Source organism: Streptomyces flavochromogenes (genome assembly GCF_000717595.1).
Lineage (GTDB): Bacteria > Actinomycetota > Actinomycetes > Streptomycetales > Streptomycetaceae > Streptomyces > Streptomyces flavochromogenes.
Genome location: NZ_JNZO01000004.1, coordinates 111989 through 290868, shown reverse-complemented (window position 1 = coordinate 290868; position 178880 = coordinate 111989). Strand labels below are relative to the sequence as shown.

Annotated in this window: 135 protein-coding genes and 6 pseudogenes (1 of these 141 cut by a window edge); 69 read left to right on the top strand and 72 right to left on the bottom strand. The window is 72.1% G+C overall.

Annotated elements, in window-relative coordinates; all coding sequences use genetic code 11:
• The coding region (locus IF00_RS0106385) for an ROK family protein (protein ID WP_030315150.1) at window positions 1-561 on the bottom strand (561 nt) is incomplete at its 3' end.
• Window positions 562-731: 170 nt separating this feature from the next.
• On the opposite strand from IF00_RS0106385, the gene IF00_RS0106380 reads away from it, so the two are divergent.
• From IF00_RS0106380 to IF00_RS0106360, 5 genes are all read left to right on the top strand, one after another.
• Window positions 732-2036 carry an extracellular solute-binding protein gene (locus IF00_RS0106380; protein ID WP_030315148.1) on the top strand — a complete coding sequence of 435 codons (1305 nt, stop codon included), beginning with the start codon at window positions 732-734 and terminating at the stop codon, window positions 2034-2036.
• Window positions 2037-2047: 11 nt separating this feature from the next.
• The gene (locus IF00_RS0106375) at window positions 2048-3040 is read left to right on the top strand and encodes a carbohydrate ABC transporter permease (protein WP_030315146.1); all 993 of its coding nucleotides are present in this window, start codon (window positions 2048-2050) and stop codon (window positions 3038-3040) included.
• Between the two features lie 34 nt (window positions 3041-3074).
• Window positions 3075-3914, top strand: a complete 840-nt coding sequence (locus IF00_RS0106370; RefSeq protein ID WP_030315145.1) for a carbohydrate ABC transporter permease — start codon at window positions 3075-3077, stop codon at window positions 3912-3914.
• 35 nt (window positions 3915-3949) lie between these two features.
• Window positions 3950-5341, top strand: a complete 1392-nt coding sequence (locus IF00_RS0106365) for a GH1 family beta-glucosidase (protein ID WP_030315141.1) — start codon at window positions 3950-3952, stop codon at window positions 5339-5341.
• Window positions 5342-5462: 121 nt separating this feature from the next.
• A complete protein-coding gene (locus tag IF00_RS0106360) occupies window positions 5463-6494 on the top strand; it encodes a phosphotransferase family protein (protein WP_078944567.1) in 1032 nt (343 codons plus the stop codon).
• Window positions 6495-6560: 66 nt separating this feature from the next.
• Here the strand turns inward: IF00_RS0106360 and IF00_RS0106355 are convergent, their stop codons facing one another.
• Window positions 6561-7580 (bottom strand): LacI family DNA-binding transcriptional regulator, encoded by a 1020-nt coding sequence (locus IF00_RS0106355; RefSeq protein ID WP_030315137.1) that lies wholly within the window; start codon window positions 7578-7580, stop codon window positions 6561-6563.
• A gap of 191 nt (window positions 7581-7771) precedes the next feature.
• Here IF00_RS0106355 and IF00_RS0106350 point away from each other — a divergent pair, with 191 nt between their 5' ends.
• The 4 genes from IF00_RS0106350 (at window position 7772) to IF00_RS0106335 (ending at window position 14910) form a co-directional block, all read left to right on the top strand.
• A complete protein-coding gene (locus IF00_RS0106350) occupies window positions 7772-9967 on the top strand; it encodes a discoidin domain-containing protein (RefSeq protein ID WP_030315135.1) in 2196 nt (731 codons plus the stop codon).
• A 123-nt stretch (window positions 9968-10090) separates the two neighbouring features.
• Complete coding sequence (locus IF00_RS0106345; RefSeq protein ID WP_030315133.1) at window positions 10091-12274, top strand: discoidin domain-containing protein; 2184 nt, start codon at window positions 10091-10093, stop codon at window positions 12272-12274.
• 27 nt (window positions 12275-12301) lie between these two features.
• The gene (locus IF00_RS0106340) at window positions 12302-13408 is read left to right on the top strand and encodes a DUF1996 domain-containing protein (RefSeq protein ID WP_030315131.1); all 1107 of its coding nucleotides are present in this window, start codon (window positions 12302-12304) and stop codon (window positions 13406-13408) included.
• An 83-nt stretch (window positions 13409-13491) separates the two neighbouring features.
• Complete coding sequence (locus IF00_RS0106335; protein ID WP_030315130.1) at window positions 13492-14910, top strand: GH1 family beta-glucosidase; 1419 nt, start codon at window positions 13492-13494, stop codon at window positions 14908-14910.
• Window positions 14911-14941: 31 nt separating this feature from the next.
• Here IF00_RS0106335 and IF00_RS0106330 read toward each other — a convergent pair whose 3' ends face one another.
• The 8 genes and pseudogenes from IF00_RS0106330 to IF00_RS0106300 form a co-directional block, all read right to left on the bottom strand.
• Complete coding sequence (locus IF00_RS0106330; RefSeq protein ID WP_158710436.1) at window positions 14942-15187, bottom strand: hypothetical protein; 246 nt, start codon at window positions 15185-15187, stop codon at window positions 14942-14944.
• A gap of 35 nt (window positions 15188-15222) precedes the next feature.
• Window positions 15223-15447, bottom strand: coding sequence for a DUF6479 family protein (locus IF00_RS0106325; protein ID WP_030315125.1), 225 nt, complete (start codon window positions 15445-15447; stop codon window positions 15223-15225).
• A gap of 66 nt (window positions 15448-15513) precedes the next feature.
• Window positions 15514-16626: an aldose epimerase family protein gene (locus tag IF00_RS0106320; RefSeq protein WP_030315123.1), complete on the bottom strand. Its 1113-nt coding sequence runs from the start codon at window positions 16624-16626 to the stop codon at window positions 15514-15516.
• Between the two features lie 34 nt (window positions 16627-16660).
• Complete coding sequence (locus tag IF00_RS0106315) at window positions 16661-17743, bottom strand: LacI family DNA-binding transcriptional regulator (protein ID WP_078944566.1); 1083 nt, start codon at window positions 17741-17743, stop codon at window positions 16661-16663.
• An 89-nt stretch (window positions 17744-17832) separates the two neighbouring features.
• On the bottom strand, window positions 17833-18888 hold the full coding sequence (locus tag IF00_RS0106310; protein ID WP_030315118.1) for an ABC transporter permease: 1056 nt from the start codon (window positions 18886-18888) through the stop codon (window positions 17833-17835).
• Entirely contained in the window at window positions 18885-19859 is a 975-nt protein-coding gene (locus tag IF00_RS46045; protein ID WP_106975774.1) for an ABC transporter permease, read from the bottom strand. Before IF00_RS46045 ends, IF00_RS0106310 begins: the two co-directional genes overlap by 4 nt.
• A gap of 507 nt (window positions 19860-20366) precedes the next feature.
• Window positions 20367-21653, bottom strand: a pseudogene (locus tag IF00_RS46040) (sugar ABC transporter ATP-binding protein); the annotation flags it as partial.
• A 182-nt stretch (window positions 21654-21835) separates the two neighbouring features.
• Window positions 21836-22927, bottom strand: a complete 1092-nt coding sequence (locus IF00_RS0106300; protein ID WP_030315114.1) for an ABC transporter substrate-binding protein — start codon at window positions 22925-22927, stop codon at window positions 21836-21838.
• A gap of 752 nt (window positions 22928-23679) precedes the next feature.
• On the opposite strand from IF00_RS0106300, the gene IF00_RS0106295 reads away from it, so the two are divergent.
• Window positions 23680-26970 carry a glycoside hydrolase family 2 gene (locus IF00_RS0106295; RefSeq protein WP_030315112.1) on the top strand — a complete coding sequence of 1097 codons (3291 nt, stop codon included), beginning with the start codon at window positions 23680-23682 and terminating at the stop codon, window positions 26968-26970.
• A 124-nt stretch (window positions 26971-27094) separates the two neighbouring features.
• Here the strand turns inward: IF00_RS0106295 and IF00_RS0106290 are convergent, their stop codons facing one another.
• The gene (locus IF00_RS0106290; protein ID WP_030315111.1) at window positions 27095-30778 is read right to left on the bottom strand and encodes a S8 family peptidase; all 3684 of its coding nucleotides are present in this window, start codon (window positions 30776-30778) and stop codon (window positions 27095-27097) included.
• Between the two features lie 268 nt (window positions 30779-31046).
• Between IF00_RS0106290 and IF00_RS0106285 the strand changes: the two genes are divergently transcribed.
• Together IF00_RS0106285 and IF00_RS0106280 are read left to right on the top strand one after the other, a co-directional pair.
• Window positions 31047-32105, top strand: a complete 1059-nt coding sequence (locus tag IF00_RS0106285) for a helix-turn-helix domain-containing protein (RefSeq protein ID WP_030315108.1) — start codon at window positions 31047-31049, stop codon at window positions 32103-32105.
• A gap of 608 nt (window positions 32106-32713) precedes the next feature.
• Window positions 32714-33085 (top strand): DoxX family protein, encoded by a 372-nt coding sequence (locus IF00_RS0106280; protein ID WP_030315107.1) that lies wholly within the window; start codon window positions 32714-32716, stop codon window positions 33083-33085.
• Between the two features lie 54 nt (window positions 33086-33139).
• Here IF00_RS0106280 and IF00_RS0106275 read toward each other — a convergent pair whose 3' ends face one another.
• A complete protein-coding gene (locus IF00_RS0106275; RefSeq protein ID WP_051819895.1) occupies window positions 33140-33664 on the bottom strand; it encodes a MarR family winged helix-turn-helix transcriptional regulator in 525 nt (174 codons plus the stop codon).
• A gap of 83 nt (window positions 33665-33747) precedes the next feature.
• On the opposite strand from IF00_RS0106275, the gene IF00_RS0106270 reads away from it, so the two are divergent.
• The 3 genes from IF00_RS0106270 (at window position 33748) to IF00_RS0106260 (ending at window position 36886) form a co-directional block, all read left to right on the top strand.
• Window positions 33748-34872: an amidohydrolase family protein gene (locus IF00_RS0106270; RefSeq protein WP_051819893.1), complete on the top strand. Its 1125-nt coding sequence runs from the start codon at window positions 33748-33750 to the stop codon at window positions 34870-34872.
• A gap of 92 nt (window positions 34873-34964) precedes the next feature.
• A complete protein-coding gene (locus IF00_RS0106265; protein ID WP_051819891.1) occupies window positions 34965-35393 on the top strand; it encodes a hypothetical protein in 429 nt (142 codons plus the stop codon).
• Entirely contained in the window at window positions 35390-36886 is a 1497-nt protein-coding gene (locus IF00_RS0106260) for a multicopper oxidase family protein (protein WP_030315099.1), read from the top strand. The genes IF00_RS0106265 and IF00_RS0106260 overlap by 4 nt, the downstream gene beginning before the upstream one ends.
• 9 nt (window positions 36887-36895) lie before the next feature.
• On the opposite strand, the gene IF00_RS0106255 is transcribed toward IF00_RS0106260, so the two are convergent.
• Entirely contained in the window at window positions 36896-37237 is a 342-nt protein-coding gene (locus IF00_RS0106255; RefSeq protein WP_030315097.1) for a DUF5713 family protein, read from the bottom strand.
• Window positions 37238-37707: 470 nt separating this feature from the next.
• Between IF00_RS0106255 and IF00_RS0106250 the strand changes: the two genes are divergently transcribed.
• The 3 genes from IF00_RS0106250 to IF00_RS0106240 all read left to right on the top strand — a co-directional run bounded on the left by IF00_RS0106250 (window position 37708) and on the right by IF00_RS0106240 (window position 42135).
• The gene (locus IF00_RS0106250) at window positions 37708-39726 is read left to right on the top strand and encodes an ABC transporter ATP-binding protein (protein ID WP_078944564.1); all 2019 of its coding nucleotides are present in this window, start codon (window positions 37708-37710) and stop codon (window positions 39724-39726) included.
• A gap of 142 nt (window positions 39727-39868) precedes the next feature.
• Window positions 39869-41356, top strand: a complete 1488-nt coding sequence (locus IF00_RS0106245) for an NUDIX domain-containing protein (RefSeq protein WP_030315093.1) — start codon at window positions 39869-39871, stop codon at window positions 41354-41356.
• Window positions 41344-42135 (top strand): class I SAM-dependent methyltransferase, encoded by a 792-nt coding sequence (locus IF00_RS0106240; protein ID WP_063740633.1) that lies wholly within the window; start codon window positions 41344-41346, stop codon window positions 42133-42135. The genes IF00_RS0106245 and IF00_RS0106240 overlap by 13 nt, the downstream gene beginning before the upstream one ends.
• 68 nt (window positions 42136-42203) lie before the next feature.
• Here IF00_RS0106240 and IF00_RS0106235 read toward each other — a convergent pair whose 3' ends face one another.
• Window positions 42204-43037 (bottom strand): SDR family NAD(P)-dependent oxidoreductase, encoded by an 834-nt coding sequence (locus IF00_RS0106235; protein WP_030315089.1) that lies wholly within the window; start codon window positions 43035-43037, stop codon window positions 42204-42206.
• Window positions 43038-43180: 143 nt separating this feature from the next.
• Between IF00_RS0106235 and IF00_RS0106230 the strand changes: the two genes are divergently transcribed.
• The 4 genes from IF00_RS0106230 to IF00_RS0106215 all read left to right on the top strand — a co-directional run bounded on the left by IF00_RS0106230 (window position 43181) and on the right by IF00_RS0106215 (window position 46548).
• On the top strand, window positions 43181-43624 hold the full coding sequence (locus tag IF00_RS0106230; protein WP_030315086.1) for a MarR family winged helix-turn-helix transcriptional regulator: 444 nt from the start codon (window positions 43181-43183) through the stop codon (window positions 43622-43624).
• 198 nt (window positions 43625-43822) lie between these two features.
• On the top strand, window positions 43823-44350 hold the full coding sequence (locus tag IF00_RS0106225) for an NUDIX hydrolase family protein (protein WP_030315085.1): 528 nt from the start codon (window positions 43823-43825) through the stop codon (window positions 44348-44350).
• A 199-nt stretch (window positions 44351-44549) separates the two neighbouring features.
• A complete protein-coding gene (locus IF00_RS0106220) occupies window positions 44550-45590 on the top strand; it encodes a vWA domain-containing protein (RefSeq protein WP_030315081.1) in 1041 nt (346 codons plus the stop codon).
• 142 nt (window positions 45591-45732) lie between these two features.
• Window positions 45733-46548 carry an alpha/beta fold hydrolase gene (locus IF00_RS0106215; RefSeq protein ID WP_051819888.1) on the top strand — a complete coding sequence of 272 codons (816 nt, stop codon included), beginning with the start codon at window positions 45733-45735 and terminating at the stop codon, window positions 46546-46548.
• 114 nt (window positions 46549-46662) lie between these two features.
• Here the strand turns inward: IF00_RS0106215 and IF00_RS0106210 are convergent, their stop codons facing one another.
• The 4 genes and pseudogenes from IF00_RS0106210 to IF00_RS40990 form a co-directional block, all read right to left on the bottom strand.
• The gene (locus tag IF00_RS0106210; protein ID WP_030315079.1) at window positions 46663-46884 is read right to left on the bottom strand and encodes a hypothetical protein; all 222 of its coding nucleotides are present in this window, start codon (window positions 46882-46884) and stop codon (window positions 46663-46665) included.
• 53 nt (window positions 46885-46937) lie between these two features.
• Window positions 46938-47324, bottom strand: a complete 387-nt coding sequence (locus IF00_RS0106205; RefSeq protein WP_030315078.1) for a hypothetical protein — start codon at window positions 47322-47324, stop codon at window positions 46938-46940.
• 64 nt (window positions 47325-47388) lie between these two features.
• The gene (locus IF00_RS0106200; RefSeq protein ID WP_030315076.1) at window positions 47389-48042 is read right to left on the bottom strand and encodes a class I SAM-dependent DNA methyltransferase; all 654 of its coding nucleotides are present in this window, start codon (window positions 48040-48042) and stop codon (window positions 47389-47391) included.
• 159 nt (window positions 48043-48201) lie between these two features.
• A pseudogene (locus IF00_RS40990) lies at window positions 48202-49012 on the bottom strand (metallophosphoesterase family protein); the annotation flags it as partial.
• Here IF00_RS40990 and IF00_RS46380 point away from each other — a divergent pair.
• Window positions 48929-49285, top strand: coding sequence for a hypothetical protein (locus IF00_RS46380; RefSeq protein WP_209439735.1), 357 nt, complete (start codon window positions 48929-48931; stop codon window positions 49283-49285). The pseudogene IF00_RS40990 and the gene IF00_RS46380 sit on opposite strands and share 84 nt — an antisense overlap.
• A 265-nt stretch (window positions 49286-49550) precedes the next feature.
• Window positions 49551-51611 carry a PE-PGRS family protein gene (locus IF00_RS0106190; RefSeq protein ID WP_245234440.1) on the top strand — a complete coding sequence of 687 codons (2061 nt, stop codon included), beginning with the start codon at window positions 49551-49553 and terminating at the stop codon, window positions 51609-51611.
• A gap of 30 nt (window positions 51612-51641) precedes the next feature.
• Here the strand turns inward: IF00_RS0106190 and IF00_RS0106185 are convergent, their stop codons facing one another.
• A complete protein-coding gene (locus IF00_RS0106185) occupies window positions 51642-52679 on the bottom strand; it encodes a hypothetical protein (RefSeq protein WP_030315072.1) in 1038 nt (345 codons plus the stop codon).
• Between the two features lie 255 nt (window positions 52680-52934).
• On the opposite strand from IF00_RS0106185, the gene IF00_RS0106180 reads away from it, so the two are divergent.
• The 3 genes from IF00_RS0106180 to IF00_RS0106170 all read left to right on the top strand — a co-directional run bounded on the left by IF00_RS0106180 (window position 52935) and on the right by IF00_RS0106170 (window position 55491).
• Window positions 52935-53213, top strand: a complete 279-nt coding sequence (locus IF00_RS0106180) for a hypothetical protein (RefSeq protein ID WP_030315070.1) — start codon at window positions 52935-52937, stop codon at window positions 53211-53213.
• On the top strand, window positions 53206-54258 hold the full coding sequence (locus IF00_RS0106175) for a polyprenyl synthetase family protein (RefSeq protein ID WP_030315067.1): 1053 nt from the start codon (window positions 53206-53208) through the stop codon (window positions 54256-54258). Before IF00_RS0106180 ends, IF00_RS0106175 begins: the two co-directional genes overlap by 8 nt.
• A 69-nt stretch (window positions 54259-54327) precedes the next feature.
• The gene (locus tag IF00_RS0106170) at window positions 54328-55491 is read left to right on the top strand and encodes an oxygenase MpaB family protein (RefSeq protein ID WP_030315064.1); all 1164 of its coding nucleotides are present in this window, start codon (window positions 54328-54330) and stop codon (window positions 55489-55491) included.
• On the opposite strand, the gene IF00_RS0106165 is transcribed toward IF00_RS0106170, so the two are convergent.
• Window positions 55412-56233 (bottom strand): hypothetical protein, encoded by an 822-nt coding sequence (locus IF00_RS0106165; protein WP_030315062.1) that lies wholly within the window; start codon window positions 56231-56233, stop codon window positions 55412-55414. The two genes, IF00_RS0106170 and IF00_RS0106165, sit on opposite strands and share 80 nt — an antisense overlap.
• Window positions 56234-56252: 19 nt before the next feature.
• Here IF00_RS0106165 and IF00_RS0106160 point away from each other — a divergent pair, with 19 nt between their 5' ends.
• The 3 genes from IF00_RS0106160 (at window position 56253) to IF00_RS0106150 (ending at window position 57762) form a co-directional block, all read left to right on the top strand.
• Complete coding sequence (locus IF00_RS0106160) at window positions 56253-56558, top strand: hypothetical protein (protein ID WP_030315060.1); 306 nt, start codon at window positions 56253-56255, stop codon at window positions 56556-56558.
• Between the two features lie 172 nt (window positions 56559-56730).
• Window positions 56731-56946 carry a hypothetical protein gene (locus IF00_RS0106155; RefSeq protein ID WP_030315058.1) on the top strand — a complete coding sequence of 72 codons (216 nt, stop codon included), beginning with the start codon at window positions 56731-56733 and terminating at the stop codon, window positions 56944-56946.
• 12 nt (window positions 56947-56958) lie between these two features.
• Window positions 56959-57762, top strand: coding sequence for a GNAT family N-acetyltransferase (locus IF00_RS0106150; protein WP_245234439.1), 804 nt, complete (start codon window positions 56959-56961; stop codon window positions 57760-57762).
• A 31-nt stretch (window positions 57763-57793) separates the two neighbouring features.
• Here IF00_RS0106150 and IF00_RS0106145 read toward each other — a convergent pair whose 3' ends face one another.
• Together IF00_RS0106145 and IF00_RS0106140 are read right to left on the bottom strand one after the other, a co-directional pair.
• Window positions 57794-58222, bottom strand: a complete 429-nt coding sequence (locus IF00_RS0106145) for an SSI family serine proteinase inhibitor (protein WP_030315054.1) — start codon at window positions 58220-58222, stop codon at window positions 57794-57796.
• Between the two features lie 297 nt (window positions 58223-58519).
• Window positions 58520-59080 (bottom strand): hypothetical protein, encoded by a 561-nt coding sequence (locus IF00_RS0106140; RefSeq protein WP_030315052.1) that lies wholly within the window; start codon window positions 59078-59080, stop codon window positions 58520-58522.
• A gap of 79 nt (window positions 59081-59159) precedes the next feature.
• Between IF00_RS0106140 and IF00_RS0106135 the strand changes: the two genes are divergently transcribed.
• The 3 genes from IF00_RS0106135 (at window position 59160) to IF00_RS0106125 (ending at window position 73036) form a co-directional block, all read left to right on the top strand.
• Window positions 59160-59636 (top strand): MarR family winged helix-turn-helix transcriptional regulator, encoded by a 477-nt coding sequence (locus IF00_RS0106135; protein WP_030315050.1) that lies wholly within the window; start codon window positions 59160-59162, stop codon window positions 59634-59636.
• A 93-nt stretch (window positions 59637-59729) separates the two neighbouring features.
• Window positions 59730-59969, top strand: a complete 240-nt coding sequence (locus IF00_RS0106130) for a hypothetical protein (protein WP_158710435.1) — start codon at window positions 59730-59732, stop codon at window positions 59967-59969.
• Window positions 59970-60229: 260 nt separating this feature from the next.
• On the top strand, window positions 60230-73036 hold the full coding sequence (locus tag IF00_RS0106125; protein WP_051819884.1) for a hybrid non-ribosomal peptide synthetase/type I polyketide synthase: 12807 nt from the start codon (window positions 60230-60232) through the stop codon (window positions 73034-73036).
• 61 nt (window positions 73037-73097) lie between these two features.
• Here IF00_RS0106125 and IF00_RS45540 read toward each other — a convergent pair whose 3' ends face one another.
• Window positions 73098-73583, bottom strand: coding sequence for a hypothetical protein (locus IF00_RS45540; RefSeq protein ID WP_158710434.1), 486 nt, complete (start codon window positions 73581-73583; stop codon window positions 73098-73100).
• Between the two features lie 133 nt (window positions 73584-73716).
• On the opposite strand from IF00_RS45540, the gene IF00_RS42555 reads away from it, so the two are divergent.
• On the top strand, window positions 73717-74715 hold the full coding sequence (locus tag IF00_RS42555) for a hypothetical protein (RefSeq protein ID WP_158710433.1): 999 nt from the start codon (window positions 73717-73719) through the stop codon (window positions 74713-74715).
• Between the two features lie 105 nt (window positions 74716-74820).
• Window positions 74821-75564 (top strand): Lsr2 family DNA-binding protein, encoded by a 744-nt coding sequence (locus tag IF00_RS0106110; protein WP_245234438.1) that lies wholly within the window; start codon window positions 74821-74823, stop codon window positions 75562-75564.
• Here IF00_RS0106110 and IF00_RS0106105 read toward each other — a convergent pair.
• A complete protein-coding gene (locus IF00_RS0106105) occupies window positions 75557-76174 on the bottom strand; it encodes a hypothetical protein (RefSeq protein WP_030315035.1) in 618 nt (205 codons plus the stop codon). The genes IF00_RS0106110 and IF00_RS0106105 overlap by 8 nt on opposite strands.
• A gap of 242 nt (window positions 76175-76416) precedes the next feature.
• Here IF00_RS0106105 and IF00_RS0106100 point away from each other — a divergent pair, with 242 nt between their 5' ends.
• On the top strand, window positions 76417-77616 hold the full coding sequence (locus IF00_RS0106100) for a S8 family peptidase (protein ID WP_030315034.1): 1200 nt from the start codon (window positions 76417-76419) through the stop codon (window positions 77614-77616).
• 115 nt (window positions 77617-77731) lie between these two features.
• Window positions 77732-78526: a YqjF family protein gene (locus tag IF00_RS0106095; RefSeq protein ID WP_030315032.1), complete on the top strand. Its 795-nt coding sequence runs from the start codon at window positions 77732-77734 to the stop codon at window positions 78524-78526.
• A gap of 17 nt (window positions 78527-78543) precedes the next feature.
• Here the strand turns inward: IF00_RS0106095 and IF00_RS0106090 are convergent, their stop codons facing one another.
• The 18 genes from IF00_RS0106090 to IF00_RS0106005 form a co-directional block, all read right to left on the bottom strand.
• Window positions 78544-79002, bottom strand: a complete 459-nt coding sequence (locus tag IF00_RS0106090) for an SRPBCC family protein (protein WP_030315030.1) — start codon at window positions 79000-79002, stop codon at window positions 78544-78546.
• Window positions 79003-79103: 101 nt separating this feature from the next.
• Complete coding sequence (locus IF00_RS0106085) at window positions 79104-80015, bottom strand: amidohydrolase family protein (protein ID WP_388309825.1); 912 nt, start codon at window positions 80013-80015, stop codon at window positions 79104-79106.
• Window positions 80003-80314 carry an L-rhamnose mutarotase gene (locus tag IF00_RS0106080; RefSeq protein WP_030315026.1) on the bottom strand — a complete coding sequence of 104 codons (312 nt, stop codon included), beginning with the start codon at window positions 80312-80314 and terminating at the stop codon, window positions 80003-80005. The genes IF00_RS0106085 and IF00_RS0106080 overlap by 13 nt, the downstream gene beginning before the upstream one ends.
• Window positions 80311-81054 carry a LutC/YkgG family protein gene (locus IF00_RS0106075; RefSeq protein ID WP_078944562.1) on the bottom strand — a complete coding sequence of 248 codons (744 nt, stop codon included), beginning with the start codon at window positions 81052-81054 and terminating at the stop codon, window positions 80311-80313. The genes IF00_RS0106080 and IF00_RS0106075 overlap by 4 nt, the downstream gene beginning before the upstream one ends.
• Window positions 81051-82535: a LutB/LldF family L-lactate oxidation iron-sulfur protein gene (locus tag IF00_RS0106070; protein ID WP_030315022.1), complete on the bottom strand. Its 1485-nt coding sequence runs from the start codon at window positions 82533-82535 to the stop codon at window positions 81051-81053. The genes IF00_RS0106075 and IF00_RS0106070 overlap by 4 nt, the downstream gene beginning before the upstream one ends.
• Before the next feature lie 5 nt (window positions 82536-82540).
• Window positions 82541-83278 (bottom strand): (Fe-S)-binding protein, encoded by a 738-nt coding sequence (locus IF00_RS0106065; RefSeq protein WP_030315019.1) that lies wholly within the window; start codon window positions 83276-83278, stop codon window positions 82541-82543.
• Window positions 83279-83285: 7 nt separating this feature from the next.
• Window positions 83286-84401, bottom strand: coding sequence for an aldo/keto reductase (locus IF00_RS0106060; protein ID WP_078944561.1), 1116 nt, complete (start codon window positions 84399-84401; stop codon window positions 83286-83288).
• Entirely contained in the window at window positions 84398-85159 is a 762-nt protein-coding gene (locus IF00_RS0106055) for an SDR family NAD(P)-dependent oxidoreductase (protein ID WP_030315016.1), read from the bottom strand. Before IF00_RS0106055 ends, IF00_RS0106060 begins: the two co-directional genes overlap by 4 nt.
• Window positions 85156-86484, bottom strand: a complete 1329-nt coding sequence (locus IF00_RS0106050) for an enolase C-terminal domain-like protein (RefSeq protein ID WP_037637596.1) — start codon at window positions 86482-86484, stop codon at window positions 85156-85158. The genes IF00_RS0106055 and IF00_RS0106050 overlap by 4 nt, the downstream gene beginning before the upstream one ends.
• Window positions 86485-86806: 322 nt before the next feature.
• A complete protein-coding gene (locus tag IF00_RS0106045; RefSeq protein WP_030315013.1) occupies window positions 86807-87478 on the bottom strand; it encodes a FadR/GntR family transcriptional regulator in 672 nt (223 codons plus the stop codon).
• 170 nt (window positions 87479-87648) lie between these two features.
• Window positions 87649-89109 carry a polysaccharide lyase 6 family protein gene (locus IF00_RS0106040; RefSeq protein ID WP_030315011.1) on the bottom strand — a complete coding sequence of 487 codons (1461 nt, stop codon included), beginning with the start codon at window positions 89107-89109 and terminating at the stop codon, window positions 87649-87651.
• Window positions 89110-89153: 44 nt separating this feature from the next.
• Window positions 89154-90485 (bottom strand): alpha-L-fucosidase, encoded by a 1332-nt coding sequence (locus tag IF00_RS0106035; RefSeq protein WP_030315010.1) that lies wholly within the window; start codon window positions 90483-90485, stop codon window positions 89154-89156.
• A gap of 51 nt (window positions 90486-90536) precedes the next feature.
• Window positions 90537-91805: an enolase C-terminal domain-like protein gene (locus tag IF00_RS0106030; protein ID WP_030315009.1), complete on the bottom strand. Its 1269-nt coding sequence runs from the start codon at window positions 91803-91805 to the stop codon at window positions 90537-90539.
• Window positions 91802-92806 carry a 5-dehydro-4-deoxyglucarate dehydratase gene (locus tag IF00_RS0106025; protein WP_245234437.1) on the bottom strand — a complete coding sequence of 335 codons (1005 nt, stop codon included), beginning with the start codon at window positions 92804-92806 and terminating at the stop codon, window positions 91802-91804. Before IF00_RS0106025 ends, IF00_RS0106030 begins: the two co-directional genes overlap by 4 nt.
• Window positions 92807-92842: 36 nt before the next feature.
• Complete coding sequence (locus IF00_RS0106020; protein ID WP_030315007.1) at window positions 92843-93709, bottom strand: carbohydrate ABC transporter permease; 867 nt, start codon at window positions 93707-93709, stop codon at window positions 92843-92845.
• Window positions 93706-94701 (bottom strand): carbohydrate ABC transporter permease, encoded by a 996-nt coding sequence (locus tag IF00_RS0106015; RefSeq protein ID WP_030315005.1) that lies wholly within the window; start codon window positions 94699-94701, stop codon window positions 93706-93708. Before IF00_RS0106015 ends, IF00_RS0106020 begins: the two co-directional genes overlap by 4 nt.
• Window positions 94698-96023, bottom strand: a complete 1326-nt coding sequence (locus tag IF00_RS0106010; protein ID WP_030315003.1) for a sugar ABC transporter substrate-binding protein — start codon at window positions 96021-96023, stop codon at window positions 94698-94700. Before IF00_RS0106010 ends, IF00_RS0106015 begins: the two co-directional genes overlap by 4 nt.
• A 302-nt stretch (window positions 96024-96325) precedes the next feature.
• Complete coding sequence (locus IF00_RS0106005) at window positions 96326-97336, bottom strand: hydroxyacid dehydrogenase (protein WP_030315002.1); 1011 nt, start codon at window positions 97334-97336, stop codon at window positions 96326-96328.
• Between the two features lie 152 nt (window positions 97337-97488).
• On the opposite strand from IF00_RS0106005, the gene IF00_RS0106000 reads away from it, so the two are divergent.
• The 3 genes from IF00_RS0106000 to IF00_RS42550 are packed head-to-tail and all read left to right on the top strand — an operon-like array spanning window position 97489 to window position 99560.
• Window positions 97489-98349, top strand: coding sequence for a fumarylacetoacetate hydrolase family protein (locus IF00_RS0106000; protein ID WP_030315001.1), 861 nt, complete (start codon window positions 97489-97491; stop codon window positions 98347-98349).
• 12 nt (window positions 98350-98361) lie between these two features.
• Window positions 98362-99000, top strand: coding sequence for a GDSL-type esterase/lipase family protein (locus IF00_RS0105995; RefSeq protein WP_030315000.1), 639 nt, complete (start codon window positions 98362-98364; stop codon window positions 98998-99000).
• 2 nt (window positions 99001-99002) lie between these two features.
• Window positions 99003-99560 carry a hypothetical protein gene (locus IF00_RS42550; protein ID WP_051819882.1) on the top strand — a complete coding sequence of 186 codons (558 nt, stop codon included), beginning with the start codon at window positions 99003-99005 and terminating at the stop codon, window positions 99558-99560.
• A gap of 81 nt (window positions 99561-99641) precedes the next feature.
• Here the strand turns inward: IF00_RS42550 and IF00_RS0105985 are convergent, their stop codons facing one another.
• Window positions 99642-101675 (bottom strand): DUF11 domain-containing protein, encoded by a 2034-nt coding sequence (locus tag IF00_RS0105985; protein WP_030314997.1) that lies wholly within the window; start codon window positions 101673-101675, stop codon window positions 99642-99644.
• A 391-nt stretch (window positions 101676-102066) separates the two neighbouring features.
• Here IF00_RS0105985 and IF00_RS0105980 point away from each other — a divergent pair, with 391 nt between their 5' ends.
• The 7 genes from IF00_RS0105980 (at window position 102067) to IF00_RS0105950 (ending at window position 107810) form a co-directional block, all read left to right on the top strand.
• Complete coding sequence (locus IF00_RS0105980; protein WP_030314996.1) at window positions 102067-103305, top strand: serine hydrolase domain-containing protein; 1239 nt, start codon at window positions 102067-102069, stop codon at window positions 103303-103305.
• A gap of 111 nt (window positions 103306-103416) precedes the next feature.
• On the top strand, window positions 103417-104040 hold the full coding sequence (thpR, locus tag IF00_RS0105975; RefSeq protein ID WP_030314994.1) for an RNA 2',3'-cyclic phosphodiesterase: 624 nt from the start codon (window positions 103417-103419) through the stop codon (window positions 104038-104040).
• Window positions 104041-104167: 127 nt separating this feature from the next.
• A complete protein-coding gene (locus tag IF00_RS0105970; protein ID WP_030314993.1) occupies window positions 104168-104860 on the top strand; it encodes a VOC family protein in 693 nt (230 codons plus the stop codon).
• A 149-nt stretch (window positions 104861-105009) separates the two neighbouring features.
• Window positions 105010-105927, top strand: a complete 918-nt coding sequence (bla, locus tag IF00_RS0105965; RefSeq protein ID WP_106975771.1) for a class A beta-lactamase — start codon at window positions 105010-105012, stop codon at window positions 105925-105927.
• Between the two features lie 425 nt (window positions 105928-106352).
• Window positions 106353-106796: a DUF3995 domain-containing protein gene (locus IF00_RS0105960; protein ID WP_051819875.1), complete on the top strand. Its 444-nt coding sequence runs from the start codon at window positions 106353-106355 to the stop codon at window positions 106794-106796.
• Window positions 106783-107322 carry an RNA polymerase sigma factor gene (locus IF00_RS0105955; RefSeq protein ID WP_078944559.1) on the top strand — a complete coding sequence of 180 codons (540 nt, stop codon included), beginning with the start codon at window positions 106783-106785 and terminating at the stop codon, window positions 107320-107322. The genes IF00_RS0105960 and IF00_RS0105955 overlap by 14 nt, the downstream gene beginning before the upstream one ends.
• A complete protein-coding gene (locus IF00_RS0105950; RefSeq protein ID WP_245234436.1) occupies window positions 107319-107810 on the top strand; it encodes a hypothetical protein in 492 nt (163 codons plus the stop codon). The genes IF00_RS0105955 and IF00_RS0105950 overlap by 4 nt, the downstream gene beginning before the upstream one ends.
• A gap of 38 nt (window positions 107811-107848) precedes the next feature.
• Here the strand turns inward: IF00_RS0105950 and IF00_RS0105945 are convergent, their stop codons facing one another.
• From IF00_RS0105945 to IF00_RS0105935, 3 genes are read right to left on the bottom strand one after another with little or no spacing between them, the layout of a single operon-like run.
• A complete protein-coding gene (locus IF00_RS0105945) occupies window positions 107849-108679 on the bottom strand; it encodes an ABC transporter permease (RefSeq protein WP_030314980.1) in 831 nt (276 codons plus the stop codon).
• Window positions 108676-109824 carry an ABC transporter ATP-binding protein gene (locus IF00_RS40980; protein ID WP_245234435.1) on the bottom strand — a complete coding sequence of 383 codons (1149 nt, stop codon included), beginning with the start codon at window positions 109822-109824 and terminating at the stop codon, window positions 108676-108678. Before IF00_RS40980 ends, IF00_RS0105945 begins: the two co-directional genes overlap by 4 nt.
• Complete coding sequence (locus IF00_RS0105935) at window positions 109824-110627, bottom strand: ABC transporter permease (RefSeq protein ID WP_030314975.1); 804 nt, start codon at window positions 110625-110627, stop codon at window positions 109824-109826. The genes IF00_RS40980 and IF00_RS0105935 overlap by 1 nt, the downstream gene beginning before the upstream one ends.
• Before the next feature lie 223 nt (window positions 110628-110850).
• Between IF00_RS0105935 and IF00_RS0105930 the strand changes: the two genes are divergently transcribed.
• The 3 genes from IF00_RS0105930 to IF00_RS0105920 all read left to right on the top strand — a co-directional run bounded on the left by IF00_RS0105930 (window position 110851) and on the right by IF00_RS0105920 (window position 115713).
• Complete coding sequence (locus IF00_RS0105930) at window positions 110851-111732, top strand: winged helix-turn-helix transcriptional regulator (protein ID WP_030314974.1); 882 nt, start codon at window positions 110851-110853, stop codon at window positions 111730-111732.
• Window positions 111733-112014: 282 nt separating this feature from the next.
• Window positions 112015-113973: an NAD-binding protein gene (locus IF00_RS0105925; RefSeq protein WP_030314972.1), complete on the top strand. Its 1959-nt coding sequence runs from the start codon at window positions 112015-112017 to the stop codon at window positions 113971-113973.
• A gap of 411 nt (window positions 113974-114384) precedes the next feature.
• Window positions 114385-115713 carry a phytase gene (locus IF00_RS0105920; protein WP_030314970.1) on the top strand — a complete coding sequence of 443 codons (1329 nt, stop codon included), beginning with the start codon at window positions 114385-114387 and terminating at the stop codon, window positions 115711-115713.
• A 64-nt stretch (window positions 115714-115777) separates the two neighbouring features.
• Here IF00_RS0105920 and IF00_RS0105915 read toward each other — a convergent pair whose 3' ends face one another.
• The 6 genes and pseudogenes from IF00_RS0105915 to IF00_RS47775 all read right to left on the bottom strand — a co-directional run.
• Window positions 115778-118750 (bottom strand): DUF5682 family protein, encoded by a 2973-nt coding sequence (locus IF00_RS0105915; RefSeq protein ID WP_030314968.1) that lies wholly within the window; start codon window positions 118748-118750, stop codon window positions 115778-115780.
• Window positions 118747-119868 (bottom strand): ATP-binding protein, encoded by a 1122-nt coding sequence (locus IF00_RS0105910; protein ID WP_030314967.1) that lies wholly within the window; start codon window positions 119866-119868, stop codon window positions 118747-118749. Before IF00_RS0105910 ends, IF00_RS0105915 begins: the two co-directional genes overlap by 4 nt.
• A 23-nt stretch (window positions 119869-119891) precedes the next feature.
• Window positions 119892-121238 carry a VWA domain-containing protein gene (locus IF00_RS0105905; protein WP_030314965.1) on the bottom strand — a complete coding sequence of 449 codons (1347 nt, stop codon included), beginning with the start codon at window positions 121236-121238 and terminating at the stop codon, window positions 119892-119894.
• Between the two features lie 143 nt (window positions 121239-121381).
• Window positions 121382-122776, bottom strand: a complete 1395-nt coding sequence (locus IF00_RS0105900; protein ID WP_037637626.1) for a hypothetical protein — start codon at window positions 122774-122776, stop codon at window positions 121382-121384.
• Window positions 122776-123288 carry a hypothetical protein gene (locus IF00_RS0105895; RefSeq protein ID WP_063740630.1) on the bottom strand — a complete coding sequence of 171 codons (513 nt, stop codon included), beginning with the start codon at window positions 123286-123288 and terminating at the stop codon, window positions 122776-122778. The genes IF00_RS0105900 and IF00_RS0105895 overlap by 1 nt, the downstream gene beginning before the upstream one ends.
• 253 nt (window positions 123289-123541) lie before the next feature.
• Window positions 123542-124359 (bottom strand): annotated as a pseudogene (locus IF00_RS47775) (FAD-dependent monooxygenase); the annotation flags it as partial.
• Window positions 124360-124684: 325 nt separating this feature from the next.
• On the opposite strand from IF00_RS47775, the gene glsA reads away from it, so the two are divergent.
• Complete coding sequence (gene glsA / locus IF00_RS0105875; protein ID WP_051819873.1) at window positions 124685-126016, top strand: glutaminase A; 1332 nt, start codon at window positions 124685-124687, stop codon at window positions 126014-126016.
• Between the two features lie 48 nt (window positions 126017-126064).
• Here the strand turns inward: glsA and IF00_RS0105870 are convergent, their stop codons facing one another.
• Together IF00_RS0105870 and IF00_RS0105865 are read right to left on the bottom strand one after the other, a co-directional pair.
• Complete coding sequence (locus tag IF00_RS0105870; protein ID WP_030314955.1) at window positions 126065-126499, bottom strand: DUF7144 family membrane protein; 435 nt, start codon at window positions 126497-126499, stop codon at window positions 126065-126067.
• A gap of 149 nt (window positions 126500-126648) precedes the next feature.
• On the bottom strand, window positions 126649-129138 hold the full coding sequence (locus tag IF00_RS0105865) for an RICIN domain-containing protein (RefSeq protein ID WP_030314953.1): 2490 nt from the start codon (window positions 129136-129138) through the stop codon (window positions 126649-126651).
• Window positions 129139-129559: 421 nt separating this feature from the next.
• Here IF00_RS0105865 and IF00_RS43430 point away from each other — a divergent pair.
• Window positions 129560-129730: pseudogene (locus IF00_RS43430) on the top strand (IS5/IS1182 family transposase); the annotation flags it as partial.
• A 72-nt stretch (window positions 129731-129802) separates the two neighbouring features.
• Here IF00_RS43430 and IF00_RS43425 read toward each other — a convergent pair.
• The 4 genes and pseudogenes from IF00_RS43425 to IF00_RS0105845 form a co-directional block, all read right to left on the bottom strand.
• Window positions 129803-130327 (bottom strand): hypothetical protein, encoded by a 525-nt coding sequence (locus tag IF00_RS43425; protein ID WP_158710432.1) that lies wholly within the window; start codon window positions 130325-130327, stop codon window positions 129803-129805.
• The gene (locus tag IF00_RS0105855) at window positions 130324-140733 is read right to left on the bottom strand and encodes a LamG-like jellyroll fold domain-containing protein (protein WP_078944558.1); all 10410 of its coding nucleotides are present in this window, start codon (window positions 140731-140733) and stop codon (window positions 130324-130326) included. Before IF00_RS0105855 ends, IF00_RS43425 begins: the two co-directional genes overlap by 4 nt.
• Window positions 140734-141260: 527 nt before the next feature.
• A pseudogene (locus IF00_RS46780) lies at window positions 141261-141359 on the bottom strand (carbohydrate ABC transporter permease); the annotation flags it as partial.
• A 104-nt stretch (window positions 141360-141463) separates the two neighbouring features.
• The gene (locus IF00_RS0105845; RefSeq protein WP_030314947.1) at window positions 141464-142390 is read right to left on the bottom strand and encodes a hypothetical protein; all 927 of its coding nucleotides are present in this window, start codon (window positions 142388-142390) and stop codon (window positions 141464-141466) included.
• A gap of 685 nt (window positions 142391-143075) precedes the next feature.
• Here IF00_RS0105845 and IF00_RS0105840 point away from each other — a divergent pair.
• The 4 genes from IF00_RS0105840 (at window position 143076) to IF00_RS40960 (ending at window position 146806) form a co-directional block, all read left to right on the top strand.
• Window positions 143076-144296, top strand: coding sequence for an MFS transporter (locus IF00_RS0105840; RefSeq protein WP_030314945.1), 1221 nt, complete (start codon window positions 143076-143078; stop codon window positions 144294-144296).
• Window positions 144297-144337: 41 nt separating this feature from the next.
• The gene (locus tag IF00_RS0105835; RefSeq protein WP_030314943.1) at window positions 144338-144757 is read left to right on the top strand and encodes a GlcG/HbpS family heme-binding protein; all 420 of its coding nucleotides are present in this window, start codon (window positions 144338-144340) and stop codon (window positions 144755-144757) included.
• Window positions 144758-144874: 117 nt separating this feature from the next.
• Window positions 144875-145699, top strand: a complete 825-nt coding sequence (locus IF00_RS0105830) for an aldo/keto reductase (RefSeq protein ID WP_030314942.1) — start codon at window positions 144875-144877, stop codon at window positions 145697-145699.
• 111 nt (window positions 145700-145810) lie between these two features.
• A complete protein-coding gene (locus tag IF00_RS40960) occupies window positions 145811-146806 on the top strand; it encodes an LLM class flavin-dependent oxidoreductase (RefSeq protein ID WP_245234434.1) in 996 nt (331 codons plus the stop codon).
• 56 nt (window positions 146807-146862) lie between these two features.
• Here IF00_RS40960 and IF00_RS0105820 read toward each other — a convergent pair whose 3' ends face one another.
• The 5 genes from IF00_RS0105820 to IF00_RS0105800 form a co-directional block, all read right to left on the bottom strand.
• The gene (locus IF00_RS0105820; RefSeq protein WP_030314939.1) at window positions 146863-147459 is read right to left on the bottom strand and encodes an HD domain-containing protein; all 597 of its coding nucleotides are present in this window, start codon (window positions 147457-147459) and stop codon (window positions 146863-146865) included.
• Between the two features lie 75 nt (window positions 147460-147534).
• Complete coding sequence (locus IF00_RS0105815) at window positions 147535-148707, bottom strand: alpha-hydroxy-acid oxidizing protein (RefSeq protein WP_030314936.1); 1173 nt, start codon at window positions 148705-148707, stop codon at window positions 147535-147537.
• A gap of 176 nt (window positions 148708-148883) precedes the next feature.
• Window positions 148884-149990: a hypothetical protein gene (locus IF00_RS0105810; RefSeq protein ID WP_030314934.1), complete on the bottom strand. Its 1107-nt coding sequence runs from the start codon at window positions 149988-149990 to the stop codon at window positions 148884-148886.
• Window positions 149991-150200: 210 nt separating this feature from the next.
• The gene (locus tag IF00_RS0105805) at window positions 150201-152300 is read right to left on the bottom strand and encodes a pectinesterase family protein (RefSeq protein WP_030314932.1); all 2100 of its coding nucleotides are present in this window, start codon (window positions 152298-152300) and stop codon (window positions 150201-150203) included.
• Between the two features lie 222 nt (window positions 152301-152522).
• The gene (locus IF00_RS0105800; protein WP_245234445.1) at window positions 152523-153233 is read right to left on the bottom strand and encodes an NPP1 family protein; all 711 of its coding nucleotides are present in this window, start codon (window positions 153231-153233) and stop codon (window positions 152523-152525) included.
• 266 nt (window positions 153234-153499) lie between these two features.
• Between IF00_RS0105800 and mgt the strand changes: the two are divergent.
• Window positions 153500-154748 (top strand): annotated as a pseudogene (gene mgt / locus IF00_RS0105795) (macrolide-inactivating glycosyltransferase); the annotation flags it as partial.
• Window positions 154749-154880: 132 nt separating this feature from the next.
• Here the strand turns inward: mgt and secD are convergent.
• Together secD and IF00_RS0105785 are read right to left on the bottom strand one after the other, a co-directional pair.
• Window positions 154881-157217 (bottom strand): protein translocase subunit SecD, encoded by a 2337-nt coding sequence (gene secD / locus IF00_RS0105790; RefSeq protein ID WP_030314927.1) that lies wholly within the window; start codon window positions 157215-157217, stop codon window positions 154881-154883.
• Window positions 157218-157364: 147 nt separating this feature from the next.
• Entirely contained in the window at window positions 157365-157772 is a 408-nt protein-coding gene (locus IF00_RS0105785; RefSeq protein WP_158710431.1) for a hypothetical protein, read from the bottom strand.
• Between the two features lie 204 nt (window positions 157773-157976).
• On the opposite strand from IF00_RS0105785, the gene IF00_RS0105780 reads away from it, so the two are divergent.
• From IF00_RS0105780 to IF00_RS0105730, 11 genes are all read left to right on the top strand, one after another.
• Complete coding sequence (locus IF00_RS0105780; RefSeq protein WP_030314922.1) at window positions 157977-158651, top strand: lysophospholipid acyltransferase family protein; 675 nt, start codon at window positions 157977-157979, stop codon at window positions 158649-158651.
• Window positions 158652-158879: 228 nt separating this feature from the next.
• Entirely contained in the window at window positions 158880-159620 is a 741-nt protein-coding gene (locus IF00_RS0105775) for a cupin domain-containing protein (RefSeq protein WP_030314920.1), read from the top strand.
• Window positions 159617-160675, top strand: coding sequence for a hypothetical protein (locus IF00_RS0105770; protein ID WP_030314919.1), 1059 nt, complete (start codon window positions 159617-159619; stop codon window positions 160673-160675). The genes IF00_RS0105775 and IF00_RS0105770 overlap by 4 nt, the downstream gene beginning before the upstream one ends.
• Window positions 160672-161775 (top strand): hypothetical protein, encoded by a 1104-nt coding sequence (locus tag IF00_RS0105765; RefSeq protein WP_030314917.1) that lies wholly within the window; start codon window positions 160672-160674, stop codon window positions 161773-161775. The genes IF00_RS0105770 and IF00_RS0105765 overlap by 4 nt, the downstream gene beginning before the upstream one ends.
• Window positions 161772-162779 carry a hypothetical protein gene (locus IF00_RS0105760; RefSeq protein ID WP_051819868.1) on the top strand — a complete coding sequence of 336 codons (1008 nt, stop codon included), beginning with the start codon at window positions 161772-161774 and terminating at the stop codon, window positions 162777-162779. The genes IF00_RS0105765 and IF00_RS0105760 overlap by 4 nt, the downstream gene beginning before the upstream one ends.
• A gap of 43 nt (window positions 162780-162822) precedes the next feature.
• Window positions 162823-163392: a hypothetical protein gene (locus IF00_RS0105755; protein ID WP_030314914.1), complete on the top strand. Its 570-nt coding sequence runs from the start codon at window positions 162823-162825 to the stop codon at window positions 163390-163392.
• Between the two features lie 185 nt (window positions 163393-163577).
• Complete coding sequence (locus IF00_RS0105750; protein WP_030314912.1) at window positions 163578-165353, top strand: asparagine synthetase B family protein; 1776 nt, start codon at window positions 163578-163580, stop codon at window positions 165351-165353.
• 34 nt (window positions 165354-165387) lie between these two features.
• Window positions 165388-166767: an aldehyde dehydrogenase family protein gene (locus IF00_RS0105745; RefSeq protein ID WP_030314910.1), complete on the top strand. Its 1380-nt coding sequence runs from the start codon at window positions 165388-165390 to the stop codon at window positions 166765-166767.
• 173 nt (window positions 166768-166940) lie between these two features.
• Window positions 166941-167804 (top strand): bis(hydroxyethyl) terephthalate hydrolase, encoded by an 864-nt coding sequence (gene bdeA / locus IF00_RS0105740; RefSeq protein WP_245234444.1) that lies wholly within the window; start codon window positions 166941-166943, stop codon window positions 167802-167804.
• Window positions 167805-167903: 99 nt separating this feature from the next.
• Window positions 167904-170585: a helix-turn-helix transcriptional regulator gene (locus IF00_RS0105735; protein ID WP_030314906.1), complete on the top strand. Its 2682-nt coding sequence runs from the start codon at window positions 167904-167906 to the stop codon at window positions 170583-170585.
• A 32-nt stretch (window positions 170586-170617) separates the two neighbouring features.
• On the top strand, window positions 170618-171382 hold the full coding sequence (locus IF00_RS0105730) for a class I SAM-dependent methyltransferase (RefSeq protein WP_030314905.1): 765 nt from the start codon (window positions 170618-170620) through the stop codon (window positions 171380-171382).
• Here IF00_RS0105730 and IF00_RS0105725 read toward each other — a convergent pair.
• The 7 genes from IF00_RS0105725 to IF00_RS0105695 form a co-directional block, all read right to left on the bottom strand.
• Complete coding sequence (locus tag IF00_RS0105725; RefSeq protein WP_051819865.1) at window positions 171379-171852, bottom strand: NUDIX domain-containing protein; 474 nt, start codon at window positions 171850-171852, stop codon at window positions 171379-171381. The genes IF00_RS0105730 and IF00_RS0105725 overlap by 4 nt on opposite strands.
• A gap of 146 nt (window positions 171853-171998) precedes the next feature.
• Window positions 171999-172928 (bottom strand): glutaminase, encoded by a 930-nt coding sequence (locus IF00_RS0105720; RefSeq protein WP_030314903.1) that lies wholly within the window; start codon window positions 172926-172928, stop codon window positions 171999-172001.
• A complete protein-coding gene (locus IF00_RS0105715) occupies window positions 172925-174079 on the bottom strand; it encodes an enoyl-CoA hydratase/isomerase family protein (protein WP_078944556.1) in 1155 nt (384 codons plus the stop codon). The genes IF00_RS0105720 and IF00_RS0105715 overlap by 4 nt, the downstream gene beginning before the upstream one ends.
• 448 nt (window positions 174080-174527) lie before the next feature.
• Window positions 174528-175211, bottom strand: coding sequence for a GNAT family N-acetyltransferase (locus tag IF00_RS0105710; RefSeq protein ID WP_030314899.1), 684 nt, complete (start codon window positions 175209-175211; stop codon window positions 174528-174530).
• A gap of 297 nt (window positions 175212-175508) precedes the next feature.
• On the bottom strand, window positions 175509-176225 hold the full coding sequence (locus IF00_RS0105705) for a ribonuclease H family protein (RefSeq protein WP_030314897.1): 717 nt from the start codon (window positions 176223-176225) through the stop codon (window positions 175509-175511).
• A 64-nt stretch (window positions 176226-176289) separates the two neighbouring features.
• Window positions 176290-177207 carry a phosphatase domain-containing protein gene (locus tag IF00_RS0105700; protein WP_078944555.1) on the bottom strand — a complete coding sequence of 306 codons (918 nt, stop codon included), beginning with the start codon at window positions 177205-177207 and terminating at the stop codon, window positions 176290-176292.
• A gap of 2 nt (window positions 177208-177209) precedes the next feature.
• Window positions 177210-178418 carry an RNA ligase gene (locus tag IF00_RS0105695; protein WP_030314894.1) on the bottom strand — a complete coding sequence of 403 codons (1209 nt, stop codon included), beginning with the start codon at window positions 178416-178418 and terminating at the stop codon, window positions 177210-177212.
• A 191-nt stretch (window positions 178419-178609) separates the two neighbouring features.
• On the opposite strand from IF00_RS0105695, the gene IF00_RS0105690 reads away from it, so the two are divergent.
• Window positions 178610-178880: the 5' portion of a hypothetical protein gene (locus IF00_RS0105690; protein WP_030314891.1), read on the top strand. It continues 50 nt past the right edge of the window; 271 of the gene's 321 nt are visible here — the first part of the coding sequence; its start codon is at window positions 178610-178612; the stop codon falls past the right edge of the window.

Below are 178880 nucleotides of genomic sequence, written 5' to 3'. Positions count from 1 at the left end.
GAGGCGTTCGAAGGGCACCGCGTCCCAGCCGACGGTCTGGCCGTGCACCACCGCCCCGTCCTCCGCGGTGCGGGCGACGATGCCGGGCACGCCGACACCGACCCCGATGAGGCGGTCGGCGGGTACGTCCGCGAGGCGCAGCACCTCGGCGATGCCCTCGCGGAGATGGTCGACGACGAGGTCGACGTCGTAGCGGGCCGTGCGCGGCCCTGAGCAGGCCAATGGCCTCTCGGTGCGGGCGAGTTCGGTGAGGGTGAGATCGAACAGCTCGATCCTGACCCGGGTCTCGCCGATGTCCACGCCGATCATGAAGCCACTGCCGGGAGTGATCCTGACGAGGGTACGGGGGCGCCCGCCGGCGGAGTCGACGCTGCCGGCCTCCTCGACGAGGCCGTCGGCGACGAGTTCGGCGACGACGTTGCTGACGGAGCCCGAGCTGAGTCCGGTCGCCGGGCCGAGCATGAGGCGGCTCATCGGCCCGTCGAAGTACAGCCTGCGCAGAACGGCGGTGCGGTTCTCGCGCCGCAGGTCACGCACGGTGCGGCCAGTTCTCGCGTGCACTTTGGTCCCCGTCTCTGAAGTCGTTCGTTGCAACATACCCGCAGTCCAAGCCTTGACGCGACCTTCTCATGGGGTTTAACTCACATCCTAAATTAAGCCGATGTCACGGCGAGGCCTCCAGCCGCCCACCACATCGGCGATCCCCTCGTCCCCGAAAGGGCCCAGGAGCCATGCGCAGAGTCAGAGCCGCTGTCACCGGTGTCGTCACCCTCTCCCTCGCCTTCACCGCCACCGCCTGTGGCGGGGGTGAGGGAAGCTCGTCGTCGCCGAAGACCCTCACCTACTGGGCTTCCAACCAGGGCGCCAGCCTGGAGATCGACAAGAAGGTCCTGCAGCCCGAGCTCGACCAGTTCGAGAAGGAGACCGGGATCAAGGTCAAGCTGGAGGTGATCCCGTGGTCCGACCTGCTCAACCGGATCCTCACCGCGACCACCTCCGGTCAGGGGCCCGACATCCTCAACATCGGCAACACCTGGAGCGCCTCGCTCCAGTCCACCGGCGCCCTCCTGCCCTGGGACGCGAAGAACCTGGAGGCCATCGGCGGCAAGGACCGCTTCGTCGACTCCGCGCTCGGCTCCACCGGCGTCCCCGGCAAGGAGCCGGCCGCCGTCCCGCTCTACTCCATGGCCTACGCGCTCTACTACAACAAGCAGATGTTCAAGGACGCGGGCATAGCCAAGCCGCCGACCACCTGGGACGAGGTGATCGCGGCCGGCAAGAAGCTCAGCAAGGACGGCAAGGCGGGCATCGGGGTCGAGGGCTCCAACCTGTCCAACAACATCCACCAGGTGTTCGTCCTCGGCAAGCAGCACGGCGCCGACTTCTTCACCGCCGACGGCAAGCCCGACTTCACCTCCGACGGCGCCGTCGCCGCCGTCAAGCAGTACATCGACCTGATGGCCGTGCAGAAGATCGTCGCCCCCGGCAACGCCGAGTACGCCCAGAACCAGTCCCTCAGCGACTTCGCCAAGAACAAGACCGGCATGGTCCTGTGGCAGACCCCGTCGCAGACCTTCTCCTCGCAGGGCATGGGCCCGGACGAGTGGGGCGTGGCCCCCGCCCCGGTCCCGTCGGGCAAGCCCGGTCAGGGCGCCCAGACCAACTCGATGGTCGCCGGCATCAACCTGGCCGTCTTCAAGAACACCAAGAACCTCGACGGCGCCCTGAAGTTCGTGAAGTACATGACGAGCGACGAGGAGCAGATCGCCCTCAACAAGGCGTACGGCTCCGTTCCGCCGGTCAAGAGCGCCCAGAAGGACGCCGCCTTCGCCGACCCGTCGCTCACCGTCATCCGTGACACCCTCGCCACCAGCGCCGCGGCCCTGCCGCAGGTGCCCGAGGAGTCGCAGTTCGAGACGGTCGTGGGCACCGCGGTCAAGGAGCTGTTCGCCGACGCCGCCGCCGGCCGACCGGTCACCACCGAGTCCGTGAAGGCCAAGCTCGAAAAGGCCCAGCAGCAGATGCCCAAGAAGTAGGCCGCCGCACCATGACCGAAACCGCCGTCGCTCACCCGACCGAGCCGGCGGTGCGCAAGGCCACACCCGGAGAGGCACGCGCACCACGCCGCTCCGGGCGTCGCCGCATCGCACTGCCCTACCTGCTGCTCCTGCCCGCCCTGCTCCTCGAACTCCTCGTCCACCTCGTACCGATGCTCATGGGCATCGTCATGAGCTTCAAGGAGCTCACCCAGTTCTACATCCGCAACTGGGGCGAGGCTCCCTGGTCGGGCCTGGACAACTACACCGTCGCGATCGACTTCGACGCCCCCGTCGGACAGGCGCTCCTGAAGTCCTTCCTGACGACGTGTCTGTTCACCCTCCTCTCCGTGGGGCTGTGCTGGTTCCTCGGAACGGCAGCCGCGATCTTCCTCCAGGAGAACTTCCGGGGCCGCGGCTTCCTGCGGACCCTGTTCCTCGTCCCGTACGCCCTGCCCGTCTACGCCGCCGTCATCACCTGGGCGTTCATGTTCCAGCGGGACAACGGCCTCATCAACCACGTCCTCCACGACCAGCTCGGCATCGGCGACAGCCCCGCCTTCTGGCTCATCGGCGACAACGCCTTCTACACGCTGCTCGTCGTCTCGGTCTGGAAGGGCTGGCCCTTCGCCTTCCTCACCGTCATGGCCGGACTGCAGAACATCCCCCGGGACATGTACGAGGCGGCGGCGCTCGACGGCGCCGGCGTCTGGAAGCAGATCCGGCACATCACCCTGCCGTCGCTGCGCTCCGTCAACCAGGTCCTCGTGCTCGTCCTGTTCCTCTGGACGTTCAACGACTTCAACACGCCGTTCGTGCTCTTCGGCAAGGCGGCCCCCGAATCCGCCGACCTGATCTCGCTCCACATCTACCAGTCGTCCTTCCAGACCTGGAACTTCGGCACCGGCTCGGCCATGTCCGTGCTGCTGCTGCTCTTCCTCCTCGTCGTCACGGGCGTCTACCTCCTGCTCACCAGCCGCGGAAGGAAGACCTCCGATGTCTGAGCACGCATCCCGGCGCGCGGCTCCGCGCTCCCCCATGGCGGCGCCCCGCTCGTTCCTCTGGACCCGGCGGATCTTCCTCACCCTGCTCACCGCCTTCGTGGTGCTGCCGGTGTACGTCATGGTCTCCAGCTCCCTGAAGCCGCTGGAGGACGTCTCGGGCAAGTTCGAGTGGATCCCCTCCGGGCTCACGCTCCGTCCGTACGTCGACATCTGGGAGACCGTCCCGCTCGCCGACTACTTCGTGAACTCGATCGTCGTCGCGGGCGCGGCCACGGTGTTCTCGGTGGCGGTCGCGATCTTCGCCGCGTACGCCGTCAGCCGCTACACCTTCCGCGGCAAGCGGGTCTTCACCGTGACGGTGCTGTCCACGCAGATGTTCCCCGGCATCCTCTTCCTGCTGCCGCTGTTCCTCATCTACGTCAACATCGGCAACGCCACCGGCATCGCCCTCTTCGGCTCCCGGGAAGGCCTGATCCTCACCTATCTGACCTTCTCGCTGCCGTTCTCCATCTGGATGCTGACCGGCTACTTCGACTCGATCCCGCGCGAGCTCGACGAGGCCGCCAAGGTCGACGGCTGCGGGCCGATCAGCGCGCTGTTCCGCGTCATCGTCCCGGCGGCGTCCCCCGGCATCATCGCCGTCGCCGTCTACGCCTTCATGACCGCCTGGGGCGAGGTCCTCTTCGCCTCCGTCATGACCAACGACACCACCCGCACCCTCGCCGTCGGTCTCCAGGGATACGCCACCCAGAACGACGTGTACTGGAACCAGGTGATGGCCGCCTCCCTCGTGGTCAGCGTCCCTGTCGTCGTCGGCTTCCTGCTCCTCCAGCGCTATCTCGTCGCCGGCCTCACCGCAGGTGCGGTCAAGTGACCTCCCTCTCCACACCCATCACGAAGAGGTTCCCCGTGTCCGAATCCACCGACTCCCGCACCACGCTCGACCTGGAGGCCTTCCCGCCGGACTTCGCCTGGGGCACCGCGACCTCCGCCTACCAGATCGAGGGCGCCGTCGCCGAAGACGGCCGGGCTCCGTCCATCTGGGACACCTTCTCCCGCGTGCCCGGCGCGATCGACAACGGCGACCACGGCGACACCGCCTGCGACCACTACCACCGCTGGCCCGAGGACATCGCCCTGATGAAGGGCCTCGGCACCGACGCCTACCGGCTCTCCATCGCCTGGCCGCGTGTCCTCCCCGGCGGCGACGGGCCCGTCAACGCGGCCGGACTCGACTTCTACGACCGGCTCGTCGACGGACTCCTCGACGCCGGCATCACCCCCTCCGTCACCCTCTACCACTGGGACCTCCCGCAGGCCCTCCAGGACCGGGTGACGGACAGCCGCGGGGGCTGGACCGAGCGGGCCACCGCCGAGCACCTCGCCGCCTACGCCTCCGTCGTCGCCGAACGCCTCGGCGACCGGGTCACCCAGTGGGCCACCCTCAACGAACCGCTCTGCTCCGGCTGGATCGGCCACCTGGAGGGCCGGATGGCCCCGGGCCTCACCGATCTCACCGCCGCCGTCCGCGCCTCGTACCACCTCCTCCTCGCCCACGGCCTCGCCACCCAGGCCGTCCGCGCCGCCGCCCCCGGCGCCCAGGTCGGTCTGGTCACCAACCACTCGACCGTCGCGCCCGCCTCGACCCGGCCCGAGGACATCGCCGCCGCCGCCCGCGCGGACGGCCACACCAACCGCTGGTGGCTCGACCCGGTGTACGGCCGGGGCTTCCCCACCGACATGCGCGAGCTGTACGGAGTCGAACTGCCGGAGAAGCCCGGGGACCTGGAGACCATCGCCACCCCTCTCGACTGGCACGGCCTCAACTACTACTTCCCGGTCACCGTCGCCGACGACCCGACGGGACCCGCCCCGTACGCCCGCGAGGTGCGCCTCCCCGACGTCCCCCGCACCGGCATGGACTGGCAGATCGACGCCGGCGGCCTGGAGGCCTTCCTCCTGCGGCTCACCGAGGACTACGGCATACGCAAGCTGTACGTCACCGAGAACGGCTCGGCCTTCCCCGACACCGTCGGCCCCGACGGAGCGGTCCACGACCCCGAGCGCACCCGCTACCTGGAGCAGCACCTCGCGGCCTGCGCGAGCGCCCTGCGCAAGGGCGCCCCGCTCGCCGGGTACTACGCCTGGTCCCTCCTGGACAACTTCGAATGGGCCTACGGCTACGACAAGCGCTTCGGCCTCGTCCACGTCGACTACGCCACGCAGCGCAGGACCGTGAAGACGAGCGGACGCCGGTACGCGGACATCGTCCGCGCCCACCGCGCGGCGAACGCGGGCTGACCGGAAGCTCCGTCGCGATCCTCCGGAAGGCCGCCCCGGCACCGCCGGGGCGGCCTTCCGGAGTCTCCCCTCCCTCCTCCCCCTCCCCCTCGGACGGCATCCCCCTTGAAGGAGTGCCCCCATGGCCGCCGACACCGCGCCGTCCCCTCCACCGGGGTCCGGCAATGGCGACGAGCTCGCCGCCGAACGGCTCCGTCGCCTCCTCGGTCCTGCGACGGTCGTCCGGGGCACCGCCCTCAGCGGCGGTCTCCACAACTCCGTCCGGCTGCTCGAACTCTCCGACGGGCGGCACCTGGTGCTCAAGACCGCGCCTCCGGAGAACGCCCCCGCCCTCACCCACGAGCGGGGGCTCCTCGGCACCGAGGCTCTCTTCCACCGGCTCGCGGCCCGGACGGGCGCCCGGGTGCCCGCCGTCCTGCACCATGAGCCCGCGGGTCCCGGCACCCCCGCCGAGTGGCTGCTCCTCTCGTACCTCCACGGCACCACCTGGGACGCCGTACGCGACCGGATCGCGCCGGCCGATCGCGCGGCGCTGCGCCGTGAGCTGGGAGAGACCCTGGCCCGGACCGCCACCGTCACCGGTCCGGCGTACGGATACCCGCAGCCCGCGGCGGGACTCTCGGCGCCCGACTGGCCCGCCGCGTTCACCGCCATGCTGCACGCCGTCCTCGCCGACGCGAGCCGGTTCGACGTCGCCCTGCCCGCACCCGCCGGGTTCCTCGCCGGGCTGCCCGTACGCTTCGGCGACCGGCTCGCCGAGGTACGCCGTCCCGCACTCGTCCACTTCGACGCCTGGGAGGGCAACGCCGTCCTCGTCCGTACCGGGACCGGGCCGTGGCGGCTGAGCGGGCTGATCGACGGCGAACGCGCCTTCTTCGGGGATCCATTGGCCGAGCTCGTCGGTCTCGACCCGCTCGGGACGGCCGAGGACGACGCCGACCTCCTGGCCGGCTACCGCTCCGTCACCCCCACCCTGACCCTGGACGTCGGCGCCCGCGTCCGCCTCGCCCTCTACCGGGTCTATCTCGCCCTCGTGATGCGCGTGGAATCCGCCCCCCGCGCCTACGGCGGAGACTTCGCGACCTGGCTCGACACCTGGTCCGCCGACCGCGTCATGGAGCAGCTCGCCGTACTGGACGCGCTGGAGGCGTGACGCGCGGGGGTCGATCGGCGGGAACGGCCTTTCGTGCTCGCCACGAACCCCTGCCGGGAGGGTCGGTCAGGTCGACTCGCGTACGACCAGCACCGGTTCGAACACCTTCGCGGCCGTCCCGGACCGGGCGCCGTCGAGCTGCTCGACCAGCAGCGTGGCCATCGCGGCCGCCATGCGCTCCACCGGCTGGCGCACGGTGGTCAGCTGCGGGCGTGCCTTGCGCGCCGCCACCGAGTCGTCGAAGCCCACGACGGCCACCTCGCCGGGGACGGAAACCCCCTGCTCACGCAGGTACTGGCAGGCGCCCTGGGCCATCAGGTCGTTGGCGGCGAACACGGCGTCGATCCCCGGGTGGTCCTTCAGCAGTCTGGCCATGGCGCGCCTGCCGCTGTCCACCGTGAACCGGCCCCGTACGACGGGAACCGATGTCACCCCGTGCGCCGCGAACGCCTCCCGGAATCCGTCGAGGCGTTCCTCCGCCGTGGGCGCGGTGACCGGTGCGGCGATGGTGGCCGGGCGGCGCCGGCCGGTGGCCCACAGGTGCTCTGCCGCCAGACGCGCACCGGCGGGGTTGTCGAGGTCGACGTAGCCGCACCGCTCCCCGTCCCGGGGGCGGCCGAACAGCACCGTGGGAAGGCCCGCCGCCACCAGCATCGACGGCAGCGGGTCGTTCTCGTCCAGCGGCACCACCAGGGCTCCGTCGGCGCCGCCCTGGCGCAGGTACTCGACGAGTTGCGCCCTGGCCTGCTCGGACTCGGCGACGAGCAGCACGGGCTGGATCGCGCGGCGGCGCAGGACCGGCAGGACACCGTCCACCACGCGTCCGAAGAACGGGTCGGAGAACACCCGGGCGGTGAAGGACCTGCCCGTGGCGGAGAGCACCAGGGCCACGGTCCCGGTGCGCCGTGTGACCAGGGAACGGGCGGCCTGGTTGGGGGTGTAGCCGATGCGGGCGATCGCTTCGCGCACGCTCTCCTGGATGTCGGGAGCCACGTTGCGCACGCCGTTGACGACGCGGGACACCGTCGCGCGCGATACCCCCGCCTCGCGTGCGACGTCTTCCAGAGTCGGTCCTCGATTCCCCACCTGCGCACCTTAACGGTGTCGTGTGTCCGGTGGGAGGACGGTCCACGGCCGGCCGGAACCGATTGGCGTCGACACTTAATGAAAGCCAAAAGAAAAGTCGTGTCATACGCCTTGACCGTCAACTCGCCCTGCAGGCAAGGTTTCGGGAGAGCGCTCTCCCACGTTTCCCCCATGTATCCAGAGGAGACCCCATGTCTTCCGTCGGGTCCCCGCCGGTCTTCCGGCGACCCGCCTCACGCGTCCGCCGGGCCACCGTCGGCGCGCTTGTCACCTCCCTGGCCGGCAGCCTGCTCGCCCTCGCCCCCGCCACGACGGCACAGGCGGCCCCCACCCTGCTCTCCCAGGGGAGGACCGCGACCGCCTCCTCCACCGAGGGCGGCGCCTTCTCCGCCTCCGCCGCCGTCGACGGCGACCTCACCGGCACCCGCTGGGCCAGCGCCTGGCAGGACGCCCAGTGGATCCAGGTCGACCTCGGCAGCAGCGCCACGCTCAGCCACGCCGTCCTCACCTGGGAAGCGGCCTACGGCAAGAGCTACGACATCCAGGCCTCCGAGAACGGCACCGACTGGCGGACCGTCACCACCGTCAGCGCCGGCGACGGTGGCACCGACAACGTCACGCTCTCCGGCACCGGCCGCTACATCCGGATGAACGGCCTCACCCGGGCCACCGGATACGGCTTCTCCCTCTGGGAGTTCCAGGTCTACGGCACCACCGGCGGCACCGGCCCGACGCTCCCCGGCGGCGGCGACCTCGGCCCCAACGTCCATGTCGTCGACCCGTCCACACCCGGCATCCAGGCCAAGCTGGACCAGGTCTTCCAGCAGCAGGAGTCGGCCCAGTTCGGCAGCGGCCGGCACGCCTTCCTCTTCAAGCCCGGCACGTACAACGGCCTCAACGCCCAGATCGGCTTCTACACCCAGATCGCCGGCCTCGGTCTGCGGCCCGGCGACACCACCATCAACGGTGACGTGACCGTCGACGCCGGCTGGTTCAACGGCAACGCCACCCAGAACTTCTGGCGCGGTGCGGAGGGCCTGACCCTCAACCCGGTCAACGGCACCGACCGGTGGGCCGTCTCGCAGGCCTCCTCCTTCCGTCGCATGCACGTCAAGGGCGGCCTCAACCTGGCGCCGAACGGCTACGGCTGGGCCAGCGGCGGCTACATCGCCGACTCCAAGATCGACGGCCAGATCGGCAACTACTCCCAGCAGCAGTGGTACACCCGGGAGAGCTCCATCGGCGGCTGGTCCAACAGCGTCTGGAACCAGACCTTCTCAGGTGTCGAGGGCGCCCCGGCCACCTCCTTCCCGGAGCCCCGCTACACCACGCTCGACACCACGCCGATCTCCCGCGAGAAGCCCTACCTCTACCTCGACGGCAACGAGTACAAGGTCTTCGCCCCCGCCAAGCGCGTCAACGCCCGCGGCACCAGCTGGGCCAACGGCGCCCCGCAGGGCGAGTCGATCCCGCTGAACCAGTTCTACGTGGTCAAGCCGGGCGCCACCGCCGCCACGATCAACCAGGCGCTGGCCCAGGGCCTGCACCTGCTGTTCACCCCGGGCATCTACCACGTCGACCAGACCATCAACGTGAACCGGGCGAACACCATCGTGCTCGGCCTGGGTCTCGCCACCGTCATCCCGGACAACGGCGTCACCGCGATGAAGGTCGCCGACGTCGACGGCGTCCGGCTCGCCGGCTTCCTGATCGACGCCGGCCCGGTCAACTCCCCGACCCTGCTGGAGCTCGGGCCGCAGAACTCCTCCGCGGACCACGCCGCCAACCCCACCACCGTGCAGGACGTGTACATCCGCATCGGCGGCGCGGGCGCGGGCAAGGCCACCACCAGCGTGGTCGTGAACAGCGACGACGCCATCATCGACCACACCTGGGTGTGGCGCGCCGACCACGGCGAGGGCTGGGGCTGGGAGACCAACCGCGCGGACTACGGCGTCCGGGTCAACGGTGACGACGTGCTCGCCACCGGCCTGTTCGTCGAGCACTTCAACAAGTACGACGTCGAGTGGTACGGCGAGCGCGGCCGCACGATCTTCTACCAGAACGAGAAGGCGTACGACGCCCCCAACCAGGCCGCCATCCAGAACGGCTCGACCAAGGGGTACGCCGCCTACCGCGTCGACGACTCCGTGAACACCCATGAGGCCTGGGGCCTCGGCAGCTACTGCAACTACAACGTGGACCCGACCATCGTCCAGGACCACGGCTTCAAGGCCCCCGTCAAGCCGGGGGTGAAGTTCCACAGCCTCCTGGTGGTGTCCCTCGGCGGCATGGGCCACTACAACCACGTCATCAACGACACCGGGGCGTCGACCATCCCCGCCGGCACCTCGACCGTGCCGTCCACCGTCGTCTCCTTCCCCTGACGGTCCCGCCGGGACGCACCACCCATCCGGTGCGTCCCGGCTCCTCACCCCTTCCGGGCGGCGCCCAGTCCCCGCCGCGCCGCCCGGAAGGCGATCCCCCTCCCCCTCCGTCCAGGAGCCCCCATGACCTCGACCCACGCCCCCACGACACCAAGGCGCACCCGCGACCGCGCCCGCACGACAGGCTCACTCATCTCCCTGGGTGCCCTGCTCGCCACCTCGGCGACGGCACTGACCGCCGCCCCCGCCACCGCCGCGGAGACCCTCCTCTCCCAGGGGAGGACCGCCACCGCCTCCTCCGCCGAGGGAGACGCATGGAAGGCGTCCGCCGCGTTCGACGGAGACCTCACCGGAACCCGCTGGGCGAGCCAGTGGAGCGACGCCCAGTGGATCCAGGTCGACCTGGGCAGCAGCGCCGACATCAGCCGCGTCGTCCTGAACTGGGAGGGCGCCTACGGCAAGGCCTACGACATCCAGCTCTCCGACAACGGAAGCGACTGGCGCACCGTCAAGTCCGTGACGGCGGGCGACGGTGGCACCGACGAACTCGCGGTCACCGGCAAGGGCCGCTACGTACGCCTCCAGGGGATCACCCGGGGCACCGGCTACGGCTACTCCCTGTGGGAGTTCCGGGTGTACGGCGGCGGGTCCACCCAGCCCGAGCCCGGCGGCGCCGTCCGTGTCAGCGGCACGCAGGGCAACTGGCGGCTGACGGTGGGCGGGCAGCCGTACACCGTGAAGGGCGTCACCTGGGGCCCCGCGATGGCCGACGCCCCCCGCTACATGCCGGACGTGAAGTCCATGGGCGTCAACACCGTCCGCACCTGGGGAACGGACGCCGGCACCAAGCCGCTGCTCGACGCGGCGGCCGCCAACGGCGTCAAGGTGATCAACGGCTTCTGGCTCCAGCCGGGCGGCGGCCCCGGCTCCGGCGGCTGCGTCAACTACGTGACGGACAGCGCGTACAAGAGCACCATGCTCACCGAGTTCGCGAAGTGGGTCGACACCTACAAGTCCCACCCCGCCACCCTCATGTGGAACGTCGGCAACGAGTCCGTCCTCGGTCTGCAGAACTGCTACAGCGGCACCGAGCTGGAGGCCCAGCGCAACGCGTACACGACCTTCGTCAACGACGTCGCCAAGCGGATCCACTCCATCGACCCCGACCACCCCGTGACCTCCACGGACGCGTGGACCGGCGCCTGGCCGTACTACAAGCGCAACGCGCCCGACCTCGACCTCTACTCGATGAACGCCTACGGCGACATGTGCGGGGTCCGCGAGGACTGGGTGGAGGGCGGCTACACCAAGCCGTACATCATCACCGAGACCGGGCCCGCCGGCGAGTGGGAGGTCCCCGACGACGCCAACGGCGTCCCCGACGAGCCCACCGACGTGCAGAAGGCCGACGGGTACACCAAGGCGTGGAACTGCGTCACCGGCCACCAGGGCGTCGCCCTCGGCGCGACCGTCTTCCACTACGGCACCGAGCACGACTTCGGCGGCGTCTGGTTCAACCTGCTCCCCGACGGCCTGAAGCGCCTCTCCTACTACGCCCTCAAGAAGGCGTACACCGGCTCCGTCGCGGGCGACAACACCCCGCCGGTCATCAGCGGCATGACCGTCACCCCCGCCGGATCCGCCCCGGCCGGCGGCGAGTTCACGGTCCGCGCCGACGTCCGCGACCCGGACGGCGACCCCGTCACCACCAAGATCCTCCTGAGCGGCAACTACGCCAACGGCGACAAGCGCCTCGTCGACGCGCAGTACCGATCCCTCGGCAACGGCACCTTCGCGGTCACCGCGCCCGAGAAGCTCGGCGTGTGGAAGGTGTACGTGCAGGCCGAGGACGGCCGCGGCAACGCCGGCATCGAGACGAAGTCCGTCAAGGTCGTCGCCCCGCCGGTCGCCGGCACCAACATCGCCCTGAACCGGCCCGCCACGGCCTCCTCCGCGCAGGCCTCGTACGGCGACTGCCCCTGCCCGGCGACCAACGCGACCGACGGCAACACCACCACCCGCTGGGCCAGCGACTGGAGCGACCCGCAGTGGATCCGGGTCGACCTCGGCTCGGTCCGCTCCTTCAACCGGCTCCAGCTGGTCTGGGACCCGGCCTACGCCCGCGCCTACGAGGTCCAGGTCTCCGACGACGGCGACACCTGGCGCACCATCCACGCCACCACCACCGGCAACGGCGACATCGACACCATCGAGACCGCTGCCACCGCACGGTACGTCCGGCTCCAGCTCACCGCACGCGGCACCGGCTGGGGCTACTCGCTCCACGAGTTCGGCATCTACAGCTGACCCCCTGAGGAGAACGAGGAGATCACGATGAGAATCCGCGGCCGGACCCTGTCCGCCCTCCTGCTCAGCGCAGCCCTGGGCGTCTCCGCCCTGACGGTGAACACGTACACGGCGGCCACCGCCCACGGGGAGACCACCGCCCCGGCCGCCCGCGCCCACGGGGCGCACGCGGCGGGCGCCGCCAACGGCCACGTCATGGCGGCCTCCGCGCTCCCCTCTGCGGACGACGCCGACGGCGACGGCTACATCCCGGCCGTGCCCCAGGTCACCGGGGTGACCCCGTCCACGGCCACCCCGCCCCCGGCCTACCATCACGAGTTCCAGGCCGGCTGTTCCGTCACCCACACCGCGCCGGACGACCCGATCGTCTACCCGGGCCAGTTCGGCAAGTCCCACGACCACACGTTCATGGGCAACACGTCCACCAACGCCGCCAGCACCACCGGCTCGCTCTACGGAGGCAGCACCACCTGCAAGGCGCCCGCGGACGCCTCCGCGTACTGGATGCCCTCGCTGTACAAGGGCGACCAGAAGATCCTGCCCGTCGGCCCGCAGGTCATCTACTACAAGGCGGGCGTGACCGACTACCGGAGCGTGCGGCCCTTCCCCAAGGGGCTGCGATTCGTCGTCGGCAACCCGATGCAGACCGCCCAGGAGTTCCGCAGCCACAAGGGCTTCGTCGAGGGCTGGGAATGCGGTGACAGCTTCTTCAACACCGACATCCCGGCGAGCTGTCCGAGCCGGCCCGACGTACAGCTCAACCTGCGCATGCAGGCCCCCAGCTGCTGGGACGGCCTGTACCTCGACACCCCCGACCACAAGAGCCACATGGCGTACCCGGTGGTCAAGCCCGGCACCAACGACAACATGTGCCCGGCCTCCCACCCGGTCGCCCTGCCGATGATCGAGTTCAAGATGGCGTGGCCGGTCAACGGCGACATGAGCCAGGTCCGCCTGGCCAGTGGTCGCGGCTACTCCTTCCACTACGACTTCTTCAACGCGTGGGAGGAGCGCACCCTCAAGGCCCTCGTCGACCACTGCATCGTCGGCGGCCTGCAGTGCGACACACGGGGCTTCGACCTGTACCGCCCCGAACGCGGTGTCGTGCTGAACGAGGACCACCGCCTGCCCTGATCCGTCTCCCGCACACGGCCCGGACGCCCCGCGAGGGCGCCCGGGCCGCTTTCCCGTCCGCCTCTCGGCACCAGGAGGATCCCGTGACCGCCCCCGCCCCGTCCGCCACCGCCCACCACGACGCGCTCATCGACCTCCTCCCCCCGCACTTCCGCTTCGGCGCCGCCACCTCCGCCTTCCAGATCGAGGGGGCCACCGCCGAGGACGGCCGCACCCCGTCCATCTGGGACACCTTCTGCCGCGTCCCCGGGGCCGTCGACAACGGCGACACCGGAGACGTGGCCTGTGACCACTACCACCGCATGCCCGAGGACGTGGCCCTGCTCGCCGCCCTCGGCCTCGACACGTACCGCTTCTCCGTCTCCTGGTCCCGCGTCCAGCCGCACGGGCGCGGCCCGGCCAACCCGGCGGGGATCGGTTTCTACGACCGCCTCGTCGACGAACTCCTCGCGCACGGCGTCACCCCCTGGCTCACCCTGTACCACTGGGACCTGCCCCAGGAGCTCCAGGACGCCGGCGGCTGGCCCGCCCGCGACACCGCCCACCGGTTCGCCGACTACGCGGAACTCGTCCACGAGCGCCTCGGCGACCGCGTCACCCACTGGACCACCCTGAACGAACCGTTCTGCTCGGCCGTCCTCGGCCACGTCGAGGGCGTCCACGCACCCGGAGGCCGCTCCTTCGCCGACGGGGTGCGTGCCGTGCACCATCTGCACCTCGGCCACGGGCTCGCGGTCCAGCGCCTGCGCTCCGCCGCCCGCCGGCCCCTCGACCTGGCCGTCACCCACCTCCTCGGCACCAGCCGGCCCGCCACCGGCTCGGCGGCCGACCGCGAGGCCGCGCGCCGGGCCGACGCCCTCGGATTCCGCTTCTATCTCGACCCGGTCCTGCGCGGCCGGTACCCGCAGGACCTCGTCGACGACCTGGCCGCCCGGTCCGTCGAGATCCCCGTCAGGGACGGCGACCTGGAGATCATCAGCAGCCCCATCGACACCCTGGGCGTCAACTACTACCGCTCGATGCAGACATCGGGGGTCGACGAGAACGGCTCCTCCACCGACGCACGCGGCATCCCTGTCACCCGGAACCTGCCGCACGGCGGCCTGCCGGTCACCGGCCTCGGCTGGGAGGTGATGCCGCACGACCTCACCGACCTGCTGCTGCGCATCTCCCGCGACTATCCCGGCATGCCGATGGTGGTCACCGAGAGCGGCGCCGCGTACGAGGACGTCCCCGACGCCCACGGTTTCGTCGAGGACGCCGACCGCACCGCCTACCTCGCGTCCCACCTCGCCGCCGTGGCCGGGGCCCGCAGCCGGGGCGCCGACGTCCGCGGCTACTTCGCGTGGTCGCTCCTGGACAACTTCGAGTGGGCGTACGGCTACGACAAGCGCTTCGGGCTCGTCCGCGTCGACTACCCCACCCAGAGCCGTACGCCCAAGCGCAGCGCCCTGTGGCTGCGCGACACGGCCCACCGCGTCCGCGGCGGTGCCCCCGGGTGACGCCCGCTCGGCGATCCGGAACAGCCGGGCGTCAGGCCCCCTGGTCCCGGGTCTGCTCCTCGCGGCCGAGGCCGGGGCGCTGACGCTTGGCCCGGTGGCCGTCGGCGCCCGCCCGGTCGGTGTCGCCGGCGCGGTCGGTGTCCCCGGCGCGTCGCGTCACGGCCTCCTCGGCATCCTCTCGCGCCTCCCTGTCACCGCTCTCGCCCTCGGCGTCCGCCGGAGTGGTGGGGGCGGTGCGGCGGTCCCGCCGCTCGTTGTCGTCGCCCTTTCCCTTCACGGGGTCCTCCTTCCGCTGCGGCCCCACGGGCCTGCTCATCGGTCAGGTCGCTCGTCCGGCGCGGTCCATGAGTCCCGCCTCGCCTCGGCCGCCTGCGGCTGCGCGACACCGGCGGAGGCCCTTCTGCGAGCCGCGCGCCGGGAACCCCACCAGAAGGCGGCGATCAGCAGGACGGCGATCACCACTCCTACCAGGATCAGCAGCAGGGCGGGTGAGCCGGAAGCGGCGAGCTCGGAGGCGGTGGCAGTCGAGAAAGGCATGGGTGCCCTTTCTGTCGAGAACGGATCAGACCGTCTGAGTTCCGCGGCTACCCCCCGGCACCGGAATCAATCACACGCTTCCTCCAGGAGACCGGTCGAGTGCTCCGCCCCGCCGCCGAGGTGCGGGAAGCGGAACTCCGTACGACGGTGAGCGGTCGTGCCGGGGCGCAGCACCGCGCTGGGGTATTCGGGCCGGTTGGGGGCGTCGGGGAAGTGCTGCGTCTCCAGACAGACCGCGCCATGGCGTTCGTGGGAGCGGCCCGTCCCGTCGGCGAGGGATCCGTCCAGGTGGTTGGCGGTGTAGACCTGCACGCCCGGCGCCGTCGTCCACACCTCCATGACCCGGGTCTCCGCCGGAGCCGTCAGCCGGGCCGCGTACCGCAGCGGGCCCGGCTCCCGTCCGGCCAGTGCCCAGCAGTGGTCGTACCCGCCGGCGCGGCTGATCTGCTCGTCGGCCGAACCGACGCAGTCTCCGAGCAGCCGGGGGGACGTCAGATCGAAGGGCGTGCCGGTCACGTCCTGGAGCGGGCCCAGCGGGATGCCGTCCCCGTCGACCGGAAGGTAGGCCGTGGAGTCGATCTGGAGGGTGTGGCCCAGGACGTCTCCGGCGCCCGCCAGGTTGAAGTAGGCGTGGTTGGTGAGGCTGACCACGGTCGGGCGGTCGGTGGTCGCCGTGCAGTCGACGGACAGGGTGCCGGCCGAGTCGAGGGAGTACGTGACGGCGACGTCGAGAGCGCCGGGAAACCCCATGTCGCCGTCGGGGCTGTGCAGCGTCAGACGGAGTGCGGCCGTGTCGCCGTCCGTGAGGGGGTGGGCGTCCCACACCCTGGTGTCGAATCCTTCGGGACCGCCGTGCAGGGCGTGGCCTCGGTCGTTGAGGGGGATGTGGTGCGTGGTGCCGTCGAGGGTGAAGCGGCCGTGGGCGATGCGGTTGGCGTACCGGCCGATCAGCGCACCGAGGTACGGGCCCTTCTCGGCGTACTGGTCCACCGACGTCAGCGAGAGGATCACATCGGCCGTCCCGCCTTCGGTGTCGGGCACGCCGAGGGAGTGCAGGACACCCCCGTACGTGAGGATCTCGGCGTAGACGCCGGAGGTGGATTCCAGCCGCCAGAGGCCGACCTCCTCTCCGCTCGGGGCAGTGCCGAACGGCCGGTGGCGGACGGTGGATCGGAGCATGGCGAGTCCTCAGGGCGAGCGGATGGTCGGGCAGTCAGGCGGGGGGTGGGGTCGGGCTGTCGTCGCCGGGTCGTGGGCCGGGGTCGCGGCCGTGGCCGGGGGCCGTGCGGCCGCCGCCGGTGGACTCCCGGACGACGAGCTCGTACCCGGGGCTGATCCTGCGCGGCTCGGAGTCCGACCGGCCGCTGAGACGCTCGACGAGGCGGTCCACGGCGAGGCGGGCGATGGCGTGCTTGTCGGGGGCGACGGTGGTGAGGCTGATCGCGCCGAAGCGGCTTTCCTCGATGTCGTCGAAGCCGACCACGGCGATGTCGTCGGGGACACGCAGGCCCCGTTCGATGAGGGTCCGCATCGCACCGAGGGCGATGAGGTCGTTGTACGCGAAGACCGCGTCCGGCCGCTCCCCCCGGTCCAGGAGCGCGGACATGGCCGCCGCGCCGTCGGCGCGGCCGTAACCGTCCGTGGCGACGACGAGCGTCTCGGCCGGCTCCAGGCCCGAGGCGACGAGCTCCTCCCGCCAGCCGCGCAGCCGCAGGTGCGCGGGCTGCCGCTCGCGGTCGGTGCGGGAGCCGAGGAACGCGATGCGGCGGCGGCCCAGGCCCACGAGGTGGCGGACCGCCTCGCGGGCCGCCGCCACGTTGTCGATGGCGATCTGGTCGTAGGGCGCCTCGTACTCGCGCTCGCCGAGCAGCACCAGGGGCGAGGTCTCCTGCCGGGCGACCAGATCGGCCGTCTCCAGATGGATGGGGCTCAGGATCAGCCCGTCGATGACATGGGAGCGGAACTCCTGGCAGACCAGCAGTTCCCGCTCGCGCAGCCCAGCGGTGTGGTCGACGAGGACGGTGTAGTCGTGCTGGGCGGCGGCGTCGATGATGGCGCCGGCCAGCTCCGCGAAGTACGGGTTGCCGAGCTCGGGTACGGCGAAGGCGATGATGCCGGTACGCCCCTTGCGCAGATGCCGGGCGGTGAGGTTCGGCCGGTAACCGAGCTCGTCGATGGCCTGCTGCACCTTGGCGCGCATCTGAGGCGTGACGTGGGGGTAGTTGTTCACGACGTTGGACACGGTCTTGATCGACACGCCTGCCCGCTGCGCGACGTCCTTGAGGCTGACGCCCACGGCACTCCTCTGTTTCAGCTCTCGTCGGTTCTGGATCGGCTCTGGAACGGCTGTGGGACGGCTCTGGTTCGAGCATGATCCGTCCCCCGTCAGACGGTACTTCGGCTCCGTGAGAGGTAGCGCTGCGCTACCACGACGAGGATGAGGAATCCGCCGCTGACCACCGACTGGTACGAGGAGTTGAGCGTGCCGATCTGGTTGATGAGGTTCTGGATGACGGCGAGCAGCAACACCCCCCAGAGGGTGCCGCTCACCGAACCGGCGCCGCCGACCAGCAGGGTTCCGCCGATGACGACGGCGGCGATCGCGTCGAGCTCCATGCCGGCCCCGATGATCGTGACGCCGGAGGACAGCCGGGCCGCGTTGACGGCTCCCGCGAGTCCCGCGAGGAGTCCGCTCAGCAGGTACACCGTCACCTTCGCGCGGGCCACGGGCAGGCCCATCAGCGTCGCCGCGTCGCTGCTGCCGCCGACGGCGAACAGCGTCTGGCCGAACGACGTGCGCTGGAGGACGACCCCGCCGACGGCGAAGAGGACGAGTGCGACGAGGATCGGATACCCGAAGCCTCCGATGCTGCCTTGGCCGAGCTCCGCGAACGCCGAGCCCTTGGGCACCAGGTACGTGGTGGCGCCTTCGTCGGTGAGGGCGAGCAGCAGCCCGCGCGCCCCTAGGAGGGAGGCGAGCGTGACGATGAAGGGTGCCATGCCGGCCCGGGCGATCAGCAGACCGTTGATCAGGCCGATCGTCCCGCAGGCCACGAGCGGTACGAGGAGGGCGGGCAGGATGCCCCACTGGGAGGCCCAGGCGGCGAGTACTCCGCCCAGTGCGAAGACCGAGCCGACGGACAGGTCGATGCCACCGGTGATGATGACCAGGGTCATGCCGAGTGCGACGACGGCCAGGAACGACGCCTGCACCGTCACCCCCCGCGCGTTGTCCAGCGTGGCGAAGGTGGGGTAGACGAAGGAGGCGATCACGACGACGAGGAGCAGGACGGCGAGCACGCCCTGGCGCTGCACGAGCGCGGCGAGCCGTTCCCGTCCGGAGACGTCGGCCCGCCCGCGGTCGGCGGCGGGGCCGCTCCCGGTGGGCGCGGAGGGCGTGGTGCCCGTCCCCGGTGCGGTGAGCGAGGAGGTGGGGTTCATCGGGATCGGCGCTCCCGTGCGACGTAGACGGCGGCGATGATGATGGCCGCCTGGGCTATCTGGGCGGTGGAGTCGGGCAGGTCGTGCTTGACGAGCGTGGCGCGCAGCAGCTGCATCAGGAGCGCACCCGCGACGGTGCCGAGCACCCGGATGGATCCGCCGCTCAGGGGGGTTCCGCCGACGACCACCGCGGTGATCGCGGACAGTTCCATGAGGGTGCCCAGGGATGACGGGTCGCTCGCGGTGAGGCGTGCGGTGGCCAGGATTCCCGCGAGGGCGGCGAACACCCCGCACAGGATGTACACCCCGGTCAGCACCCGCTTGACGGGCAGTCCGGAGAGGGCGGCCGCGGACCGGTTGCCACCGATCGCGACGACCTGGCGGCCGAAGGTGGTCCGGTGGACGAGGAAGGCCACCGCGAGCGCCAGTACGGCCGCGATCAGGACGACCAGCGGGACGCCGAGGAGACTGCCGGTGCCCAGCGACAGGAGGTCGGGGTTGACGATCTGCTTGAGCTGACCGTCCGCCATCACGAGCGCGATGCCGCGTCCGCCGACGAACAGGGCCAGGGTGGCGACGATGGGCTGCAGTCCGACGACGGACACGAGGGCGCCGTTCACCGCTCCGACGACGGCGCCGGCGAGCAGCGCGATCAGCAGGGCGGGCACGAGGCCGTAGCCCAGGTACAGCGGCAGGAGTGCCGCTGCCAGGGCCATGGCCGACCCCACGGAGAGGTCGACTCCTTCGGTCCCGATGACCAGGGCCATGCCGAGGGCCACGATGACGATCGGGGCGACCTGGATCAGCTGGGTTCGGAGGTTGTCGGCGGTGAGGAAGTGCTCGGTGAAGAAAGCGTTGAACAGCAGGAGCGCGGCCACCGCCGCGTAGACGCCGTACTCCTGGAACCAGGCCGGGGCGCTGCGCCGTACGGAGCTGCCGACCGGCGGCGCCGCGGTCACCTGGGTGGTCATCGGGGGTCCTCCTCGGCGTCCTCGGCCCTGCCTGCGGCCGCGACTGTGGCTGGGGCCGTGGCTGGGGCTGGGGCCGCGGTCGTGGCTGGGGCTGGGGGCGTGGCCGAGGCAGAAGCCGGGGCCGTATGCGTGGCTGGGGCGGGGGGCGTGGCCGGGGCAGAAGCCGGGGCCGTATGCGTGGCCGGGGCGGGGGGGCGTGGCCGGGGCGGTGGTCGTGGTCGTCGCCGCCGGGGAGTGGTCCGCGAGTACGGCGAGCAGCTCGCTCTCCGACACCTGCTCCCCGGTCAGTTCACCGGCCGTTGCCCCGTTCCGGAGGACGACGATCCGGTCGGAGCCCTCGACCAGCTCCTCGATGTCGGACGAGATCAGGAGGACGGCGAGGCCTTCCTGGGCGAGCTCGTCGATCAGGGCCTGGACCTCCGCCTTGGCACCGACGTCGATGCCACGCGTGGGCTCGTCGAGCAGCAGCACCTTGGGTTCGAGGCACAGCCACCGGGCCAGGAGTACCTTCTGCTGGTTCCCGCCGGACAGTTCGCCGACCTTCTGCTCGGGGCTGGACGCCTTGATCCGCAGCCGCTTCACGAAGATGTCGACGACACGGTCCTGCCGCGCGCGGGAGACGATGCCCGCGCGCGAGAGGCGGGGCAGCGCCGCGAGCACGATGTTCTCGCGCACCGAGAGGCCGGGCACGATCCCCTCGGCCTTGCGGTCCTCCGGCAGCAGGCTGATCCCGGCCCGAATGGCGCGCGCCGAGGACATCCGGTCGAGCGGATCACCATCGACGGTGATCCGCCCCGTGTCCAGCGGAAGGGCGCCGGCGAGCGCCTTCGCGGTCTCGCTGCGGCCGGAGCCCAGCAGGCCTCCGAGGCCCAGCACCTCCCCCGGGTGGAGTTCCAGGGAGATGTCGTCCAGTCGGTGCTTCCTGACCATTCCGGTCGCCGTGAGGACGGGCTTGCGCGCGATGGCGTGCCCCTCGCCCGCGAAGCTCGTCGTGCCGTGCCGACGGACCTCGGACAGCTCCCGGCCCAGCATCATGGAGACCAGCTGCATCCGGTCGAGAGCGGACAGATCGCCGGTGTGGATGTGCCGTCCGTCCCGGAGCACCGTGACGCGGTCGCAGATCCGGTAGAGCTCGTCCATGCGGTGGCTCACGTAGACGACGGCGATGTTCTGCCGGCGCAGATCGCCGATCACCCGGAACAGGGTCTCGACCTCACGCGGCTCAAGGGAGGAGGTGGGCTCGTCCATGACGACCACATGAGCCCGGACCGACACCGCGCGGGCGAGCGCCACCATCTGCTGCGCGCCGATGCCCAGGGTGTGCAGCGGGCGGCGGGGGTCGACGCCGACGCCGAACCCGTCGAGGAGGGCAGCGGCCTCGGCGTGCATCCGCGAGAAGTCGATCAACCGGAGACGGGTCCGGGGCTCGCGGCCGAGGAAGATGTTGCGCGCCACGCTCATCAGCGGAACCAGGTTCACCTCCTGGTAGATCGTGGAGATACCGGCCTGCTGCGCCTCGAACGGGCGCGAGAAGTGGACGGGGCGGTCCGAGAGCAGCAACTCGCCGCTGTCCGGCCGGTGCACGCCCGTGAGCACCTTGATCAGGGTGGACTTGCCCGCGCCGTTCTCGCCGACGAGCGCATGGGTCTCGCCGGCGCGGAGCGTGAACGACACGTCGTCGAGGGCCACGACGCCGGGGAATCGTTTCCCTACGCCGCGCGCCTCCAGCACCGTCGGCGCGACCGACGGCTCGGTGCCGTTCGTCGCGGACGGGGCCGCTTCGGGGGGTGCCATGAGCGTGGCCTTCCGGAGATGTTTCGTGTGGGTGAGTGGTGGCGGGTGGTGGGGTGTCCACGCGGGGAGCGGCCACCACGGGCAGGGAGGTCCCGTGGTGGCCCGTGCGGCCCCCGGTTCCGCGCTCGGCTCCGGTCACCGTTCCCGCGGGCGTGGTGACCGGAGGCGTCGGAGGCGCGGCGTCAGTACGCTCCGCCGAGGGACGCCTTGGCATTGGACGCGTCGTAGGCGCGGTCCGCGATGATGACGTCCTCGGGAATCCCCTCTCCGGCGTAGAACTTCTGGGCGGTGGCGAACGCGAGGGGTCCGAAGCGGGGGTTGGACTCGATGACGGCGTTGAGTTCGCCGTTGGCCAGGGCCTGGACGGCGTTGCGCGTGCCGTCGATGGATACGACCTTGACGTCCTTGCCGGGGGCCTTGCCCGCGGCCTTGAGCGCGGTCACGGCGCCCAGGGCCATCTCGTCGTTCTCCGCGTAGACCGCCGTGATGTCGGGCTTCGACTGGATGAGCTGCTCCATGACCTGCTGGCCCTTGTCGCGGGCGAACTCACCGGTCTGCTGGGCGACGATCTCGATCCCCGGCGCCTGGGCAGCGACCTGGTCGACGAAGCCCTTGGTGCGGTCGGTCGTCACGCTGTTGCCGGAGGAGCCGAGGAGGATGGCGACCTTCCCCGTGCCGCCCGTCGCCTTGATCATCGCGTCGGCGGCGCGCTTGCCCTGCTCGACGAAGTCCGAGCCGAGGAAGGCCAGGTAGTCCTTGCAGGCCGTCGCGTTGACCTTGCGGTCGATCGTGAGGACCGGCACCTTCTTCGCGGCCGCCGCCTGGAGGGCCGGCTCCAGGCCGTCGGAGTTGAGCGGCGCGACGATCAGGAACTGGGCGCCCTGGGCCAGCATGTCCTGGATGTCGCTGATCTGCTTGGAGAGCTGCGACTGCGCGTTCGTGGTGAGCAGCTTCTTCACGCCGATCTTCGCGGCCTCATCCTTGATCGACTGTGTTTCGGCGATACGGAACGGATTGGCCTCCTTCTCCGACTGGGAGAAGCCGACGACCGCGTTCTTGAGGTCCAGCTTCGGAGCGCCGTACGCGGTCAGCGAGCAGCCGGAACCGGTGGCCGCCGATGCCGTGGGGGTCTGGACGACCTGGGCGCCCTGGCTGCTGTCGCCGCCTGCCTGGTCGGAGGTCTCGGACTTGGCGCAGCCGCTCAGCGCCAGCGCGGCGGTGGCGACCACGAGACAGGCGACGGAGAGCGCGCGGGATCTCTTCGGAAGGGTCATGTCAAGACACTCCTTGGCGGGGGACAGCACCGCCGAGTGGCGTGCGGTCGCGCGGGGATGGGGAAACGTTGTCGGCCTGCCAGGAAGGTCGCGCCCACCTGGCCGATATGAGCCTGAACTGCGGAAACTCGACCCCGACGCCCTTGGGGCGACGGGGCGGCGTCTGCGGCTTTACAACGTTATAACTGCGCCGCGGAGTACTCGGCAAGAGTTCGGCGCGACGTTTTCTGAACGCGCTCTCAAGAGACAACCCCCCTCCGGCACAAGGGTGGTGAAGCACGGTCAGCAGAAGGTTGCGAGGGGTCTGGACAGGCGCCGGGCGGCGTGCTGTCATTCCGCTGCACGCCGATTTCCAACGTTGGAATGACGGCCGGTCCACCCGGCCGTCGGCCATCCGTGCCCGCACCGCGCCGGGCTCGGCCACCACCGGCCCGACGCCGCCCGAGCGACCGCGCGTCGGCCGTACGACCCCCGTACGGCCGGCGCATGAATCCCGTACGGCTCCCGTACGGCCTCCGCACGACCAGTAGCACGACCCGTACGAACCCCGTACGACCCGGTACGGCTCCGTACGACCGCCCTACGTCGACCGCGCGGGCGGACTCCGGTCGCCGAGACGTCACCACCACCTCGACACCACGACATCTCGACACCACGTCACCCCGCCGGCCCACGAGCCGCGCACGGCGGTTCAGCGGTCACGCCCTCCCCCGATCCGGCTCCGACTCCCCTCTGCCCCGAGGAAAGATTCGATGACACGACGACACACCCGCCCCCGCACCAGAATGTGGGCCCTCCTGACAGCGGCCGCCCTCGTGCTGCCCACGAGCGCCCTGCTCCCCACCGCGTCGGCCGCGGAACAGCCCCGCGGCACGAGCGCCGCCCCCACCGAGAACGCGAACTCCGAGAACGCCGCCATCGAGGTACACGGCCTGAAGGGCGAGTACTTCAGCATGTCCGCACCCGGTGCGCGGGACTTCGCCACGCTCGGCGGCACGTCCCTCGACCCGCAAGTCAACTTCTCCGGCCTTACGGGCACCTTCCAGAACCTCACCGGCCGGACCGAACACACCACGGCCCGCTGGACGGGCCGGATCGAGGCGCCGGCCACCGGCGACTACACGTTCTACGGCATCGGCGACAACGGGTTCCGTCTCTTCATCGACGGGAAGCCGGTCATCGACCACTGGATCCCCGACTGGGACAAGGAGCAGACCAGCGCCTCGATCCGGCTCACCGCCGGCGAGAAGCACGACTTCCGCCTGGAGATGTTCCAGGACGTCGGCGGCGCCAACATGTTCCTGCGCTGGTCGACTCCGACGATGGCCAGGCAACTCGTACCGGAGTCGGCGTTCACCCCGCCCGCCGACTTCGAGGTCTACCCCGTCGAGCTGACCGTGGACGAGAGCGGCCGCCGACTGCGCGCGAGGTTCGACGGCAAGGTCTCCGATCTCACCGCCGTGAAGGACCACCTCACGGTCGAGGCCGACACCACGCCCATGCCGATCCAGTCGGTCACGGTCGCGCCGGACGACAGCGATTCCGTCCTCGTCACCCTCGCCGAGCCGATTCAGAAGGACCAGCAGGTCAGGGTCGACTACGACGGGAAGGGGGGCCTGAAGAACGGCGGGGAGACGGTTCCGCAGATCCTCCGCCCCGCGAAGAACGCCTCCACCCACCGGCTCACCACCGAGTGGGGCGACCGGCTGGACGAGAAGAACCCGCTGCCCGAGTACCCGCGCCCTCAGCAGGTGCGCGGCAAGTGGAAGAACCTCAACGGCCCCTGGCAGTTCGCCGGCGCCGACACGGGCGAGCAGCCGGTCTTCGGCAAGGACCTCGACGAGAAGATCATCGTGCCTTTCCCGGTCGAGTCGCAGCTCTCCGGCGTCGAACGGCACGAGGACCACATGTTCTACCGCAAGCTCGTGAACGTGCCGAAGGACTGGAAGGTCGGCGCCGGCGGCAAGGACAACCGCCTGAAGCTCAATTTCGGCGCCGTCGACTACCAGGCCCGGGTCTGGGTCAACGGCAAGCAGGTCGCCGAGCACACCGGCGGCTACAACGCCTTCAGCGCCGACGTCACGGACGCGATCAAGGGGACCGGACCGCAGGAGGTCGTCGTCGCGGTCACCGACACCGGTGGCCGGAACCAGCCCACCGGCAAGCAGTCCACCAACCCGGGCGGCATCTTCTACACGCAGTCGTCGGGAATCTGGCAGACGGTCTGGATGGAACCGGTCGCCCCCGTCTCCATCGACGACGTCGTCACCACCCCCGACATAGACACGGGCAGCCTCGCGGTGACCGTCGCGTCCGACGACGCCACGTCCGCCGCACGCGTCGAAGCCGTCGCCCGGGACGCCCGGGGCAAGGTCGTCGGCCGGGTCAGCGGACCGGCCAACAAGCAGCTTCGGCTGGCCGTGGCGAACCAGCGGCTCTGGAGTCCGGACGACCCGTACCTCTACGACCTCGACGTGAAGCTGATCCAGGGACGGTCGACCGACACCGTCGAGAGCTACTTCGGCATGCGGAAGATCGGGATCGAGAAGGTCGGCGGCTTCCAGAAGCTGGTGCTCAACGGCAAGCCCGTCTACTCCCTCGCCACCCTCGACCAGGGGTTCTGGCCGGACGGCCTCTACACCCAGCCCAGCGACAAGGCCCTCGCCTTCGACCTCGAAGCACACAAGAAGCTCGGCTTCAACGCCGTGCGCAAGCACATCAAGGTGGAGTCGCCGCGCTGGTTCTACCACGCGGACCGGCTCGGCCTGCTGGTCTGGCAGGACTTCGTCTCGGGCGACCTCACCGACGAGACGGGCCACAAGGCCTTCGTCGACCAGGGCCGCGAGATGATGCGCCAGCACCACAGCTCCCCCTCCGTCATCGGCTGGATCGTCTTCAACGAGGGCTGGGGCGAGTGGAACCGCGAGGAGACCGGACGTATCGCCGAGTCCGTCAAGGCCGCTGACCCGTCCCGTGTCGTCAACGCCCACAGCGGCGTCAACTGCTGCAACTCCAAGGGGGATTCGGGCAAGGGCGACATCATCGACCATCACGACTACAACAACACCGACCCCGCCTTCCCCGACGCCGAGCGCGCGGCCATGGACGGCGAGCACGGCGGCTTCACCCTCCGCGCCCCCGGACACATGTGGCCCGGCGCGCCGACCGTGATCTACAGCGGCGTCGCCGACAAGGAGGCGCTCACCCGCAAGTACGTCGAGAACACGGAGAAGTACTACCTCGAGGCGGCCGGGGCGGAGCTCTCCGGCTCCATCTACACCCAGATCTCCGATCTGGAGAACGAGCTCAACGGCCTCTACACATACGACCGCAGGGAGATCAAGGTCGACCCGGTGCGCGTCCGCGAGATCAACCGGAAGGTCATCGCGGCCGGCGCCGCGGCGGGCGAGCGCGATCAGCTCCAGGGCGGCGGGTCCTGGGCCCTCGACGAGGGCACCGGGACGACGGCACGGGACGCGGGTCCGAACGCCGAGGACCTGAAGCTCTCCGAGGGCACCACCTGGGCCCCGGGAGTGAGCGGCAGCGCCCTGAAGTTCGACGGTCAGGGCCAGTACGCCGAGACCGGAGGCCCCGTGATCGACACCACCGCCGACTACTCGGTGTCGGCCTGGGCGACGCTCGACTCCCTGCCCGGCAACTACGCGACCGTGGTCAGCCAGGACGGCCGGCGCCAGGAGAACCCCTTCTACCTGCAGTACGGGCAGGGCGCCTTCGCCTTCAGCACACCCGGCGGCAACCGCGCCCGCTACGTCACCACGCCCGAGACGGGCCGCTGGTACCACCTCGTCGGTGTCCGCGACGCCGCGAGGAACGAGATCAGGCTGTACGTCGACGGTGCCCTCGTGTCGACGGCCACCGCCGGACCGGCGGACGTCGGCACCGGGCCGCTGTCCGTGGGCCGGGCCAAGTGGAGCGGCGGCAACGTCGACTTCTGGAAGGGCTCGGTCGACCAGGTCCGCGCCTTCGACAAGGCCCTGAGCTCCGAGGAGGTGACCGCCCTCCACGCACAGCAGAAGCCATAGCTCGACGGCGCGACCGCACGTCCCCGCCTCCGAACGCCGGCCTCTTCGGCAGGCGTTCGGGGGCGGGGACGCGGAGGGCCGGGGTACCCGCGCGCGGGTGCCCCGGCCCTCCGGCTGTGGTCCGTCAGCGGCGGACCTGGTAGGCGCGCGTCACCGTCTGGTCGACGGAGTTGCCGTCGGCGTCGGTGGCGGTGACCCTCAGCGAGACGAAGCCGGCGGCCGCCGGGTTGTCGATGGTGCCGTTCAGACGGCCGTCCAGACGGACCTGCCGCCAGGAGACACCGTCGTCGTACGAGGCCCACAGCCTGACCCCGGTGACGGCCGGGCCGACGAGGCCCTTGGGGTGCCGTACGCCGAGGCCGACGGCCGTGCGGGACCCGGTCCGGGCGCTGTTGGCCAGGTCGGTGCCGAGGCGGTAGTCGACCGACAGGACGGGCAGCAGCGTCCGCCCCTCACTCTGCGCGGAGTGGAAGCGCCAGTCGGTGCGCACCTTCGTGGAGGTGTTCCAGCCGGCCTCCGCCCGCTGGACGTCGGTGACCACGCGGTACTCGGCGCGTTCCGGGATCATCGGGAAGGCGACGGTGGTGGCCGGCGCGGTGCCGAGGAGCACACCGTCCCGGTAGACCGTGGCCAGCTCCTTGTCGGTGCCGTTGCGCACGAAGGCCCACTGCGCGGATCCGCTGTCGAGCAGCCCCGCGGCGGCGACCGTACCCACTCCGCCGACGCGGGCGGCCGCGTAGTCCAGTTCGATCGGCAGCGCGGTGCGGACCACGGCCTTGTTCCAGTCGCGGCGCACCTGCTGGCCGGGGGTGAACTTCGTGGCGGCCGTCACCTGCCAGGTGCCGCCCGCCGACCACACGGGGCCGAGCTTCATGGCCTCGTAGGTGCGCAGGCCCGTGGTGACGTACTCGGTCAGGGTGCGCTGGAGCGGCATCCGCCCGAAGGAGAAGTTCGCCACCGCCTGCATCGGCGAGTGCATCAGACGGCTGTATCCGGCCTCGGCTCCGGCGGTGGTGCCGTGGAACCGGCTGTCGACCGTGGCCAGTTCACCGGGCCGGACGCGGTAGCGCTGGTCGGCGGGGATGCCGCCGGCGCGGTACTTGAGCAGTTCGTAGGCGTACGGGCTGACCGCCGTACCGGAGAAGGCGATCCGGGCGCCGGACAGGGCCAGCAGACGCTCGCCCTCGGTGCCGGAGACCGTCATCGCGGGGATGCGGGTCTCCTTCGGGCTCCAGTTGCCCGCCAGCCAGCCGCCGGGGGTGTCGTTGTAGACGAGCACGGCCAGTGCGCCGGCGTCGGCCGCCGCGTCGACCTGCGCGTACGTGGTGGTGCCGGGGTCCCGCTTCACCAGCGCGAGCTTGCCCCGGACGTCCTCCCCGGGCTTGGCCACCCGGAGGGTGCGGCTGCCGTCGAAGCGCGCCGAGCCGGTCCAGCCCTGGAAGTAGGAGACGTCCAGGGCACGGCTGCCGTGTCCGGCGAGCCGCGCCGAGAGCGCCGGAGCGCTGAGCGACCAGCCGACGCGCGACTCGAAGAGGGTGGGGTCGGTGGTGGCCGACGGCACGGAGTAGACAGCCGTCTCACCGCCGAGCCAGACCTCACGGTTGTGGACCAGGACCCGCGAGGTGGGGCTGGACGCGATGCCGACCCGGAGACGGTTCGTCTCCGACGGGCGGGGCGTGGTCATGGTGACCCTGCCCGCCTTGGAGGCGTCGAAGGTGAAGGTCCGGTCCGAGTCGATGAGCGTGCCGGGCCGGGCCGCGTAGGTGTACTCGTGGAGCAGGCTCCAGTCGGGGCTGTAGTGGAAGATCTCCGCGATGAAGGAGTGCTCGCCACGCGGCACCCGCAGCACGACGGTCCCGTCCTCGCCGACCGGGTACGTCTCCGGGATCATCCCCTGGTCCAGGGTGGTGTCGGTGACCGCGGCGATGCCGCCGGTCGGCTTGCCGTCGCGGTCGAGGACCTTCAGCGTGACGTCGTAGCGCTGGACGTCCCGTCCGAAGCCGACCGCGGTCACCGCCGCCGTCCCGTCGGTGGCACGCGCGGTGACGTGCGCGCCGTGCGAGCCGGTGGTGACGCCGCGGCTGTCGAGGGTGACGGCTACCTCGGCGGTGCCGTGCGCGGGGACGGTCACCGAGTCGGTGCCCAGGGCGAGCGTTCCGGCGGGCAGCGTCTCGCCGGCGTTCTTCAGCGAGAGCGCCAGCGTGATCGGGGTGTCGCCGTCGTTGACGTACTCGATCCTCTTCTCGACCGTGGACGAGTCGTCCCAGCCGCGCAGGCCGAAGTCGACCGTGCCGGCGGCCGTCACCGGCTGGCGGAGGGCGCGCGCCACGTCGACACGGCCCGCGCCCTGGGCGTACACGGAGGCGTCGGCGGTGGTCTTCGCGGTGCTGATGAGCGCGTTCTTCAGCCGGGCGGGCGACCAGTCGGGGTGACGCTGAGCGAGGATCGCCGCCGCTCCCGCCACGTGCGGCGTCGCCATGGAGGTGCCGCTCGCGGTGGTGTAGAGGTCGCCGACCGGAGAGCCCATCGTGGTGCCCGCCGCGCGGGCCGCGACGATCCGGACGCCCGGTGCGGTGATCTCCGGCTTGAGGCCGCCGTCGCCGCGCGGGCCCCTGCTGGAGAAGTCCGCGACGGTGTCGGCGGAGTCCACGGCGCCGACCGTGAGGGCCGCGGCGGCGGCGCCGGGCGAGCCGACGGTCTTCGCGCCGGGGCCGCTGTTGCCCGCCGCGATGGTGAACAGGACGCCTGTCCTGGCGGTGAGTTCGTTGACCGCGAGCGACATGGGGTCGGTGCCGTCGGCGCCCTCCTGGCCGCCCAGGCTCATGGAGACGACCTTCGCGCCGGAGAGCGCGGCCCATTCCATGCCCTCGATGATGCCGGACTCCGAACCGGAGCCGCCGTCGTCGAGGACCTTGCCCACGACCAGCTTGGCGCCGGGCGCGACGCCCCGGTACGTGCCGGAGGAGCCTGCGCCGCTGCCGAGGATCGTGGAGGCGACGTGGGTGCCGTGGCCGTGGCCGTCGCGCGCGGTCTCGCCGGGAACGAAGCTGCGGCTCTCGACGATGCGGTCGGCGAGGTCGGGGTGGGTGGCGTCGACGCCGGTGTCGAGCACCGCGACCTTGACGCCGGTGCCGTCGTATCCGGCGGCCCAGGCCTCCGGTGCGCCGATCTGCGGCACGCTCTTCTCCAGGAGCGCGTCGACCTTGCCGTCCAGCCAGAGGCGCTGGACGCCGCCCGACAGACGGGCCTTGGGTGTTCCGGCCCGGGCGCTGTCGTCGTCGACGGCCTCCCAGAAGGTGTCGCCCTCGGCCTTGTCGGCGGTGACGGCGGCGCCGCGCATGCCGGGGAGCTCGCGGGTGAGACGGGCCCCGCCGGGGGTGGCGGTTCCGGTGGAGTCGTAGCGCACGATCAGCGGGGTCGACGCGTGGTGGGCGTCGTCGAAGCCCTGGGCGACGAGCTGGGTGACGTTGAACAGTCGCTTGTCGACCCGGCCGTTGTGGACCAGGGCCTCGACGTCCCGGGGGATGACGTACACGTCGGTGCCGACCGTGTACGTCCGCAGTCCGGTGGCGCTGCCCCGGTACGGGGTGACGTTGACGGCGACGGTCTTGCCCGCCCGGGTGGCCACCGTCACCTTGTCGCCGGTCACCAGGGTGACCGTGGAGGTGCGGACAGCGTCCTGGGGTGCGGCGGTCACCGCGTCCTCCCCGGTCGCCGGAGGAGGCGTGGCGCCGTACGCCATGCCGCCTGCGGTCATGGTGGCTGCCAGGGCGAAGCCGAGCAGTGCGGTTCTCCGTCTGCTGCGCATGCTGAGGGCACTCCTTCCGCCGGCGGAGGGGGATCCGTGTCCGGCGGAACCAAGAGTCAACAGGAACGATCACCTTCGCTACAGCCCGCGACTGGCGAAGAGGCGACATGTCCACTCGCCGCCAATGTGCTTGCAGCGCAGGTCGTTTACGGGGCCGCGTGGTATTGCGGGCTCTCGTTTCCGGCGGCCCTGATGTGATTTGATCACTCCGGGTACGGGGGTGATCACGTCAACCGGGGTGGGGGAAGGCTTCGTGGGCGAAGGACACATGCTGGAGGCGGCAGGGGTCGGGGCCGCGGAGGAAAGGGTGTACCGCTTCCTCCTCGGGGTACGGGAAGCCGACATCGCGGGAATCGCCGCGCAGTTGGGCCTCGACACGGCACGGGTCCAGGGACTGCTGGCGTCCCTCCACGACAAGGGCCTGGTGGGCCGGGCCGCCGAACCACCGGAGGGCGGCCCCGAGCGGTACGTGCCGATGGCGCCCGACGCGGCGCTGCGCCCGCTGCTGCTGCGCGGGCACGAGGCGCTCGAATGGGCCCGGCGGGGTGTGGAACAGCTCGCCGAGGAGTACCGGGCCGGCGGCCGGCGGCACGACGCCGGGCAGCTCGTCGAGGTGATCACCGGCGCGAGCGTGATCCGGCAGCGGCTGCGGCAGATGGCGTACGGGGCCGGCGAGATGCGCTGGCTCTGCAAGGCCCGTCCGGTCGCCCTGGCGGCGGCGGAGAACGACGAGGAGTGGGAGCTGCTCGCCCGGGGGGTGCGCTACAGGACGATCTACGAGCGCGAACTCCTGGAGGGCCCCGGGATGGTTGACAACGTTGCCCGGAGCATCCGCGCGGGCGAGCAGGCGCGAGCCGTCGGAACGCTTCCGGTGCGACTGGTGATCGCGGACAGCTCGATGGCCATCTGCCCTCTGGTGTACGAGAGCGGGGACGGCCCCGACGGTGCGGAACCGGCGGCGGGTCCTGCCGACCGGGCGGGCGAGCCGACGGCCGCCGTGATCCACAGCAGCAGTCTGCTCGACGCGCTGATCGCCCTGTTCGAGAGCCAGTGGGCGGCGGCGACCCCGCTGCACGTCACGGACTCCGGCGAACTGGCCGACTTCGACGGCGGCCCGAATCCGGCGGTGCACCTCGCCGACGACGAGAGGTATCTGCTCTCCCTGATCGTCGCCGGCGTCGCGGACAAGGCCATCGCGTCCCAGCTGTGGGTCAGTCAGCGCACGGTGCAGCGCCGGATCCAGACCCTGATGCAGCGCGCCGGGGCCCTGACCAGGACGCAGTTGGTGTGGCAGGCGGCGCAGCGGGGGTGGCTGACGAACGGCTGACCAGACGCCCGTCGAGGACGACCTCCAGCCAGGTGTAGCAGTCGCCGATCCACAGACCGACCTCCGCACCGCACCCCGCGCAGGCCAGGTTCGGCCCGTCCTGGCCGGCCGGCCCGCAACAGCCGCCCCAGCGGCTCGGAATCCTCGTGGTACCGACCACGTCAGCCGGGCTCAGCAGCGGGTCCACGCCTGGCGCGTGTCCCGCCCGCGACTTCCCGAAGCCCTTGGGCGGCGGGCCCCAGGTGATGCGTCCCGGCTCCGGGTCGTAGGCGAAGGTACCGGCCGCCATCCTGGGCGGGCAGGGGTCCACGGGAGTGCTGAGCGGTGTCCAGGCCTCGCCCTCCGCCGGCGGCTGCACCTCGCGCACCGGAGCGGACAACCGGGCCCGGCACACGGCACAGGAGAAGACCTCGGCACCAGCGATCCGCACGCCGACTCCCTTCCCCGCGATGCCCCGAAGGTACCCCAGCTTGCCGGCGGCCGGTTCTGCGGCACCGTCCACCGCGAGCGCGACACGGAGCACGAACCCCACACATACCTACCGGCCGGTAAGGTGTGCTCCGCCCTCCCTCGCCGCCGCCACTCCGGCCCCCGTCCGAAGGAATCCGATGTCCCGGTCCGCACGCTCCGCCTTCCTGCTCGCCGGCCTGCTCGCCACCGCGGGCGTCGCCCATTTCGCCTCCCCGAAGCAGTTCGACGCCACGGTGCCGGAGTTCCTTCCGGGCAGCCCCCGGACCTGGACCCAGGCCAGTGGTGTCGCGGAACTCGCCCTCGCCGCCGGGCTCGCCCTTCCGGCGACCCGCAAAGCGAGCGCCCGCGCCACGGCCCTCTTCTTCGCCGGAGTCTTCCCGGCCAACGTCAAGATGGCCTACGACTGGCGAGGCCGCTCGCCGAAGGCGCGGGCGATCGCCTACGGCCGGCTCCCCCTCCAGATCCCCCTGATCCTGTGGGCGCGCGGTATCGGTCGCGCCGACTCCTGACCCCCTCCGGCCGACGGGGCGGATCCCCGCCCCACGGCCCCCGCTTCCGGCCGTTCAGCGCCCGCGTGCGCGCAGCAGCGTGCGCAGGGCGCCGTCGAGGCGACGCCGCTCGTCCTGGTCGAGGTCCGCGACAAGCTCCCCCAGGGACTCCACGAGGCTGGTGAGCGCGGCGTCGACCACGGCGAGCCCCTCGTCGGTGAGAGTGACACGGAAGCTGCGCCGGTCGTCGGCGTCCAGCGTGCGCCGTACGAGACCGGCCCCCTCCAAGCGGTCGAGCCGTTTGGTCATACCGGCGCGGGACATCATCAGCTCCGACGACAGCACCGACGGGATCACGCTGTAGGGCGCGCCACGTCGGCGCAGTGTGGCGAGCACGTCGAAGTCGCCCTTGTTGATGCCGTGTTGTTCCACGGCCCGCTCACCCGCCGGCCCGATGAGCGTCTCGGCGACGAGCGCGATCCGCCCCACGAAGGCCAGCGGGGTCACATCGAGGTCGGGTCGTTCCCGGCGCCAGTCGGCCGCGATCCGGTCGACCGCGTCCACATCCTCGATCCCACGTCCGCGCTCGTCTCCGTTCATGGTCGCAATTCTATTCACTCGAAGATAGTTAGCTGGAGTACTATCAACGAGCGAACCAACTGCTGACCCTTCCGGAGGCTGTTGTGCCCCACCCTGCCCGGACGCTCATTCGCGACGTACGCGTCTTCGACGGCGCCCGCGTCCTCGACGAACGCGTCGACGTCCTCGTCGACGGCGACAGGATCGCCGCCCACGACCCCGCGACACCCGCGGACGTGGAGATCGACGGATCCGGACGCACGCTGCTGCCGGGGCTGATCGACGCCCATACCCACACCTTCGACGGCAGCCTCGCCGCGGCCCTGCGCCACGGCGTGACGACGGAGCTGGACATGTTCTGCCTGCCCGCCAACCTCCGGCGCCAGCGCGCCCTGGCCGCCGAGCGCGATGACGTCGCCGACCTGCGCAGCTCCGGTGTGCTCGCGACCGCGCCCGGCGGGCACCCGTCCCAGCTCATGACCCTCATGGCCGACGGATTCGGGGATGCCGCCGGGCCGTTCGACACCATCGCCCGGCCCGAGGACGCCGCCGCCTTCGTCGCCGCCCGCCTCCGCGAAGGCAGCGACTACCTCAAGATCGTCATCGACGACGGGTCCACGGCGGGAACCAGGCTGCCCGTCCTCGGAGCCCGGACAGCGGCGGCACTTGTGGCGGCGGCCCATGACTCCGGGCTACGGACCATCGCGCACGCGGCCACGGCGACCGAGGCCGCCACGGCTCTCGCCGCCGGAGTCGACGGCCTCGCGCACGCCTGGTGGGAGGGCGGAGCCGGCGCGCCGCCCACCGAGGAACTGGCCGCGCGGGCCGCAGCCCAAGGCGTGTTCGTGGTCAGCACCCTCGCCTATGCCGAAGCCTCCGGCGCCGGACGCCCCGACCGCCGCGCGTACTCCACGGCGGTCGTCGCCGCCCTCGCCGCGGCCGGTGCGCCCCTGCTGGCCGGAACCGACGCCACCCCCTTCGCCCCGCTCCACGGTGAGGCGATGCACCGCGAACTCGAACTCCTGACGGCAGCCGGCCTGACGCCGCCGCAGGCCCTGCACGCGGCCACCGCCGCCCCTGCCCTGCACTTCGGTCTCCATGACCGCGGCCGCGTCGCCCCGGGGCTGCGGGCAGACCTGCTCCTCGTCAACGGCGACCCCATCCGTGACATCACCGCCGTCCGCGACATCGCCCACGTCTGGCGGCGCGGCGTGCGCCAGGTCCGCTGACCCCGGCCGCCTCTCCCCTCGCGCGCCCCACACCTCGCGCCCCGTAGCTCTCGCGTCCGTCGCCTCATCCGTCCAGAACACGAAGTGAGCCCATGCCGGAACAGCATGCTTCACCACGCCCGCCCCGCGCCGTGCGGATCCTGCGGACCACCGCCGCCGCCCAGACCGCGGTTCTCCTCGCCCAGGCGGTGTCGGCAGGCCTGCTGCTGGCCTCCGTCCCCCTCGGCCGTACGGCGCACGGCGCGATGGCGGGGGCCGTCCTCTCAGCAGTGGTGCTGCATCTCCTGGCCGCCGTCGCGGCCTGGCGCAAGGGCGCCGTCGGGGGACGTACGGTCCTGCACGGCCTGCCCCTGCTGCTGTTCACGTTCGCGCAGGCGGCACTCGGCTTCGCGCATGTCCGCGAGCTCCACGTACCGCTCGGAGTCCTCATGTTCGGCGCGTCCGTCATGACGCTGATGCGGATACGTACACAGCCACCGTCGCCGTCGCCGTCGCCGCAGAACGAGGGGGCGGCGGCATGAGCATCCCCCGACGCACCCTGATCCGCGTCCTCGGCGGATCCGCACTCGCCCTGCCCGTCCTGGGCGGCGCCGCCTCCTGGGCCGGGCATCGCGTCGACACCTGGGGCAAGGTGTCCTTCGACCGACCGCTCGACGTCCCGCCCCTCGCCCCCTCCCGCGTCGACGGGCAGGGCCAACGCGTCTTCGACCTCACGATCGCCGCCGGCCGTACGGAGTTCACGCCCGGCCGCCCCTCCGCCACCTGGGGAGTCAACGGCGGTCACCTCGGTCCGACCCTGCGCGCCAGGCGCGGCGAGAAAGTACGGATCAACGTCGACAACAGGCTGCCGGAAGCCACCTCGCTCCACTGGCACGGAATGCACCTCCCGCCCTCCATGGACGGCGGACCCCACCAGATGATCGAGCCGGGCACCACCTGGTCACCCTTCTGGACGGTCCGTCAGCAGGCCGCCACCCTCTGGTACCACCCGCATCCCCACGGCCGCACCGCGCAGCACGTCTACCGGGGCGTGGCCGGCATGTTCCTGATCGACGACGACGCGGCCCCGCACGAGCTGCCCCACGCCTACGGCATCGACGACATCCCGCTGATCGTGCAGGATCGCCGGCTGCCGGGCGGCGTACTCGATCCCGACGAGCCGATGGCCGGGACAACGGGGTTCCTCGGCGACCGGATCCTCGTCAACGGCACGCTCGGCCCCTATCTCGACGTCCGTAGCCAACGCGTCCGCCTGCGCCTGCTCAACGGCTCCAACGCCCGCGTCTTCCGGTTCCACCTCGCCGACCACCGCGCCTTCGAACTGGTCGCCACCGACGGCGGACTGCTCCCCGCGCCCCACACCACCGACCACGTCCAGCTATCACCGGGGGAACGCGCCGAGATCGTCGTCACCCTCACACCGGGCGAGCGCGCCGTCCTGCGCAGCTCCGATCCCGACACCGGCGCGGGTTTCGTCCAACGCGACGGAGGCGAGGACCGGTTCGACGTACTCCAGCTGCGGGCCGCCGCCACCCTGGCGTCCTCTGCGCGTCTTCCCGCACGGCTGGCGGACGTACCGCGCATCCCGGCGCACACGGCCGACGACCGACGGGTGTTCGAACTCGCCGAGCACACGATCAACGGGCGGCGCATGTCGCCGGACCGCATCGACCTGACCGTCCGCAAGGACACCACCGAGATATGGGAGGTCCACAGCGGCGACGGCACCCTCCACAGTTTCCACGTGCACGACGTGCAGTTCCAGGTGCTCACGGTCGACGGCCGCACACCACCGGCGCACCTGGCCGGATGGAAGGACACGGTCCTGCTGCCCCCGGGCACCTCGATGCGGCTCATCATGCGCTTCGCCGACTACGCGGATCCGGGCAGCCCGTACATGTACCACTGCCACATGCTGTACCACGAAGACCGGGGAATGATGGGCCGGTTCATGGTCGTGGAAGCGGGCGGGCGGCCCGACCCGCCCGCCGCCCACCACTCGGGCCACCACTGACCGGGCCGATCACCAGTCCCGCGTGGCGATCAGTTCCTCCACGTCCGCGTCAGCGAACCCGTAGGCCGACGCGACACACCAGAAGTCCTCAGCGATCACCTCCCGCGCAACCGTCTCGATCTCGCTCCCCGCAGCCTCGAACTCCGCCTCCAGGAGGTTGAACTCGTCCGTCGCGGCCTGTGTCAGCCCGTACAGGGCCGCCAGGTCGGCCGGCCGCTCGGCCTCGATCCGTTCGCACAGCCGCAGCAGGATCGCCCTGCCCTTGTCGACGACGTGGTCGGGGAAGTACGCGTCCGCGTACAGCTGCCGGAGAAACACGTGTCCGGTCATCTGCCGGTTCGTGAGGGGCATGACGCCTCCGTCTGGGGAGCGGGGATGAAGAAGGAAAGACGGGCCCATCCTGAACGGGACCACTGACAACGCACCGCGTCCGGCACCCCGGTGGTCCCTGTGCGCCTCGTCCCACGCCGCCCTGCCCGCGCTCAGGGCGGCATCGGCGTTTCGGCCACCGGCGCGTCGGCGCCCGGGCCAGCCCCGGCAAGGGTCGGTGTACCCGGAACGAACGCACATTCGCCTGGAGTCGGGGTTCACAGCACGTCCAAAAGTCATGTGTTCGAGAGGGCGGGGGTCGTCGTTGAGCCTGGCAACCCCTCACCGCACCCCTTCCCGGAGGCTGACATGCACCCCCGCCCTCATCCCCGGACCGCCCTTCCACCCGCCGCTGAGCCTGCGCCCGCCCGGCTCTGGACCGCGGCGGTACGGCCCCGGCGTGCCGCCGGCGCACGCCCCGCGGCGGCACGACCGCGTACGAGGTGGTGGGGATGACCGACGACCACGCCACCGCCCCGTCGTCGGTGGACGGGCCCTCACCCTCCGAGCAGCTGCTGTTCGGCGGCGAGCTCACCTACGACTACGGCTGGGGCAGCCACGACGGGGCCTGGCTGAAGCTCGGACTGCGTCAGATGGGCGTCGCACTGCCACGGCAGGTCGCGGTCGCGATCCGGCTGGCGCGCGAGGCGGACCAGCGGGCGTTCGTCACGGTCGCGGTCTGCGAGATCGCCCGCGGAATCGCGCAGGCCGTCTCCCTGATCGCGGTCAACTCCCTCCTGGTCGAACTGCTCGCGTCCGGCGACATCACCGGAAGGCTCCGCGCCGCGCTGCCGTCTGTCGCCCTGGTCGCCGTGCTGGCGGTGATCGGCTCGGCGTGCAAGTCGGCCTCGGCCGCCGCGACCGGGATCCTGGAGCCGAAGGCCCAGAGGGTGGCGACCGAGCGCTATCTCGGGCTCGTGGCGAAGGTGGAGCTGGAGGCGATCGAGGACGACGCCTTCCACAAGCTGATGGACTCGGCACAGTGGGGCGCCGACGCGGCCCGGCGGATGGTCGGCTACTGCACCGCCGTGGTCACCTCCGCGATCTCCCTGATCGCCGCCGCCGGCGTTCTCGCGGTGCTGCACTGGACGCTCCTGCCGCTGCTGGCGTTCATGGCGCTCCCCAGCGCGTGGGGCTCGCTCACCATGGCCAGGCATCGGTACGTCAGCTGGCACCGCTTCGTCCAGCACGTCCGGGCCGCCAAACTGATCAGCCAGCTCCTGATCAACCCGCAGGCCGCGGCCGAGATCCGAGTCCACGACGTGGCTCCCTTCCTCCTCACGCACTTCCGGGAGATGGCGCTGACGAGCGAGCGTGAGCAGACCCGGCTCGCGTGGACCGGCGCGCGCACGCATGTGCTGGCGGACTCGGCCCGCGGGCTCGCGACCGTCGCCACCTACGGAGTCCTCGGACTGCTGCTGTGGAACGGACGCATGGACCTCGCGGTGGCCGGCACGGCGGTACTGGCGATCCGCACCGGCTCGGCCAGCATCACCGACCTCGTCCTCCGTGTCACGGACGTGCAGGAGGAGGCGCTGTTCGTCGCCGATCTGGAGACCCTGTGCACGGAGGCCGTCCGGCGCGCCATCCCCGACGGCGGGCGCGACCTGCCCGAGGAGGTGGACGAGATTCGCTTCGAGCGGGTCACCTTCACCTATCCCGGCAAGGACAAGCCGTCTCTGTCCGAGGTCGACCTGGTCATCCCCCGCGGCAGGACCGTCGCCCTCGTCGGGAGCAACGGCGCCGGCAAGTCGACGCTGATCAGCCTGCTCAGCGGCGCCCGGCTCCCCGACAGCGGACGAGTCCTGTGGGGCGGGGTGAGCACGGCGGAGGCCGACCGGGCACAGGTCTTCGCGCGCGTGGCGATGGTCGCCCAGGACTTCTTCCGGTGGCCGTTCACCGCCCGCGTCAACATCGGCATCGGGCGCACGTCCGGTTCGATGGACGACACGGCCGTCGAGCCGGCCGCCGCGTACTCGGGGGCCGACCAGGTCGTCACGGGACTCCCGCGTCGCTGGGACTCCCTCCTCTCCCGCGGCTACAAGGGCGGGCAGGAGATCTCCGGCGGCCAGTGGCAGAAGTTCGGCCTCGCCCGGGCCCGGCACCGCGACGGCGCCGTACTGATCGTCGATGAGCCCACCAGCGCCCTGGACGCGGCCGCCGAGCAGCGGGTCTTCGACCAGATCCACCAGCTGGCCGACAAAGGGCAGACCACCGTGCTGATCACCCACCGCCTGGCCAGCGCCCGCCAGGCCGACCTGATCTACGTGCTCGACGAGGGCCGGGTCGCCGAGCAGGGCACCTTCGCCGAGCTGATGGACCCGGCCACCGGAACCGGGGCGTTCAGAGAGGCGTACGAGCTGCAGGCCCGCCAGTTCGTACAGCCGGCCGTTCCGGCGCAGCCCGTGCGGTCCACGGCGACGCCGGGCGCTCCGGGCGCCCAGGCGAGCGGCGGGGAGGCCACGTCATGACGCGCGTCGCCGTGACGGCGAAGGGCCGCCCGCCCGGGTGTCGCGTGAGCGACCCGTCCAGAGCGCGCGCCCGCAGCACGAGCATGGGCCTTCCGGCCACCCCCGCTTCTGTCCTTGCCACAGGTTCTACGTGAGGTCCGACATGCCGCCTTCCCTCTCCCACGTACGTCATCCGATCACCGCCTATCTGGCCGAGCACCCCGATGAGCGACCGGCCCTGTCCGGACTGCTGAACTCCCTGGACGCCGACGCGGATCCCACCAGCCGCTCCACGCTGCCCGGGCACATCACCTGCAGCGCGGTCGTCATCGACCGCGCCCGGCGCGTCCTCCACGTACGGCACAACGCCTCCGGGCTCCTCCTTCCCCCCGGGGGCCACATCGAGGCCTCCGACACGTCGCTGCTCGCGGCCGCGCTGCGGGAAGTGGAGGAGGAGACGGGACTCCCCGCCTCCTCTCTCGCGCTGACACCCGAGTTCCGCGACCGCCCCATCGACATCGGCGTCCACGCCATCGACGCCCGTCCGTCCAAGGCCGAACCCGCCCACCGGCACTACGACGTGTGCTTCGTCTTCACCCTCGCCGACGACGCACCCGCACCCGTCCTTCAGACCGAGGAAGTCACCGAAGCCGTATGGCTGTCCTTCGGTGAGGTCCACTCACCCGCACTGCGCGCCACACTGGCACGCTCAGGGTTGGACGGCGCGATCGCGCCGGTGAACGCCAGCGCGGTCGTGCACGACGGACGGGGCCACTACCTGGTGCACCTGCGCGACGCCAACAAGCCCGAGATCTGGCAGCCGGGAGCCTGGTCGCTGCTCGGGGGCGGGCGGGAGCCTCAGGATGCCACCCTGCTGGACACGGTCCGCCGCGAACTCCGGGAAGAAGCAGGCCTGGAGATCGCCGACTTGAGGCCGTACGCGGTCGAGCACGCCATCGGGACGGAAGGCATGATCGTGCCGATCCAGGTCTTCACCGGCCGCTGGGCCGGCGACCCGTCCGCCCTGCGGCTGACCGAAGGCGTGATGCTCGCCTGGCTGGATCCGGGCAGACTCCCGTTCCTGACGATGGCGGCGTCGACCAGGGAACTCCTCCAACGGCACGCGGCCGAGCACTCCGTGCCCGCTCCGCGCCTCACGGCGAGCCCCGGGACGGACGCCCTGGCGGCGCCGTCCGGCACCGTCCCGCACATCGTCGGCGTCCACCTCTACCTGGAGCGCGACGGCCAGGTCCTGCTGGGCCGACGCCACCCGGACTCGGCGTACGCGGGCGGGTCGTGGCACGCGCTCGCGGGTCATTGCGAGGCGGAGTCGGCGACCGCGTGCCTGGTCCGGGAGGCGTACGAAGAGGCGGGTCTCGTAATCGACCGCGAAGACCTCGAACTGGTCCACACCGTGCATCTGGCCGACCGGCCCGGGGAGGGAGCCGCAGGGCGGCCACCGAGGATCCAGCTCTTCTTCCGGGCACGCCGCTGGGAGGGCGACCCCGAGCTGCGGGAGCCGGACAAGTGCCTTGCGTGGCAATGGTGGAATCCCAAGGACCTGCCCGAGCCGATCGTCCCCTACACGCGCGCGGCGATCGAAGGAGTCCGGGCCGGCCGGACCTATACGGAAACGGGGTGGACGCGTTGACCGACTTCGCCACCGTGGGCTCCGCGTACTCCGCCCACTCCGTCAGCGCCCGGGGCCGCCTGCGTCACGACCTCGTCGCCCGCCGGCTCCTCGCCGAACTGCCCACCGCCCACGCACGGGTCCTTGACGTCGGCTGCGGGGACGGTGAGATGACGCTTCGGCTCGCGGCGGCCGGACACCGTGTGACGGGCGTCGACCCGTCCGCGGAGATGCTGGGGGCAGCGGCCCGCCGCGTGGGCGCCCGGCCCGACCTCGCCCCGCGGATCCGGCTCCTCGAAGCAGGCATCGACGGCCTTCCCTTCGGACGGGAGCGATTCGACGCCGTGTGCTGTCACGGGGTGCTGATGTACCTGGACGACGCGGCCGGCGCGATCGCCCGCCTCGCGGGGCTGGTAGCCCGTGGCGGGGTGCTGAGCATCCTGACCAAGAACCGGGCTGCGATCGGCTTCCGTGAGGCCCTGCGCGGCGAGTACCGGGAGGCGCGTGACCTCATCGAGCACGGTGCGGCGGCGAGCGTGGGGAATCTCGGCCTCGAGACGCGTGGGGATACGGCCGAGGCACTCGACGAGCTCACGACCGGGCACGGGTTTGCTCCGCTCCCCTGGCAGGGTGTGCGCATCTTCCACGATCACCACGTGGACTGGGCCCCTGGCCCCGAGGAGTACGCGCAGGCGCTGCAGACGGAGTGGGCCGCCTCTACGCGGGACCCGTACCGGCAGCTCGGTCGTCTCGTCCACACGTTGGCCCGCCGTGGGACGGAACGACGGAGGACTCCATGACGGGGCCGGGTCCGCCCGCCCGCGCGTCGGCCCGCACCCGTACCGGTCCGCCATGCCCGGGCCGTTGCTCAGGCCACCCAGGCCGAGGTGGCCGTCTGGACCAGTGAGCCGTCCAGGTCCGCCAGCTTCGCGCCGACGAAGGTGCGGGCCGCGTCCGACGTCTGAATCCGGAAGGCAGGTCGGCCGGTGGTGAGCGCCCCGGTGATCGCCTCCCCCACCGCTTCCGACGTCTGGGCGGCGGCGAAGGCGCCCCGGGTGCGGTCGAGGTAGTTCGCCAGCGCCGGACCGTAGACGCCGGCCTCGGCCGCCGCGCTCTCCTCGATGCCCACGTTCGCGACGAACTCACTGGCCACCGCGCCGGGTTCGATCACCGCGACCGTGACACCGACCGTGGCGGCGACCGGGGCCAGGCTCTCCATGAAGCCCTCGGCCGCGAACTTCGCAGCGCAGTAGGCCTCGTTGAACGGCTGTCCGATCACACCGCCGACGCTGGTGACGGTGAGCAGCCGCCCTCCGGTCGCACGCAGGTGCGGCATGACGGCCTTGGTGACGGTGACGACGCCGAAGAAGTTGACCTCCATCACCGCGCGAACCGCGTCCACCGACTCGTTCTCGATGGTGCCGACGTGGCCCGCGCCCGCGTTGTTGACCACGGCGTCCAGCCGGCCGTGGTCGGCGATCACTCCGGCGACGCACTCCTCGACCGAGGCGGCGTCGGTGACGTCCAGGCGGCGGATGTCCAGCTCGACCCCGGCCGTCTCGGCCGCCTTCCGCAATGCTCCGGCTCGGGCCGGGTCGCGCAGCGTGGCGACCGTGGTGAAGCCGGCTCGGGCGGCGGCGACGGCTGCGGCAAGGCCGATGCCGGAGGAGGTGCCGGTGATCAGAACGACCTTGTCGGACATGGAGAACCCTTCTGGGGTGGTGTCGAGTGGCGCCCGGTGTCCTCAGCGGCACTCGGCAATTACTTATGAGCCATAACTACAATGCTTCATAACTATGAGCTCCGATATTTGCTACTGTCAAGCACCTGGCTACAGTGGACGGCATGACCTCTCCCGCAGACGAGCTCGACGCGCGGGTGGTCGGCCTGTTCGCCGTCGTCAACCGCCGGTACGCGCGCGAGGCAGAGGCCGCCGCCACCGCGCAGGACCTGACCCCGCTCCAGGCCAAAGCCCTGCTGTACAGCGCCGACCCGGTGCCGATGAGGGCGCTCGCCGAGCGGCTGCACGCCGAACCGTCCAACCTCACGGCACTGGTCGACCGGCTGGAGGAACGCGGCTTGGCCGAACGGAGGTCGGGGGCCACGGACCGCCGGGTCAAGCTGGTCGCCGCCACCGAAGCGGGCCATCGGGCGATCGCCGAGCTGCGTACGGCCATGCCGTTCGCCACCGACCCGCTCGGTGCGCTCGACCGGGACCAGCGCGAGACGCTCGGCCGGCTGCTGGCGCTGATCGCCGACGAACCGTGGCCGGCCGACGCCACCCCGTAGGCTCCCGAGCCGCGGCGGACCGACCGGGGGACCATGCCGCCACCCCTCGACCGAGAACGGCGCACAGCGCCGCCCGCCCCCGAGCGCATCGGCGCGGGCATCGACGCCTCACGGGGCCGCGTGCACTCCCACCCGCCTGGCAGACACGCGACCTAGGCCGAGGCCCGGTCGGGAAAGTATGATCAAGCGATGTCCGACATGACAGAGACCACGCCCGGCTGGCTGAGCACGGACGAGCTGAACACGGCTCGGACCCAGATGCCGATCCTGTACGTCGAGGCCGTACCCGTGCGTGTGGACGACAGCGGCGAAGTCACCAGCATCGGCCTGCTCCTGCGGATCGGCGCGGACGGAACCATCAGCCGCACCCTGGTCTCCGGCCGGGTCATGCACCACGAGCGAGTCCGCGACGCACTCCTACGCCACCTGGAGAAAGACCTCGGCCCCGTGGCCCTGCCACGCGTCCCTCCTTCACTGCAGCCCTTCACCGTCGCCGAGTACTTCCCCACGGCCGGCATCACGCCGTACCACGACCCACGCCAGCACGCGGTCTCGCTGGCGTACATCGTCCCGGTGAGCGGCGACTGCCGCCCACGGCAGGACGCACTGGACCTCGTCTGGTTCAGCCCGCAGGAAGCGGCCTCCCCCGCCGTGCAGAACGAGATGCCGGACGGCCGCGGGGCACTGCTGAAGCAGGCCATCGCACACGTGGGGCACGCGTACTGAGAGCCGGTTCGACGACGTAGGACGCCACGGTGCTGCCGCCCGGGAACAGGCAGCAGCACCGCGCGCCCCCTCCCCGCACCGGAAGTGACACCGCCTCAGACCACCCGCACGCGCCAGGCCCCCCACCTCGAAGGCACGTTCGATTGTCAGTGGTGGGTGAGACGGTAGGTGCATCGAGTCGGAACGAGGGGGAGCTGTCATGACCCGAAGCCAGAACTACATCAACCACGTCGCCCTGGTGCTGGACGCCAGTTCGTCCATGTCGCACCTGAGCCGCAAGGTCATCGAGGTCGCCGACCAGCAGATCGCGTACCTGGCCCGCCGATCGAAGGACCTGGACCAGGAGACCCGCGTCACGGTGTACGTCTTCGCCGACAAGGTGGAGTGCGTCATCTACGACAAGGACGTGCTGCGGATGCCTTCGCTGAAGCAGCTGTACCGGGTGGGCGGGATGACGGCTCTGCTGGCCGCCGCGCTGAAATCTCAGCGGGAGCTCGCGCAGACGGCGCAACTGTACGGCGACCACAGCTTCCTGACGTTCGTCCTGACCGACGGCCAGGAGAACGCGAGCCATCGCTGCCCGGACGCTCCGTCCAAGGATCCGCGTGAACTGGTGAAGGCCGTGGCGGAGATGATCCGGACGCAGGAGGACAACTGGACGCTGGCCGTCCTCGTACCGGACCAGATGGGCAGGCACGAGGCCATGCAGGGCGGCTTCCCCAAGGACAACATCGCCATCTGGGACGCCACGAGCACGCAGGGGCTCGAGGAGGCCGGGCAGGTCATCCAGGAGGCCACCGAGAAGTTCATGGTGGGGCGCAGCAAGGGCATCCGGGGATCGCGGGCCGTGTTCTCCGTGGGGGCGGAGGCCGTGAACAGGGACACCGTCGAAGCGGCGGGCCTGTCCCCCGTGGATCCGTCGGAGTACGACCTGATCGCGGTGGCGCGCGACGCGGCGATCAGGGACTGGGTCGTCGAAAGCGGGCACACCTACCGAACCGGTGGCGCGTTCTACCAGCTGAGCAAGTCGGAGAAGATCCAGGCGCGGAAGCAGATCGCGGTGCTGGAGAAGAAGACGGACCGGGTGTACACGGGGCCCGAGGCCCGGTCGCTGCTGGGTCTGCCGGACGTCGAGGTGCGCGTCAAGCCTGATCACAACGACGACTTCACGATCTTCGTGCAGAGCACCAGCGTGAACCGGAAACTCGTACCGAACACCCGGCTGCTGCTGATGCACTGACGCCTTGCCAGGGGACCGGATTCGGATCCCCTGGCCCTTTCCGGGCCCGGCCCCCACCGGGGGACAGTGGGGAACAGCCGTACGGCAGACCGCCGATCAGTTCGGGATCCGGTCCGATCGCGCACTCTGCGATGATCACTTCATGAGATCGAACACCGGCGGCCCGGACCCGCTCGGCACGCTCGACGTCGATGTTCCTGCCCCTGGCGGTGGCCGGCTGCGGGCCGAACGCAGTGGCAGCGGCAGCCCGGTCGTCCTGCTGCACGGCGCGGGAATGGACGCCCGCCTGTGGGACGCGGTGGTTCCGGCCCTGGCCCGCCACCACGACGTCATCCGCTACGACGCCCGCGGTCTGGGGCGCTCCAGCCTGCCGGAGCACCCCTTCGACGATGTCGAGGACCTGTGCGCCGTACTCGACCACTTCGGCCTGGACCGTGCCGCGCTGGTCGGGCTGAGCATGGGCGGGGAGACGGTGCTGGACTTCGCGCTCGCCCACCCCGGGCGGGTCAGAGCGCTGGCACTCGTCGGTGCGTCGGTCAGCGGACACGACTGGCCCGAGGACCCGCAGTCCTCGGCCTACGCCACCGCCCGCCGACAGCGGGACGCGGCAGCCCTGGCCGCGCTGGAGCTTTCGGTGTGGGCTTCGCTGGGCCGTTCGGCCGCCGGCGGAGCGCTCATCGAGACGATGGTGGCGGACAACGCCGAACGCCGCATCGCCGGTGAACCGTTCTTCGCCCACTTCCCGGACCGTGACGCGGAGTCACGCCTGCGCGAGATCGCCGTCCCCGTCCTGGTCGTCCACGGCGAACAGGACCACCCGGAGATCGCGGCCATCGCCGAACGACTCGTCGCCGACATACCCGACGCCCATGGCGTGGCCGTCCCGGAGGCCGACCACTACCTGCCGCTCCGCAGTCCCGAGCGGCTCGTCGAACTGCTGCTCGGACATCTGGCCTGACCAGCCTCCTGTACGCGGTCCATCCGGCTGAGCGCGCGTGCGCGGCCGCCGGATCGACGACGACGAAGGACAGGGCTGCCGCGGATCATCCGGCGGGCCGGAGCGCGGGGAACATCAGCTCCACCTGCCGGGCACGTGTTCCGGGTCGAACCGCCGCGGTTCGGTGAGCGCGGTGCGGCCGCATTGCCCGGCGCAGGCGACGAAGGCGTGGGCAAGGACCTGAGGGTCGAGCTCGGAGCGGCCCCGGCCGGCGAGGAAGGCGGTGATCCAGTCGGCGACCCGGCGGCGCAACCGCTCCCGGTCCGCCTCGACGCGGTCACGGACGCCCGCGGGCATGTCCCCCGGTGTGACCGCCAGGTGCCGGGGGCGGCACGGAGCACCGTGGCCGGTCAGGTCGTGGCGCGGGCGATGCGGATCGCCACCGCTGCCACCATGCCGCGCTGGATGCGCGAGCTGGCCGGTTCCGGCAGTCGCGCGCCCTCGACGTGCTCATCGTGCCCGTCATGAAGGCCTGGTTCGCGCTCGCGCACCTCGGCCCCGGAATCGAGCCGCTCCTGCCGGCGCGGCAGTCCCGTCCAGGGTGGCGGTGGTCGCCCCCATGAAGCTCGGGATTCCGCCCCGCCGCGGGAGAAGTCCTGACCCCCGCCGAGGCCCGCGCCCGCCACGGCTTCGCCAAGCCCGCCGAGGCCCCTCTCGATCTGAGGGCCCGACAGATCACGCGGGTGCTCGGCGACGGCCGGGCCCCACGCGAACAGGGGCTCATCGAGTCGCAGCACACCCTGGGACCGCTCGCCCGGGTCCGTCCCGGAGCGTCTTCCGGGGATCGTGCGGCTCGTCGGGTCACGCCTTGCGGGCGAGGAGCTGGACCTCCTGGAACTGCCGTCGGTCCGTGGGCAGTGGCTCGATCGTCGTGCGGCCCACCTCGGCCAGTCCGTGGTCGCGCAGGAGTGCGGCAAGACGGTCGGGGTGCCAGCGGTAGGCCGTCACCACAGCGTGGTCGTAGCTCTGCGTCTCGACGTGCGGGCCGTCCGTGGCGGGGAAGGCGATCAAGAGGTGCCCGCCGGGTGCCAGGACCCGGGCGAACTCGGCCACGACGGCCGGGACGTCCTGCGGCGGGGTGTGGATGACGGACCACCGCGAGAGTACGCCGCCCAGGGCGCCGTCCTCGATGTCGAGGGCGGCCATCGAGCCGACCTCGAACCGCAGCCCGGGGTGGGACGCGTGCGCGAGCTCGACCATCACCGGCGAGGCGTCGACGCCGAACGCCTTCAGGCCCAGTCCGTGCAGGTGTGCGGTGACGTAGCCCGGCCCGCAGCCGAGGTCCGCGACCTCGCCGGGGCCGTCACCGTTCGTCCGCACCAGTTCCGCGAAGGCGCCCAGCAGGGCGCGCTCCAGAGGGCGGTCCCGCAGGGAGTCCTGGAACGTCTGCGCGTAGACGGTCGCGATGGCGTCGTAGGCGTCGCGGGTCGCGCCCAAGGTGTGGGGTTCGGTCACCCGGAGACCGTAGCCGGAGACTGGGGCGTACGCCGAGTGGGGGGCCGCCCGTTTTCGCGTCCGAGGTGCCGAGCGGCGGCCGAGCGGTCAGGTGCTCGTGGTCCGTCGGTGCCGCTCAGCGGCGCACTCGCTTCCGGGCACGACCGCCCGACCCGGTCGTCACATGCGGGTCGAGAGGGGAACCGTGATCTGCTTCAGCCAGGTGCCGGTCGCGAAGTCGCGGGCCTTGACCACCACGCGGTCGCGGAACACCTCGACATGGAGGCCCTGGTTGAACGTGCCGGGGACCGTGACCTCCCCGCCCTTGCCGTCGTCCGTGTATCCCGTCTGGACCGCACCGGTGTCGACCACCGAGAAGCCGTCCAGGTTGGCCGTGCCGGGGGACGACCCTGCGGACGTACCAGTCCGACAGTGCGAGGTCCCAGTGCGTATGTCCACAGAAGAGGAAGACGTCCTTGTGGCGGCCGAGGACGCCGAGGAGACGGTCCGCCTGGAGGTAGTCGCGCGAATGGAGGCGGTTGTGGCTGCCTGAGACCGTGTTGGGGAGCGGGTGGTGGGTGACGACCATGACGGGCTTCCGGCGGCGCGCCCAGTACACGAGGCGATCCTCCAGCCAGGTGAGCTGCGCCTCGCTCAGCCAGACCTCGTCCCACAGCTTCGGGTCGTGGTAGTGCATGTACTTCTCGGTGCCGAGGCTCAGCACCGGAATGCCGCCGAACGAATGCTCCGCGTAGACCGTGTTGCGGCCTGCGAAGTGGTAGAAGCTCCGGAACAGCGAGTCCTCGGTGGTGCCGTTGGGCCAGGTGTCCTGCGCAAGGGTCGAAGGGTCGCGCCACTTGGGGACGTAGAACTCGTGGTTGCCGATGGCCCAGGCGACCGTGCCCGCGTGGGTGTGGCGCGCGACTTCGGAGCCGACCGCCGCGTACTCGGCGTCGTACCCGCGTGGTGTGATGTCGCCGGCGGCACGGAGCTGACCACGGCGGACGTCGACCAGGGGTGGCTGAAGGAGCGGCTCCGGGAGGTACCGGCCACGGCCACGCCCCTGTCCCAGTTCGAGTTCGGGCTGAGCCTGCCCGTCTCCGTCGCTGCCGGGGCGACGACCGCGGAGGTGCGCGTGCCCACGGTCAAGGACGACGTGAGGGAGCCGGAGGAGTCGATGCGGGCTCAGCTGACCACGTACGACGCCGCCTGGGAGCCCGTTCCGGGGCCCGAGTTCGTGGGGACGGTCCGGGACGCGTCGTAGGGTGCTCGTCGCGCTGCGCGCGGCTGTCCCGCGGCGCAACGACCAGGACGTGTGGTGTTCCGCCGTGTCGCGGCAGGACGCGATGCGGCACGAGTGATCCGATGCGGCACGACGTGATCCCGGCCGCTCCGGCGTGACGTAGGCGGACACCGATCCCTTCATGCGTCGGTGTCCGCCCTTCGTCGCGCTCCCCGCGGGCACGACGAAGCGGCCGGTGGGGAGCCGCCTGGGGGGCACCGAAGCGCCTCGGGCAGGATGAGTGACCATGACAGGTGGGCGAGAGAAGCTCGTGGAGCGGCTGCGGCAGGCCGGGCTGGACGTCGTGGAGGGACATCGGGTCGAGGAGGTCATGAGGCCTTGGGCCGCTTGGCGACCGGTCATCTCGGCCAACACCACGCCGACCGTGGCCGTACGGCTCGACGCTCCGGAACTGGTCGCCGAGCTCAACACGCAGTGGCACCGGCTGGCGGTCGAGCTGGGGATCATCGGCGCGGACGGCACCTTCCTCATCGACGTCGCCGGCACCTGGTCGGACCGCGCAGCCCGGCGCTGGACACGGGTGCGGCTCACCGAGCGGTGGGACCTCGCCGGGGTCCTCGGTGAGCGGCCCGGCCGGCCCGAATTCGTCACGCTCTCCACGGACGGCGACACCCTGATCGGGGCGACCACCGAGGAGTACGACGTCTGGCTCGTGGCGCTGGGCCGCCTCAAGGAGCGGCAGGAAGCGGAGGCGCGCGCCGCGGCCGACGAGACGGCCGAGCAACGGGCGGCCGCCTGGGAGTGGATGTTCCGCGGGCCGAGATCCACGGTGCGCGTGCGTGACGAGTGGGCGCACGGGCTGGCGCGCAACCCAGCCACCCCCGAAGGGCTTCGTGCGGATCTCCTGGGCCTGACCCACCACCTTCTGTGGCGTGCCCTCCCGGCGTCGGTCGTCGAGGCCGCGATGGTCCACCCGGACTGGCAGGTGCGCGCGTTGCTCGCCGAGGTCCAGCCGAACATCACGGCTGAGCAGTGGACACGCCTGATCCTGGGTGAGCCGGATGCCCGGAGGCGGTGGATCCTCACGCTGCTCGCGGCAGACCGGCGCGTCGAGCTCACCGGCACCGGGTACGCGCGACTCACGGCGGATCCGTCCGCCAGGACGCGGCATGAGGCGGCGCGGCTGACCGGACTGCACGCCCACCTGCTCGCGGTGCTGGCCCGCGACGTCGACCCCTCCGTGCGCGCGTCGGCGTGCCGTGGGACGGCCTGGTCGCAGCTGGACGGCTCTCTCCGGCTCGCGCTGCTCGACGACCCCGACGGCGCGGTCCGCGTCGCAGCACGCCTCCGGTACCACCAGGAGCATCCCCTGTCCCGGGCCTCCTACGACGCCGAGGGACTCGAGACGACCGACGCCGTGAGGACCTGCCGGCTCGAGCGCGACCTCGCCGAACATCTGGCCCACCACGGCGATCCCAGCCGGCGCCGTGACCTCGCGGGCAACCTGTGGCTGGACGGTGACCTGGTCGCCGTTCTCGCCCGGGACCCCGACGAGAGCGTCCGGTTCTCGGTCTCCACGCGCTCCGATCTCACCGAGGAGCAGCGGGCGGGCATCGCCGTCGCCTTCGATCCGAGTACGCGCTCCCAGGCGCTCGACTGGGTCGTGGCGCTGCACGCGGACCCCGATGCCATGCGGCGCCTGGGCGCCTCGTCGCACCCCCTCGTACGCAGAAGCGTCGCGCGGGCCAGGCGCCTCCCCCCGGACGTCGTCGAGTCGCTCGCGCGCGACGAGGACCGTGTCGTGCAGCTCTTCCTCGCCGAGTCGTGCGACGACGCGCCCGCCGAGATGCTGCTGCGGGTGTGGCAGTGGTGGAACGGGAGTCTCAGCGCACCCGACCGTCCTCACGGCCATCCGAATTTCCCCCGCCGCGACCTGGTCCGTCACGCCGACGACCCGAACCCGCGCATGCGACAACTCGCCCTGGACGACCCGGAGTCGACCGTCGAGCTGGTCGAGCGCTTCAGCCGGGACAGCAACGAGGAGGTCCGGCTGCGGGCCGCGATCGACGCCCGGCTGACGCCCGCGTCGGCGGTGCGGCTGCTCGACGATCCGTACGACCGGGTACGGGGCGCGGCCACCCGGCACCCGCGGCTGCCGGCGCGGACCCTGGTGCCGTTGCTGCACAACAAGGACAGCGCGTACGCGGCCGCACAGAACCCGGGACTGCCCGAGCCGGTCATCGCGCGGATGATCCAGCTGATGTGGCAGGCCGAGGCCGGAGCCGGGGCGGGAGACGCCGTCGGGCCCGTTGCCGAGGCCGCGGCCGGAGCGCGTACCGAGTGGTGATCATCGCGTGGTCCGGTGAGGTCTCCGGCGTCACCCCTGTTTCCGGGCCCAGTACGCGACGCGCACCTCCCCCTCCGTGAAGTCCCGGCGCGGCAGGCGCAGGCCGAGGGACTCCTCCAAGGCGTGGAAGTACAGCTCGAACGTGTTCGTCACTTCGGGGTGGTCCAGCTCGGCACGGCGTACGGCACGGTTGAGGAAGTCCAGTTCGCCGCCCCGCAGATAGGGGGCGAGGCCGCGTTCGTACCAGATCAGCTCCAGCACGCCCCACTCGTCGTCGACGCGACGGCCGTCCCGCACGTAGTCGAAGGTGTAGATGGCCTTGGCCGAGGTGGCGGACAGCCGCACGCTCTCCTCGATCCCGAGCGCCGCGTACGCCTCCTTGTCCGCGAACGCCCCCGGCGGCGTGTCGTGGTACAGCAGGAACGTCCACCCGCCCGCCTGGCCGAAACAGCAGCTCTCCCCTTGGCGGTCCCAGTGGGCCCGGCCGCCGTCCACGGCCTGCAGGTCCTTCAGGCGCGTGCCGGCCGCGACCTGCTCGGGATCGGCCCCGTACAGCAGGGCCAGCCGCTCGGCGTCGACGGTGCGCCCGGGCGCCGCCCGGTAGAAGACAAGGTTCGTGTACGGGGCCTGTTCACGCCAGGTCCTGGCTATCCAGGCCAGCCCCTCCAGCGGGTCGCCCCCGCACGCTTCGACCGTCTCCGTGTCGTCGAGGCCGCCGCTACGGAACCGTCTGCCCCACGCCGGATCGATCCGCCCCAGCGCGTCGGCCGCCTCCTCGGGGCTGCCGACGCGCCGACACACCGCGGCCTCGGCGATCAGGTAGAGCGCCTGTTCAAGATCACGGGTGGCGAAGACCTCCCGGTAGGGGCCGTGGTGGCCGCGCACGGTCCCGCCCTCGTCCAGCAGCAGGCACAGACCGTCCTCCCCCGCCTCCTCCAGGCGCTCGGCGCACGTCTCCAGCTCGTCGTCCGAGAGGGCCACGGGCGGCAGCCCGACCCCGTGCAGGAGGGATTGCCCGGCGGCCGTCCGCTGCCAGGCCTCCGTGAGTGCCCGCTTGGTGATCTCCATGGCGTCAGCATAGGAAGGGCCACTGACAACCGGCCGATCCTCTCGACCGGTCGACTCTCGGCCGCTGTCCGTTCCTCGGTGCCTCCCGCAGGAACGGACTCCGCCTCCACCCCCTCGTCCATGATCCGCACGCTCCATCGGGGTGATCACTCGTTCGTGAGTTTCGGCTCGTTCGCGCCCACCGCCCCGCGACGCTGGCATCCGCGGCGCGTGACCCGCGTCGCCGTATCGGTGCACCGTGGAGGGGAAGTCGTCATGAAGCAGGGAGCGAGGCGCCGCGAGGGTCCCGGTGAGCAGGCGGTGCTCCTGGTCGCCGGGCTTGCCGATGTGGCCGTGGGCACGCTGGGGTCCGCACTCGGAGTCCTACGGGGGCTGGCCCGGCGCTCGGACGCGGCGGAGCTGGTCTCGGAGGCCGAGCGGGATCTGACCGCACGTGGGCGCCTCGTCCTGGATCGCTACGCGGCCGCGCCCCCGGCACATCTGGAGATTCTCGCCCGGCACGCCCTCGCCAGGCGGGCGGGCGAGAGTGGCTGAGGGGTGGGGGTCGGCCGCGTTCAAGGCGCGTGTCGACGAGGTCCTGCACCGTTTCGTCGCCGCCGAGGCCGACCTGCTGGCGGCGGTCGACCCGACGCTCGGTCCGGTGGCCGAGCAGCTTGAGGCGGCGGTCGCGTTCGGGAAGAGGTTACGGGCGGCGTTCTGCTACTGGGGCTGGCGGGCGGCTCGGCAGCCCGACAGCGACGCGTTGGTGCGGGCGGCGGCCTCCATGGAGCTGGTGCACGCGGCCGCCGTCGTACACGACGACCTCATCGACGACAGTCCCCTGCGGCACGGGCTGCCCACCGCCCACGTGGCCCTCGGGGGCGCCGTACGGCATCACCCGCGGGCCGCGGACGCCGCCCGGTCCCTCGCGATGCTCGTCGGGGATCTGCTCATGTCGCTCGCCGGGCAGCTGTTCGCCACCAGCGGCCTGCCCGCCGCCTACCTCGGCCGGGCCCGGCCGCTGTGGGCGACGCTGGCCCGCGATCTCGTCGCCGGCGAGTGTCTCGAGATCCTCCACACCGGGGTCACCCCGGACACGACGGCGTCGCTGAAGGTGATCCGCTACAAGACCGCCAAGTACACCGTGGAACAGCCCCTGTTGATCGGCGGCGTACTGGCCGGGGCCGACGACCGGCTGCGCGCGGGATTCAGCTCGTACGGGCTGCCGCTGGGCGAGGCCTTCCAGCTCAGGGACGATCTGCTCGGCCTGTTCGGCGAGACGCGGCACACCGGCAAGGCCAACGCCGATGACGTACACGGCCATCGGCCCACCGCGCTCCTCGCCGAGACATGGCGCATCGCAGGCGCCGACGAGCGTGAGCAGCTGCGCGCCCTGCTGGGGCGGCCCGATCTCGACGCCGACGATGTGGAGGCCGTACGCGAGGTGATGCGGCGGCTCAAGGCGCCCGACCGGGTCGAGAGCATGATCGCCTCCAGGGTCGAGGAGGCGCTCGGCGCGCTCCATGAACTGGACGTACCCGCGCCTGCGGCGCATGCCCTGACCGGCTTGGCGCATTCGGCCGCGGTCCGCCTGTCCTGACCCTGGTCAGGGAGCTGGACCTGCCACCGACTCTCCTCTCCTCTCCCACACAGATACGAAGGGATCCCCATGCTCCACACCGAGACATCGATGAACGCCCTCCGACAGAGCGGCGACGAGCTCGCCGACGCCACCGTCGCCGCTCTCTTCGAGCGCGGCGAGATGGGCACCTTCAACACCTTGATGCGGTTCTTCTCCACGGCCGGCGCGCCCGTTCCGGACGGGTTGCCCGATGTCGCCAGGGAGTACCTGGAGGCCACGAGCACCCCGCCGGCCTGGGTGGACTGGGACGAGATGGAACGGTCCCGGCTGTTCTTCATCGACAACAACGTGCACATCGCCACCGCCCTGTCCTTCGCCTCCATGCCCGCCTGCTATCTCGTCCCCCACGTGGCGAAGCTGCTGTCGACGACCCACGGTCTGAACTACCCCTCGACGCGCATGGCGGCGACCGGCCAGTTCACCGTCTATCTGATGCAGCCCGACGCCTTCGAGGCAGGCAGCCGTTTCATCCCCGCCGCGCAGAAGGTCCGTCTGCTCCACGCCTCCATCCGCCACCACCTCACGCAAGAGGACCGCTGGGACTCCGGGTCGCTGGGGGTGCCGATCTGCCAGGAGGACATGATCGGCGGGCAGATGTTCTTCTCGATGCTCGTCCTCGACAGCCTGCACCGCCTCGGCATCCACATGTCGCAGGAGGGAGCGGAGGCGTACTTCTACGCCTGGCGTGTGGTCGGCGCGATGCTCGGCGTGGACCAGGAGGCCGTACCCGAGTCCCTCGACGAGGCACGCCGGTTCCTCGACCAGTACATGATCCGGTACATGGGGCCGTCCCCGGAGGGCGCGCACCTGACCCGGCAGCTCATCGAGCTCTACGAGGACATCGTGCCCGGGACAATGCTCGACCCGGTCGTGGCGGCCCTCGTCCGGTACCTCATCGGCGACACGAGCGCCGACTGGCTCGAGGTCCCCACCACGCCCTGGGACACGGTGGTCAAGGCCGTTCCCCACCTCCTGAGCGTACTGGAGACCATCGAGGACCGCTCACCGCTCGGCGCCTGGGCCCTCGACCGGCTCGGGCACCTCACGACGATCTTCGAGCTGTCCTCGCTCACCCGGGGGCGCGTCATGCATTACGCCGTCCCCGAACATCTCAGGAAGGAGTACGGCGTCCCCGACGCACCGTCCCGCACTCGTCGCTGGACCCCACCGGCGGCCACACTCGCTCCGTGAGGCGGGGGCCCACCGCGGTCACTCCCCTCGCCTGCTCGTCAGCCGTTCCGTCGATCGGCAGCACACCTTCCGCTCTCGGGCCGGGAACGTGGCCGCCGTCGGCTCGAACCCTCGCGACGAGCCGTCCGAGTGCGGCCAGGGTGTCCTCGCCCAGCAGCGAAGGGGCTGCCTCCAGCATCAACGCGACGTACTCCCCGATGCGCTGAGGCGTGAGATCGTCCGTCGCCTCCGGCTCCACCGGACCGTCCTCCCCCTCGTCCACGACCCGTGCGTTGCGCAGCAGCCGTAGCTGCCCCTCGCCGTACACCCTGGCCATCACCGCCGCAGCGAACCGCTTCCGCGCCTCCGCGCCGGTCATGGTCGTCCGCTGATCGCCCGCAGCGGTGACGACCTCCCGCGGTTCCTCGGTGACCTCAGTCCGGCGGTCACTCGTGCGGCTTCGTGGCACGTTGCTCCACTTCGCCATCACGTACGGGAGCGCCTGGTCGTTCCACTTGGCCTTCACCGCGGGAAGCGCGTGTTCGTTCCACCCCTTCCCGACGTGCGGCGCGGCCTTCTCCGCCAGTCCGAGGCCGATCTGGACGAGCACCTCAGCGAGGAACTCCGCGTCCCGGCGCTCCTGCGCTCGGGCCTCCGACTCGTACCGGTCGGAGTCGCGCCAGTCCTGCGGGTCCGCCGCAACCGGAACCGGAAGTGGCCCCATGGCCGGGGTGGGAAGCAGCCGCGGCGTCCCGTGGAACACCGCATGAGGTAATGGGCTGATGAGCTACTTCATGTACGACGTCATGGGCGGGACGGTCGACGAGCCTGATCCGGAGACGATGAGGCGAGTGCTCGACGGTCTGGCGCAGGCCGATGACGAGCACCCCGAGGTGTCGCTCACCCATGAGAGCGGGTGGTGCCTCAGCGCCTTCGACGGCGGTCTGCTGGTCTGGGAGAACCCGGACGAGGACTCGGTGGCGCCGGGCGAGATGCGCGACGTCGCCCGCGAGGAGACTCTCCGGCTGTTCGCTGTGCTGGCGGCGGGCGACATCGCATCGGTGGAGGCGCTCTCCTGGCAGAGGTGACCGGACTCACCGTCAGTTCCGTGCCCCCGAGGAAGATCGAGAGCGCTGACGCCGGTTCTCCGACTGGAGTCCCTTTCGCGCGAGCACCGGCGGGTCACTGCCGAGTTGCGGCGTCTGTCTCCCGCTCCTCCTCGGAGAGCGGGTCCGGCAACGGGAGCGTGTCGCCGGACCGGTGGCCCTACAGCTCATCGCCCGTCCGACCGCCGTCGCCTCACCCGCGCCTCACCCGGCGAGGACCGGCGGCAGCGAGCTGCCGTCGACGTCCGAGTTCATCCTGCACTCGCTGCCCGACAGCGCGGTCGGCGCCTTCGCCGAGAACTCACTGCTCCCCTGGCCCCCGGCGCGGCCCGATTCTCCTGAGCCGGCCCGCCCCTCCCCCTGCCGGTGAAAGGATCACGGCATGGCTGCTGACATGTCCGATGACACGGCTGACGATCTGTTGCTGGTCCGCGCACGTGGACTGTGGGAGGAGCTGGCCGAAGCGCCGGTGTCTTTTGCGTCGACCGATGGTCCTGCCGGTCACACCGGTCCCGCCGTGGTCGTCTCACCGAACTCCGCACTGTGCCCGCCCTCCTGGGCCGGAATCGTGGTCCTGGGGGATGCGGCGATCGCCACCGCGCCCACGGAGAGCGCCGCTCTGGTACTGCGCCGCGCGCTCGCTTCGGTGCCGGTCGACTCGCTCACCCGGCCGGAAGCGGTTCGGGCCGTACTGCCCGTGTCCGACGTGCTCGGTCCGGCGAGCTTGGCGTACCTGTCGAGCGCCGACTTCCGGCCCGCTCACCGGGACGGCGTGGTCGAGCCCCTGGCCTCCGGCCATCCCGACTTTCAGGGGCTGCTGCGAGCGGCCGGACCGGAGGACGTTGCGGAGAGCGGTATGGAGGAGATCACCTCTCCCGCGTTCGTCGTACGAGAAGGGACGGACGTGGTGGCCGCGGCAGGATACCGTGCCTGGCCCGCCGCGACCGCGCACATCTGCGTGCTGACCCATCCGCAGTGGCGAGGCCGCCGGCTCGCCCGTCACGCCAGCTCCGCCGCGGTGGCGCACGCCCTGGCGGCGGGGTTGCTCCCCCAGTGGCGGGCCCGTCCGCCGGCCTCTCGAAGGGTCGCCCGGTCGCTCGGGTTCCGGGAGCTGGGCGGTCAGCTGAGCGTCCGATGGGAGGCGGAGGCGCTCGCCCCCGTGTCGACCCATCCGGTGGGTCGGTGAGTCGGCGCGGGCGGGCTCGATGGGAGCGAGGTCAGGCGCCGGTCGTCGTGGGCAGCACAGGCGCGAAGTCGTCCCAGCGTGCGATCTCGCAGCCGTCGGTCCGCCGGAAGCTCGCGTCCACCGGCCGGCCTGCCCAGGTGCCCGTGACGTGGGCCGTGGCCGGTCCCCCGTACTGCATCGTGCACATGGAGTCCGGCGGCACCGGCGCGAAGGGGTCGGTTCCCCACGTGGTCAGCTCGTCGAGCCGGTCACAGGCCGCCTGCGGCGCGGGATGAGTGCCGCCCGCCGGGTGGCAGGTGAGCACGAACGTGCCGTCGGCGGCCGGGTCGCCGCTGTCGGTCACCGTCAGGGTGAGGTGGTCCGGAGGGGCCGATGCGGCTGCGGCGGCGACCGAGGCGGTGGAACAGGTGGAGAGGGCGGCCAGGGCCAGGGCGAGCGCAAGGCGCGGGAAACGCGGCATGAACTACTCCGGGTCGTGGGGATCGACGCGGCCCGGGATGGCCGGGAGCAGCGCCGACCAGAGGTGTCGGTGGGCGGGGTGCTGTGCGGAAGCACCTCCTCCGCCCCAACCCCGGCACGCCCGAAGAGGTCACGCCTCGCGGGCTGCCGCGCCGCCCCTCGGGCCCTGATCAACCCCGATGGCCCCCCTCCCGTTCACCGAACCCGATCGGCCGGCTTCAGGGGCGCTCGGACTCGCCTGCGCGTGTCCGGCTCGGTTGATCCGCAGCAGGCGACCCGGGTCGCCGCTTCCTCCGGATCAATCCTCCAGCAGCTGTCGCAACCGGCAGGCGTACCACGTGGTCGACGCGCACACCGCCACGTAGATGGTGACGCCTTGGAGGGCGAAGTTGGCGTAGTGGAACTCCCACAGCGCCGCCCCCGGTTCGGTGCCGTACCGGGGATTCTCCCAGATGTAGGGACGGATCTGGGCGACGAGCCCTCCCAGGAGCTGGGCGGCGGTGTAGAGGGCGGCCAACTCCCCGAGGCGCCGCAGCCAGGCCCGCCGGTCGCCGCGGATCAGGGCACGGACTCCGGCGAGCGCGTTCCCGGGCTGCCACCGCGGACCCGCCGGGGCGACCCGGGCGCAGACCGCGGGCACCAGGACCACGGCCGCGATCACGAGCCCGACCAGGAGCGCGTTCAGCAGTCCCGCCGTGCTTTCCGAGCTGATCCGGCTGCGGCCCTGGGGCGCGAGGAGCACGGCCAGGATCGGCAGGTGGGTGATCACGGCGGCGAGGTACACCCGGCCGAACAGCGCGGCCGAGGGCGGACCGAGGCGATGCGGACGCGAACGGGTCGGTGCCTGGTTTGCGGTCATGCCGCCGATCCCACCACATCCTTTCACTTTGGTGAAGTAGTTTTCTTCACCAAAGTGAAAGACTTGTACGCTGGCCCGTATGAGTACCGAACGGGACGGCTCCGCGCTGGGCCACGAGCTCAGCCTGTGGGTGGTGCTCTACCACGAGCAGCTCGCGGCTCGCCTCCACGTCAACGCCACCGAGCACAAGGTGCTCGGAATCATCGCCCGCGCCCCCGGCACCACTCCCGGCCGACTCGTCGGCGAAACCGGTCTCAGCAACGCCGCCATCACCAAGATCATCGACCGGCTGGCCGCTCTCGGATACGTCGAACGCGCCAGAGATCCCGGTGACCGCCGCCGGTTCACCCTGACCGCCACAGCCGCGCACCGTCGCGCCCTGGGTGCGGCCATGGCCCCCATGACGGCCGGGATGGCCGAAGTCGTGGAAGGCCTCGACGAGTCCGAACTGGCCGCCGTCGGCCGCTGGCTCGCCGGGACGGTCGCCGTCATGCGCGAGTCCGCGCTCGCCCTGGCCGAGGAGAACCGCAGCCGCGAACCGAATGAGACCGCCTAGTCCGCTTCCTCCGGAACACCGGACGGGAGGGCGGTACGGCCGTACGTCACAATCCTCACGTAACAATCCTCGGGGACAGGGGAGGCGCACGACATGGGAATGTTCCGCAGGAGACGCGCTGAGCGGCGGGAACCTCCGCACCAGTTGGTCGACGAGGCCAAGGCCCACCCCGGTGGTTGGGTGTACGAGATCGACCGCGACATGGTCGGCGACCCGAACGGGGCCGTGCCCCCTGAGGCCATCATCGGGGCCTGGCAGGTCGACGCGTGCGGGACGCTCTCCGGCGACTACCAGGCGAATCCGAACTACCGGCCTCGGGCGACGGGTCGGTAGTCCTTCTGGGCCGGGACCGAGGGTGACCGCGGCAGGTACCCGGCCGGCGCTGCGCGGGATCTGTGATCAGTCATGATGACCGGAGACTGAAACAGACCAGTCCAGATCAGTCCGGTCCAGGCGAGTCCGGTCCAGGCCCGGCCAGGGCAGGGCAGGGCAGGGCAGGGCAGTCGTAGATCAGAACAGAGCAGACCGGGGGCGGTCCTCTCGCACGGACTGCGGGGGAGGGTCGACCTTCGGGCAGATGCACGGGGGCGTTGATGCGGGGATACGGCGGGACAGTGCTGCTGGACGTGTTGGCCGGTGCGGCCGAGGCCGCGCCCGGTCAGTCCATCGTCCATGTCGACGGGGACGGTGCGGAGACGACCGTCAGCCATCGCTCGCTGTTCGCCGATGCCCTCCGCGTTGCCGGAGGATTCCTCGACGTGGGGCTGGCGCCGGGAAGCCATGTGGTGCTGCCCGCCGAGCGGAGCGAGGAATTCCTGCCGCTCTTCTGGGGCGCCGTCGCCGCCGGGCTCGTACCGGTGCCGCTCGCCCCGGACGTACGGCGCGTGCTGCCCGTATGGGAGCTCCTCGGCCGGCCGCCGGTCGTCGTCGGCGGATCCACCGAGTCGCTGCTCGACGCCCTGCCCGGCTTCGTACCTTCCCTGACGCTCGACGGTCTCCGCGAGCACCCCGCCGCTCCGACGCTGCCGAAGCGGGCGCCCGACGACGTGGCGTTCCTGCAGTTCTCCTCCGGCAGCACGGGGGCGCCGAAGGGGGTCGAGCTGACCCACGCGGCCGTTCTCGCCAATCTGGCGCAGATCCGTGCGGCGGCCGGAATCGGCTCCGCTGACGTGCTCGTCACCTGGATGCCGTACTTCCACGACATGGGACTGATCGGCACCCACCTCGTGCCGCTGTCGGCACGGATCAAGCAAGTGCGGCTCGAACCGATGACGTTCGCCAAGCGGCCCCTTCGGTGGCTGGAGGCGGCCTCACGGCACCGGGCGACGCTGCTCTCGGCCGCCAACTTCGCCCTGGCGCTCGTCGAGCGACGTGCCCCGTCGGACGCTCTCGCGCGTCTGGACCTGGCGTGTGTACGGATGATCCTGGTCGGCGCCGAGCCGATCTCGCCGGCCGTGTGGCGGGCCTTCGTCGGGCGGCTGCGGCCGACGGGCCTCCCGGCCTGCGCGCCCACACCGGTGTACGGCCTCGCGGAGTCCACCCTCGCTGTCACCTTCCCTCCGCCGGGGGAAGTCGCCCGGCCGCTGGCCCTGGACAGGGCCGCACTCGGGCGTGGCCACGCCGTGGACAGCGCGCCCGGACCGCACGCGGTGGAACTGATGGACGTGGGCGGCCCCGTGCACGGGTGCGCCGTACGGATCACCGACGACACGGGCCATCCCGTCGACGAACGCCGGGTCGGTCACATCGAGGTCAGCGGCCCCCAGGTGGCCCGCGGCTACCACGGCGCCCCGGAGGCGACGGCGGAGGCGTTTCGTGGTCCGTGGCTGCGCACGGGTGACCTGGGATTCCTGCGCGAGGGGCGCCTCTGTGTGACCGGCCGGTCCAAGGACGTCGTCTTCGTCGACGGGCGCACACTGCACGCGTCGGACCTGGAGGAGGTCGCGGCGAACACACCTGGGCTCGGTCTGTGCCCGGTCGCGGTCGTGGGATCGACCGATCCTGCGGGCGGCGGCGAGCGGGTCGTCGTCTTCCTCGCGCCCGCGCCTCCCCTGTCCGCCGTGGCCCCCGAGCTCCTGCACACGGTCCGCGGACGGGTACGCGAGGCCCTGGGGCACGACGACGTACGGGTGTTGGCGCTGCCTGTACGCGGCTTCCCGCGTACGACGAGCGGGAAGGTCCGTCGCGGAGTGCTGCGCGATCGCTTCGAGGGCGGAGACTATCCGGAGATCGCGGGGCGGGCGGCCGTGGGGGTGGTGGGGAAGGGGGCCGGCTCTCTGCCGGAGCAGCCGGCTCGGGGCGACCAGCGCGGCCGCGCGGTGGGCTCCGCCGGAGTGGCCGTCTCCGTTCGCACCGGATCAGGCGTCCTTCCGGACGCGCCTGTCGACCGCGCGGTGGAAGAAGTCGCCCCTCGCCGTGACGGCGCGAAGGACGCCTCCGGTGCCGCCGACGGTCCATCCGGAGCCCTTCCGTCGGCGTCCGCGCCCCGATCCCGGCCTGACGTCGAGGCCGTCGTGCGCGGAATATGGGCGCGGGCGCTCGGGCTGCCGGGCAGCGCCATCGGTCTGGACGACGACTTCCGGGCGCTAGGGGGCTCATCGCTCAAGGCCATGGAGGTTCTGGCCGGGCTCGAGGACGAGTTCGCCGTGGCGTTGCGTCCGTCCGACGCTCGTGACCACACCACTGTGGCTGCCCTCGCCGGGCTGATTCTCGCCGGCGGCGGCTCTGAAGGGCCCGGAGGGGGTGATTCCCAACGGCACGGATCGGCGCACCCCATTCCACACGGATCGGCGCAGACCATCCCGCACGGATCGGCGCCGGCCACTCCGCACGAGTCCGCGCCGGCCACTCCGCACGAGTCCGCGCCGGCCACCTCGTACGAGTCCGCGCGGGCCGACGAGCCGTTGGTCGCCGTCTCCGCGCTCGCCTGTCGATTTCCCGGGGCCGATACTCCCGAGGCCTTCTGGGACCGGCTCCTCGACGGCTACGACGCCGTCACCCCCGTACCGGACGGGCGGTGGGCCGATCCGGCCCACCGACACGCGCGGTGGGGTGCGTTCCTCGACGAACCCGACGGTTTCGACGCGGACTTCTTCGGGATCGGAGCGGAGGAGGCGCGGGCGACCGACCCTCAGGCGCGGATTCTGCTGGAGCTCGCCCACGAGGCCCTGGAACGGGCCGGCCTCGCCGGGCCGCTGCGGCGCGGGCGCCGGGTGGGGGTCTTCGTCGCCGCCGGTGACAGCGGGTACAGGCACGTTCTCGAACATGCCTACGGTGAGAGCGAGTTGCCCGCTGCCGCCCTCACGGGGAACCTTCCCAACATGCTCGCCGCGCGTGTGGCGCACTGCCTCGACCTGACCGGGCCCGCGCTCGCGGTCGACACCGCCTGCTCCTCGGCCCTCGTCGCCCTCCACCTGGCGCGCCGCAGCCTTCAGTCAGGGGAGTGCGACACCGCCGTGGTCGCCGGTGTGCACCTCGATCTCACGCCGGACGGGTACGCGCTCCTGGAGAAGGCGGGGGCACTGTCCCCGACCGGACGGTGCCACGCGTTCGGCGCGGCGGCCGACGGGTTCGTCCCCGGGGAGGGCGGCGCGGCGCTGGTTCTGACCCGTCTCGACGAGGCGGAGCGCGCCGGGGATCCCGTCCTCGCCGTGCTGCGCGGCACCGCCGTGAACAACGACGGCCGTTCGCTCAGTCTGATGGCGCCCAATCCCCTGACCCAGCGTGAGGTCATCACTCGGGCCTACCGAGACGCGGGCATCGCCCCGGAGAGTGTGTCCTACGTGGAGGCCCACGGCACCGGCACGCCGATCGGCGACCCCGTCGAGGTGCGCTCGCTCGCCCACGCCTTTCCGCCCCTTCCCGACGGACGGCTCCGGCTGCTCGGCTCGGTCAAGACGAACATCGGCCATCTGCTCAACGCCGCCGGAATGCCGAGCCTGGTGAAGGTGGTCCTCGCGCTCGGTGCGCGGCGCCTGCCGCCGTCACCACTCCGGACCGCTCCGTCGACCGCATCGGATCCCGTGCGCGCGGCCTCGGCCTCCCGTTCGCCCTCTCCCTCGTCCTCGCTCGACCTGGCCGGTTCCGGGTTCGCCCTGGTCGATGCCGTACGCGACTGGGAGGCGCCCGGACCGCTCGTCGCGGGGATCAACGCCTTCGGCTTCGGCGGCACCAACGCCCATGCCGTACTGGAGGAGGCGCCCGCCCGGCGTCGGCCGGAGCGGGTGCCGTCGCGCGCGCCCCGGCTGCTCACCCTGTCGGCTCACGGGGAGGACGGGCTGCGTGCCGCTGCCGCCGGACTCGCCGCCCATCTTCGTGACCACCCCCTTCTCGACGAGGGGGATGTCTGTGCCACCGTCGCCGCCGCCCGCGACGAGGGGCCCGATCGTCTCTCCCTCGTCACCGACGGCGATCTCGCCGCCCGGCTGGAAGCCGTACGCGACGGGGTGACGCCGACCAGTGCGCCGGTGCGGTCCCGTGCTCGCCTCGTCCTGCTCCTTCCCGGGCAGGGTGTACGGCCACACGGTGAGGCCCGCTCCCTGTACGCCGGCGCACCGGTCTTCCGCGAGGCGCTCGACGAGGCCTCCGGCCACGCCGGGATGATCGACGGCCGCAGTCTCGCAGCCTGGTGCCTCGATGACGACGTGGCGGCCGACGCGCTCTCCCGTACCGACATCGCCCAGCCGCTCCTCGTCGCCTACGGGGTCGCGCTCGCCCGTCAGGTGCGGGCCTGGGGCATCGCCCCGGACGCCGTCGCCGGGCACAGCGTCGGCGAGATCGCCGCCGCGTGCGTCGCGGGGACGCTCTCGCCGGCCGACGCCGTGCGGTTCGCCGCCGAACGCGGCCGCCTGATGGCCGATTTGTGCGCCCCGGGGGCCATGGCGGCCGTGCGCTGCGGTGAGGGTTCGGTCGCCGAGGTGGTGGCCGGGGCGCGGGGCGCGCTGAGTGTCGCCGCAGTCAACGGTCCCGACCAGGTCGTCCTCGCCGGGACCGAGGCCGCCGTCGAGCGCGCGGTCGTCACACTGTCCGCTCGGGGCATCACCGCACGTCGGCTCGGTGTGTCCCGTGCCTTCCACTCGTCCCTGATGGATCCGGCCCTGGACGCGCTCACCGACGCCGCGCGGGCTCTCGTGTTCCGGCCGTCGGTGATGTCGACACCGCTGATCAGTACGGTCACCGCCGGTTGGCAGCCCGTCCTGGACCCGGCCTATCTGCGTGGCCATGCCCGGCAGCCGGTGCGTTTCGGTGCCGCGGTGGAGCGGTTGATCGATGACGGGTACGACACGTTCGTCGAGCTCGGCGCCGGGGCGCTCGGCGGCTCCGTGCGTGCCGTCGCGGCCGCACACCCGCGCGGAGGCGGGACGGTCACCTTTGCGGCCGGGCACCGGGGCGGTGCGCGGGGACTCCTTGAGACCGTGGGTCGGCTCTGGGAGCGGGGTGCGCCGCTGGACCGTGCCGGGCTGGACGCCGGACGGGCCCGGATCTCCGACGTACCCACGTATCCCTTCCAGCGGCGCCGATATTGGCCGGCGGCCGCTCCACTGCCCCGGCCGCGTCTGCCTCTGTCTCCGCCTGCACCTCTGCTGCACCGGTTCGGGTGGGACGACGCCCCGTCGACCGTCGGATCCAGGCCGCGTTCCGTCCTTCTGGCGGGGCCGGATTCGCCGCTGGCCCGTGCGTTCGCGGAGCGGCTCAGAGCGCGGGGTGTCACGGTCGAACGGGCGGCCGGAGACGCGCCGCTCGGACGCGCGGCCGGCGACGCGCTCGTGGGACGGACGACCGGCGGCGCGCCGGGCGGCTGTGGGCCGGTGGCCGAGGGTGAGGCGCCCCCCGAGGTCGTCGTGCTGCTCGCCGGTCCCGCCGCGGAGCCGGACTCCGCCGACGCGCTCGACGCCGCCCACCGCGCCATGGTCACCGGGCTCCAGAACCTCCTGCCGGAGCTCGCCCTCCACCGCCCGCGCGTGCTCGTCGTCACCGAGGACGTCCATGTCACCGGTGCCGGACCCGAGCGCCCCCGTCCCGCGCAGGCGGTTTTGACCGGGCTCACCCTGGCGCTGCCGGAGGAGTTTCCCGGTGTCGTCGCCCACAGCGTCGACCTGTCGTCCCTCGACGAGGTGGGAGCACAGCTCGACGCGCTCGACCACGAGCTCGCCGCTCGGTCCGCCGTGCCGGACGACGATGCGGTCCTTCGCCCGGCGCCCGCCGTCGCCTGGCGGGCGGGGCGACGCCTCGGCCGGACGACCGAGCGCGTCGCCACGAGGCCCGGCGCAGGATCCGGCGCGGGACCCGGCGTCGATGCTGCGGCGTTGCCGCCCCACGGCACGTATCTGATCACCGGTGGAGCCGGCGGTGTCGGCGCCGCGCTGGCCCGCGATCTCGCGGGGCGGGGCCGGCCGACCCTGCTGCTGACCGGCCGCTCGGCCGAGCCGCCCGCCGGGCTGCTCACCGAACTCCGGGCGCTCGGCGCCACCGTGGACTACCGCGCCGCCGACGTCTCCCGCGAGGGGGACGTCGACGCGCTGCTCGCCGGTCTGCCGCGCATCGACGTGCTGATCCACGCCGCCGGCGTCGTGCGTCCCGGCACGCTGCGAGCCAAGACGCCCGACGAGACGGCCGAAGTCCTGGCCGCCAAGACGCGGGGCACCGAGCTGCTCGCCCGTGGACTCGCCCGGCACGACCTGCGCCCCTCCCTCTGCGTGGCGTTCTCCTCCGTCGCCTCGGTGCTGCCGGGCCTGGCAGGCGCGATCGGCGACTACGCCGCCGCCAACGCCTACCTCGACGCCTTCGCCGCCGCCGAACGCGCGGCCGGTCGGCCGTGGCTCGCGGTCAACTTCGCCGCGTTCGCGGACACGGGACTCGTCGCCGGTACGAGCGCGTTCGCCCGCGGTGCCGATGCTCGTCCCACGGCGGCCTCCCGTGCCGCGGCCGGTGCCGCGCGCGGGCCCCTGCCGTTGGCGAGCGGTGAGGCGGTGGAGGCCCTGCGCACGGCCTGCGGCATCGGCGCGGCCCAGCTCATGGTCGCCGACCTCGACCGGAGGGTCACCGCACCTCGTACCGCGGCCGGCTTCGGCGTACCCCCGCGCCCCTCCACTGCTCCCCCGATGACTCCCACGCGCTCGGAGCAGGTCCCGCACTCGGGGCCAGGCGGTGTGCCGGACGTCCTGCGGCAGCTGCTGTCCGACGCGCTCCACGTCTCCCCCGACGCCCTCGGCGCCGACGTACCGCTCCTCGGCCTCGGGCTCGACTCGCTCATGGCCGTCGATCTCGTCAAGCGGCTGGAGCGGGAGCTGGACCGCTCCCTGCCCATCACTCTGTTCTTCGAGCACCGGACGCTGGGCGAACTCGCCCGGGAGCTCGGCGGCGAACCCACCCTGGAACACGGCCCCGCCCGGGATCTCGGCCCCGCCCGCGAACCCGGCAAGTCCGAGGGGACGCTCTCCCCCGCCTTCCAGGAGTCCGCGGCGGCGCCGCCGACCGACGACGGCGCCCCCTTCTCGCTGACGCCGGTCCAGCTCGCCTTCCACACCCAGGGCGGGCTGTACCCGGACGTCCCCGCATACGGGTACGTGACGCAGGACGTCCGCGGCCCCCTCGACCCCGATCTCCTCGGCAGGGCACTCGGCCTGCTCGCCGACCGTCACGCGATGCTTCGCGTCCGGATCCTCCCCGGGGAGTCGGCACCCACTCAGTTCGCCGTGGCGTCGGCGTCGCCCGGCGACGCGAGGATTCCCCCCTGGTACGAGGTTCGTGAGCTGCCCGGAGTCCGTGCCTCCGAGGAGGAGTTCAGGGAGCTCGAAGAGGCTCTGTGCAACCGGCCGTTCGACCTCACCGTCGAGGCTCCGATCCGCGCCGTGCTCGCCCGTGCCGCCGGTGGGGACGGTTCCGCGGAGTTCGTCCGTCTCGTGCTCGTCGTGCATCACGCCGCAGCCGACGGCTTCAGCCTGAACATCCTCGGCGAGGAACTCTGGGCCCTCTACACCTCCCTGTCCATCGATCGCGTCCCGGAACTCCCGCCGCTCGCAACCGACTTCGCCGCCTTCGTCGCCCACGAGCAGTCCGAGCGTGCGGACTCCGCCCTCGCCGAGGAGCGGGCGTACTGGCGTGACGTACTCGGCCGGCAGAACGAGCCGCTCACGCTCCCGTACGACGGTGATCCACTGGGCCTCCCCGAACCCCCGCTCCTCGCCCACCAGGTGACCCCCGGCCCCGGCCTGTCCGCCGCACTCCGGGCGACGGCCGCGGCCCACGGCGTATCCCTCTTCCACCTGCTCCTCGCGGCGTACGCGCGCTGCCTGTCACGGTGGAGCGGTGGGCGCGAGGACGTGTCCGTGAACGTCGCCAGGGCCCGTCGCGAGACGCGGCTGCCCGGCATCGACCGGCTGGTGGGACCGCTGGCCGACACCCTCCCGGTCCCCCTGCGCGTCGGAGCGGACGACGCGGTGCACGCGCTCGCGATACGGCTCCGCGAGGCGTGGCCCGAGAGTGAACGGCACAGCCTGCTCACGAGCCTGGACCTCGCCCGGCTCCTGCCGGCGGACGGGGCGGGACCTCGTACCGCCGCGCCCGCGTCCTTCAGCTTCGCCCGGTTCCCGGTGTCCCTCGACCCCGACTGCCCGGTGGAGGTCCGTCCGACCTCGGCCGGAACGGCCTCCGCCGCCACCCGGCTCAGCCTGCTGTGCTGGGAGTCGGACGGGGAGCTGGCCTTCTCGTGGAACTTCCCGGCGAGGCTCTTCGACCGGTCCACGATCGCGCGCCTCGCCGCCGAGCACCTGGCCGAACTCACCGGGACGGCCGGGCTCGACGGGACGACCGCGCCCGGCAGGACGGCGGTCGAGCTCCCCGCCACGACGGCCGAGCCCGGCGAGACAGCGGCCGGCGACGCACCCCCGGCCGCCGCGCCGCCCGGTCCGCCGACGACCGTCCCCGCCCCCCGTCCGGCCGGCGACATCGTCGCCCGCCTGCGCGCCCGGTTCCGGGCGACGCCGGACGCGGTCGCCGTCGACACGGACGGGGCCACCCTCACCTACGCCGAACTGGACCGGGCGTCGGGCGCACTCGCCGCCCGCCTGCGGGCCCGCGGCGTGGTCCCGGGTGACCTCGTGGGCCTTCTGGCCGAGCCTGGCGCCGACGCCGTCACCGGCGTGGTCGGCATCCTGCGCGCCGGTGCGGGCTGGGTACCGCTGGACGCCGCCCATCCCCCCGCACGCCTTGCCGATCAGCTGGAGCGGTCCCGCGCCGGCGCGCTCGTCTGCCATGCGGCGACACGGCACGCGGCGACGGAGCTGGCCTCGTCAGCGAACATCACGCTGGTCACGACCGACGGTCCCTCCCCCGAGCCGCACGCCCCCTCGGCGGAGAACGCGTCCCTCGCCCCGGATCCCGACTCCCTCGCCTACGTCATCTTCACCTCCGGCTCCACCGGGCGCCCCAAGGCAGTGCCCATCACCCGCCGTTCGATGACCCACTACCTCGACTGGGCGCTCGCCACCTTCGGTTACGGCGAGGGTGACCGGCTCGCCCAGACGGCGTCGCTGTGCTTCGACGCGTCCGTACGCCAGCTCCTCGCGCCCCTCCTCGTCGGGGCCACGGTCGTCACCCTGCCGCGGCAGCTCCTCCGGGACCCCGAGGCGCTGCTCGACCGGGTCGAGCACGCCCGGATATCGGTGTGGAGTTCGGTTCCGAGCCTGTGGTCCCGGCTGCTCGAAGCCGCGGAGACGCGGGTACGGGAGGGCGGGCCGGCCCCCGACCTCTCCGCCCTGCGCTGGATCCACGTCGGCGGCGAGGCGCTCCCGCCCGCTCATGTACGGCGCTGGTACGACCTGTTCGGGACCGGGCACCGGATCGCCAACCTCTACGGGCCCACCGAAGCCACCGTCAACGCCACCTTCCACATCATCGAGGCCCGCCCCGCCGACGACGTGCGGACGCTCCCCATCGGAACCCCCCTCACCGGCACGGAGGTCGAGGTCGTCACAGCCGACGGCCGACGGCGCTGCGCACCTGGCGAGCCCGGCGAGCTGCTCATCACGGGCGTGGGACTCACCCCCGGCTATCTGCACGCCCCGGAACTGACCGCCGCCGCGTTCACCGAACGCGACGGGCGTCGCTGGTACCGCAGTGGCGACCGCGTCCGGCGCGGCAGGGACGGCGTCCTCGAGTTCCTCGGACGCCTCGACGACCAGGTGAAGATCCGGGGTCACCGGGTGGAGCTCGGCGAGATCGAGTCGGCGCTCCTGGCACATCCGGCGGTCGCCCGCGCCGCGGTGGTCCATCGTGAGGAACGGCTGAGCGCCTTCGTGCAGTGTCTGCCGGGCGTCACGGCACCGGACTCCACGACCCTGCGCGCCCACCTGGCGCGGACGCTTCCCGAGTACATGCTCCCGACCCGGATCCACCTCGTCGACGAGCTCCCCATGACGGGAACCGGCAAGATCGACCGCGCCGGTCTCAAGCCCCCGCTGGCGGAACCACGGAATCCCGAGGGGGGATCATCAGGATCGCTCCCCGCGACCTCGACCGAGGTCCTGCTGTCCCGTGTCTGGTCCGAACTCCTCGACGCGGACGCGGACACGATCCGGCGCGAGGACGACTTCTTCGCCCTCGGCGGCGACTCCCTGCTCGTCCTCCAGGTCTTCGCCCGACTGCGGGAGACGATCCCGGCCCTGCCCCGGCCCACTGTGGTGTACACCCACCGCACACTGGCCGCGCTCGCGGCCGCCATCGACCGCGGCCCGACGGACGGGCGAGCCGAGAGCGACCGGACGGCCTCGTGCACCGGCGAGTACGGGACCGGGCGTGAACACGGTGGCCGATACGGCACCGCGTCGCCGTTCCCCCTCTCCCCCTCCCAGCGCGGGTTCCTGCTCGCGGAGGCGATGGCGCCCGGCTCGCCCACCGCGTGGCTCGCCTGTCTGCGGGTCGAGGGGCCCCTGCGGCCCGACGCGTTCCAGCAGGCCGTGGATGCCTGCGTCGTACGCCATCCGATGCTGCGGACCGTGTTCCCCGCCGGCATGCGTCCGCCCATCCAGCAGGAACTCCCGCCCAGTCTCCGGCTCCCGGTCGACTTCGAGACCCTCGCCGAGCCGGGCCTCCTCGCGTCGCGGATCGCCGAGGAACGCGAACGCCGCTTCGAGTCCTGGGCCTGGCCGCTGCTCCGCCTGCGCGTGCTCACGCTCGGGCCCGACGAGCACGCACTCGTCGTCCATGCCCACCACCTGATCGGCGACGGCTACAGCGTCGCGCTGCTCGGCCGGGAGTTGCTTGCCGCCTACGACCGTGCCGTACGGGGCGAGTCCGCCGAACTTCCGCCGCTGCGGGGCACGTTCCGCGAGCACGTCGTTCTTCAGGAGCTCACGGCCGCCTCCGCCGACGCCCCACGGGCCGCCCGACTGGACGAGCCGTATCGGCGCCCGGTCCTCGGAGGCAGTGCGGGGGAACGGACGTCCGCCATGAACCCCGAGGCGGCTCCGTACCGCACCACCGGATTCACACTGGCCGCGCACGAGGTCGCGGTGCTCCGCCGGATCGCCACCGAGGCGGGTACGACGCTCTTCGCCCCGGTCCTGACCGCGTACTACCGGACGCTTGCGGCCACGACCGGGCAGGACGACCTGATCCTCGGTCTTGCCGTGTCCGGCCGCGACGACACGCATCCGGACGCCCACCTGGTCTTCGGTCCCTACGCCGCCGCCGTGCCCCTGCGGCCGGGCCTCCCGTCCGCTGAGAGGGCGGCCGGCCGCACGTTCGGCGACGATCTCCGGGCGGTCGTGGAGGAGGTCGAGGCGGCCCGTACCGAGGGGGTCCGGCCTCCTCGGCGCGGCGGCGGGCTACCGCCGACGGCCCAGTTCTTCTTCACCTTCCTGGACTTCTCCGCCCTCGGGCCGATGAGCGGCGACACCCTGAGGGTGCGATGGGACGACGCCGACGCCGAGCTCGCGCCTCCGCCGGTGGGTACGGACACGTTCCTGGCGGTACGGCCGGTCGGCGAGGGAGGGCTACGGGTCACGCTGCGCGCGGCCACCACGGCGTTCCCCGACGGGGCGGCGTTCGTCTCGTTCACCGATGCGTTGCGGCAGGGGATGACCGAAGGCGGCGTGCTCGGGCGGGCGGACGGCCTACCGCGTCGCTCGGTCGCGCCCCCGGCTCCCGGTGTCCTGGACTCCGCGCTCGTCGGGTACCTTCCGCCGCCGGGTCAGCTTGCCGCGCTCGCGGCGTTCGGCGGGCGCAGCGGCCCGGGCAGGCTCGGCGCGCCGACGGCCGAGGCGGCAGCGTCGCGTGAGCAGCTCCGGGAGCTGCTCTTCCCGGGCGGGCGCCCCCGGCTCGTGGAGGAGATCGACACGCCTCTGGGGCGCTCGGGGTTCGTGTGCCTGCCGCTGTTCGCGGACGAGCTCGCTTCGACGCCCGACCTCGCCGTCCGGACGGCCCGGGCCGTCGAGCTCGCGGCGTCTTCGGGCGCCCGCTCCGTCTCGCTCGCGGGGATGATCCCGTCCCTGACGGCGTACGGCTTCGGTGTTCTGCGGGAGACGGGGGGACCGACGGCGCTGACGACCGGGCACGCGGCGACCGCGGTGTCCGTGGTCAAGACGGTCCATGCCGCGCTGATCCGGACGGGGCGAGGCCTCGCCGGTCGACGTGATCTCGGGGATCTCGGGGATCTCGCCGTCGCCGCGGTCGGCCTGGGTTCCATCGGCAGTGCGTCGCTCGAACTGCTCCTGACCCTGGCACCCGAGCCGCCGGCCCGGCTGCTCCTGTGCGACGTCGCCGGCAGTACGGCACGGCTGCGCACCCTCGCCGACGGTCTGATCGCCCGCGGTCTGGCCCGGACCGTGGAGATCCACGAATCCGGCCCGTCCGGCCTCCCGGCCGAGGTCCACGAGGCCGATCTCCTCGTCACGGCTGTGAGCGGGGGCGGGGCGATCCTCGACGTCTCACGCATCCGACCGGGCACGATCGTCGTCGACGACTCCTTCCCCCACTGCTTCGACACGACGAAGGCGCTGGCCCGGATGCGGGAGCGACGGGACGTCCTCATCGTCGGCGGCGGCCTGCTCTCGGTCGGCGCGGGTGGATCGGGCGGATCGGGTGGACCCGCCGGCGCCGGTGGATCCGTAGCACGCCGTACGGCTCCGGGACTGCCGCCCGCCGCAGCCGCGGGATACGCCGCGCTCACGTGGCTCCCCGGCACGATCGCCTCCTGCCGCCTGGAATCGCTGCTGCACGCCGCCGACCCGGAACTCCCCCTGGTGCACGGTCTGGTGGACGCGCAGCTCGCGCTTGCCTACTGGCGGGGGATGGAGGCGGCGGGCATCACAGCGGGCCCGCTGCACCTCCTGGGACACATGGTCGCAGCCGAGGAGGACGACCTCGACGGCTTCCCGCGCCGACCGTCCGGAGAGGGCTAGGGCCTGTCGTCACATTCCCGTCGTCGCCCGGATCGCGGGGCAGACGGCCGGATCCGCACCTCTACGGATGCCGCTCGGACAGCGCTTCTCCGCCGGTGCCGAATCGGAGCAGCGCGGCACGGACCAGAGCAACGTCCGCAGCGGGGACGGCAAGTTCCCAGTAGCGATCAGCGGCCTGCAGGGACAGCAGACGGAACGCTCCCCTGTCGACCACCGCACTTCCCGGACCGGCGACCGGGCCCGCCCCGTGAACATGGAACGGGGCGACCAGAGCGACGTCCTCGCCGGATCCGCCGAACACTCGGAACGGCCGCCACACCACTGACCGCGCTGCCGCGGGATCCAGAATCAGCGCCCCCTGGCGGAAGCGGTTGCCGTCGCGGACGAACGCGGAGACCTCACGAGCCTCACCGGTGTCCACGGCGGCGACGTCCGCCTCGGCGCGCTGCCGCGCGTCTCCTGCGAGCTGCTCGATGAGGCGACCCGGGTGCCGGAGCAGATCCGTGAAGGACTGTGTCCCCGCGGCCCGTCGGGCTTTTCGTCCCACCCTCGCCCCCCTGCGTCGTGGTCTTGGCAAGAGTAGCTACACGGGAGTGCGGGTTGCCACGCCCGCCCGCACGAGAATGAGTTGCAGGTCCCCGACCAGGAGGGACTTCTCGGTCGAAGAGGTGGGAACCACCGTGGTCTACGAAGCCGTCCGAGCCGAGCTCGCCGCCGCCGGGGAGGTGCCGGGCCTCGGATCGGCCCTCGGGCGACTCGACTCGCTGCAGGTCAGGGACGGGGCTCACTGGATCGTGGCCCGCGACGGAGCGCGCGTCGAGGCGGGCCGTGTCTCCGACGACCCGGGGGCGGTCTTCGGCCTCCGGCAGGGGTGGCTGCTGCCCGGGGAGGAGCGCGTGTACGCCACCCCCGTACCGGGCGGCGGTCTCGCGGTGAGCGGTGGGGACTCCGTCACCGTCCACGAGGCGGACGGAGCTGTCCGGTGGACGTTCCCGCACCGGCCGTGGCCGGGCGGAGCCCATGGGGCCTGCGCCTCCGATCCCTCCGGCACCGCGCTCCTGGCGGTCGTCCCGCACGCCCTCGAAACCGTCCGGACCGAGGTACTCCTGAACCTGGACCTCGCCACCGGCACGGTGCTGGCCGCGTCGGAGGTCCCGACGTGCTGGGGGACCTACGCGTTCCAGCAGCCGCTCGGCCCGGCCCGGGGAGTCTTCCTCGACGCGGCGCAGGGGCAGGACGAGGCGCACGCGCTGCTCGCGACCGCCACGCGGGAGGGCCTGGCGGTCGAACCGGTCGGTGGGTACGACGAGCCCTTCACGGGCAGCAGCCTGCGCTCCGGCGCCTTCCTGACGCTCTCCGTGGCCGGGGAGCGGCTGACCCGGTACGACTCGCCGGTCCGGGCCCGGACGGTGGCGGAGGCGGCCGAGGTGCTGTCGGACGGGCTGGTCTTCATGGGGCAGCCGGGCTTCCTCGACGAGGAGCGGGTGCTTGCGGCGGTGGGTGAGGACCCCTGGGAGGAGGAGTGCCGTCACCTCCTGCTCGGCGCCGCCGATCTGCGTCCGCGGGCCGAGGTGACGTATCCGCCGGGCATCGAGGTGACGGCCCGCGCCGTGGCCCTAGGCGACGGCACCTGGCTCACGTTCGACGGCGACACGGTCCGTCGCTGGCGCATCGGCTGACGCCGGGTCGCCGTCGGGTGCCGACGTCCGGTCGGCCTCGGGCGCCGACGTCCCGGCGTCAGGGGTGGGTGACCGGGGGCGGCGCGTTCGCGATGTACTGGTCCGGTGACCGCTCTCCCCGGCCTCGCCGCGCTGACCTCCCTGTGCCCGCCTCCTCCCGTCGCTCCGCCGGCGCCCGACTGGCCCCTCGCCGAGGGCGCGTTGGGCATGAGCCTGCCCCGGGACTACAAGGAACTCGTCGCCGCCTACGGGCCCGGCGAGTTCTGCGACTTCCTCACCCTGTACCGACCCGGTGCCCTCAGCGAATGGGTCGACCTGACCGGCCCCATGCCGGCGCGTCTGCGTGCGCAGCTCGACGCGGTGCGGTCCGCCGGCACGGGCCGGAGCGCCGGCGCGCGTAGCCCCGGGGAGCCTCGGTGCGCGACCGAGGATCTCCTCGTCGTGGGCGTCACCGGAAACGGGCACTACCTGTTCTGGGACACCCGGCCCCGCAACGCCCCCGACCGGTGGACCGTCGCCGTCACCGAGCGGCTGGGCGCCCCCTGGTTCACGTACAGCGGGTCGGTGACGGCGTTTCTCGTCGACGTCCTCGGCGGGACGCTGCACGTCCCGCTGTTCCCCCGAGACCTGCTCGACGACGGGCCCTCTTTCACCCCGTCCCGTCTCCGCGGTCGCGTACCGGTCACCGCCCCGAGCACCTGGTCACAGGTCAGCACGAGCACCATCCGTACATGGGCCAGGGCCAACGGCCACGACGTACCGGACCGGGGACGCGTCCCGGTCGCGATCCTCGAGGCCTGGGAGGCGGCGACGCACTCCGACCGCCCCCGTGGCACGGATCTCAGGTGAGGTGCACGGACAGCCCGCACAGGCCCATGTCCGTGCGGGCGGCGGTGCGCCAGACACGGAGGGGGCCGTCGAGGACGCTCTCCTCGCCGGTCGAGTAGTCCAGCCAGTCCCGGGCTTCGGCCGTGGCGCGTTCGTCCGGGGTGAAGGTGAAGGCTCGCTCGACGTACGGGAGACTCGCCGCGACCTGTGCCGGGGTGAGCAGGAAGGTGCCGCACCAGCCGGGCAGGAGCGCCGCCCGTGTCGGTCCGAGAGCGTGGAGGAGCGACGAGACGGCGTACTCCTTGCTGTGGACCGTGAGGAACATGCTGTCCTCGCTCTGTCCGTCCCACACGTCGTCCACGACGTAGAACGCCGGGTCCGTTCTTCCTCCGCACATGTCGTCGACGTGCGTGCCGGGGGCGGTGAGTTCGCGGAACGATTCGATCGCCGGGCCGTAGTCCGTGTACCAGGTCCGGTGGTCGGGGAGCGGAGCCCGCTGCCAGTCCTGCCAGCGGCGGGCGGCATCAGGGGCGTCGCGGTCCGCGCGCATCGCGGGAAGCAGTCGCGGGGCGAGGTTCGCGATGTCTTCGTCGGTGTGGCCCGAGATGGCCCACGCGCTCGTGAATCCCATGCGACCGACGTTATCGCCGGGCACTGACGTCGTTCCCCGCAGGGTGGCGGAACGTGACCATTTCAGGGAGGAGTTGGCCAGGGCGCGTGTGCGAGATGGAGGCGGTGCGGAGAGCTGTTTAAGAAACCTTGTTGAAAAAGCCTTTACCCCTGGTTCGCTCTTGATTTGCTCCTGCCAATCCGAACAGGGTTCTCTCGAACGTTTGACGCCCCACACGTCAACACGAGGAGAGATCCACTTTCATGGCAACTCACAAGCGATCCCACGGACTTCGCAACGCGGCCATAGCCACAGGTACCGCGGCCGCGGCCGCCGCAGCGCTGTTCGCGGGCAATCTCGCCGGGGCAGCCACCCCGGCCGAGGGAACCGTCCACGGACTCGGTGCCCCGGGCGCCGTCGACGGCAGCTTCATCGTCATCCTCGACGCATCCGCGAACAAGGGAGACCTCGCCAAGAAGTACGGCGGCAAGCTCGTCCGCTCCTACGGCTCCGAGGTCAACGGCTTCTCGGCGTCCGGACTGTCCGTCGACGAGGCCAAGCGCCTCGCCGCCGACCCCGCGGTCGGCACCGTCGTGCAGAACAAGCGGTTCAGCATCAAGGAGACGCAGGAACAGCCCCCGTCCTGGGGTCTGGACCGGATCGACCAGGCCGACACGGCCGGCGACCAGAAGTACACGTACCCCGACACCGGCGGGGAGGGCGTGACCGCGTACGTCATCGACACCGGCGTCCGGATCTCGCACAAGGACTTCGGCGGCCGCGCGGCCCACGGCTTCGACGCCGTGGACAACGACGACAGCGCCGACGACGGCAACGGCCACGGCACCCACGTGGCGGGCACCATCGCCGGCACCTCCCACGGCGTCGCGAAGAAGGCCAAGGTCGTGGCGGTCCGCGTCCTCGACGACAACGGCTCCGGCACCACGGAGCAGGTCGTGGCCGGCATCGACTGGGTGACCCAGAACCACTCCGGGCCCTCGGTCGCGAACATGAGCCTCGGCGGCGGCGCCGACGAGGCCCTGGACGCGGCGGTCCAGCGCGCCATCGCCTCCGGTGTGACCTTCGCGGTGGCGGCCGGCAACGAGTCCTCCGACGCCGGCCAGGGCTCGCCCTCCCGGGTGCCGGAGGCGCTCACCGTGGCGTCCAGCACCAAGGACGACGAGCAGTCGGACTTCTCGAACTTCGGCTCCGTGGTGGACCTGTACGCGCCCGGCTCGGAGATCACCTCGGCCTGGAACGACAGCGACACCGGCGTCAAGACGATCTCCGGCACGTCGATGGCCAGCCCGCACGTGGCGGGTGCCGCGGCCCTCTACCTGGCGGCCAACCCGTCGGCGACGCCGGCCGACACGGCCGCCGCGCTGACCGGGGCGGCCACCGCGGACGCCATCAAGAACCCGTCCTCCGGCACCGCGAACAAGCTCCTCAAGGTGACGCCGTAACAGCACGTCCACGACTCGCCGGGGCCGGGCCCGACCCCGATGAGCTGTGAAGAGGTGGCCCTCCACACACCCGTGGAGGGCCACCTCCTTCGGTTCGGTGCCCGATACTGCTGGGATGCCGCAGACGCCGCCCGCCGTGCTCCCCGAGCCGATATCGGCCGACCCCCCGCACCGCGAGGACCTCACGCTGCTCACCCAGTCCTGGCTCGACCTGGCGTTCCTGCACTGGGCCGTGGACCCGGCCGACGTGGCCCCGCTCCTGCCCGCGGGCACCGTGCCCGACACTCACGACGGCGTCACCTATGTGGGCCTGGTCGCCTTCCGGATGCACCGGGTCGGCTGGCTCCGGCTCCCCGGGATCCCGTATCTCGGGACCTTCCCCGAGACCAACGTCAGGCTCTACTCCGTGGACGCCCACGGGCGCCGCGGTGTCGTCTTCCGCTCCCTCGACGCGTCCCGGCTGATCCCGGTGACCGTCGGACGGTGGGCGTTCCGGATCCCGTACGTCTGGTCCCGGATGAGCATCCGCACCGAAGGTTCCACCGTGACGTACACCAGCAGCCGTCGCTGGCCCGGCCCCCGCGGGGCCCGCAGCGCGATCAGCCTGGAGGTCGGCGAGCCCGTGGAGGAGCCCACCGCGCTCGAACACTTCCTGACCGCCCGCTGGGGCATGCACAGCTCGTTCCGCGGGCGGCCGCTCTATCTCCCGAACACCCACCCGCGCTGGCCGCTCCACCGCGCCCGGCTGCTCGGCTGCGACGAGACCCTGCTCACCGCTGCCGGTCTCGCGCAGCCGCCCGGTCCGCCCGTGAGCGTGCTCTACTCGCCGGGCGTGCCGGTCCGCTTCAGCGCCCCTCCGCGGGTCCCGCGGGTCGTGTCGGTCCCGCGTCCGAGGGACGGGAACAGGTAGGCGGCTCGCTCGCTGTCTCAGCGCGGGGCGATCCCCGCCTCCGCCGCCGCCTTGATCCGGGCGCCGAAACCGGGTGCGTCCTTGCGGGCTGCCGCGAGCGCGAGGCCGGCGAGGAGTCGGCCCACGCCGTGGCCTTCGAGGACGTTGTAGATCCGGACCCGGGTCCGGCCGTCGGTGAGCGGTTCCAGGTCGTAGCCCCCCTCACTCGCCGTGATGAGGTTCTTCGACACCTCGGCCCAGCGGATCTTCACGGGCGCTTCGAGGGCGGTGACGCGGAACTCCCTCGCGGTCTTCATCCCGGCGTCCTTGACGGTGCTCCGGAAGACGGTGCCCACGGCGGTCGGGGCGTCCGGCACCCGCTCGATCCTGAGGACCCGGGGGCTGAACTCCGGATCGTTGCGCCCGTCGGCGAGAAAGGCGAACACCTCCTCCACCGGCCGGTCGACCTCGAACGTCGCTTCGAACTGTCCTGTCATGGGCACCCCAGATCGGTCGAGCGGCGCCCCCGCCCGCGCCTGCGGCGACGAGGCGTACCTCCTCGTCGCTGCACCGCGACGGTCGTAGCGGCATCACGACCCTACGTGACCGCCGGTCGACCCGCCCGGCGAGCGACGTGCTCCCCCAGTCGGTACGTCTCCACCGCCGTGCCGCCGAAGACCGCCGCCCGCTCGCCGGGGCTCAGCGCCTCCGTGAGCTCTCCCGCGGTCGCGAGCGTCCGTCCGTACGACGCCGCCAGGGTGCACACCGGCCAGTCCGAACCGAACATGAGGCGACTCGGGCCGAACGCGTCGAGCAGGGTGTCGGCGTACGGCCGCAGGTCCCGCACCGTCCAGGTGCGCCAGTCGGCCTCGGTGTGCAGGCCGGAGAGCTTGCCGACGGTGTTGGGCAGGGTGGCGAAGGCGCGCAGGTCGGCCGCCCAGGGCTCGAGGTCTCCGCTCGCCACGGGCGGTTTAGCGGCGTGGTCGAGGACGAAGGTCAGCCGCGGCAGTTCTCTCGCGGCCTTCGTCGCGGCCGGCAGCTGGTGCGGGAGGATCACCAGGTCGTACGCGAGCCCGGCGTCGGCCACCGCCGTGAGACCGTGCCGGACGTCGGGGCGGAGCAGCCAGGCGGGATCGGGTTCCGACTGGACCTGGTGGCGGATGCCCACGAGGCGGTCGCCGCCCGGCTGGGCGAGCAGCGTGGCCACGGTGTCGGCGACGTCGGGCGCCGTCAGGTCCGTCCAGCCGACGACGCCGGCGATCAGGTCGCTGTCGCGGGCGGTGGCCAGCATCTCGGGTGTCTCGTCGGCGACGGTGACCGTCTGGACGAGGACGGTGGCCGTCACCCCCGCGGCGGCGGTCTCGGCCCTCAGCTCGCGCTGTGTGAAGGTGCGGCGCAGGGGCGCGAGGGCGGGGCCGGTGATCCAGTCCTGGTCGCGTACGGACAGGTCCCAGAGGTGGTGGTGGGCGTCGACGACGAGGGGGCCGCGGGGAGTGCTCACAGCTGCCACACCACGGGCAGCCCCGCGTCCGCGCCGTCGCCGGAGTAGTCGTGGACGACATCGAGGAGCTCGGCCATCCGGGCCTGCCACTCCACGTTGACCGGCAGTGTCTCGAGTTCGGCCAGGAGGCGGGCGTAGTCCTCGCAGTCGAGCAGATGGAACAGGTCGGTGCCGCTGCGCCAGATCGTCCAGGACGTGCAGCCGGCGGCCCGGATCGCGCGGGTCAGCTCGGCGGGGACTTCGCGGTGTGCCTCCTCGTACGCGGCGATGCGGTCCGCGCGGACCCGGGTGTGCAGGGCGACTCTCATGGGTGGGCTCCAGAGGGGGCGGTGACGACCAGGACGACGTCGAGGGTGCGGGGTCCGTGGACGCCTTCGACGCGTTGCAGTTCGATGTCGGAGGTGGCCGAAGGGCCCGAGACGAAGGTGAGAGGCCGGTGCGGATCCAGGCCGGCCAGTGCTCCCGGTACGTCCGGGGCGATCTGTTCCGCGCGCACCACGCAGAGGTGGTGGTCCGGGATCAGGGACAGGGCCCGGCGTCCTTGGCCCGGTCCCGTGTCGAGCACGATCGTCCCCGTCTCCGCGATGGCGACGGCCGCCGTGGTCAACGTGCAGTCGAGAGAATCCAGTTGACGCACGGACAGGGGTGGGGAGTCGCCGACGAGATCCGCGTCGGTGCGCGTCAGGAACTCGGGCGGGAACCCGTCGGGCACGACGACCCGCCGCACACCTCGGCGTTCGAGGAGGACGGCCACGGTCCGTGCCACGTCCTCCGGCGAGGTACGCACCACGGTGGCGCGGTAGTCGGCGACGCGCGCGGCGAAGAGCGCGACGGTGTCGCCCGGCAGGACGGTACGGCGGTAGGTGCGCGGAACGGACACGTCCTCGGGCGACTCGTCGGCCGGCACGTCCCTCAACGCTGCCCTGATGCGGGCGAGTACGACGGCGCGACTGTCGGCCGTGGCGCCGCCGGCCGCGCGGTCGCCCGCTGGGCAGTCGGCCTCGGACCTGTCGGCCGCAGGGCTGTTCTCCTTGCTGCCGCTCTTCATCGCTCCTCCCGGTTCTCGCGCCACCACGCGCGGAACGACTCCCGTGGCGGTGGCGGTGTGTCCCTCGTGGCGGACCAGCCGCCGAGCGGTCCGGGCAGGCGCCGGATCCGCCCGCCGCGACCGCTCGTCAACCGGCCGCCGGCCGCCGCCGCCCGCTGGGCGACGCCCAGGAGCCCTGGCGAGTCGAGGACCGTCGACGCCGCCTTCATGGCGAGAGCCTCCGGGGTCGGCAGCGCCCGGTCGTCGCGCTTCGCCTCGACGACCTTCGCCCGCAGGTGGACCAGGATCTCCGGGATGTCGATCTTCACCGGGCAGGCGTCGTAGCAGGCGCCGCAGAGGGTCGAGGCGAAAGGCAGGGACGCGGCCCGCCGGACCCCTGCCAGCTGTGGGGTGAGCACCGCTCCGATCGGGCCGGGGTAGACCGAGCCGTAGGCATGGCCGCCGGTCCGCTCGTACACCGGACAGACGTTGAGACAGGCCGAGCAGCGGATGCACGCGAGGGCCTGGCGACCGACGGTGTCCTTGAGGACGTCGGTGCGGCCGTTGTCCAGGAGGATCAGATGGAAGTCCTGGGGGCCGTCGCCGGGCGTCACTCCCGTCCAGAGGGAGGTGTACGGGTTCATGCGCTCGCCTGTCGAACTGCGGGGCAGCAGCTGCAGGAAGAGCTCCAGGTCGGCGAAGCTCGGTACGACCTTCTCGATGCCCATGACCGTGATCAGGGTCTCCGGCAGGGTCAGGCACATCCGTCCGTTGCCCTCGGACTCGACGACCGCGATGGTGCCGGTGTCGGCCGCGGCGAAGTTCGCCCCCGAGATCGCCACCCGGGCGGTGAGGAACTTCTCCCGCAGGTGGAGCCTCGCCGCCTCGGCGAGCGCCTTCGGGTCGTCGGTGAGGTCGGCGGGTGCCGCCCGGCCCCGCTCCCCCATCCGCTCCGCGAAGATCTCCCGGATCTCGGCCCGGTTGCGGTGGATCGCCGGGACGAGGATGTGGGAGGGCCGGTCCTGGCCGAGCTGCACGATGAGTTCCGCCAGGTCGGTCTCGTACGCGGTGATTCCGGCGGCGGCGAGGGCCTCGTTGAGTCCGATCTCCTGGGTTGCCATCGATTTGACCTTGACGACCTCGTGCCGCTCGGCTTCCCCGCCGCCCCCGGCGCGGACGAGGCGCTCGACGATGCGGTTCGCCTCGGCGGCGTCGGTCGCCCAGTGGACCGTGCCGCCGGCGGCGGTGACGTTCGCCTCCAACTGCTCCAGGTAGTGGGCGAGATGGCGTGTCGTACGGCGTTTGATGGCGGCGCCGGCCTCCCTGAGCTCCTCCCAGTGCGGCACCTCGCCGGTCGCGTCGAGGCGCTTGGCACGGATGGTGGTCGTGGCGTGCCGGAGGTTGTGGCGCAGCCGGGTGTCGGCCAGGGCGCTGCGGGCGGCCTCGGGGAAGGCGGGGGTGCCGAGCCAGACCCGCCCGTCGTGGTCGGAGTCGTCCGTCATGCCGGTCACCTCGTTCCTTCCGTCGCTGCCAGGATCTCCGCGAGATGCAGGGTGCGTACGCCGCTGTTCAAGCGGACGAGACCGCCGCCGATGTGCATGAGGCAGGAGTTGTCGGCGGCGCACAGGACCTCGGCTCCGGTGCTCATGACGGTGGTCATCTTGTCGGCGAGGATGGCGGTGGAGGTGTCGGCGTTCTTGACGGCGAAGGTCCCGCCGAAACCGCAGCACGCGTCGGCCGCCGCCAGGTCGACGAGGTCGATTCCCTTGACTGCGCGCAGCAGTCGCAGGGGCCTGTCTCCCAGGCGTACACCGCGCAGGGAGTGACAGGTGGGGTGGTAGGTCACACGGTGCGGGAACACGGCGCCCACGTCGGTGACGCCGAGGACGTCGACGAGGAACTCGGTCAGCTCGTGGACGGCGGGGACGACGTCGGCGACAGCCTCGCGCAGTGCGGCGTCGCCGAGCTGTTCGGCGAGGACGGGGTGGTTGTCGCGGATCATGGCCGCGCAGGAGGCGGAGGGCGTCACGATCGCGTCGTATCCGGCGAAGACGCGGGCGAAGCGGGCCACCATGGGAACGGATTCCGGGCGGTAGCCGGTGTTGAAGTGCATCTGCGCGCAGCAGGTCTGGTCGCGGGGGAACTCAACGGTGTGGCCTAGCCGTTCGAGGACGGTCACGACCGCCCGGCCGGTGCCGGGGAAGAGGGTGTCGTTGAGGCAGGTGACGAACAGTCCGATCCTCATCGGCGCCTCACCCGCGGTCCGGGGTGGGAACGGAACCGGGGGTGCGGTGCTCGCGGCGCAGCTCTTCCCAGAGGGCCTCGGGTATCGCACGGGCCAGCATGTCGGCGGCGTCCGTGGCCTCCGCCGCGCTGCGCAGGCCGAGGAGGACGCCCGCCACCGCGGGGTGGCCCAGCGGGAAGCGGGCCGCCGCGGCCCTCAGGGGCACTCCGTGGCGCTCACATATCTCCCGCAGCCGGAGCGCCCTGGCCAGGGTCTCCGGCGGGGCGGCCGCGTAGTCGTACGTGGCGCCCGGGCGTGGATCCGCGAGGAGGCCCGAGTTGAACACCCCTCCGGCGACGATCGACACGCCACGGCGCTGCGCGGCGGGCAGCAGGTCGGCGAGGCCGCTCCGGTCGAGCAGGGTGTAGCGGCCGGCGAGCAGGACGACGTCGACGTCGGTCTCGGTGACGAAGCGGGTGGGGATCGCGGTCTGGTTCATACCCACGCCGATGGCACGGACGACCCCTTCGGCCCTGAGGCGTTCCAGGGCGGGGTACGCCTCGCGCAGCGCCTGGTCGGCGTGGTCGTCGGGGTCGTGCAGGTACACGGTGTCGACGCGGTCGAGCCCGAGCCGCTCCAGGCTCGCCTCCAGGCCGCGCCGGATGCCGTCCGCCCCGAAGTCCCAGACCCTGCGGTACGCGGAGGGTACGGCGAAGCCGTTGGCGAGGTCGTCGCCGGTCGCGCCGGGGTCGGGCACGAGGAGGCGGCCGACCTTCGTCGAGACGGTGTACGTGTCACGGGGCCGGTCCCGCAGGAAGGCGCCGAGCCGGCGCTCGGACAGGCCGAGGCCGTAGTGTGGTGCGGTGTCGAAGGAGCGGATGCCACGGTCCCAGGCGGTCGCGAGGGTCCGGTTCGCGTCCTCGTCGGTGACGGCGCTGTAGAGGTTGCCGATGCCGGCCGCGCCGAAGGCGAGGCGGGTCGTCCAGGCGGTGGTCCGGCCGAGGGGGACGCGGGTGGGTCCCGCGGGGTCGGCGGCGGGTCCGCCCCCGGTCGGTCCGTCCGTGGCCTGTTCGTCCGCAGCGCGTTCGTGTGCGGCCCGTTCGTCGGCTGCCCACTCGCCGGCTGCCTTCTCGTACGCGCTCATGTGCCCGCCGGCCGGAGTCGGAGTCCCGCCATGCCGCCGTCGACGGCGAGGGCCGTGCCCGTCACCGAGGCCGCCGCCGGGGAGGCGAGGTAGACGACGGCCGCCGCGACCTCGTCGGCGCCGACGAGCCGCCCGGTGGGCTGGCGGGCGCTGAGTGCCGCGCGTTCGGCCTCCGGGTCCGTCGCGGCGTCGAGCAGACGCGCGACCCACGGGGTGTCCACGGTCCCGGGGTTGACGCAGTTGACCCGGATGCCCTCCCGGACGTGGTCGGCGGCCATGGCGAGGGTCAGGGAGAGGACGGCTCCCTTGCTCGCCGCGTACAGGGCCCGCTGCGGCAGGCCCGCGGTGGCGGCGATGGAGCAGATGTTGACGACGGCGGCGTGTTCCGAGCGGCGCAGGTGGGGCAGGGCGGCGCGGGTGGTGCGGACGACGCCGAGGAGGTTGACGTCGAGGACGCCGTGCCACTGGTCGTCGGGGTTGTCCTCGACGGTGCCGGCGGCTCCGATGCCCGCGTTGTTGACGAGGATGTCGATTCCGCCGAGTGTGGCGGCCGCCGCCGCGACGGCTTCGCGCACCGAGGTGTCGTCGGCCACGTCCGCGCGGAGGGCGGTGAACGTGTCGGGTGTGGCAGCCGGGTCGAGGTCGAGGACGGCGACGGCGGCGCCCTGCGCGTCGAGCAGGCGGGCGACGGCGAGTCCGATGCCGGAGGCGCCGCCGGTGACGACGGCGCGGAGGCCGGCGAGCGGGTACGAGGTCATGCGGTCACCTCCACGGTGGCTTCGTCGGCGAGCGCTCCGGCCAGGTCCGCGGCCCAGAACGTGCCGTGGGGGTAGGCGAACGTGGCGAGGGAGGCCTCGTGCATGTCGGCGGAGAAGCCGGGGGCGAGGGGCGCCGTGTAGGCGCCCTCGCGTATGACGGCCGGGTGGGCGAAGTGCTCGTGCAGATGGTCGACGAACTCGATGACCCGGTCCTCGGTGGTTCCGCTGAGCGCCACGAAGTCGAACATCGCGAGGTGCTGGACCAGTTCGCACAGGCCGACCCCGCCGGCGTGCGGGCAGACGGGTACGCCGAACTTGGCGGCGAGGAGCAGTATGGCGAGGTTCTCGTTCACACCGCCGACCCGGGCCGCGTCGAGCTGGACGATGTCGACGGCGCCCGCCTGGAGGAGCTGCTTGAACACGATGCGGTTCTGTACGTGCTCGCCCGTCGCCACCTTGACCGGGGCGACGGCGGCCCGCACGCGCGCGTGCCCGAGGATGTCGTCCGGGCTGGTCGGCTCCTCGATCCAGTAGGGGTCGAACTCGGCGAGCGCACGTGTCCATTCGATGGCCTCGCCGACGTTCCACCGCTGGTTGGCGTCGACGGCCAGGCGGACGTCCGCGCCGACGGCGGCGCGGGCGGCGCGGCAGCGGCGGACGTCGTCCGCGAGGTCGGCGCCGACCTTCAGCTTGATCTGGGTGAAGCCCGCCGCCACCGCTTCCTTGGCGAGTCGGGTCAGCTTCTCGTCGGAGTAGCCGAGCCAGCCGGGCGAGGTGGTGTACGCGGGGTAGCCCTGGGCCCGCAGGACGCTCTCGCGCCGGGCGCGCCCGTCCTTGCCGCGCCGGAGGAGGTCGAGGGCCTCCTCGGGGGTGAGGGCGTCGGTGATGTAGCGGAAGTCGACCTGCGAGACGAGCCACTCGGGGTCGGCGTCGGCGAGCAGCTTCCACAGCGGCTTCCGCTGCCGCTTGGCGGCCAGGTCCCATACGGCGTTGACCACGGCCCCGACGGCCATGTGCATGACGCCCTTCTCGGGCCCGAGCCAGCGGAGCTGGCTGTCGCCGATCAGTGCGCGGCTGACGAGGCCGGGGTCGGCGCAGAGGTCCTCCACGGACCGGCCGACGATGTGGGCGCGCAGTGCTTCGATCGCGGCGACCTGGACATCGTTGCCACGCCCGATGGTGAAGGTGAAGCCGTGTCCCGTGGGGCCGTCGGGCTCGTTCGTGCGCAGGACGAGGTAGGCCGCGGAGTAGTCGGGGTCCGGGTTCATCGCGTCGGACCCGTCGAGTTGGCGGGAGGTCGGGAAACGGATGTCGTAGGTGTCCATCGCAATGACCCGCGTGATGTCAGTGGACAACGGGGTTCCTTTCACACCTGGGCTGCTTGCTCGGTGTTCGGCTTCATCTGCCCGACCGACACGGAGCAGCCCCAACCATCAGCACAGATCGGGTGATTGGCCTATTGAGCGAGAACGATACGGCGCTCGCGAGAGGTGAGGCAAGTAGACATCGGATGTTTCTCGGACCTTGAGAACGGCGGCACGAAGGGCATCACGCACGACACGACGAGGGCGGGCGCTCCCCGGGGAGCGCCCGCCCTCGTCGTGCAGCCATGGCGGTGGAGGCGGAGAAAGGAGTCCGAACAGCAGGTCACAGCACGCTGTCGAGCCAGCGGACGACGTTGGAGATGTGGATCGTCGCCCAGGCCTCCGCCGTTCTCGCGTCCCGTGCGGCGAGTGCGTCCAGGATCGCCCGGTGCTCCGACAGGGTGCGGGCCACGGCCGTCTCCTCGGTGATCCCCCGCCACAGCCGCGCCCGCACGGTGGCCCCGGAGATGCTGTCGAGGAGCGAGCACAGCAGGGGAATCCCGGAGGCCGCCGCGATGCGCCGGTGGAACTCCAGGTCGCTGGCGACGAGTTCGTCCAGGCTCGGGGCGTCACCGAGACGGTCGAGGAGCTCCCCGAGCTCCCTGATCTCGTGCTCGGGAATGCGCTCCGCCGCCAGCGCGGTGGCCGCCGGCTCCAGGATGCCCCGGACCTTCAGGGCCTGGAGCGCCTGGTCGTCCTGGTGGAAGTCCAGGACGAACGACACCGCTTCGAGCAGCAGCGGCGGTTCGAGGCTGGAGACGTACGTCCCGTCGCCCTGCCGCACGTCGAGGATGTTCAGCAGGGACAGGGCCTTCACCGCCTCGCGCAGCGAATTGCGCGACAGGCCCAGTTCGGCGGCGAGGTCGGCCTCCTTGGGCAGCCGGTCCCCCGGGCGCAGCGCGCCGGAGACGATCATCTCCTTGATCTTGCCGATCGCCTCGTCCGTAACTGCCAAGGCGTCCTCCTGTGCAAGGCCAAATACATCGGATGTGTCTGCTGGGCGCCACCTTACTGCAGGGTGGCGCGGGGCCGACCGGCTCGGCCCACGAGGGGGAGGTCCAGGGAGCGACAGCCGGCCCCGCGCGGACGTGCGACGGGCCGGCTGTCCTCCCCCCCGGTTCTTCGTCAGCGGGCGTTGGGGCCCACGTCCGCCGGGGTCAGCGGCCTGCGGATCGGCGTCGCCGTCGCGTACTCGTCGGCGCCGACGTCACGCACACCGCCACGCGCGTCGCCGTCGATGTCATGGGTGACGGGCGCCGGGGACAGTGTGGCCGCGCCGATCGCCCGGCTCGTGCTCGACAGGCGGTACACCCCGTCGGAGCCCTTCACCAGGCGGGGATCGGCCCGCAGGAATCCGCCGGCGGGGATGTTCCCGTCGGCCGCCGCGCCGAACAGGATGTTGCTCTGCCAGGTGAAGCGGACCGTGGTCGCCATCTCCACCAGACTGCCGGTCTGGCCGACCAGCAGGTTGTCGGCGACGGTGACGTCACGGGGTTCGTGCGGGCGGTGGCTCTCGCCCGAGAGGGCGCCGCCCGCGTTGTCGAGGAGGGTGTTGTGGGCGATGAGGATGCGGTCGGGTGCGTCGTTGCCCCGGCGGGCCTCGGCCGATTCTCCGGGGACGTGGTCGCGTTCCGTTCCGCTGCCGATGACCATCGCACGACCGGTGAGGCCGGCCAGGTAGTTGTTGACGATGACGTGGTCGTTGCCGTAGATCCGCACGCCCTCCTCGCCGCCGATGAGGTAGTTGCTGTCGACGAGGGTGCCGTTGCCGTGGCGCAGGACGATACCGCCGAGGCTGTCGCGGATCGTGTTGTAGCGGATGACGTTGTCGGAGCTCTTGACGGAGATGGCCTCGGGGTCGCCGTTGGCCCGCTCGAACAGGTTGTACTCGACGAGCGCGTGCGCGCTCGACAGGGCACGGGGACTGACGCCGAGACGGATCGGCTCGCCGCCGTTGGAGCCCGCGAAGGTGTGGTCGGAGAAGTGGTTGCGGTGGACGTGCACGCCCTGGGCCATGGCCTCGCTGCCCGAACCCTCGATGCCGAGGAAGATGCCGAGCGTGGTCTTGCCGTGGAAGTGGTTGCGGTCGATCACCGCCTCGTCGCCACGCACCATGACCCAGTGCAGGCCCTCGATGTCCGCGAGCTGGAAGTCGTTGCGGGTGAGCCGGATGTACGTGCAGGTCGCCGGGATCTCCAGGGTGGTGCTCTGCCGGAAGGAGAAGCCGCTCACGGTCACGTTGCTGGACGCGTCGAAGACGAAGCTCCGCTCGCCGCGCAGCACGGCGCCGCCCCGTGACGCGGCGACGATGGTGATCGGCGCGGTGCGGGAGCCGTTCTTGCCGGTGATGGTGAGGGGCTTGGCGGCGGGAACGGTGTAGGTGCCGTTCGCGACGACGATGCGGGTGCCCGGCACCGCCGCGTCGATGGCGTCCTGGAGGTCGTCCAGGGAGCCGACGTCGACGGTGGGGCCCAGCGGGCGCGCGGGCTTGCGCCGGGCGGCGTTCGCGTACGCCGGGGCGGAGAAGGGCAGGGCGGCCGCTGCCGCCCCTACCGCGGTGCCGGTGAGGAACGTGCGTCGTTGCATGGTGCCTCCGTAATCGGTCGAATGGGTGGTACGCGTACGGCCCTTCACATCGAGACGCCGGGCCCGGACGGGTCCGCCAGGTGCAGCTCGATGACGGGCACGGGTGTGTCGGGCCGCTGCACCGGGAGCCGGAGCGTGAGGGTGCCGGCCGGCTGGCCGCCCATCTGGGTGTTCATCGCCGGGCGGTCGGGGTCGAGCGGCTCCTGGACGATCTCCGAGGCGTCGTTCAGGAGCTGGGCGTACCGCACCCGGCCAGCGAGACCGGGCAGGTGCAGATGGCGCAGCGGCCAGGAGAACAGGTGGACGTAGAGCCGGTCGCCGCGCTGGGTGTAACGGCAGTCGGCGGGCGGGGTGTACGGGGAGGGGCCGCAGCCGCGTACGGACCGTTCGTGCAGATCGGTCCAGCGGCCGATCTCGGCGAGGGCGGCGGTGTCGCGCGGGTCGAGGTCTCCCCGGCCGGTGGGGCCGACGTTCAGCAGGAGGTTGCCGCCCTTGGAGACGCCGTCGACGAGCATCCGGATGAGCAGGTCGGGGCTCTTGTGGTCGAGGTTGTCGCGGTCGTATCCCCAGCTTCCGTTGAGGGTCTGGCACGCCTCCCACAGGACGGGACGGCCCTCGACGGTCATCGGGGCGGACGGCTGGTACTGCTCGGGCGTGACGAAGTCTCCGGGGAGGCCCGCCCGGTCGTTGACCAGGATGTGCGGCTGGAGTTCGCGGACCATCGCCATGAGCCGCGGGGCGTCCCAGTCGTCGGGGCCCTTGCCGCCCCACCATTCGCGGCCGGCGTAGGAGAAGTCGAAGAAGAGGTAGTCGACGCGTCCGTACTCCGTGAGCAGTTCGCGGACCTGGCCGTGCAGGTATTCCTGGTACTCCCGGATGTCCCGGTCGGCCGCCTCGGCCTTGAACTCCTCGTCGTCGCGCCGCGGGTGCGTTCCGTCGACGGGGAACGAGGGGTGGTGCCAGTCGATCAGGGAGTGGTAGAAGCCGACCTTGAGGCCTTCGGCACGGCACGCGTCGACGAAGGGTCCGACCAGGTCGCGGCCGTGGGGTGTCTTCGTCACCTTGTAGTCGGTGAGCCGGCTGTCCCAGAGGCAGAAGCCGTCGTGGTGCTTGGTGGTCAGGACGACGTACCGCATGCCGGCGGCCTTCGCCGTCCGCGCCCACTTGACCGGGTCGTAGCGGTCGGGGTCGAAGTGGTCGAAGTACACCTGGTACTGCTCGTCCGTCATCTTCTCCCGGGTCTTCACCCACTCGTGGCGTGCGGCGAGGGAGTAGAGGCCCCAGTGGACGAACATGCCGAAGCGGTCGTGGGTGAACCAGCTCGTGTCGGGCGAAGAAGTCGACGGGAGTTCGGTGTCGGCGCTGGTAGAGGTCATGGGGCATCGTTCCTGTGCGGTCGGGAGGGGGCGGGCGGTCCGGCGGCGCCGTCAGGCCGGTTCGTGGACGTCTTCGCGGAGCCGTACGTCGGGGGCGACGCGGGCCAGGTAGCCGGTGTCGTCCCGGCGGGTCAGGCCGCACTCCAGGTACTGCCGGTGCAGCCGGTCCAGTGCGTCGCGGTCGAGGTCGACGCCGAGTCCGGGCGTGCGCGGGACGGTGATCGCGCCGTCGACGAAGCTCCACGGTGTGGTGACGACGTCGTCCTCGGGCCGCTTCCAGGGCCAGTGGGTGTCCAGGTCGTGGGTGAGGGCGGGGGTGGCGGCGGCGAGGTGGACCATCGCGGCGAGGCTGATGCCGAGGTGGGAATTGGAGTGCATGGACATCCCGATGCCGAAGTGGTGGCAGGCGGTCGCCAGGTGCTGGGTGGCTTTGAGGCCGCCCCAGAAGTGGTGGTCGCCGAGCAGGACGCCGACGGCCCGGGCGGGGATCGCCTCGGTCAGGTGCTCCCAGGTGACCACGCACATGTTGGTGGCGAGGGGCATGGGGGCGATGCGGGCGAGGTCCGCCATGGCGGGGATGCCGGCGACCGGGTCCTCCAGGTACTCCAGTACTCCCGTCAGCTCGTCGGCCACCCGGGCGGCGGTCTCCGGGGTCCAGCTCGCGTTGGGGTCGAGGCGGAGCGGGTGGCCCGGGAAGGCCTCGCGGAGAGCATGGATCGCGGCGATCTCGTCGTCAGGCGGGAGTACGCCGCCCTTGAGCTTGAACGAGCGGAAGCCGAAGCGGTCCGCCAGGAGCCGGGCCTGCGCCACGAGTCCGGCCGGATCGAGGGCCGGTCCCCACTCGTCCGGCTCGTGGCCGGGGTGCGCGGCCCATTTCGCGAACAGGTAGCCGCAGAAGTCGATCCGGTCGCGGGTGGCGCCGCCGAGGAGGTCGGACACGGGCCTGCCGAGGTGTTTGCCCTGGAGGTCGTGGCAGGCCACCTCGAACGGCGAGGTGACGCTCGCGACCGTCTTGGCCGCCCCGCCCTCACCGATGAGGCCGTGGGCGTCGCGCGCCACCCGGCCGCCGACGATCGCGTGGACCCTCCGGGACAGTTCGTTGAGGTCGAAGGGGTCGAGGCCGGGCAGGTCGTCGGCGACGGCCCGGAGCAGTTCGAGGTGGGCGGAGTCGCCGTAGCTCTCGCCCAGGCCGTACGCGCCGGTGTCGGTCCTGACCTCCACCACCGCGCGCAGGGCGTACGGCTCGTGGACGCCGACGGCGTTGAGCAGCGGCGGGTCGGCGAAGGCGACGGGGGTGACGACGACGGAGGTGACCTTCACGAGGCGACCGCCACGGCGGGAGCGCCCTGTTCCGGCGTGAGGCCGGTACCTGCGCCGTCCGTCACGGCGGGCTCCGCACCGCCGCCCGTTTCGGCCAGTGCGCGCCGGCCCCGGGCCAGGAGGTCCTTCAGCTGCTCGACGTGGTCCGGTGCCGCGTCCACCAGGGGTGCCCGGACGTGGCCGACGTCGAGCCCGCGCAGGCGGGCTCCGGCCTTGACGAGGGAGACGGCGTAGCCGGGGACCTGGTCGCGCAGGGCGGTCAGCGGCAGGTAGAAGTCGGTGAGGAGCCGGCTGGTGACGGCGGTGTCGCCGGTCGTCAGGGCCGTGTGGAAGGCGCGGGCGATGTCGGGGGCGAAGCACAGGACGGCGGAGGAGTAGTCGCGGATGCCGATGGCCCGGCAGGCGGTCGCGCTGACCTCGGCGGTGGGCAGTCCGTTGAGGAAGGCGAAGGTCTCGGCGCGGGGGTGGCCGCTGGTGCGCACGGCGGTGACCATGCGGGCCATCGAGTCCAGGTCGCCGTCGCCCTCCTTGATCCCGGCGACCCGGGGCACGGAGAGGAGCCGGAGGGCGGTGGACACGCCGATTCTGGCGAGGCCGCGCCGGTAGACGAGGACGGGGAGGCGCCCGGCGCCGGCGACGGACTCCACGTACGCGAGATAGCCGTCCTCGGTCCCGCCGACGAGGTACGGGGGCAGCAGCAGGATCCCGTCGGCGCCCGCGTCCGAGGCGGCGCCGACGGCTGCCCGGGCGTTGCCGAGGCCGCCCCCGGCGCCGGCGAGGACGGGCACGCGGCCGGCGACGACGCGTACGGCGTGCCGGACGACCTCGGCGTACTCGGGGGCGCTGAGCGAGGAGTACTCCCCCGTGCCGCAGGCGACGAAGAGCGCGGCGGGGCCGTGGGCGAGCTGGTCCTCGATGTGGTCGGCGAACACGCTCGTGTTCACCTCGTCGGCGGGGGTGAACGGCGTGAGCGGGAAGGACATCAGGCCGGACGGGATCACGGGAGGTGGTCCTTTCGGAGGGGTCGGCCGTTCGGGTCAGCCCTTGAGGGCGCCGCTGGACAGGCCGTGGACGAAGGAGCGCTGGAAGAAGAGGAAGACGATGACGGAGGGCAGCAGGGCGAGCAGCGACGCTGCCATCACCACGCCGGGGGTGACGAGGGGGTCGACCCGGAGCGTGCGCAGGGCGAGCGGCAGGGTGTACGAGGAGGAGTCGGTGGCCACGAGCAGGGGCAGCAGGTACTGGTCCCAGATCATCGTGAAGCCGAAGACTCCGATGACGCCGAGCGCGGGCTTGCACATGGGGAGGATGATCTGCGCGAAGATGCGCAGATCTCCTGCGCCGTCGATGCGCGCCGCCTCCTCCAGCTCCTTCGGTACCTCCTTCATGAACTCGGTCATGACGAGGATGGAGAACGCCCAGGCGCCGACGGGCACGATCATGCCGGCGAGGGAGCCGATCAGATTGATGTGGACGACGGGAAGGTCGGCGAGGATCACGGAGAGCGGGATGGCCAGGATCTCCTCCGGCAGCATCAGCGTCGCCAGGATCGCGACGAACGCGAGGGTCATGCCCCGGAACCGCTTCCTGGCGAGGGCGTAGCCCGCGAGGACGGAGACGGCGACCTGGAGCAGCAGCCCGAAGCCGACGACGAAGAAGGAGTTGAGGAGGTACTTCAGGACGCCCTGGTCGAAGGCGACGGTGAAGTTGTCGACGGTGGGGTCGGAGGGGACGACGCTGAGCTGGGTGGGGTCCTTGACGTGGTTGAACGCGCTGACGAGCAGGGCGAGCAGCGGTCCCGCGAACACCACGAGGACGAGGAGGTACGTGAGGACCTTCAGGGCGCGGCCGGCGGCGCTGCGGCTCTCGGTCAGCCCGAGGGCGGTCTCGGTCGGCGCGCTCATTCGTTACCCCTCCGTCGGAACAGGTGGACGCCGACGGTCAGGAGCAGCGTCGCCAGGAACAGCAGGACCGCTCCGGCCGCGCCGACGCCGAGCCGGTTCTGTTCGAGGCCCAGTTTGTAGATCACGGTCATGACGACCTCGGTCGAGCCGTCGGGGCCGCCGTTGGTGAGCAGGAAGACCTCGGTGAAGACGCGCAGGCCCCGGATGGCGGCGAGGATGAAGAGGATGGTGAGGACGGCGCGCAGGCCGGGGAGCGTCACGTGGCGGATGCGCTGGAACCGGGACGCGCCGTCGACCTTGGCGGCTTCGTACAGGCCGCGGTCCACACCCGCGAGACCGGCGAGGAAGATCATCATGTCGTAGGGGGCGCCCCGCCAGATGCCGGTGAGCATGATGGAGACCATCGAGGTGTCCGGGTCGTTGATGAATCCCGACGGGCCGAACCCCACCAGGCCGAGGAGGGAGTTGAGCATGCCGTCCTCGGTGGGGTGGTACATGATCCGCCAGAGTTCGGCGACGACCGCGATCGGCACGACGACGGGGAGGAAGGCCGCCGAGCGGACGAAGCCGAGTCTGCGGCCCTGTCCTTCCATGAGGAGGGCGAGGGTGAGGCCGAGCAGCATCGAGCCTGCGGTCTGGCCGACGGCGAGGACGACGGTGTGCCAGGCGGCCTCGCGGAAGCCGTCCGAGGAGAGCACGGTGGCGTAGTTCTCGCCGCCGACCCACCGGTTGCCGAGGTAGGGCTGGACTTCCTGGAAGGACATGGTCAGCGCGCTGGCCATGGGGATGAACTTGAAGTAGAGGAAGAGGATCAGGGCGGGGGCGAGGAAGAGCCAGGGCGTCCACCATCTGCCGCCGCGCCGGTTCCTCACCCGGCGGGGGACGGGCGGCCCGGCTCCTCGCGGCGCGGTCGGCGCCGGCCCGCGCCGGGCGGGCGGGGTGGAGCCGGCCGCCGGGCCGGCGGCCGCCTTCACCTGGTCGAGGCTCGTCATCCGGCGATTCCCTGCTCCTGGAGGATCCCGGCGAGCTTCGTGTCGAGTTCACGCAGCTTCTCGCCCAGGTCGAGGGAGCAGTCGGCCATCAGCGCGTTGACCGTCTCGGCGGTGGTCTGCCGTACGGGGGTCCAGTTGGGGATGGAGGGGGCGTAGCGCCCGGAGGAACGGTAGACGTCGGCGTACGTCTTCCAGCGGGGGTCGGGGCGTACCTCGGTGACGTCGACCGTCTTGTTCACGGGAAGCTGGACGGTGGAGCCGTCGACCCCCTCCATGCCGAGTCTCTGACCCTCGGCGGAGATGGCGTACCCGGCGAAGGCGTCCTGTCCGGCGCGGTTCTCCGAACCGGCCATCAGATAGACGGAGCCGCCCTCGGCGAGCACGGTGGCGTCCTTCGGTCCCTTGGGCATGGGGACGACCTCGTACTTGTCCTTGCCGAGGGACTTGTCGAAGCGGGACATGAGGTAGGGGCCGACGACGAACATGCCGGTCCTGCCCGCCTCGAACGTCTCGTTCGTCGGCGGGGTGTCCATGGTGACGGCGCCGGGCTGGACGACCTTGTCGTCGCAGCCGAGGGCGCGGAACCAGCGCATGGCCTCCGTCGACTCCTTGCTCGTCATCGACGGCTTGTACGTGCCCTGGCCCGCCTCGGTGATGAAGTCACCGCCCGCGGCCCAGAGGAAGTTGGAGAAGTACCAGGAGGCGTAACCGCGCTTGGTCGACAGCGGGGCGGCGAGGCCGTAGGTGTCCTGCTTGCCGTTGCCGTCGGGGTCGCGGGTGGTGAAGGCGGTGGCGAGCGCGGCGAGTTCGTCCCAGGTCCGCGGGGCCTCCAGCTTCAGCTTCTCGCGCCAGTCCTTGCGGACGAGGAGGGCGCCGGCCTGGGCGGAGTACGGGATGCCGTACTGCTTGCCGTCGACGCTCTTGCCGGAGTTCAGGCCCTGCTCGACGAGGTCCTGACTGTTCTTGATCTTGCTGAGGTCGATCTCCCTGAGGAGCCCCTGGCTGTTCATCGCGCCGAGCTGGGTGACGTCGTTCATCACGATGTCGGGCAACTGCCGCTGGGCGGCGCGCTGCTGGAGCTTCGTCTCGAAGTCGTCGAAGATCGCCGTGACCTTGACCTTGTGTCCGGTGGCCTTCTCGAAGCCTTCGACGAGCCTCAGGGTGGCCTTCTCACCTGGGCCGCCGGGCGTGGTCCTGGTCCACAGCTCCAGCTCCGCCTTGGAGTCCTGCTTGGCGTCCGCCCCGGCAGGGCCGGACGTACAGCTCGTCAGGGCCAACGCCGAGGCGAGGAAACCCGCACCGATCCATCGCGTTCTCTGCATGACAACTCCTGTTCGCCGCCGTCGGCAGCTGGCCTGTAAGCGCTTGCCGGGGACGCTAACGCGCGGCCGAACGAGGGTCAATAGTCCGATGACTGAAAAGAGTTGAAACGATTGAGGGCTCGTGATGACGTACACCTGTCGAAGCCCTCATCACCCGCTTGAGCAGTCAAGGAACCGGGTCAGGAGGCGAAGCGCTTCACCTCGACCCCCGGGAGCGCTCCCGGGGGTCATCGCTCAGACATCGATCAAAGCTCCGATGTCTGAGCGGACGCGAGGAGTCGGGGCGCGGGAAACAGGCCAGGTTACGCCCGGGTCGACGCCCGGGCCGGCACGACGGCGTGCCGCAGGGGCTCGCCGCGCACCAGCCGCCCCAGTTCGTCGCGTACGAGTTCACCCAGGCGGGCTCGTTCGCGGCCCATGGCGCCTGCGAGGTGCGGTGTGAGCAGGACGTTCGGCAGCGTGAAGAGCGGCGAGTCGGGAGCGGGCGGTTCGGGCCAGGTCACATCGAGCACGGCGGTGAGGTCGGGCCGGTCGCGGAGGACTCCGATCACCTCCGGCTCGTTCAGCACGGCACCGCGGGCCGTGTTGATCAGGGTCGCGCCCTCGGGAAGCAGGGCCACGAGCCGCTCGCCCACGAGGCCTTCGGTCTCGGGCAGGAGAGGGGCGTGGACGCTCACGACATCACAGGAGGCGAACAGCTCGTCGAGGCCCGCCAGTCGGACACCCAGCTCCCCCGCGGCGGCCGGGTCGATCACCGGGTCACAGGCGAGCACCTCGACGCCGAGGGGCTGCAGGTGCCGGGCGACGAGTCGGCCGATCTCACCCAGTCCGAGCAGGCCCACTCGGGAGCCGTACCCTCCGGACACCCGCGGGTCGTGCGGGAAGCGGCGGCTGACCGTCACCTCGCGCGCGAGGCGGTGAACCTGCTTGAGGCCGAGCAGGATCTGGGCGAGGCTGAACTCGGCGACCGGGACCGCGTTGGCCGCGGCCGCGGAGACGATGGGGATGCCGCGTGCCCAGAACTCCGGCGGCGTCAGGTGCCGTACCGAACCGGCCGCCACCATGACCGCGTTCAGTCTCGGGGCACGCGAGAGCAGCGCCGCGTCGAGCACGGGTGCTCCCCAGCCGGTGAGCAGGACGTGGACCTCTTCCAGCACGCCGGGGTCCCGGAGGAGGCCGTCACGGGTGAGGGCGGGGGCGTGCCAGCGCGCCATGCGTCCGATGTCCTCCAGGACGTGCGCCGGATAGACATCGGCTCTGCGCTCCTCCTCCATGACCAGTAGGACGTTGGGCGTTGTTGTCGCAGCTGCCATCGGCTCGGCCTCCTGGGGCGTGGCGGTATCGGCGGGCCACACGATACATCGGAGGACAAACCTGATCCGGTCGAAGGGCTGGACAAAACTGCGGGCGATTGCTTGCATTCCCGGGTCGATACATCCGATGTCTATCGTGAAGGATGGCTGGCATGCGCGTGCTGAGGGTCGGGGAAGCAGGGGCGGAGCGCCTCGCCGTCCTGGACGGAGCCGGCGGGCTGCTCGATGCCTCCGGCATCGCCGACGACATCGACCACCGCTCGCTCGCCGACGGCGTGCTCGACCGGCTCGCCGAGGCCGTGGCGGCGGGAGCCCTGCCCGCCATGGATGTGCCGGTCGACCGCGTACGCGTCGGGGCGCCGGTCGCACGACCCGGGAAGGTCGTCTGCATCGGCCTCAACTACCGTGACCACGCGGAGGAGACGGGAGCCGAACTCCCCGCCGAGCCCGTGGTCTTCATGAAGGACCCGTGGACGGTCTCGGGGCCGTACGACGAGGTGCTGATTCCGCGGGGCAGCGTCAAGACCGACTACGAGGTCGAGTTGGCCGTGGTGATCGGCAGGACCGCCCGGTACCTGGAGAGCGACGAGGACGCCCTCGCGTGCGTCGCCGGGTACGCGGTCTCGCACGACGTCTCCGAGCGCGCGTTCCAGCTGGAGCGGGGCGGTCAGTGGGACAAGGGGAAGAGCTGCGAGACGTTCAACCCGCTCGGCCCGTGGCTCGTCACTCCGGACGAGATCCCCGACCCGCAGAAGCTCTCGCTCCGGCTGACGGTGAACGGCGTCGAGCGTCAGCACGGCTCGACCGCGGACATGGTGTTCCCCGTCGCCGGCATCATCCGCTACCTGAGCCGGTTCATGGTCCTGTACCCCGGGGACGTCATCAACACCGGCACCCCGGCCGGTGTGGCCCTCGGCCGGCCCGAGCCCCGTCCGTACCTGCGGCACGGCGATGTCGTCGAGTGCGGGATCGACGGTCTCGGCACCATGCGTCAGACCTTCCGACAGGCCTGAGAGGAGACGCGCATGCGGTTCACCCGGGACGACCGGCTGCTCTTCATCGGTGACTCCGTCACGGACACCGGCCGCGACCGTCGCGACCCCACCTCCCTCGGCGACGGCTACGTACGGATGATCGCCGAGGCCCTGCCCTCTCCCGCGACCGTCGTCAACAAGGGTTGCGACGGCGATCGGGTCCACGACCTGGAGGCACGCTGGGCCACCGACGTCCTCGCCCTCACCCCCTCGGTCGTCACCGTACTGATCGGCATCAACGACACCTGGCGCCGCTACGACCGCGGACTCCTCAGCCCGGTACCGGAGTTCGAGGCGTCCCTCGCCCGCGTCCTCATCGTCACCGAGGAGAGGTGCGGCGCCCCGCTGTTCGTCATGACGCCGTTCCTGCTCCCGGCCGGCCCCGGGCAGGAGACCTGGTTCGAGGACCTCGCGCCCCGTATCGACGCCGTTGTGCGCACGGCGACCGCTCACGGCGCGACGGTGGTCCGCACGGACCTGGCGCTGGCGCGCGCCGCCGAGGTGTACGGTGCTGCGGCCATCGCCCCGGACGGGGTCCATCCGAGCCCGCTCGGCCACCGCGTCGTCGCGCGCACGTGGCTGGCGGCGGCCGCGACGGTGAGGGGGCGCACCTCGTCTGAGAGGCTGTGAGCATGACTGACATGCCTCTCTGGCGTCGGCCCACCCGTAGTGGTTGGCGCATCGACGTCGACGACGCCCGCACCCGCGCCGACGTGATCGACGCCGTCGGGAGCGTACGGGCGTCCGTCCCCATCGAGCCCGTGCAGCACTTCACGGGATGGTTCGCCAAGCGCCAGAACGCGGTCATGGGCCGCGCGTTCGAGGCCGACGGGCCGTCGCTGCCGTCCCGTGGGCCGAGCGCGATCTCGCTCAGTCCGCACGACCCCGCCGCCTTCGTCAGCGACGGTGCGGCCGACGGACGGCGCCGGGAGAAGACCGGGCGGGCCGCCGTCCACGGCCGGAGCTACACGTTCCTGCACACCGACGGCCGGAGTGCGGACGCTATACGGGACGGCGCCCGCATCGCGTCGTTCGTCGCACACGGCTTCCGCCCCCGGGACGGGCACGTCAGCCGCGACGATCACCTTCCCCTGGACGAGACCGACGAACTGGTCCTCACCGTCTTCGAGAAGCTCCTGAGGCCCGGACGCCCCGGCGCGGTGTCCGACGTGCTCACCGACCTCAGCTGATCGGGAGCTCGTGCGAGGCCCGTACGGGGCGCTTGCGGGCCTCGTACGGGCTCGGAGCCCGGGCGGTGTTCCCGTGCTTCGTCAGGGGCAGCTGATGCGGATGTCGCCCGGGTCGGTGGTGCAGGTGTCCGTGCCGACGCCGCCGTTGGCCGTGTCGTTGCCCGAGGTGCCGTCGGTGGTGGTCAGGCGGTCGTTGCCGTAGTAGCCGGTCAGGGTGTCGTTGCCCGGGCCGCCGTTCAGGGTGTCGTCGCCGAAGCCGCCGTCGATGGTGTCGTTCCCGAAGCCGCCGTGGACGGTGTCGTTGCCGTAACTCGCCCGGATGGTGTCATTGCCGCCGAGGCCGCAGATCACGTCGTTGCCGAAGCCGCCGTTGATGGTCTCCGCGGCACTGGTGCCGATGACGGTGCACCCGCGCGCGTTGTTCACCGAAGTGGTCGCGGTGGCCGTGTTGTTGGAGGTCACCGGGTCCTGCGGCGAGCCGGTGACGCCGACCGAGTCGGTGAGGGTGCCGACGGCGCGGGGTTCGGCCGTGACCGTGACCGTCGCACTCGTGCCCGGGGCCAGGGAGCCCAGGGCGCAGGTGGCAGCGGTCGTGGTCGTCGTACAGGCGCCCTGCGAGGGAACGGCCGAGATGAGCGTCCCCCCGGCTCCGGAGAGCGTGTCGGAGAGCGACACGCCGGTCGCGGTGGCCGTGGACGTCGAGGCGTTGCTGACCGTCACCGTGTAGGTGGCGCGGTCGCCGATGCTCACCGTGGTCGTCCCGGTCTTCGTCACCGACAGGTCCGCGCTCGGCGGAGGCGTACCGTCACCGCCCTGGTAGCGGGCGAGGGCGAAGGCGAAGCCCGCTCCGTACCCGGCCGCGACGATCTTGCCGTCGGGCTGGACGAGCACACCACGCGCCTCGTCGAAGTCGTTGAAGCCGGTCACGACGAAGCCGTCGCCGCCGAAGCCGGTGTCCACCGCGCCGTTGACGTGGAGACGGGCCAGACCGAAGTCGTTGGCCTCGGAGCTGTTCGGGTCGTCCGCGCGTCCGGCGAGCACGATCTTGCCGTTCTGCTGGAGCGCCAGACCGTACGCGATGCCTCCGTCGCCGGGGGCGTTGACCGACGTACGGCCGCCCGTGCCGAAGCCGACGTCCGGGGTGCCGTTGGCGTTGTAGCGGAGGACGGCGAAGCCGAGGCCGCCCGAACCGGCGGCGACGATCCTGCCGTCGGGCTGGACGGCCACGGCGTTGCCGAACTCGGTGCCGCCGAAGTCCGCGGTCACCATGCCGTCGCCGCTGAAGGTGGTGTCGAGGGTTCCGTTGGTGTTGTACCGGGCCACGCCGATGTCGAAGGCGGTGTTGCCCACGTAGCCGACGGACACGATCTTGCCGTCCGGCTGGAGCGCCATGCCCCGTGCGATGCCGCCGCCGTCCTGCGGAGAGGTGGGGGTGAAGCCCGCGACGACCGCCCCGTCGCCGCCGAGGCCAGGGTCGAGGGTGCCGTCGGCTGCGAGGCGGACGAGCGCGAAGCCTCCGCCGCCGCCCTTGCCCACGGCGACGATCCTGCCGTCGGGCTGGACGGCCACGTCCGCGCCGTCCGCGGACCCGCCGAACTCCTCGACGCGCACCAGGCCGCCGTCGCCGAAGCCCGTGTCGAGACTGCCGTCGGTGTTGTACCGGGCCACGGAGAAGAAGCAGCAGCCGCCGCCCTCCTCGGCGATCACCTCGGTGGTGCCCGCCACGACGATCTTCCCGTCGGACGGCTGGATCGCGACGGCGTTGGCGGTGTGACCGCCACCGCCGAAGTCGCTGGTCACCGTGCCGTCCCCGCCGAAGCCGGGGTCGAGGCTGCCGTCGGTGTCGTACCGGGCGAGCGCGAAGCCGGCCTCGCTCACACCGACCACGACCAGTCTGCCGTCGGCCTGCCGCGCGATGTCGTGGCCTTCCGCGTACCCGGTGATCGGGGTCGTCACCCGGCCGTCGGGACCGAACGTCGGATCCAGATCGCCGGGTGCGGCGAGCGCGGTGCCGGGCAGGGCGAGGACGAGCGCCATGGAGAGCGCGACCGGCACCCCGGCCCTCCCGCCGGGCCTGCGCCGCCGAACCGCCGGTCTCAGCTGTACGTGGGTCATCTGCGTAGGAACCTCCGTCTTCGTGGTGTACGGGGAGCAGCGCACAGCTTCGTCCTGGAGCGGGCACCGTTCCCGCGGGCCGTGCCGGACTACGCTCACCGGCCCCCGGGAACCACCCCCGCGAGGGAGCGCACGGGGCGCGATTCCCGTGCCGGAGCGCAACGGGCGCGATACCCGTGCCGGAGCGTCGTGCCGGAGGGTCGTCGGGTGCTCCCGCCCTCGACGGGCGTGCTGTGTCACTCCCGACTCGGCCATGTGGTGGCGGGAACCGACCCCCTGATGTGAGGTCAGGGATGGTTCAGGGTGCGGCCGGGGGCGGTCCCTGACGCGGTGGGCCGGCCGGGTGGGCAGACTCGAAGAAGTTGATCACCGTCTTCCCGAGGGAGTCCCGATGCGTCACTCCTCACCGATGCCGCTCCGCCTGTCGCTGGCCCTGGCCGCCGCGTTGACGTTCGGTGCCGCCGCCCCCGCGCTCGCCGCGACCGGGGACGGCGGGCACGGCCCCGGTCCGGGCCGTGCCGCCCCCGGCCTGGACCGTGCCGCCCTCCGCGAGGCGATCACCGTGCGCCCGGAGGACGGGACCGCGGGTGTCCTGGCGCGGGTGTACAGGGACGGAGAGACCTGGCGGGGAACCTCGGGCGACGTCGTGACCGGGCAGCGGCTCAGCCGTGACGCCCACTTCCGGATCGGCAGCATCAGCAAGCCGATGGAGGCCGTGATCCTGCTCCAGCTCTCCGCCGAGGGCCGCGTCGATCTGGACCGGAGTGTTCAGGACCATCTCCCCGGGCTGCTGGCGGAGAACCTGTTCAAGGAGCCGGTCACCGTACGGCAGCTGCTCGACCACACGAGCGGCCTGCCCCAGGAGTTCGAGGGTGCCCCTGCCTCGACGTCCCCGGACGAGGACATCCGGCGCCGCCTCGACTACGTCACCTTCGACGAGGTGATCCGGCTGACGCTCCACCCGGAGGGCAGGCGGACTCCCGGCCCGAGGTTCAGCCCCGGCACCCGGCAGGAGTACAACTCCTTCGGTTACCGCGTGGCCGGAAAGCTCATCGAGGAGATCACGGGGCACTCGTTCCAGCACGAGGTGAGGACCCGCATCCTCGACCCGCTGAAGATGCGGGAGACACGGGCCTCCGTGACCGGCGGCAGTACGCCCGTGCCCCGCCCCTACCTGCCCGGCTACCAGCCGCGGAGCGACGGCCGGCTGGTCGACGTCAACGTGCAGGGCGGACTGCCGGCGAGCATGACCTCCACCACGGGCGACCTGGACCGCTTCATCAGGGGCCTGTTCGACGGCCGACTGCTGGGACCGGCCCAGACCGCGGAGCTCTTCGCGATACCGAAGGGACCCGACGGCAAGCCCCTGCCCTACGTCGGCAGCTCCCACTGCACCACCGGACCCGCCAGGGGCACGGCCTGCTTCAGCGTCGGCCTGATGTACGCGCCACTCCCCGACGGATCGGTCCTGTGGGGCAAGACGGGCTCGGACATGGGCTACCGGAGCGCCGTCTTCGCCACCCGGGACCTGAACCTGCGCGCGGTCTACGCGACGGGCACCTCGGGCCCGCCCGGGGACGGCGCCCCGGCGGTCGCCCAGCGTCTCATCGGCTCCCTGTTCGCGCGCTGAAAGGTCGGGGTCCCCAGCAGCGGGGGCCGCTCGGGCACCGCGTACCCTCGCATCGGAAACCGCCACGGCCTCGCCGGGTGCAGGACAAGCAGGGCGAGCAGGGAACGGGACATGACTCAGGCGCGCGGGCAGGGGACGGAGCCCGGTGAGGGCGAGCGGGAGCGGGAGCGGGCGTCGACGGTTCGCGTCTTCATCGCCCTCGCCCCGCCCGACGAGGCGAAGGACGAGCTGGAGCGGGAGCTCCGCCCCGCCTACGACGCGTACCCGCAGATGCGCTGGAACCGCATCGAGGACTGGCACATCACCCTTGCGTTCCTCGGAGAGCTGCCGGTCGGGACGGTGCCGCTGCTTGGTCCGCCGCTCGCGGACCTCGCGGCGTCGCGGGGGCCGGTGGAACTGGCACTGCGGGGCGGCGGGCACTTCGACGAGCGGGTGCTGTGGAGCGGGATCGACGGGGACGTCGACGGACTGCACCGCCTCGCCGCCGACGTGCGCGGTGTGGTCAAGGAGTGCGGCGTCCCCTTCGAGGACCGGCCGCTGCGCCCCCATCTGACGCTGGCCCGCGCCCGCCGCGACGACCGGTCGAGCGTGGCGGACGTGGCCGCCGGTCTCGCCGGCTTCGCCGGTCGCCCCTGGCGGGCCGAACGGCTCCACCTGGTGGGCAGCAACTTCGGCCGGGGCCCGGGGCCGATCCGGTACCGCGACATCGAGGCCTGGACGTTCGACGGGCGCTGATCTCCCCCTGTCGGTGCGGCACCCCGGACTCCCTGTCGTCAGCACCCCCGGGCTCCCTGACGCCGCATCACCCCGGATTCCCTGACGGCGCATCACCCTGGTGTCCGTGGCTGCGAGGATGACCGCTATGGAGACGACACTGAACGGCTCGCGCGCCTCGGCCGCGGTCGGTGATTCGGGGTGGCGCTATCTGCTGGGCGGCCTCCGCACGGCGGTCCCGGTCCGGTCCCTGGCGCAGGCGGCCGAGGTCGCGGCGCTCGCGGTCGCCGCGTGCGCTGACGACGCCGACCGGCACCTGGCCCTCGACATCCGGCGCGGGCGGGTCCTTCTGACCCTGCAGTCCGCGGAGCACGCGGGCGTCACCACCTTGGACGTCGAACTCGCACACCGGGTGTCCACCGCCGTCGGCGGGCTCGGGCTGCGCACCGAGCCCGAGGTCGCGACCGGGGCACCGCGGTCGCTCCAGCTGCTGGAGATCGCGATCGACGCGCTCGACATCGCCGCCATCCGGCCGTTCTGGAAGGCACTCCTCGGGTACGCGGACGAACCGGGCCCCGACGTGCTCGTCGCCCCACTCGTCGATCCCCTCGGGCAGGGCCCGGCGGTGTGGTTCCAGCGGATGGACGTTCCGCGCCCGCAGCGCAATCGCATCCACTTCGACCTCTGCGTTCCGCACGACGAGGCGCTGCGGAGGCTCGACGCCGCCCTCGCGGCGGGCGGCCGTCTCGTGTCCGGGGATCGGGCCCCGGCCTTCTGGGTCCTCGCCGACGGCGAGGGCAACGAGGCCTGCATCACGACGTGGCAGGGGCGGGACGGCTGACAGCGGCGCCGCTGCGGGAAGGTGTCGTCCGGCCGTCCCCGGAGCCGCCGCCGGCCACGACGGAGCCGCGGCGTCCGTGCCGTCGAAACCGGTCGGGGGCGTCTCTGCGTGTTTCCCTGTGCAGTGATCGCTCCGGAAAGGGAATCACCTTGTCCATCACAGGTTTCAGCCCGTCCCGTCGCAGTGTGCTCGGCCTCGGTGCCGGTGCCGCGCTCGCCGCCGCGTTACCGCTCGGCGGGACGGCGTACGCCTCCGCACCCGGCGGGGAGGACCTCGTCGCACGGCTCCGGGAGCTGGAGGAGCGGCACTCCGCACGGCTCGGGGTGTTCGCCCACGACGTGCGGACCGGGCGCTCGGTGGCGTACCGCGCCGACGAGCGCTTCCCGATGTGCTCCGTCTTCAAGACCTTCGCCGTCGCGGCCGTGCTGCGCGACCTCGACCACGACGGATCCTTCCTCGCACGGCGCATCCGGTACACGGCGGCGGACGTCAAGCGGTCCGGCTGGTCACCCAGGACGGAGCTGCCCGAGAACCTCGCCCACGGGATGACCGTCGCCGAGCTCTGCGACGCCACGCTGCGCTTCAGCGACAACACCGCCGCCAATCTGCTCCTCCGCGAGCTGGGCGGTCCGACGGCCGTCACCCGGTTCGCCCGGTCGATCGGCGACCGTACGACCCGGCTCGACCGCTGGGAGCCCGAGCTGAACTCGGCGGAGCCGTGGCGCGAGACCGACACCTCGACGCCCCGCGCCGTCGGGCGGAGCTACGGACGCCTCGTCCTCGGCGACGCGCTGCCGCGCCGGGACCGGGAGCGGCTCACGGGGTGGATGCTCGCCAACACGACCAGCGGTGAGCGGTTCCGCAAGGGGCTGCCCGCCGACTGGGTCCTCGCCGACAAGACCGGCGGCGGTCGCTACGGCGGCAACAACGACGCGGGCGTCACCTGGCCGCCGGACGGCGGCCCGATCGTCCTCACCGTGCTGTCCACGCGGTTCGTGGAGGACGCGGCGCCCGTCGATGCGCTGGTGGCCGACGCGGCCGCCCTGGTGGCGGCGGAACTCGGCTGATCGAGAAAGAGCTGATCGAGAAAGAGCTCGAAATAAATGGCTTGAGCGTCGCCGCGGACTTTCCTAGGCTGTGGTCACACGCTGAAAGGAGGTGATCCGAGAACATGGTTTCTTTTCGGATTCGTGAGGTGACTGCGGGCTAACGGCCTGCCGTCGCACTCTGTGCACCTCGGCAGGTCATCTGCCGAAAACCACGCAGTCACCCGACCCGTGGGCCGCCGGTAATCCGGCCGGCTCCCGTCCGAACTCGAGCGGACGGGACCAAGGCCCACGGGTCGTCCGCGTTCCCGGCCCCCGCACCCCTCCCTCCCGTCCCCCGACACCTGCCGACTGTGAGCCGTATCACAGGGAACGTTCGGGCGGGGCCTCTCCTCCTCGGGGTGTCGGCGCGCTGCGGCGCCGGCCTCGGAACGGAGGGGAACCCCATGGCGGTCATCGACATCGAGCGGCCTCGCACGATCATCGGCGGACACGGCGTCGCCGCGCTGCTCGCCGTGCTCGCGCTCGTGCATCTCTACTGGGCCACCGGCCTGACGTGGCCCGCCGCCGACGAGCGGGCCCTGTCGCTCGCCGTCCTCGGCAGCGTCGTGTCGTTCGGGCCGGCCGTGGTCCTGCCGCTCGCGGCCCTCGAAGGGGGCGCCGCGTTCGCCGTCTCGCTCCACGCGCGGGGTGGTGGCCGCCGCCCCGGAATCCCGCGCCTGATCACGGCCGCCGTGGCCGCCGGGATACTGCTCCGCGGGGCCGTCGGACTGGTGTGGATCGTCGTCGGCAAGGACGGCTCGGGAGCGGCGTTCCCGTGGCTGAACGCCCTGGTGTACACGCCGCTGTGCCTGGTCTTCGGAGGGGCGGCCCTGCGTGCCGCCCGCTGACCCCGTCCACGCCGCCGGCACCGCCGACCGCGTCGACCGGGGCGTCGGGCTGGTCCGGGCCGCCCGGCGCGGCGACACTCTGGCCCTGCACGACCTGCTCGATCACCTCACCCCGTACATCGCCCGGATCTGCCGTCCCATCGCGCTGGACGACGGCCCGGACGCCACACAGGAGGCTCTGGTGGCGGTCTTCACCTCTCTGCGTTCGCTGCGCGAGCCGGAGGCGCTCTACGGGTGGGTGCGGGCGATCTCCGTACGGGAGGCCGTGCGGGTGGCGAAGCGGGCGGGGCGGGCGCGGCCGGCCGAGCTCGCCGACGTACCGGAGCGGGGAGATCCGCAACTGGCCGCCGACATCGACGACGTCCTGGCACGGCTGTCGCCCGCGCACCGGGCCGTCCTTGTCCTGCGGGACGTCGAGGGGATGGACGAGGAGTCCGCGGCGGCGCTCCTCGGCGTACCGACCGGCACGGCGAAGTCCCGGCTGCACCGGGCCCGGCAGAGCTTCCGAAAGGCGTGGTCCGCGTGAACGCGAGCAACGAGAGCGATGGAGGCGTCGAGGGCAGGGGCGGTCTGCTGCTCGACGACGTACGGCGGATGCACGTCATGGTCGCGGGTGTCCGGGGCGCCCGGCTCGTCGAGCGGGTGCTCCCCGCGCCGCTCCCCCGGGTCTGGCAGGTGATGGGTGATCTGGAGGGCGGCTTCGGAGAGTTCCAGCCCGACATGCGGTCGGTCCGGATCCTGCGGCGCGACGGCGACCGGGTGGAAGCCCTCGCCCGCAGCCGCTACGGGCTGCGCGCGCACTTCCACGGCGTGCTGCGCCCCGGCTGGTGCTGGCTGCAGAGCCGGTTCCTGGTGATCGGGATGGCGGCCGTGGAGGCCGGGGAGGGGACCGGGCACACGCGGGTCGCGCTCACCGGTGGCGTACGGGTCCCCGGACACGCGGCGCTGGTGCCGTTCGGCGCGCGGCACGAGCTGGAGGAGGCGATGACGCGGCTGGCCGCGCGGGTCGGGTGAGGCCGGGTGAGCGTGCCTGGTCCCGGCGACCCGCCTTGTCAGACCAGGCTCAGCGCGCCCGTCCGGCGGGCACGTGCCTCGCCCACCCGCAGGATCAGCGCGGCGGCCACCAGGAGCAGGGCGCTCAGTGCTCCGAGGCCGAGCAGCGTCGGGGCGAGTTCGCTCGCCGTGCGGTGTTCGAGCAGGGCGCCACGGACGGCGAGCAGGCTGCCGGTGAGGGGGAAGACCGCGCCGACGACCTGGACCGCGGCCGGGAGTGCGAAGTGCGGCAGGCGGACGCCCGACACGAACCAGAGGGGCTCGTCGAGGATGGTGTACAGGAAGGCCGAGTCCCGGGAGAAGACCAGAAGGCTGTTGAGGAACGCTCCCCACGCCACCGCCGGGATCAGCAGGGCCAGGAGGACGATCCCGTACATCCACCAGGCGGACACCGACAGCGTGCCGAAGCCGGTCAGGGCCGCGACGGTGAAGCAGGTGAGCAGCCAGGCGTTCTGGAGGAGCGCGCCCGCGCCGTTGGCGATCATCAGGGTGAGCCGGCCGGCCGGGGAGAGGAAGAGCAGTTCGAGGGTGCCGGTGGTCCGCTCGAAGGAGAGGTGCCAGGCGCTCTGGACGAGGGAGAAGAAGAAGGCGTACGCGAGGGTGCCGGTGGCCAGGAAGGCGAGCAGGCGGTCGGGGTCGGCGGCGAGGGGCCAGTTCTCGGCAGCCCGCGAGGCCGTGGCGACGGGGCGCAGGGTGTAGTAGGTGGTGGCCAGTTGGAGGACGGGCCAGACGAGCATCGAGAAGACCACGAGCGGCTGGCCGAAGAGCCGGCGGTGCTGCTTGAGCGTTTCCGCGGCGAAGACCCGCAGGGAGTGCCGGAGAGGGTTCACGGGGTGCCGCCCTTCACTCCGGCCGCGGCTGCCTCCGACGGGGCGGTCCCGGCGCCGGGCGGAACGGTCGCGGCCTCGGGCGGGGCGGTCGCGGCCTCGGGCGGGGCGGTCGCGGCGCCGGGGCGGATGGTCGTGGCGTCGGGCCGACCGGACCCCGGCCCCGCGAGGCCCGCCTCGCCCCGCTCCGCGAGGGTCAGGATCGCGTCCTCCAGGCTCGCCTCGGCGATCTCCAGGCCGCCGATGGAGCCGCCCGCCTCGAACACCGCCGCCGTCAGCGGTCCCGCCATGTCGCCGGGGTGGCGCAGCGTGATCAGCTCTCCCCCGTCGGGGAGGGTTTCGCGGGTGGCACCGAAGGCGTCCGCGGCGGCCCGGGTGCGCTCCGTCGGGTCGGTGACGGTCAGACGGACGGTCCGGTGGCTGCCGGTCGCGGCCTTCAGCTCGGCCGGGCTGCCCTGGGCGAGGTGGCGGCCTGCGGAGATCACGTACACATGGCCGCAGAGTTCCTCGACCTCGGCCAGGTAGTGCGAGGTCAGCAGCACCCCGGTGCCGTCGTGCGCGGCGAGGTCGGCGACGACTCGGCGCAGGTCGCGGGCGATGGGGGCGTCGAGGCCGAGGGTCGGCTCGTCGAGGAGGAGGTAGTCCGGGCGGTTGACGAGGCCGCGGGCGATGGCGAGCCGCTGGGTCATGCCGCGCGAGTACCGCTCGACCATGGTGTCGGCGGCTCCGGACAGGCCGACGAGGTCGAGCAGTTCGCCGGTCCTGCGGCGCAGGTCGGCCTTCGGGACGTCGTAGAGCTGGCCGAAGTACCAGAGGTTCTCGCGGCCGGTCATGCGGGTGTAGACCATGCGCTCGCCGCCCGCGATGAGGTTGATGCGGCGGCGTACGGCGCGGGCGTCGGCGACCGCGTCCAGGCCGTCGATGCGGACGGTTCCGGCGCTGGGCCGCAGGAGCGTGGCGAGGATCTTGATCGTGGTGGTCTTCCCGGCGCCGTTGAGGCCGAGGAGTCCGGTGACGCGGCCGCGGGGGATGTCGAGGTCGAGGCCGTCGACGGCGCGTTTGAGGGTGCGGGGGCCGAGAATCCCCTTCTCCCTCACGGGAAAGTCCTTGCGAAGGCCGCGTACTTCGATCGCCGTGGTCATGGTCATCAGTACGTCCTTTCGACGGCACGGGCCTCGGCCCGCGGCAGACACGTCAGCCCCAGGAAGAGGTGGGCGCAGGTGAGGGCGGCGCAGACGGCGAGCCTCGGGAGGAGTTCGGGGAGGGACTGGCCGCCGGTGAAGCTGCCGTGCAGGACGTCCATGGCCGAGGTGGTGGGGAGGAGTTCGGCGAACCAGCGGACCGGTTCCGGCAGGTAGTCGCGCGGGAAGGTGAAGCCGCCGACCAGGCCGAGCATGATGAAGACGGTGTTCTGCGAGATGTGCGCCTCGCCCGCCGCGATCATCAGTCCGCCGAGGCCGACCGAGAGCGCGAAGACGGCCGCGATCAGCGCGAGGGCGCCGAGCAGGGCGCCGGGCACGGAGGAGACCGGCACGGTGATGCCGAGGGCGGCGACGACCAGGCCGAGGGTCAGGAACTCGAGGACGCTGCTGAGCACCGCGAAGCCGGTGAAGCCCAGCAGGTACGGCAGACGGCCGGCGGGGGCGATGAGCAGGGCGCCGAGGGTGCCCTGCCGCTGTTCGGTGATGAGGGCCTTCGCGGACCAGAGGATCAGTCGGACGGCGAAGTGGAAGGCGGTGGTGCCGACGACGATGTAGGCGAGGTAGGCGGTGGTGCCGCTGCCGGCGGCGAAGTCGTCGCCGACGGCACCGCCGCCGATGACGTGGAAGCCGAGATGGGCCAGCGCGATGGTGAGCGCGGCGGGCAGGACGGTGCCGACGGCGTACGTCCATGGGTAGGCGCGGCGGGTCATCTGCCAGGTGCGCCAGGCGGTTGCCCAGGCTATGGGCATGAAAAGGATCCCTCCCCCGTAGAACACTGGAATCGAGTGAGTTCCCATGGGGAACTTACAATGAGTTTCTATCGGGAACTCATTCGATGGCGCAAGATGGATCACTCACGAACCGGATACGGGCCGGACCGGGCGGGCCGAGGCCGGACCACCCCGGACCGGTGCCGGGTGGTCCGGGACCGGACCACCCCGGACCGGTGACCCGCAACGAGGAGGACACGTCATGGCACGAGCCGTTCCCGACCGCGACGCCGCCTGCGCCATCGCCCAGGCCGCGGCCGTCGTCGGCGACTGGTGGAGCCTGCTCCTCGTCCGCGAGACGGCGCGGGGGCGGCACCGCTTCGACGAGCTCCAGCGCGAGCTGGACATCTCCCGCAAGGTGCTCACCGAGCGGCTCAACCACCTCGTCGACAGCGGGGTGCTCGACAAGGTCCCGTACCAGGAGGGACCGGTCCGGTTCGAGTACCGGCTGAGCGACGCGGGGCGCGCGCTGCTGCCCGTCCTGGTCTCGATGCAGGACTGGGCCGACCGCTGGCTGCTCGGCGACGGCTCGCTCACCGCTTCCGCGGACGAGCGGAGCGCCGAGGCGCACCGCGTCCACGACCTGCCCGGCACCCGGCTGCCCCGGCTGACGCTGCCCGCGCACACCGGCGGCGCACTCGATCCGGTCGACGCCGGGGCGGGCGCCACCGTCCTGTTCTGCTTCCCCGCGACCGCCCGCCCCGCCCCGCTGCCGGACGACTGGACGGACATCCCGGGCGCGGCGGGGTGCACCCTGGAGAACCGACTCTTCCGGGAGGCGTACGAGCGGTTCACGGCGGCGGGCGTCGCGGTGCACGGCATCAGCACCCAACGCCCGGACGAGCAGAGGGCGTTCGCGGTGGCCGAGGAGATCCCCTTCCCGCTCCTCTCCGACATGGACAACGGGCTCTCGGCGGCGCTCCGGCTCCCGACGTTCCGGGCCGGCCAGGCCCTCCGGCTGAAGCGCGCGATCCTGGTCGTGGACCGCGAACGGACCGTGCGGCACGTGCAGTTCCCCGTCACGGACATCCCGACGGCCGTGGAGACGGCGTTTCACGAGGGGGCGTCGGTCGCCGAGGGGTGATCGAGCCGCCGCGTCGAACGGCGGCACCACGTCGTGAAGTTGGGTGTCAGCACCCATGCCGGGGCGCCCGTCCTGCTGGAAGGCTGGGGGGGCGGCTCCGCCGACGCGGGCCGGCAGCAGCGGATCTCGGATCAGGACCGGTCGGCATCCACGACCGGGCCCACGACCGGGTCGGCATCCGGACGAGAGGCGACCATGACCGCCGTACCGCGTCAGGTCACTCGCCGCGAGACCGGCGCGCGCGCACGGCCCGCCGGGCCGCCCGCACCGCAGGACGGGCACATGGTCGTGTGCGGGGACGACGCCCTCGCGCACCGCATCGCCGGTGAACTGGCCGAGGTCTACCGGCAGGACGTCGTCCTCGTCGCGCCCACCGGGGCCGGACCGGACACCGACGAGCCACGCGTGCGCGCCCGGCAGGCCGACCGGACACCGCCCGACGAGCCGACCCTGGTCGAGGCGGGCGTACGCCGGGCCCAGGCATTGGCGCTGCTCTACGAGGACGACGAGGTCAACATGCGGGCCGCGTTCCTGGCCCGCCGGCTCAACCCGCACATCCGCCTGGTCCTGCGGATGTACAACCGCAACCTCGGCCGGCGGATGGCCGAGCTCCTCGACCAGGCCCGCTGCCAGGCCGAGGACCCGGCGGCGGCCGACGACGGGCCCGACCAGGGGAACGAAACCAGGTACAGGCACGGCGACGGGCGCGGCCACGGGCATGACGCCACGACGATCGTCCTGTCCGACGCGGACACCGCCGCGCCGGCGCTCGCCGCCACGGCCGTCACCGGTACCCGCAAGATCGTCCAGGCCGACGGGCTGCTGCTGCGCGCCGCCGAGCGGATCCCCACCGCACAGAGCTCCGCCTCGGCACAGGCCCCCGCCGAGGCCGGCGACGCGGCCGACCCCGGCCTCGTCACCCTCGCCCTGCTGTCGTCGACGACGCGCGACCCGGCGGGCGCGGACGGGTCCGACCGCAGCGGGCGGCTCGCGCCCCGGCTGCTGCCCGACGACGCCGAGGTACAGGCGGCCGCGGGGCACGGCACGGTCGTCCTGGAGGCCGTCACCCACGAACCGGTCCTCCCCCGGCGCCGGGAGAGCCGGGGCGCCTCGCCCCGCGAGCTCCTGTCTCCCCGGGTGCGCTGGGCGCTCGCCGGTGTCTGCGCCGCGGTCGTGGCGCTCGCCGTCACGTCCTCGGTGACCACCGGGGACCACCTGCTGCACGCCGCGTACCTCACGCTGCTCGACCTCTTCGCGATCGGCGACCCCGCCGTCGGCGAGCCCACCGCCCGCCAGGTCCTCCAGATCCTCGCCGGTCTGCTCGGCCTCGTCCTGCTGCCGCTGCTGATCGCGGGGTCCCTCGAAGCTCTCGGCGCGTACCGCAGCGCCGCCGCCCTGCGACGCCCGCCCCGCGGCCTCGCCGGCCATGTCGTCCTCCTGGGCCTGGGGCGCGTCGGCACCCGCGTCCTGGTCCAGCTCCACGAACTGGGCGTGCCCGTGGTGTGCGTGGAGGACGACCCCGAGGCCCGGGGTGTCGCGCATGCCCGCACCCTGCGCGTGCCGGTCGTCCTGGGTGACGTCACGCAGGAGGGGGTCCTGGAAGCGGCGAAGATCCACCGGGCCCGCGCGCTGCTCGCCCTCACCAGCGCCGACACCACCAACCTGGAAGCCGCGCTCTACGCGCGCACACTCAACCCGGACCTGCTCGTGGCCCTGCGCCTGTACGACGACGACTTCGCGTCCACCGTCTACCGCACGCTGCGCGCGGCCCACCCCGACGCGCTCACCCGCAGCCGCAGCGTGTCGACGCTCGCCGCGCCCGCCTTCGCCACGGCGATGATGGGCCGTCAGATCCTCGGGGCGATCGCCGTCGAACGCCGGGTGCTCGTCTTCGCCGCACTCGACATCGCGGGCCAGCCCCAGTGGGAGGGGAGAACGGTCGCGGAGGCGTTCCGCCCGGGTGCGTGGCGTGTCCTCGCCCTGGACACCAGCGCTCCGGAGCCGACCGATCCGTCGGACGCCCAGGACGCCCAGGACGCTCCGGAAGGGAGGCCGCGATCGTCCGCCGGCGACGAACCGTCCGGGCTGCTCTGGGACCTTCACCCCGGCTACGTGCTCCACCCGGGCGACCGCGTCGTCGTCGCGGCCACCCGCGCCGGCCTGGCGGAACTGCTCGGGCGGGCGGACGTACCGGCGACGGGACGGACGCCCGCCGGGACGCCGCCGCCCCCCGTCGACTGAACGACGCGAACCATCCACCCGCCCACTGCCCGCTCGCCCGCTCGCCCGGAGCGAACGGATCGCGCAACTTTGGCCGGAATCTTGCCCTTTGTGTCGTCGCCATGGGGTTCATCGACATGTCGACGGCCACCGGGGCGACCGGTTCCTCCGCTGGACCGGGGCCGTCGCGCCGCGCTACGAGATGCGCGACCGCCTCATCGGTGCGAGCTACCTGGCGAACGTGAAGAACCCCGCCTGATTCCTGCCGCAGCAGACGCACGCGGGCCGCGGCACACTGCCGCGGCCCGCGGCGCGGTTCATCGTGCGTACACCTGGACTTCGGACACCCGGTCGGGCAGAGGCCGCCGGGCCGACACGGAAGGGCACCACGCTCACGCAGGACGTACAAGCCACCCTCCTGAGGAGACTTGCGTGACTCGCCCCCGTACCGCCCGGTCGCTCGTGCTCGCCGTCACCACGGCGCTCGCCGCGGCCGCCCTCGCCGTGCCCGCCCAAGCCGACGCCGATGCCCAGGGCCGCCACCGTGGTCCGGCCGGTTCGCTGCCGGTCGTGACCCCCCGCGCGGAGACGCCGGTGCTGCACGACGACGACGCGGGCGGCAACGCCGACGCGGACGACCCCGCCATCTGGCGCAACGCCGCCGCCCCCGGCCGCAGCCTCGTCATCGCGACCGCCAAGGAGGGCGGGCTCCGCGTCTACGACCTGGACGCGCGCCCGGTGCAGTCGATAGCCGCGCCTCCGGCGGACGGACCGGACGACGCCCCCGGCCGGTTCAACAACGTGGACCTCGTCCAGGGCCTCCGGCTCTCCTCGGGGCGGGCCGACCTCGCCGTCACCAGCGACCGCGGCCACGACCGGCTGCGGTTCTACCGCATCGACCGCGACCGCGCCGGCGGCCCCCTGACCGACGTCACCGATGCCGCCGCCCCGGCCGTCTTCTCACGGGACCAGGCCGAGATCAACGACCAGCGGACCGCGTACGGTCTGGCGACCTGGACGGACCCGGCGTCCGGGAAGTCCTTCGCGCTCGTCAGCCGCCGCGAGCGGACCAGCATCGCCCTGCTCGAACTGCTCCCCACCGCCGGCGGCAAGGTCACGTACCGCACGGTCCGCACCCTGGACCTCCCGGCCACGTTCCGGCTGCCGAACGGCACCTCGTGGGCCCCGTGCGGGGAGCCCGGCGAACTGCCGCAGGTCGAGGGCATGGTCGTCGATCCCGCCGACGGCACCCTGTACGCCGGCCAGGAGGACATCGGCATCTGGCGGCTGCGCGCCGACCTCACCGGCACGCCGGAGCTGCTCGACAAGGTCCGCGAGTACGGCGTCCCCGGCGTCTACGACGAGGAGACCGAGGAGTGCACGCCGGGCGCCGACCCCGGCTACGGCGGGACCAGGATCTCCTCGGACGTCGAGGGTCTGACGCTGGTCACCGAGTCCGACGGCGACGGGTACCTGCTCGCCTCCAGTCAGGGCGACAACACCTTCGCGGCCTACGACCGGGAGATCGCGGACCGCAACGAGTACGAGGGCGGCTTCCGGGTCGCGCCCGCGAACGGCGCCCTCGACGGCTCCGAGGAGTGCGACGGCGCCGCCGCCCTGAACGCTCCCCTCGGTTCGAAGTACCCGAACGGCCTCCTCGTCGTGCAGGACGGCCACGACGCCCCCGGCGACGGTGACCGCCCCGCGACCAACTTCAAGTTCGTCGACCTCGGCCCCGTCCTGGACGCCGTCGACGACTGATCCGCCTCACGTCCCTCGCCCCCACCGGCCGCCGGGGTCCGACGACCCGGCGGCCGGTCCGCCGTCACGGCGTCGCGAGGAGCGCCGCGACCGCGTGGGCCGTGGCGGGGTGCCTCGTCGTCAGGGACGACGCGGGGAGCGCCGGAACCAGGGGCGTCCAGGGATCGCCACAGCCCAGGAGGTCCGCGACGGCGTCGCAGGTGGCGCGGTGGCCGAACAGGAGTGCCGCGCCCGTCGGGCCCGTCGGCCCGTCTGCCGGGGCCCACCCGTCCGTGCGGCCCAGGAGGTCCGCGACGGCGTCGCATGTCTCCGGGTGCCGGGGCAGCAGCGCCGCTCCGCGTGGCGCGGGCACGGCCGGCGACGCCTGAGCCACCGGCTGCGCGTGCCACGGCGGGACCCAGGTGTCCAGGGCCGCGAGCCGTGCCGGGAAGATCCGGCCCGCCTCTCTGATGAGCAGCGGGGCGAGATCGGCGGCGTTCGACCGCAGGGTGGTGATGAGGGTGGGCAGCCACGGCAGCAGGACGGGGTCGGGGAGCCGTCCGAAGGCGTTCGACACGGCCTCCACGACGACGTCCGCGAGGCCCGGGACCGGTTCGAGCGCGTGCACGAAACCACTGAGGTAGCGGGGGTACGAGGGCACCACCAGGGGGTTGCCGAGGAGTTCGTCGCAGCGGCCGCGCAGCTCGCCCCGGGAGAGCGTGCCGAGCTGGACCTGCGCGGCCCACAACAGGGCTGTCTTGGCCGGGTCGTTCGGGTGGGACTGCGCGACCGCGAGCTCCAGCTGGGTCCGGTCACAGCCGAGCGAAAGGGCCAGGCTCTCCATGCTGAACAGGAAGCCCAGCATCGCCGCCACCTGCCCCACGGTCGCGTCCTCGTCCCGGAACGCCGTCGGCAGCAGCGTGCAGTAGTGCGCGTACCCGGCTCTGACGAAGGACTCGATCCACGGCGGGAGGACCGGTTCGCTGGTGCGGTAGTAGGCCAGGAGGCCGCGCACCCGGCGCAGTACCGCCGGCGCGCCGTCCACCGTGCGCTCGCCGGCGAGGACCTCCAGGGCCCGGGCACCGAGCTCGTCGGCGAGGCGTCGACCGCCGAGGTGGAGCGTCGCGTCCTCGACGGCCGCGAGGACCTCGGCCGTGGTGGCCTGCGGTCCGTACGCGGTGCGGCGCAGCCGCTGCTCCAGCACCTGCTCCAGGCTCACGCCCTCGTACCCGAGCTCGATGAGCGCGCGCTGGTGGGTGCCGAGCGACAGGTCCCAGGACTCCTGGATCGACCGCTCACCGAGCCGCCGCTCCCCCATCACCGTGCGGGCCGCGCCGGGCGGCAACAGCCGGCGCAGCATCCACAGGACGTCCGAGCAGGCACGCAGCTCCGGCCGGGACGCCATGTCGAGCAGGGCCCGGCGTACGCCGCGCTGCTGGAGGTTCAGTTCCAGGGGCGCCAGCCGGTCGTGCACATCACGGGCGAGGGGTGGCAGCGCGTCGTAGCCGACCTGGCCGACCCGGTCGCCGCCCATCATGATCTCGACGAGCCGCCGCACGTCCCGTCGGCCGGGGACCGTGTCCTTCTCGATGCAGGTGACCGCCGCGTCCTGGAAGTCGTACGGCGTCGGCTTGGCCCGGTCCCGCAGGGCCGCGAGGAGGATCGAGGTCTCGAACACGGCGATGGCGTCGGCCGTGGAGGCCAGATAGCCACTGCGGCGTGCGGCGCGCACGATGTCCACGGACCAGCCGAGCAGTTCGGCCTCGTCGAGGGTGTTCAGGACGGGTGGCTGCTGGAGGAAGCCGGTGAGCCGGTCCTCGGCCGGAGCGGAGGCGGGACCGGCCGCGAGGTCGGACGCGGGTACGGGCGTGGGCGTGGCCACCGGAGCCTTCGCCGCCGTCTTCCTCGCGCTCGGCTTCTTCGTACCGGACTGCCCCTCCAGGCGGTACGGCTTCACGCGGGTGCGCTTGAGGTTCTTGGCCCATTCCGTCGAGGCGATCGACACCGAGCCGGACGCGAGGCCGAACTGTGCCTCGATCGCCGCGTTGCTGGAGGGGATCAGCCCGTACTGCCAGGTCGTGGCGGTCCGTGGGGAGATGGCGAAGCCGCCCGTGCCGTGGACGCCGAACTCGTCCACGCGGCTGGCCGCGTGGAAGGCGCCGCACACGTACAGGCAGTCCGCGGGGTCGGTGCCGGTCGCGGCGAGATGCTCGCGCATACGGGTCCACATGTAGCGCTCGCGGTCCTCGTCGACCCGCACGCGCTCGCCCCGGCCGGGCGCGAGCCGCCGGAACAGGCTGCCGATCAGGAACATGACCTGGCGATAGGTGTCGTGGTCGCTGTCGCCGAGCGGGACCTCGACGTACTGGTGCCACCATTCGGACCAGTGCCGCACCTTGCCGTGCCGCAGCAGGTGCTCCTCCAGTTCGGCGAAGCGCGGACGGAGGTCGCCGATCTCCACCCCGACGGCCTCGCCGTGGAGGGCCGCCTCGGGCTCGGCCGTTCCCGCGGCCGTCGGCTCGGCCTCGGTGTCGGCGGTGTGGGTCGCGCCGTCGGCAGGCTGTCGGGTGTCCCATTGGAAGACGTGGTCGGAGGAGCGGTCGACGAGGACGAGTTCCACGCCGGGGGTGTCGAGGGCGTACGCGACGGCCTGGTACTCGGCGGAGGCCTCCGTGATCGGGGCGACGACCGAGAGCGGGGCCCAGTCCGGCGGGAAGCCGTCGATCTCGCTCGCGAAGGCCTGCACGGCGACGGGCAGCCGGCAGTTGCGGAGCTCGGTGAGGAGCGGGGCCATGTCCTCGCACAGCTCCAGGTACACGACCCTGGGCTGCTTCTCGCGCAGCCGTCGGGCCATGGCGAGGGCGGAGGCGGGTGAGTGGTGGCAGACGGGGAAGATCTCCAGCGGTTCTGCGACCGCCCGGTCGACATCGTCGACCATGCCGAGCAGGATGCCTTCCAGAGCGTCCTGTCCGCCGGCGAACTCGGCTGCCGCTTCGTGGAGTTGCCCCCGCAGGGCGGTGAAGGAGGCGCTTGTCGGCTTCTCGGAGGTGGTGCTCATGCCAGCTTCGCGATCGCCTCGCGGCCGCCCTCGAGGAACTCGGGCCAGGAGCCGCCCTGCTCCTTGCCGCGCGGCTCGACGACGCCGTGCAGGTACTTGTTGAGGATGGCCAGGTCCTCGGGCTCGCGGCGGGCGAGCGTACCGACCAGGGAGGCGGCGAGGGCGCGGGCCGTGAGCGCGCGCTCGCCGAAGAAGTCGCTGTGCAGGACGGCGTCCTCCAGGACGCCGATCTGCTCGGCGGTGGACAGGGCGGACTCCAGCTTCTCGTCGTCGCTCCCGGCCGCGGCCGCGGAGGCACGCAGGTCGGCGAAGCTCTGGAGGAGGACGTCGAGGAGGGTCGGCGGCACGTCCAGCTCGATCGAGTGCCGGCGAAGGAGTTCCTCGGTGCGGAAGCGGACGATCTCGGCCTCGCTCTTCTTGTTCGTGACGACCGGGATGCGGACGAAGTTGAACCGGCGCTTGAGCGCGGAGGACAGGTCGTTGACGCCGCGGTCACGGCTGTTGGCGGTGGCGATGACGGAGAAGCCCGGCTGCGCGAACACGATGTTCTCGCCACCGGCACTGTCGAGTTCGGGGACCGAGATGTACTTCTCGGAGAGGATCGAGATGAGCGCGTCCTGGACGTCGCTGGTGGAGCGGGTCAGTTCCTCGAAGCGGCCGATGGTGCCGGTCTCCATCGCGGTCATGATCGGCGAGGGGATCATCGACTCGCGGGACTGGCCCTTGGCGATGACCATCGAGACGTTCCAGGAGTACTTGATGTGGTCCTCGGTGGTGCCCGCGGTGCCCTGGACGACCTGGGTGGAGTTGCGGCTGATCGCGGCGGAGAGGAGCTCGGCGAGCCAGCTCTTGCCGGTGCCGGGGTCTCCGATCAGGAGCAGGCCCCTGTCGGAGGCGAGGGTGACGATGGAGCGCTCGACGAAGCTGCGGTCGCCGAACCACTTCTGCGTCACCTCCCGGTCCAGGCCGTCGGCCCGCTCGGAGCCGAGGATGAAGAGGCGGACCATCTTCGGGGAGAGACGCCACGAGAACGGCTTGGGGTTGTCGTCGATCGACTCGAGCCAGTCGAGTTCCTCGGCGTACTTGATCTCGGCGGGGGCGCGGAGCAGGTCGGACATGCGAGGGGCCTTTCTGGGCAGGCTCAGGTGAGGAAGGTCTTGAGTTCGTGCACGAGCTTGTTGATGTGGCCGGAGACCACCGGGGTGCCGAGCGCCTTGAAGCGCTCCCGGAACCAGGGGTTGACCTCCTGCCGTCCCGAGCTGGTCACCGAGCCGACGGGGATGAACCGCACTCCGGACCGGTGGACCGCCTCGATGCCCTCGAACAGGGGCTGTGAGCGGTCGAACTCGTAGAAGTCGGAGATCCACACCATGACGGTGTTCTTCGGCTCTGCGATCTTCGGTCTGGCCATGGCCATCGCGACCGGGCCGTCGTTGCCGCCGCCGAGGTTGGTGCGCAGGAGCACGTCGAACGGGTCGTGCACCCAGGGGGTGAGGTCGATCGCGCGGGTGTCGTACGCGATGAGGTGGACGTCCACCTTCGGCAGTCCGGCGAAGATCGAGGCGAGGATGGTGCAGTTGACCATCGAGTCGACCATGGAGCCGGACTGGTCCACGACGACGACGAGCCTCTGCGGTGTGGTCCGGCGAACGGTGTGCCGGTAGTAGAGGCGGTCGACGTAGAGCCGCTCCTCCTCCGGGCTCCAGTTGGTGAGGTTCTTCCAGATGGTGCGGTCGAGGTCGAGATTGCGGAAGACCCGCTTGGGCGGGACCGAACGGTCCAGCTCCCCGACGGTGGCCTTCTCCACCTGGGTGCGGAGTACCTGGGCGACCTCGTCGACGTAGCGCCGGATGAGGGACTTGGCATTGGCGAGCGCGATGCCCGACAGGTTTCCCTTGTCGCGCAGGAGCTGCTCGATGAGGGACATGCTGGGGGTGAGCCGGGCGGCGAGTGCGGGGTCGGCCAGTACTTCGCGCAGGTGCATCCGGCGGACGAGGTCGGCCTCGACGGCGCCGAGTTCGAGACCCGCGCCGCCGCCGTCGACGACGGCCCCGGCGCCCCGGCCGCCGCGCAGCCCGCCGGGCCGGCAGCCGAGCGAACGCTCCAGCCAGCCGGCGTCCGACTGCCAGCGGGCCAGCTGCCCGGCGGAGACCGTTCCCTGTCCGGTGGAGAAGACGTTGAGCAGCAGCTTCGACGCGAGGGCGGCGCGCCGCACCTCGGCGGCCCGGTCGCGGGCGCCGTCCGGATCGGGCTCCGGGGTCATCAACCCGTCGAACTCGTCCGCCAGTTCCGGATGGCGCTGGACGACGGAGTCGACGGAGGCACCCGGGTCGAGCAACGCGGACGGCAGGCCGATGTCCTCGACGACGGCGAGGCTCGCCGCTTCCAGGGCGGCCTGCTCCTCGGGGTCGAAGAGCCGGGCGAGGAGCCGCCAGTAGAGGACCTGTCGACGGTTGTCGTCGGGGTCGGGGGTGGCGGGGGAGGACACGGCCGGGGAGGGGCCGGCAGGGGAAGGGCCGGCCGACGACGGGTCGGTCGACGGGAGATCCGCGGACGACGAATCGGCCGACGGGAGGTCCGTGGGCGGAAGGCCGGCCGGTGAGAGGCCGGCGGAAGGGGCGTCGGAGTCGCTCATGCGCGCAGCAGCTTCCCGGCTCGTTCGCGCAGCACGGCGACGGAGTCCGTGGCCGCCTTCTCCGCCCTGACACCCACCTTGTCGGTGGTGCCGCCGGCCCACGCGCCGGCGTGGACGGCGACGGCCTTCTTCCGGACGGTCGTCTCGACGGCCAGCGGCTGGAGGACGAACTCCCCCGCGTCCCACCGGAGCAGCCCCAGGCACGCACCGGACGCGGCGACCGCCTCCGGGGTGAGCGGACCGGCGGTCGGGATGCGGTCGGTGTCGACGGCCAGCCGGTGCCCGGCGAGCGCGAACGACAGCCGGCCGCCGTCCTCGTCCTCCACCGTGTACCCCTCCAGGAGGACGGGGACGGCGATCCGCGCCGGGTGGCGGTCCAGCGGCGCGGTCACCGGGTCGGTGGCCGTGGAGAGGATGATCCGGGCCGTGCCGAACGGCTCGACGGGCTCTCCCGTACGCGCCTGTGCGTCGTCCCAGAGGAGGTCGCCCTCCTCCGTGACCGGCATGCCGTCGAGCTCCATGGTGCGACACTCCCCCGCGGCGGCGAGCAACGACATCCGCGGCCGGAGCAGCTGCCACAGGCCGGCGCCCACGACCGTGTCCGGCTTGGGCGCGGAGACGGCCGCCTGGACCAGACGCGGCTCCGTGCCGTCGGCGGGTTCGAACACCGCGTGGACCTGCGCCTGTACGGCTGTCGCGTGTTCCTGTACGTCCACGCCGAGCGGCAGCAGACGGCCGGTCGCGGTGGAGAGCGCCTGGGTCCGGACGGCGCCCGGCAGGGTGAGGAGCATGGCACGCGTCCACAGGTCGGCCCAGCGGCGGACCGGGACACGGTCCAGGGTGGCACCGGGGCAGGAGGCCGCGAGTTCGGCGGCGAAACCGTCCAGGAGCGTGGCCTGCCGGCGCAGCCGCGGGTCCGGCAGCATCGCGGAGACGACGGGCGCGGCGCCGGCGACCAGATCGTGGTCGATGCCCTGCCAGCCCGCTCGGGCGAGGTCGCACAGCCAGGCACGTGCGGCGGCGAGCACATTGGCGCCGGGTTCGTCCGCTGCGGCGTCCGGGGTGTTCCGTTCGGCGCGCCGCCGGCCGGTGATGTCCGCGACGCGTTCGGTCAGGGCGTCGTGGACGGAGCCCATGAGGGCGGTGCGGGCGGCGGCGAGCGCCACCAGGTGGTCCTCGCCCGCGGCACCGGCGGCGGCCTTGTCGGCCGCCTCGGCGACCAGCGCGGCCAGCGGCGTTCCGGCGACGGCGGTGGCGAGTGCCGTCAGACCCGCGGCCTGGTCGGGCCGGGGGCGGAGCAGCCCGGAGACGAGTACCCGGTCGAACGCGTCGACGGCGGACAGTGCCTCGTCGAGCCCGTCGACGGGATCGGTGAACAGGTCCGTACGCATCAGGCGACCGTCCTCGTCGGCGGGAACCACTGCATCTCGGGCAACGGCGCGGTGGTCGGCTCCAGTTCCAGATAGGCGAGGTGCCGCAGGAAGCGGCTGAACACCGGCGCCGCCGCCGAGGTGTCGCCCTGCTCGGGCCGCGTGGCGGTCATCAGCGCGACGAGCATGTGCGCGTCGGGCACGGTGTCCGACGTGTCGCCCGTGTCGGCCTTCAGGTAGCGGGCGACGCGTTCGGCGCCGTACTGCAGGACGGCCTCGCCGACGAGCGCCCGGATGTGGTTGCAGAAGCCGCCCCGAGCGCCGCCGCAGGGACGGTTGTTGTTCGTGCTGCAGGCGAACGCGTACGTCCCGGTCGCGAGGGAGGACACGTACACGCGTCCTGCGTCGGACCCGCTGGACACGACTCCCTGCAACCGTCCGTCGGCCAGTTCGACGAACGGCACCTTGGCGAGTTTCCGCGGTCGCGCGGGCGGTACCACCCGCGCCGTACTCGACAGCTCCCAGACCGGCAACGTACCTCTCCCATGCACGTCAGAGGGAATGTTCTCGCCGTCGCGGCGGAACAGGAACGAACTTATCCCCGGCCACTGACAACGCCCGTGGACCGTGCCCCGAAGTGCCTCCCGGAGGCCCGGAACCGCCTCCGCGCGCAGCGCGACGGCCGGTCGCCTCCGGCCTCTCCGTGACATGGAGAGCCCGGAGGCGACCGGCCGTCGGGTGCTCCGCCGAGTGGCGCTGCCCTCGGTGGTCGCGCGTGTCCTCGCAGGGGTTCGCCAGGACGTGGGCGGCGCCCGGGATGCCGACCTCCAGGAGGGCGTCCTCCTCGGGGGTCGTCCGCTCGCCCGTCTCCTGCCTGAGGACCGCGCGCGACATGGCCTGCACCCACATGGCCCGGGGCCTGCGGCGGGCCTCCCAGGCTCCAGGGCCGCCGGCACCGTGGCCTCCGTGTCCAGGGACCCGGCGAGGACGAGGGCGTCCTCGACGGCCATGGCCGCGCCCTGGGCGAGGTGCGGGGTGGAGGCGTGGGCCGCGTCACCGGCCAGGACCACCCGGCCCACGCGCCAGGGCTCCTCGACGCCCACCTGGGAGATGCGGGAGTAGACCACGGCCGAGGGTCGGTGACGGCGGAGAGCGCCTCGGCGACGGGGCCGGAGAACATGCCGAGGCGCTTCGCGAGCTCCTCGTGCGCGTGCTCCGGGTCGGGCCGGAAGTCCTCGGGCCTCGGCGAACACGGCGCCCGGATACATCAGTTCGTCCGCGATCGGGGGGTGAGCAGCGCCTTCGCCTCCTTGCCCGCGGTGGACATCACCACGCTCCGGACGTCGGCGGGGCGGGGCAGGGTGACCCGCCAGTTGGCGAAGCCGGTACGCGGGCGCGTACCGATCGCCGTAGAGCCGGGTACGGAGCGGTGAACCGGTCCCGTCGAAGCCGACCACCAGGTCCCAGCGGCCGGTGGAACCGTCGGAGAGCGTCACGCCGACGCCCGTGCCGTCGCCGTCGAGTTCGGTGGTCGTCACGCCGGAACGCACCTTCGTGCCGGCGGCGACGGCGGCGTCTCCGAGTACCTCGGCGAGCGCGGGCCGACCGAACGTCTCATGCTCCGCTCGTGGAGGGATTCCGACCGCGAGCCGTGAGCCGCCACGAACGCCGACCCCGACGTCCGGAAACACCTGGGGGACTGCTCACGCGGGAGCAGAGCGACGCCGTGCCGTCCGCCATGCGTGCCGACTTCCACGAGCGAGGCTTCAGGTGTCGCTCGAAGCACGCGAGACCGGTGAGTTCATCGGCCGCGCCGGCTTGGACGTGGTGGGCCCGGACATGCCGTTCGCGGGGGTGGACGTCGGGTGACGGCTGACCCGTTCGACGTGGGGGCGCGGTTTCCGGCGAGATCTGGACGAAGATGGCCGCATGGTGATGCGTGTCGTGTCCGATGCGGTGAACGCCGAGCTGGCGAATCTGTGCCACACGTTCCGTGAGCTGAACAGTGGGCACCTCGCCACGTACATTCCGCCTCTCGCGCAGGCGGATCCCGCGGACTTCGGCCTCGCGCTGGCGAGTGCGGACGGCCATCGCTACCAGGCCGGCGAGGCGGACAGGCTCTTCACGATCCAGTCGGTGTCCAAGCCGTTCGTCCTCGCGCTCGCGCTGAGCGAACTCGGCGCGGCCGAGGTCTTCCGCCGTGTGGGGGCCGAGCCGAGCGGTGAGCCGTTCAATGCGATCAGTCTGGACCCGGAGTCGGGCCGACCGGCGAACCCCATGATCAACGCAGGGGCCATCGCGACCACGGCCCTGGTGCCGGCCGCGGGCGCGGAGCGGCGGTTCTCGCGCATCCTGGAGACGCTGGGCCGCTTCGCCGGGCGGGCCCTGGACGTCGACGAGGAGGTCTACCGCGCCGAAGCCGCCACGGGCGACCGGAACATCGCCCTCGCGCACCTGATGCGCGCGGCAGGATCCCTCACCGGTGACCCGTCCGACGCACTGGACGTCTACTTCAGGCAGTGCGCGATCCGGGTCGATGCCGTCGACCTGGCGGTGATGGCCGCGACGCTCGCGAACGGCGGCGTCAACCCCGTCACCGGCGAGAGGGTCGTCCCGGAGCCGGTGACGGTTCAGGTCCTGGCCGTCATGGCGACGTGCGGGATGTACGACGGCTCGGGCGACTGGCTGCTCCGCGTGGGACTTCCCGCGAAGAGCGGCGTCTCCGGGGGCCTGGTGGCCATCAGTCCGGGGCGATCCGGACTCGGCTCCTACAGCCCGCTGCTGGACGCCGCCGGGAACCCCGTCCGCGCGGTCGCGGCGCTGGCTGCGCTGTCGCAGGAACTCGGGCTCCATCTGATGCGCAGGCCTCCCCCCGGCCCCCCTTCGGTCGTCGAGCCCGGCGCGGGCGACGGCCCCGGTGGGGCCGCGTGGTGCCGGGCCGAGGGCGAGACGTCGCCCGGTGATCTGCCCACCTGGGTCGCGGCGCGGGGAGAACTCGACTTCACAGCCGCCGAACGACTGGCCTACGCCCTGGCGGAGCGCCTGACCGAGGTCGACCACGGACCCGCCGTCGTCGACCTCGTGCAGGTCACCGCCGTCGACGCGGCCGCGGAACGGCTCATCGGCGGAGTCCTTGAACGCCTCACGGCCATGGGGCACCGCATCGGCTTCGTGGGCGACGCCGCAGCGCCCTTCCGCAGCCGCGGAGTCGTGCTCGGCTCGCGGTCCGCCGCCGTCGAGTGGTCGCGGCTGCCCTCGTGAGCCGTACCTGCGGACGGAGACGGTGAGGAGTGCGGCCGCGGTGGTCGATCACGCCGTGCCGTGCTTGCGGAAGGAGGTGTCGTCGGTGGCCAGTGCCCAGATCACGACGATCGAGATGGCCATCGAGAAGAGTGCCCACCAGGGGTGATACGGCAGGAAGAGGAACTGGGCGACCGTGTTCAGGACGGCCAGCGTGATGCCGCCCATCCGCCCCCACTCAGAGCCCATGAGGATTCCGGTTCCGGCGAGGCCGACGAGGATGCCGAGGACGACGTGGGTCCAGCCCCAGCTGGTCAGATTGAACTCGAAGACGTAGTCGCCGACGCGGGCGTAGACATCGTCCTTGGCGATGGCGGCGATGCCCTGGAGGATGTCCAGGATACCGATGACCACCATGAGGACACCGGCGAACAGGGTTCCGCCTGCGGCCCCTCTGGCGCTTGCGTCGGCGCGGGGCGGGCGGGGTGCGGTGTTCTGGCTCATGGGGTCATCGTCCGGCCGTCGCTCCGGGAGCGATCGTTCAACTACTCCGAACGGGTGAACAGGTCGTTGCGGTGAAAACCTGCCGGGCCCCGGCTGCTGTGCAAGGGCCCGGCGGGTCGGTCACCGCCGCGGTGGCGTCGGCGTCACCGTCAGTTGACGGTCCACCGCTGAAGCGACGTACCGGTGTCCGGCTGCTGGGTGACGAGGGCTCCGTCGGCGGCGGAGGCGGTGGTCAGCAGCAGCCCGCTCGCCGCGGAGGCGACGGTGTAGGTGCCGGCGGCCTGACGGACGATGTTCCAGCGCTGGTTGGCGCCCTTGGTGCAGGTCCACTGGATGATGCGGGCACCGGCGCCGGTCGAGCCGCTCTCGACGTCGGCGCACAGCCCGGACTCGCTGTTCTTGAGTTCGTAGGTCCCGTCCGTCTGCCGGGTGAAGCTCCATTTCTGGTTGAGACCGCCGGTCGGCGCCCAGGTGATGAGCCGGGTGCCGGCGGTGGTGCTGTGGTCGGGGTTGTCGAGTGCCTTGCCCGCTGCGGTGAGGGTGTGGACCCCGTCGAGGGAGGCCGTGACGGTCCAGGTGAACGTGGTCGTGCCGGTGGCGCTGCCGGAGGACGCGGTGACGGTGACCGTGGACGTGCCCGCCGCGGTGGGAGTGCCGGTGATCAGTCCGCCGGTGCTGATGCTCAGACCGGCGGGAAGGCCGGTGGCGGTGAAGGTCAGGGGCTTGCCCGCGGAGTCGGCGGCTTCCAGCTGGAGGGAGACGGGCTGGTTCGGAGTGGTCGTCCGGTCGCCCGGATGGGTGACCGTCACCGTCTCGGGGACCTGAGCGGTCGGGGTCAGGGTGAGGGTCTGCTCACCCGCCGTCCGGGTGCCGCCGACCGCGTTGCCCGTGGTGTTGCTCCAACTGCGGGTGGGCGTGGTCTCGGCGAGGCGGCCGGAGTCGGCGGAGAGGCCGATGACGAGGCCGCTGTAGCGGTTGACGATCTTGTACGTGCCGGTGGCGGTGCCGTCGGCCGGCGAGGTGCCCCGTACGACGAACCACTGCTGTCCGACGGTGGGACCGCCGGTCGGGGCGGCCGTGACGGTCGGCCTGGTGCCCCAGGCCCGTGTGGCCGTGGAGGTGGCGCTCACGCCGAGGAGCCCGCCGGAGGCGGAGTTGGCGATGCGGTACGAGCCGTCCCCGTTCGGGGTGAAGGTCCACGACTCGAGACCGGAACCGGTGGCGGCGGCGAGGGAGGTGGTGGCCGAACCGCCGGAGACCTGGGCCAGGACGCGGCCACCGGCGCTGGTGATGCGGTACGCCCTGGTCGTGTCGACGGGGGCCGCGGGCTCGGTGGTGCCGATCGTCAGGTTGACGTACTCGCTGCTGGTTCCGTTGGAACAGCCGAAGGAGCAGTAAGAGCGGAAGTCCTTGCCGACGATCCCGGAGCTGGTCTTGTTGCCGCTGTCGAGGAACCAGCGGTACCAGGACGCGTTCTTGTAGCTGCCGGTGTCGCCGAGGCGGAACCACTTCTGGGTGGCCAGGTTGTCGGTGGCGTAGATCTCCTGGGAGGCGTTGCCGCTCTGGTCGACCGCCTGGGGCTGTCCGATGTACAGACCGAGATGGGCGTTGTACGTGATGTCCATGACGAACAACGGGGACGTCGGGGGCGTCAGGCCGGCGGCCACCTGCTGGCTCACGGTGCCGCTGCTGGCCGGGTTGTACTCCTTCGACGGCGGGGTGTAGCCCGTCGTGCTGCCGGAGCCGACCGGGACCATGGTGCTCTCGCGGCCTCCCACGCCGGGCTCGGACCAGGCGCCGTCGTACCACTTCTGCCAGGAGCCGGGCGCCATCTTCGACGCGATCGGAGCTCGGGCGACGTGCCCGTAGAACGCGGCCCAGCCACCGCCCTTGTTCACGATCCGGGAGCCGTAGAAGGCGTAGAAGTAGCCGGACGCCGTGTCGACGAACAGGCGCTGGTCACCGGTGCCGTAGTGGTAGGTCTGCTGCGGGAAGGCGGCGGTGTCGCCGCGCCTGGTGCTGTAGTGCGAGGTGATGACGTGGTCCTTGATGGTCCACGTACGTCCCTGGTCCCTGGAGACCGCGTAGTCGATGCCGTCGTAGTGGACGCCGTCGCCGAAGGGCTGCGGGGTGAACTCGTTGTGCACGAGTCCGTACCAGTCGCCGGTGTCCGGGTCGACCCACACACCGGCGAGGTCGCAGTAGTTGCGGTGCGCGTACGAACCGGTGGAGGGCGCCTGGGTGGACTCCACGCCTGTCGGGCTGTTGTTGCAGCGCCACGTGGTGTCGTTGTTGCGGTCGTTGGAGTTGGCCGGGTTCACCGCGTCACTGATGGCGCCGGACCGGGTGGCGGTGTCGAGGTTCGTCCCGGTGTAGAAGGTCCACTTGCGGGGGTCGCTCGCGCCGTACAGGGCGTGCGCCTGCTGGAAGTAGAAGGTCCCGTCCTTGTCGATGTACGTGCCGGCGGGGGTGTCGTCGGGGTGGGTCCACGAGCCCCTGGCACCGACGGTGACGGTGTAGGCGGCGGCGCCGGGTTCCGCGGCCGCCGACGCCATGGGCGTCGCCAGCGTGCTGCCGCCGGTGACGACCAGTGCGGCGGCGACGAGTGCCGCGGCCAGTCTGCTGCGAGGAGTGCGCATGGTTCTCCCTGATCGGAGGAGCCGCGAGGGGGAGGGCTCCTTGACGGTCCGGCGTCCTCGGGGACGGCGGACGAACTGACGGGCGGCGGCACGGCCGGCTGTTCGGGGTGGGGGTGGGATGCCGGGACCGTCGGACCGCGCCGAGGTACATGCCGCTCCCGGCGTGAACGTGCGGGGCGGCACTCAGAGTGCTCGCACCCGCGTCACGGCTCATAGGGACGAATCACCACGGCGCTTGGACTTTCCGTCGGGACGCCGAGTTGCCGCCTGGTGCGTCATCGCGCCGGCATCGGCCCGAGCGGGGGCGGCGCGGCACGTGCCGGTGGAGCACGTTCACCGCTGGGCCCCTACGGGGCACGCCGCGGGCCGGCCCGGCTTCCGGCCTGCCCGGCAGGCGGACGCCCTGTCGTAACGGCTCTGTGGTAGACCGCCGGCCTTCGACCGCGACACCTACAAGCACCGCAACACCGTTGAGCGGTGCATCAACAAGCTCGAACAGTGGCGCGGCCTGGCCACCCGCTACGACAAGACCGCCACCATCCACCTCGCAGGACTCCACATCGCCGCCGTCTTCATCTGGTCGGCACGGTGATCCGAAAGAAGGTGCACGGCCGTCGGGCCGGACCGTCCTGAGGACGGTCCGGCCCGACGGATTCAGGTGGATCTACGAGATGACTGCCGGGTTCTTCCCCGGAAAGTCCGGCGGAAGGCCGTCAGGGTCCACCGTGCCTGTCACCAGCCCGGCGAGGTACTCGGTGAGCGTGCCGTCGTACGTCGCCCAGTACCCGTTCCGTGTCTCCACGACGACGGTCCAGGAGTCGGGGCCGTCAGGCCCGGTGCGCCAGTAGAAGTTGTCGCCGTCCGTCGAGTCGCCCCAGGGGATCAGCCCCCCGGGCTCCGGGTACGGGACGTACCCCTCGGTCATCCCTTCGTCATGCAGGTCTGCGAGCGACCGCAACAACTCCTTCGCCCCTCGCGCGAAGGCGACTTCCTCCCCGGGATCGGGAATTTGCAGGTTCAGGAAGTCGGCGATGAGGAACGCCGGGTACCGCTCGGCGAGCTCCATGAAGTCCTGGGGAAGGCCGGTTCCGAGCTCAGCGGAGACAGCAGCCCAGTTCAACGCCCTCGGCTGTGCCGACTTGATGGGGCCGAGAGCCGGAATGGCCTGTTCGAGTCTGTCGATTGTCAACACGTCACCTGCCGGTCCGGGATGTTCTTCACATTGACCGAGAAGAGCCTCGACTTCTTCTGCGTGAAGGCGTCCATCTGAATTGCTGTGGGTATGTTCTCGCGACCGTTCCCATATTCCAGTTTCCCGATGTAGAGGACCGGTTCAGATTTGAGGGTCTTCGCCATCCGATTCTCGCACTTCTTCATCTCGGGGTCGTTCATCTGCTTGAAGCCGGTGAAGATGTTCTCCTTGATCCAGTCGCCGTGGAACCTGTCACCGAGGATGTGACTCCGGTTGAAGACGACCGACTTGCTGTTCCGCGGGTTCTCGTAGACGTAGCCCGGGGGCTCCCAGGTCCCCTTGCGGGGGCCGCGTGAGTTCTTGGGCTTCAGGTCACTGGGACAGATGAGCGCGGCGACACCCGTCGCCGTCTCCCGGTCCTCACCCTCGATGGTCCTCGCCGTGACCGTGGGCATGTAGCGGAAGCGCTCGGACCTGTCCCGGTCGCAGGGGTTCTGGCCGCCGTTGGGCGCGCTGACTCCCGCGTCCGGGTTGTTGTACATCTCGGCGGCCTGTTCGGGAGTGAATCCGAAGGTCAGCATCATCTCCTGGAAGTCCTCCTGGGAGAACTGCTTCATGTACCCCGCGTCGAGCGTCCAGCGGGAGTCACCGGTGCCCCAGTCGAATTCGGGGCGCCGTGCGGGAGCCGGGTTGTTCGGGTTCTGGGCGATGATCTTGACGATGTTGACCACGGTCTTGCCGAGGCCACCACCGCCGGGTCCACGACCCTTGCCGGGCCCACGACCAGGGTCGGGGCCACGACCAGGGCCGGGGCCACGGCCACCACCGCAGTTCCGGGTGCACGCGCCCGAGGCCGCGTTGCCGCTGTAGGCCCAGTCGCCGAGCGTGCTGCGAGGGCCGACGTACGGGCCCGTGTAGACGCCCGTCGTCGCCCAGCTGCCGGTCGCGCTGGTCGTCATCGCCTTGTTTCGGACGTACTGGTCCGTGACCAGCGCGGTGCCCGTGACGGCCACGGTCCCGGCGACCCACCAGAGAGCGGTTTCCGCGCTGATGCCACCCGCCACCGCCAACACGGCGAGACAGGGCGGGCAGTGACCGGTCGGGTCGGTCTCGTTGAGGGGGCCGGCGTTGCCGTACGTGTAGCGGTTCGCCTGGACGGACGGGTTGGGGTCGATCTGCCAGGTGTCGCGGCTCGTGAAGCTGCCGATCCCGGGCTGGTACCAGCGGGAGGCCATGTTGACCTCGCCGGTGGAGGCGTCGGTCCAGCCGGACTGGTATCCCAGGGCGGGGTTCGCGCCGTTGGCGGCGGTCACCGTGCCGAAGGGGTCGTAGGCCCGGGAGGACGAGACCTCGGTGCCGTCTGCCGTGAGGCCGGCGACGAGGTCGGTGTGCTGGTCGGTGACCGCCAGGCGGCCCGAGCCGGCCGCTCCCGTCGTCGCGCTGGCGAGCAGCGTGCCGCCGGGGTTGCGGATGTAACTGCTCGTACCGTCCTTGACGAGGTTGTTGGTGGCGCCGTCGTAGGCGAAGGCGGCGCCTCCGTGGCTCAGGACCCGGTCGAGGGAGTCGTAGGTGAAGGTGCTGGTGCCGTTGGTGATCGTGCGTTCGAAGGCGTCCGTGGCGATCTGGCGGCTGCTGCCGCCCTCGGTCACGGTCTTCTCGGTGCCGCGGGCGCTGTAGGTGATGGTCTGGCCGCCCCACGTCTCCAGCCGGTTGCGGGAGTCGTAGGTGGCGGTGATGTCACCTCTCCTGGTCAGGTTGCCGGCCTTGTCCCACTCGAAGGCGGTCGTCGTGCCACCGACCGTCTCCGAGGTCATGCGGCCCGCGAGGTCGTAGCCGTAGGTCTCCACGGCCGCCCCGGCCGTGCCGGTGGCGCTCTTCTTCACCAGCCGGTCGTCGAGGTCGTACTCGTATGCCTGGCCCAGGACCTTTCCGCCCGTACCCAGCTTCGCGACGCTGTCGTCCACAAGTCGGCCCAGAGCGTCGTACGCGTACGAGCGCTTCGCGCCGATCGTCCACGTGCCGCCGGCGGCGGGACGTGCGTACTCCTCCGCGGTCGGTCGCCCGGCCGCGTCGTAGCCGCTGCGCAGCTGCGTGCCGGTGAGCGGATCGGTCGTGGTGCTGAGGCGTCCTGCCTGGTCGTAGGTGAAGCCCGTCGTGCCCGCGGCGTCGGTGCGGGAGGTCAGCAGACCGTCCGCGTCGTACGCGTAGGACGACGTTCCCGAGGGGCCGTCGGCGTTGAGGAGTTGACCGCGGTCGTTGTAACCGTAGGTGTTGCCCGCGAGGACTCCGTCGCCGCCGAGGCCCGTGACGCGGCCGGCGAGGTCGTACGACATGCTGCGCGGCTTGGTGGCCACGGCGGTTCCGGAGCCGGTCTCGGCAGTGAGGCGGCCCAGGGCGTCGTATGTCTTCTGACGCTTGACGTTGCCCGGCAGCAGCTCGGTGAGGAGCTGTCCCGCCGCGTCGTAGACGTTCGTCCAGGTGCGGACGTCCGGGTTCCAGTGCTGGGAGGTGGCCGGTTCGATCGTGGACTCGGGCAGGCCCCACGTATTGAACGTGTAGTACGTGGCCTTGCCGCGGCCGTCGGTCAGGCGCGTGCGGTTGCCCGCCGCGTCGTAGCCGAAGGTCGTGGTGATGGAGTCGGTGCCGGTGACCGGTTCGACCTGCTTGGTCATCCGGCCGAGGGCGTCGTAGGTGTAGGTCCGTCGAGCGCCGCCAGCGGAGACCGACGCGGTGACGTTTCCTTCCGCGTCGTACTCGGAGGACACGGAACGCAGGACCGTCGTTCCGGTGCCGTGGTCCGACACCGTCAGCGGCTTGCCGAGGACGTCGTATGTCGTGACGGTCTTGCGGCCCGTGGCGTCCGTGGACTCGGTCTTGCGCCCGAGGCCGTCGTAGGCAGACCTGGTGACGCCCCCGAGCGGACCGGTGGCGGTCAGGGCCTCACCCGCGGTGTTGTACGTCATCGCCGTCCGGCGGCCGCCGGGGGTCGTCCACTCGACCACGTTGCCCGCGTCGTCGAGGACGTAGCGGGTGACCAGGTGTTGCAGGGTCGGCTTGCGTTCGATCGTGGTGGAGGTGAGCTTGCGGCCCAGTTCGTCGTAGGTGGACTCGGTACGCGCTCCTGTCGGGTCGGTCGCGGAGAGCCGCAGACCGCTCGGGGTCGAGGTGTAGGTGGTGACGCCCCCGCCGGACAGCGCCGTGGAGGTGCCGCCGAAGGTGGTGGCGCCGGGGGCTTGGAGACCCTGGGCGCCGGCGATCGCCGGGTCCGTCTTGCTGACGAGGTTGCCCAGCTGGTCGTAGGCGTACGACGTTGTACGTCCGAGCGGGTCGGTGGTGGAAGCCGGCTTGCCGAGCCTGTCGTACGTCGTGCGCCTGACAGCGGTGATCGGCGTGGCCGCGCCCGGCGCGGTGTAGTCGGGCAGCGTGACGGCGACGGGACGGCCGAGCTTGTCGGTCTCCGTGCGGGTCACCAGGCCGCGTGCGTCACGGGTCTCGGTGACCTCGCCGAAGGTGTTGTAGCCGGACAAAGCCGTGGGCGAAGCCGCGGTGGCGGCAGCGCCGTTCTCCTCGACCTGCACCTGCGGCGCCGTCGCCTCGACCAGGCGGCCGAGCGCGTCGTAGCGGCTTGTGGCCGTGTTGCCGCGGGGGCTGACCTGAGTGAGAGCCAGTCCCCTCTGGTCGAAGGTGCCCGAGGTGACCCGGGTCCGGGTGCCGTCGGTGACGGTCGCCTTCTTCGTGTTGCCCGCCACGTCGTACTCGGTCGTGGAGGTGAGCTTCCTGCCGGAGCCGTCGATCGACTGCGTCTGCTCCGTGACCCTGTTGTCACCGTCGTAGGCGAACGTCGTCACGCGGTTGAGGCCGTTCGGGTCGAAGACGCTGCGCGTCGTCCGTCCGGTGGCGTCGACCGTGTCGACCGTCGTACGGCCGCCGCTCTCGGTCCGGGTGACCGCGTTGCCCGCGCCGTCGTACACCGTCGACTCCAGGACGATGTCCTTCGTGGAGCCGTTCGCCTGGGTGACCTGCTTCGCCGTCTTCGAGGCCTGGAGACCGTCGTCGTAGTAGGTGAAGGCGGTCGTGGCCCCCATCGCGTCGGTCGTCGAGGCCAGCCGGCCCGCCGGGTCGTACGCGTGGGAGACCAGGACCAGGTCACGGGACTGGCCGGACGGATCACCCGTCCAGCCCTTCAGGACCGACTCGGCCGGCAGCCCGCGCTTGGTGAACGCGTGCGTGACCACGTTGCCCGCGGGATCCGTCTCACGGATCACCCGGCCCAGCGCGTCATGGCCGAAGACCGACTCGTTGCCCGCCGCGTCCGTGACGCTCTCGTTCAGGCCGAGGGCGTTGTAACGGTAGGTGGTGGTGCGGGTGGCGTCGCCGCCGGTCGTGTCCTCCGTCGACTCGGTGAGCAGCTGCCCGTCGGCGTCGTACGTGCGGGAGACCTTCGCGGTGTGCGTGACACCCGTGATCTCGTTCTTGACCCCGGGTCCCGTCTCCGAGGAGACGCGTGACATGGCGTCATGGGTGAAGGTGCGGGTGACACCCGCCGGGTGGGCGTCGGAGACTTCGGTCTCCGTCAGCTTCCGGCCGATGGCGTCGTACGTGTACGACGTGACCAGCCCGCCGGGAGCCGTCGACTTCGCCACGTCACCGCTCGCGAAGTACGCGTAGGAGGTGGTGGCCCCGCCCGGGGTCCTCTGGGTGGCGACCAGCCCTCGCGGTGTGGTGCCGCCCCCCACGGCCGGCTCGGTGCCGGTCGTGTAGGTGGTGACGACCGCGCGCCCGTCCGCCAGCGTCACCGTGTCGGTCAGACCGAGCGTGGTGTACGAGGTGGTGGTCCGGTAGCGATTGTCGCCCGAGCCGGTGGAACGACCGTCACGGACGGCCACCTGCTTGCCGTTGCGCGGGTCCAGCGGGTCGGAGGCGTTGTGGTAGTACTCCGCGAACGAGGTCCAGCAGGAGTTCGCGTCCCGGCAGGTCGTGGTCGAGACGGTGTTCCCGCGCTCGTCGTGACCGGTGATGGTCGCGTGACCGTTGGGGTCGGTGACCGTGTGGAGGAAGCCACCGACGTCGTACGAGAAGGTCGTGACCCCGCCGTCCGCGTCCGTGGACGCCGTCGGGCGCTGGCCGCGGACCGCGTCGAAGGTACTGCTGGTCTTCGCGCCCGTCGGGTCGGTGACCGTGACGGTCGAGGTCAGCGAGGAACCCGAGGCGTGGGAACGCGCGCTGTAGTGCCGAGCGACCTGGTCGCCGCTGAGGGTGCGCGGGTAGACGGCGACCTCGTCGATGCGGCCGGTGAAGTACTGCACTCCGTCGCCCGGGGACGCGGGCCACCACTTGGTGTAGCCAGCGCCGATGTACGTGCGCTGGTTGGTCTCGTGCGTGACGGGAACGGTGGTGGTCTGGGCGACCTGCGCACCGTCGAGGTACAGCGTGTGGGTGGGCCCTTGCGCTGTCACGACAGCGTGGTGCCACTCGTTGTCGGTGACCGTGTTCGGCGAGGCGTTGGTCGCGCCGACACCACGGGTGAAGTACTGGCCGTGGAGCTTGTTGTCCGAGCCGACGTACAGGACCGGCGCGTAGGCGACGGCGTCCGGGAGCGGCTTCTCCTGGTCGCTGAAGAGCACGCCCGGCTTCGTGGTCTTGAACCACAGCTCGACCGACAGGTCGGTGTTCGGCAGGTGGCCGCCCACGAGCTCGGCGTACCCGTCACCCGAGAACTCCGCCGCGGCACCGTCGCCGGTCCCGAAGGCCCCGGTGGCACCGGGAGTCGCCTTGGTGTAGGTGCCGTGGGCACCGGCGGCGGCGACCTTGTTCAGGACGGTCGTGCCGCCGGTCTCGTTCAGCTGCCAGTAGCCGGAGGGGGCGTCCGCCATGACGGCGCCCTGGTACTGGTCCCCGCTGCCGGTGACCAGGCGGTTGCGCGCCTTGTAGTGGTCCGCGACGGTCTGCGCGTCCAGTTCCTTCGTGTAGAAGGCGGCCTCGTCGAGCCGGCCGTTGAAGTAGCGGGTGGCACGGGCCTGCCCGTCCCACTCCTCACTGGAGTAGCCACCGCCGAGGTAGGCGTGCGCGAGGGTCTCCGGCTTGACGACACCGGCCTTGGAACCGATCTTGGCGCCGTCGAGGTACAGCGACTGACCGGCCGGCCCGCCGGTGATGACGACGTGGTGCCACGCGTTGTCGGTGACCTTCACGCCACCCATGACCGGCCAGCCCGCGGACGGGCCGTCCCACAGGTGGCCGCGGAGCTTGCCCTCCCCGTCGACGAGGAGACTCGCGTTCCACATCGTCGGGGTGGTCCCGAGTTCGGCGTTCTGCAGGCCGAGCAGGACACCGCTGGGCTTGTCCGTCTTGAACCACAGCTCGACGGAGAGCGAGGAGGCCCCGCTGATCGACTCGGCCGGTACGGAGATCGCGCCCTTGGACCCGTCGAGGGTCACCGCGCCGTCGTCGCCGTCGAGGAAGGCGCCGACCCCACCGAGGGTGACCCCTTCACGGTAGGAGCCGTTGCCGCCGGCGGATATCTCGTCGACTGCCGCGGCGCCGCTGCTGTCACCCAGGCGCCAGTAGTTGACGGGGTTCGCGGTCCGGACGGCGTCCGAGTAGGCCTGGGAGCCCGACGCGTAGCGGGGCGCGGAGATCTGCCACACGCCGCCGCGCTCGTCGGTGACCTCGGTGGCCCGCTCGGTGTCGCTGTCGTACTCGACCCGTCCGCCTACGCGGCCCGAGGGCAGGGTGACCTTGGAGAGCTTCGAGGACCCGGCGCGGGCCGCGTGGTGTGCGCGCACGGAGCCCGCGTCGAGGGCGCGGTGGTAGACCGCGACCTCGTCCATCAGACCCTTGTAGTACCGGGTGCCGTAGGTGCCGGCGCCGTCCCACGTGTGGTCGGTGAAGCCGCCGCCGAGGTAGGTGTACGTCTTGACGGAGTGGCTGACGGGACCGGCGAGGGTGCCGACGGCCTGGCCGTCCAGGTAGAGCGTCTGACCGGTGCCGGTGCTGGTGAGCACGGCGTGGTGCCAGGCGTTGTCGGTGACGGTGGCCGTGGAGGTCATCGGGCTGAGGCCGCCATCGGCCTTCTCGAACGCTCCGCGCAGCTTGCCGGCCGAGTCGACGGCCAGCACGGGGTTGTAGACGTTGGGGTGCGTCGTGCCCAGCGGGTCGTCCTGGAAGCCGACGAGAACTCCGTTCGGAGTGTCCGTCTTGAACCACAGCTCCACCGACAGCACGGTCGAGGAGGCCAGGGTCGACTCCGGCAGCTCCACGGAGGAGTTCGTGCCGTTGAAGGAGGCGGCCTTGTTGCCCGTGCCGTTCAGGACCCCGGCGCCGCCGAGGGTGACATCACGGAAGTGCCCGGCGTTCATGCCGGTGCGGGAGACCGCCTCGCTCTGCGCGGCCTCGCCCTCGCTCTCGTTGAGCCGCCAGTAGGCCACCGGGTCGGCGTCCTGCACCATGCCCCGGTAGTGGGAGCCGCCGGTGTACTCGTACACCGTGCACGCGGTGGTGGACGACGGCGGGCAGACCGTGGTCAGCAGGTCGCCCTGGTAGGTGTACGACCAGACGAGAGCCGGTGCGGACGGACCGACGGCGTCGGTGGAGACGGAGGCGACGTGCGCGCCGCTCCACGTGAACCTCAGCGCCCGCTGCGACAGCGCGTCGGTGGCCTTGGTCAGCTTGCCACCGGTGTAGGCGAGCAGCTGCTCACGGTCGTGACCGTCCTTGATCCTGGTCAGCAGACCGGTCGCGTCGAAGGAGTACAGCGCCGCGGACGCGTCGCGCAGCGTCCAGCCGCCGCCCTCCACGGACGTCAGCACGCCCATCGAACCGGAGGGCGCGCTGTACGTGCCGTCGCTGTTCTTGCCGAAGCGGACCTGAGCACCGTTCGCGAGGGTGATCACGACGCTGCCGTCGGGTTCGGCGGCGGCCCGCATGTCCCAGCGGGTCGCCCAGCCGGCGCCGAAAGCACTGGTCCTGCGCGGGTCCTGCGAGTTGTACGTGCGGACGACCGCCAACTCGGGGCCGATGGTGGGCACGGAGGCGTCGGTGGCGGCGGTCACGTAGTTCCCGGACCGCTCGCCGAACGTCCTGCCGCTGTCGGCGCCGCCCAGGTGGGAGGTGATGACCGGCTGCGGGACCTGCGTGGTGAGGATCGAGGGCGCGGTCCGGGCCGACTGGTCCTTGCCGTCGTTGGCGTACGCGTACCAGGCGTAGGTCTTCGCCCAGCTCAGCCAGCCCGACGGAACGGTCCAGCTCGGCGAGGCCGCATGGGTGTTGCCCCTGCAGTTCTTCCGCGTGTCCTTCCCCTCGACCTCGCACACCTCGAACTGGTACGTCAGCCCGCTGGGGTACTTGTCATGGTCGGTGGCCGAGGCCCACAGCGTCGGATTGAGGGTGTCCACGAGCGTGCCGCTCGGCGGACTCGCCCCGGTGACGTACGGAACCGCGTTGGTGGCCTCCACGCGCATCGCCGCGGCGGGAACGCCCTGTGAGGCGAAGGAGTTGACCTGGTACTCGTCCATCGTCCAGGCGATCGAGTACGTACCGGGCGCGAGCGGAGCGATCCTGGCGTCCAGGGTGACCGAGGCACCCGGGGCCACGTCGAAGGGCATGTCGGTCCAACGGATCTTGGACCAGTAGTCCCCTCCGACAGGGTTGCCGTTGCCGTCGTACAGGTCGTAGCGCAGCTTGAAGTTGCTGTTCTTGGGCCAGGTCTGCTGACCCTGGTTGGTGACGGTGACCTTGAAGACGCCCTCGGAGGTGGCGGTGATGGGCGAGACGAAGTTGCCGAGCTGGTAGCTCGCGCCGTACTTGGTCCACGAGACATCGAGGCTGGGCACGCCGCTGCCGTCGTCCGAGTGGAACTGCTTCCAGCTCTTGGAGTCGTCCGTGGCCGCCTTGACCGCCAGGCCGTAGTTCGCCTTCCGGCCGTGCGTCCAGTCGTCGACGAGCTGACGCCCCTCGCCGCCGAGGGGGATGCTCTCCCACGCCGGGGCGCAGGACCACGTCTCGGTGCCGGTGGGACGCCAGCCGTGGGCGAAGCTCTTCGACCCGAGCGCAGGACCCGTGGCGGGACCGGGGAAGACGGAGGTGCTGCCTTCGGACCAGTTCGACGTGATCGGGTGAACGGTCACGGGGCGTGCGGTGCACGACTGGGACCAGGAGTTGTACAGCGCCAGGTTGGCACTGATCACCCAGGCGTTCTTCAGGCTTCCGGTGTTCAGTCCGTCGAAGCGCAGGAAGCTCGCGGCCTTGTGGCCACCGCCGTCGTACGTGCCGACCTTGAGCACGTCGGCACTGGAGAAGTTGGTGTTGTAGGGCGATTCGACATACGTGCCGGAGGTCGCCTTGACCCCGGTCACCGACGGGTCGACCCTGACGGGGTAGACCCGCTGGGGGTCCGCGAGCCATGTGCGGTCAAGGGAGACGACCAGCGTCTGACGGCCCCCGCGGCTCTCCAGGCGGTAGGTGACCCCGGAGGAGATGGCGCCTTCGGCGGCGTTCTCCGTGTGTCGGGAGTCCTCCATCCAACCTGCCGGCATGGCGGCCTGCTGCCGACCGGAGGCATCGGTGAAGGCGACGCCGCCGTGACCGTCCAGCTTGGCCGTGAGACCGCTCAGGACGAGGGGGAAGCGCCACTCGGTGGGAGCGGACTGGTCCTTGAGGACCAGCGTCTCCTTGACCGAGTCACTGCCCGCGACGAGCTGCACGTCCGCGGCGGGACGGACCTCCGGGTAGGTGATCGTGCTGCCTGTGGCCTCACCGATCGAGTGGGAGGCGCCCTCGATGGAGTATCCGAGCGACGCGGTGTCGCTCACGCCGAGACGTACCAGGGGCGCGGCGTCGGCGTACGCGCCCAGGGCGATCCTGTTCTCGGAGGACTTGGGCTGCCAGGCGGGAGTTGCGGCCGCTGCGCCGGGCGGCGCCACCGCGTTCCGGCTCTGGGTGAGCCGGGAGTCGATGCCCTTCCACTTCCCGTCCGGCCCACGGAAGTTGACCGGCTCGTTGTAGAACCGGGTGGTGTACGTCCCGTCCTTGTTCAGGAACGTGCGGGCCTGCCTGGTGCGCTCGGCGGGCAGCTCGGCGCTGGTCTTCGGGTCGAAACTCTTGCGCTGCGGCGTCGCGGGCGCGGCCACCTTGACGAACGGAGTCCTTGGCGGCGGCTTGGGACCACCGCCCAGCTTCTGGTACGAGGTGCCGCCGTCCGGCGGGAGTTCGCCCGGCGCCTTGAGCGCTCCGCTGCGTCCCCCTCCCGCCGTGGCGTCGGTGGCATCGCCGGAGGCGCTGTGGCCCCGCCCGCGCGCCGTTCCCCAGCCCTGCTCGGGCAGTTCGCCGGCTCCACGGCCGGTCTTTGCGGTGACCCAGTTGTCCACCGCGAGTGCAGCCTGTTCTGTACCTGCCAGAACGGCCATGACAAATGCCACCAGTAGTACCAGTGGTCGCGCTGTGCGCACGGACTTCCCCCACGTAGATGATCAGTGGGAATGTCCTACCGGCACGCACAGCTTACTCACAACATTCGGCTGAATCTCTCACACCGTCTCCGCAGCCTGAGGGGGAATTCAGCATCGAAAATCAGTGATGAATCGTCACATACTGGCCCCACCACCCTTACTGACGCGTGAGAAGAAACACGCAGGCTCCAGGAACTGTCACTTCCTGTGAGCCTGCGACACCGTGCAGGGCATCGCATTCAGCCACCGTGCGCGGGCTCAGCAGCCGTTGACTCCGACGAAGACCGCGGGCACGTGGCCACCTCCGGCGAAGGCCTGGTCCCGGCCGCCGCTTTCCTCTGCCGGGAGAGCCGGAGGCGGTGCACCTGGCCCTCTGCATCGGGCACGAGTGCCTCGCGATTGGCTGGTCGGACAGACCTTGTGCGGCCGGTCGGTCGAGAGTGTTCCCCTGTTCGACGGCACGAGCTCGTCGTGCGACGCCTGCGAAGCGGGACGGTGCCGATGAGGGCGCCGGCGGTGATGACGGACCAGTCCGTGGACCAGCCGGTGCCCAGGCCTGCGAGGGCGACCTGGACAGTGGGGTTGGTGGAGCGCTCATCCAAGTGCAGCTGAACGTGCTCAGTCCGGACTCATCCGGCTGACCGACGTGAGGGAGAGATGAGGCCCCTGGATGCGCTCCCCCTTTCGTTCAGAAGGTGCTGCCCAGTGCCGCACCCAGCTGCGGGTAGGTGGGTGCGAGGTGCCGCAGTCGCTCTGCTGCGGTCTGGTCGTCGCCGTGCACCAGCGGGTATTGCAGACTGCCCAGGATCCGGGCCTGGCTCTGCGCGATGGAGGCTGCGTGCGACAGCCCCAGCTCTTCCAGGCAGGCTGCCGCGTCGTTCAGACGGCGGGCTCCCACGCGGACACCGAACGCGGTGAGCAACGTGCGGGTAGCGGGGGGCGTGCCTTGGGCGACGATGTCGGCGAGCGTCTCGACGGCGGCGGCTCCTCCCAGTGATCCGGGCGGCATGGGCAGGTCGTCACGGCCGGCCAGCCACCGCCTGGCTCCCGGCAGCGACTGCCTCAGCGCGTCGATGGGAGTGACCCGACGATGGCGCACGAAGGCGGTCCGCAGCACGAACGGGGCGTCGATGTAACTGACCCCTTTCGCCTCCCAGGCGGAGAGGAAGGCTTGCGTGGGCAGCGTCGCGTACGGGTGTCCGTGAGGGTCGTGGAGTTCGACGCCATTCTGGTCGGCGGAGAGCACCACGACATAGTGATCACCGCCGTCGGAGTGCGGCGTGCCGGGCTGGTACAGCAGCAGACCCATGTCCACCGGCCCGACCAGGACCGGTCCCCGTGAACAGGCGGTCCGCAAGCGTTCCAGCGCCTCGGCCGGCGTGCCCCCGTCGCTGCGCTCACAGGTCCAGCCCAACAGTGCGATTGCCGCGTCGAGGCCGACCTCGGGGTCCCAGCCATAGGGATCGAACAACGGGAGGGAACCGGCGATGAGCTGTGCGCCGAACGGTGAGCCCGTCAGCGTCTCGATGACTGCGGTAGAGGGAGAGGCCCCACCCAGCATCATGGCCAGCGAGTTCGTGTAGCAGTAAGGACCGGAGCCGACGTAGGCACGCACGAGGAACCCTTCGTGGAAACAGAGGTGATCTTGCCGGCGGGCCGCCGGGCAGGTGCGACAGTCAACGCCCTCACACGGTGTGAGGATCAACTCCCCACTCATTCCTCACCCCTCCACCTGGCCCGGCGTCACGGGAGCGCGCGGCGACCAGACAGGCCCCTCGGGTTCACGCCTCGCGATGGAACCTCAACCGAACCTCCCTTGACCACAACCAAGCACGCGTCCCACTGAGCCCGTCGGCGGTCTCGGCGCCGCCTCGGGCCAGGTACTCAATCTTGAGTACGTTCACCCGTACCTGGCTGGGCGCAGTCAGTCATACGCCGACACGGGTGACGGCGCGGCGACACACAGACTCGGACACAGTCAGCAAGGGCCGGCCGTGACGCCTTCGGTGGAGGACTGGGCCCTGGTGATCGTTTTCGACTGGTGAAAAGCCACCGGTGGTGCCACCTCGAAGGCGACGAGTCCACAACACCACGCTTGGCGTCGCCCGGATGCACAACCTCGACCGGCCAAGCCGATCAGCGGGCCGCACAACGGGGCAGGCGGCCTCGCCGCGCGGCATCTCGTCGATGTCCACCCATCCGACCAAAGCGCGCTATCCGCGCTTGCACTTAAAGCGCGTCTGCAATTATTGTGGCAGCACGTAAGCAGCTCACTCAAGCAAGTACGGAAGGATGGAGCCATGCCGCTCGCACTCCTCGCCCTGGCAGTCGGGGCATTCGGGATCGGCACGACCGAGTTCGTCGTCATGGGGCTCCTGCCCGAGATCGCCGGCGACTACGGCGTCTCGATCCCCACCGCCGGCCTGCTCGTCACCGGCTACGCGCTCGGCGTCGTCGTCGGCGCACCGCTGTTGACCGTGCTCGGCAACAAGGTGAGCCGCAAGCGGATGCTCATGCTGCTCATGGGACTGTTCGTGGCCGGAAACATACTCTCCGCGATCGCCCCGAGCTTCGGACTGATGGTCACCGGCCGCGTGATCGCCTCGCTCGCACACGGCTCGTTCTTCGGCATCGGATCCGTCGTCGCCGCCGACCTCGTCGCCCCGGACAAGAAGGCCGGCGCCATCGCCACCATGTTCACCGGCCTCACCGTGGCCAACATCGTCGGCGTGCCGCTCGGCACCTTCATCGGGCAGGCGGTCGGCTGGCGCATCACCTTCGCGATCGTCGCCGCGCTCGGGGTGATCGGCCTGCTCGGCATCGCCAGGCTCGTCCCCGCCATGCCCCGGCCCGAGGGCACGCACCTGCGCCGGGAGCTGAAGGCCTTCCGCAACCCCCAGGTGCTGCTCGCCATGGCGATGACGGTGCTCGGCTTCGGCGGCGTCTTCGCCGCGATCACCTACATCGCCCCCATGATGACCGAGGTCGCCGGCTACTCCGACGGTGCCGTCACCTGGCTCCTCGTCCTCTTCGGCACCGGCATGTTCCTCGGCAACCTGCTCGGCGGCCGGTACGCCGACCGCGCGCTGATGCCCCTGCTGTACGCCGCCCTCGGCGGGCTCGTGATCGTCCTCGGCCTCTTCACCGTGGTCGCCGACCACAAGGTCCTCGCCGCCATCGCCATCTTCCTCGTCGGAGCGCTCGGCTTCGCCACCGTCCCGCCGCTGCAGAAGCGTGTCCTCGACCAGGCCCACGGCGCACCGACCCTGGCCTCCGCCGTCAACATCGGGGCCTTCAACCTCGGCAACGCCCTTGCCGCCTGGCTCGGCGGCCTCGTCATCGCCGCCGGCCTCGGCTACACCGCGCCGAACTGGGTCGGCGCCGTCCTCGCCGCAGCCGCTCTCGGCCTCGCCCTCTGGTCCGCCGCGCTGGAGCGCCGGGCCCCCGCGACCGCCGATGCGACCGGCCAGGACAAGGACGCGGGCAGCGAGGCCGCTGCCCGTATCCCCGTACACCACTGACCCTCCCCTCCCCCACCGCACACCACCCCAGGAGAAGCGCCATGACCACCACCGCCGTCGCCCCGCTGAGCACCCAGGACGCCGAGATCCTGCTCACCGCCGCCCGTCGCGCCGCCGAGGCCGCCGGGGTCACCGTCAGCGTCACCGTCCTCGACGCCGGCGGCCACCTCCTCGCCTTCCGCCGCGACGACCGCGCCGTACTGATCTCGGGCGAGACGAGCACCCGCAAGGCCTACACCGCCCTGCAGCTCGACGCCCCCACCGCCGACCTCGTCGACCTGGTCAAGCCGGACGGCCCCTTCCACTCCCTGACCACGGCCCTGGACCGCCCGCTCCTCTTCATCGCGGGCGGTGTCCCCGTCCACCGCGACGGCGCGCTCATCGGCGCCATCGGTGTCGGCGGCGGCGCGCCCGAGCAGGACCACTCCTTCGCGGTGACGGCCACCGAGGCCCTCGTCTGATCCCGACCCGCGCGACGTCCGTAGCCGCGCGGCATCCGTAGCGACATCCCGCGCGACACCCGTAGAGAAGCCCTCGGAGAGACCCGTGGGCGAACCCGCAGAGAAAGCAGTGCACGCATGTCCCAGCTCCCCACCGTCACGCTCAACAACGGCGTGGAGATCCCGCAGCTCGGCTTCGGTGTCTTCCAGGTCCCCGACGAGGAGACGACCGCCGCCGTCGGCCACGCCCTCCAGGCCGGTTACCGCTCCCTGGACACCGCCGCCGTCTACGGCAACGAGGCCGGTGTGGGGCGGGCACTCGCCGACTCCGGCATCGACCGCGACGAACTCTTCGTGACCACCAAGCTCTGGAACGCCGACCAGGGATACGACTCCACCCTGCGGGCCTTCGACGAGAGCCTCGCCAAGCTGGGCCTCGACCACGTGGACCTGTACCTGATCCACTGGCCGACGCCGGCGCGTGACCTGTACGTCGACACCTGGCGTGCCCTGGAGAAGCTGGTCGCCGACGGGCGGGTCCGCGCGGCCGGTGTCTCCAACTTCCAGCCCGCGCACCTGGCGCGGCTGCTCGACAGCAGCGACCTCGTGCCGGCCGTCAACCAGATCGAGCTGCACCCGGCGCTCCAGCAGCGGGAACTCCGCGACCTGCACGCGGCCCACTCCATCGCCACCGAGGCGTGGAGCCCGCTCGCCCAGGGCGCCGTCCTCGCCGAGCCCGCCCTCGTGGACATCGCCGCACGGCACGGCAAGTCCCCCGCCCAGGTGGTGCTGCGCTGGCACCTCCAGCTCGGGAACGTCGTGATCCCGAAGTCCGTCACCCCCGCTCGCATCCGCGAGAACATCGACGTCTTCGACTTCGCCCTCTCCGGCGAGGAGATGAGCGCGCTCGGCGGCCTCGACCGCGGACTGCGCACCGGGCCGGACCCCGACACCCTCAACTGAGCCCGTCCCGGCCCCGGCGGGTACCGGAACTCCGAATGCACCAGCCACGCGCGCGGGCCGCGGTCCGCACCCGCAGCCCGCGCGCCTCCCCACCAGAAGGAACCAGCCGAGATGCCCGCCTCCCCCACCGCCCTCGACCGGCTGGTCTCCCCCGACGGCCGGCCGACGCTCGGCCTCGAACTTCCCCTCGACAACGACTGGGGCGCCACCCGCCTGCGTACGGACCAGGCCGCCGGCCGGCCCTTCGGCGTCCCCGATCTCACCGAGCACGCACGGCTCGCCCGGCTCGCCGACTCGCTCGGCTTCGCGGCCCTGTGGGTACGCGACGTGCCCCTCCACGATCCCGAACACTTCGGCGACGCAGGCTCCGTCTTCGAGACCTTCACGCACCTCGGCCGTCTCGCCGCGGTCACCGAACGAGCCGTACTGGGCACGGCCGCCGTCGTCCTGCCGCTGCGGCAGCCGCTGCTCGTCGCCAAGGCGGCGACCGTGGACGTCCTGTCCGGCGGGCGCTTCGTGCTCGGCCTCGCGAGCGGCGACAGGCCGGTCGAGTACCCGCTCTCTTCGGAGCGGACTTCGACGCTCGTGGACGGACTTTCCGCGACAACGTCGGGACCTGCGCGCCGCCTGGGCCACGCGCGCGCGTGGCGCGGGACTCGCGCTGCCCTCCCTCGGTCTCGACGCCGACCGACAGCTCGACGTCCTGCCCGAGCCCACCGGCCCGACGGTCCCGCCTGCCATCGCCGGAAGCGCCCGGCAGACGCCGAGTGGGTGGCCGAGAACGCCGAGGCGTCGCTCGACCACCCCCGACCGCTGGGGGCTCTGGGTCTCAGGACCCGCGAGTGGCGGGCCCTCACGATCGGCTCCGCGCCCAAGCCGTACCTCACACCCATGCAGCGGGACCTCCCGGCGAACCCGGACACGCCGGCCGCCGCGATCAGCCTCGGCCTCCGCACGGGCCGCCACGCCCTGCGCGACCGTCTGCGGAGGATGGGCGTCCTCGGGGTCGCCCATGTCTCCTTCACCCTCCGCCCGGGCAACCGTCCCGTCGAGGACCTCCTCCATGGACTCGCGGAAACGGTCCTGCCGGAATTCCCCTCGCGATAGTCCGGATGCCCCTCACGAGGGTGCGGGCGGAGGCCGTTCGCCGTACCGCAGCGCCCCTACGCGGACACCGGGAAGGCCGCCTGGAAGGCGAGCCGGTGATCGGCGCCGTCTCCGATGCCTCCGAGGAGGTCGTCGAGTGCGAGGTACTCCTCCCATCGCTCTCTGCCCGACGCCTGCGTCAGCCGTGTGACGACCAGGTCTTCGAGCTCCGGGACACGCTTGTTCTTCCAGACCTTGTCGGCCGTGCTCACCAGCAGGTCCTCGACCGTCACGCCGGGAGCCGTCCAGGAGGCGTGGGTGCCCGCGAAGCGGGCCAGGGCCGGGCTGAACCCGTGGGCCAGGAGGAGTTCCCGCCCCGCCTCCTCGTGCGCCGAGCCGGGCCCGGACAGTTCGGCGACGTGCACGGTCTTGCCGATGTCGTGCGTGGCCGCCCCGAAGAGAACGGCCGCGCGGTTCACGTCGAGGCCCGGAACATGCTGCTCCAGCCAGTCGACCACGTGAACCGCCACGTCGTGAACGGCCCGCAGGTGGGCGGCCAGTCGCGGCGGCGCGCCCAGCGACCGAAGGAGCTCGGCCACCGGAGACGGGAGCGGCCGAAGCGGCGGATCGGCCGGCGCGTACAGGGCTCGGAGGAGGCTGTCAGACGGTGTCACCGCGTCAGGTTACCGACGCACCCCTACGGCCTGCCCGAGAACAGGAGGCGACGTCCCGCCGCACCGTGCGCGCCGCTACGCCCGGACCGTGCGCAGCGCGCCCTCCGTGCGGAGGTCGGCGAGCGTCGGGTAGCCGTCGACGGCCATGATCAGGTCGGCCTCGGCGAGGAGGGCACGGAGGACGTGCACGATGCCGTCGGTGCCGCCCAGGGCGAGTCCGTACGCGTACGGGCGCCCGACGCCCACCGCCGTGGCGCCGAGGGCGAGTGCCTTGATGACGTCCGCGCCGCTGCGGACCCCCGAGTCGAAGAGCACGGGGAGGCCGTCGGCGGCGGCGACCACGTCGGGCAGGGCGTCGAGGGCGGGAAGGCCGCCGTTGGCCTGGCGGCCGCCGTGATTGGAGCAGTAGACGCCGTCCACGCCGCCGTCCCTCGCGCGGCGGACGTCCTCGGGGTGGCAGATGCCTTTGAGGACGATCGGCAGGTCGGTGAGCGAGCGGAGCCAGGCCAGGTCGTCCCAGACGAGCGGCTTCCCGAAGACACCCACCCACTCCAGGACGGCGGCGCGCGGGTCCTCCTCGGGGCTCTTGGCGAGACGTGCGCGGAAGACGGGGTCGGAGGTGTAGTTCGCGAGCGCGTGTCCGCGCAGCTGGGGGAAGTTGCCGGTGGCGAGGTCACGGGGCCGCCAGCCGGTGATCCAGGTGTCGAGCGTGACGACGATGCCCTTGAATCCCGCGGCCTCGGCACGGCGTACGAGGCTCGCCGCGAGGTCCCGGTCGGTCGGCGTGTAGAGCTGGAAGAAACCCGGTGTGTCGCCGAACTCGGCGGCGACGTCCTCCATCGGGTCGACGGTGAGCGTGGAGGCGATCATCGGTACGCCGGTACGGGCGGCGGCGCGGGCGGTCGCCAGGTCGCCGTGCCCGTCCTGGGCGCAGAGGCCGATCACGCCGACCGGCGCCATGAACAGCGGGGACGGCAGCTTCAGGCCGAACAGGTCGACGGACAGGTCGCGCTGGGCCGCGCCGACCATCATGCGCGGCACGAGCCCCCGGGTACGGAAGGCCGCGACGTTGGCCTCCTGCGTGGACTCGTCACCCGCGCCGCCCGCCACGTACGACCACACCGAGGGTGGGAGCGCGGCCCGCGCCCTCGTCTCCAGTTCGGCGAAGGTCATCGGCTGCGTGGGCAGGACGCCGAAGAGCCCGTCGAAGTAGATCTCGTGCTGGTAGTCGCCGTAGTGCTGGGGCATGGGGTGACGTGTCCCTTCCGGTTCCTGTCGGCGCGCTCGGGTCGCCCCGCCGCGGTGGCCACCATCGTGCCCGCCCCGTGCGCCCGTGACCATGGAACGGCGGCCGGGAATGTACGGGGCGCGGGTGCGGGCGGGGACGACGCGCGGGAGAGGACGGGCGCGGGTGGGGCCGGTGGTCAGGAGCGCGACGCGGTCCTGCACCCGCCGTCCGGGCTCCCCGTCCCACCGAACATCGGCGTGCTGCGGTCGTACGGGTCGACGGTCCCGCCGCCGGTCGAACCGCTGTCCGACCCCTGCCTGCCGAACTCCGGGGTGAAGTAGCCGGTGAGGGTGTCGCAGCCGCCGTTGGTCATGTCGACCTTGTACGAGACGAGGGAGAGGGTGCCCGCCTCGGTGACGACCTTCGAGGGGTCGTCCCAGTTCACCACGACCTCGCGCCGCGCGATCGTGCGTACGACCTCGTCGCTGCCTGCCTCCGCCCGTACGACCGGGTAGACGTAGGTGACGTCGGTGGTCACCTGAAGGGCGCCGCGTTCGCCCTCCCGGAACGTCATCCGGCCCCGGGTCTTGACGATGTCACCGGCCGGGCGCGCGTACGAGGTGTCGAAGCGGCTGAACAGGAGGAGCGGGTCGTTCTCCTCGGTCGGCGTGCCGAACGCGGCGGCCAGATAGTCCTTGACGTCCTTCTGGTGCGGGTTGATCAGGGCTATCGCCTTGGCGGGACGTTCGCCGCGCAGCACGGCCGGGTCCAGGCTGGACGCGGCGAGGAAGTCGCGCGTCTGCCGGAGTGCCTTCTCCACCTGCGTCTCGCTCATCCACCCCGTCGCCCGTGCGGGGGGCACGGTGATGCCGGCCGTGCCGTCCGCCCAGCGGACGGCGGGCGATCCCTTGAACGGCTCCGCCAGAGTGGGGCGTTGGGCCGGCTCCACGGGCGGCGCGTCGGTCGGACGCCCCGACTCCTGGGCGAGCGGCGGTCCGGACGCTCCGCTCCCGCCGGAAGCGCCGATGATGTTCCACGGGTCGAACGCCGCGACCAGCAGCGCCACGGCGGCGAGCAGCCCGAACAGGTACCGGCCCTTCTTGCGCCGGGCCGGGGCGGCGGGCGTGTACGTGCGCCAACCCTCGTTGCCCGAAGGCTCGTTGCGCAGTCGCTCGGCCACGTCCCTGGCCCGCGCGGACGGTTCTCTGGGCGCGTCCGCGACACCTTCCACGGAGTCGCGCAGGAACTGCTCCCACACGTCGTCCGGCACCGACGCATCGCCCCGGTCCCCACCCGATTTCACACCGCGCTCCTCGCCTCGCACACGCCCGATCGGGCGGCCCACCCCCTGGGGCAACCGCATGATCCCATGCGGGACTTCGGGGGATGGCGGCAGGTCAGGACGTCCACGGCGCCCGGCCGGGTGCGCGAGGCGCTCGGGAGTTGCTCATGCGCCGGGCCCAGGTACGGGCGCGCCTTCGGCGCCCATGCGCGCACCCGGATGTGCGGGAGCTCAGGGGGTCCGAGGATTCCAGTCGCCCAGCCAGTGGCGCGTGTCCTGGGCGGCCGCCTCGGCGGAGCTCAGATGGGGGCGGTCCGTGTGGGCCGGGCCCGCGCCCGGGCCCGTGTTGCGGTATTCGGCGAAGCGGTCCGCCTTCCAGGAGAAGCCGCCCATGTCCGTCCAGGGCGTGCGCTTCACCGCGGCGCTCAGGACACTGTCGCGGACCGTCGTCTGGGGCGACAGCGTCGCGTCTCCACCCGCGTGCCAGGGGCGTCCGAGGAAGAAGCCGCCCGCGGCGACGTCACCGTTCACGGTGGAGCGGGTGATCAGGAACCCCTTGCGGCCGGCCGGGGTGCTGGGGGCCGTCACGTACCCCGCCGACGTGCCGTCCCAGCGCTTCTTCAGGGTGAGGACCGACCTGTCGATCACCGCCGTGGCCCGTCCGAAGACGAAGTCGACGTTGCCGATCACATAGGAGCCGGTGACGTACACCCGGCCGAGCCTGGCCTTCGCGGCGGTGTCGAGCAGGAGGGTGTCCTGGTCGCCGCTGACGATGACGCCGTCGAGGAGGATCCGGTCGGCGGCCGTGCGGAGGGCGACGGCCTGATGCCCGTTCAGGTTGCGGTTCGCGGCCTCGTCGAAGTCGTTGGAGATGGTGAGGTTCCGCGCCTGGAAGTCGTCGGCCTCGACCGCGACGGTGGCGCTGCCGCCCGTCCCGTATGTCCCCGAGCCGTCCGGCCTGGTCATGCCGGAGGCGTGGCCCTCGACGAGGACGGTGTCCTTGCGACTGCCGCCCGTGCCTTCGATGGTGACCTGCGGCTTGTTCGACGGGATCGTGACCGTCTCCCGGTAGACCCCCGGCGACACCCGGATCACGACGCGCGAGCTGTTGCCCGCCGGTACCGCGTCGACGGCCTTCTGGACGCTGGTGAAGCGGCCGCTGCCGTCTTTCGCGACGGTGAGGACGGTCGGCGCCGCGGCCGGAGTCGTCCGCGCCGGAGTCGGCGTGCTCGCCGTGCCGATCGTCGTCCGCGGACCCGCCCCCGACCTGAGCAGCGCCGGTACCTCCGCCGCCGGATCGAGCGTGTACGGGTAGAAGGCCCTCGGGTCGAACGCCGTACCGCCGCTCTCGTTGCGACCCTTCGTACCCGAGAAGACGTTCCCGCGCTGCACCAGCGCCGCCGTGCCGTCCTTGACGACCGGGTTGTTCACGCCCTGGAAGACGCTGTTCTCCAGGACCATCCTCGTCCTGCCCCGCGCGTAGTTCCCGTACGACGACGTGATGTCCGTGCCCGGGTCGTCCTGGAGGAGGTTGTTGTAGAGGTGCGCGCGGGCGACGTTGTCGGTGGACGGGTTGCGCTGTTCGGTCTCGCGGAACCAGTTGTGGTGGATGGTCAGTTCGGCCGTGACGTGCTCTGTCCAGCCGATGCCGAAGGTCTTGTTGTTGGTGCCGAGCCTGTTCCAGGAGACGGTGACGTACGTCGTGTCCTTGCGGCTGTCGATGAGCCCGTCCGCCATGTGCCGCAGGTCGTTGTGGTCGATCCACACGTGGTGCGCGCCGTCCATCTGGACGGCGTCGAAGTCGTGTTCCTTGTCGTTCCAGATCCCCTGGTACGCGTCCCGGATCGTCAGGTTCCGGATGATGACGTTGTGCACGCCCTGCCCGAGGAAGAAGCCGCCTCCGACGATGTGCCCCGACGTCCCCGAGCCGACGATGGTCTTGTCGGAGGAGACCTTGATCTCCTTGCCCGTGGGGTTCACCGTGATCGTCCCGGCCACGACGATGACGTACGGCTCCGGGGCCGTCGCGTACCTCTCGAGGTCGGCGAGGGTCCGGACCGTGACCGTCCTGCCGTCCCGTCCGCCGTACGTGCCCTTCTGTCCCAGCGCGTCGACCGACGCGAAACCGTCGGCGACCGCGCGGGCCCAGACGGGCGCCTCGGGCGTCGGCGCCGCGGCCCCGGCCTCCGCCCCGGCCCGCGCGTCCGTTCCGAAGACGCCGAAGGCCGTGCCGTAGGCAAGCACCCCCGCGGCGGTGAGCACCGCCGGGGCACCGATCACCAGCGCCTTGCCGCGTCTGCGGTGCCTCGCCCTGCCTCGCACCTCGGTCATGTCGTACGTCCTTCCGTGTGGGGGTGCCCGCCGGGAAGGGCGGGCGCCCTGTAGTCGTCACAGGAAGGGGAAAGGTTGCCGTGGCGGCCGTTGCGGACGAGCGCGGCGCACTTGACCGGCCAGCACGATGTCCGGCCCGCCCGGCGGGTTTCGGCGAGCTCCGGCGGGCCGAGGACGTGGACCTGTCTGCCGGCCCGCCGGGGGCTCGGGGCACCTGCCGGATCAGGCGTACGGGTCGAAGGGGATGCCGGCCGGCTTGGCCTTGGCCAGGTGGGGGGCGAAGTTGCCGTCCTTCAGGCCGAACACCGCGCTGCCGAAGTCGGCCTGGCTGAGCTTGTCGCGCAGACCGGCCGGGTAGCCGTTCCAGCCGACCAGGCTGGGGAACTGCCAGGTGTGCTGGTGGTTCTCCGGCGGCTCGTCGTTGGAGTTGGCGGGGCGGAAGCAGTGCGTGCCGATGCCGTCCTTGTGGTAGACGACCTTCGGGTGGGTGCCGTCCCAGCGGATCGCGTCCCGGCCGTAGGTGTCGAAGTTGCCGTGGGCGGACGTGGAGACGTACTGCGCCTGGTTGTTCTGCACCCAGACCACGACGTGTTCCCAGTCGTGGCGGTGTCCCCCGAGGCCGCTGCCGATGACGGCCTGGTCCTTCTCGAAGTACAGGCCGTAGAGGATCGCGCACCAGCCGTTGTTGCACTTCGCGCGGGAGTAGCCGTTGGTCTGGGTGAGGTCCCAGGAGTCACGGCACTGGCCGTTGAGGGCGCCGGACGGGTTGAGCCCGCCGTTGACGGTGCCGTCGGGTCCGATCGCGGCGGTGGAGTAACAGCCGTCCGTGTCGTAGTCGTAGGCCGGCTGGAAGGTCTGTTCCAGGCCGTCGGCGTTGGCCGGGAGAGCGGGGGGCGGTGCGGCGAACGCGCTGCTGGGCAGGGCGATGATCATCGTGAGGGCGGCGGCGAGGGCGAGCGCGCCCCTGGTGGCGTACACCTGTGTCTTCACTGTGTCCCCTGGGTCGGGCGGCATGATGCGACAAGCGACATCTTGGCATGGACAGCTCATCTCGGGTGAGGCTCGGCCACGAACGAGGCGCGTCGCGTCCGCGACTGTTCGTCGGCGCCGGCGAGCCGGGAACGACTGCTGGAGCACCCCCGCCGGATCCCGACGGACCGCCCTCGATGCGGCCCCACCGGCACTGATCAGGCGCCCCGAGAAGACGACTAGACGAGACGTATCGTCTCTTCTACAGTGTTCGTCATGACCACCACCACGCCTCCCGCACACATCGCCATGTTCTCCATCGCCGCGCACGGCCACGTGAACCCGAGCCTGGAGGTGATCCGCGAGCTCGTCGCGCGTGGCCACCGCGTCAGCTACGCCGTCCCCGCGTCCTTCGCCGAGAAGGTCGCGGAGACGGGAGCCACACCCGTCGTCTACACCTCGACCCTGCCGACCGACGACGAACCGGACGCCTGGGGGACGGAACTGATCGACAACCTCGAACCCTTCCTGCGCGATGCCGTGCAGGCACTGCCGCAGCTTGCCGAAGCCTTCGACGGGGACCGGCCGGACCTCGTCCTCCACGACATCACCGCCTACCCCGCCCCCGTCCTCGCCCACGGGTGGGGAGTACCGGCGGTCTCGCTGTGGCCGAACCTCGTGCCGTGGGAGGGGTACGAGGAGGAGGTCGCCGAGCCGATGTTCGCCGAGCTCAAGGCCTCACCGCGTGGCAAGGCGTACTACGCGCGGTTCGAGGACTGGCTCGCCGGGCACGGGCTCGACACCGACCCCGACAGGTTCGTCGCCCGCCCGCGCCGCGCGCTCGTACTCATCCCGAAGGCGCTGCAGCCGCAGGCCGACCGGGTCGACGAGTCCGTCTACACCTTCGTCGGCGCCTGCCAGGGCGAGCGCGCCGAGCAGGGCGGCTGGGAGCGGCCGGCGGACGCCGAGAAGGTGGTCCTGGTCTCGCTCGGCTCCGCGTTCACCAAGCTGCCCGGTTTCTACCGGGACTGCGTGGAGGCGTTCGCCGGGCTTCCCGGCTGGCATGTCGTCCTCCAGATCGGGAAGTTCGTGGACCCCGCCGAGCTCGGCGATGTGCCGGCCAACGTCGAAGTGCACTCCTGGGTACCCCAGTTGGCGATCCTGCGGCAGGCCGACGCCTTCGTGACCCACGCGGGCGCGGGAGGCAGCCAGGAGGGTCTGGCCACGGCCACGCCCATGGTGGCCGTTCCCCAGGCCGTCGACCAGTTCGGGAACGCCGACATGCTCCAGGCGCTGGGCGTGGCGCGGCACCTGCCGATGGACGAGGTCACCCCGGAGCGGCTGCGGAAGGACATGCTCGCGCTCCTCGGCGATCCCGAAGTGCCGCGCCGCGCCCGGGAGATCCAGGAGTCGATGGCCCGCGAGGGCGGCACGCGCCGGGCCGCCGATCTGATCGAGGCCGAGCTCGCGGGGGCGTGACCTGGGGCGACCCGTCAGCCCTCGTACGGGGAGCCGCGCGAGGGCTCCCCGTACGGAGTGGCCGTACGGTGCGAGTGAGGGGCGCCGGCCTCCGCCGGAGGAGCTCCGGACGCGCCGGTCGGTCCGCCCGGGTCAGACCACCGCGCCCGAGCGGTTCCGGTCCGCGCCGGCTCCGCCCGCCCGCTGCCGCTTGGCGGAGCCGGAAGGACCGCCCGCAGCGGCGGCCGCCGGGTTCCTGGTCTCCAGGGCCACGGCCAACGGCATCGCCGTGAACACCGTGGACGCCATGCCGAGCACGACTCCGGCGAGCAGCGCGACGGAGAAGTCCGTGAGCGAGTCGCCGCCGAGGGCGGCGAGCGCCACCAGGACGAAGAGCGCACCCATACCGGTGTTGACCGTACGGGGCAGGGTCTGTGCGACAGCCCGGTCGGCGAGGTCCGCGAGCGGAACGCCCCCGCCTCGCCGCCGCAGTTCCCGCAGCCGGTCGAGGACGACCACCGAGTCGTTGACCGAGTAGCCGACGACGGTCAGGAGCGCGGCCAGGAAGACGCTGTCGACCGGCTTGCCGAGCCAGGCGAACAGGCCGATCACGAGCAGCACGTCCTGGGTCATGGCGGCCACCGCCGCCGTCGCGTACGTCCAGCGGAACCGTACGGTCAGATAGAGGAGTTGGGCCGCGACCGCCAGTCCGAGCGCGAGCAGGGCGTGGGTGCGCAGCTCGCCTCCCAGGCTGGGGCCGATCAGGTCGTCGCGCTCCACCTCCACCGGGCCCGCGACCCTGGTGAGTGCCTCCCGGATCTCCCGCTGTTCACCGTCCCCGCTCTCCCGGACGCGTAGCGACACGTCGCTGTCGCCGGTCGTCTGGACGACGGCGTCGGGGAAGCCCGCCTTCGCGACCGCCGCGCGCGCCTCGTCCGCGTCGACGGGCCGCTCGGCCGTGTACTGAACGACCCGGCCCCCGGTGAACTCGACACCGAACTCCATGCCACGGGCGCCGATACCGGCGAGGGCCACCATCAGGAGTCCGGCGCAGGAGAGCAGCCAGCGGCGCCGGTGTGCCATCAGGCGCGGCACCCTGCGGGTCAGCCGGGTGCGCAGCCGGCCGAGTCCCGCCATGCCGGTGACCGCAGGCCGGCGGCGCACGGCGGGCAGGCGCAGAGCGAGGTCGGCGAAGATGCGGGTGATCACCATCGCGGTGAGGAGAGAGGTGACGACGCCGATCGCGAGGGTCACGCCGAAGCCCTTGACGGGGCCGGTGGCGAAGACGAAGAGCAGGCCGGCCGCGAGCAGGGTGGTGACATGGGAGTCCGCGACCGCGCTCCACACCTTGCCGAACGCCGTCGTCAGCGGCCGCCGCAGATCGCGCCCGGTCGCGGCCCGGCCCAGTGCCGCGTACTCCTCCCTCGCGCGTTCGAAGACGAGGACATTCGCGTCGACGGCGATACCGATGGCCAGGACGAACCCGGCGAGACCGGGGAGGGTGAGCGTGGCGCCGAGGGCGACCACCGCGGCGTACGAGATCAGCCCGTACAGCAGGAGCGCGGCGGTCGCGAGGACGCCGAGGAGCCGGTAGACCACCATCACGAAGATCCCGGTGCAGGCGAGACCGATCACCGCGGCCCAGGCGCTGGCCCTGATCGCCTCGGCGCCGAGCGTCGGGCCCACGGTGCTCTGTTCGATCGTCGTGACGGGGACCGGCAGGGCGCCGCCCTGGACGAGGGCCGCGAGGTCGCGGGCGTCCTGCCCGGAGAATCCCCCGGTGATCTGCGCGGAGCCGCCGCCGATGCCCGAGCCGCACGGGACGCCGGTCTGCATGGCGGGTGCGGAGACGATGCGGTCGTCGAGGACGATCGCGACCCTGCGGGCCGGGTCGCCGGGCGCCGCGCAGGCGGCGGCGCCGGTCAGCCGGGCCCACGTGTCGGCGGCGCGGCCGCGGAAGGAGAGGTCGACCGTCCAGCCGCGGCCGCTCGTGGTGTCGAGCACGGCCTCGGCGCTCTTGACGCCGTCGCCGGTGAGGACGGGTGCGGCGAGGTCGAGGAAGCGGCCGGGCGCGTCGGGGTCGGCGAGGACGCGTGCCGTCCCGTTCGTCGCGGCCGGTCCGGCCGGGCGCTGCGCCTCGCCGGTGACGGCGTGGAAGGTGAGCTGGGCCGTACGGCCGATGACCTCGGCGGCCTGGCGCGGGTCGCGGAGTCCGGGGAGCTCGACGACGATGCGGCGCTCGCCGGAACGGGCGAGCGAGGGTTCGGCGACGCCGAGCCCGTCGACCCGCTTGCGGAGCACCTCCAGGGCGCGGTCGGTGGCCGCGGCGTCGGCACGGACGGTGGGTCCGTCCTCGGTCTGGAGGACGATGCGGGTCCCGCCGCGGAGGTCGAGGCCGAGGCGGGGCGGGGTGGTCAGGGTGATCCAGAGGGACAGTGCGACGACGGCGAGCGCGAGCAGCGCACGCCAGAGCGCGGAACGAGAGGACACGGGTACTCCACGGACGGCGCACGGCGGCAGCGCGCGCCCACGCGAAGGGTTGGGAGCGCGCGCCGGCCGTGCCGGACGTACGGATGGACACGCGTCGTGGACCGGGCCGGGGCATGCCGATGGCCCGGACGGCGACGCGGGGAAACGTCAGCTGTGCCGGGTGGAGGGAGGGCCGCGAGGGGCCCGCGGGTCGTGGGCCGTGCCGGGCGGTGCGCGCTCCCGGCGGGGGTCGCCGACGAGGACGCCGCGCGCCGGGAGGGAGAGGTCGGCGGACACGGTGGCCGTGCCCGCGGGCATGACGGTGATCCGTACGGGGTTCTCGACGGCGGCGGGGAGTCGTACGACGGCGGTGGGCGCGAAGTGCGGCTCGGGAGCCGAGGCGCGAGGACCCGCGCCCTGGGACAGCGCCGGCGCCACGGTCCTGGTCGCGGCCGGGCCGGCCGCCGCCGTGTGGTCCGCCGCCTGGGCCGTCGACGCGGGCAGGACGAGGAGCGACCAGACCGCGCAGAGCATGGCGGGCAGGAGGGCCACGAGCTGTCGCGTCGAACGTCCCACCGTCCCCCCTCTCCCGCTGATCATGTCCCCGGTCCCGACGGTCAGGTCATCAGAGTAGACCGCGCCGCGAGACCACCCGCCACCGCGCCCCGCACTCATGCACGTTCGGGTACGGGAGCTGAGTACGCGTGCTCATGTGTGGGAACGCCCGGTCTCGCACGATGAGCGGGTCAGCGCTTCGTCCTCGGATCCAGGGGGCCCTTCGTGCTCAGCCGTCTCGCCGCCCGCGTCGTCCCGTTCTTCGGGCGACTGACCGTCACCGCCGATCCCGGGGCTCGCCTCGAACCCGGCAGCATCCTGGTCGTGAACCACACCTCGACGGCCGACCCGGCACTCGTCCTCGCCGCGCTCCGCAAGCGGCTCGCCGTCGAGCCGGTGCTGCTCGCCACCGCGGGGCTGTGGCGGATTCCCCTGCTCGGCCGGGCCCTGACCCGCGAGGGTCACGTGCCCGTCCACCGCGGCTCGGCCCACGCTGCCGCCGCCCTCGACCACGCGGCGGTGGCACTCGCCTCGGGGCGGCACGTGATGCTGTACGCGGAGGGACGCATCCCGACGCGTCCGGACTCCGCGGAGAATCCGCCGGAGGCTTTCCGTACGGGGCTCGCGCGGCTCGCCGAGGCCACGGGGCGTCCGGTCGTGCCGATCGGTCAGGCGGGTGCCCGTCGGATCACGTCGGGCGGGCGCGTGAAGCAGATCGCCGGGGTGCTCACGGCGCCGGTCCGGAGGCCGTGTCTGCATGTCCACATCGGGGCGCCGCTGCGGCTGCCCGCCGATGTGACCGCCGCGACGGAGCTGGCCCACGGCGCCGTCACGGCGGCGTGGCGGACGGCGGCCGGGGCGCTCGGCGAACCGGCGGCGAAGGCGGGGACGCGGCACTGAGCGGGGACGCGGGGCCCGGCGGGGACGCGGGGCCCGGCAGAGGGACGCGGAGTCCGGCGGGAGGGACGACGGAGGCGACGGGGAGGGTGACGGAGGGCGACGGAGGGAGCGGCGTTCACCTCCGCGTTCCCCGAGAGCGGTCCCTAGGACTCCCCCTGTTGCCGAACATCGATCTACCATGCCGTTGTTGTGCGTGAGCACGCACAACGGGCGTCAGGGGGAGGCGCGATGCCGGTACGACCCGTACATGCGCAGGACCGGATACCGGACGACATACCGGGCCCGGTTCCGCGGGATCTGCCCGGTGGAGTGGAGCTGTACCACCTGAGGCCCGACGGCGGCATTCTGCTCGCCGACCGGGAGGGCAGCCGCGAGCTCGGACCTGAGCGGGAGTTCCTCCGGTTCATCGACGACGGGCAGTTCGCCCACTATCTGGTCGGGGACGCGGCGACCTCGCCCGAGCGGCCGTCGAACGCCACCGTCAAACTCGGGGTCGTGGGCCCGCGCAGCGCCTTCACCCCGCACGCGCACGGCGGCGAGCACTTCGTGCTCAGCCTCGGTCATGCCGCCTGCGGACTGTACGACGAGGCCCGCGGGCGCGTCACCGACGTCCCGCTCGCCCCGGGCATGCTGATCCGGATCCCGGAGATGATGCCGCACTCCTTCGCCAACCGCGGCGACACCCCGCTGACGATCCTGGCAGCGAACACCGGCTACGGGATCGACCACGAGGACTACGCGATCACCGCGGCCGAGGCCGAGCGGCGGGCCGCGTCCCCGGGCGGCTCCCCCGCCGGCGGCCGGACCGCCCTGGCCGCCGAGCCCCGCACGGACTACCGGACCCTGGCCGCCGAGCTCCGCGACATCGAGCGCGCCCAGCGGGTCCACGGCATCGCCGCCACCACGGTCCGCGAGCGGCTCGCCGCCCGACTGCGCCGGGTGGCCGCCGCACTGGAGGTGCCCAGGTGATCTGTCCGCACTGCGAACGCAACCTGCTCCGCAAGGAACGCACCGGCAACCGCTGCACCCACTGCAACCGCGCCTACGCCCTGGACCCCAAGACCAACCCGCTCCGTCTCAGCGATCTCCGGGTACGCCGGATCACCGCCGCCCTCACCGACGGGGGCCGGATCGGGATCGTCCCCGATCAGCTCTGGTACGCCCTCTCCCGCAAGCGCCTCCGGGACAGTGAGTTCGGGCAGGGCTGCTTGGGCGGGGCGTTCGTGCCGGCCGGCTTCGTCACCGTCATCGCCTTCTTCGCCGAGGCCCCGGTCCTGCTGATCGTCTCCGCCGCCCTGCTGCTCATCGGCCTGGGCATCACCGTGGCCCGGGCCATGGGCGCGGGCAAGGGCGTCCCGCCGGTCGTCCGGGAGGCCTTCCCCGCGCTGGTGCTCTCCCCCTGGCGGTCGGTGTACGGGGTGCTCCCGCCCGGTGTGCTCGACACCGCGGGATCCGGAGGCGGCGTGGCGGACCCGGCGGGTGCGGCCGGCACGACCGGGGTGCTGGTCTGCCCCGACCGCGCCGTCGTCGCCTTCCTCGTCGCCGACGGGCTGCCCGCCCGCCACGGCCTCGCGGTGGCGCGGAGCGTCGCGGAGGCCGCGGTGGTCCCGTCGAAGGGTCCCGTGCTCGTGCTCCACGACTCCGACGCGGACGGCGAACTGTTCGTACGAGGCCTCCGGGACGCCCTGCCGGACCGGACGGTCATCGACGTGGGACCGCCGCTGCGCACCGTACGGACCCTGCCCCAGGCCGTTCCCTACCGGGACCCGCGGCGGAAGCCGAGCCCGGCGGACATGCGGATCCTCACCGCGCTCGGCACGTACACCCCCGAGGAGCTGAAGTGGCTCGGGCAGGGCTGGCGGTTCCCGCTGGTCGGACTGCCTCCGGCCCGACTGCTCGCGGTCGTCGACCGGGTCGCCGGCCAGGTGTCGCGCGGGGTCGACCCCGACCGGCGGCGCGCCGCGGACCTGGGATTCCTCACCTGGCCCGAGGCCGCAGGACCGGACCCGGTGGGTGGCCGGTGATCTGCCCGCACTGCGCCGCCCAGCTGGCGGCCAGGGAGCGGACCGGACAGACGTGCTCGCGCTGCGAGCGCCGGTTCGCGCTCGACCCGAAGCTCCACGGCCGGGGCATGCACGATCTGCGGATCCGGCGGATCGCCGAGCGCGCCACCGACGGCGGACGCCTGAAGGTGACCCTCACCCAGCTCTGGTACCTCTCCCGGGTGTCCACCTCCCTCTGGGACGGGAAGCCCGCACGCGGGATCCGGCCCGGCGTCCGGTGGCTGGTCGCCGTGCCCCTCGTCCTTCTCCTCCTCGTGGTCGGCGATCTCGTCCAGGGCATGGTGGGCGCGATCGGCGTCGCCGCCGCGGTCGTCGTCGTGGTGGTGGCGGCGGCCCTGCGGTACAGGCCCGCCAGCAGGGCCTGGTGGAGCATCACCCCATCGGAATCCGCGTTCCGGCAGGCGATGACCGGCCCCTGGCGAACCGCGTACAAGGGGCTGCCGGCGGGTGTGGTGAACGACGACCCGGGCACCCCCGCACCCCGTGAGTCCGTCGCCGGCCGCCGCGAGGCCGTCATCCTCTGCACCGATCACGCGGTCGCCGTGTTCCTCCGGGTCAACGCCCTCCCCGGGAGACTGAAGGCACGGCTCGTCGAGGCCGAACCGGCCGCCGCACACGAGGCGCTGGCGGGCGTGCCCGCCGGGCTCCCGGTGGTGGTGCTCCACGACGCGAGCGCCCTGGGGGCGCTGCTCGCACCGCTGCTGCGCCTCGCCCACCCCGGCAGGGTCGTGGTGGACGCCGGCCTCCCGGTCTCCGCGGTCCGGACCCGCCGGGGTGCCGTGCACCGGGTCTCGACCACGTCCACGGTGGACGCGGCGGACCTCCGTTCCGTCGCGGGCCTGCCCGAGGAGGACGCCGCGTGGCTGGCCGGAGGCCGCTGGAGCCCGCTGGCCGCCGTCCCGCCACGCCTCCTGGAATCGGTCGTCACGGCGGCCGTGGAACAGGCTCTGTCCGCCCGCCCCGCCGAACCCCGCTCCGCCGACGGCTTCCTGACCTGGCCGGCCGAGGCGCCGGCGCGGGCCGGCGGCCCGTCCCGTACGAAAGGCACCACGGCCGGATGAGCCAGCGACACCTCCCGCCCCCGCGCACCGGCCCGACCGCCGGGACCGGACAGCCCGCCGGGGTCGGCGGGGCCGCCCGTGCCGGTCAGACAGCGCGCGCCGATGGCCGCCCCACCCTCGGGTTCGCCGCCCGCACGACGGTCAGGGTGGCCGACCGGGCGATCACCGCGGCCGCGGCCCGCGCCGGAGCCCCCGGCGGGCTGCGCTTCACCGAGCGCCAGCTGTACTACGAGACCTGCCGCGTCCTGAGTCCCGGCTCGACGCTCCTGAGGGGCCGGGTCCCCGGCACCCCTGCCCCGGTCCTGCGACTGCCCGTGTTCACCCGCGCCCTGGAGGCGCGCGGCCGGGAGACCGTACCGGGACTGCTTCCGCCGCTGCCCGATCCGGCCGCGCGGGTGGAGCCGCCCCTGTCGCGCGAGCCGTCCGGGTCGTCGGGGGCGTACGAGCCCGACCTCTACGACTACGGGCTGCCCCGGCTGCTGATGTGCCAGGACCGCTCGATCGCCGGGATGCTCCTCGCCAACCACGTCCATCTGGAGGCGGCCTGCCCGGTGTTCGCCGCCTCGGACGCCCTGCCCCTCGACCCGAGGCTGCTCGCCGCCCTGCAGCGGACCGAAGGCGCCACCGTGTACGTGCTGCACGACGCGAGCCCGGCCGGGATCGCGTTCCCCGCCCTGGTGCGGGACGGACTGGGGCCGGTGCCGGGAGTGCGCGTCGTGTCGCTCGGTCTGGTGCCCCGGCACGCGGCCGCCCTGCGCCTGCCCACCGGCCGGGGCCCCGCGCCCGGTCCCGCCGGCCTCGCCGCCCTGCCCGCCGCGCTGCGGCCGCGGGAGGCCGACTGGCTGGCGGAGGGACGGTTCGCCGAGGTGGCGGCCGTGCCCCCGGACCGGCTGGTGCGCACGGTACTGCGCCTGACGCGGGGGCCACGACCGCCCCGCGACTCCCTGTGGAGCGGCCTGCGCGGACTGCGCGGAAGCGGCTTCATGACCTGGCCCGCCGCGTGACCCGTCCCGGCGCTCCCTCCCACCGACCCGAGGTACGCACACCATGAACCGTCCCGAAGAGATCGGCTACACGGACGAACTGCTCGCCGACGGCACCGTACACCGCCGCTACGAGGACGGCCTGGAGGAGTGGCGCCGCCGCACCTCCGGCCACCCGCATCTCGTGCACTGGCACGACAACCGGGGCGCCTCCGGAACCGACGAGCTGCTCGGCGACCGCATCATCAAGCGCAGCCTCGCCGACGGCACCGTCACCTACGCCCGTGACATCGGCTACGGCCGCACCTTGTGGGCGCGCGGCGAGAAGGTCCTGGTCAACCGGAGTTCCTTCGGCGGCCGGGTGGGCGCCCTGCTCGCGGGCCTCGGGGTGGCGACCCTCGCCGTCACCGCCGCCCAGCTGCCGCCGCTGAGCATGTCCCCCGAGCAGGAGGAGGCACTGCGCCAGCAGCAGGCGCAGGCACAGCAGTCCGGCGGGGGCGGAGGCGGCGACAGCAGTGGCTCGGCCTCCGCCGACGACGGGTCGAACGGGACCGACGGGTCCGGCGACGGGAACGACTGGGACGCGAACTGGGACGGTGACGGGGACGCCTGGAACGACGACGACTTCGGCTGATGCGCGCCCCGGTGGCGCCCGCGGCACGGTCACGACCGGCACCACCCGCATCACATCACCCGCGACGCCGGCCTCACGACCGGCAACACCCGCGTCACGGTCACGACCGGCACCACCCGCATCAGGTCACGACCGCGCCACCCGCATCACAGCACGACCGGCACCACCAGGAGAAGGAGCAGTTCGTGGCACGTCTGTGCGCCTGTCTGGCCCCCACCACCGGGCAGGCCCGCGCCCATCTGGACGCGATGGGCGCCCTCGGCCCGGGCCATGTCCCGGCCGATGTGCCCGGCGCCGAGCTGTCGCTGCTCCCCGGTGAACACGGCCGCGCCGAGGGCCCGTTCACCGCGCTCGGGCGGACGGCCGTCGGAGAGGTCACCCTGCACAACCGCCCGGTGCTCCTCGCCGCGCTCGCGGAGCGGGACGCGCCCCCGGCGTCCGACTGCCCCGACGGCGAACTCCTTCTGCGCTGCTGGGCATCGCTCGGGGACGCGGGGGTGGCCCTGGCCGAGGGAATGTTCGTGCTCGCCGTGCTCGACGGCCCCGACCTGGTCCTGATCCGCGACCACGTCGGTGCCCGCACCCTGTTCTACGCGCGGGCCGACGCCGCCTGGGCGGCTTCCACCTCCCTGCGCGCGCTGCGCCGGTGGCCCGCGCTCGGCACCTCGATGAACCTGTCCGCGGTCCGCTCCTTCCTCACCTTCGCCTATCTGCCCGGCGAGGAGACCCTGCTGACCGGTGTGCGGGAGGTGCTGCCCGGCCGGGTGCTCCGGCTGCACCGGGACGGGACGTCCACCGAGACCGTGCACTGGGAGCCCCGTGAGCGGATCGAGGGTCCTCCGCCGGAGGACCCGGGCGCCCACGTCCTGGCGCTGCGGGGCCTGTTGGAGCGGGCGACGGAGAGCAGGCTGCCCGTCGCCGAGCCGGCCGCCGTGCTCCTGTCCGGCGGGATCGACAGCTCCCTGGTCACGGCCCTCGCGGCGAAGCTCCACGGCCACCCGGTGCACACGTACTCGATCAGCTTCGGTGACGACCTGCCGAACGAGCTGGGCTATTCGGGCCTGGTGGCCGCGCACTGCCGCACCCGCCACCGGGTCCTGAACGTCTCGGGCACGGCCGTGGCCGCCCGTCTCGCCGAGGCGGCCGCCCTGCTCGACAGCCCCGTCGGCGATCCGCTGACCGTGCCGAACCTGATGCTCGCCGAGGCCGTGGCCGCGGACGGCGCCTCCGTGGTCCTCAACGGAGAGGGCGGGGACCCCGTCTTCGGCGGGCCGAAGAACCTGCCGATGCTGGTCCAGGAGATGCACCGGACCCCGGGCGCGCCCTGGGACGAGGACCGGGCGACCGCTTACCTGCGCTCGTACCGCAAGTGCTGGACGGACCTGCCGGAGCTGCTGACGGCGCCGGCGCTCGACGCCCTGCGGGACGCCCCGCCCCTGGAGCGGCACGTGGCGCCGTATCTGACGGCCGAGGGCGGCAGCCCGTACCGGATGGGGCACCTCCTCAACCAGCTGCTCCACTGCAACCTGCGGACCAAGGGCGCGCATCACATCCTCACCAAGGTGGAGCGGCTGACGTCCTCGCAGGGGGTGGAGGGCCGTTCCCCGCTCTTCGACCGGTCGGTCGTCGACCACGCCTTCGCCACCCCGCCGTCCTTCAAGCTCCGCGGCACGGCGGAGAAGTGGATCCTCAAGGAGGCGGTACGGGACCTGCTCCCGGGCACGGTGGTCGACCGGCCCAAGAGCGGTATGCGGGTGCCGGTCCAGCAGTGGCTGACGGGCCCGCTCCGCGACCTCGGCCAGGACCTCCTCCTCGGGCCCAGGTCCCAGCAGCGCGGCCTGTTCCGGCCGGAGACGGTCCGGGCCTGGCTGCGCGGCGAGGGTGCTCTGCTGCCCCGGCAGGGCGGCAAGTTGTGGCTGGTGCTCACCCTGGAGCTCTGGCTGCGGTCGTACGACGTGTGAACCGGCACCACCCCGACGGACGAGAGGCCCCCGCATGACCAGCGACGCAAGCGGCTCCCCCGCCGTGTCCGAACTGACCGACCCCCGTACCGGGGCACCGCGGGGTACGGCGGTGCTGTCCCGTCTGCCCGAGGTCCGGGCCGCCGTGGCCGGCGCACGTGCCGCCCTGCCCGGCTGGAGTGCGCTCACGCCCAAGGAGCGGGGCCGGCGCCTCGACCGGCTCGCGGGTCTGGTCGAGGAGCACGCGGCGGAGTACGCGACCCGTGAGGGGGCCGGGACGGGCAAGCCGGAGACGGAGACGGCGGGCGAGGTCGAGCAGGTCGCGGACCTGTTCCGGTTCTTCGCGACGGCGGCCAGGACCCGTACGGCACCGGCCGCGGGCCTGCTGGTGACGGGGCACGAGAGCTGGGTTCGCTGGGAGCCCGTCGGTGTGGTGGGTGTGGTCGTGCCGTGGAACTATCCGCTGCTGATGGCGGCCTGGCGGTGTGCGCCGGCCCTGGCGGCCGGGAACACCGTGGTGGCGAAGCCGGCCGAGACGACACCGGACAGCCTGGAGCTCCTCGCGGAGCACGCCGCGCTCGCCCTGGGCCCAGGGGTCCTCGTGGGTCTCCCCGGGGACCGGGAGACGGGCCGGCTGCTCGTCGAGTCGGCGGTGGACATGGTGGCCTTCACGGGCAGCGGCCGGGCCGGGGCCGACGTGGCGGTCCGCGCGGGGACGCGGCGGGTGAGTCTGGAGCTGGGCGGCAACGCTCCGGCGATCGTCCTCCCGGACGCGCCCGCCGACACCTGGGAGTCGCTCGCCGCCGCCGTCACGTACAACGCGGGACAGAGCTGCGCGGCTCCGGCGCGGGTCATCACCCTGCCGGAGAACTACGAGGACGCCGTCGCCGGTCTGACGGCGGCGATGGCCGCCCGGGTGGCGGGCCGGGACTTCGGCCCGCTCAACAACCCTGAGCAGGCGGAGCGTTACGACCGGCTGGTCGCCGCGTCCGACGCCAAGCGGAACAGCGTCGCGGACATCGCCCCGGCGCCGGGCGAGGAGGCGGGACACTGGCGGCCGGCGCGGGTGCTCGCCGACCTCCCCGACGACGACCCGGCGGTCACCGAGGAGGTGTTCGGCCCGCTCCTCACCGTGCAACGGGCCGACGGGGTGGAGGCAGCGCTCGCCCTGGCGAACGGCGTCCCGCAGGCCCTCGCCGCGAGCGTGTGGACGTCCGACCTGACGACCGGCCTGGAACTGACGGCCGCACTGAACGCGGGCGAGACCTGGGTCAACTGTCACCTCGTGCAGACGGCGGAACTCCCGCACGGCGGCCGCGGCGCCTCCGGTCACGGCACCGACCTGAGCACGCTGGCACTCCAGGAGTACCAGCGGCCGAAGACGGTCACGGTCCGGCTGGGACGCCGGGGCTAGGGCCTGTCGTACCTCTCGGAGAAGACCGGCGATTCTGCCGATGTCCGTGGGGCGCGCCGACCGGACAGTGGCCGGGCCAGATCACGGCGTGGCCGCCGCCCGGACGCTCGGGCGGCGGCCACCCCACGACACGAGAGGACGACTCCGTCGTGACACGACACCTCGGCGCGGCCATGGCCGCCGCCTGTCTGACCCTGCTGCTCGCCCCCGGCGCCCAGGCCGCCGGTTCCACTCCCGCGATCTCGGCCGCGGCCAATCCGTACGAGCGCGGTCCGGCGCCCACCCAGTCGAGCATCGAGGCGCTGCGCGGCTCGTACGCCGTCGGGGAGACGGCCGTCTCCTCGCTCGCCGTCAGCGGCTTCGGCGGCGGAACGATCTACTACCCGACGTCCACGAGCGACGGCACCTTCGGCGCGGTGGTGATCTCGCCGGGGTTCACGGCCTACCAGTCCTCGGTGGCGTGGCTCGGGCCGAGGCTGGCCTCGCAGGGCTTCGTGGTGTTCACCATCGACACCCTGACCACGGTCGACCAGCCCGACAGCCGGGGGCGGCAACTCCTCGCGGCACTCGACTACCTGACCCAGCGCAGTGCGGTGCGGGGCCGCGTCGACGCGAGCCGGCTCGGTGTGATGGGGCACTCGATGGGCGGTGGCGGCACTCTCGAAGCGGCCAAGAGCCGGCCTTCGCTCAAGGCCGCCGTGCCGCTCACGGCGTGGAACACGGACAAGACCTGGCCCGAGATCACCACGCCCACGCTCGTCATCGGCGCGGACGGCGACACGATCGCCCCTGTCGCCACCCATTCCGAGCCGTTCTACGAGAGCCTGCCCGGATCCCTCGACAAGGCGTATCTGGAGCTCAACGGCGCCACCCACTTCACGCCGAACTCGTCGAACACGACGATCGCGAAGTACAGCCTCTCCTGGCTCAAGCGTTTCATCGACGACGACACCCGCTACGACCAGTTCCTGTGCCCGCTGCCGCGGCCGAGCCTGACGATCGACGAGTACCGGGGCACCTGCCCGCTCGGTTCCTGACGCTCTGTGCACCGTCACAGAGCCCGGTTCCCGGGTCTGGGCCACTGCCCAGACCCGGGAACCTTCCACCGTTCCCTACGGGTCGGTAACGTGACCGTCGTGAGCGGAGCGACGCACCCCGCCGGCGGCCCGCGGCTCTACGACCGCACGGCCGAACTCGCCGCCGTGGCACGCCTGTCGGCCCGTGCCGCGGCGGGACGCGGCGGCGTCCTGTTCGTCACAGGCAATCCCGGCGAGGGGCGGACCGCCCTCCTCTCCCGGGCCGCGTACGACTTTCCCGGTACGGCGTACCGCGTCGCCGCACCCCACCACCGGGGCCCGTGGAGCGCGGCGCGTGCGCTGTTCACGGAGCTCGCCCCCACCCCGGCGGCCGGGCGCCGGGCGCTGCGGCTCGCGCGGAGCGAGGGCGGGCTCGTCCGGGCCGTGGCCACCCTCGCCGCCGAGGGGGAAGCCGTACTGATCTGCGTGGACGACCTCCATCTGTGGGACGCGCATTCACGGGCCGCGCTCGCCGCGGCCTGGCAGGAGGCCGGCGGCCGGGGGTACGGCCGGCCGGGCCGGGTGGGGTGGCTGGTGTCGGCCGCACGCCATCACCGGTTCCCCGAGGTTCCGGGGGCGGAGACGGTGCGGCTGGGCAGGCTGACCACGTCCGGGGCGCGGGCGCTGCTCGGTGACCTCTGCACGGGGGTGGCCCCGGCGTCGCCGGTCGGGGAGCGATTGCTCGACGAGGCGGCCGGGCATCCCGGCGTGCTGGCCGCGGCGGTACGGCGCCTGACCGCGCCTCAGCTCGCGGGAGCCCTGCCCCTGCCGCGGCCCGCCGTCGACGACACGGTCCTGGCCGAGGTGTACGGAGGACTCCTGGAGCGCCTGCCCGCGGCCTCCCGCCGTCTGCTCGCCACGGTCGCCGTGGTGGCCCTGGCGGGCCGCACCGGGGCCGACGGTGCGAGCACGGTGGCGTCCGGGGTCGGTGGCCCCGGCGGGTCGGTGCCCGCCGGGGCGCGAGGGGCACGTGCACCGGCCGAGCCGCTGGAGGGGCTCATCGCGGACGGGCTGCTGCGCCGCCGCAGGGGCGGGACGGTCGGCTTCGAGGACCCTTTCCTCGGGCGCGCGGCGCTCGCCTCGGCCCGGCAGTCCTGGCGGGGGCGGACCCGGGCCCCCGGCCCGTCCGGGGGCCCCGCCGAGGTGCTTTCGGCGGGCGGTCCGGCCACGGGTTCGACGCCTGCGGCGGACCGCCCGGCGGCCGGTGCGGCGCTCGCGCGGGGTGAAGGGCATCGGGCCGACCGGCTGGGGGCGTCCGCCGCCGTGCGCGCGCTCTCGCCGGTCGCCCTGGGCCGTGCGCAGCTGGTCCGGGGGCTCGCGGCGCTGGCCGGCGGCCCGGTCATGTACGCCCACGAGGCGCTGCTCCAGGCGGCGGAACTGCTGCGCGGGAGGGCACCGACGGAGGCGTCAGACGCCCGGTTCCTCGCGATGGAGGCGGCCTGGGCGGGCGGCGACGTGGAGGCGTGCCTGGCCGCCCTGGACGGGGGTGAGGACGTGGGCGGCCTGGAGCGCGACTTCGCCGACGGGCTCAGTGCCGCGCTGACCGTACGCCTGGACGACGCTCGTACGGCACTGACGCGGGTGGTCGCGGGAGAGGGCGACGCGGACGATCCCCGGCTGCTCCTCCGGGCCGGGGCGGCCGCGCTCGTCCTCGGCGACACCGCGGCGGCGGCCCGGATCCACGCCCGTGCGCTGGTCCGGGCACGGGCGGAGCACCGTACCGCGCTGCTGCCCCACGCGCTCGAACAGCTCGCGTACGCCGAACTGCGGGCCGGCCGGTACAGCCGGGCGGCGCGAGCGGCGCGGGAGGGACTCCGGACGGCGGAGGCGACGGGCCAGCACAACGTGGCGGCCCACCAGCACGCCGTACTGGCCCTGGTGGCATCGGTGGAGGGCGACGGGACCGCGGTGACGGAGCACGCCGGGCGCGCGCTCGCGACGGCGGGACCGCACGGACTCGTGCAGGCCGCGACGCTCGCCGAGTGGGCGCTTGCGCGGGCCGAACTGGGCCGGGGTCTGGCCGCCCAGGCGGCCGCGCGGCTCCTGCCGTTGGTCCGGCCGGGCCCTCGGGGCGGTCATTTCGCACTGCGCATGCTGGTGGTCCCCTGCTTCGTGGAGACCGCGGTCGCGGCAGGCCGGGACGCGGAGGCCCGGGACGCGGCCGAGGAGTACGCGGCGTGGGCCGCGCTGGGCGTCGACGGCCCCGCGCAGGCGCAGTTGGCGCGCTGCAGGGCCCTGCTCGCGGAGGGCGAGGCGTCGGCGTACTGGTTCCGTGAGGCGGTGCGCCGCCACGACAGCTGCGGGAACGACTTCGAGCGGGCCCGCACCCTCCTCGCGTACGGCACGTGGCTGAGGCGCCGGCGACGGCCGGGCGACGCACGGGGTCCACTGCGCGACGCCCTCGTGACCTTCGAGCGGGCCGCCGCCGGGGGCTGGGCCGAGCACGCGCGCTCCGAACTCCGGGCCACGGGAGGGACCTCGGGCGGGACGACCGACCCGGCTGCGCTGCGCGAGCTGACCCCGCAGCAGCAGCGCATCGTCCGCCTCGTGGCGCGTGGCGCGACCAACCAGGAGGTCGCCGACCACCTCTCCCTCAGCCCCCGCACCGTGGACCACCATCTCCGGGGCGTCTTCGCGCGGCTGGGGATCCGGTCCCGTGTCGAGCTCCCGGGCGTGGTGGACGGGTGGGACGCGGGCCGTGAGGTACCGGCGTCGGCGGCCGGTCGACGCCCGGGGCGGTGACCCCGGGCCGGGTGACGGGAGATGATGAAGGGATGACACCCTCCTTCGAAGAACTCGTCGCGGAGGCTTCCGAGGCGTCCGTGGACGGCTGGGACTTCTCCTGGCTCGACGGGAGGGCGACGGAGCAACGGCCCTCCTGGGGCTACCAGGGGATCCTCGGCGACCGGCTCGCCCGTGCCTCGGCCGCCCTCGACGTCCAGACGGGCGGCGGGGAGGTCCTCGCCGGTGTGCGGACGCTGCCGCCGACGATGGTGGCCACCGAGTCCTGGCCGCCCAATCTCGCGCGGGCCACCGCACTCCTGCACCCGCGGGGGGCCGTTGTCGTCGCGGACCCCGACGAGCCTCCGCTGCCCTTCGCCGACGCCGCGTTCGATCTCGTCACCAGCCGCCACCCCACCACGGTGTGGTGGGAGGAGATCGCCCGCGTCCTGCGGCCGGGCGGCACCTATCTCGCCCAGCACGTCGGTCCCGCGAGCGTCTGGGAACTGGTCGAGTTCTTCCTGGGCCCACAGCCGGAGGCGGCCCGGCACCGGCATCCCGACGACGAGAGCGCGGCGGCGCGCGACGCGGGTCTCGAGATCGCCGACCTCCGCTCCGAGCGGCTGCGGATGGAGTTCCACGACATCGGCGCCGTCGTGTGGTTCCTGCGCAAGGTCATCTGGATCGTGCCGGGTTTCACGGTGGAGTCCCACCTGCCCCGGCTGCGCGCGCTCGATGCGCTGATCCGCGCGGAGGGTCCTTTCGTGGCCCACTCCGCGCGGACCCTGATCGAGGCGCACAGGCCGGACGCCCGCTAGGAGGTGCGCTCCAGGTACGCGGCGCGGGGGACGGCGCCGGACACCAGGGGGGCCATGTGCGCGCGGTAGCGGGGCGACAGGGTTCCGAGGGAGGTGATCTTCTCCAGCGGGACCCAGTCGAGGCCGATCTGGTCGATGTCCTGCTCGGTTCCGCCGAGGAGTTCGGCGCTGCCCTCCACGGTGCAGAGGAAGACGACCTCGACCCGGTGGAAGTTCTCCGAGGTGTGAACTTCGGGGCCTTCCGTCCAGCCCTCCAGGACCCAGAGCAGCGGACCGACGCGCACGGTCAGCCCGGTCTCCTCGTGCACCTCGCGGCGGAGCGCGTCGGGCAGCAGCTCGCCGGTCTCCTGGCCTCCGCCGGGGAGGAAGTGGACCTCTCTGCCGTTCCAGAGGTTCCGGGTGAGCAGGACGGACCCCTCGTGGAGGACGACGGCCTTCGCGGAGGTGCGGATGCGGGTGGGAACGGTCATACGGGTCTCCTCGGTCCGGGCTGTCGGCCACCCCGGCAGCATGCCCACCCCGTCCCGCGACATGCCCTTTCTCCCTCCGACGCCGAGCGGCCTTCTTCGCCGACCGCGCGGGCCGGCAGCCCGCGCGGGTCAGAAGACCGCGCGGGTCAGAAGACCGACAGCCCCGTGATGGTCGTGAAGCGGTCGAGGGCGGTCACGCCGGCCACCGAGTTGCCCCGGTCGTCGAGACCCGGGCTCCAGACGCAGAGGGTGCAGCGGCCCGGCACGACGGCGACGACCGCTCCGCCGACGCCGCTCTTGCCCGGGAGACCCACCCGGTAGGCGAAGTCACCGGCCGCGTCGTAGGTACCGCAGGTGAGCATGACGGCGTTGACCTGCTTGGCCTGGCTGCGGGTCAGCAGGCGTGAGCCGTCGGCGCGCAGGCCGTGGCGGGCCAGGAAGCCGGTGGCGAGGGCCAGGTCGGCGCAGGACGCTTCGAGGGAGCACTGACGGAAGTACTCGCGGAGCAGGTCGGGCACCGGCCCCGTGATGTTGCCGTAGGAGGCCATGAAGTGGGCGAGGGCCGCGTTGCGGTCGCCGTGGGCGGCCTCGGACGCGGCCACGTCGGTGTCGAAGGCCAGGTCCGGGTTGCCGCTCTCGGCGCGCAGGAAGCCGAGCAGGCTGCCCGAGGCGTCGCCGGTCAGCCGGTGCAGGCGGTCGGTGACGACGAGGGCGCCGGCGTTGATGAACGGATTGCGCGGGATGCCGTTCTCGTACTCCAGCTGGACCAGGGAGTTGAACGGGTCGCCGGAGGGTTCCCGGCCGACATGGGCCCAGAGCGCGTCGCCCTCTCCGGCGAGGGCGAGCGCGAGGGTGAAGACCTTGGTGACGGACTGGGTGGAGAAGGGGCGCCGCCAGTCCCCCACCCCGTAGACGGTGCCGTCGAGTTCCGCCACGGCCATGCCGAAGTCGGTGGGGTCGCCGGCGGCGAGCGCGGGGATGTAGTCGGCCGGGGTGCCCCGGTCGGTGAGCTCGGCGATCTCCTCGGCGATGCGGTCGAGGACGGGCTGGAAGGATGTGGTGGCGTTCGTGGTCACGCGCGGTCCCGTGATCCCCGGTCCTCGGCGGTCCGCAGTGGGGCGGGCCGGTCGTCGGCGGCCTGCCCGGTGATCCGCCGGTTCACCCCGTCCCGGCGGGCGGCGGCGAGGCCGAGGTCGCCGTCGGCCGGTGCGACGAAGCAGCGGGCGACGGACTCGTCCGTGACCTCGGGGAGCGTGGCCGGGCTCCAGCGGGGGTTCCGGTCCTTGTCGACGACCTGGGCGCGGATGCCCTCGACGAGGTCGGGGCTGGTCAGGGCGGCGCAGGAGACACGGAACTCCAGGTCCAGGACCTCTTCGAGGGTCGCGAGGGCCCGCGAGCGACGCAGGGTGGCGAGGGTCGCCTTGAGGGCGGTCGGGGACTTCGCGAGCAGGGTGGTGGCCGCCTCCTTGGCAGCGGGCACGCCGGTGTCGAAGAGGCGCTCCACGACCGTCTCGACGGTCTCGGCCGGGTAGCAGGCGTCGATCCACTCCCGCTGCTCGGCGAGGACGCCGGGCGGGGCCGTGGCGGTGTGCCGGGCGACGGCCTCCTCGACCGGAAGCCGGGTCAGGTCCCGGACCAGGTCGGGCAGTTCGGCGGAGGGGACGAAGTGGTCGGCGAGGCCGGTGAGGATCGCGTCGGCGGCGCCGACGTGGCCTCCGGTGAGGGCGAGATGGGTGCCGAGCTCGCCGGGGGCGCGCCCGAGGAGGTACGTACCGCCGACGTCGGGGACGAAGCCGATGCCGGTCTCCGGCATGGCGACCCGGGAGCGCTCGGTGACGACGCGGACGGAGCCGTGCGCGGAGACGCCGACGCCGCCGCCCATGACGATGCCGTCCATGAGGGCGACGTACGGCTTCGGGTAGCGGGCGATACGGGCGTTGAGCCGGTACTCGTCGCGCCAGAAGGCCGCGGAGGCGGAGCCGCCGGCGCGCGCGTCGTCGTGGATGGCCCGGATGTCGCCGCCGGCGCAGAGGCCGCGCTCGCCCGCGCCCTTGATGACGACGGTCGTGACGGCCGGGTCGTGCTCCCAATCGGTCAGGGCCGCGTCGACGGCGAGGACCATGGGGTGGGTGAGCGCGTTGATGGCGCGGGGACGGTTCAGGGTGAGGAAGCCGGCCCGGCCCTCCGTCCGGAGGAGTACGTCGGTGGTTCCGGTCGGCACGATCACTCGGTCCCTTCGGTGGCGCGGGGCGCTGTCGCGATCACCGTACCGGGCCGTCCTGGACGCGGCCCAGGTGGATCCGGGGATCGCCACCGGCCGGCCTTGGGACGTCGACCAGGGGGGTGTCTTGCCGATCGGGCCTGATCAGGGAACAGCGTCCGGTGCGCGGAGGGCTTCGGCGGCTGAAGCGGACGGTGATCATGCCGGTCACCGTCGGCGCGGGGAGGCGCCGGGAGCGTGGCGACGGGAGGACCCGCGGAGCGAAGCAGGGCAGCTCATGAGGAAAGGGGGCGGGAAGGACTCATCCGCTTCTCGCGGATCCTGATTGCACGGTGCGCGGTCCTGTGACGGCCGCTACCCCGCGTCCTCATATGTCGAATCCTTCCCGTCCCTTCCATGGAACCACCGCTCCGGCGGGGGCGCGAGCGCCCGCCGGAGCGGTGCCGGAAGGGGTTCAGGCCGGGAGCAGATCCTGCGGAACCCGCACCTGGCGGGGTGTGGACAGGCGGAGTTCGATGATGTCGCGGACGGTCGGCCATTCCTCGTCGAGGATCGAGTAGAAGGCCGTGTCGCGGACGGCTCCGTCGAGCCCGCGGGAGTGGGCGCGACGGACTCCTTCGCAGCTCGCTCCGAGCCGCTCGATGGCGATTCTGGAGCGGGTGTTGCGGGCGTCCGCGCGCATAGTGATGCGGCGCACGCCCCAGGCTTCGAAGGCATGCCGGAGCATGAGGTATTTGGCCTCGGTGTTGGCGCCGGTACCCCGGGCGTCGCCGGCGATCCAGGTGTTGCCGATCTCGGCGGCGTCCGGCACGGAGGTCAGCGGATCTCCATGGGGCATGCCGGGGACGGGCGGCCAGACGAGCGGCCCCCGCCAGTAGTCGAGTTCGAGGAACCGGGTCGAACCGATGACTCGCTCGTCGGCCGTACTGACCAGGGCGAAGGGCAGGGATCGTCCTGCCGCCTGATCGGTCAGGGCACGGGCGATGTAGTCGAGGGCCGATTCGAAGCCGTCGGGTACGGGGGTGAAGGCGTAGGCCGATCGGTCCGCCCCGCCGGCCCGGGCGAGGGCTTCGGCGTGCCGCATCGCCAGCGGCTCCAGGCGCACGGAGCGCCCGGTCAGGAGAACAGGTACTGGCACGGAACCTCGGGTCTTTCACGGGCAGGGAAAGCTTCCGCCGAGGGGTCGCCGCGGCGGCAGCAGGAGGGAGGTTCTCGCCGGTGCCGACCACGTCAAGAGAGCGACAAATAAGCAGGTAAAACGGTTCGTCACCGGTGGCGAGGAGGACAGTATGCAGCCACAAGCGCTCGGAGAACAGAACCCCCGGCGAACCCGGGTACACGCCTGGGTGAAGGCTGGCGCGCGCCCGGGTGGACCGGTCTCAAGCAACGGACGGAGCCGCCCGCCAGTCGGACGGCGGGAGGGCCCGGAGAGGGTTCAGACGCAGGTCGGGTGGCCCCAGCCGTCGGGGTTCTTCGCGATGGTCTCGCCCTTGTCGTAGGCCTTGCCGCAGCGGCAGCGGCCCGAGAATCTCGCCTTCAGCGTGCCGCCGGACGGGCGACTCCGGCGGGCTGCCGGACCGCTGCCGGAGCCACCGGAGGAACCGGCCGACGAGCCGGACGGCGCTGAGGAGCGCGCGCGGGGCGCGGAGGCGCGTGTCGGGGCTTCCGGGGGCGGCAGCGGGGCTCCGGCGTCGGAGCCCGTGGGCTCCTGCGTACGGGCGGTGTGGCTGGCCGCGCGGTCGGCCGCGTCGTTGAGGGGGTCTCCGTCGACCTGGTGCGCCGGGACGTAGACGAAGTCGACGTCCCGGCCGGTGAGGAGCGCGTCGATCCGGACCACCAGGTCCTTGTTGGCGACGGGGCTTCCGGAGGACGTCTTCCAGCCCTTGCGACGCCAGCCGGGCAGCCAGGTCGTGACGGCCTTCATGGCGTACTGGGAGTCCATCCGGACCTCGACCGGAACCGCCGGGTCGAGGGTTTCGAGCAGTTGTTCCAGGGCCGTGAGTTCGGCCACGTTGTTGGTCGCGCGGCCGAGCGGGCCGGCCTCCCAGCGGTCGATCGCTCCGTCGGCGCGGCCGATGACCCATGCCCAGGCCGCGGGGCCGGGGTTTCCCTTCGACGCGCCGTCGCACGCCGCGATGATCTTTTCCACCATCCCACGATCCTGACACGGCGGCGGGGGTGGGCGGTCCCACCCCCGCGGCGCCGGCCGCCGTGGGTCAGAAGTCGCCGTAGTTGACCTGCCAGGTGGGCAGGCCCATCCGGCGCCAGAGGGCCACGACGCGGTCACGGTCGTCGAGCGAGACGCGGACGTTGTACCGGTGGCGCACCCGGGCGTCGAAGAGCTCGGCCTTCACGAGGTCGTCGCCGCGGCCGTCGCCGGACGCCCGCATCCAGAGCTCGTCGTACGGCACCTCGTGGTGGGCGAGCCAGGACTCGGTGAGGGCGCGGTGGTCCTCGCTCCGCCCGGACAGCAGCACGATCCGGTCCCGCTCGGTGTGCCGGAAGGCACGCAGGGCGTCCCGCACCGAGACGTTGAGCAGGTCGCGGTCGCAGCGGGTGAAGTCGTACGGGCCCCGGTCGACGCGCAGGGCGAGGGTGCCGTCGATGTCGCACATGACGGCGGTGGGGAGGCTCGGGTCGGGGACGTAGGGCTCTCCGACGGTGGGGCGGTCGTTGAGCCAGTCCGCGGTGAGCCGCCAGCCGCCCCGGGTGGCCTTGGTGTGCTTCTCGGCGAGGATGCGGATGATCTCCTCGCCGACGGGCCGCTCGCGGGCGGCGTCGCGGCGCACGCACTCGTCGACCGGGACGTCCGTGAAGTCATGGACGGCGAAGGTGGCGAGACCCCCCACGGCCGCCTTCAGCCGCTTCGGGATGTGCGGGGTCAGATGGGTGTTGTCGACGACGACGTCGAAGCCGTCGTCGACGGCGGCGCGGACCGCGGCGTCCTGGATGCCGAGCACGGTCTGCTCGTGCTTGTGGGACCGGCCGCGGTCCGGCGAGGGGACGTCGAGCATGGAGCGGAGGTCGTCGAGGTTGACGCGCCGCACGCGTCCCTCGGCGGCCGCCTGGAGGGCGCGGGCGGCCGTCGTCTTCCCGGAGGCCGGGAGGCCGGTCATGACATGGACGACAGGCACGTTCAGTTCTCCTGGTCGTGGGCGAAGGGGTCGGTGGCCTCGGGGCGCAGCTGTCGCCAGACGAGGAGGTCGGTGGGGCGCCCGTCGAGGCGCAGGAAGAGGGCGGCGCGCAGGCCGCGGTCGGACATCCCGGCCGCGGCGCGGGCGAAGGCGCCCCGGTCCCCGGCGAGGTGGGCCAGGTGAGCGTACGCCTCGTCGACCGCACGCTCGCGCTCGGCGGCCGCGGCTTCGAGGCCGCCGATCACCTCGCGCACCCAGGCGTCGAACTCGTCCGGGACCTGCTCCAGGAGGGCGTCCAGCGGCTTGCCGCCGTCCGCCTCGACCTCGGTCACGGAGCAGCCGAGGCCCTTGGCGAGTTCGCCGGCCGGGACTCCGGCGAAGCGCTGGATGCCGTGGCCGCGCCAGATGTCGCGCTCGGTGACACCGGTGAGCACTTTGTGGAGGCGCACGTACTCGGCGAGCTTGGCCTTGGCGCGCAGGCCGGAGGCGAAGCGCAGGACGAAGCCCTCGGCGTCGGTGCCGGTGGCCCGGTGGCCGCCGGGGAGGGTGTTGGACTCGGTCAGGGCGACGAGCTCGGCGATGCCCATGGCCGGCCAGGTGCGGACGACGGAGCCGACGGGCTGCCAGCCGGCGGCGGCCTCGGCGAGCGGGATCTCGGTGCCGTCCCCGCCGAAGGCGGCGAGCAGGACGAGGTCGCGCCGCTCGCCGTAGTTCACGACGATGCGGTTGCCCGGGTAGAGGATCTCGGCGAGGTACGTGACGCCGGGCGTCAGGCCCGTCGTGTCGGCCGCGTCGAGCCGGCGCTGCGCCCAGGTGGCCTGGGTGCTGGTGAAGGAGCCCTTGGAGGCGACGTGCCAGCGGCCGTCGTAGTGGAAGACCACGGCGAGGCTGCCGTCGACCTTGTCGTACACCTCGAACGGCTCGTCGGGCAGCGGCGGTGCGTAGGGGCGGCCGGAGGCGTGTTCGGAGACGTTGAAGAACTTGGGGAGGGGGAGCGCGACGATGCGTCCGGTGGCGTCGTCGGCGACGAGTCCGCGGCAGCGGGTGGTGGCCAGGTTCCAGTGCTGGGCGTACTGGCACGCGCGCGTGTACGTGTAGATCGACAGCGGCAGCTCGGGGTGCCGCTTGCGCGTGACGTGCCCGTCGGCGAGTGCGGCGGCGAGCTCGTCGGACGGCATCAGGTCGTGCAGAGTCAGGGTCGCCTGGCTCATGGGGTCCCTCCCGTGTGTTCGATGATCCATTCTCGGCGGTCGGGGGCCCGGGGGACACCGAATATCCGGCGCGGCCGACAAGGGGCGGGGTGGTGTGCGGGGGCTCGCTCCGGGGCGTGTCGGTGGTGCCCCGTAGACTCGCCGTCTCCCCGTCGGTGACGTCACCGGCGCAGACGAAGGAAGCGAGCTCCATGAACCACGCGGACGGCACGGCACCGATCTACGCCGAGCTCATACGGGAGCGGGGGGATGTTCCGGGTGACGTCCGCCAGGTCGCGGAGGAGGTTCTGCGGGACCTGAGCCGGGTCATCCAGGTGCCGCCGCAGGGGGTCCAGGGGCCGCAGCAGGGCGTCGTCTCGCACACGGGAGCGGGGGCGCACCAGGGCGTCGTCGCCATCGCGCACCAGGGCGCTGTCCCGCACTCCGGCGTCGGTGGCCCGATGGGCGTCGGCGGACCCGCGG

Bases quoted from the DNA above. Each gene is read 5' to 3' on its own strand.
- IF00_RS0106380 (WP_030315148.1), top strand. From the start codon at position 732: ATGCGCAGAGTCAGAGCCGCTGTCACCGGTGTCGTCACCCTCTCCCTC.
- IF00_RS0106375 (WP_030315146.1), top strand. From the start codon at position 2,048: ATGACCGAAACCGCCGTCGCTCACCCGACCGAGCCGGCGGTGCGCAAG.
- IF00_RS0106370 (WP_030315145.1), top strand. From the start codon at position 3,075: ATGGCGGCGCCCCGCTCGTTCCTCTGGACCCGGCGGATCTTCCTCACC.
- IF00_RS0106360 (WP_078944567.1), top strand. From the start codon at position 5,463: ATGGCCGCCGACACCGCGCCGTCCCCTCCACCGGGGTCCGGCAATGGC.
- IF00_RS0106350 (WP_030315135.1), top strand. From the start codon at position 7,772: ATGTCTTCCGTCGGGTCCCCGCCGGTCTTCCGGCGACCCGCCTCACGC.
- IF00_RS0106345 (WP_030315133.1), top strand. From the start codon at position 10,091: ATGACCTCGACCCACGCCCCCACGACACCAAGGCGCACCCGCGACCGC.
- IF00_RS0106340 (WP_030315131.1), top strand. From the start codon at position 12,302: ATGAGAATCCGCGGCCGGACCCTGTCCGCCCTCCTGCTCAGCGCAGCC.
- IF00_RS0106325 (WP_030315125.1), bottom strand. From the start codon at position 15,447: ATGCCTTTCTCGACTGCCACCGCCTCCGAGCTCGCCGCTTCCGGCTCA.
- IF00_RS0106320 (WP_030315123.1), bottom strand. From the start codon at position 16,626: ATGCTCCGATCCACCGTCCGCCACCGGCCGTTCGGCACTGCCCCGAGC.
- IF00_RS0106310 (WP_030315118.1), bottom strand. From the start codon at position 18,888: ATGAACCCCACCTCCTCGCTCACCGCACCGGGGACGGGCACCACGCCC.
- IF00_RS46045 (WP_106975774.1), bottom strand. From the start codon at position 19,859: ATGACCACCCAGGTGACCGCGGCGCCGCCGGTCGGCAGCTCCGTACGG.
- IF00_RS0106300 (WP_030315114.1), bottom strand. From the start codon at position 22,927: ATGACCCTTCCGAAGAGATCCCGCGCGCTCTCCGTCGCCTGTCTCGTG.
- IF00_RS0106295 (WP_030315112.1), top strand. From the start codon at position 23,680: ATGACACGACGACACACCCGCCCCCGCACCAGAATGTGGGCCCTCCTG.
- IF00_RS0106290 (WP_030315111.1), bottom strand. From the start codon at position 30,778: ATGCGCAGCAGACGGAGAACCGCACTGCTCGGCTTCGCCCTGGCAGCC.
- IF00_RS0106285 (WP_030315108.1), top strand. From the start codon at position 31,047: ATGCTGGAGGCGGCAGGGGTCGGGGCCGCGGAGGAAAGGGTGTACCGC.
- IF00_RS0106280 (WP_030315107.1), top strand. From the start codon at position 32,714: ATGTCCCGGTCCGCACGCTCCGCCTTCCTGCTCGCCGGCCTGCTCGCC.
- IF00_RS0106275 (WP_051819895.1), bottom strand. From the start codon at position 33,664: ATGAACGGAGACGAGCGCGGACGTGGGATCGAGGATGTGGACGCGGTC.
- IF00_RS0106265 (WP_051819891.1), top strand. From the start codon at position 34,965: ATGCCGGAACAGCATGCTTCACCACGCCCGCCCCGCGCCGTGCGGATC.
- IF00_RS0106260 (WP_030315099.1), top strand. From the start codon at position 35,390: ATGAGCATCCCCCGACGCACCCTGATCCGCGTCCTCGGCGGATCCGCA.
- IF00_RS0106255 (WP_030315097.1), bottom strand. From the start codon at position 37,237: ATGCCCCTCACGAACCGGCAGATGACCGGACACGTGTTTCTCCGGCAG.
- IF00_RS0106250 (WP_078944564.1), top strand. From the start codon at position 37,708: ATGACCGACGACCACGCCACCGCCCCGTCGTCGGTGGACGGGCCCTCA.
- IF00_RS0106245 (WP_030315093.1), top strand. From the start codon at position 39,869: ATGCCGCCTTCCCTCTCCCACGTACGTCATCCGATCACCGCCTATCTG.
- IF00_RS0106235 (WP_030315089.1), bottom strand. From the start codon at position 43,037: ATGTCCGACAAGGTCGTTCTGATCACCGGCACCTCCTCCGGCATCGGC.
- IF00_RS0106230 (WP_030315086.1), top strand. From the start codon at position 43,181: ATGACCTCTCCCGCAGACGAGCTCGACGCGCGGGTGGTCGGCCTGTTC.
- IF00_RS0106225 (WP_030315085.1), top strand. From the start codon at position 43,823: ATGACAGAGACCACGCCCGGCTGGCTGAGCACGGACGAGCTGAACACG.
- IF00_RS0106220 (WP_030315081.1), top strand. From the start codon at position 44,550: ATGACCCGAAGCCAGAACTACATCAACCACGTCGCCCTGGTGCTGGAC.
- IF00_RS0106215 (WP_051819888.1), top strand. From the start codon at position 45,733: ATGAGATCGAACACCGGCGGCCCGGACCCGCTCGGCACGCTCGACGTC.
- IF00_RS0106210 (WP_030315079.1), bottom strand. From the start codon at position 46,884: ATGCCCGCGGGCGTCCGTGACCGCGTCGAGGCGGACCGGGAGCGGTTG.
- IF00_RS0106190 (WP_245234440.1), top strand. From the start codon at position 49,551: ATGACAGGTGGGCGAGAGAAGCTCGTGGAGCGGCTGCGGCAGGCCGGG.
- IF00_RS0106185 (WP_030315072.1), bottom strand. From the start codon at position 52,679: ATGGAGATCACCAAGCGGGCACTCACGGAGGCCTGGCAGCGGACGGCC.
- IF00_RS0106180 (WP_030315070.1), top strand. From the start codon at position 52,935: ATGAAGCAGGGAGCGAGGCGCCGCGAGGGTCCCGGTGAGCAGGCGGTG.
- IF00_RS0106170 (WP_030315064.1), top strand. From the start codon at position 54,328: ATGCTCCACACCGAGACATCGATGAACGCCCTCCGACAGAGCGGCGAC.
- IF00_RS0106160 (WP_030315060.1), top strand. From the start codon at position 56,253: ATGAGCTACTTCATGTACGACGTCATGGGCGGGACGGTCGACGAGCCT.
- IF00_RS0106150 (WP_245234439.1), top strand. From the start codon at position 56,959: ATGGCTGCTGACATGTCCGATGACACGGCTGACGATCTGTTGCTGGTC.
- IF00_RS0106145 (WP_030315054.1), bottom strand. From the start codon at position 58,222: ATGCCGCGTTTCCCGCGCCTTGCGCTCGCCCTGGCCCTGGCCGCCCTC.
- IF00_RS0106140 (WP_030315052.1), bottom strand. From the start codon at position 59,080: ATGACCGCAAACCAGGCACCGACCCGTTCGCGTCCGCATCGCCTCGGT.
- IF00_RS0106135 (WP_030315050.1), top strand. From the start codon at position 59,160: ATGAGTACCGAACGGGACGGCTCCGCGCTGGGCCACGAGCTCAGCCTG.
- IF00_RS0106130 (WP_158710435.1), top strand. From the start codon at position 59,730: ATGGGAATGTTCCGCAGGAGACGCGCTGAGCGGCGGGAACCTCCGCAC.
- IF00_RS0106125 (WP_051819884.1), top strand. From the start codon at position 60,230: ATGCGGGGATACGGCGGGACAGTGCTGCTGGACGTGTTGGCCGGTGCG.
- IF00_RS0106105 (WP_030315035.1), bottom strand. From the start codon at position 76,174: ATGGGATTCACGAGCGCGTGGGCCATCTCGGGCCACACCGACGAAGAC.
- IF00_RS0106100 (WP_030315034.1), top strand. From the start codon at position 76,417: ATGGCAACTCACAAGCGATCCCACGGACTTCGCAACGCGGCCATAGCC.
- IF00_RS0106095 (WP_030315032.1), top strand. From the start codon at position 77,732: ATGCCGCAGACGCCGCCCGCCGTGCTCCCCGAGCCGATATCGGCCGAC.
- IF00_RS0106090 (WP_030315030.1), bottom strand. From the start codon at position 79,002: ATGACAGGACAGTTCGAAGCGACGTTCGAGGTCGACCGGCCGGTGGAG.
- IF00_RS0106080 (WP_030315026.1), bottom strand. From the start codon at position 80,314: ATGAGAGTCGCCCTGCACACCCGGGTCCGCGCGGACCGCATCGCCGCG.
- IF00_RS0106075 (WP_078944562.1), bottom strand. From the start codon at position 81,054: ATGAAGAGCGGCAGCAAGGAGAACAGCCCTGCGGCCGACAGGTCCGAG.
- IF00_RS0106070 (WP_030315022.1), bottom strand. From the start codon at position 82,535: ATGACGGACGACTCCGACCACGACGGGCGGGTCTGGCTCGGCACCCCC.
- IF00_RS0106065 (WP_030315019.1), bottom strand. From the start codon at position 83,278: ATGAGGATCGGACTGTTCGTCACCTGCCTCAACGACACCCTCTTCCCC.
- IF00_RS0106060 (WP_078944561.1), bottom strand. From the start codon at position 84,401: ATGAGCGCGTACGAGAAGGCAGCCGGCGAGTGGGCAGCCGACGAACGG.
- IF00_RS0106055 (WP_030315016.1), bottom strand. From the start codon at position 85,159: ATGACCTCGTACCCGCTCGCCGGCCTCCGCGCCGTCGTCACCGGCGGC.
- IF00_RS0106050 (WP_037637596.1), bottom strand. From the start codon at position 86,484: ATGGACACCTACGACATCCGTTTCCCGACCTCCCGCCAACTCGACGGG.
- IF00_RS0106040 (WP_030315011.1), bottom strand. From the start codon at position 89,109: ATGCAACGACGCACGTTCCTCACCGGCACCGCGGTAGGGGCGGCAGCG.
- IF00_RS0106035 (WP_030315010.1), bottom strand. From the start codon at position 90,485: ATGACCTCTACCAGCGCCGACACCGAACTCCCGTCGACTTCTTCGCCC.
- IF00_RS0106020 (WP_030315007.1), bottom strand. From the start codon at position 93,709: ATGAGCGCGCCGACCGAGACCGCCCTCGGGCTGACCGAGAGCCGCAGC.
- IF00_RS0106015 (WP_030315005.1), bottom strand. From the start codon at position 94,701: ATGACGAGCCTCGACCAGGTGAAGGCGGCCGCCGGCCCGGCGGCCGGC.
- IF00_RS0106010 (WP_030315003.1), bottom strand. From the start codon at position 96,023: ATGCAGAGAACGCGATGGATCGGTGCGGGTTTCCTCGCCTCGGCGTTG.
- IF00_RS0106005 (WP_030315002.1), bottom strand. From the start codon at position 97,336: ATGGCAGCTGCGACAACAACGCCCAACGTCCTACTGGTCATGGAGGAG.
- IF00_RS0106000 (WP_030315001.1), top strand. From the start codon at position 97,489: ATGCGCGTGCTGAGGGTCGGGGAAGCAGGGGCGGAGCGCCTCGCCGTC.
- IF00_RS0105995 (WP_030315000.1), top strand. From the start codon at position 98,362: ATGCGGTTCACCCGGGACGACCGGCTGCTCTTCATCGGTGACTCCGTC.
- IF00_RS42550 (WP_051819882.1), top strand. From the start codon at position 99,003: ATGACTGACATGCCTCTCTGGCGTCGGCCCACCCGTAGTGGTTGGCGC.
- IF00_RS0105985 (WP_030314997.1), bottom strand. From the start codon at position 101,675: ATGACCCACGTACAGCTGAGACCGGCGGTTCGGCGGCGCAGGCCCGGC.
- IF00_RS0105980 (WP_030314996.1), top strand. From the start codon at position 102,067: ATGCGTCACTCCTCACCGATGCCGCTCCGCCTGTCGCTGGCCCTGGCC.
- thpR (WP_030314994.1), top strand. From the start codon at position 103,417: ATGACTCAGGCGCGCGGGCAGGGGACGGAGCCCGGTGAGGGCGAGCGG.
- IF00_RS0105970 (WP_030314993.1), top strand. From the start codon at position 104,168: ATGGAGACGACACTGAACGGCTCGCGCGCCTCGGCCGCGGTCGGTGAT.
- IF00_RS0105960 (WP_051819875.1), top strand. From the start codon at position 106,353: ATGGCGGTCATCGACATCGAGCGGCCTCGCACGATCATCGGCGGACAC.
- IF00_RS40980 (WP_245234435.1), bottom strand. From the start codon at position 109,824: ATGACCATGACCACGGCGATCGAAGTACGCGGCCTTCGCAAGGACTTT.
- IF00_RS0105935 (WP_030314975.1), bottom strand. From the start codon at position 110,627: ATGCCCATAGCCTGGGCAACCGCCTGGCGCACCTGGCAGATGACCCGC.
- IF00_RS0105930 (WP_030314974.1), top strand. From the start codon at position 110,851: ATGGCACGAGCCGTTCCCGACCGCGACGCCGCCTGCGCCATCGCCCAG.
- IF00_RS0105925 (WP_030314972.1), top strand. From the start codon at position 112,015: ATGGTCGTGTGCGGGGACGACGCCCTCGCGCACCGCATCGCCGGTGAA.
- IF00_RS0105915 (WP_030314968.1), bottom strand. From the start codon at position 118,750: ATGAGCACCACCTCCGAGAAGCCGACAAGCGCCTCCTTCACCGCCCTG.
- IF00_RS0105910 (WP_030314967.1), bottom strand. From the start codon at position 119,868: ATGTCCGACCTGCTCCGCGCCCCCGCCGAGATCAAGTACGCCGAGGAA.
- IF00_RS0105900 (WP_037637626.1), bottom strand. From the start codon at position 122,776: ATGCGTACGGACCTGTTCACCGATCCCGTCGACGGGCTCGACGAGGCA.
- glsA (WP_051819873.1), top strand. From the start codon at position 124,685: ATGGTGATGCGTGTCGTGTCCGATGCGGTGAACGCCGAGCTGGCGAAT.
- IF00_RS0105870 (WP_030314955.1), bottom strand. From the start codon at position 126,499: ATGAGCCAGAACACCGCACCCCGCCCGCCCCGCGCCGACGCAAGCGCC.
- IF00_RS0105865 (WP_030314953.1), bottom strand. From the start codon at position 129,138: ATGCGCACTCCTCGCAGCAGACTGGCCGCGGCACTCGTCGCCGCCGCA.
- IF00_RS0105855 (WP_078944558.1), bottom strand. From the start codon at position 140,733: ATGGCCGTTCTGGCAGGTACAGAACAGGCTGCACTCGCGGTGGACAAC.
- IF00_RS0105840 (WP_030314945.1), top strand. From the start codon at position 143,076: ATGCCGCTCGCACTCCTCGCCCTGGCAGTCGGGGCATTCGGGATCGGC.
- IF00_RS0105835 (WP_030314943.1), top strand. From the start codon at position 144,338: ATGACCACCACCGCCGTCGCCCCGCTGAGCACCCAGGACGCCGAGATC.
- IF00_RS0105830 (WP_030314942.1), top strand. From the start codon at position 144,875: ATGTCCCAGCTCCCCACCGTCACGCTCAACAACGGCGTGGAGATCCCG.
- IF00_RS40960 (WP_245234434.1), top strand. From the start codon at position 145,811: ATGCCCGCCTCCCCCACCGCCCTCGACCGGCTGGTCTCCCCCGACGGC.
- IF00_RS0105815 (WP_030314936.1), bottom strand. From the start codon at position 148,707: ATGCCCCAGCACTACGGCGACTACCAGCACGAGATCTACTTCGACGGG.
- IF00_RS0105805 (WP_030314932.1), bottom strand. From the start codon at position 152,300: ATGACCGAGGTGCGAGGCAGGGCGAGGCACCGCAGACGCGGCAAGGCG.
- IF00_RS0105800 (WP_245234445.1), bottom strand. From the start codon at position 153,233: ATGATCATCGCCCTGCCCAGCAGCGCGTTCGCCGCACCGCCCCCCGCT.
- IF00_RS0105775 (WP_030314920.1), top strand. From the start codon at position 158,880: ATGCCGGTACGACCCGTACATGCGCAGGACCGGATACCGGACGACATA.
- IF00_RS0105760 (WP_051819868.1), top strand. From the start codon at position 161,772: ATGAGCCAGCGACACCTCCCGCCCCCGCGCACCGGCCCGACCGCCGGG.
- IF00_RS0105755 (WP_030314914.1), top strand. From the start codon at position 162,823: ATGAACCGTCCCGAAGAGATCGGCTACACGGACGAACTGCTCGCCGAC.
- IF00_RS0105745 (WP_030314910.1), top strand. From the start codon at position 165,388: ATGACCAGCGACGCAAGCGGCTCCCCCGCCGTGTCCGAACTGACCGAC.
- bdeA (WP_245234444.1), top strand. From the start codon at position 166,941: ATGGCCGCCGCCTGTCTGACCCTGCTGCTCGCCCCCGGCGCCCAGGCC.
- IF00_RS0105730 (WP_030314905.1), top strand. From the start codon at position 170,618: ATGACACCCTCCTTCGAAGAACTCGTCGCGGAGGCTTCCGAGGCGTCC.
- IF00_RS0105725 (WP_051819865.1), bottom strand. From the start codon at position 171,852: ATGACCGTTCCCACCCGCATCCGCACCTCCGCGAAGGCCGTCGTCCTC.
- IF00_RS0105705 (WP_030314897.1), bottom strand. From the start codon at position 176,225: ATGGTGGAAAAGATCATCGCGGCGTGCGACGGCGCGTCGAAGGGAAAC.
- IF00_RS0105695 (WP_030314894.1), bottom strand. From the start codon at position 178,418: ATGAGCCAGGCGACCCTGACTCTGCACGACCTGATGCCGTCCGACGAG.